Origin of the sequence: Amycolatopsis vastitatis (assembly GCF_002234595.1) — a bacterium.
GTDB lineage: Bacteria > Actinomycetota > Actinomycetes > Mycobacteriales > Pseudonocardiaceae > Amycolatopsis > Amycolatopsis vastitatis.
In genome coordinates, this window is sequence record NZ_NMUL01000033.1 from 1 (window position 1) to 167,025 (window position 167,025).

Consider the following 167,025-nt stretch of genomic DNA (forward strand, 5'->3'; position numbering starts at 1 on the left):
TTCTAACCCTCTGTCGCAGCTCACGACGGCCACGGCAGACTGCTCACCTGCGCCGAGGAACTCCAGCAGCCGCTCGCCCTCCCCGGTGATTTCCGCGCGCTCCCGGGCGGTGAGCCGGTCGTGCGCGGTGACCTCCAGTCGGTCGGCGCGCAGCCGCCAGTCCGCGCGGTAGAACCCGTCCACCAGCACCGTTCCCCGCGAGGCGCCGTTGCCCGGCGGCAGCGGGACGCGCCGCCCGGGCGGGAGCACCCGGGCCCGGTCGGCGTGCGAGAGCAGGACGTTGTCGTACTCCGGGAGGAACCGGGCAGGCGCCGGGGTGTCCGGGTCGGGGAGCAAGCCGTCTTCGACGTCGTAAAGCACTTCGCCGGACTCGGCGCGGAATGTCCGCAGCGCCATCGGCTCCACGACCTCCCGCAGCTTCGTCAGCCCCGACCACGCCTGGACATCGGCGACCGACGCCGGGCCGAACGCGCGCAGGTAGCGGCGCACCACGTCCTCGATCGGCGGCTTTTCGGCCAAGGGACGGCCGAGCCAGCCGTCCAGGGTCGTGAGCACGGCCGGGCCGGTCGAGCCCCAGACGCCGCGGGGCGGGAGCTGGGCCGTCGGGACGAAGTAGCCGAACGCGTACGAGAGCGCTTCGGCATCGTGCTCCGGCCAGCGTTCGGCGAACAGATACCGCAGCTGCCGCCGGGTGCGCGGCCGTTCCTCGAGCCACGCACGCCCGGCGGCGGCCACCGCGTCGAGGTCGGCGTCGCCGATCCGGCTGCCGAAGTGCCCGGTGTAGCCGCTCGCGGCGACGCGCTGGATCAGCGGCCGCAGGATCCGCGCGTCCTCGGCCAGGACGAGGTGGACCGTCCCCCGCATCAGCGACCCGCGCACGGCGTCCCGCCCGGTGATCAGTGCGGCCAGTTCCTCCGGGCGGAACCCCGGGATCCGCGTCCACATCCCGACGTAGGGCGCCAGCGGGGCCTGCGCCTGCATGCCGACGAGGTGCCCCAGCAGCGCGGCGGCCGGCTGCGCTGTCCGCTCGAGGAGGTGCTGGCGCGCGAGCAGCGCCCGGTTGAGCGCGCGGACGTTCACGGCCGCAGCCCGCGGAAGAACGCGCGGATGTCGCCCACCAGCAGCCTGGGCTGCTCCATCGCCGCGAAGTGGCCGCCCTCGGCGAACTCCGACCAGTGCGCGATCTTCTTCCCGGGGTCCATGATCCGCCGGACCACCGGCGAGGTGTTGAACACCGCCCAGCCCGCCGGGACGTCCGAAGGTGCCAGCCAGCCGTGTCCGGAATGGGCGGCCTCGTAAAGGAACCGGGCCGCGGTCGCGCCGCTGCGAGTGAACCAGTAGAGACTGACGTTCGTCAGGAGCCGGTCGCGATCGACGCCGTCCGCGCCGGTCCAGGCCTGGAACTTCTCCGCGATCCAGGCCAGCTGCCCGACCGGGGAGTCGGTGAGCGCGGCCCCGATCGTCTCGGGCTTGTGCGACTGCAGGTCGAGGTAACCGCGGCCCGCCCGCCACGCCTCGCGCGCGGCGTCCAATTCGGACTGTTCGGCGTCGGACAGGTTCTCCGGCACCGGCAGCTGCTCGCCGGCCAGCGCGATCGTGCCGCGGTCGCTGTTGACGTGGGTGCCGATGACGCGGTCCGGGTACAGCGCCGCGAGCCGCCCGGTGACGCCCGCGCCGATGTCGCCGCCTTGGGCGGCGAAGCGGTCGTAGCCGAGCCGGGTCATCAGCTCGGCGAACGCGTCCGTCGTCCGGGCCAGCTCCCAGCCGGGGCCGCTCAGCGGCGTCGAGAACCCGAAGCCCGGCAGCGACGGGACGACGACGTGGAACGCGTCCGGGCCCGGCTCGGTCAGCGGGCCGATGACGTCGAGGAACTCGGCGATCGAGCTGGGATAGCCGTGGGTGAGCAGCAGCGGCATCGCGTCGGCCTGGGGCGAGCGGACGTGCAGGAAGTGGATGGCCTGGCCGTCGATCAGGGTCGTGAACTGCGGGAACGCGTTGAGCGCCGCCTCATGGGCTCGCCAGTCGTAGCCGTCGCGCCAGTATTCGGCCAGCTCCCGGACGACGTCCGTGGGGATGCCGCGGGACCAGTCCGGCTCGTCGCCGGGCACGGGTTCGGCGAACCGGGCGTCGGCGAGACGGCGGTGGAGGCCGTCCAGCTCGGCCTGCGGGATCTCGATGCGGAAGGGGTGGATTTCGTTCGTCATGGGAAGCACGCTAGGAGCCATTGCGGAAGACTTCCTTCCGCGATTCGTGCGATCCTCGGAAGATGTTGCAGACCTCCGCTCGCCTCCTCCGGCTGCTGTCGCTGCTCGAGACGCGGCGCGACTGGACCGGCGCCGACCTGGCCGGCCGGCTCGGCGTCACCGCGCGCACCGTCCGCAGCGACATCGGCAAGCTGCGGGAGCTCGGCTACCCGGTCGAAGCCGCCCCCGGCGTCCAGGGCGGCTACCGGCTCGGCGCGGGCGCGCAGCTGCCGCCGTTGCTGCTGGACGACGACGAAGCGGTGGCCGTCGCGGTCGGGCTCCGGACGGCGACGGGCGTCGCCGGCATCGCCGAGACGTCGGTGCGCGCGCTCGCCAAGCTGGAGCAGGTGCTGCCGTCGCGGCTGCGGCACCGGGTGCGGGCGCTGCAGACCGCGACGGTCGCGGTGCCCGGCGCGGGCCCGGCCGTCGACGCGGACGTGCTGACCGCGATCGCGGCGGCGATCCGCGCGAGCGAACGGCTGCGCTTCGACTACACGAGCCACCAGCGCACGCCGAGCCGCCGCGACGTCGAGCCGCACCGGCTGGTCAGCTGGGGATGGCGCTGGTACCTCGTCGCCTGGGACACCGCCCGCGGCGACTGGCGCACCTTCCGCGTCGACCGGATGACGCCGAAGGTGCCGAACGGCCCGCGGTTCGCCCCGCGCGAACCACCCGAGGGCGACGTCGCGCAGTTCGTGCAGCGCAATGTGGGCGCGGCGACGTGGCGGTTCCACGCGAAGGTGCGGCTGCACGCTTCGGCGGAGCGCGTGCGGGCCCGGCTGCCGATCGCGATCGCAGTGACGCCCGAGGGGCCGGACCGGTGCGTCGCCGAGGTCGGGTCCGACAACGCGCCCATGCTCGGGCTGCACCTCGGGCTGCTCGAAGTCGACTTCGAGGTGCTCGACGCCCCGGAACTCGCCGGGGAACTGGCGAAGACCGGCGAGCGGTTCCTGCGCGCGGCCCGCGCGGGAAGCCCGCCGGCTGCCGGGGCTGTTTCACCGTAGGCGGCCCCTCGCCGCCTGCACAGTCATCAAGACGCTCAGGGGTATTGCCGGTTGTACGGCCGAGCTAACGGTCGAATGACGCGACAGCGAACTAACGCAGGGAGTTCGCCAGCTCCTCGATGATCACCATCTGCCCTTGGGCACCGACCTCCATGCCGGATTCGAGGATCGTGTCCCGCAGTTCCCGGCTGCCCGTTTCGGTCAGCAGCTCCAAGCGCGTGCGGTCGCCGTCGAGGGCGGTGAAGCTGACCGTGTTGAGCGGGCCGTCCACGGTGTCGAGGTCCACCCCCGGCATCTCGAACACCTCGGTGTAGACGATCCGCTCGTCCGGGACGATTTCCCGGTACTCGCCGTGGAAGCCGACCTCCGCACCCTCTGCGGTCTTCAGCACGTACCGCCAGCGCCCGCCGGGCCGCAGGTCCATCGCGACCTCGGTGGTGGTCCCGCGGTGGCCGCTCCACCAGCGCTTCACCAGCTCCGGCGTGGTCCACACGCGGTAGACCAGGTGTTTCGGCGCGTCGAACTCGCGCGTGATGAGGATCCGGTAGTCGCCCGGGGTGGTGATCTCCACGTCACTGCTCCTGTTCCTTCAGTTCCTCGAGGACGTCGTCCATGAGGTCGAACCGCTCCGCCCACGTCCGTTCGTACCGCTTGACCCAGTCGTGGATGGGCTTGAGCGCGGGCCCGTTGAGCCGGTAGAGCCGCTGGCGGCCGTCGCCGCGGACGTCGACCGCGCCGACCTCCCGCAGCACCCGCAGGTGCTTCGACACCTGCGGCTGGGCCAGGCCGAGCAGGTCCACGAGGTCGCCGACCGACCGCTCACCGCCCATGAGGAGGTCGAGGATCTGCCGCCGCCGGGGTTCGGCGACCGCGTTGAACGTGTCCGCCGTCGTCGCTGCTCGTGCCACGGGCTCATCATATTCCCATATGGGTATGCGTCAAGTCCCCACATCGTGGGCACGCTGGGCGCGCGCCGCCGCGTCTGCCACGATCGGGCCATGCCCTCCCCGGTGGACGGTCCACAGAGGACGGACGCGCGCGGCGTCCGGCGCAGTGCGAGCGCGAGCGCGGTCCTGCGGGCGGTCCTCGACGCAGGACCGATCGCGCGCAGCACGATCGCGCGGCGGACGGGGCTGTCCGCGGCCGCGGTCACCGGGCACACCGCCGAGCTGGCCCGGCTCGGGCTCTTGCACGAACTCGTCGAGCCCGAGCCGCGCGGCCGCGTCGGGCGGCCGCACGTGCCGGTCGACCTCGACACCGGGCGGCACGTCGCCGGCGCGCTGCACCTGGCCGTGCACCACGCCACCGTCGCCCTGCTCGACCTGCGCGGGAACGTCCTGGTGCAGCACGAAGAGCCACACGACGGCCTGGCGGCCGAAGACCTGCTCGCCCGCGCCGCCGAGATCCTCGACGACCTCCTGCTCGGGCACGCGCCGGACCGCGAGCCGCTCGGCCTCGGGGTCGCCGCCGGCGGCTGGGTGGACCGCGAGTCCGGCACCGTGGTCGAGCACCCACCACTGGGCTGGCGGAACGTGCCGGTGCGCGACCTGCTGGCGGAAAGCACCGGCCTCCCCGTGGAGGTCGACGGGCACGCGCGGGCGCTGGTCCACGCCGAACGGCTCTTCGGGCACCCGCGGGCGCGCGAGAGCATCGTGCAGCTGTTCACCGGCAACGTCGTCGACGCCGCGTTCGCCACCGGGGCGGGAGTGCACCACGGCCCGCGGTCGGCCGCAGGCGTCGTCGCGCACCTCCCCGTCGACGACAGCACCGAGCCGTGCCGCTGCGGACGGACCGGCTGCCTCGAAGCGACCGTTTCCGAAGCGACCCTCGCGCGGCGGGCCGCGGAAAGCGGGATCGTCGCGCGTCCGGACTTTCCGGAATTGCTCGCGCTCGCCGCGTCGGGCGATTCCGCGGCGGTGCGGTTGTTCCACGAGCGCGCGCGGATCGTCGGCCAGGCGGCCGCTCTGCTGCTCGACGTGCTGAACCCGGCGGTGCTCGTGGTGGTCGACCGGAGTGTAGCCCGGGTGCCCGGGTGCCTTTCCACCATCCGGGACGAGGTCCGGCGGCGATCACGCTGCCCCGACCCGGTGGAAACCGTTGCCGCCACGAGCTTCCCGGGCACCGAGCTGGCGACGGCCGGTGGCGCGGTGCTCCTCGACGTGCTCTACGAAGACCCGCTCGGTCCGCTCCTGACCCGGTGGGCGCGCGCATCGTCGACCGGCAGAGCGTGAACCAACACAGTTATTTCACGAACTCGCAAAATTGACCGTCCGCTCGGCGGCCCCGAAGAATCGGGGCAACCCCGCCGACTCCCGGAACGGACGAAACCACCGTGAAGAAAATCCTGCCCCTGTTCGCCGCCGCCGTGCTGCTGGCCGGCTGCGCTTCGGCGACGGCCACCGGTGCGCCCGGGCAACCGGAGAAGCTGGAACTGCGCTACCAGGGCAGCGCGAACTCCGTGACCCTGCCCGAACTCGCCGAGGACCTGGGCTACTTCGGCCCGGTCAAGCTGAAGTGGGTCGGCAACACGATCAGCGGCCCGCAGGACATCCAGTCCGCGGCCACCGACCAGACCGACTTCGGCGGCGCCTTCACCGGCGCGGTCGTCAAGCTCGTCGAAGCCGGCGCGCCCGTCAAGGCCGTCGTCAACTACTACGGCTCCGACGAGAAGGCCTTCATCGGCTTCTACACCAAACAGGACAGTCCGATCCGGACCGCCCGCGACCTGATCGGCAAGAAGGTCGGCGTCAACACCGCCGGGGCGAACCTCGAGGCCGCGCTCGACACGTGGCTGAAGGGCCAGGGCCTGTCCGGCGACGAGATCAAGCAGGTGCAGCTCGTCGTGATCCCGCCGGTGAACGCGGAGCAGGCCCTGCGCAACGGTCAGCTCGACGTCGCCGCGCTGCAGGGGATCCTGCAGGACCACGCCCTGGCGGCCGGCGGCGTCCGGCCACTGTTCAGCGACGTCGGCGCGTTCGGCCCCTACAACGGCGGCCCGTACGTGCTGCGCACCGACTTCATCAAGAAGTACCCGGAGACGACGAAGATCTTCGTCTCCGGGGTGGCCAGGGCCATCGAGTGGGAGCGCACGACCCCGCGCGACGAGGTGATCGCCCGCTTCACCCAGATCATCCAGGCCCGCGGCCGCAACGAGAGCACGGACACGCTGAAGTACTGGAAGAGCGTCGGCATCACCCGCGGCGGCCTGATCTCGGACAAGGACTACACGCTCTGGGAGCCGTGGCTGAAGGAGCAGGGCTACCTCAAGGGCGACGAGATCGACACCTCGAAGCTCTACACCAACGAGTTCAACCCCTACCGCGACGGTGCCCCGGCGGTGACGAAGTGATCGCCATCCGCTCGGTGACCAAGACCTTCGGCGAGCTCACCGCGCTCGACGACGTCTCCCTCGACATCGCCGACGGCACGTTCCTGTCGCTGGTCGGGCCGAGCGGCTCGGGCAAGTCGACGCTGCTCGACCTGCTCGGCGGGCTCGCCACCCCGACGTCCGGCGAGGTGCTCATCGACGGCGAGCCGGTGCGCGGCCCCGGCCTCGACCGCGGGGTCGTATTCCAGCAGTACGCGCTGTTCCCGTGGCGCACCGCCCGCGCGAACGTCGAGTTCGGCCTCGAGGGCGGCTCGCTCGGCAAGCGGCAGCGGGCGGAGCGGGCGCGCGAATACCTCGCCCTGGTCGGGCTTTCCGGCTTCGAGGACCGCTACCCGCACGAGCTGTCGGGCGGGATGAAGCAGCGCGTAGCGATCGCCCGCAGCCTCGTCTACGACCCGGCGGTGCTGCTGATGGACGAGCCGTTCGCCGCCCTCGACGCCCAGACCCGCGAGCAGCTGCAGGAGGAGCTGCTGCGGATCTGGCGCCGCACCGGCAAGACGATCGTGTTCATCACCCACGGCATCGACGAGGCCGTCTACCTCGGGCAGCGGGTCGCGGTGCTGACGTCGCGGCCCGGGCGGCTCAAGGCCGTCGTCGACGTGGACCTCGGCGACCGCGACGGCGACGTCCGCTCCGGCGCGGCGTTCGGGCGGCAGCGCCACCGGCTCTGGGAACTGCTGCACGACGAGGTCCGCAAGGCGGCCGAACACGAACGGAGTGCGGTCCGATGACCACCACCCTCGAAGCGCCCGCTGTCCACATCGGACCCGCACCCGTGCGGCGGAAGCCGCGGCGCTGGCGCACGAGACTCGCCCGTGCGGTCCACGGGTCGGCCGCCGTCGTGCTGTTCGCAGCGCTGTGGGAGCTGGTCCCCCGGTTCGTCCTCGACGAGAGCACGCGGACGTTCCTGCCACCGCTGTCGGAAGACCTGCGGGCCCTGTGGGGTCTCGTGGCCGACGGCGAGCTCGCCGAGCACCTGCTGGCCAGCATCGGCCGGTCGGCCGCCGGGTTCGCGCTCGCCGTCGCCGCCGGGGTCCCGCTCGGGCTGCTGATCGGCTGGTACCGGCCGGTGGCGCGGTTCCTGCAGCCGCTTCTGGAGCTGGCCCGCAACACCGCCGCGCTGGCCCTGCTGCCGGTGTTCACGCTGCTGCTGGGCATCGGCGAACTGTCGAAGATCAGCCTGGTGGTCTACGCGTGCGTGTGGCCGGTGCTGCTCAACACGATCGCCGGTGTGCACTCGGTCGACCCGCTGCTGGTCAAGGCCGCGCGGTCACTCGCGCTGTCGAGCCCGCGGCTGTTCCGGAAGGTGATCCTGCCGGCGGCCGTGCCGACGGTGTTCACCGGCATCCGGCTGGCGGCGTCGTACTCGATCCTGGTGCTGGTCGCGGCGGAGATGGTCGGCGCGAAGGCCGGGCTCGGCTACCTGATCAACACCACCCAGGTCAACTTCCTCATTCCCCAGATGTACGCCGGGATCATCGCGGTCTCGATCCTCGGCGTGCTCGTCAACCAGGGCTTCGTGGCCCTCGAACGCCGGTTCTCGACCTGGCGCCCCAAGGAGAAAGCATGATGCACCTCAACGCCTTCGTGATGCCGAACGGGCACCACGAGGCCGCCTGGCGGCACCCGTCGACCGACCCGCACCGGGCCCGGACGCTGCAGCACTACGTGGACATCGCGCGGACCGCCGAGCGCGGCAAGCTCGACTCGATCTTCCTCGCCGACGGCGTCGCGCTGTGGAGCAACGTCAAGCACAACTCCCACAGCCACTTCGAACCGCTGACGCTGCTGTCGGCGATCGCCGCGTCCACGGTCCACATCGGACTGATCGCGACCGCGTCGACGACCTACAACGAGCCCTACCACCTGGCGCGGAAGTTCGCGTCGCTCGACCACCTCTCCGGCGGGCGCGCGGGCTGGAACATCGTCACTTCGGCGGGCATCGACGAGGCCCGGAACTTCAACCTGGCCAAGCGCCCCTCCCACGACGCGCGGTACGACCGGGCCGAGGAGTTCGTCGAGGTCGTCAAGAAGCTGTGGGACAGCTGGGACGACGACGCCGCGGTCGTCGACCGGGCGAGCGGCGTCTACGCCGACACCGATCGGATCCGCGCGATCGCCCACGACGGGCCCCACTTCCAGGTCCGCGGGCCGCTGAACGTCGAACGCCCGCCCCAGGGGCACCCGCTGCTCGTCCAGGCCGGCTCGTCGGAGACCGGCAAGGAGTACGCGGCCCGGCACGCCGAAGCCGTGTTCACCGCCCAGCAGACCTTGGCCGAGGGCAAGGCGTTCTACGACGACGTCAAGGGCAGGCTCGCCCGGTACGGCCGGACGCCGGACGAGCTCAAGATCCTGCCCGGGATCTCGCCGATCCTCGGCCGCACCGAAGCGGAGGCGCGCGAGCGCGAGGCCGAGCTGAACGCGCTGATCACCCCGGACTACGGGCTGCGGCAGCTGTCCAAGATGCTCGACCACGACGTCACCGGCTACCCGCTGGACGGCCCGCTGCCCGACGTCGGCAGCTTCACCGAAGGCGGCCAAAGCCGGTTCGAGCTGGTCGTCGGCCTGGCCCGGCGCGAGGACCTGACCATCCGGCAGCTCCTGGAGCGGCTGGCCGGCGGGCGCGGGCACCGCGTCTTCGCCGGCACCCCGGTCCAGGTCGCCGACGAGCTGGAGGCGTGGTTCCGCGGCGGCGCCGCCGACGGCTTCAACGTCATGCCACCCACCCTGCCCGGCGGGCTCGACGACTTCGTCGACCTCGTCGTCCCGGAACTGCGGCGGCGCGGGCTGTTCCGCACCGAGTACTCCGGCACCACCCTGCGCGAGCACTACGGCCTCGCGCGACCCGTCAACCGCAACCGAGTGAAGGAGCCCGCATGACCACCATCGGCACCGACGTCCGCAAGCTGACCGGGGGGATCGGCGCCGAGATCGTCGGCTTCGACCCCGCCGGCGACCTCGACAGCACGCAGGTGGCCTTCCTGGCCGACGCCCTGCACGAGCACAAGGCGCTCGTGTTCCGCAACGTCGACCTCGACGACGAAGGCCAGCAGCGGTTCGCCGCGCGCTTCGGCGAGCTGACCAAGGCCCACCCGACGGTGCCCGCCGTCGACGGCGCTCCGGCGATCCTGCCGGTGGACAGCGAGCGCGGGCGGGCCAACCACTGGCACACCGACGTCACGTTCGTCCTCAACCCGCCGAAGGCCAGCACGCTGCGCAGCCTCGTGGTGCCGCCCTACGGCGGGGAGACGCTGATCGCGAACACCGCGGCGGCCTACCGCGACCTGCCGGCGCCGCTGCGCGCGTTCGCCGACACGCTGCGGGCGGTGCACACCAACGACTACGACTACGTCCAGCCGCCGGAGACGGTGGACGAGCAGGAGCGGGCGCGGCGGGAGCAGTTCGTCTCGCGGAAGTACCGGACCGTGCACCCGGTGGTGCGGGTGCACCCGGTGACCGGCGAGCGCGGCCTGTTCATCGGCGGGTTCGCCCAGCGGATCGAGGGCCTGTCGGTGACGGAGTCGCGCGATCTGCTGCGGCTGCTGCAGTCCTACGTCACACGGCCGGAGAACGTCGTGCGCGTGACATGGGAGCCGAACCAGCTGGTGCTGTTCGACAACCGGATCACCCAGCACTACGCGATCGACAACTACGACGGCCTGCCGCGGCGGCTCAACCGCGTCACGGTCGCCGGGGACGTGCCCGCGGGGATCGACGGGCGGCCCAGCGAGTCGCTCGAGGGTGACGCCTCGCACTACACCTCCGTCGCCTAGCCGCGGTCGGACGACATGAATGACTCATTCCTGTCGCCGGACGACAGGAATGAGTCATTCATGTCGTCCGCGGCCGGTCACCGCCCGTTCCGCGCCAGGTCCCGGAAGCAGTCCCACGCCCGGCTGACCAGCGCCGGGTGCGTCCGCAGGTCGATCGCCGTGCGGGCCAGCGCCGCCGCCGACGCCAGCATCGCCGCCCGTCCCCGCGGGCTCGCCGCCGCGGCCGCGAACTCCGGCGTGTGGTCCGACTTCTCCTCCGCCGTGATCCCGACGAACGGGTGGATGGCCGGCACGCGGACGCTGACGTCGCCGATGTCCGACGACCCCAGGAACACGCCGGGCGCCGGCGGGGTCGCGTGGACGCCCCACGCCGCCAGGTGCTCGGTGAACCGCTCCGACAGCACCGGGTTGTCGCGGAAGTGCGCGTAACCGCGCCCGAGGCGTTCGACGTCCACCTTCGCGCCGGTCGCCAGCGCGGCGCCCTCGGCGCAGGTCGCGACGTCCTCGGCCAGCCGGTCCAGCGCGTCGGTGGTCTGCGCGCGGAGGCCGAACCGGCCTTCGGCGCGGTCGGGCACGATGTTCGTCGCCTCGCCGCCGTGGGTGATGATGCCCTGGACGTGGGAGCCCGCGGGCAGCCGCTGGCGCAGGGCGGAGATCGCGCCGAACGCCTGGATCAGCGCGGCGAGGGCGTCGATGCCGTGCTCGGGGTCGCCGGTCGGGTGGGCGGCGCGGCCGTGGAAGGTCACCTTCAGCTCCACCTGCGCGGTCAGCGGCGCCCACGACCAGGAGTGGACGCCGGGGTGGATCATCAGGGCCGCGTCGACGTCGTCGAAGACGCCGGCCTCGGCCATGGCGACCTTGCCGCCGCCGCGTTCCTCGGCGGGTGTGCCCACCGCGAGCAGCGAACCCGGGGCGTCCCCCAGCACGTCCTTGGCGGCCAGCGCGGCACCGAGCCCGGCCGCGGCGATCAGGTTGTGCCCGCAGGCGTGCCCGAGGCCGGGCAGCGCGTCGTATTCCAGGAGCAGCGCGACGCACGGCCGCCCTTGGCCGGCCCGCGCGACGAACGCGGTCGGCAGTCCCGCGATCCCGGTCTCCACCTCGAACCCGTCCGCGGCCAGCTCGCGCGTGAGCCCGTCGGCGGCAGCGTGCTCCTCATAGGACAGTTCCGGTCGTTCGTGCAGTGCGGTGGCGACGGCCCACAGCCGCTCGTCCAGGTGCTCGATCCGCTCGTCCGCCCGCTCGTGCAGCTCCTCGTGCCACTCCATGCCCTCCGGGATACCCGCACGAGGTACCGTCACACAACCGGGGGCGTTTCGCGCGGCCCGGCTCCGGCTACCCCGGCCGAATGGACCACAGCAAGGCACCAGTGCTGGAGGCGCTGCGCGACTACCACAGCGCCGGCTACGTTCCCTTCAACGCGCCCGGCCACAAACAGGGCCGCGGCATCGATCCGCGAGTGCTGGAGGTCGTGGGCGCCGACGTGTTCCGCTCCGACGTCATCGCGCTCAACGGCCTCGACGACCGGCTGATGCGTCAGGGCGTGCTCGCCGAAGCCCAGGCGCTGATGGCCGACGCGGTCGGCGCCGACCACACCTTCTTCTCGACGTGCGGCAGCTCGCTTTCGGTCAAGAGCGCGATGCTCGCCGTCGCCGGCCCGCACGAAAAGCTGCTGGTGCCGCGGCACGTCCACAAGTCGGTGATCTCGGGGCTGATCGTCAGCGGCGTCCGGCCGGTGTGGGTGCGCCCGCACTGGGACGCCGGACGGCACTTGAGTCACCCGCCGGGCGTGCGGGAGTTCGCGGAGGCCTACGAGCGCGATCCCGACGTCAAGGGTGCCCTCGTGGTGACCCCGACGGACTACGGCACGTGCGGTGACCTGCGCGCGATCGCCGACTGGTGCCACGAACGCGGGCTCCCGCTGATCGTCGACGAGGCGTGGGGCGCGCACCTGCCCTTCCACGACGCCCTGCCGCCGTGGGGCATGGACGCGGGTGCCGACCTGTGCGTCACGAGCGTGCACAAGATGGGTGCCGCGGTCGAGCAGAGTTCGGTCTTCCACCTGCGGGGCGACCGCGTCGACCCGGACGTGCTGAAGGCGCGCGAGGACCTGCTCGGCACGACCAGCCCCAGCTCGCTGGTCTACGCGGCCCTCGACGGCTGGCGCCGTCAGATGGCCGAGCAGGGCAAGGAGTTGCTGGACGGCGCGTTGACGCTGGTGAAGTCGGTCCGCGGCCGGCTGGCCGAGGAGGGCCTGACCGTGCTGCACGACGAGTTCCTCGGCCCGGACCTGGCCGACTCTCTCGACCCGCTGAAGGTCGTGCTCGACCTCGACCCGCTGGGCATCAGCGGCTACCAGGCGGCCGACTGGCTGCGCGAGCACCAGCGCGTCACCGTCGGCCTGTCCGACCACCGCCGGATCGTGGCCCAGTTCAACCATTCGGACGACGACGAAACGTCGGGCACGCTCGTCGACGCGCTCCGCGCGCTGGTCAAGGCCGCGCCTTCGTTCGAGAAGCCGCCGAAGGTGGACCTGCCGTCGCCGCGGGAGATGGAACTGGAGACGGCGATGCTGCCGCGTGACGCCTTCTTCGGCCCGGCCGAGCAGGTGCCCGCCGAGCAGGCCGCGGGCCGGATCGCGGCGGAGATGATCACGCCTTACCCGCCGGGCGCGCCCGGCGTGCTGCCCGGCGAGGTGCTCACCCAGCCGATGCTCGACTACCTGCGCAGCGGGCTGGGCGCGGGCATGCAGCTGCCCGACCCCGCCGACTCGAAGCTCGAGTCGATCCGCGTCGTCGCGAAGCAGTGAGCGTCCGGACGTAATGAATGACTCATTCCTGTCACCGGACGACAGGAATGAGTCATTCACTACACCGTAGGCCCCTGACTCAGGCTTTCGCGCTCTTGAGGTCCAAGGGGTTCTTCGGGGCTTTCGGGCGCGCGTCGATCATCCGCTGCCCCAGCTCCTGCAGCTGCTTGCGGCCCATCGCCGAGCGGACCTGGGGGAACCACTCGTCTTCTTCCTCTTCGACGTGGTGGCGGACGTTCTCGGTGAGCACCGTGACCTTCGCGTCGAAGGTCTCTTCCTTCGCGTCCATGCCGACCAGCTCCGAAAGCATCCACACGACGACGTGGTGCTCCTCGACGCTTTCCAGGATGTGGTCCTTCGTCTCCGGCACAGCTCCCCGCGCGGCCGGGTAGAAAATCTCTTCCTCGATGTAGGCGTGGACGGTCAGCTCTTCGATGATCGAGTCGGCGATCCGGCGCTTCTCGTCGTAGGCGTCCTCCCCCGCCTTTTCGAATTGCTTGAAGAGCTTCTCCACGGTCTTGTGGTCGTTCTTGAGCAGCACGATCGCGTCGGTCGACATCGGTGTCCTCACGGTGTGGCCAGGTCCCGCAGGGCGACCTGGGAGTTCTCCAGTTCCTTCGTCATCAGCAAGGCCACGGTCCCGGCCTGCGCCGGCACCCGGCCGACCTCCCCCACCGAGTCCCCCGTGGCGGCGAGCGCCTCGCCGCCAGCGTCGGGGATGAGGCGGCACTCGGGTTCATGACCGGCCGGATACCCGCTCCTCGCCGGGGAAAACGCGTTTGCCCCAGTCCACTTCCGGGTACCCAGGCGGTCCCCGACGGCGCCATCCGGGGCCGCGCCCCGAACCGGGGCTCCGCCACCCGGACCCCGAAACGACCTCCAGGAGAGCCCACCGGTGAACGAACCAAGCGGCGACGTGCTGACCTTCGGCGTCGAAGAGGAGTTCTTCGTCGTCGACCGCCGCGGTCACCTGTCCCAGACCGGCGACGACGTCGTCGACGCCGCGGAGGCGGCCGGCGACGACCAGGGCGAGCTGCAGCACGAACTGACGCGGTCGCAGGCCGAGGCCGCCACCGACGTCTGCCGGACCCACGCCGAAGCCCTGCGCCAGCTGCGCGGGCTGCGCGGCGACCTGGCCGAGGCGGCGCGGCGGCGCGGGTGCCGCCTGCTGCCCGCCGCGTCCCCCGTGCTGTTCGAAGCGGACCCGCCGAGCATCACGCCGAACCCGCGCTACGAGCGGATGGCCGAGCACTTCGGCGCCACCGCGCGGACTTCGCACACCTGCGGCTGCCACGTCCACGTCGCGATCCCCGACAAGGAGACCGGCATCCGGGTGCTCGGCTGGATCCGGCCGTGGCTGCCCGCCCTCCTGACGGTGACCGCGAACTCGGCGGTCTCCGACGGCTACGACACCGGTTACAGCAGCTGGCGCTACCAGCAGTGGAGCCGCTGGCCGTCGGCCGGCCCGCCGCCGCGCTTCGCGTCGCTGGACGAGTACGAAAGCATCGTCGACGCGTGGCTGCGCGCGGGCTCCATCCTCGATCGCGGGATGATCTACTGGGACGTCCGGCTGTCGGAGAAGCAGCCGACGCTGGAATTCCGCATCGCCGACGTCGCCGCGGAGCCGGAGGAAGCGGTCCTGCTGGCGGTGCTCGCCCGGGGCCTGGTCGCCACCGCGCTCGACGACGACGCCCCGCCGCCGCACCTGTCGAACGAGGTGCTGCGGGCCCAGCTCTGGCGGGCCTCGCGGGAAGGGGTCATGGGCTGCTGCCCGCACCCGAAGAGCGGCGACCTCGAACCGGCGAAGGCGGTGCTCGACGACCTGGTCGCGCTGACGGCACCCGCGCTGGAAGCGGCCGGGGACCTCGACTTCGCGAGAGAGGGAACGGCGCGGCTGGCCGCCGAGGGCGGGGGCGCCGACCGGCAACGACGTCGGTTCGCGGAGCGGCAGCGCGCGGAAGACGTCGTCGACCTCCTCGCCGGCGACAGCTAACGAAGGAACCCGTCGAGGGCGTCGAGCAGTTCGAGCGCGCGCACCGCCGCGCGAGACCGCCCGGGATCGACGACGAGGTGGACACCGGCGGCTTCGGCGTCCTGGCCGGCGCGCACCAGCGCCCGCAGCCCCGCGGCGCCGAGGAACCCGACTTGTCCCAGGTCGACGCGCAGGACGCCGGGGCACGCGCGGACGTGCTCGGCCAGCGCGGCTTCCAGCAGGGGCGCGGTGCACAGGTCGACGTCCCCGCCGACCTCCACGACGATCGCGTCCGCGCTCTTCCACCGGGTCCGGCTCCGCAGGTCACCGTCCGACGGGGCACGGGGCGCGGGCAGACGGTGGGTGGGCGGCGAATCGGCCGCGGCCACGCGCAACCGCTCGTGAGTCGTCATGGCTGCGAGGTACCCGCGGCGCGCTCTCGGCGAAACAAGCCCGGCGTCCAGGTGCATTTTCGCGGCCCGAGCGGGTACCCCCGGCGAACGCGCCTGCACCATCCGGGCTGCGCCCGGGCCGGGGGCTCCGCCACCCGGAACCCCCGAGAAGACGTGCGGAAGGAGCCCGCCCATGTCCGACGGCCCGCCCACGATGGGTGTCGAAGAGGAGTTCCTCCTCGTGAACCCGCGCACGGGACACGCGTCGCCGTGCGCGGAGCCGGTGCTGGCGCGCTACCGCCACCACGGGCCGCTCCCCCACGGCGCCAAGGTCCACCGTGAACTGCGGCTCACCCAGATCGAGGCCGCCAGCGGCGTCTGCACGACCGCCGACGAGCTCCGGCACCAGCTGACGGCGGCCCGCCGCGTGCTGGCCGGGGCCGCCGCGGCCGAGGACTGCGCGCTCCTGGCCACCGGCACGCCGGTCGGGCCAGGACCGGCCGCCACGCCGTCCGAGGGCACGGGCCGCTACGCCGAAATCGACGCGGCCTACGGCGCGATGGTCGCCGACTACGACGCCTGCGGCTGTCACGTCCACGTCGGGGTCGATGATCCCGACACCGCGGTCGCCGTCGTCAACCACCTGGGACGCCGGCTGCCGACGCTGCTCGCGCTGTCGGCCAACGCGCCGTTCGACCACGGGCGCGACACCGGCTACCACAGCTGGCGGATGGTCCTGCAGTCCCGGTTCCCCGGCTCCGGCGTCGCGCCGTACCTGCGGGGGCACGCCGAATACCGCCGGGCGGTCGAGACGCTGGTCGGCTGCGGCGCGCTCGTGGACCCGGACCAGACGTTCTGGCTGGCCCGTCCGTCCGGCCGGTTCCCGACGGTCGAGTTCCGGATCGCCGACACCGCGCTGACCGTCGACCACGCCGTGCTGCAGGCCCTGCTCAGCCGGGCGCTGGTCCGGCGGGCGCTGGCCGACCTCGACCGCGGCCGGGAAGCGGCGCCGCTGTCCCCGCAGGTCGCCGCGGCGGCGGTGTGGACCGCGGCGCGCCACGGACTCACCGGGCAGCTCGTCGACGCCGGCGAGGAGACCCGGCGCCCCGCGTGGTCGCTGGTCGGCGAACTCCTCGCGCACGTGCGGGAACCCCTGGAGGAAAGCGGTGACCTCGAGGAGGTCGAGACCCTGCTGGCGGCGCTGCGCACCGACGGCACCGGGTCCGTGCAGCAGCGTGCGGTAGCCGGGCGCGGGACGGCGGCCGCGGTGCGGTGGCTCACCGCGCGAACCGTGCCGGCGGGGCATGGAACGCTCCTCACGGGGTAGCCAGGCGCCATGACGACCTCCACCACCCCCGGAGCGGCTCCCTTTGCGGCAGTTTTGCCTGCCGCCCGCGGCCCGCTGTCGGTGTCCGTGCTGGGCACGCTCCTGCGCGAGCACTCGCGGGCGGACCTGGGTTTCGACGGCCTGGCGGACGCCGACCCGCTCGGCGACGACCTCCAGCTGGCCCTGCACCTGTGCTACGAACTGCACTACCAGGGCCTCCCCGGCGTGTCCCCCGACTGGGAATGGGACCCGGAGCTGCTGCGCCTGCGCGGCGCGCTGGAGGCGCGGTTCCTCGCCGCGCTCCGCGAAAACGTGGCGGGCGGCGAAGACGTGGCGGGCGAACTCGACGCCCTGCTGGTCGAGCCGATCGACGCCGAAGGCGTTTCGCACTTCCTGCGCGACCACGGCGACTGGAAGCAGGTGCGGGAGTACTTCGCGCACCGCTCGGTCTACCACCACAAGGAAGCCGACCCGCACGCGTGGGTGATCCCCCGGCTGCGCGGCCGCGCCAAGGCCGCGCTGGTCGCGGTGGAGTTCGACGAGTTCGGCGGCGGCCGCGCGGAGTTCGTGCACGCGCGCCTGTACGCCGACCTGCTGCGCGCGGCGGGGCTGCCGGACGGCTACCTGGAGCTGATCGACCACGTCCCCGGCTCGATGCTGGCCGTGGTCAACATGATGTCGCTGTTCGGCCTGCACCGGTCGCTGCGGGGCGCGCTGTGCGGCCACTTCGCGGCGGCGGAGATCACGACCGCGCCGTCCGCGCAGCGGATGGACCAGGCCCTGCGGCGCCTGGGCGCCCCGGAGGCGTGCCGGTTCTTCTACACCGAGCACATCGAGGCCGACGCGGTCCACGAACAGGTGATGCGCCACGACGTGCTCGGCGACCTGCTCGAGCAGGAGCCCGAACTGGCCGCCGACGTCGTCTTCGGCATCCAGGCGACGGAGTTCCTGGAAGGCCGGTTCGGCACGCAGCTGCTGGCCGGCTGGAAGGCCGGACGCTCCTCGCTGCTCCGGCCCCTCGGCTGACCGTCCCGGCTCAGTCGTCCTGGGTGCGCACCCGTTTGCGGTGGCTGGTGTCGCAGAAGGGAAACCGCTTGCTGCGACGGCACGCGCACACCGCGACGAGGAACCGGTCGGACTTCACGACTTCGCCGTCCGGCGTGCACAGCTCGACCGGTCCTTCCACGAGGACCGGCCCGCCAGGCACGACCGTCACGCGGCGGGGACGGCGCTCATCGGTCGGCACGCAGCACCACCAGCTCCTCCATCCGCTGGCCGGGTTCGATCAGCCCACCCGCTTCGAGGAACTCCGTCCGTCCGGACAGGACCGGGCCGAACGGGATCCGGGCCGTACGAGCCACCGACGTCCGGAGCCCTTGCGCGGCCAAGAGCTGCCGCGACTTGTCCACATCGGACATCACCGACTGCACGAGCAGCAACGTCCCGCCCGCCCGCAGGAGCGTGCCGGCGGCCGAGCACAGCGGGTCCAGGACCGCACGACCGTCCGGGCCGGCGTCCCAGCCCCGGGTGGACCGGACCGTCGGCGCCGGAGACGGCACGTACGGCGGGTTGGCGACCACGACGTCGTACGGGCCTTCCCGCAGTGCTCTGGCGAGGCCGCCCCGGCACGGGCGCACCGCGAGCTGGTGGACGAACGCGTTGAGCCGCGCCGAAACCAGCGCCCGGCGCGAAAGGTCCACCGCCAGCACGGTCCGTGCGCCGCGGCGGGCCAGGGTGAGCGCCTGCGCGCCGGTGCCGGTGCACAGGTCCAGGGCCCGCGCGCCGGCCGGGATGGTCAGGTCGTCGATCGCCGAGGCCAGCAGGGCGGTGTCCTCCTGGGGACGGTAGACGCCGGGCAACCGCAGCAGCCGCGGGACGGACGGCACGGGCCGGGCGGCCAAGGGGCCCGGGCGGACGGGTTCCGCCGACGTGGTCATCTCGGTCTCCTCACCTCGCCGCGGTCCCCGGCGCGATCGCCGGTGGGACAACCGCGTCGGTCCCCGGCTACCCGACGGTGATCGCGGCAAACGCCGCGGTTCAACCGGTCGTGGCGGGGTATCCGGTCCGGAAAGGACCGGCGAAGGAGGCCCCGAAGTGACGTCCGAGGACCGCACACAGCACCCGACCGAGCCCGCCGAGGGCGCCCGCGGCGACGACCCGCACGGCGACACGCCGGAGGCCCAGCGGGAGACCCTGCGCGGCGAGCAGGGCACGTCGGGCGGCGACGAGCACGACGACAGCGACCCGCAGTCGGGCTGAGCCCGAGACGAGAACGGGGGTGGCGTTCGGATGTCCGAACGCCACCCCCGTTCTCCTATGCCTCGTCGAACTCGAACGGCAGCGCGTCGACGCACGCCTGGTACTTCCGCACCATTTCGTCTTCCGTGTGCCCCGCGACGAACAGGTGGGCCAGCTCGAAGCTGTAGCTGTCCTGCTCCGGCAGGTCCGAAAGCCGTTGTCCCGCTTCGGGGATGATCTCGATCTGGGTGCCTTCGACGCGCTCCTGGATCGCCGCGATCTCGGCGGCCGTCGGCACCCGCGTCACGACGCCGTCTTCGAAGCGGCGCAGGTACCACTTCCCGGCGATCTGGTACTTCCCCTCGCGGGGACGGCGCCCGGGGTCCTGGCCGAGGCCGAGGCGCACCATGATCTCGTGGTTGGCGACCCCGTCGACGAACTCGAAGAGCTCGGCGTGCGACTGCGAATGCCGCGGGTTGATCTCCAGCAGGCACACCTGGCCGGACTCGGGGTCGCAGAAGAACTCGATGCTGAAGGTGCCGTTGTCGAAGCCGATCTGCTTCATCACCCGCCCGGCGACGTCACGCATCCGCTGCACCACCTCCTCGCCCAGCTGCGACGGGTACTGGTGGCGCAGGAACGACGAGCTGTCCGGGTAGTTGATCGAGTCGAGCGCGCCGTAGACGACGACCTCGCCCCGGTAGACGTACCCCTCCACGGCGGCCTGGACGCCGTGCAGCGCCGCTTCGGCCAGGCACGCGGCGCCGCCGACGCGGGCGATCTCCGGCGGCAGGTCGACCTGTTCGAGCACGGACCCGAACGGCTCCCCCACGCGGCCGACACCGGCCCGGATCTCGGCGACGGCGTCGGCGAACTCACGCTCGTTCCCGGCCTTGAAGGCGAGTTCCGAGGAGAACGACTTGACCGGCTTGAGCCACATCGGGTAGCCGACGCCCTCGGGCGGGGCGGGCCGCTCGGCGTCGAGGTCGACGATGCCGAAGTCCGGGAGCTCGTCGATCACCTTTCTCTGTTCGAGCCTGCTCCAGTACTTGTGCTCGCACTTCAGCACCGCCTCCAGCGACACGCTGGGCAGGCCGTAGCGGGCGCACAGGATGGGGACCAGCGACGCCGCCGGGAAGTCCCAGTAGCTGACGATCGCGCCGACGTCGCCGTCGAACGCGTCGAGCTGGTGCTGAGCGGTCTTCAGGAGGGCTTCGAAGTCGATTTCGCCGTGCTGCAGCTCTTCGGGGGTCAGCAGGCCGTGGAACGAGTAGCTCCCCGACCAGGGCAGGCGATCCAGGACCCGCTGGTTCTCCTCGTCCAGGCCGATCACGAAGATGTTGGTACTCATGCACAAGGGCTACCCGACCCGCCGAACGGCCGAAACGGGCCGGATGGCCCGTTTGATCGGCCCCTCAGCGGGCATCCGCAGGCATGACAGCCCTGCCCGAACCGCTTTCGCTGTGGGTCGACACCGCTCCCGCCCCGGATCGCACCGGCGTGCCGGTGCCCGGGTCCGCCGACGTCGCGGTGCTCGGCGCGGGCATCGCCGGGCTCACCACCGCGCTGTTGCTCGCCCGCGGCGGCCGGTCGGTCGTCGTGCTGGAGGCCGAACGGGTCGCCGCCGGGGTGTCCGGCCACACCAGCGCCAAGGTCAGCGCCCAGCACGGGGTGAAGTACGCGGACCTGACGTCCCGGCACGGCGCTCCAGCCGCGAAGATCTACGCCGGGACCCAGGCCGCGGCGGCCGAGTGGATCGCCGGCACGGCGGCCGAACTGGGGATCGACTGCGGGTTCACCCGCGCCGACAGCTACGTCTACACCACGCGCGAAAAAACCGTGGACTCCCTCAAGCGGGAGGCCGACGCCGCCGCCGCGGCGGGCCTGCCGGCGTCGTTCACCGACGACGTCTCGCTAGACGTGCCCGCGCTCGGGGCGGTGCGGACCACCGGGCAGGCGCACTTCCACCCGCGCCGGTGGCTGCTCGGCCTGGCCGCCGAGATCGAGCGGGCGGGCGGCACCATCGTCGAACACGCCCGCGCGACCGCGGTGAACGGCCGGACCGTCCGCACCTCGCGGGGCGACGTGGTGGCGGGCGACGTCGTCGTCGCGACCCACTACCCGGTGCTCGACCGCGGCCTGTACTTCGCCCGGCTCGACCCGGTGCGCGATCTCGTCGTCGCGGGCCCGGCCGCCGGGAACACCCCACCGGAAGGCATGTTCCTCGACGCCGACACGCACCATTCCGTGCGCGGGTACACCGAGCGGGGCACGCCGATGGTGATCGCCGGCGGCGAGCACTACCGCGTCGGCGCGCACGTCAACGTCGAACGCCGGTACCGGCGGCTCGCGGACTGGGCGGACGAGCACGCGGGCCTGCACCGGGTCACCCACCGGTGGTCGGCGCACGACATGTCCACTGTGGACAAGCTGCCGTACGTCGGCCGGTACCTGCCGGGCACGAAGGACCTGTGGGTGGCCACCGGGTTCGGCCAGTGGGGCATGACCGGCGGCACCGCGGCCGGTCACGTCCTCGCGTCGCGGATCCTCGGCGAGCCGCACCCGGCCGCGGACCTGTTCGACCCCAACCGCTTCGACCCGCGGTCGGTCCTCGAGGTGGCCCACGACAACCTGACCGTCGCGAAGTACCTGGTCGGCGACCACGTCGCGGCGCTGTGGCGGTCGGAGAAGCTCGACGACCTCCAGCCCGGCGAAGCCGAGGTCGTGCGCGTCGGCGGCGAACTCGTCGCCGCCCACCGCGACGACACCGGGCAGCTGCACACCGTCGGCGCGCACTGCACCCACCTCGGCTGCCTGGTTTCCTTCAACGACGCGGAAAAGACGTGGGACTGCCCGTGTCACGGCTCCCGGTTCGGCGTGGACGGCGAAGTGGTGCAAGGGCCCGCGGTCCGGCCGCTGCGCCGTGGCCCGCACTGACGGCAATGACCGGCCGGCCGGCCGGCCGGAGGGGACGTTCCTCCCCTCTGCAGCGAAGAACGTCCCCTCCGGGCCCGGGCGGCTAACCGGACGCGAGCTTCTTGCCCGCGTCGTAGAGCAGGTGCAGGGCGTCCGCCACGCCCACGGCGGTCAGCACGGTGGCCGCCAGGCGGGCCGGCCGCGGCGCGATCACCAGGCCCGCGGCGAGCCCGGTGCCGATCCAGACGTTCAGGCAGAACGGGCACGAGAGAAGCTCGCCCACCGCGTGTTCGACGTGTCCCTTCCCCGGAACGGACTCGTTCAGCTCGTCGTCGCCCGCCGGTTCTTCGTACCGGGTGAACGGCGCGCGCACCGGGCTGGTGACCGCGTCCTTGGCCAGGAGCCGGCTGGCCTTGAACGTCGCCGCGCCGAGCAGCACCGTGTCGCCGACGCCGAACCGGCGAGGCAGCCGGGCCCCGACGGCGCGGCCCAGCACGGTCAGCCCGCCGACGAAGGCGCAGTACACCCCCATCACCCCGACGTAGCCGGCCAGCGGGCGATCGGCCTCGCCGGCGTAGCCGCGCTGAACCTGCTTCGCCTTCTCGGTGATTTCCTTGACCACGCTCATGCGTCCGCCGTTCCGGGCTTCATCATCTTGCCCTGCTGTTTCGCCTTCGCCTCGTCCGGCAGGACGCGGGAGGCGGCCGATTGGAGCTTGTTCTTCGCCGCACCGGGAACGATCTTGTCCTTCCCGGCCATCAAGGCTTCGTAGCCGGCTTCGGCGATCTCGGCCGGGGAGTCCTTGTCGCCGGCGGCGAGCTTGGTGTCCGTCATGTCGGCGCGGTCGAAGAACTCGGTGTCGACCGGGCCGGGCAGCATCGCGGTCACGGTGACGCCCTTGTCCTTCACCTCGGCGCGCAGGCCCTCGGAGAACGACGTCAGGAACGCCTTCGAGGCGGCGTAGACCGCCTGGTACGGCGCGGGCGAAGTGCCCGCGATCGACGAGGTGAACAGCACCCGGCCGTGGCCGCGGCCGACCATGCCCGGCACGACCCGCTTGGTGAGGTGCACGGCCGAGCGCACGTTCAGGTCGACGACCGTCAGCTGGTCCTCCAGCCGCGTGTCGCCGGCGAACTCGCCGTTGATCCCGACGCCGGCGTTGACCGCCAGTGCTTCCACCGGGCGGTCCGCGAGGTGCCGGACCAGCGCTTCGACGCCGTGCGGGGCGGCGAGGTCGGTCCGGACCGCCTCGACCCGCGCCCCCCACGCGCGGACCTCGTCCGCCGCCGCGGTCAGCTCGGCGTCCTCGGCCGCGAGTACGAGGTCGAAGTCGTGCCGGGCGAACTGCTTCGCCAGCTCGAGCCCGATCCCGCTGGACGCGCCGGTGACTACGGCCAGCGGCTTGGTTGCGGTGGTCATGCGTACTCCTTCCGTGCTTTGGTGGCTGGCTACCCGCCGCGGAAGGGGGCAATCATGGTTTCCCGGTACGCCGGGCGGGTATTTCGCGGCGGTGGGACGCACCAGACTCCGGCGCAGTGACCTGCGCGGCCCCGGCATCCGGCGGATCCGCCGCGGCCGCGGGTTCTCCTATGCCATGCCCGACGGGTCGCCGGTGACCGACACCGAGCTGCTCGAGCGGATCAAAGGCCTGGTCATCCCGCCCGCGTGGCGGAACGTGTGGATCTGCCCGTACCCGAACGGGCACGTCCAGGCGGTCGGGACCGACGACGCCGGGCGGCGCCAGTACCTCTACCACGAGCAGTGGCGCCGCGACCGCGACGAGGAGAAGCACGACCGCGTGCTGCAGATGGCCCGCCGGCTGCCGCAGTGGCGGGCCCAGGTGGAGGCCGACCTCGCCGGCAGCGGCCTGACGAGGAAACGGGTGCTCGCGGCGGCACTGCGGATGCTCGACCGGGGCATCTTCCGCACCGGCGGTGAGGAGTACGCGGAGGAGAACGGCACCCACGGCGTCGCCACGCTGCTGCGCACGCACGCCGCCGTCCGCGGCGACGAATGCCGGTTCTGCTACGTCGCCAAGGGCGGCCTCGACCGGGAGGTGGCGATCCGGGACCCCGAGCTGGCGAAGGTCGTGAAGGCCCTGCTGCGCGGCCGGCCCGGCAGCGACCGGCTGCTCGTCTACCGCGAGGGCGGGACCTGGCACGAGGTGCACGCCGCCGACATCAACGAGCGGTTCAAGGAGCTGGCCGGCCAGGACTGCACGGCCAAGGACATGCGGACCTGGAACGCGACGGTGCTGGCCGCGGCCGCGTTCGCCGCGGCGGACCCGCCGACGTCGGAGACCGCCCGCAAGCGCGCGGAGGCGAAGGTGATGAAGGAGGTCTCGAAGGCGCTCGGCAACACCCCGGCCGTCTGCCGGTCGTCCTATGTGGACCCCCGGCTGGTCGAGGCCTACCGCGGAGAGCGCACGATCGCCCCCGCGCTCAAGCGGGCGGGGCGCCTCGACGGCGACGAAGCGCGGGCGGTGCTCGAAAGGGCCTGCGTACGTCTGCTGAAGGCGTCGTGATTGAAGGTCACCCGGACGGGGAACCCGCGCGGCGCGCAGTGTTGTTCCGAGCGGCAGGGGTCTACGAGCAGGGGTCGAAAGCGGCAGGGGGCACGGTGAGTGAGCGCCAATCCATCCGAACGTGTACTGGCCCGCGGACGCGCTCGTCCGGGACCCTGGGGACGATGAATCCCGACTCCTCCCCCGTGCGCTGGCGCGCGTCGATCGGCCTCGCCGTCGGCGGCGGCCCGGTGTCGAGCATCGTGGAGTCCGACCACGGCAGCGAAGGGTCCGCGCGGGAGTGGATCGAGCACAAGCTGCCCCGCACCCGCTTCCCGGCCTGGATCCCGCCCGCCCGCCGTGCGGACGGCGTCGAGCTGTTCGGCCGGGTGGCCCGCGGCCGGGTCGTCACGGGCCGGCTCCTGCCGACGTGGCAGTCCGACACGGACACGGCGGAATGGCACGCCGACCGGGCCGGGGACCACGTGCAGTGGCGCCGCTGCCCGGCCGGCGAGCGCTGAAGCCGGTCTCTCGCGGCTACACGCCGTCGTGGTCGGGATCGGCGTTCAGGACGATGCAGCCGACGTACCCGTCCTGGGCCTTGGTCACCTTCAGCAGCATGCTCGGCCGATAGATCGAATCACCGTCGTTGAAGGTGTCCCGGCCGGTGCGCTGCGCGTACGGCTGCTTCGCCAGCACCTCGGCGTTCAGCGCTTCGTCGAACATGAGCTGCGTGGTCAGCGTCTTCTCGTTGCCGACGTGCACCATCACGTGGACGTGCACCGTGCGGCCGCGGTACCAGCCCGGCCAGATCGTCGTGAACTCGACGATCCCGCGCTGGTTGGTGACCTGCGCGCCGCGTAGGTACCGCTTGTCGTCGGTGGGCACCAGGTCGGCGCCCCCGCCCGCGGGCGGCGTGCCGGTCGGCGGGGTCCCGGTCGGCGGTTCGCCCGTGGGCGGGGTGCCGCCCCCGCCGGCGGATGCCGCTTCCGCGCCGGAGTACAGGCCGCCCGCGTCGCAGTGCCAGATCTCGACCACCGCGTGCGGGATCGGCTCGCACGTCTCGCTGTCCTGCACCTGCAGCGCCAGCCGCAGCTTCACCCCCTGCTTGTCCTCGCGGATGTCGCTGCGGATCTTGTCGGCGTCGAAGTAGTACGGCCCCTGCGTGGTGGCGGCGGTGAGCGTGCACGTCCGCGCGCCGGCGAACAGGGCGGTCAGGTCCGCGTCGGTGACCGCCTGCAGCGCGACCGTCTCCCCGGTGGTCGTCGTGACGGGGCTCTTCCCCGCGCACGCCGTGACGAGCGCGCCGAGGCCGACCGAGCTCACGCCGGCGAGCAGCCGCCGCCTGCTGACCCGTTGTCCCTCGTGGTCGTTTCCCATGCCTGTCCCTTCGTGGTGGTCGGGTAATGACCGGTTGACTTCCGCCTGACCCGGCCTTGGGCCAGCGTGGCGAGCAGAGCTGTGGCAGGGCTGTGGTGGCGCTGTGCGTCGCCGATCGGTCACCGAAGGCGAGCGGGTACGCTGACCTCGGATACTCAATAAATTGACTAGGTGAGGTGCCCTGTGAACAGCTTCCGCAAGGCCGTCGAGGCCCGTGATCCCGACGCCATGGCCGCGACGCTGGCGGAGAACGTGGTGTTCCGCAGCCCGGTGGCGTTCCGGCCGTACCCGGGCAAGGCGATCACCGCCGCGATCCTGCGCGGCGTGCTGCGCGTGTTCGAGGACTTCCGCTACCTGCGGGAGCTGGACGGCAGCGAAGGCCGGGACCACGCCCTCGTCTTCGAGGCCCGGATCGGGGACGTGCGGGTCGAGGGCTGCGACTTCCTGCACCTCGACGAGGACGGCCTGATCGACGAGTTCACGGTGATGGTCCGCCCGCTGTCGGCGGCGCAGGCGCTGGCCGAGGCCATGGCGGCCCAGTTCGACCGGATCCAGCGCGAAGCAGCCAACTAGTTGAGTATGGCATTGCGGCACGCCCTGATGGCGGCACTGCTCGAGGGCGAGGCGTCGGGCTACGACCTGGCGAAGGGGTTCGACGCCTCGGTGGCCAACTTCTGGGCGGCGACGCCGCAGCAGCTGTACCGCGAACTCGACCGCATGGCGGCCGACGGCCTGGTGCGCGCCCGCGTCGTGCACCAGGAGCGGCGGCCGGACAAGCGGCTGTTTTCGCTGACCGGGACCGGGTACCGGGCGCTGCACGAGTTCACGGCCCGCCCGCCGCGCCCGGGGGTGATCCGCGACGAGCTGCTGGTCCAGGTCCAGGCCGTCGACGCGGGTGACGGGACGGCGGTCCGGCGCGCGCTCGAGGAGCGGATGAGCCGGGCGGAGACGAAGATCGCCCGCTACGAACGGCTTCGCGCGCGGCTGCTGGACGGCCGCTTCGAGGACGACTACCTCGCCGAAGCCGAGCGGATCGGGCCGTACCTGACGTTGATGCGCGGCCTGTCGTTCGAGCGCGAGAACCTGCGGTGGTGCGAGCAGTCGCTGAAGATCCTCGCGCGCCGGGCGGAGCAGGCGGACGCGGCCGAAGCCTCGCCGTGAGACCGGGTCCGATGTGGACAGCGGCGGCCGCTTGTACGGCTCTTGTACGGCCCCCGCCGACGATGGGTCCCATGTCATTGCACCGTCTCACCAAGGCCGCACTCGCCGCGGGCGTGCTAGCGGGCCTGTTCGCCGTGCCGGCGGCGGCCGCCGGGGCCGCGCCGTCGACCTTGCCGGCCGACCAGTACACCCTGACCGCCAACTACGACCAGTTCGACGCGGTGAACAACGCTCTGGTGTCGACGCTCGGCACCGCGGCCGTCCACACCGTGATGGAGAACGCGAACCACGACCGCACCGCGCTGCCCTCGTCGTTCTCCGTCGCCGGGCTCTCGACGGGGTTCCGGTTCGACAGCGACGACAACTCCGACTGCACCAACTACCCGCAGGGCATCACCACCAGCCGCGACGCCGTGGGGACGGCGAACGGCGGCAACTACGACGGGCACCAGCTCGTCGCGGTCAGCTGGTACACCAAGGACGGCTGCAGCGGTGACCAGTCGCGCAGCCGGATCACCCTGGTCGACTGGGACTCCACCTACCCCAACAAGTACCGCAAGATCCTGCTCGTCGAGCCGACCGGGACCGCGGCGTCGCCGGACTTCAAGGACATCCCGGTCCACGCCGGCGGCATGTCCTGGTACGGCGACTACCTCTACGTCGCCGACACCGGGAAGGGCATGCGCGTGTTCGACATGCGCAAGATCCTCAAGACGAACAACGGCGGCACGGCCGACCAGATCGGCCACCAGACCGGCAGCACGTACTACGCCCACAACTACGCCTACGTCCTGCCGCAGGTCGGCACGATCGCCGCGAAGACGACGTCGGGCACGAACCTCGCGTGGTCGTCGATCTCCCTCGACCGCGTCAGCAAGTCGATCGTGATGACCGAGTACACCTGCCCGTCCGGCTGCACGGACTACCCGAACCGGGCGCCGCGGGCGATCCGCTACCCGTTCGCCTCCTCCGGCACCTTCGCCGCCACGACCACGGCGAGCCAGGCGTTGCAGCTGCCCTGGTACAAGCTCAACGGCGTGGCCTCGCACAACGGCCGCTGGTGGTTCCAGTCGTCCGGCCAGAAGCAGCTCTACTACTGGAAGCCGTCGGCCGCCGCGCAGACCTTCGCCTGGGTCAGCAGTGGCGAGAGCCTCTCGTACTGGGAGGACGACACCAGCGCCGACCTGCTGTGGTCGCTGCAGGAAGGCGCGGGCAACCGCAACGTCTTCGCGGTCACCCAGGCCACCTACGGCGGTGGCTGAGCCGGCGCGATCGATGGCGGAAGGGCCCGTCCGGGGCAGTGTCCCCGGGCGGGCCCTTCCGCGTGCCGACCCACACCCCGCGAGGGTGTGGTTGCGCCCCGGGCCCGCTGCCCATACTGGGTTCATGGAGGCGAAACGACAGCTCGGCGAGTTCCTCAAGAACCGCCGCGCCCACCTGCGGCCGGAGGACGTCGGCCTGGCCACGTACGGGGACCGCCGCCGCGTGCCGGGTCTGCGCCGCGAGGAGCTCGCCCAGCTGGCCGGGGTGAGCGCGCCCTACTACTCGCGGCTCGAACAGGGCCAGTCCGCCAACGCCTCCCCGGAGGTGCTGGACGCGATCGCCCAGGCCCTCCGGCTCGACGACACCGAACGCCGTCACCTGCACGAACTGGCCACCGGCGCCCGGGGGCAGGCCAGGCGACGGCGTCCGGCGCCCGAACACGTCGCTCCCGCCGTCCGCCAGCTGCTGGCCACCCTCGGCGACGTGCCGGTGGTCGTGCTGGGGCGGCGCAGCGACGTCCTGGCGTGGAACGCCGCCGGGCACGCCCTCTTCGCCGGGCACCTCGATCCGGACGCCCCCGAGCGGCCCGGGCAGCGCCCGAACATGGCGAAGCTGGTGTTCCTCGACCCGCACACCCGCGAGCTGTACGCCGATTGGCCCGCCAAGGCCCGCGCGGTGGTGGCGACGCTGCGGATGGCGTCCGGCCGCCACCAGGACGATCCCCTGCTGGCCGCGCTGGTCGGCGAGTTGTCGTTGCGGAGCAACGAATTCGCGGCGTGGTGGGCCGACCAGCGGGTCAAGTCCGGCGGCGACGCGGTCTACGAGATGCGCCATCCCCTGGTGGGCACGATGACGGTCACGCACCAGGCGCTGCTGACCGAGCAGGACCAGCACGTCGTCGTCGCGACCACCGAACCGGGCTCCTCTTCGCACGCCGCGATGACGCTGCTGACGCACACCGCCGCCACCACACGGCACAGCGTGCCGGCGCGCGACTGAAACTCCTTCCCCCACAAGGCATTCGCGACGAATGCCGGGCCGAACGCGCCCGAAAACCCCTGGAGAAAGAGAAAAATGAACGAAATCAAGCTCGGCGACGTCACCGTGACGCGCGTCGAAGAGCAGCACGGCCCGGTCATGCCGGCGCGGGACTTCTTCCCCGACCTGCCGGAGCGGGCGTGGCAGGAGCACCGCCACGAGCTGGAGCCCGACCACCTCACCGCCGACGACCTGGTCCTTTCGGCGATGCAGACCTGGCTGCTGCGCAGCGAAGGCCGCACGATCCTGATCGACACCGCCGTGGGCAACGACAAGGCCCGCCCGGCCGTCCCGTCGTGGGACCACCTGCGGCTGGACTACCTGGACCGGCTCCGCGAAGCCGGCGTCCGGCCGGAGGACGTCGACCTGGTCGTCAACACCCACCTGCACCTCGACCACATCGGGTGGAACACGCGCCTCGTCGACGGCGCGTGGGTGCCGACCTTCCCGAACGCCACCTACCTCATGCCCCGCGCGGACTTCGAGCACTGGGACCCGGCCCGCAACCCGGCCGTCAGCGGGGGCGTCAACGAAAACGCCTTCGAAGACAGCATCCAGCCGGTGTACGAGGCAGGCCAGGTCCGGCTGTGGGAGGACAGCCACACGATCGACGCCAACCTCCGCCTCGAAGCCGCACCCGGCCACACCCCCGGCTCCAGCGTCGTGAAGCTGGCGTCCGGGAGCGACCGGGCCCTGTTCGCCGGCGATCTGCTGCACACTCCGCTGCAGCTCGCGGAACCCGGGCACAGCAGCTGCTTCTGCGAAGACCCGGCCCAGGCGAACGACACCCGGCGCCGCCTGCTGGGCTGGGCCGCCGACGAAGCCGTCCTGCTCCTGCCCGCCCACTTCGGCGGCCACAGCGCGCTGGAGATCGAACGCCACGGCGGCTCGTTCGCCGTCAAGCGGTGGGGGCCGTTCTCGCACCGGTGACCATCGGGTGAGATCCGGATCACGTCCGCGTGGTTCGACGCGCCACGGAGGCGAGCGCCTGCCATCCTGTGCCGTCAAGAGGACGCGGACGAGAGGACACCCCCGTGGGCATCATCGCTTGGATCGTGCTCGGTCTCATCGCCGGGGTGATCGCGAAGGCTCTCATGCCGGGCAAGGACCCGGGCGGCTGCATCATCACGATCCTGCTGGGCATCGCGGGGGCGTTCGTCGGCGGCTGGGTGGGCAAGACGCTGTTCCACACCCAGCTCGGCACGTTCTTCGACCTGCGCACCTGGGGCCTGGCGATCCTGGGCGCCCTGATCATCCTGGCCGGCTACCGGCTCATCTTCCACCGCCGTGACTGACGCACCGGTGGGGGCACCGCGTGGTGCCCCCACCGGTGCTCTCCCGGTTCAGGGTGACGCCGCAGGCGCTCGGCGCCGCGGCGGCGTTCGCAGCGGAGATGTTGTGTCACAGCGGTTTTCGAACTGAGGTGAACGCGAAAACCCCCTGTTCGCACGAAGGTGCCCGCAGCGTCCGGTGTCTATGCTGGACGTTGAAAGGCCCTCGGCTCCGGGAAGTCACGCGACATGAACGACCAGCGGCAGGTACTCGTCCGGGCGGAATCCCGCCGCGTCACCGTGCCCGACCTCGGCGGCAGTCACGAGACGCTTTCCTACCCCGGTGTCACGCTCACCCGCGTCATCGCCGGCATCCCGGACGACGAGACCTGGCTGCCGATGGGCGACCGGCCCACCGAGGGCGACGACGAAGTCCTCATCGCCGCGTTGCGGGAAGCGTTCCTCTGGCGGATCGGGCTGCACTGACCGGCCGCATGAGTATCGGCCGGATTCCCGGGTAGGCCTCTCCGGAAGGAGGGGCCGCACGGTGCGAGTGAACTGGGGAGCGGCGAACGAGCCGGGTTGGCAGGTGCTGGTCGTCGCCGGAGCCGAGCTTTCGGGGCTGGTGGCCGCGCGCCGGTGGGCCGAGGCCAGGCTGGCGTCGCTTCCCGAACACCACCGGGTCGACGCCTTGATCGTCGTCGGGGAGCTGCTGGAGAACGCGTACGTGCACGCCGGCGGGCCGCACGAGCTGCGGATCCACCACGCGCTCGACCCGTGCGTGGTCACTGTGGCCGTCGCCGACGTCGGAACCGGCGAACCGCGGCCGCGGGTGCCCGGCCGGACCGGCGGCCGCGGCCTGCTCCTGGTCGACCAGCTCGCCTTCGCCTGGGGCGTCAGCCACCACGACGACGGCAAGATCGTGTGGGCCCGCCTCACGTGCGAGTAGCGCCGGGGTTCGGGCAGACTGGCCGCAGTGCCCGGACGTCACGGGTGTCACCGAGGAGTGCCGATGACCGACCCGGAACCGGCGGCGACCCGGCGTTCCCTGCACGGCGTCGCGGAGCTGCTGCTGGCGGGCCCGCAGTACCGGGCGACCCGGCGCATCGACCTGCGCGTGACCACCGGGGGTTTCGCCACGGTCACCGGGCCCGAGCTGCGCGTCGAAGGCGGCCAGCTCGTCGCGGGTGCCACCCGGGCGCCGCTGGCGGGGCGCACCTACGACGAGGTCGCCGCGACGGCGGGCATCGAGGCGGGCGAACCCGCCGGGGTGTACGACGGCGGCCCCGGGGTCTCCCCCGGCGAAACGATCACGTTGGCGGCGGGCCCGCTCGAGACGCTGCTGGCCGCCTTCACCGAAGGTGACCGCGCGCTGCGCGAGTTCGCCCCGGAAGCCACACCGGTGCTGTGGCCGGAGCACTTCGACGTCGCGATCACCCTCGACGAGGTCAACTACGGCGTCTCCCCCGGCGACGGCCACATCGCCGAGCCGTACGCCTACGTCGGCCCGCACCACCCCCGGCAGGGCGGGTTCTGGAACGCCCCGTTCGGCGCCGCCCGCCCGCTGCGCGAGCTGGGTGGCGCGGTGGCCGCGTACTTCCGTACGGGCCGGGGGCTGCTTTAGCGCCCTGGCGGCTTTCCGTTCCAGTGGACGACGTCCGGGAACTCCAGGAAGTTCCGCAGGTGCCGCTGCTCGGCGGGGCCGTGGATGGGGAGCCGGAAGATCGAGCCGTCCGGCCAGGTCAGCGTGCTCTTTCGGAAGCTGAGCTCCGGCGCCTGCGGCTTGCGCGCTTCCCAGACGATCCGCGGCGGCGGCGCGGCGGCCGGGTCGGTGAAGGTCGTCCCGGTGTCCACCACCGCGAGACACGACGGCGAGCACGCCAGCCACGCGCCCTTCACGGGCCCGAGCCGGTCGGCCAGGTCGAGCGCCATCGCGTTCTCCGGGCCCGAAACGGCGATCTTGCGCTGGAACGCCCTTCCCGGTCGTTCGCCGTGTGCCAGGGCGAAGACGGCGAACACCGCCGTGCCGATCCCGCGCAGGATGTTCCAGAAGAACCGCCGGACGAGCCGCTTCCCCACGACGGTGCCGTCCTCGCGACGGCCGGGGACGTCGAAACCCACGTCGGTGTCGCCGAGGTGCAGCACGATGACCGGCTCGCGCCAGCGGTCCCGCATCAGCGCCTCGACCCGCTCCCGGAACCCGGGCCGGACTCGCGTGTCCTCGGCCCAGCGCTCGGCGTTCTCGGCGAACCCGCTCAAATGTCCAGGTCCTTGCGCGTGTCCTCCGGGCTGCGGTCCCCGCCGATCTCGCTCTTGTCGAACCACGGCTCGTCCCCTTCGCCCGTCACGGCTTCCTTGCCTTCGGCGAACGCCCCCTTGCCCGCCCCGGTGCCGGCCTTCACGCCCGCGCCGGCGAGGAACGGCTTGACGCCGGCCGAAGTGCCGAACATCGTCGTGAGCGCCCGGTTGCTGGGCTGCCAGCCCTGGGCGGCCGCGCCGAAGCCGAACTTCGTCTCGCCGGGCATCACGCCGACGCGCAGCTTGCGGGTGAACACCTCGAGCTTCCCGGAGTACTTGACCAGGAACTCCATGAACGTGTCGAGCAGCTTGCCGAACTTGCCGAGGTAGCGCGTCACCTTCTGCAGCACACTGGCCGCCTTGGCGATGGACGCGGTCATGGCGGCCGCGACCGAGCCGCCGAAGCTGATCACCGACGCGGCCAGCGCGGGCAGCCACAGGGTGATCAGCCAGGACACCAGCTCGGTGATGATCCCCTTGATCACCTCTTCGATGACCACCATGACCATCGACCACATCTGCAGCACCTCGGCGACCGAACCCGCCGCCGAGCCGATGCCGCGGATGCCCGAGGAGAAGTCGCCGAGCGCTTCCTTCGCCGCGTTGCCCGCGTCGTCCACCCAATCGGCCAGCGCGGTGTCGCCGGTGCGCTCGAAGTCCTCGGCGAGCGCGACGAACCCCTGCGCGATCGTGACGAAGTTTTCCGACGCGTGCCCGATGGCCGGGCCGTCGCCGGTGACCTGGTGCAGCGCGTCCTGCAGTGGCTGGACCAGTTCGAGCAGCATGTTCAGGCCGTGGCTGACCAGCCAGCCGATCGGGTCCATGGCGAAGGTGACCATGTCGCCGGCCGCGGCCCCGACGAACGCCGCGCCGTCGCCGACCAGCGCGGCCCCCGCGGACGCCAGCTCAGCCGGGCCGTCCGCCTCGGCCGCCTGCCGCGCGTGCTCGCCGATCTTCTTGCCCGCCTTGTAGGCGGTGCCGGCCACGGGCACGTACCCGGCGGCGCGGTCGAGGTTGGCGCCCGTGCTTTCGTCGTAGGCCTCGACGTTCAGCGCGTCGGCGATGCTCTTCTTCGGCTCGGTCATTCGCCCTTCCCCACCGCGTCGATTTCCGCCTCGTACCGGCCGAAGGTGACCTTCCCGGCGTCTTCCACGCCCTGGTACATCTCCGCCGCCTTGGTGAGCTTGGTGGTGAAGCCGTCCACGCCGTCCTTGAGGTCGGTGAGCAGCGAACGCAGCTCGGTGAGGCGCTCGGTGTAGCCCTGCTTGGCGAAGAGGCCGACGAGTCCCCACGCTTCGTCGGTCACGTCCGCGGCGTCGATCTTGGCGCCGAACTTGTCCGCTTCCTGCTCGTAGTAGGGCAGCTGCCGGGCGTAGGCGGAGATCGCGGCGATGTTCGTCTGTATTCCGTCTGGCATGGCGTTCCCTCAGGATCGGCGGAGGATGGGGCCCTGGCCGAAGTCGTCGTCTTCGTCCACGGCGGCGGGCCGTCGGGCGGGCCGCGACGGCGGCCGCGGCTGCTCCTCCGACGCGGGCTCGGGCGTCGTGGTTCCGAACGCCTCGGCCTGGGCTTCGCGAACCTGCGCCGAGACGTCGACGCCGAACGCGTCGCCGAAGGCGTCGTCCACGATGCCGGCCTGCTGCTGCGCGGCCCCGGCCACCGCCCGGCGGATGGTGTCCATGATCGTCGCGGACAACTGCCCGGCTTCGACCCGGGTGGCCCCGGCGGTGAGCCGCAGGCCGGTGATGGTCCCCCCGGCGCCCGCGGTGACCGTCACCGTCCCGTCCGGCGACGTGACGGTGGTCTCCAGCCGGGCGATCCGCTCCTGCATGTCACCCACACCGGCGAAGCGGGCCTCGGCTTGGCGCACCTTGCTGCGGAAGTTCTCGAACTGGGCGATCAGCTCGTCCATCTGGGCGGACATCGTGTCTCCCTTTGCGCGGTTCGGGGCCTGTGTCCGCATCATGGCAGATTCGTTCCACCGCCGATCGCGTTTCGCGCGATCGCGCGATCAGAAGTCGACGAGCTCCACGGTCACGGTGCAGGTGTCCCCCACGTCGAGGCCTTCGGCCACCCGGACGGCCCGCTTGAGGGGCAGCACGTAGGCCTCGCGCGAACCGTCCGGGAAGATCGAGGTCTTCCAGCTCGTGGCCCCGATCGTCACCCGGACGCGCACCGAACCGAAGCCCCGCCGCGGCTCGGCGGCGAGCTCGCGGATGTCTTCCGACGCGTCGGGGGGCAGGCTGACGAAGACCCAGCTGTCGGTGCGCCGGGCATCCCATTCCCACAGTCGCGCCTCGAAGACGATGATCACGCCCGCAGTGTCACACGGGGCACCGACAGGAATGAAGTGAACACCTCGGCCCGGCACCACCTGCCCGGACGGGCCGGCAGGACGCACGGCTAGGCTCTTCGTCGGCGAAAACGACCATCTTCGCCGACGAAAGCGCACCACGACGCGGGGAGAACAACCCATGCTGGACCGAGCGGTCATCGACGCCCTCTTCCCTGCCGACCTGCCCGAGCCCGAGCACTGGGAGCAGCAGTACCCCGCCCGGCAGCTGCCCGAGGGCGCGCTGGTCACGCGCCTCGGCCCGTCGCCGACCGGGTCTCTGCACCTCGGCGGCATCTACGTCGGCCTCATCGACCAGGACGTCGCCCGCCGCACCGGCGGCCGGTACCTCGTCCGCCTCGAGGACACCGACCAGTCCCGCGAGGTCGAGGGCGCGCTGGAGCAGTTCGAGCGCGGCTTCTCCTACTTCCGCCTCGCCGCCGACGAGGACCTCGGCCGCGGCGGCGACTACGGCCCCTACCAGCAGTCCGCCCGCGAGCGGATCTACCTCACCTACGTCCGCGACCTCCTCCGCCGGGGCAAGGCCTACCTCGACTTCGCCACCAAGGAGGAGCTGGCCGCCATCACCCAGCGGCAGCAGGCCACCAAGCTCCCCACCGGCTACTACGGCAGCTGGGCGATCTGGCGCGACGCCGATCCCGCCGACGTCCAGGCCAAGCTCGACGCGGGTGCCCCGTACGTCGTGCGGTTCCGCGCCCCCGGGGACCCCACTGCCACCGGCGCCCGCGCCCGGTTCACCGACGCCATCCGCGGCCCGCTGGAAGCCGAGGCCAACCGCAACGACGTCGTCATCCTCAAGAGCTCCGACCAGAGCCCGCGGCTGCCGACCTACCACTTCGCCCACGCCGTCGACGACCACCTGATGCGGGTCAACCTGGTGATCCGCGGCGACGAGTGGATCTCGTCGGTCCCGGTGCACCAGCAGCTGTTCGACGCCCTCGGCTTCGAGCCGATCACCTACGCGCACATCGCGCCGCTGATGAAGCAGGAGGGCGGCAGCAAGCGCAAGCTGTCCAAGCGCAAGGACCCGGAAGCGTCCGTCGACTTCTTCATCGAGGCCGGCTACCCCGCCGAAGCCGTCGTGTACTACCTGCGCGGCCTCGTCAACGGCCGGCTCGCGGAGATGCCGCTCGAGCAGGCCCTGGCCGAGCCGATCAACCTCGACGAGTGCGGCGTCGCCGGCCCGCTCGTCGACCTGGTCAAGCTCGACGACATCGCCGCGGACCACATCGCCACCCTGTCCGGTGCCGCGATCCTCGAGGCCGTCCGCGCCTGGGCCGGGCGGTTCGACCCCGAGCTGCGCCGGGTCCTCGACGACGAGCCCGGCCTGGCCCTGCGCGCGCTGGCGGTCGAGCGCGACGGCGCCGAGAACCCCCGCAAGGACCTGAAGAAGTGGAGCGACTTCCGCCCCGTCTACGGCTTCTTCTTCCCCCAGCTCCACGCGGCCGTCAGCGGTCAGGACGACGAGCGCATCGCCGCGCTCGGCGTCGACCGGGCGGTCGTCCAGGCCGTGGCCCGCGACTTCGCCGCCGACTACCGCCAGCTCGACGACGGCCAGGAGTGGTTCGAGCAGATCCGCGCCGTCGCGGCCAAGCACGGCTTCGCCCGCAACGCCAAGGAATTCAAGAAGAACCCGGAGGCGTTCCCCGGCTCGATCCGCGAAGCCTCGCAGATCATCCGCATCGCGCTCACCGGGTCGACGCGCAGCCCCGACCTCCACGCGATCACGCAGGCACTCGGCCAGGAAGAGGTCCTGAACCGGATCTCCGCGCTCACCAAGTAGTTCAGGCGTCGTGCGCGTCGTCTTCGAAGGAACGGAAGCCGACGCGCACGGTGCTCGCCGGCCCGGCCGCGGTCTCCGCCCGGAGGAGGATCAGGCCCGCCGCGTCCTCGCCGTCCAGGCGGGCGAGGAGGCGGGCCAGCGCTTCCGGCGCGCCCACCGGCTCGGCCGGTGTCTGGATCAGCGTGCGGTGCAGGATGCCCACGTCCCAGCCGTCCGCGCTGCCGCTGCCCGCCGGAGCCCGGACGGTCGCGTCGAGCAGCCAGCGCGGCGGCTTCCCGGTCAACGCCGGTGTCGCGTGCGCCGTCAGGCCGACGACCTGGTCGGCGCGGAGCAGGCCGTCACTGAGGGTGGCGATCCAGACCTTGGTCAACCCCATGGCTTCCACGGATAGCAGCCCGGCGCGCGGGCCGCAATCCCCCGCTCACCCGGCCGGACGGTCACCGGCGTTGCCGGGCGGCTGGAGCAGAACGGCCCAGACGACCTTCCCGCCGGCCCACGACCGGCTGCAGCCCCACGTGCGGGCGATCTGCGCGACCAGCTTCAGCCCCATGCCGGGCTCGAACGGCGAGAGCCGTTCGAGCAGCATGGCCGGCCGCGTGTCGTGGTCGGCGACGGCCACCGTGCACACGCCGCGGCGGAGGTCGAGCCGCAGCCGCGGCTCCGACGTGGTGTGCCTCAGCACGTTCTCGACCAGTTCGGTGACGATGAAGCGGGCGTCCTCGGCGAGCTCCGGCACCCCCCATTCGGCGAGCTTGGCGGTGACGAACTCACGGGCGCGGGCCGAACTGCCGCCGGCACGGGGGAAGACGTGTTCACACCGCCGTCGCACCGGGTGGTCCAGCGCCACCACCGCCGCGGCCAGGTCGGCGCGGACGGGGACGTAGCGGTCGACGACGTGGCGGTGCAGCAGCACCCGGTGGCCGGGCGTCCCGGCCACGACCGTGAACGGGATGCCGGGCCAGTCACCGATCCGCATGGCGACCAGGGAAAAAACGCTCACCAAGGACGCGTCTTCGATCGTCAGCCCGCTGATGTCGGCCACCAAGCCGTCCGGTACGTCCGTCGCGATCTTGAGCAGGCCGTCGCGCAGCGACGGGTACGACGCGACGTTCAGTTCGCCGGTGACCGTCACGACGGTCGCCTCCTCGCGGCGGCCGATGGCGAGACGGACGGGAGAGGGCACGATGTCCACCTCCTCACCGTCGGCTTCACGGTAGACCACGTCGTCCGTTACGACGAGTAGCCGCCGCCGGCCGGGCTAAACACCAGCCGTCAGGGACACCGGTTTCCGCCGCCCACCAGCCGGGTGTCCGGACCATCCCCGATGCCGGGCCCGGGACGGACGTGAGATGCTGCGACCGCGCAGGCAGGCCGGAGCGGGAGGCGGAACGGGTGACCACCTGGATCGACGTGATCAACTTTGTCCGGACGCGGTACGAGGTCCTCGAAGAGCGGGACGGCTGGCTGCGGTTCCGGCTCGACGGGCCGCACGACCGGACTCAGCAGGTGACGGTGCACCACCTCCCCGAGCTCGACGGCGGCTCGTGGATCGAGATATCCTCGCCGGTCGGCTGGGCCGACCGCGTCGACCTGCGGAAGCTCCTAGAACTCGCCGGTGGCTCGGCCGTCGGCGGCGCGGCGGTGGTGGACGGCGTCGCCCTGCTCAAGCACACCGTGCCCCTGGAAGACCTGAGCATCCAGGAGGAGTTCGAGCGCCCGCTCAAGTCGGTCGTCGCCCGGGCGGACGCCTTCGAGCACGAACTCACCGCGGCCGACGAGTTCTGACCTCAATCCCGGCGACGGCAGGGGTAGCGGTCGCGGATCGACGTCCGGAAGAACCGGCCGTGGCTGTCCGCGGCGAGGAAGGCGCGGTGCACTTCGCGCGGCACGGCGTAGTAGTCGTAGACGCCGCCGTGGGAGAACTCCACTTCCAGCGTCCCCACCGAAGCGTCGTAGCCGATCGAGGCGATGCTCGACGACTCCACCAGCCGCCGCTTCACTCCGAGCGCCGCGCCCGGGCCGTCCGGCGGCGGCTTTCCTTCTCCAGCGCCGTCACCAGTTCTTCCTTGGACATCCGGGACCGGCCGGGGACGCCGAGCTGCTTGGCCCGTTCGTACAGGTGCTGCCGGCTCGCGGTCGCGTTCACCCCGCCGCGGGTCGGCCGCGCCGGCTGTCCCGCACCCCGGGCGGCCTGCTCGTCGGACGGGCCGCGCTCCGGCTTCGGCTCCCAGTGGTCGCCGACCTTCTCGAAAGTGTGCTTCAACGCCGCGTAGGCGGTCTGCTGGGCCCGCCTGCCGGGGCCGTAGGTCTTCAGCGCGGAGTCGTGCGCGGCCACCCACGTGTCCTGGGCCTTGCGCGGCGACCGCAGCAGCGTGCTGGGCAAGTCTTCGCGTCCGGGCATGTCGCCCCGGCTACCCCACCGCAGTGAGCGCGAAACGCGCCGCGTGCCCTCGCGGTCCCATGTGGACCGCCCCCGCTGCGGGGGCGCGCCGGGCTCGGGCATGCTGGTGGCCGGTGTTTTGCGGGGACGAGGGGACGAGAGGGCGAGAATGGGTGCTTCACCCGATTTGACCATACCGGCGAAGGTCGACAGCCCGGTGGCGCCGAAGCCGCCGGCTTCCGGCGTCGCCCGCTGGCTGCTGGAGCACCGGGTCGCTCCGGTCGGCCGCGCGGGCGGCGAGGACCACGGCACGCCGCAGGCCTGGTGGAAGGTCATGTGCCTGACCGGCGTCGACTACTTCTCCACCCTCTCGTACCTGCCCGGGATCGCCGCGCTCGCCGCCGGGGCGCTCTCGCCGCTGGCGACCCTGCTGATCGTGGCGCTGACCCTGCTGGGCATGCTGCCGATGTACCGCAGGGTGGCCGCGGAAAGCCCGCACGGCCAGGGCTCGGTGGCGATGCTGGAGAACCTGCTGCCGTTCTGGCGGGGCAAGCTGTTCGTCCTCACCCTGCTCGGGTTCGTCGCGACCTCGTGGATCATCACGATCACCCTGTCGTCGGCGGACGCCACCGTGCACATGCTGGAGAACCCGTACCTGCCGGGCTTCCTGCACGGCCACGCCGTCCTCATCACCGTCGTGCTGCTGCTGATCCTCGGCGGGGTGTTCCTGCTCGGCTTCAGCGAGGCGGTCGGGGTCGCCATCCCGCTCGTCGCGGTCTTCCTGCTGCTCAACGCCGTGGTCACGGTCGCGGGCGTGATCGACCTGCTCGGCGACTCCGCCGCCCTCTCCCGCTGGTCCGACGCGCTGACCGCCGGTGGCGGCGGGTTCACCGGCGTCATCGGGCCGGCCGTGCTCGCGTTCCCGCTGCTCGTGCTGGGCCTGTCCGGGTTCGAGACCGGGGTCAGCATGATGCCGCTGGTCGCGGCCGACGGGAAGACCGCGGAAGAGAAGCTGGAATCCCGGATCCGCAACACGCGGAAGCTGCTGACCGCGGCCGCGCTCATCATGTCGGTGTTCCTGATCGCGACCAGCTTCGTCACCACCGTGCTCATCCCGGCCGAGGCGTTCAAGGAGGGCGGGGAAGCCAACGGCCGTGCGATGGCCTACCTCGCCCACCACGAACTCGGCGAAATCTTCGGGACGGCCTACGACATCAGCAGCGTCCTGATCCTGTGGTTCGCCGGCGCGTCGGCGATGGCCGGGCTGATCAACATCGTCCCCCGGTACCTGCCGTCCTACGGCATGGCACCCGAGTGGGGCCGCGCCGTCCGGCCGGTCGTCATCGTCTACACCGCGATCAGCGTCCTCATCACCATCGCGTTCGGCGCCGACGTCAACGCCCAGGCCGGTGCGTACGCGACCGGGATCCTGGCGATGATGGTCTCCGGCTCGGTCGCGGTCAGCATCTCGGCGATCCGGCGGCGACGGCACGGCGCCACCGCGGGGTTCGTCGTGCTGACACTCGTGCTGCTGTACGCCCTGGTCGAGAACGTCATCGAAAAGCCCGACGGCATCGCCATCTCGGCGCTGTTCATCCTCGGGATCATCGTCGTCTCGCTGGTCTCCCGGGTTTCGCGGACGACGGAACTGCGTGCCGAACACATCGAATTCGACGAAGAGGCCCGCCGGTTCATCGCCGACTCACTGGCCAACGACGGTGCCCTGAACATCATCGCCAACCGCCGTCAGGGCGGCGACGACGCCGAATACTCGGCCAAGGAAGCCGAACAGCGCGCGATCAACCCGGTGCCCGGCGCCGCCGACATCCTCTTCCTCGAGATCGACGTCGTGGACCCGTCGGAGTTCAGCAACGTGCTCAAGGTCCGCGGGGTCGACGTAGACGGGCACCGGATCCTCCGCACGGACAGCCCCGCCGCGCCCAACGCGATCGCCGCGATCCTGCTGGCGCTGCGCGACGTGACCGGCGTCCGGCCCCAGTGCCACTTCGAATGGGCCGAAGGCAACCCGCTCGGGCACCTGTTCCGCTACCTCCTGCTCGGCCGCGGCGACACCGCGCCCGTCGTCCGCGAAATCATCCGCAGCAGCGAAAAGGACCCCGCCCGCCGTCCGGGCATCCACGTCGGCGGCTGAGGGAACGTTCGTTCGGCACGGTCTGGTGCGGTCCGGGTTCGCGCTGCCCTGAAGCTATCTCGTGGCGGGTGGCGGCCCCGCGCGCCGGATCGGGGCACGGACCGGCGCCCGGGCCCCCGCCGGACGCGGCACGCGAGCGGGCGGACGAGCCGGTGCGCGCGCCGGCGCCGGGCGCCGGACCCGCGGCGGACGGGCGGGTGGCACCGGGCCGGGGCGGTTGGCCCAGGAGTCGAAGAGGAGGATCAAGCCCGCGAGGGCCGCGAAGCCCAGCCCCAGCAGCACGTTGACCAGCGCGCCGAGGATCCCGGCGACGAACAGAACGGGCAGCACGGCCAGCAGGCAGAAGGGGTCGATCCGGCCGAACTTCGGGCGGGACGGCCCTTCGCGCGGGCTCACCGCGCGGGCTCCGGGTTCTTCGGCGGCATACCTGCAGTATGCAACGCCCGGCCGGGCGCGGCCACCGTCTCACCCACCGCGGACCGCGAACACCATCCCGATGTCCGCGGCTTCCTGGACCGGGTCCTGCACCACCTCGACCGTGAAACCCCGGGCGGCGAAGACGTCACGGACCGTGTCGCGGTGCCGCCGCCACCCTTCGACTTCGACGACGGCCTGCCGGACCAGCGGCCAGTGCCGGTCCTCGATCCCCCGCAGCACGTCGAGCTCGGCCCCTTCGACGTCGACCTTGAGCAGGTCGACGCGCTCGATGCCCTGCTCGTCGAGCACCGCCGACAGCGGCCGGACGCGGACGCGGTGGGTTTCGAGCTGCCGCATCACCCGCAGCTTGCGCCCGACGAGCCCGCGCAGGACGGGCGCCGGCACGCGGCGCAACGCCGTGCCCAGGCCGCCCCGGCGGATCATCTCGACGACGCTGGCGGTGACCCGCCGCCGCTCGGCCTCGACGTTCCCCTCGTCCCGCAACGACGACGAGAAGATCGTCGCGGCCGGGAAGTAGCTGAAGTCGAGCTCGTCCTCACCGGCCGCCAGGCCGTAAGGCAACGCGGTCAGCCGGCCGGAGAAGAAGTCGCGGCCGTTGCGCGCCAGGGTTTCGTGGAGCGGCGGCATCGGCTCGAAGGCGTAGATCCGCACGTCGCCGTGCAACCGCTCGTACACGGCCGCGGAGAACACCCCGATGTTGGCGCCGACGTCGAGGACGGTCGCGCCGGGGGCGAGCTCGACGCCGTGGGCGAAGTAGGCACCCACCTCCTCGCGCAGGAACGACACCTCCCACGGGTTGATGCTGTGGAGGTCGATCACGTCCTTGGTCACGCACAGAGGCTTACCAGCATCGGACCTCGTGAGCCAGGCCCGTTCGGCGGCTACTCCCCCGGTGCCGCCGCCCGGCGGCGAACCCGCGCTGCGGCCCGGCCCCGCGCGGCGTACCACTGCACCGCGAGGATCACCGCGATCGCCAGCTCGACGACGTCACCGCCGTAGTACATGAGTTCGGCCCCGGCCTGCCGGTCCGCGGCAGCGAGCACCACACCCGGCGGCGCGGCGACGTACAGCGTCTTGGCCAGCACGGCGTGCGCGGCGGCGGCGCCGATCAGCGCGCCCGCGCGGACGCCGAGTCCCCAGGAGTGCCGCAGCGGGTCGAGCCGACACACCGATGCCGTGAACAGCGCGCCGGTCGCGAGGACGTGGACGTGCACGAAGACGTGCAGCACAGGCTCGCGACCGCTCGCGGCGAACAGGCCGGTCCGGTAGAGCAGCCAAAGGCTGCTCGCCTCCAGAAGAGCCGCGAAAGGCGGGAACACCAGCACCGCGGCGGCCCGCGAACCGAGCACCGGCTTGAGGCCGCGGCGGGCCGCGGGCGGCACCGCGCGCAGCAGCAGCGTGACTGGGCGGGCGAGCACCAGCAGGACCGGGGCCAGCATGCCGAGCAGGACGTGCTGCAGCATGTGCCCGGTGAACGTGTCCGGCGGCAGCACCGCCCCGGCGGCCGTGGCGGCGCCGGCGCCGAAGGCGACGTCCCGCGCCGGCGGCCACCGGTCTCCGCGCCGGCGCAGCCGCCACGCCCCCAGCTCGTACCCCGCGAACACCACGATGGCCAGGACGCTCACGCCGTCGCTCGTGCGCCACGCAGGAGGACCACACCGACCACCAGCAGAACCACCGCGACGACGTTCCAGGTCCAGTCGTACGGCGTGAGGTCCACGGCGTAGCGGATCTGGTGCAGGCCCAGCAGCTTGTGCTGGATCGTGCCGTCGTACAGCTGGAAGGCACCCGCCCCGGTCAGGACGCCGCCCGCGAGGGCGCGGCCGGAGAGCCGGTCACCCCGCCGCAGGTCGGCGACGAGCACCAAGCCGAACACGACGGCGAACCAGCCGAACGCGTGGAACAGCCCGTCGGACACCAGCCCGGCGCCGGTCGTCGACCGGTCGTAGAAGTGGTGCCAGTGCAGCAGCTGGTGGAACACCACCTCGTCGACGAACGCGGCGACGCCGATGCCGGCGAGGACGCCGGCCCACGCCGACCGCGCCCGCCGCACCGGCTTGTCACCGATTTCGTTCCGGGCGTCACCCCCACCACCTGCTGCGCTCACCGGTCGCTCGCGTCATCCTCGACGTGCAGGGCGGCCTGTTCCGGGCCGGCGGCGGAGGCCGAACCGGCGTCCACGCCGACCTGGTCGGGCTCGGTGTCCGCCGGCGGGCCGTCCCCCTCGACCGGTTCCAGCTGGATCGGCCGCCGCGAAGCCGGGACAGCGTCCGGGTCCTCGCGTTCCCACGCGCGGGGGTCGAGACCGCCGGGGTCGTCGTCGAGTTCCAGCCGCTGGTGCTGTTCGGAACCGAAAGCGTCGGACATTCGCGGTATCTCCGTTCTTCGCGGGTCAGGCCGTACCGGGTGGCTCGCGGAACTCGGCCGCCATGGATCCGCCGGCGACGTCGGCGGAAGTCCCGGTGTCCTCGGCGTACTCCTGGGCGGCCGCGTCTTCTTCGGACAGCACCGGTGCTTCGGCGGCGGGGTCCGGGCGTTCCTCGGCGAGCCGCTCGCCGAGTGGCCGCGGGTGGGCCTGCTCCCACGGGGTCATCCCGTACTTCGTCACCCCCGACCAGTGTTCGGGAGGATCCATGCCCTCTTCGAGGGGGTCGACGCGCAGCCGGTCCTCGTCGAGGTCCTCGGCGCTGTTCAGCGCCACCGGGTCGGTCTCGGCGGCATCGGGCCCGCCGGTGTCCTGGGGCGGGTCGGAGGGCTGGTTCGGCTCGGTCATCGGGCTCCTTCGTCCGGTCTCCCCGGGACTTCCCGGTGAGGCGACGGCGAAACACGTTGCCGCCGACGCCGGCGCAACGGCCGCCGGCAGCCTTCGCCGGTCCGGGCCAGCAGGACCACACCGACGACGGCCACCGCCGCGGCCGGGACCCACACGAACGCGTGGCCCGGTTCGAGGCGTTCCCCGGTGAGGAGCCGGGCGGCCGGGACGGCCGCGAGCGGGTCGAGCAGCACCAGCGCGGGCATCGACCAGGACAGCGCGCCGCGGGCGTAGGCCTGCTGGCTGCCGAGCTGGGCGATCACCGCGGCGGCGAGGGCGGCCCACAGCGCGCTGCCGGCCAAGGTGTGCACCGGCCCGCGTTCGCCGAACGTCTTCACCGCCGCGGAGATCAGCACCGCCGCGACGCCCGCCGCGATCCCGGCCGACGCACCGCACGCCAGCGCGCCCCGCGGCCCGCGGCCGATCCGGCTGCTCACCGCGGCCAGTCCCGCGGCGACCAGCACCGCGACGACGACGGCGTACCAGGGCGGCAGGTCTTCGCCGGTGCCGGCGGCGGGCCGGGCCGCGACCAGGAAGACGGCCAGCCCGCCACAGGTGCAGGCCGCCCCGATCCCGTCGAGCCGGGACGGCAGGCAGCGGTCCCGCACCGAACGGATCGCCAGCGCGACGACCAGGCCGCCGGCGAGCACGGGCTGCACGATGGCGACCGGCGCCAGGGCCAGCGCCACGACCTGCAGCAGGGTCCCCAGCACGGTGGCGCCCTGCCCGACCATCCACTTCGGACGCGTCACCAGCAGGCGCAGTTCGAGGCCGTTCGCGTGCGCGCTGCTCGACGCGGCCTCGTGCTGCAGCACCGACCCGACGGCGAACAGGACGGCGGCGCCCGCGGCGACCGCCGTGCCCGGGAGGAAGGCTGAAACACCGGCTGGGAGGGGCATCGCGTACTGGTACCCCGCGGCCCTGGCGTTTATCCCGCGCCGCGGGGGCAAGCCGGTGCCGGTGCGCTCGCGACGGGTCCCGGGCCGCACGCCGTCCGAGCCGTTCCGCCGCGGACCGGGTCCGCGAACAGAGGAGGTTCCCATGCCCCGACCGGTGTCCGGCCAGGTGGTCGTCCTGATGGGCGCGTCGAGCGGGATCGGGCGGGCCACCGCGCTCGCCTTCGCCGCGCGGGGAGCGCGGGTGGTGGCCGCCGGACGCACCGAGCGGGCGCTCGACACGCTGGTCGGGGAGATCACGACCGCGGGCGGGACGGCCGTGGCCGCGCCCACCGACATCACCGACCCCGCGGCGGTCCGCGCGCTGGTCAGCGCGGCGGAAGAGCGGTTCGGGCGGATCGACACCTGGGTCAACCTCGCCGGTGTGTCGGTGTTCGGGCGCGTCGAGGACATCACCGACGAAGAGTTCGACCGGGTGCTGCGGGTCAACTTCCTGGGGCACGTCCACGGCGTCCGCGCGGTGCTGCCCGCCCTGCGGCGCGCGGGCGGGGGCTCGGTGATCGGCGTGGCGTCCGTCGAGGGGGTCCGGGCGGTGCCGTTGCACGCGCCCTACACCGCCAGCAAGTTCGCGCTGCGCGGCTTCTACGACTGCCTCCGCATCGAGCTCGCGCAGGAGGGCGCCCCGATCGCGGTGACGACGATCCTGCCCGGCGCGATCGACACGCCGTTCTTCGAACACGCGCGCAGCAAGATCGGCGCGTTGCCGAAGCCCCCGCCGCCGGTGTACGCGCCCGAGACAGTCGCCGACACGATCGTGTTCGCCGCGACGCACCCCCGGCGCGAAATCCCGGTCGGCGGGGCCGCGATCGGGTTCTTCCTCGGCCAGCGGCTCTCACCTGCGCTGACCGACGCGTTGTTGTCCTTGCGCCGGATCGGCGTCCGTGGCTTCCGGAACACCTTGCCGGACAACGGCACCGACAACGTCGATTCCACTGTGGACGAACCGGGCCAGGTCCACGGCAGCCACCCCGGCAAGGTCGTGAAGCGCAGCGCGTTCACCAGGCTGGCGGGCACCCTGCCCCGGCCGGGCGACCTGCTCACCGCGGCGGTGTCCCGACGGCACGCCAAGACGGGCTGAAGGTTGACCGGCGCGCGGCGGGGTAGCCGGGGCGGTATGGATCCGACACGCGACGGTCATGCCCGGCAGAAGCTTCCGTGGGCACACCGGGCCCTGCAAGCGGTCGAACACGCCGGAGCCCTCGACGGGCCGGCCACCGGCCTCGGACGGCTCCTGCGGGGCCCGGCCGGGAGCGCGGCCGGGCAGCAGCTGCGCGGCCGCGGGCTGGGCCACCCGCTGCACCCCCTGGCCGTGACGGTCCCGGTCGGCGCCTGGCTGTGCTCGGCGGTGTTCGACCTGCTCCCGGACGGCAAGGAGACGGCGCGGAGGCTGGTCGCGGCCGGGCTGCTGGCGGCGCCGGCGGCCATCCTGCTGGCCTGGCCGACTACGCCGGCCTCGACGAGCGGCAACGCCGCGTCGGCCTGGTCCACGCGGCGGGCAACGCGGTCGCGACCGCGCTGTTCGGCGCCTCCTACGCCGCCCGCCGCCGGGGCGACACCGGCCGGGGACGCCTGTTCGGCGCACTGGGTCTCACGGCGACGAGCGTGGCCGGCGCGCTGGGCGGGCACCTGGCCTACGCGCAGGGCGCGGGGGTCTTCCGCTGGCAGCCGCTCGACGACGTCGCGCCGGGCGAGGTGGCGGGAGAGGACCCCGCGGCCCCGCGCAACCCCGCCTGACCGGCAGAGTCAAGTCGGCTGCTTCGATCATGGCCGAGCGGGTAACCGGCGGACATGACCGAATCCGAACACGGGCCGCTGAGCCCCGACGCACCCCGCCCGCCCGGGACCCCGGAGATCGACCTCGACGTCGACGTTCCCGAGGTCGAGCGCGAGAACCCCGGCACCCAGGACGTCGAGGAGGACGCCGGCGAGGTGGAACCGCCCAGCTGAGGCGGCTATCCGGCCGGCCAGGGGCGTGCCGCGCCCATCAGGCCGATCATGCCGGCGACCAGGCGCATCTGGTCCACCGTCCGGATGTCGGCCTCGACGAGCCGGGGCGAGCACACCAGGACGGCGAGCGCCTGTGCCCGCGAGAGGGCGACGTTGAGCCGGTTGCGGGACAGCAGGAAGTCGAGGCCGCGGGGCAGGTCGACCGCCGACGACGACGTCATCGTCGTGATCACCACCGGCGCCTCCTGGCCCTGGAACCGGTCGACCGTGCCCACCCGGACGCCGGGGAAGCCCGCGTCCGCCAGTGCCCGGGTCACCGTCCGCGCCTGCAGGTTGTACGGCGCGACGACGAGGATGTCGGCGTCGCCGAGCGGCCGCGCCGGCCCGTGGTCCGTCCACAGGCGACCGTGCACTTCGGACACGATCCGGACGACCTCGGCGGCTTCCTCCACGGATCGGGTCGTGTTGCCCTGGTGGTCGACCTCGGCCAGGTACAGGCCCGCGGCGACGCCGTCCAAGGCACGCTCCGCGGCCGAAGGGTGGGCGTGCAGCCGTCCGGCGTAGGACAGGTCCGACACCGGTTCGCACACGGCCGGGTGCAGGCGCCGGGTCTCGTCGAGGAAGTAGCCGAGGTCCCCGGGCATGATGGCGGCCTCGCCGATCAGGTGCCCCAGCGCCGAAGCCTCCGCGCCCGCCGGGTGCGTGCCCTGCACCACCTGGGGCAGCTGCTGCGGATCACCCAGCAGCAGGACGTTGCGGGCGCACACGGACACGGCGAGCGCGTCCGCGAGGGCGAACTGGCCGGCCTCGTCGATGATCATGAGGTCGAAGGGTTCCTCGCGGACCGCGGCGTTGGCGAACGTCCACGCGGTTCCGCCGACCAGGTGCCCGGTGTCGTGCTCTTCGCGCCACTTGACCAGCGCCGGGTTGCTCTTCGGCTGGTCCCACGGCGCGGCCGGATCCGGCGTCTTCTTCGCGCGCTTGGCGCACGGCAGCTCCGGCGCGCTCTTCTTGGCCGCGCTCAGCACGTTTTCCACGGCCTTGTGGCTCGTGGAGGTGACCGCGACGGTCCGCCCGGCGCGCACGAGGTGGGCGATCAGCTTCCCGGCGAGGTAGGTCTTGCCCGCGCCCGGCGGACCCTGCACGGCGAGCGCCGAGCCGTCGAGCGCGTCGACGGCCTCGATCACCGTGGCGACCAGGGCCTCCCCGGGCTCCGGCAGCGCCGCACCGCCTCGCAACCGCGGCGGCGTCCGGCGGAGCAGGTCGACGCCGGGGTGCCGCGGGAGCGCCGGAAGGGTGTCGACGACCAGGCGGGCCAGCTCGGCGACCGCCTCGTCCTTGGGCGACGGCCGCACCGGGCTGCCGGGCAGCACCGCCGTCGGCCGGTCGTTCGTCGTCGCGTCCGGCGGACAGCTCTCCTCGAGCGTCAGCTCCACGGCCGAAGCGGCGACGACCTTCGCGTCGCGGGCGGTGTCTCCGTAGCGCAGCCGCACGTCGTCGCCCGGCGCGAAGGGATGCGGCCGGTCGGGGTCGCACGCCAGCATCAGCGTCCGCTTCGCGGTGCGCGCCCGCCCGGCCGGCGGCACCCACTCCCCGGCTTCCAGGGAGACCGGCACGGCGCAGGCGGTGTCCACCTCGAGGTCGCCGAGCGGGGCGGCCAGCCGGCGGAAGTACTCCCACCACGCGGGGTTCGTCTCGCGGCGGTGGTACCCGACGGAGGCCGCCAGCAGCGCACGGGCCCGCTCGTCGGCGGTGAAGTCGCCCGGGTCGTCCGGCAGCCCGTCGAGCAGGGGGTCGACCAGTGCGGCCAGCTGCGCCGCCCGTTCGGCGCGGCGCTCGGCGGCGACGTCCTCCTCGGCCGCGCGCAGCAGCGCGTCCTCGGCGGATTCGACGGCCGGCTCCGGGACGGCGATGCCCGCGTCGTCCCGGACCCGGTGCAGGAACTCGAACAGCCGCTGGGCGGACAGGCAGTCGTCCTCGGTGTTCTCGCCGATGCGGCGCAGGGCCTCGTCGGCGCGTTCCGGCTCCCCGGACTGCGCGAGCGCCAGGTACTCCTCGTACGCCTCGACGTCCGAAACCGCGGTCTTGGCGCGGGCGCCGGGCTGGTAGAGCGGCTCGAGGTGCCGGATCGAGTACGACCGCTGCGACACCCGCAGCGCCTTGCGCACGACGGTGTGCAGGTCCACCACCGCGCCGCTGCGCAGCAGGTGGTCGACGGTCTCCTCGCGGGTGCCGTGCACCGCCGCGAGCCGCTTGATCGCGGTGACTTCGTACGGCGCGTAGTGGTAGACGTGCGAGCCGGGGTGCTCGGCGACCCGTGCCGCGGCGAAGTCGACGAAGTCCTCGAACGCGCGCCGCTCCTGGGCGCGGCTGTGCGCCCAGAACGACGTGAACTCCCCGTCGCCGACCGCGCCGAACAGGTACTCCAGCCCCTCACCGGACAGGGCGTGCGGGTCACCCGCCACCTCGGCGAACACGTCACCCGGCGCGGGGGACGGCAGGGCGGCCAGCTCGTCCGGGTCGACGATCTCGTAGGCGATCTCACCCGTGGTGTCCTGCCGGACCTGCAGCGCGGCCTGGGCGCGCAGGGCCGCGAACGCCGTCACGGACAGGTCCCGCGGCCGGTCGCCGGGGCCCGCCGCGGCCAGGGCGTCGATCGAGCCCAGCCCGGCGGCGACGAGCTTGCGGCGCTGGTCGCCGCGCATCCCGGCCACGAGCGAGAGGTCACGGTCGGCTTCCCGGGCCGACGCGCAGTGCCGGTCGAACCCGCAGCCGGAGCACGCCGGGCGTTCGTCGGCCCACAGCGGCACCGGCAGCCGCAGTGGCCGCCCGCGCAGCCGGGCCCGCAGGCGGGCCACGAGCGGCCGGAAGTCCTCGACCCGCAGCGTCCGGATGCCGCCGTCGCTCAGCCCCAGGTGCAGGTGCGGCCCGGCGGGCCAGCCGGCCCGGCGCACCACGTCGGCGCACGCGGTCAGCTGCACGACCGCCGCGGGCGTCGCGTGCCGGACCGGCTTCGCGTCGTACACCTCGTAGCGGCCTTCGTCGTCTCGGACCAGGAAGTCCACCTGACCCGAGAACTCCTCGTCACGCAGGACGGCGCGATGGATCACCGGGGCTCCGGACCGCACCGCCTCCTCCGTCGCCTTCGCGGCGAGGACGGGGTCCCGGACGTCGATCTCGGCCACTTCGCGGCCTTCGGCGCGGAACCGGGCGAGGACCGCCTCGGCCGCGGCCCGGCCGCTCGGGGCGTCCGGTTCGCCGGGCCGGGGCGCACCGGGCAGGTCCGCGGCCAGTGCCTGGACGAGGATGCTGCGGTGCTCGCATTCGAGCAGGTCGGCGAGATCGGCTGGGGTGACCATCGCCGCGCAGTCTGACACGGCCGGTCACCCGGGCCGGAGCACGCCGTCCCCGACACGCCGAAACTTTCGGAATTCCACGGTATATCGCCAATTCTTGACAGTCGCGGACCCTGCCCGCAATAGTGCGGGAAACGAACTCAATACTCGTGAACACGATGGGGGCACGGTGTCTCTCAGCGACGAGAACGAGCGGAACGGGCTGCGCCGGCGGTCCTTCCTGATCGGCGGCGGAGCCGCACTGGCCACCTCGATGTTCGGTGCCGTTCCGGCGCAAGCGAATCCTCCGCACTCCTTCCCAGGTGATTACGACGGCTCGGACCTGTGGCTGCGCTACGAGCCGGTCGGCGATCCCGGCCTCCTCGCCCGGTACCGGGCCGCGCTCGGCGCGATCGTCGTGGAGAACGCCGGCCGGACCGAGGTCCACCGCCACACCGCGAACCTGGCCATGGCGCCCGGATCCACCGAGCACCTGGTGCGAAGCACCCTGGAGGCGGCGCGGGACGAACTCGTCCGCGGCCTCGGCGGGCTGCTGGGGCGGCCCGTGCCGGTGCGGGGCGGGTTTCCCGGCCGCGCGGTGGTCGTGGGCACCCCGGACAGCTCGCCCCTGGTGCGCCGGTACGTCCCCGCGCGCGACCTGAGCTCACTCGGCGACGACGGCTACCTCATCCGCTCGGTGTCCCGGGGCGGGCACAGTTCGGTCTTCATCGCCGCCAACACCGATCTCGCCGCCCTGTACGGGACTTTCGCCTTCCTCCGGCGGCTGCAAGCCCAGCAACCCGTCACGGGCCTCGACATCCGGTCGGTCCCCCGGATCCACCACCGCCACCTGAACTACTGGGAGACCGAGCGCCTCTACGCCGGGAACAACACGGCCGGAACCGGCGGGCTGAACGGCGAAAACGGGGCGATCTTCGACTTCGCCGCCACCGGCGCGTCGGCCGCTCTGAACCTGCCGGTGATCCTCGACCGGTACCTCGTGGCGGCACGGGCGATGGCCTCCGTGGGGATCAACGGCATCACGATCAACAACGTCAACGCCAACAGCTTCTACCTCACCCCGGCCGCCATCGAGCAGGAAGCCGCGCTGGCGGACGCGCTGCGCCCGTACGGGATCAAGCTGGCCGTGTCCATCAACTACGCGGCGCCGACGGATGCCCGGTTCGCGCCCGACACGCTCACCCGGGAAGAGCTGGATCCCTACAGCGCCAAGTTCCGGGACTGGTGGACCCGCCGGGCCCGGCAGTTGCAGGCCGCGATCCCCGACTTCATGGGCTTCACCGTCAAAGCGAACTCCGAGGGCCAGCCGGGTCCCCAGGATCTGGGCTACGACCACGGCGACGGCGCGAACGGCATGGCGGCGGCGGTGGCACCGCTCGGGATGCGGATCTTCTGGCGGACGTTCGTCTACAACGCCGACGTCGACGCGGACCGGCTGAAGCGGGCCTACCTCGAGTTCGGTCCCATCGACGAGGAGCCCCAGCCCGACGGGACGAAGGGCCGGTTCGCCCGGAACGTGTTCCTGCAGACCAAGAACGGCCCGCTCGACTACCAGGCCCGTGAACCCGCCAATCCGCTCTTCGGCCGGATGGAACACACGAACCAGGCCCTGGAGCTGCAGATCACCCAGGAGTACACCGGGCAGAACACGATGCTGTGCTACCTCGGCCCGCTGTGGGAAGAGGTCCTGAAATCCGACACGTACGCCACCGACGAGCACGGCCGGCTGCTGGAGAAGCGCTTGGTGGGCAACGTCGTGGACGGCACGGCCCAGGGCCACCCGGACAGCGCGATCGTCGGCGTGGCGAACTTCGGCAACGCCGGCAACCTGACCGGCCACCACTTCGCGCAGGCGAACCTGTACGCCTTCGGCAGGCTGGCGTGGGACTGGACCCTGGACGCGCGCGGCATCGCCGAAGACTGGGTCCGGCTGACGTGGAGCAACCGCGACCCCGTCGTCCGGACCATCGTGGCGATGATGATGGGCTCCCGGGAGGCGCTGGTGAGCTACCAGACCCCGCTCGGCGTCGCGCACCAGTTCCGGTCCAGCGACCACTACGGCCCCAACCCGGCCGAACGGCTGGCGCGGGACGACTGGAGCCCGGTGTACTACAACCGGGCCGACCGCGCCGGGCTCGGCTACGACCGCTCCCCCACCGGCAGCGGCTTCACCGCCCAGTACTTCCCGGTGCTCGCGGCCCGGTACGGCGACATCGAAACCGTCCCCGAGAACCTGCTGATGTGGTTCCATCACGTGCCGTGGGACCGGCGGCTGCGCAGCGGCCGGATCTTCTGGGACGAGCTCGTGTACCGCTACCAGACGGGCGTCCACTACGTGTCGTGGATGCGCCGGGCGTGGGACTCGCTCGAACCCTGCCTCGACGCGCGGCGCTTCGCCGAAGTCAAGGCCAAGCTCGCCGCCCACGAGGCCGACGCGGGGACGTGGCGCGACACCTGCGTGCACTATTGGCAGGAGTTCAACGGCCTGCCCGTCCCGACGGATGGTCCCCTCGCGATCGAGATCGTGGTCGGCGGCCGGAGGATCGGGGGCTTCGACGCCGGCGCGCCGTCGTACACCATCCCGGTGGCGGCCGGCACCTCACCGAGAATCACGAAGGTCGTGCCCGCCGATCCCGCCGCGAAGTGCGAGATCCTCGGCCAGGCGCACGGCGTCCCCGGGCGCGCTGTGGTGCGAATCACCGCGAACAGTTTCTTCGGGCCCCTCCTCAAGGACTACGTCTTCGACCTCGTATCCCCCGCGGGCTGAGCCAGGGGAACTACCCGGCACCCGTGTCCGTTGTCGTATCCTACGGAACCGTAAGTTACGGTCGCGTAGGTACGGAAGGACGTTGCCCCATGCCGGTTCCCGAAACCACCCGTCTCCTGCACGAGCTGGAAGGCACGGTCGAAGAGAACCTCAACCGGCACCTCGCCGCCGCCCAGGAGTGGATGCCGCACGAATACGTCCCCTGGAGCCAGGGACGCGACTTCGCCGAGCTGGGCGGAGAGGCGTGGGACCCGGAGCAGTCCCGCGTGACCCCGATCGCGCGGACGGCCCTGGAAGTCAACCTGCTCACCGAGGACAACCTGCCCAGCTACCACCGCGAGATCGAGCGCGCCTTCGGCCGCGACGGGGCGTGGGGCACCTGGGTGCACCGGTGGACGGCCGAAGAGGGCCGCCACGGCATCTGCATCCGCGACTACCTGCTGGTCACCCGCGCCGTCGACCCCGTCGAGCTGGAGCGGATGCGGATGGAGACCATGCAGGCGGGTTACGACACCGGCGACAAGCCGCTGCTCAACGTCTGCGCGTACGTCTCGTTCCAGGAGCTGGCGACCCGGCTTTCGCATCGCAACACCGGCCGCTACACCCAGGACCCCCTGGCCGAGCGGCTGCTGGCCCGTGTGTCCACGGACGAGAACCTCCACATGGTCTTCTACCGCAACCTCGTCAAGGCGGCGCTGGAGATCTCGCCGGACGCCATGATGCGCGCGATCACCGACGAGGTCCTCAACTTCGCGATGCCGGGCGCGGTGATCCCGAGCTTCCAGCGCAAGGCGGCGCTGATGGCCAAGGCCGGCATCTACGACCTGCGCATCCACCACGACGACGTCGTCCAGCCGCTGCTGCGGTACTGGAAGGTCTTCGACCTCACCGGCCTCGGCGCGACCGGGGAAGCCGCGCGGGAGGAGCTGGCCACGTTCATCAAGGGCCTCGACACCCAGGCGTCCCGGTTCGAGGAACGCCGCGACGCCACCGCCGCGCGCCGGGCGGCGCGGGGCATAGTGGACCTCTGAGCCGCTCCCGCCGGAGGTCGCCGTGCCGCACCGAGGTCGCGTGCCCGGCGCCACCGGGCCCGTGCTGGGACGCGCGCTGCGGGTGCTCGAAGCGTTCTCGCCGGACCGGCCGGCGCTGCGGCTGAGCGAGGTCGCGCGCCGGGCCGGGATCCCGGCCGCGACGGCGCACCGGCTGCTGCGGGAGTTCTGCGAGTGGGGCGCGCTGGAACGCGACGATGCGGGCGTCTACCGCGTCGGGCTGCGGCTGTGGGAACTCGGGTCGCTGGCGCCGCGGGGGCTGGGCCTGCGGGAGCTCGCCCTGCCGTTCCTGGAGGACCTCTCGCAGATCACCCGGGAGAACGTCCAGCTCGCCGTCCGCGAGGGCACCGAAGTGGTGTACATCGAGCGGATCGCCGGCACCGGGGCCGTGCCCGTGCTGACCAGGGTCGGCGGCCGGTTCGCGCTGACCGCGACGGGTGTCGGGCTCGTCCTGCTCGCCCACGCCCCCGCCGAAGTGCAGGAGGACGTCCTCGGCCGCCCGATCGAGCGGTACACCCCCGAAACCGTCACCGACCCGGACCGCCTGCGGCACATGCTGGCCGACGTGCGCACCCACGGGTTCTCCATCAGCGAGCGCCAGGTGACCCTCGACGCGCTGTCGGTCGGCGCGCCGGTCCACGACTCACGCGGCCAGGTGGTCGCGGCCGTGTCGCTCGTCGTGCGCTACGGCAGCGCGTCGCCGCACGCGCTCGCGCCGCTGGTCATGACCAGCGCCCGCGCGATCTCCCGCGCGCTTTCCATCTTATGAAATAGCCCTTCGTGGCACCCGGCCCGGTCCCGCACCCTGTGACCCGGCCCACCACGAAAGGACGACCCCGATGAGCGCCTTCCCCCGCGACCAGTGGTACGTCGCCGCCTACGGCTCCGAGATCGGCCGGGAACTGTTCAGCCGCACCATCTGCGGGGAACCGATCCTGTTCTGGCGGACCCGCGACGGGAGCGTCACCGCGATGGCCGACCGGTGCGTCCACCGGCGGTTCCCGCTGTCGCAGGCGCCGTCCCGGCTGGTCGACGACCAGGTCATTTGCGGCTACCACGGCTTCACCTACGGCGTGGACGGCAAGTGCGTCGCCGTGCCCGGGCAGACGCGGGTGCCGCGGACCGCGCGGCTGACGCACTACCCGCTGGTGGAGCAGGACTCCTTCGTCTGGGTGTTCATCGGCGACCCCGCGAAGGCCGACGCGGCGGCGATTCCCCGTGCGCCCTGGCTCGCCTCGCCGGACTACACCACGGTCTGCGGGATGGAACCGCTCAAGGCGCGGTACTCGCTGCTGGTGGACAACCTGCTGGACCTGTCCCACGAGACCTACCTGCACGGCGGTTACATCGGCACCCCGGAGGTCGCCGAGACGCCGATCACGACCGAAGTCGACGACGAAGCCGGCGTCGTCTACGTCTCGCGGCACATGGCCGACGCGGCGTGCCCGCCCTTCTACGCCAAGTCGACCGGCCTCGAAGGCCGCATCACGCGCTGGCAGGACATCGAGTACACGCCGCCGTGCCTGTACAAGCTGCACAGCCGCATCGCCCCGGTCGGGTCCGTGCCGAACCCGGACGGCAGCGACCCGGACGCCTTCCACGTCGAGGTCGTCTACGCGATCACGCCCGAAACCGAAAACTCGACCCACGACTTCTGGGCGGTGGCCCGGGACTTCGCGCTCGACGACGAGGGCGTGTCGGCCTTCCTCGCGGAGAACAACCGCACGGTGGTGCTGCAGGACGTCGAAGCACTCGACATCCTCGAGCAGGTCGTCGCCACCGAACCGGACGGCTACCAGGAACTGTCGATCAACATCGACACCGGCGGCCTCGCAGCCCGCCGGATGCTGCAGCGGATGACGGGGCCGATCACGTCATGACGCGCCCGATGCTCACCGGAGACCGCGTCTACCGGATCCACTGGGTGCTCGGCACCGACCGCCTGCGCGCGGTCTGCCACTGCGGTGCCGAGCGCGAGTTCGAAGACCCCGTCGAGCTGTGGGAATGGCTCCTCGCTCATCCCGAAGGACACGACTCATGACCCTCGAGCTTGTGCTGACGCAGAAGGAAAAGCTCGCCGACGGCGTCGTCCGGCTCACCCTCCGCGCGCCTGACGGCGAGCCGTTGCCGTCGTGGGAGCCGGGGGCGCACATCGATCTCCGGCTGCCCGGCGACGTCGTGCGCCAGTACTCGCTCTGTGGCGATCCCGGGGACAGGTCGGCGTACGTCGTGGCGGTGCTGCGGGAGACCGACGGCCGCGGCGGCTCGGCGTACGTCCACGATTCGCTGTCCCCCGGAGATCGGCTCGAGGTGGACGGCCCCCGGAACCACTTCGCCCTGGTGGACGCCGAGCGGTACCTGTTCATCGCGGGCGGCATCGGCATCACCCCGATCCTGCCGATGCTCGACCGGGTCGCCGCGACGGGCCGCGAGTGGCAGCTGGTGTACGGCGGCCGGACGCGTTCGTCGATGGCCTTCACAGCCGAGCTGGCCGAGCACGGCGACCGCGTGACGTTCCGGCCGCAGGACGAGCACGGGCTGCTCGACCTCCCGGCACTGCTGGCCGGCGCGGGGCCGAGCACGGCGGTGTACTGCTGCGGCCCGGAACCGCTGCTGGCCGCGTTGGAGGCGCTCGGCCCGGAAGACCTGCACGTCGAGCGCTTCACCGCTCGGCCGGAGGAAGGGCCGCGCACGGCTTTCGAGGTCGAGCTGGCCGGGTCCGGCCGGGTGCTGCCGGTGCCGGCGGACCGGTCGATCCTGGACGTGCTCGAGGAAGCGGGGATGACGGTGCTGTCGTCGTGCCGGGAAGGCACGTGCGGCACCTGTGAGACCGGCGTGCTCGGCGGGACTCCCGACCACCGCGACTCGGTGCTGACCGAGGCCGAACGGCTGGAGAGCGAGGTGATGATGCTCTGCGTGTCGCGCGCCTGCTCCCCGCGGCTGGTGCTCGACCTCTGACGGAGCGTCACTGTGCGGCGGGCCGGGCCGATCTGTAGTGGTATGGGACGGGTGACGACGTTCCTGGACAAGGCGGACGAACGGCTGGGCGACGGCCTGGAGCGGATCCTGTGCGCCCACCACCGGCGGCGGCTGCGCGGGCTCGGCTGGGGCGACGTGCTCGCACCGGGCGGCGCGCAGGACCCGCTCGGCGGGCGGGCGCCGGTTCGCGACGGCAACCGCATCGAGGTGCTGATCGACGGCGAGGAGTCGCTGCCCGCCGTCGCGGCGGCCATCCGGCGGGCGAAGTCGCACGTGCACATCGCCAACTGGCACGCCAGCGCGGACTTCCGGCTGACGCGCGAGCCCGGCTCGCCCACCCTGCGTGAGCTGCTGGCCGAAGCCGCCGGGCGCGGTGTCGAGGTCCGGGTCCTGCTGTGGGCGGGGCCGCCCTTCCCGGCGTTCCAGCCGTCGCGGCGCCTGGCCCGGTCCGAACGGCGGAAGTTCACCGAGGGCACGGACGTGCGTTGCGTGCTGGACGCCCGCGAACGGACCCTGCACTGCCACCACGAGAAGCTGGTGGTCGTCGACGACGCGGTCGCGTTCGTCGGCGGCGTGGACTTCACGGCACTGGAGGGCGACCGGCACGACAGCCCGGACCACCCGCCGCGCCCGATCGGCTGGCACGACCTGATGGCGCGGGTCGAAGGCCCGGCGGTCGCGGACGTCGCCGTCCACTTCTGCCGCCGGTGGACCGAGGTGGCGGGTGAGGAGCTGCCCGCGCCCGCGGTCCCGGAACCGGCGGGCAGCAGCCGGGCCCAGCTGCTGAAGACGGTCCCGAACAACACCTACGACTTCCTGCCTCGTGGGGAGTTCACGGTCCTGGACGGCTACCTGCGGGCGCTGCGCTCGGCGCGGCGGCTGGTGTACCTGGAGAACCAGTTCCTGTGGTCGCCCGAGATCGCCGAGGTCCTGCTCGACAAGCTCCGCAACCCCCCGGACGACCGCTTCCGCGTGGTCCTGCTGCTGCCCCGCAAGCCGAGCAACGGCTCGGACACGACGCGCGGCCAGCTGGGCAGGCTCCTGGACGCCGACGACGGCAACCACCGCCTGCTCGCCACGACGATCAGCGCCCACGGCGGCGGCTCGGCGGCCCCGGTGTACGTCCACGCGAAACTCGGCATCGTGGACGATTCGTGGCTGACGGTGGGGTCGGCGAACCTGAACGAGCATTCGTTGTTCAACGACACGGAAGTGAACCTCGCGACGGACGATCCGGCGGTGACCCGGGCGACGCGGCTGCGGTTGTGGGCCGAGCACCTGGGGCGGCCGGTCTCGGAACTGGAGGACCGGGACCCGGCGGACATCGTGGACAACCTGTGGCGCCCGTTGGCGGAGGAGCAGGCCGAGCGGGAACGGCGCGGTGAGCAGCGGACGCACCGGCTGGTGTTGCTGCCGGGGGTTTCCCGGCGGGCGGGCCGGTTGCAGGGGCCGTTGCGGGGACTGCTGGTGGACGGCTGACCGTTACCGGATCCGGAACCTCCGCAGCATCTTCAGCCCGGACAGCATGCTTTCGACGTACTTCTCGTACCCCTGCCCCGGCCGGGGGCCCATGACCTGCTTCTTCAGCACAGCCAGGTTCTTCACGTCGGTGTACTTGAGCAGCCCCTGGTCTCCGTGCCGGGCGCCGACGCCGGAGTTCTTCACGCCTCCCGACGGCGTTCCCTTCGCCGCATACGCCGTCGCGAGAATGTCGTTGACATTCACATTCCCTGACTCGATGCGCGACGCCAGTGCGCAGCCCGCCACGACGTCGCCGCTCCAGACCGAGGCGTTCAAGCCGTAGTCCGTGTCGTTCGCCAGCGCCACCGCTTCGTCGACCGTGCGGTACTTGTGCAGCGCCACCACCGGGCCGAACGTCTCCGTGACGCCGCAGAGCATCTCCGCGGTGACGCCTTCGAGGATCGTCGGCTCGAAGAACGCCGGGCCGAGGTCGGGGCGGGGCTTGCCGCCGCAGAGGACCGTTGCGCCCTTCGCGACCGCATCGTCCACATGGGACTTCACGCGGCGCATGTGGTCCACCGACACGAGTGAGCCCATGTCGGGGCCGAAGTCGTACGCCGCCCGGACGTCGAGGGCCGAGGCCGCCGCCACGAACGCCTTCTTGAACTCCTCGTAGCGGGACTCCGGCAGGTAGATCCGCTCGATGTGCATGCAGATCTGGCCCGTGTTGCCGAACGCACCGAAGATCGCGCCCCGGACGGCCTCGGAAAAATCGGCGTCCTCCAGCACGATCATCGGGTTCTTGCCGCCGAGCTCGAGGCAGCAGCCGATCAGGTTGCGGCCCGCCCGTTCGCCGATCACCCGGCCGGTGGCCGTGGAGCCGGTGAACATCACGTAGTCCGCGTGGTCGATGAGTGTCGGGCCGACGTCCGGGCCCTCGCCGCACACCACCTGGAACAGCCCCTCCGGCAGGCCGGCCTCCTCCAGCAGCCGGATGCCGTAGAGCGGTGAGAGCGCCGTCTTGTTGTCCGGCTTGAGCACGACCGCGTTGCCGGCCATCAGCGCCGGCACCGCGTCGGAAATGCCCGTGGCGAACGGGAAGTTCCACGGCGCGATGATGCCGACGACGCCCTTGGGCTGCCGGACCTCGGTCGACGTCGTCACCAGCGGCACCGGGCCGCCGCGCTTGACCGGCGCCAGCAGCCGGGCCGCCCGCTTCAGGTAGTGGCTCATCACCATCGGCGGGTCGCAGGTCTCCTCGATCGCCATCCGCCGGTTCTTGCCGCTCTCGACCTGGATCAGGTCGGCAACCGCCCGCGCGTGGTCGACGAACAGCGTGTGCGCCCGCTTGAACACCGCCAGCCGCTCCTTCACCGGCGTGGCCGCCCACTTCCGCTGGGCCTCCCGCGCGACGGCGAACGCCCGCTCGATGTCCTCCGGGGCCGACTGCGGCAGCTCGACGAGCACGTCTCCGGTGTAGACCTCGGTCAGTTTCCAGGTCGTGCCGGACGAGCCGGGAACCCGCGCCACCAGCTGTTGCAGGAACGCGTCGGTCACCGACGCCGGACGGGTGAGTTCGAGCGGGGTGAGGGTCACGGCCGGCTCCCGAGGACGAGCTGGGCGCCCATTTCGCCGATCATGATGCAGGGCGCGTTGGTGTTGCCGCCGGTGATGGACGGCATGATCGAGGCGTCGCAGACCCGCAGGCCGTCGACGCCGCGCACGCGCAGGTCGGGGCCGACGACCGCGAGCTCGTCGACGCCCATCCGGCACGTGCCGACGCCGTGGTAGACCGACGTCGCGCGGTTCAGGATCGCGTCACGCAGGGCCTGGCCCTTGAGGTCCTTGCCCGGGTGGATCTCCTCCTTGACCGCGCCCTTGAACGCCTTCGACGCGAAGATCTCGCGCACCATCTCCGAGCCCTCGCCGAGCAGCTCGAGGTCGGCCGGGTCGGACAGGTACTGGAAGTCGATGAGCGGGGCCGCCGCCGGGTCGGAGGAGGCGAGCCGCAGTGTGCCGCGGCTCTTCGGGTAGATCAGGGTCGTCAGCACGGTGAGCGCGGGGCGCTTGTCGACGTCGTGCCGGATCGGCGCGTCCTGGTTGGGCGCGACGTAGGCCCACGGCAGCAGGTGCAGCTGCAGGTCGGGGATCGCCCCGGCCTGCGAGGTCCGCAGGAACGCGACCGCTTCGAAGACCGAGTTCGCCAGGAACGTGGTGCCGGGCCGGAGCAGCTCCCGGGCGAGCCCGCGGGCGAAGTACGGCGCCGTGCCCTTGTTCTTGCTGGTCGACACGTGGAACGTCAGGGCGTGGAACATGTGGTCGTGCATGTTGTCGCCGACGGGCAGGTCGGCGACGACGTCGATGCCGTGTTCCTTGAGGTGCTCGGCGTGGCCGATGCCGGACAGCATGAGCAGCTGGGCGGAGCCGATGACGCCGGCCGAGAGGATGACTTCCTTGCCGGCGCGGATGGTGCGACGGCGACCGCGGTCGAGGACCTCGACACCGGCGGCGCGGCCGTTCTCGATCAGCACCTTCTCGACCAGCACCCGGTCCTGCAGCTCCAGCGTCGAGGGCGCGAGGTTGTGGAGGTAGCCGCGCGAGGCGCTGTAGCGCAGGCCGTCGGCGGCGTTCTGCTGCATCCGGCTGACGCCTTCTTGGGACTCGGCGTTGTAGTCGTCGAGGATCTTGCAGCCGAGCGCGTCGGCGGTGGCGTCGACGAACTGCACCGAGCCTTCCTGCGGGTTCTTCGCGCGGGTGACCCGGATCGGCCCGCCCGCGCCGCGGAAGGCGTTCTCGCCGTCTTCGAAGTCCTCCATCCGCTTGTAGGCGGCGTTGACACTGTCGGCGTCCCAGCCGGTGTTGCCCTCGGCGGCCCAGGAGTCGAAGTTGGCGCGGTTGCCGCGGACGTAGACCATGCCGTTGATGGAGCTGGAGCCGCCGACGACCCGGCCGCGCGGCACCGGCATCCGCCGATCGAGAACGTGTTTCTGCGGCACGCCGTAGAAGCCCCAGTCGAGCGGCTTCTTGAGCTGCGGCACCGCGTGCATCGGCCCGACGAGCCCGGGTTTCTTGACGAGCAGCTGCTCGTCGCTCTTGCCGGCTTCGAGCACGATCACACTGGCCCCGGACTGGGCCAGCCGTCCCGCGATCGCCGCGCCCGAGCTGCCCGACCCGACGACGACGTAGTCGGCCTCGTCGCCGCGCGCCGCCCTTTTCGCCATGTCCGCTCCTCGCTACGACCGGCCACTAGAACTGTAACGTGTTCTAGTTCGAGCCAACCGTATAGCGTCGCCACCCGCTTCCGCAACGGTCCCGGCGGACACGGGGCGTCCCCCGGTATCAGGTCATCGAGCGGTGAGGACCCGCGCCCACGGCTCGTCGACGTCGGCCAGGCCCAGCACGGCGACCACGTTGTCGAGCATTCCGGCACCGAACCAGTGCCGCACGGCGTCGTCGTCGCCCAGCAACTGCCGGACGGTGTCGACCTGCTTGGCGTAGCACCGTCGCACGGCCCGCCCCACCTGCGGCTCGCCGGCGGCACAGTTCGCGTGCATGAGGAAACGCAGGATGGTCCGGTCCGCGACGAGCGCGGCGTAGGCGCCCCGCGCCGCCTCCAGCGCCGTCCCGGTCCCACCTGACGCCGGCGAGTGCGCGGCCAGGGTTTCGGCCATCAGGACGGACACGTGGTCGACCGCCGCCGCGAACAGTGCTTCCTTGTTCGGGTACAGGCGGTACAGATACGGCTGGGAGATGCCGACCCGGTCGGCGATCTCGTGCGTCGTCGTACCGTAGAAACCCTTCTGCGCGAAGCAGTCGATCGCGGCGGCCACGACGGCCCGGCGTCGTTCGTCGCTCTTGGTGCTGGTGCCGGCGGCAGGCATGGGCGTCAGTCAACCACGGCTCTTCTCAGCCCCCGAAAGCCACACTGAGCCCGGAGCCGGACGGCACTTCGGGGGGCGTGAGGGCCTCGATCGCCACCAGCGGGTTCCAGTAGTCCAGGTAGTGGGTGATGAGCGCGTCGTCATCGGTCCGGACGACGGAGATGCACGTCTGCTCGTACGGCTTGCCGGTCGTCAGCGCAGTGCCCTTCGAGCGGAACTCGGCGATCACGAGACCCGGATCCACCGTCTCGTGGAAGACCAGGTCGACGAACTCGACATCGAAGGTCTCGGGAAAGCCGCTCATGTGCGCGACCAGTGCGTCCCGCCCCGTCACCCGCCGAGGCACGCCGGCCGGCGCGAACGGGAACTCGAGCACCGCGTCCGGGGCGAACAGGTTCACCCATTCGTCCGTGCGTCCCGCGGCAGTGAGGCGCAGGTGCTCGGCCACGGCGTGCTGGGCGGCGGCGCGACGGCGGGCGTCTTCCTCGGTTGTCATATCCACTCCAGGTTAGTGATAGACCGATAACCTACCATGAACCGGCGAAATACGGTCGTCAGCGCGACCGACACCACGTCTGCTTGGCGGAGCGGGCCTCAGCCCCAGTTCAGGAAGCGGTAGTGCAGGCCCGTCGAGGACTCCAGCCACTCCCCCACGGAGTCCGCCGGACGCCCCACCTCCGGCGCGAACGTGTTCCCTTCGAAGGGCTCCCGGATCTCCGTCACCACGATCCGGTCCGCGAACGGCAGCGCCGCCCGGTACACCGCCGCGCCGCCGATCACCCACAGGTCCCCGGGCACGGCCGCGAAAGCGGACGGCAGGTCCGCGAACGTCTCGACCCCGTCCTGCGGCGTGCGCGAAAGCACCACGTTGCGCCGCCCCGGCAACGGCCGGAACCGCGGCGGCAGCGACTCCCACGTCCGGCGGCCCATCAGCACCGCCGTCCCCGCCGTCACCGCGCGAAAGTGCCGCAGATCCTCCGGCAGGTGCCACGGCAGCTCGCCGTCGCGGCCGATGACGCCGTTCGCCGCCTGGGCCCAGACGAGCCCGATCACACCGCCACCGGGGCTTTGATGCCCGGGTGCGGGTCGTACCCGTCGAGCGCGAAGTGCTCGTAGGTGTAGTCGAACAGGCTGTCCGCCGGCTTCATGCTCAGCGCGGGGAACGGCCGCGCCTCGCGGGCAAGCTGCGTCCGGACCTGGTCGACGTGGTTGTCGTAGACGTGGCAGTCGCCGCCCGTCCAGACGAAGTCACCGACGCCGAGGCCCACCTGGGCGGCGATCATGTGCGTCAGCAGCGCGTAGCTCGCGATGTTGAACGGCACGCCGAGGAACAGGTCCGCGCTGCGCTGGTACAGCTGGCAGGACAGCTCGCCGTCGGCGACGTAGAACTGGAAGAACGCGTGGCACGGCGGCAGCGCCATCCGCGGGATGTCGGCGACGTTCCACGCGGACACGATGATCCGCCGCGAGTCGGGGTCCTCACGCAGCGTGCGCAGCACCTCGGCGATCTGGTCGACGTGCCCGCCGCCCGGGGTCGGCCACGAGCGCCACTGCACGCCGTAGACAGGGCCCAGATCACCGTCGCCGGCCGCCCACTCGTCCCAGATCGTGACGCCGTGCTCCTGAAGCCACTTCACGTTCGCCTCGCCGCGCAGGAACCACAGCAGCTCGTAGGCGATGGACCGGAAGTGGACCTTCTTCGTGGTGATCAGCGGGAAGCCCTCGGACAGGCGGTACCGCAGCTGGTGCCCGAAGATCGACCGCGTGCCCGTGCCGGTACGGTCGCCCTTGCGGGCGCCCGTGTCGAGGACGTGGCGGAGGAGGTCTTCGTACTGCGTGTCCGGCATGCCCGGGAGCCTAGCCAGACCGCTGACTCAGCGTGAACCCCGGATGGCCGACACGCCTCTCCCGATAACTTGACCCATTCCAGAAAACGTCCTAGGGTCACCGGTGATGTCAGACTTCGAAGCGCAGTTGCGGGCGGTCTCGCTGCGGGTCACGCGGCCCCGGCTGGCCGTGCTGTCCGCACTGCGCGACCATCCCCACGTCGACACCGAAACGGTGATCGACCTGGTACGGGCCGAGCACCCGACGGTGTCGCACCAGACGATCTACGACGTGTTGCGGGCCCTCACCGACACCGGGCTGGTGCGCCGCATCCAGCCGGCAGGCGCGAACGCCCGCTACGAGTCACGGGTGGGTGACAACCACCACCACGTCGTGTGCCGCTCGTGCGGGGCGATAGCCGATGTCGACTGCGCCGTCGGCCACACCCCCTGTCTCACCGCCGCGGACGACCACGGTTTCGTGATCGACCAGGCGGAGGTCGTCTACTGGGGCACCTGCCCCGACTGCGCGGCCGAACGCCCCCGAAATGATTCGCCGCTCCCGGAAGGAAGTAAATGAGCTCCACCCAGGACAACCCCTCCAGCGCGCAGGGCGTGGACAAGAAGGCGGCGGCCGGCTGCCCGGTCGCACACGACTCGGTGACCTCGCACGGCAGCGAGAGCGAAAACCCGGCGATCGACTCCCCGACGCCGAAGACGGGGGGCCGTCCGCGCACGAACAAGGACTGGTGGCCCAACCAGCTCGACCTGTCCGTGCTGCACGCCCACTCGTCCAAGGGCAACCCGCTCGGCGAGAACTTCAGCTACGCCAAGGAGTTCGCGAAGCTCGACGTCGAGGCCCTCAAGCGGGACATCACCGAGGTGCTCACCACCTCGCAGGACTGGTGGCCCGCCGACTTCGGGCACTACGGCGGCCTGATGATCCGCCTGAGCTGGCACGCGGCGGGCACCTACCGCATCCACGACGGCCGCGGTGGCGCCGGTGACGGCAACCAGCGCTTCGCGCCGCTCAACAGCTGGCCGGACAACGCCAACCTGGACAAGGCGCGGCGTCTGCTGTGGCCGGTCAAGCAGAAGTACGGCCAGAAGGTCTCGTGGGCCGACCTGCTCGTGCTCGCCGGCAACGTCGCCCTGGAGTCGATGGGCTTCAAGACCTTCGGCTTCGGCTTCGGCCGCGAAGACGTCTGGGAGCCCGAGGAGGTCATCTGGGGCCCGGAGGACGACTGGCTGGGCGACGAGCGCTACGTCAGCGAGTCCGAGATGGCACCCGAGGTCGGCGCGACCGAGATGGGCCTCATCTACGTCAACCCCGAGGGTCCCCGCGGCAGCGCGGACTTCGAGGCGGCGGCCCACTTCATCCGCGAGACCTTCGCCCGGATGGCGATGAACGACGAGGAGACCGTCGCCCTCATCGCCGGCGGCCACACCTTCGGCAAGACCCACGGCGCCGCCGTCGCCGACGACCACGTCGGCCCGGAGCCCGAGGGCGCCCCGCTGGAGTCGCAGGGCCTCGGCTGGCTGAGCACCCACGGCACCGGCAAGGGCGCGGACGCGATCACCAGCGGTCTCGAGGTCACCTGGACCGACAAGCCGACCCAGTGGAGCAACCGCTTCTTCGAGATCCTCTTCGGCTTCGAGTGGGAGCTCACCACGAGCCCCGGCGGCGGCAAGCAGTACGTCGCCAAGGACGCCCCGGAGATCATCCCGGACCCGTACGACCCGAACAAGAAGCACAAGCCGACGATGCTCACGACGGACCTGTCGCTGCGCTTCGACCCGGTCTACGGCCCGATCTCGCGCCGGTTCCTGGAGAACCCGGACGAGTTCGCACTGGCCTTCGCCAAGGCCTGGTACAAGCTGCTGCACCGTGACATGGGCCCGGTCAGCCGCTTCCTCGGCCCGTGGGTCGCCGAGCCGCAGCTGTGGCAGGACCCGGTGCCCGCCGCCGAGGGCGACCTCGTGGGCGACGCCGACATCACGGCCCTCAAGGCGAAGGTGCTCGACTCGGGGCTCAGCACCGCGGAACTGGTTTCCACGGCGTGGGCGTCGGCCGCGAGCTTCCGCTCCACCGACAAGCGCGGTGGCGCGAACGGCGCCCGGATCCGGCTGGAGCCGCAGCGCAGCTGGGAGGTCAACCAGCCCGAGCAGCTCGGCAAGGTCCTGGAGGTCCTCGAGGGCATCCAGCGGGAGTTCAACGAGGCGGGCGGCGCGCAGATCTCGCTGGCCGACCTCATCGTGCTCGCCGGCTCGGCCGCCGTCGAGAAGGCGGCGCGCGACGCCGGCGTCGAGACGACCGTGCCGTTCCACCCGGGCCGCACCGACGCCTCGCAGGAGCAGACCGACACCGACTCGTTCAAGGTCCTCGAGCCGCGCGCGGACGGCTTCCGCAACTACCTGCGCTCCGGTGAGAAGCTGCAGCCGGAGACGCTGCTCGTCGAGCGCGCCTACATGCTCGACCTGACCGCGCCGGAGATGACCGTCCTGGTCGGCGGCCTGCGCTCCCTCGGGGCCAACGCCGGCGGCGCCCGGCACGGCGTCCTCACGGACCGCCCGGGCTTGCTCACCAACGACTTCTTCGCCAACCTGCTCGCGCCGGGCACCCGGTGGAAGATGTCGGAGTCCGAGGAGAACGTCTACGAGATCCGCGACGTCTCGACCGACGAGCTGAAGTGGACCGCCACCGCGGTCGACCTCGTCTTCGGCTCGAACTCGCAGCTGCGCGCCCTCTCGGAGGTCTACGCCGCCGAAGACGCCCGCGAGAAGTTCGTCGGCGACTTCGTCGCGGCCTGGACGAAGGTCATGGAGCTGGACCGCTTCGACCTCGCCTGATCCACCGCGGACGGGCCCGGCCGATCTTCGCGATCGGCCGGGCCCGTTCGTGGCGCCGGGCGGCAACTTCGACCTCTCGATCTGGCAGCTGCAGGAGCCGGTCGGCTCGCCGGGCAGTCCGACGACCATCTCGTCGTCCCGGCTGCAGGGCCCGAACGGCTTCCAGGACAGCTACTTCTACACCGACACCCGTGACGGCGCGATGACCTTCTGGGCGCCGGAGAAGGGCGTCACGACGCCGAATTCGAACTACGCGCGGTCGGAGCTGCGCGAGATGAACCGCGACGGCTCGGCCGCGAACTGGTCGCTGAGCGGGTCGCACAAGCTGAGCGCGACCCTGCGCGTGGTCTCGGTGACGTCGAACGTGTGCGTCGGCCAGGTGCACCTCGGCACCGGCGGCTCGTCGACGAAACCGCTGCTGGAGCTGTACTACCGGGCGAGCGGCGACATCGTGCTGGGCACCGAGAACTCCCCCGGCGGCGGCCAGACGTCACACACCGTCGGCCACGTCTCGGTCGGCAAGACGTGGACCTACACGATCGGCATCTCCGGTGGCAACACCATCGACCTCACGGTCAACGGCAGCACCACGCACTACGCCATCCCGTCGTCGTTCAAGGCGTACAAGCAGTACTTCAAGGCCGGCTCGTACAACCAGTCCTCTTCGAGCAGCACGACGAAGGGCGCGCGGGTCGCGTTCTACGGCCTGAACGTTTCCCACGGCTGACCTCGGAGCGGCCCGGCCGCCACCGGGCCGCCGTCCCTCAGCGCCAGCCCAGCTCCGGTGCCACGTGGGTGAGGATGCTCTCCAGCACGTGGACGTTGTAGTCGACGCCGAGCTGGTTCGGGATGGTCAGCAGCAGGGTGTCCGCGGCCTGGACGGCTTCGTCCTCCTTGAGCTCCCGCACCAGCTCGTCGGGCTCCGCGGCGTACGAGCGACCGAAGATCGCCCGGGTGTTCTCGTCGATCATGCCGACCTGGTCGCGCGAGTTGCGGTCCCGGCCGAAGTACGCGCGGTCCAGGTCGTTGGTCAGCGCGAAGATGCTGCGGCTGACCGAAACCCGCGGCTCCCGCTCGTGGCCGGCTTCCGTCCAGGCCTCGCGGTAGGCCTCGATCTGCTTGCGCTGCTGGACGTGCAGCGGCTCGCCCGTCTCGTCGTCCTTGAGCGTCGAGCTCTGCAGGTTCATGCCCAGCTTCGCGGCCCAGACGCTGGTCGCGTTCGAGCCGGAACCCCACCAGATGCGGTCGCGCAGGCCCTCGGAGTGCGGCTCGAGCCGCAGCAGCCCCGGCGGGTTGGCGAACATCGGCCGCGGGTTCGGCTGCGCGAAGCCCTCGCCTTCGAGCAGCTTGAGGAACACCTCGGTGTGCTGCCGGGCCATGTCGGCGTCCGTCTCGCCGTCGCCGGGGGCGTACCCGAAGTAGCGCCAGCCGTCGATCACCTGCTCGGGGGATCCCCGGCTGATGCCGAGCTGGAGCCTGCCGCCCGAGATGAGGTCGGCGGCGCCCGCGTTTTCGACCATGTACAGCGGGTTCTCGTAGCGCATGTCGATCACGCCGGTGCCGATCTCGATCTTCGAGGTCCTCGCGCCGATCGCCGAGAGCAGCGGGAACGGGCTGCCTGCCTGCCGCGCGAAGTGGTGCACGCGGAAGTACGCGCCGTCCACGCCGAGCTCCTCGGCGGCGACGGCCAGGTCGATCGACTGGTGCAGGAAGTCCGCGGCCGACCGGGTCTCGGAGTGCGCGCTCGCCGACCAGTGGCCGAACGAGAGGAAGCCAATCTTCTTCACGCCACCTCAAGCGTCCGGCGGCCGGGTTTGATTCCCCGGTGTGAGCGGGCCGACCGGTCGCTCGTTCCGGTGAACCGGCGCCCGCGGCCGTCCGGACCGGGTACTCCGCCCGAAACGAGGAGGAGACGATGCCCGACAACGACCTCACCGGGTTCCTGATCATCGGACTGGTCTTCGTGGTGGCCGACGGCCAGGTCCTCTACCGGGGCGGCCGCCGCTACCTGAGCGGGCCCGACGGCGGCGAGGGGTCCGGGTCGATGGCGTGGATGGTGGTGACCGTCTTCCACCTCGTCTCGTTCGGCGTCCTGGCCCTGCTCTCGGTGGTCGGCCCCGGGTGGTCGGGCTCGACGGCCGCCCTGGTGGGCAGGCTCGGCGTCTTCCTCCTGCTGATGGCCGTGGCGCACGTGCTCACGCTGGCCGTGCTCGCCCGCCGCCGTCAGGACGAGATCGTCGAAACGCGCTTCCAGGAGCGCGAAAGCGAGCGGTCCGCCGCCGAGGTCGTCGTCGAGCCGGTGCCGGGACAGCCCGGCCCGCACCCGCAGGTGAGCCCCGATCTGGGGAACCACGGCCCGTACCGCACCTGAGCGGCGCCGACTGATTCACCGGATCGAAGGAACACCCCGGCGAGCCGCGGTTTCGCGCTGCCCCTCGCCCACCGGCCGTGATTTGATCTTCCCGGCCGGTGCGCGAGGAAGGAAAACTGCGGTGCGAACGTCCCGAACTGGGCTGGCGGTGGCCGTGTCGGTCCTGGTGGCGGCCACGGCGCCCGCCGCCGCGACCACGCCCGATCCGCTCGCGCCGTACCTGGCGCAGAAGGTCTCCTGGGGCGCGTGTCCGTTCAAGCAGCGGGACTCCTCGCCGTCCGCGGAGTGCGCGCGGATCACCGTCCCGCGGGACTGGGCGGCCCCGGCCGCCGGCCCCGAGCTGCAGGTGGCGATCAGCCGCGTCGCGGCCACCGGGGACCGGCGGGGCGCGATCCTGGTCAACCCCGGCGGCCCGGGCGGCCAGGGCACCTCGCTCGCCGGCGCGCTGGCCGGGCTGGAGCCGCCGGTGCGCGAGCACTACGACTTCGTCGGCATGGACCCCCGTGGCACCGGCCAGGACGGCGGCACGGACGCGGGGTTCGTCTGCCGGGTGCCGGTCGGGCGGCTGCCCGACGACGACGGCCTCGACGCCCGCGACCGCTCGGCCCGCAGCATCGCGCTGCACCAGCGCACGCCGCAGGTCCTGGCCGAGGCGTGCCAGAGCGACGCGCTCGCGCCCTACATCACCACCTGGCAGACCACGCACGACATGGACCTGATCCGCGCGCTGCTGGGTGACGAGAAGCTGAACTACCTCGGGTACTCCTACGGCACCTGGCTCGGCGCGAAGTACGCGTCGCTGTTCCCCGAGCACGCCGGCAAGATGGTGCTCGACTCCAGCGTCAACTTCGAAGGTCGCCTGCAAGCCGCGTTCGAAGCGTTCCCGAAGATCGACCAGCGCCAGTTCGACCGCGTCTACGCGCCGTGGCTGGCCCGCCGCTTCCCGGACCAGCTGGGCCGGACCGCCGCGGAGGTCCGGGTCAAGTGGGAGCGGCTGCGCACCTTCTTCAAGGGCAAGGGCGTGCCGCCCGACGTCTTCGACCACCTCTTCGTCGGCAACGGCAGCAGCAGGCAGTGGCTGGCCGGCGCGCTGGTCCTCACCAAGGGCGCGGCCGCGCTCGACGGCACCGCCAAGCCGCCACCGGCCGCCCTGAAGGACGACCTCGACCGCGTCTCGCGCGCGGTCTTCGGCCGCCCCGCGGAGAAGCTGACCGCCGCCGACGTGGCGGCGGCGGCGGAACTGGAGCCCGACTACGCCGACGTGCCCGGCACCCGGTTCGCGGTGGCGTGCGGCGACCAGCCTGCCCGGGCGTCGACCTGGTACAAGCTGCTCAGCGACCTGCAGGGACCGGCCTACCCGCTGTTCGGCTGGGCGTACGGCCTCAGCGAGCCGTGCGGCTTCTGGTCCGACCTCCCCCGCCACGAGCTGCCGGCCCTGCCGCCGCGCGCCGCGAAGAACGTCCTCGTCGTCCAGGGCGAGTTCGATCCGCAGACCGGCTACGAACAGGCCGAGACGGCGGCGAGGGCGGCCGGGGTCCCGATGATCTCGGTGGCGGATTCGCCGTTCCACGGCCAGTACGCCGTCAGCGGCAATTCCTGTGTGGACGATCTGGTGAACACGTTCTTCCTCGGGGCCACGCGCCCCGCGGCCACCATCTGCCCCGGCGTCCCGCTGCCCGGGGAGAACAAGGTCTTCCCGGTGGAGGGCCCGGCCGGCGAACCGGCCGCGCCCTCCGAGCCGGCACCGCGTGACGCGCTTTCGCCCACGCGGCAACGGCTTCAGGACACCATCAGCTCGGTCAACCGCGGGAACTGAGCCGGGCGCTCACGCCTGTTCGGCGAAGGCGGCGAACATCCCGGGTTCGTAGGACCCGCCCTTCTGGTGCATGATCACCGCGAGCCGGTTGGCCGCGTTGATCAGCGCGACCAGCGCCACCAGCGCGGCGACCTGTTCGTCGTCGTAGTGCTCGCGCACCCGGGCCCAGGTCGCGTCCGAAACGCCCTCGTGGGCGTCCGCGAGGCGCGTGCCCTCCTCGGCCAGCGCGAGCGCGGCCTGCTCGGCGGCGGTGAACACGGTCGACTCGCGCCACGCGGCGACCAGGGCGAGCCGGACGGCCGTCTCCCCGGCCGCCGCCGCGTCCTTGGTGTGCATGTCGATGCACCAGCCGCACCCGTTGATCTGGCTGGCCCGCAGGCTGACCAGTTCCTGCGTGGACTTCGGCAGCGGCGACCGCGTGATCACCTGCCCGAGGTTCGCGAACCGCTTGCCGAGCCGGGCGCCGGTCTCGGTGGTGAACAGGTCCATTCGGGGTTCCATGGCTTCGTCCTCACTCTGTCATCGGGTTCGACGCCCCCAAGACACCGGCTCCGCGAACCCTGTGACAGCCCGCGTGTGTGATGGGGACCACGCGACTCGTTGGTGATTGACAACCGCCGCGGCGGGGAGGAATCTGGGAGCGCTTCCAGACGACGGCGTCCGCCGGGGTGCGCCCGTCGAAAGCGGAAGGAGAGTCCATGGGATCCGCCTCCCGCCGGATCGCCGGGCGACCGGCCGTCCTCGCCGCGGTCGCCGCGCTCGTGCTCGGTGTTTCCCTTTTGTGGCCATGGAGTTCGGGCGCCGCGCCGTCGAGCCCGGTGACCGGCAACGCCACCCACTTCGACGCCCTCGGTGCCCCCTACGGCGGCTGCGGGCTGCCGCAGGAAGTGCTCGACGCCCCGGATTTCGTGGCCCTCAACGTCTACAACACCCCCGGCGACTACTCCTTCTACCCGCGGCCCCTGCCGCCGTCCCAGGCCGCCAAGATCGGCCTGTGGGACAACGGCCGCAACTGCGGGCGGTTCGTGCAGGTCACGATCGGCGACTACTGCACCGGCGTCAACGACGGCGCGCCGGGACAACCGTTCTGCCGCAACGGTTCCTGGGTGTCCGACAGCTACGCCGGCGCCCAGCTGACCATGGTCGTCGCCGACAGCTGCGGTGACGCGAACGCCTGGTGCCGCGACGATCCCGGCCACCTCGACCTCTCCACGGCGTCGCTCAACCGGTTCGTGAAGAACGGCGTCCCCGTCGGCGACATGAACCCCGCGCACTGGAACAACCGGCGGATCTCGTGGTCGTACGTGGCGCCCCCGAACTACACCGGCGACCTCAAGCTGGGCTTCCTCCAGGGCTCGCAGCGGTACTGGACCGCCGTCGCCGTGTCGCACCTGCCCAACGGCGTCCACGGCGTGGAGTACCTCGGCGCGGACGGCACCTGGCAGCAGGCGCAGCCGGACAGCGACATGGGGCAGGCTTTCCTGATCGGCCCGACCGCCACGGCGGGCACGGCGTACGCGATCCGGGTCCGGGACGCGAGCGATGCGCTCGTAAACGGCGGCCGCGTCTACCGCTTCTCCCTGCCGGACCAGTGCCTGTCGGGGTGCGCGGCCGCCTACACCGGCACCGCCTACACGACCGAACCCGGCACCCCCACGCCGACCTCGACCCCCACCACCACACCGACGACACCCACCACGACCACGTCACCCACCACGCCGACCACCACCACGAGCACGCCGGCCGGCGTGTCGTGCACGGTGACCGCCGCGGTCACCACCACCTGGAGCGGGGGCCACCAGCTGGAGTTCACCGTGCGGAACACCGGTTCGGCCGCGCTGACCGGCTGGACGACCACGTTCACGTTCGCGGGCAGCCAGCAGCTGATCAACACCTGGAACGCGGTGCCGGCCCAGACGGGCCACCAGGTGCGGGCGGCCAACCAGACGTACAACGGGACACTGGCCGCCGGCGCGACGACGACCTGGGGTGCCACGGTGAGCGGCGACCCCCATCCGCTGGAAGGGCTGGCCTGCACCGCCCGGTGACCCGCTCAGGGCAGCGTCGCCCAGAAGGACGCCAGCGCCGCCGCGCCGCGGGCCGGGTCGTCGGTCATCCACCAGTGACCGAGCCCGTCGAGGACGGCGACCCGGGCGCCCGCGCGGGCAGCGGCGCGGCGGCGTTGCTCTTCGGTGCCGGTGACGTGGTCCGCCGTGGCGAGGACGGCCAGTCCCGGGCGGGCCGCCGCACGCTCCAGTGCGAAGCCCAGGCCGGGGGTGCCCGCTTCGGCCGCCGATCGGTACAGGGCGAGGACCGCCCGGCCCATCGCCTCGTCCTGGCCCGCCGCGACGCGCGCCGCGACCTGGCGGCCCATCCCCCGCTCCACGAGGACCGCCGCGCGCTCCTCGGCCGTCCCGCCGAACCGGGCCGCGAGATCGGCTTCGCCGGCGCCCGGGGTCTGCCAGCGGCGGGCCAGCTCGTGCCACTCGTACTCCGGGTCGTAGATCCCGAGCACGTCGCTGACCCAGCTGCGGACCAGCTCCGGGCGGCTCAGCACCACGTTCAGCACGTGCCCGCCCCCGACGTCGTGGCCCACCAGGTCCACCGGCTCGCCGAACGCGGTCAGCTCCGCCACGAGCCAGTCCCGGTAGTCCGCGTGGGTCGCGCCGAACCCGGCGGGCAAGGGCGCGCCGAAACCCGGCGGGGACAGGCAGACCACGTCGGACCGGACGGCGGCCAGCTCGGCTAGCAGCGGCTCCCAGACCGCCGCCGTCTCGGGGTTGCCGTGGACGAAGACCGCGGGCATCAGAGCCCGCCGGGTGTGGTCGGCTGCAGGACCGACTCCACCAGCGCTTCGGTGCGCAGGTGCGTGACGGCCTGGTAGTCCGGGTCGCGGATCATGTCCGCGAACGCCCGCCGGTCCGGATAGCGGACCAGCACCACCATGTCCCAGGCCTGGCCCTCCTCGGCGACCAGCGCCGCACCGCCCTCGCCCAGGTACTCCACCTGCAGGCCGTACCGGGCGTTGAGCGGCGCGAGGGCTTCGGCGTACCGCCGGTAGCTCTCGCGGCCGTCGGGCCGGAACCGCAGCAGGTTGAGCATCACCACCGGGCCACCCGGGTCGCCGTCGAGCAGGGTGTCGAGGGCGCGGTCGTCGATTTCGATCATCGGTACCTCCATGGATCGTCGCTGTCTTCACCACCTTACACATACTTGTTGGACGACACGCAAGTTACTTTTGCTAGGCTCGGCTCATGACCACCGCACGACGCACCCAGCAGGAACGCCGTGACCAGGCCGAGTCCGCGTTGCTGACCGCCGCCGCCGAACTGGTCGTCGAACAGGGCGTGCGCGCGCTGACGCTCGCCAACGTCGGGGAACGCGCCGGCTACAGCCGGGGCATCGTCACCCACCACTTCGGCGCCAAGCAGGCGCTGGTCGAACGGCTCGCCCGCGCCACGCAGGCGGGGTTCGTCCCCGGCCTCGAAGATCTGCCACCCGGCCTCGACCGCCTGCTGCGGCTGATCGACGGCTACCTCGGCGAACTCGCCCGGATCGGCGTGTTCAACCAGGCTTTCCTGCTGCTGTGGGCGGAGGCCGCCACCCAGCCGGAGCTGGCCGCGATCTTCCGCGAGCGGGACGCCGCCTTCCGCGCCGACCTCAGTGACGACGTCGAAGCCGGGATCGCGGACGGTATCGTCGACCCCGCCGTCAGCCCCGCCCAGACGGCAGTCGCCGTTGTCGGGCAGCTCCGCGGCATCGCCCTGCAGCGGCTGCTCGACCCGCAGAGCGTCGACACCGGGCAGCTGCGCCACACCGTGACCGGCTACTGGGACCGGGCCCTGCGCCGATGACGGACGGAGAACACGTGCTGGACCAGGATATCGCCGACTCGGACGCGACCGGGCTGGCGGAGCTGATCCGCGGCCGTCACGTGTCCGCGGCCGAGGTGGTGCAAGCGCACCTGAAGCGCATCGAGGCGGTGAACCCGGACGTCAACGCCATGGTGACGGTGGCGGCCGAGCAGTCGCTGGAAGCCGCGCGCGCCGCCGACGAAGCGGTCGCGGACGGCCGGGCGGCGGGCGCGTTCCACGGGGTTCCGTTCACCGTCAAGGATTCCCTCGACGTGGCCGGGGTGGTGACCACCCGCGGCTCGGCGCTGTTCCGGGACCGCGTCGCCACGGCCGACGCGACCGCGGTGGCCCGGTTGCGGGCGGCCGGCGCGATCCCGCTGGCCAAGACGAACCTGCCGGAGTTCTCCTACTGGACCGAGACGGCCAACCTGCTCGTGGGCACGACCCGCAACCCCTGGGACGCCGAGCGGACGCCCGGCGGCTCCAGCGGCGGCGAGTCGGCCGCGATCGCCACCGGGATGTCCCCGCTCGGGCTGGGCAGTGACGTGGCCATCTCCGTGCGCGGACCGGCTCACGACACCGGCATCGTCGCGTTGAAGGCGACCCGCGGCCGGATCCCGGTCACCGGCCACTGGCCCGAGGTCCCGCGTCGCTACTGGCACGTCGGGCCGATGGCCCGCAGTGTCCGGGACATCGCGACGGCGTTCCGGATCCTCGCCGGCCCCGACGGCGCCGACGGGTACGTCCGGCACTCGCCACCGCACGATGTCCCGCGGGGCGGGCCGGGCGGGCTGCGGATCGGCTGGGCGGCCGAGCCCGCGTTCGGCCCGGTCGACCCCGAGGTGACGGCCACCGTGGCCGCGGCCGCCGAGGCGTTGCGCGAGCTGGGCTGCGTGGTCGAGCCCGCGCCGCTGGACGAACTGGCCGCGGTCGACGCGACCCTGCTGAGCGCGGTGCTGTTCACCGCCGAGGTCGTCCCGTTCTTCCGCGAGGTCGCCGACGGCCGCGAAGCGGAGCTGCACCCGGTCATCCAGCGGACGCTGGCCGCCGCGGACGTCACCCTGGCCGACTACCTCGCCGCGCAGCGGCAGGTCGAGGCCCTGAGTTCGCTCTTCGCCGGGTACTTCGAGCGTTTCGACGCCCTGCTGTGCCCGGTCTGCCCGATCCCCGCACCGCCGCACGCCCGCTCGAAGTTCCCGGTCGACGGCGTGACCGTGCCGGCGCGCGGGATCATGCGCGCCACCGTCCCGTTCAACCTGACCGGGCTGCCGGCCCTGTCGTTGCCGTTCGGTGCCGACGGCGGCGGCCTGCCGATCGGTGTCCAGCTCGTTTCCCGCTGGTACGACGAGGCGACCGTGCTGCGGCTGGGTGCCGCGCTGGAATCGGTGAGCCCGGTGCGCGGCCGCCGTCCCGGGCCACCTGAGCCGGCTCGCCGGGCGCGGGCGTAATAAACCTGTTGGCCCGCGCGGGGAATTCCGGTTAGGTACCGCCCATGGCCCAGACCCGGGGTACCTGTGACGAACGGTTCGAAGCGGTGCGCACGGCACTGGAGGCGTCCCTGGACGGCCAGGACGTCGGAGCGTCGGTCGCCGTCCACCTCGACGGCGAGCCGGTGGTCGACCTCTGGGGCGGGTACGCCGACACCGACCGCACCCGGCCGTGGGAGCGGGACACGATCACCTGTGTCTTCTCGACCACGAAGACGATGACCGCGCTGTGCGCGCTGATCCTCGCCGACCGCGGCGAGCTCGACCTGGACGCGCCGGTGGCGCGGTACTGGCCGGAGTTCGCGGCCGCGGGCAAGGAAAAGGTGCTGGTGAGGCACGTGCTCGGCCATACGTCGGGTCTGGCGACGTGGCAGGAGCCGCTGCGGCCGGAGCAGCTTTACGACTGGCCGGCCGTGACGAGGCTGCTGGCCGAACAGGCGCCGAGCTCGGAGCCGGGCGTGGTGGGCGGCTACCACGCGGTCACCCAGGGGTACCTGATCGGCGAGGTCGTCCACCGGATCACCGGCCGCGGTCTGGCCGCCTTCTTCGCCGAAGAAGTCGCCGGGCCGCTGGGCGCGGACTTCCACATCGGGCTGCCCGCCGAGCACGACCACCGGGTCGCCCCGGTCGTCCCGTCCGCGACCCGCGCGCCGGAGATCGTGGCGCGGGGCCCGGGAAACCCGCCGCTCTCCCCCGAAATCGCGAACACCGAGGGCTGGCGGCGGGCGGAAGTCCCGTCGGCGAACGGATTCGGCAACGCGCGGTCGGTCGCGGCGGTGCAGTCGGTCCTCGCCGGTAGCGGGCAGGCGGGAGGAGTGCGGCTGCTCTCCCAGGCCGGCTGCGAGCGGGCGCTGGAAGAGCAGTTCCGCGGCGAGGACGAGGTCCTGGGCGCGCGGATCCGGTACGGCATGGGCTACGCCGTGCAGGGCCGGACCTGTTCGTGGGGTGGCTGGGGCGGTTCGATCGTCACGGCCGACCTCGACGAGCGCCTGACGGTGGCCTACGTGATGAACCAGATGGTCGAGCAAGGGCCGCTGGGCGACGACCGTGGCCTCGGCATCGTGATGGCCGCCTACGAAGGGCTGGAAGCCACGCGCTGAGCGGATCGCACCCGCGGGGCCGAGCTGTCAGGGGTGGCCCGTGCGCAGCGCATAGCGGCGCTCGGCGTACGCGAGGTCGTCCCGCCAGAGGCGGGCCGCGGCGCGGCGCATCAGCGGGCGCAGGACCGGCGCGAGCCGGGCGGCCGTGGCGAACCCCGGCCGCCCGGACGCGGCGATCGTCGCCTCGATCACCGCCGTGCGCGGGCGGCCGTCGACGCCCGGGCCGAGCGGGGTCGCGTGGGTCTCCACCACGCTGCCGGTGCCTTCACCGTCCACAATGGTCATCAGCACCGTGCGCGGCCCGGGACAGCCGAACTCGGCGACCACCGGCACGCCGAGCTTTCCCGCGAGCCGGAACGTCACCTCGACGACGAACCGGTCGTCGGCTTCCGCGACGTCGATGCCCCGCGGCGCGGAGAGCACCCGCAGGCGGGCGAACGAGTACGGGTGGAACCAGGCGCCGTGCCACGGGTCGAGCCGGTTGGCGACGACGTCTTCGGGCTCGCAGACACCGGCGAGCGTCGCGACCGCGTCGACGGTGGTGCCGCCCGGGCGGGCCGGCACCGCCGGGCGTTCGGCCGGCGGTTCGCCGCCGGGCCCGTCGAGGCGGACCCACGCCAGCACCCCGTCGTCGTACGACGGCAGCGCCGTCCACCCGGGACGGTCGCCGCCGACGCGCAGGCCGTGCCACCGGCAGACCAGCTCGCCGCAGTGCACGCGTGCCTGGTCCAGCGGCGCGCCGAGGTGCGGGCAGGCGCCCGGGCCGACCAGCAGCTCACCGCCGGGTCCGCGCCAGGCGACCAGTTCGCGGCCGGCCACCCGCACGCCGGTCGGCCGATCGGCGCGGATCTCCCGGGCGGCCGCGAAGACGAACCAGTTGCCCGAGGGGCGTGAGCCTGCCCGTTTGACCGCCGCTTCGATCAGGGTGGGGCTGCACTCGGCGTAGGTGGGTTCCTGCCGGGCCCAGGCCGGCTCGCGGAACGGCCGCACCGGCCACCGCGCCGGCCAACGCTCGATCAGCTGCCGCTTGAGGTCCACCGCCCCATCTTCAGGCATGTGGAGCGGTTCCGCAACGCTTCCCCGGGCATTGAGCGCCGGTTCACGCCTTCAGGCGTCCGGCGGCCAGTTCGAGCGCCGCGGGCAGGTCGTCGACCCAGGGGACGCCGTCCCCTCCGGCGAGGCTTTCCCAGCCCGGCCCCGCCATGACGACGTCGAACCCGCGGCGCCGCAGCCGGCGGCCGAGCACGTCGTCGGCGGTGGCGGCGGACATCGACCACAGGAACACCACCGCCGGGCCGAGCTGGGCCGCGCCGGCGATCGTCGTCTCGGCGGGCACCATCTGTCCCAGGTGGACGGCCGGGATCCCGGCCTCCGCCAGCGCGGCGCACAGCACCTCCATCGGCAGGCTGTGGCGTTCGCCGGGGCAGCACGCCAGCAGCACCCCGCGGCCGGGCGGGGCGGTCGCGAACCGGGCGCCGCACCGCCGCAGGGCGAGCGAGATCTCGCCGGCCAACGCCCACTCGGACGCGAAGCAGACATCGCCGCGCAACCAGCGGTCGCCGAAGTGACGCAGGACAGGAACGAGCACCTCGGTCCACGCTCCGGCGGGCCCGAGCACGGCGAGCGTTTCGTCCAGCAGGGCAGCCAGCGATCCGTAGTCCAGCTCCTCCGCCGCCCGCTCGAGCTCCTCGGCGCGCCGCGCGGAAGACACTTCGGGGACGTCGTCGCCGGTGCCCGAGAACGCGGCCGCGGCGGCCTCGCGGGCGCGCACGCCCCGGTCGATGAGCCGCTGCATGTGCCGCAGGCGGCGGACATCCGCGTCGGAGTAGCGCCGGTGCCTGCCGTCGTCCCGCAGCGACGGGCCGACGCGGTAGCGCGCGGCCCAGGTGCGCAGCGTCACCGGGGAGACGCCCAGCAGCTCGGCGACCTTGCCGGGCGTCCACGAGCCTTCCGCCCGGGGACGCTCCCGGCCCTGCACCTCGTCGACGTCCATCGGCACCACGTTTCCACACGAGCGGCGTGTCCGCTTCTACGGATACGGCATCCGACGGCGCCCGGATACTCCCGGCGCCCATGGTGGCCGAATTGAAACGCTTGTGCAACGATCGTCGGGCGGAGCGCAGCCGAGCCGCGTGCGCTCGGCGCTGAGCGTCACCCGGTAGCCGAGCAGGAGCAGCACGTGGAGCAGGTAGAGCCACAGCAGCAACGCCGACACGGCGCCGACCACCGCGAGGCCACCGAACGGCGCGCTCCAGTCCAGCGGGATGGCCAGGAACAGGAGAAACCCGTGGAAGAACCCCGCGAGCACCGCGGCCACGGCCGGCGCGCCGGCCACCAGTGGCCCGCGGCGCACGCCGGGCGGAGCGCTGCCGGCGAACACGATCGCGGTCACCACCGTGATGAGCAGCCAGTCGACGTGGAACGACAGCGCGATGCCCCAAAACGCCGGCCAGCCGCCGCGCGCGTACAGGCCCGCCACGGTGTCGGCGGTGACGAGGGGAACGATCGCCAGGGTCGGGCTGAGGACGAGGACGGGCACGAACATCAGGCGCCCTCGCCAGCCGACGAGGGCGCCTGCCGGCCGCCCGGCGACCTGGACCAGGCCGCGCAGCAGGCCTTCCCCGTAGAAGGTGGCGGGCAGCAGGGTGACCGCCAGCGCCGTCCACGGGGAGCCGAGCGCGGCCCGGGTCAGCGCCTCGAGCGCCGGGCCCGGCCCGTGGTCGCCGGGGAGCGCGTCCGCCCAGCGCGCGACGCCGTGGCCGACGAACCCGGGCGATCCCAGGACCGCCGCGCCCCGCAAGGCGACCAGCGCCAGCGGGACGACGGCGAGCACGGCGAAGAACGTGACCCCGGCGGCCCACAGCGACAGGTCCCGGCCGCGCAGCTCCCGGCCGGCGTCCCGCAGGACCACACCTGCCCGGCGGGCCACCTGCCGGGCGTTCACGTCGCCACGCCCGCGCAAGAGGACGACGGCGTCGCCGGGTGGTCACGCGTGCACGAGCACGACGTGTCCGGCAGCGCGCTCGCCGTCGGCTGGCTGCGGGCGATCCACCTGCTGGCCCGTCCAGTGCTCGGCGTGCCCCCCGACGTGCTCACCGGGTGCGGGGTGCTGAGCGCGGTGGCCGCGGTCTGGCTGACCGCACTGGGCGGCCCGGCGCGCTGGCTCGCGCTCGCGGCGATCGTGGCGACCGGGGTCTTCGACGGCCTGGACGGCGCGGTCGCGTTGCGCACCGGGCGCGCCCGGCCGCTGGGGGCGGTCCTCGACGCGGCCGCCGACCGGCTCACCGAACTCTGCTTCGTGGCCGTGCTCCTGGTCCTCGGGGCGCCCCTCGGGTGGTGCGCGGCCCTCGCCGTCCTGCTCCTGCTGCACGAGTACGTCCGGGCCCGTGCCCAGGCCGCGGGGATGCGGGGCGCCGGGGCGATCACCGTCGCCGAACGGCCGACGCGGCTGGTCGTCGCCGCGGTCGCCGTCACCGGGTCCGCGCTGGCGCCGGGCGGCACGCCGGGGACGGGCTGGCCGTGGGGCACGACCTGCGCGGTGCTCGGGACCGGGCTGTCACTCATCGGGCTGGCCCATCTCTCGGTGGCCGTCGCGCGGGCGGCGGGCCGGTCCGACCAGCCCCGCCACGATCTCGGCTGACATGGCCACCAGCGGCAGGCCGCCGCCGGGGTGGGCCGAGCCCCCGGCGAGGTACAGGCCGGGCACCGGGCCGGCGTTCGCCGGGCGCAGCAGCGCCGCGCGGGGCCCGTTCGACGACGAGCCGTAGATCGCGCCGCCCGGCGCGCCGGTGTCGCGCTCGAGATCGGCCGGAGTCCGGATCTCCCGCCACAGCAAGCGATCCCGGACGTCCAGGCCGCGGGCGGCCAGCACGTCGAGCACCCGGTCGGCGTACCGCGTGGCGAGCCCGGGCGTGGTCCAGTCGACGCCGGAGGCCGGGTCGTGCCGCGGCGCGTTCACGAGGACGAACCAGGATTCGCAGCCCGGCGGGTGCAGCTGCGGGTCGTCGGGCGCGCAGACGTAGACGGCAGGATCGGCGACGGGACGCCGGACCCGGCCGAAGATCGCGTCGAACTCCGCGTCGTAGTCCGCCGGGAAGAGCACGCGGTGGTGGGCTCGGTCCGGTGTCGTGCCGCGCAGGGCGAGCAGCAGCACGAACCCGGCCGAGGACGGCTGGGTTCGCCGCGGCCGGCGGACCCGGGCGTCGTCGAGCAGGTCGCCGTGGACGTGCGCGGCATCCGCGTTGGCCACGACGACCGAGGCGGCGAGCCGTTCCCCGTCCGCGAGCCGCACCCCGCGGACGCCGTCGGCGGCGGTTTCGATCGCGACGACCTCCGCGCCCGTCCGGACGTCGGCGCCCAGCGCGGCGAGCCGGCCCACCAGGGCGTCCGCGAGCCGGCGCAGCCCGCCGCGGACGTGCCAGGCGCCGAACTCCTGCTCCACGAACGGGACGACGCTGAGCACCGCGGGCAGCCGTCGCGGGTCGGACCCGGTGTAGGTGGCGTAGCGGTCCAGCAGCATCCGGGCCCGCGGGTCGGTGAGCCGGCGGCGCCCGAGGCCGCGCAGTGTGCGCCACGGCGCGATGGCGACCAGGTCCCGGACGCCCCTGGCGTGCCGGAGCAGGTCGCGGGTGCCGTTCAGCGGGCGCCGCAGCACCGGCTCGCCGACGAGTCCCCAGAGCTGCTCCGCTTGGCGCATCAGCCCGCGCCATTCTTCGCCCGCGCCGCCGCCGAAAGCCGCTTCGAGCGCGCCGGGCACAGCCGCGCGCTCGCGCGGGACGGCCAGTTCGGTGCCGTCGGCGAACCGGTACCGGCAGGCCGGGTCGACCGGGACGATGTCGACCAGCTGGTCCAGATCGGCCCCGGTAGCCGCGAAGAGCTCGCGGTAGACCGAAGGCAGGGTGAGCAGCGAAGGACCGGTGTCGAAGGTGAAGCCGTCGCGGCGGTACGAGCCGAGCTTGCCCCCGCACTCCGGCGCTCGTTCCAGCACGGTCACCCGGTGCCCGGCCGCGGCGAGCCGGGCCGCGGCGGCGAGCCCGCCCATGCCGCCGCCGACCACCACGACGTCGCTCATGCTGTCCCCGGGCGCGGCAGCGGGCGGCCCTTCCAGGCCAGCCTGCCCGCGTACCGGGCCCGCCACGACCGGCCGATGAGCCCGGCCAGCGCCAGGACCGAGACGGGGTGGGCGAGGCTGTCCGGCCACACCCGGCTCCCGGTGCGGCGGGCCGCCACGACGCGCCCGGCGACGCCGGCCGCGTACCCGAGCAGACCGGCCCGCGAGCCGCCCAGCGCCGCCACCGCGGGGAGCACCCACACGACGAGGAGCAGCGACGCGATCGCCGACGCGCCGAGCGGCGACCCGGTGGCCGACCAGAGCGACTTCGTGTAGCCGTCCCGCAGCTGCGCCCAGGTGGCGTACATGTGGCACTCCGCGATCCGGCTGCCGTCCGCGACGACCCCGCGGCCGCCGGCCCGCTTCACCGCGCGCATCAGGGCGATGTCGTCGAGCACCTCGCCGGCGACCGCGGCGAACCCGCCGCACGCGCGCAGCATCGCGGCGTCGATGACGAAGAACTGTCCGTTGGCGGCGGCGAGCGACGGCCGCGGTGAGGTCTCGGCGAGCCGCAGCGGCAGGAGCACGAGCCACGACCACTGCAGCAGCGGCTGCACCAACCGGGCGCCCAGGCCGTCCGCGCGCTGGCGCGGGAACGGCGAAACCGCGTCGAGCCCGGCGGTGCGCAGCAGCGAAACCGCGGCCGCGACGGCGTCCGGGGCGAGCACGACGTCCGCGTCGACGCAGACCAGGACGCTCCCCCGCGCCCGCCGGGCCAGCTGGTGACACGCGTGGGGCTTGCCGAGCAGCCCCGGTGGCGGCTCGGCGCCGGTCAGCAGCGTGACGCGCGGATCGGGGCCGGCGACCTGGCGGACGACGTCCGCCGTGTGATCGGCGGAACAGTCGTCCAGCACCAGGATCTCGGCGTCGTCGAGGCCGCGCTGGGCCAGCAGGGCACGCAGGGCCGGGGCGACCCGGGCGGCCTCGTCGCGCAGGGGCAGCAGGATCGACACCGGTTCCCGGCACCGGGCCGGCCCCTCGCGCGGCGCGCGGACGACTCGCGCGTTGTACGCCGCGTGCGCGGCTCCGAGGACCGCGGCCAGTGCGCCGGCGCGCACGATCACGCGGAAACGCGAGCCCATCGCAAGCTCCTTCCCAGCCGGATCGCGAACGGCAGCGCCACCGCGCCCATGAGCACCCCGCCGGCGAGGGCCACCCACGGTCTGCCGAAGAACGCGAAATGCGCCCACACCGACGAAAACCACGTCCAGACGTACAACGCGGGTGCCGGGCCGCCCGCCGGGCCCGGGATCGGGTCGGCCGGCCGGGGCACCAGCCGGTGCAACCCGGCCTGGATCAGGACGGCGACCAGGAGCCAGCCCGCGAAGTTCGTGGCCGGGATCCCGGCCACCAGCGGCACGGACGGCTCGGGCGAAGACCAGGTCCAGTACCCCGCGTCCACCATCTGGGGATCGAGGAACACGTCCCACGCCGCCAATGCGCACGCCGCCACCGCGACCACTCCGGCCGGCTTGACGGCCAGCGCGCGCCCGGCGAGCAATGCGGGCCACGCCATCATCAGCCAGGCAAGCGGGACGACTCCCGGAACGCCCGCGACCGGCCAGCCGAGATCGTCCGTGTATTCGTACTTCCCGAAGGGAAACCCGGTGTGCAGGCCCGTCACCTCGGCCAGCAGCCCGCCACCACCGGCCACGACGACCAGCGTGACCGCCGCGCGGGCGCCGGACCGGGACCACGCGTCGGCGAGCGACGCGGCGGCGAAGCTGAGCACGGTGAGGACGGTCAGCGGCGTGCGGCCACCGGGGTCGGTGACCGAGTAGCGGATCTGGCAGAACACGGTGGCCGCGGCGCAGAGCCAGGCGAGGAGGGCGGGAGGACGGGCGAATGCAGCGGGTCCACTCCGATTCACTTTCGCTCCATCTTGCTCGCAGGACACACTTCGTCCATCGAAATATCGGGGCTATGTCCCATACTCACCCATTCAAGTGGACAAGCTACACCACATGTGAAACGGTTGCGCATCGAAGAGCCGAAGACCTGGAGGGCGACGGATGACAGCGATCATGACGGCGGGGTCCGCCGCCGTGGACGAGGCGGCCGCCGGGTGGCTGGACACCACGGGCCGCCGCTGCCTGGCCGAGGCGCACGAGTTCGTGAGCGCGCGGGCGGCCGAGCACTTTTCCGGGCGCAGCGAAGGCGCGCTCGCGGAAACCGCGCTCCCCGAGTTCGTCGCGGGCGGAAAGTGTCTCCGCCCCCTTTTCGCGTACGTCGGGTGGCGGTGCGGGCAGCCGGAGTCCCCGGCGGCGGTCCGCGCGGCGGCCGCACTGGAACTGCTGCACTGCTTCGCCCTGGTCCAGGACGACGTCATGGACGGCTCGCCGCTGCGGCGGGGCCGCCCGGCCCTGCACGTCCGGTTCGCCCGGTGGCACGAGGAGCAGGGCTGGGCCGGGCCGGCGTCCCGGTTCGGCGAGTCGGCGGCGATCCTGTTCGGGGATCTGTTCCTGGTGTGGTCGGAGCAGATGCTGCGCGAAAGCGGGCTGGCCGCTGCGCAGCTGGCGCGGGGCTGGCGGCACTACGACCTGATGCGGGCGGAGCTGGCCGCCGGCCAGCTCGCCGACCTGGTCAACGACGCGCGCGCCCTGCCCAGCTGGGACACCCTGCTGGACGTCCTGCGCCGCAAGTCCGGCAACTACACGGTCCGGCGGCCGCTGGAGTTCGGGGCGGCGCTGGCCGGCTGTGGCCCGGAGCTGCTGGCCGGGCTGGCCGAGTTCGGCGGCCTGCTGGGCGAAGCGTTCCAGTTCCGCGACGACCTGCTGGGCGCGTTCGGCGATCCGGCCGTCACGGGCAAGCCCGCCGGACAGGACCTGCGTGACCGCAAGGCGTCCAGCGTGGTCGTGCTCGCCGCCGCGATGGCCGGCCGCCGTCAGCAGGCCGAGCTGGCCGAGCTGCTCGAACTCGCCACCGTCGACGACGAAGCCGTCGCGCGGTGGCAGGACCTGATCGTGGCGACCGGCGCGCGGGACCGCATGGGCGAGCTGATCGCCGAGCGGGCGGGCAAGGCCCTCGCCGCGATCGACCCGGCGGTGGTCCCCCGGCACGCCGCCGACCTGCTCGCCGCACTCGCGGCCCGGTGCACCGAGCGCGACCGATGAAGACCGTGCCCGGGCCGTCGGACCGCGTCGTCGTCGTGGGTGCGGGCCTCGCCGGCCTCGCCGCGGCAGTGCACCTCGCCGGGCGCGGCCGGGAGGTCACCGTCCTCGAACGCGACCCGGGCCCGGGTGGCCGCGCGGGGCGCGTCGAGCGCGACGGCTACCTGCTCGACACCGGCCCGACCGTGCTGACCATGCCGTCGATCCTGCGCGACACCTTCGCCGCGGTGGGCGCCGAACTCACCGCGGAACTACCACTGACACGGCTCGATCCGGCGTACGTCGCGCAGTTCGCCGATGGCAGCACGCTGCCCGTGCACACCGACGCGGACGCGATGACCGACGCGGTCCGCGAATTCGCCGGCCCGGCCGAGGCCGCGGGCTACACGCGGCTGCGCGACTGGCTCACGAAGCTCTACCACGCCGAGTTCGGCCGGTTCGTCGACGCGAACATCGACTCCCCGCTCGGCATGCTCCGGCCGGAGCTGGCCCGGCTGGTGGCCCTGGGCGGGTTCCGGCGGCTGGACGGCAAGGTCGGGCGGTTCCTGGCCGACGAGCGGCTGAAACGGGTGTTCACGTTCCAGGCGCTCTACGCGGGCGAGTCCCCGATGCGGGCGCTGGCCCTGTACGCGGTCATCTCGTACATGGACACCGTCGGCGGCGTGTACTTCCCGGCCGGTGGCATCGCGGCCCTGCCGCGCGCGCTGGAACGCGTCGCGGCCGGAGCGGGCGTGAAGTTCGGCTACGGCGACGCCGTGCACGCCCTGGAACGCCGCGGCGCCCGCGTCACCGCCGTCCGGACCGCCTCCGGGGCGCGCTACCCGTGCGACGCCGTCGTCCTCACCACCGAACTTCCGGAGAGCTACCGGCTGCTCAGGCGGCGCCCGCGTCGCCCAGTGCCGCTCCGGGCCGCGCCGTCGGCGCTCGTCGTGCACGCCGGTGGCCGCGGCGGGCCCGCGGCGGTCGCGCACCACACGATCTCCTTCGGGCACGGCTGGCGGTCCACGTTCGACGAGCTGATCACTCAGGGGCGGCGGATGAGCGATCCGTCGCTGCTCGTCACGCGGCCGACCGCGACCGATCCCGGGCTCGCGCCGCCGGGGCGTCAGCTCTACTCCGTGCTCGCTCCCGTGCCCAACCTCGACCGCGGCCCGGCGGACCGGTCCGCCGGCCCGTACGCCGAGGAGGTGCTCGCCGTGGCCCGTGACCGGCTCCTGCCCGGCTTCGAGCCGGAGTTCACGCACGTGATCGGCCCGGCCGAATGGGCGGCCCGCGGCCTGGTCGCCGGGACGCCGTTCAGCTACGCGCACTCGTTCGTCCAAACCGGACCGTTCCGCCCGCGGAACCTCCCGCGCGGCACGGACAACGTCGTCCTGGCCGGCGGTGCGACGGTGCCGGGCGTCGGCGTGCCGACCGTGCTGATTTCCGGCAGGCTCGCCGCCGACCGCATCACCGGAGTGTCCCGATGACCCGCCGCGAACTCGACGCCGCCGGCATCCGCGAACCGGGCCTGCGCTCGGCGTACACGTGGTGCCGCGAGCTCAACGCGCGGCACGGCCGGACGTACTTCCTGGCGACGCGGATGCTGACCCCGGCGCAGCGGCCGGCGATCCACGCGCTCTACGGTTTCGCCCGGTGGCTCGACGACATCGTCGACGAGCCGGACGCCGACGCCACACCCGAATCGCTCGCCCAGCGCCTCCACGACGTCGAGACACGTTTCCTCACCGACCTCGACGCGCGCGCGAGCGACGACCCGCTGCTGACCGCCGTGATCGACACGGCGGCCCGGTACGCGTTGCCGGAGGCGTACTTCCGGGCCTTCTTCACGTCGATGCGGATGGACCTCACCGTCACCGGCTACGCCACCCGCGCCGACCTCGACACCTACGTGCACGGCTCGGCCGAGGTGATCGGGCTGCAGGTGCTGCCGGTGCTCGGCACCGTCGCGCCCCGCGACGAGGCCGAACCGAGGGCCGCCGCGCTCGGCAAAGCGTTCCAGCTGACCAACTTCCTGCGTGACGTCGCCGAGGACCTCGTCCGCGGGCGCGTCTACCTGCCTGCCGACGAGCTGGCCGCGCACGGCGTCGACCGCGACCGGCTGGCGTGGTGTGCCCGGCACGGGCGGGCCGACCAGCCGGTCCGGGCCGCGATCCGGCACCAGGTCGCCGTGACCCGGGAGGTGTACGCCGAGGCCCGGCCCGGGATCGCGATGCTGCACCCGGTTTCCCGCCCGTGCGTGGCCACGGCGGCGGTCTTGTACGGGCAGATCCTCGACCGCATCGAAGACGCCGGTCACGACGTCTTCGCCGGGCGCGCCACGGTGTCCCGAGGGCGGCGGCTGGCGGTTGCGTGCGGGGCGCTCGCCCGGACCCAGTGGGCCCGGCGGCGGCACCCGGCTCCCGCGCTTCCGGTGGCGGTGGGCTGACGTGGGCAAGGCGGAATACCTCGTCGTGCTGGCCGCTTGCGTCCTCGTCACGCTGCCGCTGGAGTTCGCCGGTGCGCGGGTCTACCGGCAGCCGCGGCGGCTGGCCCGCGCGGTGCTGCCGGTCGCGCTGGTGTTCCTCGGCTGGGACGCGCTGGCGATCGCCGGCGGGGTCTGGGACTACGCGCCCGGCCGCGTCACCGGGATCCGCGCCCCCTTCGCCGTGCCGCTCGAGGAGGTCCTGTTCTTCGTGGTGATCCCGATCTGCGGCGTGCTGACCTTCGAGATCGTCGAGCTGACCCTCGCGGTGCTCCGGCGGCGCGTCCGGCAGGAGGCCCGCCGGTGATCCCGTGGGGTTACACCGTGCCCGCGGCCGCCGCGGTGGCCGCGGTCGTCCTCGCCGAGGTCTGCCTGCTGCGCACGGGTTTGTTCCGCCGTCCCGGCTACTGGGTCACGATCGTCATCGTGACCGCCTTCCAGATCCCGGTCGACGGCCGGCTGACCAAGCTTTCCGACCCGGTCGTCCGCTACTCCCCGGCGCACATCACGAACTGGCGCTTCCCGTGGGACATCCCGGTCGAGGACTTCCTCTTCGGCTTCGCCCTGGTGACGGCCGTGCTGCTGGGATGGCAACGGGTCTCGCCCCGTGAGGAGCGATCATGAGCGCGATGGGGAAGGACGGCCTGCCCCGCGGCAGCGTCCCGTCGGCCTTCGACGCCGAAGCGCGGTGGTACGACCGGTTGGTCGGCGCGAACCCCGGCTACCACGAGCACCTCCGCCTTTCGGCGCGCCGGCTGCGACTGCCCGCGGGCGTGCCGGGCCTGCGGCTGCTCGACGCCGGCTGCGGCACCGGCGCGTCGACGGCCGCGTTGCTGTCCGTCGCCCCCGGGGCGCGGATCATCGCCTTCGACGCCTCGGCGGAGATGCTCGCGCGGGCCCGCGCGAAAGACTGGCCGGACGGCGTCGAATTCGTGCACACGCCCGTCGAAGAACTGAGCGGCATCCACGGGCCCTTCGACGCGATCCTCGCGGCGTACCTGCTGCGCAACCTGACCGAGCCGACCCGGCAGCTGCGGCGGCTGCGCGGGTTGCTGCGCCCCGGCGGGCGCATCGCGGTCCACGAATACTCCGTGCGCGACTCGCGGCGCGCCCGGTGGGTGTGGAACGCCGTGTGCGCGGGCGTGATCATTCCGCTCGGCAAGGCCACCACCGGCGACGCGACGCTGTACCGCCACCTGCGCCGCAGCGTGCTGGAGTTCGACGGGCTCGGCGCACTGTGCCGCCGGCTCTCCGACGCCGGGTTCACCGACGTCCGGACCGCCTCGATGCCCGGCTGGCAGCAGGGCATCGTCCACACTGTCGTCGGCACGAACCCGCAGGAGGAACCGTGACCCTCCCTCTCGGCACCGACCCCCGGATGGTGACGCGGCCGGCCCCCGCGGGCCTGGCCGACGCCGGGCTGCTCGGCAGGCGCCCGGCCGTGGCGGTCGTCGGCGGGGGCATCGCGGGCCTGACCGCGGCGACCGGGCTGGCCGAGCGCGGGGTCACCGTGACGCTGTTCGAGCGGGAGGACCACCTCGGCGGACGGGTCGGCGGCTGGGCCGACCGGCTGCCGGACGGCACCGCGGTCACGATGAGCCGGGGCTTCCACGCCTTCTTCCGCCAGTACTACAACTTGCGGTCGCTGCTCACGCGCACCGATCCCCGGCTGGACCGGCTGACGCCGCTGGCCGACTACCCGCTGCTGGACGCCCAGGGGCGCACGGACACCTTCGCCGGTCTCCCCCGGACCCCGCCGTGGAACGCGCTCGCGTTCGCCTGGCGCAGCCCGACCTTCACCCCGCGGGACCTGGTGCGCATCAACGGCCGGGGCGCGCTGCCGCTGGCGACGGTGAGCGTCCCGGAGACCTACCACCGGCTCGACGCCATCGACGCGGCGAGCTTCCTCGAAGCGATCAACTTCCCGGAAGCCGCGAAGCACCTGGCGTTCGAGGTCTTCTCCCGGAGCTTCTTCGCCGATCCCCGCGAGCTGTCCGCGGCGGAGCTGGCGACCATGTTCCACCTGTACTTCCTGGGCTCCAGCGAAGGTCTCGTGTTCGACGTGCCCACCGAGCCGTTCCCCCAGGCGCTGTGGGACCCGCTGGCCGGCTACCTCGGCGATCGCCGGGTGAGCATCCGGACCGGCACCGCGGTGGCGTCGCTCGAACGCACTCCCGACGGCTTCGCGGTCACGACCGCGGACGGGACCGCGCAGTTCGACGCCGTCGTGCTCGCCTGCGACGTGCCCGGGCTGCGCGAGATCGTCGCCGCGTCTCCCACGGTCGGCACTTCGTCGTGGCGAGCTGCCGTCACGGGATTGCGCACGGCACCGCCGTTCCTCGTCCGCCGGCTCTGGCTCGACCGGCCCGTCGCCGCCGCCCGGCCGCCGTTCCTGGGCACCGGGAGCGTGCCGCCGCTGGACAACATCAGCGTGCTCGACCGCTACGAGGGCGAGGCACGGCGGTGGGCCGCCCGCACCGGCGGGTCGGTGGTAGAGTTGCACGCCTATGCGGCCACGACCGGAGAGCACCTCGGGAAGGCCCTGGACGAACGGCTCCACGAGATCTACCCCGAGACCCTCGACGCGCGCGTCATCGGCTCGATTTCGCTGTGGCGCGAGGACTGCCCGCTCTTCGGGTTGGGCGACTTCGCGCGCCGCCCGACGGTCGAAACGCCGGACCCGGCGCTGGCGCTGGCCGGCGACGGCGTGCGGATCGACCTTCCGGTCGCGCTGATGGAACGCGCGGCCACCACCGGCTGGGCCGCCGCGAACAGGCTCCTCGCGGGCTGGGGACTCGCCGGGCACCCGGTGCGCTCGGTGCCCAACCGGGGCCGGATCGGCCTGCTGAACCGCCTGGCCGCGGGCCGCCGCTGATGGGGCACCACGAAACGGACGTCGTCATCGCCGGCGCGGGCCTCGCCGGCCTCGCCGCCGCGGTGACGCTGCACCGGGCCGGCGTGCCGTGCGCGGTGCTGGAAGCGTCCGACGACGTCGGCGGCCGCGTGCGCACCGACGTCGTCGACGGCTTCCGCCTCGACCGCGGGTTCCAGGTCCTCAACCCGGCCTACCCGGCGATCCGGCGCCGGCTCCTGACCCGGGATCACAGTTCGCGGGCCGAGTCCGTGCCGCCACCGGTGGTCACCAGCAGCGCGCTCCAGGCCGCGGCCGGGCTGATGTTGAGCAGGACCGCGCGGTCGCCGTCGGTGAACTGGCCCTTCTCACACACACTCGACAGGTTGAAGAACACGTCGTTCGGGCCGAGGTGGCCATAGCGCGCCAGATTCTCCGGGCACACCGGGGAAATCGGGGCGCCGATCGCTTCCGACCAGTTTCGGAACGCGGCCGTCGACAGGTTCTGCGTGAGGTAGCACGTGATGTCGGCCGGGGCGAGGCCGTTGCGGTCCAGGAGGCGGGTCACCAGGGACCGCAGCCGGTTGCGCGTCTCCACCGCCAGCCGGAACGAGTACGCCGCCTGGTCGGTGCATTCCTCCCGCCAGCGCGGGAACGGCTCGTCGCGGTACTCGACGTGGAACAGGTCCGCGTACGCGCCGTTCGTCTCCAACAGGATGTCCCGGATCCGGACCGGGCCGCTGCGGCCCAGCAGCAGCGCGCCTCCGCTGTCGCCGTTGACCGTGACGGGATGGCGGTAGCGGCCCGGGGTCGCCGGCTTGCTTCCGTGCAGTACCAGCACGTTCGCCAGGTCCGGGTCGGCGCGCAGCAGCCCGCTCGCGGCGAGCAGGGCCGGGGTGAGCGACGCGCAGCCGAGGCCGCCGACCGAAAACGCCATCGCCCGCCCGGCGCCCAGCATCTCCTGCAGCCGGGTCGCTTCCGAGCTGACCAGCGTCTGCGGCGCCCGGGGCTCCACCGTCAGGACGACGTCGACGTCGCGGGCGTCGAGGCCGGCGGTGGCGAGCGCGCGCCGGCCCGCCCTTGCGGCCAGGTCGGCCGCGGTGAGCGTGTCGTCGGCGGGCACGCGGTCGATGCCCAGCGCGTCGCAAGTGGCGCGTTCGGCATCGGACAGCGAGGGCAGCTCCGAGACGGCCAGGGACGTTTCCGGCAGGTACCACGCCGACGCGGCGAGGGCGATCACGTGATCGCCGCAGGGGAAAGCTCCTCGAAGGCGCCCATGATCTCGTCGGCGAGGGCGTCCATCCGGTCCTGGCCGACGCCACCGGCCACCGCCAGCCGCAGCGCGCCTTCGCGCACCGCGGTTGTCACGACCAGCGGGAACCACGACGCGACCGCGCGTTTGAGGCTCAGCGACAGGTCCCAGCGGGTCCGCAGCAGGCGGACGCCGGAGTCGAACGCGCGGGCGTCGCTCGGCCCGTGGAGCACGAGGACCTCCGGTTCACCCAGTGCGCGCAGCCGGGCGGTTCCGGGCGAGTCCGGCGAGAGGTGACGCAGCATCCCGTAGCCGACGCCGTCGTTCGGCACGGACCGGATGCGGTCGGCGATCTCCGGCAGGCAGTCCCGGGCCGTGGTCCCCCGTTCGACCGGCAGGACCAGCGGGTGCAGGGTGGTGAACCAGCCCACCGACGGGCCGCGGCCGGCCAGCCGGAACGGGTTGGGGGTCGACTCCCCCTCCGTCATCATGAACGCGCTCGGCGTGTCCTGCCAGCGGGCGAGGCCGCACGCCACCGCGCACAGCGCCGCCTCGCGGCCGTGCGCGGCCCCGGCGGACAGCACCCGCGCGAGCTCCGGGTGCTCCAGTGTCCGGCTGGTGATGTCGTCGCCGGGCGGGCTGCCGATCGTCCCGGCGTCCGCGCCGGCCCGCAGGGTCGCCGTCCAGTAGGTCAGCTCCGCCGCGAGCTCGTCGGAGGTCGCCATGGCCCGCAGGTGCTCGGCCCACTCGCGCCACCGCGGTGGCCGGGGCGCCGGGTCCGGGGTCCGGCCCGCCGTGAGGTCGCCGAGCAGCACGTCGAGGTCGTCCAGGACGACCACAGTGGACATGTTGTCGAAGACGAAGTGGTTGACCAGCAACACGAGCAGGCCGCCGCGGGCGCGGCCGCGGTCGTAGTGGCGGACGCGGAACAGCGGCCCGCGCGCGGGGTCCATCTCCGCCTTCATCGCCTGGCAGTCGTCCAAGACGATGGCGAGCTCCTCGTCGTCGCTCAGCGGCGGGAGGACCACGGCGTCGAACACGTCCGCCACGGTCATGGTCCCGACCTCGAGCCGGGTGCCCAGTGCGTTGCGCCGCAACCGGTAGCGCAGGGGTTCGTGCATCGCCAGGAGGTGCCCGACCGCCGTCCGGATCGCGGCCGCGCCGACCTCGGGCGTGGTTTCCACCGTGTGCACGTCGACGAAGTCCCCGGCCTCGTCCGGCAGCCGGTGCAGGAAGCTGTGCATGATCGGGGTCGGCGGGATCGCCCGGGCCGGCTCCGGCACCGCCGGCACCGCCGAGACCGCCGTCGGCACCGGCACCGCGGCCGGGCCGTCGACGACCGCCGCCCGCGCCAGTTCGCCGAGGGTGCGGCACTGCAGCAGCTGCTGCGGGGTGAAGTGGACGCCTTCCTTCGCCGCCCGCGCGGCGACCCGGACGCCGAGGACCGAATCGCCCCCGAGGTCGAAGAAGTTGTCCTTCGGCGACACCGGGTGGTCGGTCAGCAGGTCCGCGCAGAGCGTGGTGAGGACCCGTTCGGCGTGGCCGAGCGTCTCACTGTCCACAAAGGAATGTTCGGTCATGGTGGGCTCACTGCTCCGATGGGTGGTGGCGGGGCGCGGCTCGCCGTCGAGGGCCGCGACGGCGCTGAGCGGGACGTCCGGTTCGCGCAGCAGGACGTCGAGCAGGCCCGGCAGCAGGCGGGCGAGCGCCTCCGCCGTCTCCCGGTCGAAGAGCGCCGTCGCGTATTCGAAGTACCCGTCCATCGGCCCGTCCTGCTGGTCGACCACGCCGACGGTCAGGTCGAACTTCGCGGTGCCCGGTGCGATCCCGGCGATCCGGCCGCTGCCGGAGTACTGCGAGCAGCCGAGGCCGCCGAGCTCCGCGGTGTCCTGCAGGACGTTCTGGTAGGTGTAGGCCACGTCGAACAGCGGCTGGCGGCCGGGCTCGCGCGGCCCGCACACCGCCGAGACGATCTTTTCCAGCGGGATCTCCTCGTGGTCGAGCACCTTCGCGACGGTGTCCGCGCAGCGCCGGACCAGGTCGGTGAACGACAGAGACCCGTCGACGCGCGTGCGGAACGGCGGCAGGTTGTTGAAGTACCCGATGAGGTCGTGCGTCGCCGGGTGCGTCCGGCCCGAGGTGCCCACCCCGACGACGACGTCGGTGAGCCCGGCCCAGCGGTGCAGGAGGGCGTCGACCAGCGCGAGCATCGTGACGAACGTCGTCACGCCGTGCTCGCGGCTGAACCGGCGGGCGGCCTCGGCGGCCGCCGCGTCCACGGTGAACTCCACCAGGTCGCCCTCGAAGGTCTGGACCGCCGGGCGGGGCCGGTCCAGCGGCAGTTCCGCGACCGGCGGGCCGGCCAGCTCGGCGCGCCAGAACTCCAGGCCGCGCTCCAGCGTCTCGCCGGTCAGCCGCTCCCGTTGCCAGGCCGCGAAGTCGGCGTACTGGAACGGCAGCTCGGGCAGCTCCGGCTCGCGGGCGGCCAACCGCGCCCGGTACAGCTCGGAGAAGTCGCGGAAGAACACCGTCGGCGACCAGCCGTCGAAGACGATGTGGTGGTAGGTCCACACCAGGACGTGGTCGTCCTCGGCCAGGCGCAGCAGGGTGACGCGCATCAGCGGCCCGGCGGCCAGGTCGAACGGTCGGACGGCCTCCAGCTCGATCAGCTCGTGCGCCGCCTCGTGCCGGGCGGGTTCGGGCAGCGTGCTCAGGTCGCGCACGACGAGCCGGGGCGGGGTCTCGACGAGCCGGACGAACGGCACGCCGTCGTCGCTGGGGATGCAGGTGCGCAGAATCTCGTGCCGGGCGACCAGGTCGTCCACCGCGCCCGCCAGCGCGGCCTCGTCGAGCGGGCCGGACAACCGCAGGTCGTGGGGGATGTTGTAGAGCGCGGTGCCGGGGTTCAGCCGGTCCAGGTACCACAGCTGTTCCTGGCCGAACGACAGCGGCAGCGGGCCCCCGCGCGGCAGCACCGCCACGGCCGGGACCTCGGCGGACGGGCCGCGCTCGGCGCGCGCTGCCTCGATGCGGGCGGCGAAGTCCCGCACGCTCGGGTGGGCGTAGAGGTCGGCGAACGTCAGCCCGACGCCGAAGTCGCGTTCCATGGTGCGCAGCGCGGTGATCGCGGCGATGGACGTCCCACCGAGGGAGAAGTAGTCCGACTCCGGACCGAGCCCGTCTTCGCCCAGCGCGCGCGCCCAGATCTCCGCGACCCGGCGCTCGGTGTCCCCCTGCGGCACGGCCACCGGTTCGGGGACCCGGGCCCGGCGGGAGACGGACGGGGCGCCCGGCGGGCGGCACCAGCAGCGGACGCCCTCGAACGGGTACGTCGGCGCCTCGATCCTCGGCACGGCCACGCCGTCGTAGTGGCGGTCCCAGTCGAGCCGGACGCCGAGCCGGTAGAGCGACGCGAGCTGCCGCAGCACCGCCCGCCGTCCGCCACCGGCGATCAGCTCGACGCAGCCGAGCTCGGGCGCCAGGCGGCGCATGCTCCGCGACAGCACGCCGCCGGTACCCAGCTCGACCAGCACCGCGCCGTCGCGGACGAACCCGCGCACCGCCTCGGCCAGCCGTCCGGAGTCGAGCTCCGGACCGACGGGCCGGTCCGCCGCGGCCGCCAACCCGTCCACAAGGGACAGTTCGCCGCGCGCGATCCGCACCGACAGGTTGCCCGCGCCCGAACCGACGAGGTGGGTGCCGGGAATGCCCAGCGACCGGGCCAGCCGGTACAGGGCGTGGTGGACGGCGACCAGCCGTGGCCCCGGCTCTTCGGGCAGCGGATCGTCGCCGAGGACCGGCCACCGGTCGCACAGCTCGCGCCAGACCTCGGGCTCGACGCCGCCGTCGCCGGAGAAGAGCAGCACCACCGGCGGGTCGTCCGCGGCGGGCGCGTCCGGGACGGCGGCCGACCGCAGCGCCGCGGCGAGGGTGCCGGGTTCGTCGGCGACCACGGCGATGCGGAACGGGTGGTCGTCGCGGCCCCGGTTCATCGCGTGGCCGATGGCGAGCACCCCGTGCCCGCTCTCTTCGGCGAACTCGGCGAGCCGGTCGCGGTAGCGGGCGAGCGCGGACGCCGACTTCGCCGAAACCGTCACCAGCCGGTCGCTCCCCGGCGGTTCGACGGGCGCCGGAGCCGGCGGGGGCTCCTCCACGACGGCGTGCGCGTTGGTCCCGGTCAGCCCGAACGAGCTCAGGCCCGCGCGCCGCGGCCCTTCGCCGTCCCACGGGCCGAACGCGGGGTTGACCCGCACCGGGCCGCTGAAGTCGATCAGCGGGTTGGGGGTTTCGAAGTGCGCGGTCGGGTACCGGACGCCGCGCCGCACGCTGAGCAGCACCTTGACCAGCCCGGCCAGCCCGGCGGCGTTGTCGAGGTGCCCGACGTTGCCCTTGATCGAGCCGATCACGCAGCCCGGGCCGGTGACACCGGCATCGAGGAACGCCTGGCGCAGGGCCTCGACCTCGACGACGTCGCCGAGCGGCGTGGCCGAGCCGTGGCACTCGACGTACCCGAGCGTGGCCGGGTCGATGCCGGCGTCGCGCCAGGCCGCGGTGATCACCTCGGTCTGGCCCTCCCGGCTCGGCGCGCTCATGCTGGCCATCCGGTAGCCGTTGTGGTTGACGGCGACGCCCTTCAGCACCGCGTGCACGTGGTCGCCGTCGGCGAGCGCGGCGGGCAGGGGCTTGAGCACGACGATCCCGCCGCCTTCGCCGCCGACCGCGCCGGTGGCCTTCTCGTCGAACGGGCGGCACCGGCCCTCGGGCGACTCGACGCCCCGGACCGGGATGTGCCCGGCCTCCCGGATCGGCAGCGGCCGGACGCTGATGCCGCCCGCCAGTGCCAGTTCCGCGGCCCCGCCGCGCAGCAAGGAGACGGCGTGGGCGACGGCGACCAGGCTGCCGCTGCACGCGGTGTCGAGGACGAGCGCGGGCGCGGTGAAGTCGTAGCGGTAGCTGATCCGGGCCGCCAGCGATGCCCCCAGGATGCCCAGGATCTGCTGCGGGTCTTCCTCTTCGAAGAGCTCTTCGTAGTCCGACCGGGCGTCCCCGAGGACGACCGCGGTGCGCGATCCCCGCAAGGCCTGGGGGGCGTAGCACGCGTTCTCGAGGGCCTCGTGGGCCAGCTGCAGGATCAGCCGCTGGTGCGGGTCCATCCATGCCGCTTCGGCCGGCGGCACCCCGAAGAACCGGTGGTCGAACCGGTCGATCCGGTCGAGGTAGCCCATCGGCAGGTAGTCGGCGTCCGGCGGGAAGCCGTTGTCCCGCAACCGTTCCGGATCCGGCTGCCGGACGGTGTCACGGCCCTCGGCGAGCAGCTCGTGCACGCCGTCCAGCCCGTCGGCGCCCGGGAGCAGCGCGGACACCCCGATGATCGCCACGTCGTCGTTGCGCACCGGCTCCGACCTCCTACAGCTCGTAGTCCTTCGGTTCGGGCGTGGGGGGCTCCAGCAGCAGGGCCAGCGCCCCGACCGTGGGGTTGTCGAACAGCGCCCGCGGCGGCAGCGCGGCGCCGAAGTCCGCGCGCAGGCGGGCGGTGACCCGCAGGCAGAGCAGCGAATCGCCGCCGAGCGCGAAGAAGTCGTCGTCGACGCCGACCCGCTCCACCGCGAGCACCTCGGCCCAGATGCGGCTCAGCGCCCGTTCGGTCGGGGTGCGGGGCGCGAGGTAGGCCCGGTCTCCCGGACCGCGCACCGGAACGGGCCGCGCGGGCGGCAGGTCACGCGGGGGTGCGGCCGCCCGCGCCGGTTCCCGCAGCAGGTCCGCCAGTTCACCGGCCAGCGCCTCGACCGTGCCGGTGTCGAACAACGCGGGGTCGTAGCCGAGCCGCAGCGTCAGCGGTTCGTCTTCGCGCGCGCCGCCGTGGGCGACGAGGGTCAGCGGGTAGTTGGTGACCTCGACCGCGGACAGCTCCGCCACGTGCAGCCCGCGCGCGGCCAGGCTGTCCCGGTCGAACGGGTAGTTCTCGAACACGACGATGCTGTCGAAGAGGGCCACCTGGGCGGGCAGCCCGCTCCAGCGGCGCAGGGCGGCGAGCGAGACGTGCCCGAACCGGCGGGCCTCGGCTTGGCCGGCCTGCAGCCGCCGGAACCAGCCCGGCCGGTCTTCGGTCTCCGTGACCGTGACGCGGACCGGCACGGTGTTGACGAACATGCCGACGATCGAGTCCGCGTCGGGCAGTTCGGGCGGGCGGCCGGACACCACCGCTCCGAAACAGACGTCCGGGTCGCCGCCGTGGCGGGCGAGCAGCCGCGCCCACGAGCCCTGCACGACGGCGTTGACGGTCAGCCGGTGCCGCCGGGCGAAGGCGGCCAGCCGTCCGGAGTCCATTGCGGACAGCTCGCGGTCCACAGTGGACGTGGATTGCGTCCGGTGGGCCCGGCCCGGCGGCCGGTCGAACGGCAGCCGGGTGGGCGTGAGGCCGGAAAGAACCTTCCGCCAGTGGGCCTCGGCCGCCACCGCGTCCTGCCGGGCCAGCCACGCCAGGTGGTCGGCGAACGGACGGCGCCGCCGGGCCGGCACCCCGGTCACGTGCGCCAGGACGTCGGTGAGCACCTCGAACACGCTCCAGCCGTCCAGGATCACGTGGTGGAACGTCCAGACCGTCCGGATCCGGGCGTCGCCCAGCCGGATCAGCGTCACCCGCATCAGCGGCGGCACCGCGGGGTCCAGCCCCGCCGCGCGGTCGGCGGCCAGCACCCGGCGCAGCGCGGCGTCCTGGCCGGCTTCGGGCAGCGAGCGCCAGTCGTGCACGGTCACCGGCAGCGTCACGGCGCGGTGCACCACCTGCACCGGCTCGCGCACGCCGGTCCAGCGCACGGCGGTGCGCAGCGCCGGGATCTCCGCGACCGCCCGGCGCCAGGCGCGCTCCAGCGCCGCCGGGTCACCGGAACCGCTCAGCGTGAAGGAGAGCTGTTCGAGGTAGGTGCCCGGTTCCGACAGGCTGTGGAACAGCATGCCCGCCTGCATCGGGGTCAGCGGGTAGACGTCCTCGACGTGCCTGCCGTCGCCGATGACCCGGTCGAGCTCGGCCTGGTCCGCCGCGGCGAGCGGGAAGTCCGACGGGGTGGCGCCGCCCGCCGCCGGGTCCGCGCAGTGGGCGACGATCTCCTCGAGCGCCGCGAGCACCTCACCGGCCAGCCCGGCGACGGTCCGCTCCTCGTGCGCGCCCGGGGAGTACGTCCATTCGAACTCCAGTTCGCCGTCGCCGGTGACGGCCGCGGTGACGTCCAGCCGGGCGGCGCCGGTCGGGTGGGCGGCGCGGTCCAGGCCGACCACGGACGGCGCCGCGCGGTACGGCTCGCCGTCGGCGAGATCGAACCGGCCCAGGTAGTTGAACGCCGCCACCGGCCGGGGCTCGGGCAGGGCCGCGTCCCCGAGGTGGCGCAGGGCGCCGTAGCCCAGCCCGCGGTCCGGCACCGCGCGCAGGTTCTCCTTCACCGACTTGAGCACCGCGCCCCAGCCGCCGTCGGCTGGGATGTCGAGCGCGCACGGGTAGAGCGTGGTGAACCAGCCGACCGTCCGGGACAGGTCCAGGTCACCGAAGACGTCCTCGCGGCCGTGGCCTTCCAGCTCGAGGACGACGCGGTCGTGCCCCCTCCACCGGGCGAGCACCCGTCCGAGCGCGCTCACCAGCAGGTCGTCGATCCGGGTGCGGTAGGCGGCCGGGGCGTCCCGCAGCAACGCCGTGGTCGGCCCGGCGTCGAGCCGGACGGTCACCTCGCGAGGGGGCAGCGGACGGCCGTCGGGTGCCGCTTCGGCGCCGTCGGCGGCCCGCCGCCAGTGGGCGAGCTGCTCGCCGAACCCGCCCGAGGCGACGTGCTCGGCCAGCCGGCGCGACCAGTCCCCGAACGAGGTGGTCCGGGGCGGCAGCTCCACCGGCCGGCCGGCGCGGGCGGCCTCGTAGGCGGTCCGCAGGTCCGCCAGGAGGATCCGCCACGAGACGCCGTCCACGACCAGGTGGTGGGCGGCCAGGAGCAGGCGGGAACCGTCCAGCACCGCCGTGAACAGGCCACCGCCGTCCAGCTCGAAGAAGTCCATTGTGGACACCCTGCCGGTGCGGAACACCTCCTCCGGCACGGTTTCCGTGTACTCCTGCCGCCACTGGCCGTCGACGCACCGGAAGCGCAGCCGGAGGGCGTCGTGGTGGCGGACCAGCGCCTCGACCGCGGTGCGCAGCGCCACCGGGTCGGTGTCCGGGACGAGGTCGGCCGACACCCACTGCGTGAAGTGCGCCGGGTGCTCGGTGATCGTCGCGAAGAACCAGTGCTGGATCGGCGACAGCGGAACCGGGCCGGACGGCCGGGGTGCCTCCTGCGCCGCCGGTGCCTCCCACACGGCGGCCGCGGCCAGCGCGGCCGGGGTCTGCCGGAGGAAGATGTCCTTGACGCTCAGGCGCAGCCCGAGCTGCCGAGCGCGCGCCACGACCTCGATGCCGAGGATCGAGTCCCCGCCGAGCTCGAAGAAGTTGTCCTCACCCCCGACGCGCTCGACGCCGAGCACCTCGGCCCACACCCGGGTCAGCAGCTCTTCGGCCGCTCCGCGCGGCGCGGTGTGGGCCCGGCCGGCCCCGGGCCGCGGCGCCGGCAGCGCCCGGCGGTCGATCTTGCCCTGCGGTGTCAGCGGGAACCGGTCGAGCAGCACGAGAGCGCCGGGGACGAGGTGGCCCGGCAGGCTCTTCCCGAGGAACTCCCGCAGCGCGCTCGCCTCGGTCGGGCGGCGTGGCACGACGTAGCCGGCCAGCCGCTTGCGGCCGGGGGTGTCCTCCCGCACCACCACGACGGCCTCGCCGACGTCCGGGTGCCGCCGCAGCGCCGCCTCGACCTCGCCCACCTCGATCCGGAAGCCGCGGATCTTGACCTGGTCGTCGGACCGGCCGAGGAAGTCCAGCACCCACTCGTCTGCGCGCCAGCGCACAGTGTCATCAGCGCGCCAGCGCACGACGTCGCCGGTGCGGTAGAGCCGGGTGCCGTGGCCGAACGGGTCGGCCACGAACCGGTCGGCCGTCAGCCCGGGCCGGTCGAGGTAGCCGCGCGCCACGCCGCCGCCGATGTACAGCTCGCCGGGGACCCCGGCCGGCACCGGCGCGAGGTCGCGGTCGAGGACCAGGCAGTGGATTCCGGGGACCGGCCGCCCGATCGGGACCGGCCGCCCGTCGTCGTCGGCGGCGCGGACGCGATGACACGAGGTGAACGTGGTGCTTTCGGTGGGTCCGTAGCCGTTGACCAGCTCCAGGTCCGGCCACCGGCGCAGGACCGTGGCGCACTGCTGCGGCGACAGGACGTCCCCGCCGGAAACCAGCCGCCGCAGACCTTTGAAGACGCCGGGGTCGGCCGCCGCCACCTCGTGGAACATCCCCGCGGTCAGCCAGAGCGAGGTGACACCCTCGGCGCGGATGAACGTCCCGAGGGCCTCGACCGACGGCACGTCTTCGGTGTCGATCGCCAGCCGGGCGCCGGACAGCAGCGCGCCCCAGATCTCCAGCGTCGAGGCGTCGAACGACAACGGCGCGTACTGCGACGCGACGTCGTCCGGGCGCAGCCGGGCGAACGGGCCGGCGCACAGCCGGGCCACCGAGCGGTGCTCGATCAGCACGCCCTTCGGCCGGCCCGACGAACCGGAGGTGTAGAGCACACAAGCCAGGTTCGCCGGCCGGACCCGCGGTGCCGGGGCCTCGGCGGGCCGGCCGCGCTCCGAGCCGTCGTCGAGAACCAGCACGCGGGCCCCGCGGGGCACCCGGTCGCGCACCGCCCGCGTCGCGAGCACCGTCGAGACCCCGGAATCCGCCAGCAGCAGCGCCAGCCGCTCGTCCGGGTAGCGGGGGTCGAGCGGGACGTAGGCGGCGCCGGCCTTGAGGACGGCCAGCATCCCGGCGATCGCGTCGACGCCCCGCGGCACGCACAGGCCGATCCGGACGTCCGGTCCGGCGCCGTGGCCGATCAGGCCGTGCGCGAGCCGGTTCGCCCGCGTGTCCAGCTCCCGGTAGGTCAGAGCCGTGCCGGCGCAGGTCACCGCGATCGCGTCCGGGCGCTCGCGGACGCGCTCGGCGAAGACGTCGAGCATGGTCCGGTGTGGTCCCTCGGGCGTCCCGCGTCCCACTTCCAGGAGCGCGCGCCGTTGTGCCGGCGCGGGCCACGGCAGCCGGGACAGCCGCCGCCCGGGATCTTCGGCGATGCCCGTGAGCAGGGCGAGCAGGTTCTCGGCCAGCCGCCGGATCGTGCCGGCGTCGAACAGCTCGGTGCTGTATTCGAGGGTGGTGCGCAGGCCGCCGTCCCGCGGTTCGAACTCGCACGTGAGGTCGAACTGCGCCGCCTGCCGGGGCAGGTCGACCTCCTCGACGGCCAGGCCGCTCATCGCGGGTGCCGGCGACGGCGCGTTCTGCAGCGCCACCATCGTGTTCACCAGCGGCGACCGGCTCGCGTCGCGGTCCGGCGCGAGCAGCTCCACCAGGCGGCCGAACGGCACTTCGTCGTGGGCCATCGCGTCGAGCACCGTCGAGCGGACACCGGCCAGGAAGTCCGTGAAGGACGGCTCGCCGTCGAGGCGGGACCGGATCACGATGGTGTTGACGAAGAACCCGACGAGGTCCGCCAGCTCGTCCCAGGACCGGCCGGCCGTGACCGTGCCGAGCGCGATGTCCCGCTGGCCGGTGTAGCGCGCGAAGAGCACCTGCGTCGCCGCGACCAGGGTCATGAACAGCGTGGCGCCGCGCTCCCGGCCGAGTTCGGCCAGCCGGGCGGTCACGGCCGCGGGCACGGTGAAGCGGTGGGCGGCACCCGCCGTCCCGCGCACCGCCGGCCGCGGGCGGTCGGTGGGCAGCTCCAGCGCCGGGACGCCGGACAGCTGCCGTTCCCAGTAGGCGATCCGGTCGTCCAGCTCCGGACCGGCGAGCCGGTCGCGCTGCCAGGCGGCGAAGTCGGCGTAGCGCAGCGGCAGCGGCGGCAGCTCGGCCTCCCTGCCGGAGTACAGCAGCCCGAGCTCGCCGGCGAGCACGCCCATCGACCAGCCGTCGGTGACGATGTGGTGCAGCACGAGCACCAGCAGGTGGTCGTCCTCCCCCAGCCGGAGCACGGTCGCCCGGAACAGGGGGCCACGGGCCAGGTCGAAGGGCCGCTGGACCTCGGCGAGCAGTTCGCGGTCGACGTCGGACGCGGCCACCGCGCGGACGTCCGGCCGGACCGCGACCGGTGGCCCGACGACCTGCACGCCCCGCCCTTCCACCGTGGGGAACGTCGTGCGCAGGGACTCGTGACGCTCGGCCAGCGCGGTCAGCGCCGCTCCGAGCTTGTCCAGGGACAGCGGCCCGCGCAGCCGGAAACCCGCGCTGGTGTTGTACTCGGCGCCGCCCGGGGTGAGCTGGTCGAGGAACCAGAGCCGCTGCTGCCCGGACGAAAGCGGCAGCGCGGTCCCCGGCGCCGTCCGCGCCGGGGCGCGCCCGGCGTGGGCGGCGGGGATCGCCGCCGCGAGCCCGGCGACCGTCCGGTGCTCGAACACGGCCTGGGCGGGCAGCGCCGTGCCCAGCCGCCGGTTGAGCGTCCCGGCCACCCGCATCGCGAGGATCGAGTCCCCGCCCAGCTCCACGAAGTCGTCCGAGACGCCGATCCGCGGCACCCCGAGCACCTCGCGCCAGATCCCGGCGACCAGTTCTTCCGCCGGGTCGCGGGGAGCGACGTCCTCTCCGGGGTGGCTTCCGGGGGCGGGCAGCGCGCGCCGGTCGACCTTCCCGCCGATCGTCAGCGGCAGTTCGGCCAGCTCGACGAACCGGGCGGGCACCAGGTGTTCCGGCACGCGGCCGCGCAGGAACGCCCGCAACCGGGCAGCCGGCGGGGCTGGCAGAGTCACCGGCACGACGTAGGCGACCAGGTGGTCGGCGTCCCGGCCGTCCCGCCGCGCCACCACCGCCGCGGCGGCCAGTTCGGGGTGGCCCAGCAGGGCCGCCTCGGCTTCGGCGGGGTCGACGCGGATCCCGCGGATCTTGACCTGCCCGTCGGCGCGGCCCAGGAAGTCCAGCAGCCCGTCGTCCCGGCCGCGCACCCGGTCGCCGGTGCGGTACATCCGCGAGCCCGGCGGCCCGGCCGGGTCGGCGACGAACGCGGCCGCGGTCGCCCCCGGCCGGCCGAGGTAGCCGCGGGCGAGCCCGTCCCCCGCCAGGCAGAGCTCCCCCGCCTCACCGGGTGGCACCGGCCGCAGACCGGGGTCCAGGACCCGGGCGCGCGTCCCGTCGACGGGCCTGCCGAGCAGCGCACCCCCGGCCGGCTCCGCCCGGCACACCAGACTGTCCACTGTGGTCTCGGTGGTGCCGTACGCGTTGTGGACGCGCACCCCGGCCGCCGTCAGCGCGGCGACCAGATCCGCGTCGACCGGCTCGCCACCGGTGACGACCACCCGTGGCCGCGCGGGGCCGTCCAGCAACCCGGCCAGGAGCAGCATGCGGAGGTACGACGGGGTTTCGTCGAGGACGTCGACGCGCGCGGCCGCCAGCGCGGCCACCGTCGCCCGCGGGTCGAGCCGGGTGGGCCGGTCCACCACGTGCAGCTCGTGGCCGGCCAGCATCCACAGCAACGGCACCCAGGACGCGTCGAAGGACAGCGCCGCGGTGTGCGCCACGCGCAGCCGCCGCCCGCCCGCGGCCGGCTCGAAGAGGCCCGTGCGGTGGGCGGCGAACAGGCGGCTCAGGCCACGGTGGGTGCCCAGCACGCCCCGGGGCCGCCCGGTCGAGCCGGACGTGTAGAGCACGTAGGCGAGGTTGTCCGGCCGGATCCGCGGCCGCGGGGGGACCGCGGTTCCGGTTTCACCGCCCGCGACGAGCACCGGCTCGCAGTGGGACGGGATCCGGTCCGCCAGGTCCGGCTGGGTCAGCACGAGGGTGGCCCCGGCGTCGGCCAGGAGTGCCTCCCGGTAGTCCGGCGGGTGGTCCGGATCGAGCGGGACGTAGGCGGCCCCGGCCTTGAGGACGGCGAACACCGCGACGACCATGTCCACGCCGCGCCCGACGAGGAGCCCGACCCGGGTCTCGAGCCCGGCACCCCGGGCGGCCAGCCGGGCGGCGGCTTCGTCGCTGCGCGCGTCCAGCTCCGCGTAGCTCAGCCGGGTCCGGCCGTCGGCCACGGCGATCGCCGTGGGGTCACCGGCCGCCCGGTCGCCGAGCAGGCCGCCCACGCCGCTCCACGTTGCCGTCGTGACCGTCATCCCCCGAGTCATCCCCCGAATGTTTCCGTTCCCGGTGCCGGAAGCCGCAATGGGTTCCGCCGTTTTCCGGTGGCGTACTCCGGATACTCCCAGCGGCCGGCCGCCGTCGGCAAGCCGCCGAACGAGGGATCACCATGACTTAGCTTCCACCACAATGGAAATTGATCGTCCACAATAGACGTTCCGGAGTGCGAGCAAGCGATTACGCCATTCGGAGCCGTCGACCGCGCCGCACGCCGTGTTAGCTTCGGATGGGGAAGTTCGTCGAGGGAGGGGGTGCGGTGACCGGCGACGAGATCACCGCCGAGGAGATTTTGGCGGAACTGAAGGGGTTCTTCGCCACCGCGACCGCCGGGAACACGCCCGGCCCCGACGAGGACTACTTCGCGCTGGGGCTGGTGAACTCGCTGCTGGCCCTCGAACTGGTCGCGCACGTCGAGCGCCGGTTCGGCATCGAGGTGGGGGTGGAAGACCTCGACCTCGACAACTTCCGGACGATGAACCGGGTCGCCGGTTTCGTGCGCCGAAAGCGATCGGCTGGGATTCCGTGACCACAATGGACTCCGCCGCGTTCGCGGCGTCGGTGCGGCCGGACGCGGCGGGCTGGGACGCCTACGGCGCCGTGCCGGCCGAAGTGGTCAAGACCATGGCGCAGGCGGGTTTCCTGGCCGCCGACCTGCCCGTGTCCGCCGGGGGGACCGGCCGCACGCAGGCCGGGCTCGGCGAGCTGTGCGCCGACCTCGGCGGCGTCTGCAGCGCATTGCGGGCCCTGGTCACGGTGCAGGGCATGGTCGCCGCGGCCGTCCTCCGCTGGGGCACCGCCGGGCAACGGGCCCGCTGGCTGCCGGAGCTGGCCCACGGCGAGGTGCTGGCCGGTTTCGCGGCCACCGAAGCCGGCGCCGGCAGCGACCTGTCGGCCGTGACGACGTCCGCCACGCGCGAGGGCGGCCAGGTGCGCGTGCGGGGCCGCAAGCTGTGGGTCACCTTCGGGCAGCTCGCCGGCGTCTTCCTGGTGCTCGCCGAATGCGCGGGCCGTCCCCTCGCCGTGCTGGTCGAAGCCGGCCGGCCGGGCACCGTCGTCGAGCCGGTGCGCGGTCAGCTGGGGATGCGGGCGGCCCAGCTCGCCCACGTCGGGTTCGACGGCGTGCTCGTGCCCGAAGAGAACCTGCTCGCCCCGCCGGGGTTCGGCCTTTCCCACGTCACGGCGACGGCGCTGGACCACGGGCGGTTCACCGTCGCCTGGGGCTGCGTCGGCATGGCCGAGGCGTGCCTGCGTACCGCCGCGGAGCACGCCGGGAACCGCGTGCAGGGCGGCGTGCGGCTGGCCGGGCACCAGGCGGTCCGGGCCCTGCTCGGCCGGTGCCTCGCCGACGTCCACGCGGCGCGGCAGCTGTGCGCCCGCGCGGCGGACCTGCGGGAGCGCGGGGACCCCGAAGCCGTGGCCGGGACCGTGCTGGCCAAGTACGTGGCCGCCCGCGCGGCCGCCGCGGTCGCCGACCGGGCCGGGCAGGTCCTCGGCGCGGCGGGCTGCGCGGAGGACAGCCCGGTGGGCCGGTTCTTCCGCGACGCCAAGGTCATGCGGATCATCGAAGGCGCCGACGAGGTCGCCGAGCAGCAGCTCGGCGAGTACGCGTTGCGGTGGCGGCCGTGAAGCGGAGGACAACCGAGGCTTCGCCTCGGGCCGGGGGCTCCGCCACCCGGCCCCCCGAAAAGACGGTCAAGTGCCTGGTCTGGGACCTGGACGACACGCTGTGGGACGGTGTCGTGCTCGAAGGCGACCGGCCGCGCCCGTTCCCCGCCGCGGTCGAGGTCCTGCACGCGCTGGACCGGCGGGGCATCCTGCACGCCGTGGCGGGCCGGGGCGAACTGGCCCGCGCCACCGGGCATCTCGCCGAGCACGGCCTGGAAGACCTGTTCTGCGCGGTCGAAGTCGGCTGGGGCGAGAAGTCGGCGTCGATCCGCCGCATCGCCGCGGAGCTGAACATCGGCCTGGACACCATCGCCTTCGCCGACAACGACCCCGCCGAGCGTGCCGAGGTCGCGGCCGCGCTGCCGATGGTGCGCTGCTACCCCGCCGAGCGGGTCGGCGAGCTCCCTGGCCTGGCCGAGTTCCAGCCCGAGCTGGTGACCGGCGAGTCGCGCCGCCGCCGTCACCGCTACCTCGCCGAACGGGACCGGGCCGCCGCGGAACGCGCTTTCCCCGGTCCGCCGGCGGAGTTCCTCGCCTCGCTCGGGCTCACGATGACCGTCCGGGCCGCCACGGAGGACGACTTCGCCCGCGCGCACGAACTGACGCTGCGGACCCACCAGCTCAACACCACCGGCCGCACCCTCGACGCCGCCCGGCTGCGCGAACTGTGCGCGTCCCGCGAGCACGAGGTCCTCGTCGCGGACGTGACCGACCGGTTCGGCGCGCACGGCACGGTCGGGCTCGCCGTGCTGCGCCTCGCCGGCCAGGACGTCGTGCTGGAACTGCTCCTGACGTCGTGCCGGGTGCTGAACCGCGGCATCGGCACGGTCCTGCTCGGCCACCTCGTGCGTGACGTCCTCGAGCGGGGACGGCGGCCGGTCGCCCTCTTCGTCCCCACTGCGGCCAACCGGATCATGCTGGTGACGCTCCGATTCGCCGGTTTCGAACCAGCCGGCCCGGCCGGCGCGGAACTGACGCTGGTCTTCGACCCGCGGCGGCCGCCACCGCCCCGGCCGGAGCACGTCCGGATCGTCGACGGGAGGAACCGGTGAAGATCGGTGTGGTGGGCGCGGGCGTGATGGGCACCGGCGTCGCCCAGTGCTTCGCGGCGGCCGGGCACGACGTCGTCGTCGCCGACCCCGACCCGCGGGCGCTGGCCCGGGGCCCGGAGCGCGTCCGGGACGGGATGAGGCTGACGGCCCTGCTCGGCCGCCGCCCGCCGCCGGCGGTCCCGGACCGGATCCGCTGGAGCGACCGGCTCGAAGAGCTCGGCGGCAGCGGGTTCGTCGTGGAGTGCGCCGCGGAACGGCTGCCGCTGAAGGAATCGCTGTTCGGGGAGCTGGACCGGCTCTGCCCCGCCGCGACGGTCTTCGCGTCGTGCACGTCCGCCGTCCCGATCGGCCGGCTCGCCGCCGCGACCGCCCGCGCGGACCGCGTCATCGGCACGCACTTCATGAACCCGGCCCCGGTCAAGGACGCGGTCGAGGTGGTCCGCGCGGCGGCGACCAGCGCCGAGACGCTCCACGCGACCACGGAGCTCCTGACCGGCATCGGCAAGCGGCCGATCGTGGTCGGCGACGGCCCCGGCTTCGTCGCGAACCGCGTGCTGATGGCGACGATCAACGAGGCGATCGCGACGGTCGGCGACGGCATCGCCGACGCGGTCACCGTCGACCAGGTCTTCGAAGGCTGTTTCGGGCACGCGATGGGCCCGCTCCGCACGGCCGACCTCATCGGCCTCGACGTCATCCGGGACACCTTGGTGGTGCTGCGGGAGTGCACGGGGAACCCGATGTACACGCCGTGCCCGCTGCTGACGGAGCTGGTCGAAGGCGGCAGGCTGGGCCGCAAGACCGGCGAGGGCTTCCACACCTACCCCGCCGGGTAGCCGCTCACCGCTGAGGCACCGGTCGCGCGGCCCCGCGTTCCCGCCTCCGTCCAGCCTCCTCCGGCGCCCACGGTTCCCGCCCAGGCTAGGTCGCCCGCAGGACCGCCGCGCCGTTCACCCGGTCTCCGGCCAGGTCCGTCAGCGCCCGGTCCGCTTCGGCCAGTGCGTAGGGCACTGTGCTGACTCGCAAGTGATGGTCCCCGGCGAAGTCGAGGAACTCCCGTGCGTCGGCCCGGGTGTTCGCCGTGACGCTGCGGACCTGGCGCTCCTGGAACAGGTGCCGCTGGTAGTTCAGCGGCGGCACGTCGGACAGGTGGATGCCCGCGATGGCCAGCGTCCCGCCGCGGTCGAGTGCCGCCAGCGCCGGGAGCACCAGCTCGCCGGCCGGTGCGAACAGGATCGCCGAGTCGAGGGGTTCGGGCGGCGGATCCGCGGCGTCGCCGGCTGACACCGCACCCAGCTCGAGCGCGAGACGGCGGGCCTCGGCACTGCGGGTCATGACGTGCACCGTGGCACCCCGGGCGATCGCCACCTGGGCCGTCAGGTGCGCGCTGCCGCCGAACCCGTAGATGCCCAGCCGGCCGCCTTCGGGCAGCTCCGCCCGCGCGAGCGCGTGGTACCCGATCAGCCCCGCGCACAGCAGCGGCGCCAGCTCGTCGTCGGAATAGCCACTCGGCAACGCCAGCGCGTAGGCCGCCGGGACGACCGCGAACTCCGCGTACCCGCCATCGGCGTCCCAACCGGTGTAGCGCGACTCCGGGCACAGGTTTTCGCGCCCCCGCAAGCAGTACCGGCAGCGCCCGCAGGTCTGCCGCAACCACGCGATCCCGACGCGGTCGCCGGGCGCGAACCCGGTGACGCCGTCTCCGAGCGCGACGACCTCGCCGACCACCTCGTGCCCCGGCGTCACGCCCGGCCGGTGGACCGGCAGATCACCCTCCGAGACGTGCAGGTCCGTCCGGCAGACCCCGCACACCAGCACCCGCACCAGCAGCTCCCCCGCTGCCGCCCGCGGCACCGGTACCCGCGACCGTTCCAGTGGCTTCGCGGCCATCGGCCCGGGCCGGACGACGCGCCAGGCGGTCATGGTCGCCGGCAGGTTCATGGGTCGGCCTCCTCACTCGCGGCGCACCCAGGATGCCGCCTACCGCGGCCGCGGCGCGACGTTCTTCGAGACCGTTGACTCACAGTGGCGGGACATGACACCATGCCTTCTATGAGACAGTTGTCTCATAGACTACTCCATTGCCGTACTCCCGAGGGGATCTTCGTTGTCCACCGATACGTGGTTGCTGGTTTACGGAATGCTTTCCGCCTATTGCCTGGCGGGCTGCCTGATGGAGCACTTCGCCGTCTTCTCGGGGTGGACAGCCGTCGGCACCGCGGAGTTCCGCACCGTCCAGACGTCGCAAGGTCACGGCAGTGGTTTGGTCTACGTGGTCCCGAAAATCGCCTTGACCGCGTTCGTGATCGTCCTGCTCGCCGGGGCGCCGGACGCCATTCCGTCGTGGCCGCTGTGGGCCGGTTTGGCGGCACTGACCGCGTCGTGGCTTTCGTTCGCCGTGATCCAGCTGCCGATCCAGCTGGCCATCCGGCAAACCGCCGACCGGGCCGCCATCGCCCGGCTGCTGCGCACCGACTGGATCCGGGTCGCCGCGATGGCAGCCCATTTCGCCTTCGCCGTCATCGCCATCGCCCGGACGGCGAGCTAGCGCCAGGTCCCGACGCTGTCCACCAGCCGGCCGACGAAGCCGTCGGAGGCTGGGCCCCGCTGCATGGCCGCGCGGTAGACGATCGGCCCGACCAGCATCGCCGCCAGGTCGGACGGCTCGACGTCCGCCTCCAGTTCGCCGGCGGCCACGGCCATCCGGACGGCGGCGTGGATCCGCTCGGTGATCGTCCTGACGGACTCGTCCTGGCGGTGCGCGAACTCCGCGTCCGACAACGCCGACTGCGCCAAGGTGAGCGAGACGGCGGCGACGGCCGGGATGGCGAGCTCGTCGGCCATCCGCCGGAGCTGCCGGCACAGCCACGGCCGGACCGGCAGCTCCGGATCGCGGAACAGCGGCAGTTCGGCGCCGCCCATGGCCTCGAGGAGCAGCTGGTCGGCCCGCGGCCAGTGCCGGTACACGGTGGCCCGGCCCACGCCGGCCTCCTGGGCGACCCGCCGGTGGGTCACCGCGTCGAGGCCCTCGCCCGCCAGCAGCTGCCGGGCGGCGGCGACCATCGCCTCCCGGCTGCGCGCCGCCCGCGGATCCGTCGAATGACTCACCGTCACATCCTACGAGGCACTCCGCCCGGCGGCGCCCCAGCTCAGCCGCACGCCCTCCCGTTCACCGTGAAGGCCGTCGGATTCTGGTTGCTCCCGGTGTAGCTGCCGTTGAAGCCGATCGGCACCGACTTCCCCGGCGCCACCGAGCCGTTCCAGGGCATCGCCGTGGCGGTCACGTCCGGGCCGGACTGCGACCACGTCGCCGACCAGCCCTGCGTCACCTTCTGACTGCCCGGGAAGGAGAACTTCAGCGCCCAGGTCGTCCAGGCCGTGGTGCCGGTGTTGGTCAGCGTGAGGGCGGCGGTGAACCCGCCGTTCCACGTGTTGGCCGCGTACGTCACCGCGCACCCGCCGGCCGGCTTGTCCGGCAGCGTCGTGAACTGCGCGGACGGCGAGTCGGGACCGGTGAGGCCCGCGCCGTTGCGGGCCACCACGACCAGGGAGTAGGCGGTCGACGGCGTCAGGCCCGTCAAGGTCGCGGTCGTCCCGGTGACGGTGGCGAGGACCTTGCGAGCCGAGCCGGTCACGCTGACCACGTCGTAGCCCTTGATCCCGCTTTCCGGATCCGAGGACGCCGTCCAGGTCACCGTCGCGCCGGTGCCGGACACCGCGGACACGACGGGCTTGCCCGCGGCGGCAGGCGGCGAGGTGTCCACAGTGGACGGCGACTTCTCCGCGGTCCAGTTCGCCAGCCAGGCCAGCGCCGAGTTCCAGTTGATGGCGACCTCGTTCACCGAGTACGCCTGGATGTCGTCGACGAAGCAGCGCTGGGGCGCGCAGCCGGTGAGCAGCCGCGCCGCGGTCGGGTCCTGCAGCCCGCTGTTGGGCCCGCCGGACAGCGCGCCGGGCGGGGCGGTCGGCAGCGACGGGTCGAGTTCGTGCGCCCAGAACCGGTGGTGCACGTTCTGCACGGCCTGGTCGCCGTGGCCGGAGACGTAGGAGTAGTTCGCCGGGTTGCGGCCCAGGAGGTAGTCCATCGCGGCGAAGGCGCCGTCGCGGTACTTGTCCTGCTTGGTGAAGTCGTACGCCAGGCCGAGCACCACGCCGTTGTTGGCGACCAGTCCGTTGGAGCCCCACTCGTAGGTGCCGTCGGCCGTGCGGTAGGGCGCGGGGTAGCCCATGGCCGCCATCTGCGCCAGGTGGCTGTCGGCGGTCGTGGTGATCGCCGTCCTGATCGCCGCGACGTCGGCCGCGGGCAGGCCGTTGGGCACCAGGGCGAGCGTGATGTCGCCGAGCGCGCCGGTCGAGCCCCAGTCGAAGCCGTGGGTGTTGAAGCTGACGCCGCGGTAGAGCGACGAGCCGGTGACGTCACCGCGGTAGGCGCTCTTGCCCGTCGTCGTGTACAGCTCCGCGGCGGCCCAGTAGAACTCGTCGGTCACGGTGTTGTCGCTGTAGGTGCCGCCACCGGTGCCGTCATTGGGGTCCGCGAGCACGTTCGGGTTGGCCTTCGCCGCGGCGTAGGCCTTCTCGGCCGCGGCGAGCAGTTTCGCCGAGTAGGCCGGGTCGATGGTCCGCCACAACCGCGACGCCTGCGCGGCGACGGCGGCCATGTTCAGCGTGGCGGCCGTGCTCGGCGGGGAAAGCCGGCGCGGCTGGCTGTCCTGGTCGGGCCGGGTGGGCAGGCTCGTCCACTGCGCGTCGTGGATCTTGTGGTGCACCATGCCCGCGTTCGGCTTGCCGTCGGGGACCTGCATTTCCAGCAGGAAGTCGACCTCCCAGCGAGCCTCGTCGAGGATGTCGGGAACGCCGTTGCCCTGTTCCGGGATCGCCAGCTTCCCGTCGCCCAGCGCGCTCGCGTCCCCCATCCGCAGCGCCCGCTCGTACTCGTCGAGCAGTTCCCACGTCGCGATGCCGCCGTTGACGACGTATTTCCCCTGGTCGCCGGCGTCGTACCAGCCACCGCGCACGTCGAGGGTGTAGCCGCAGTTCAGGTCCGACCGGCAGGGAACGTTGTTGTCACCCTGGTTCGGCGCGACGTTGACGTGCCCCGCAGGCCGCGCGTAGGCCGCGCCGGCGTACCGGGCGTCGATCGCGATGCCGCTGCGCTGGTGGTAGAAGAACGCGAGCGAGTCGTAGCGCAGTTTCTTCAGCCCGTCGGCGGCGATGTCGAACGGGAAGCTGGTCTCGGAGCCGACGGTCAGCGTGTAGCCGGTCCCCGGGGTGTCATAGGCGGAGAAGTCGATCTCGTGCACCTTCTCGCCGGAAGCGGCGTCCGCACCGCGGGGCCGGGTCTGGCCGGTGGCCACGGCGGCGCCGGCGGAGGTCTTCAGCGTCCAGGTGAGGGAGGTGGCCGAGTCGCTGATGACGGTGGCCTTCTTGGGCAGGCCGGGCGTGTAACTTTCCTGGTTCACCCGGATGCCGCTGGTCGGCGGCAGGCCACCGGGCGGGACGACACCGCCGATCAGGGAGATGTTGTCCAGGCAGACGGTGTTGTTGGCGGCCTGCCCGCCGAACCAGAACGCCAGCTGCCCGTTGCCGGCGTTCGGGAAGTCCAAAGTGGACGTGAAGGTGACGGTGAAGTGCTGGGTCGACGGCGTGACCGTCAGGTCGGTGCGCGAGATCTGCCGGTAGGGTGACACGGCCTCCCCGGCGACGGCGGAGATCTGCTGGGTGGTCGTGGCGTGCGCGTCGAAGGTCAGCGTGTACGGCTGTCCGGCCTCGAACGGAACCCCGTTTTGCCCGGCAAGCGCGTCGTAGCCGTTGGCGGTGCCACCGGTGACGTCGGTGCAGAACTCCCCGGCGGTGACGCGGCTGGTAGTACCGGCCCCGGCCCACCAGGGGTCGATGGTGCCGCTGGAGAAGGTGCCGTTGAGCAGCCGTTCGTAGTCCGCGGCCGACGCGGGTACGGAACCGGCCGTCAGCCCGAGCGCCGCCGCGGCCAGCAAGGCCAGACCGGTCCGCAACTTCCTTGCCCGCATTCGCCATCTCCTCATCGTCGAGCCGGCCGCAGGTTGGGAGCGCTCCCAGGAAGGAGACTGTAAACGGCCCGGCACACGTTGGCAACAATCCGCACTGGACGAGCGATCCTGCACCGGCAGGGCCGCGAAACTTTCGAGGATTGTTTCCTGGGCACGATCATCCAAACCAGAGGGTGACGTGGGTGTGGGCCCGTAGCCGTGTGGCTGCGGGCCTGTCCCATGCTGTGGTTATGCCGCGAACGGCAGTGGTTGGTGCAGGTTGTTGCGCCTCGGTTTTCGCCGCTTGTCCAAGAACACCGGCGGTAAGAATTCCGGGAGGCCGTCGGCGGCGATCCGGACCTCCCACCCCGAGCGGTGCAGCAGCCGGTGGTGGTGGGCGCACATCAGCACCAGATTGCCCAGCTCGGTCGGGCCACCGTCGGCCCAGTGACGGATGTGGTGACCCTGACAGTGCCGAGGTGGGCGGTGGCAGCCGGGGAAGGCACAGCCCCGGTCCCGCAGGTAGAGGGCGTGGCGGATGGCTCGGGGAACCAGGCGGCGCAGGCGCCCCACATCGAGGGGTTCGCTGTGGGTGCCGAGGACGGCGGGGATGATCATGCAGTCGCAGGCGTGCAACCGGGCTTCGGCGGCGGAGATCGTTCCGGTGTCGCCGAGGAGGGCGGTGCCGATACCGGTCTTCAGGTCTTCCAGGGAGACCGCGACCATCACGTGGGTTCGGTCCCCGGCCTGCATCGGCAGGTCCGGGGTGTTCAACGCCAGGTCGAGGGCGTCGGAGAAGGCGTCGCCGTAGCGTTCCTGCGGCGACCGCAAATCCGGGCCCTCGCCGGCGGGGCGACGCTGGGCCAGCGAATCCAGCAGGACGCTGGCCCGGGCACCGGTCTCGTCATCCAGCCGGCCGCTGATCTCCCAGATCCCGGTCCGCTTCCGCCGCAGGGAGAGTTCCCGGGTGGGGGTGGCCGGTTCGGTGTCATCAGGTTCCGCCCCGTCGGGGTCGAGGTGGGCCAGGATGCGGGCGCCGAGGGCGGCGACCTGCCGATGCCCCGCGTCGGCGGCGAAGGTCAGCAGATGCTGCTCGGCGCCCTCGCGGTGTTCGAGTGGGATGTCCTGCAGGACCCCGGCAATCACGTCGATCATCGGGTTGCTCAGCTGTCCCGACCGGGCCACCACCCCCGTGGCGGCCGCCAGGGCCGGAATCGGAGTGCCATCCAGGCTCAGGCCGGGGTTGACCGCCCGAGCCCGCTTCACCATCCGCTCGGCGGAGGATTTCGGGACATCCGCGAGGTGTTCCAGCAATCGGGGAACGGATCGGTAGCCGAACAGCTCCAGCACCCCTCGCTGCTCGATCTCCACCAGCAGCGCACCCAGTTCGGCTTCGGCAGACCGGATGCACGCGAACAGCGCACCGATGCGGTCGGCGATGGCCACCGCATCAGACTGCCAGAGCGCGTGTTCGGTCATAACTCAATGATTACCGGCAATCGAACACCTGTCATCACACGAACAGGTACCACCAAAGCAGAACTGTCACAGCGGCGGAACACCCCACGAGAAAGGCGGCAGAGGGACTCGATGCGTGGGGAATCGGCGCTGGCGACCACAAGGACAAGCAACCACGGCAAGCGCCGATTTCCCACGCCACGGCGAAGCCGCGCTTGAAACTCAACCAGAGGAAGCACGAAGCGAAGCATCACCAGCAAGAAGAAGGTAAGCACTGGCGGTCCACGTGTAAGCACGATCACGCAAACCTTCACCACTCAAGGCGTCAAAGTTCTCGGCAAACCCGGACTTCTCACAAACAGCCCGAAACCGAGCACTGACAAGGTCGGCAAGCTCAACAGCACCAGCCCGCCGAAGACCGTCTTCGATGAGCACGGTCGCAGGAGCCCAAACCGGACCACGCCAATAGCCGTCCGCCTCATAGAACGAGGACGAGGGTTGTTCGGTAGCAAGCCCAATGTCGGTCAGATGCGAATCAAGTCCAGCCACAACCTTGTCCCGAACATCGGAAGGCAGATACTCCCCCAGCACAATCGGCATGAGATCGAGCAGGCTCGAGCCGGGCGAGGCAGGCTGGCTGACGAATCGAGTGCCGTCCCACAACCGGTCCAGCAGCGCCGTGAGAAGGTCGCCGGCAAGAGCACGCCACCGAGCAGCAGCACCGGAGTCTCCCAGCGAGCCAGCCAGCACAGCGAGTTCGTTCAGCTGCAGCACAAGGAAAGCGGCGAGGTCGGGCGTCCGCACGAGCCGCCGGTCGGCGAACGGGGTCGCGTTGTCCCAGCCGCTGTCGTTGCCGTGCTCGTAGTGGGCGAACGGCTGGCCGGGCACGCGGCGGTGGTCCAGCCAGAACGTCGTCCACGCCGCCAGCTGCCGGTAGACCCGCTCGGTTTCCGGCAGGCCACCGGGAAGACGGCCGCGCAGGCGGCTCAGCGTCCAGCCGTGAATGGGCGGCTTGACGAAGTTGCGCAGCACCTCGGCGTGGGTGATCGAGTCCGGCAGGGCACCCTGGTCGTCCTGGTGGTCGAAGACGACCTGGAACTGGTCCCACGCCAGCCCGGGACGGCCGCCGGCGAGGGCGAGCGCGTTGAAGCAGTGGTCCCAGCTCCACACCTTGTCCATCCAGTGCTTCGACATCAGCACGGCCGGACGGCCGACGAACCCGGACGGTCCCACGATGGCCGACCACAGCACGTAACAGGCGAGTTCGGCCGCCGGGGTGCGGTCGCTGCGCCAGGGCGCCACGTCGTCGGCGAAGGCGGTGAAGGCCGTCCGTGCCGCGGTGACCACCTCGTCGAACGCCTGCTCCGGCACGTACGGCGCGCGGGTTCCCGGCAGTTCCTCGATCGCCACCTCCCAGGCGTCACCGCTGACGACGACGGCCCGCTCGGCCGTGCCGAGTGCTTCGGCTCCGATGTGCCGCACCTGTCCGGAAAGGACGGTGACCCGGTAGCGGTAACCCGTCTCGTAGGAGGTGAAGACGCCGGAGCCGTCGCCCGGATCGGTGAAGAAGTACGTGCCGGTGAACGGGGTCAGCGTGGGCTCCGCGGCCCGGATCCGCAGCTCCAGGCCGCGCCCGGCGATCCGGAGTGCTTCCGGGGACGCGAACGCCGCCCTGATCCGCCCGTGGCCCCAGGCGAGTTCGGACGGCGTGGCCGTCACCGGTTCGTCGGCGACCAGGGCCAGGACGGCGTGCATGCCGTGGCGGTGGGACACCAGGTGCGGGTCGTCGGCGCAGGTGGCCTGGGCCACCACCGGGGAGACGTCGAGCCACGATCCCGGGTAGCTGAACGGGATCTCCCGCAGCGAGAATTCGCCCGTGGGCACAGAGGTTGTCCTTTCCGGAAGGGGGCCTAGTCCTTGACGGCGCCCGCGGTGACGCCGGCGGCGACGAAGCGCTGCGCCAGCACGAGGAGCACGGCGGCCGGCACCGATGCGACCACCGCCGTCGCCATGATGGAGTTCCACTCCTGGTTGTTGTTGCCGATGTAGCGGTAGATGCCCAGGGTCAGCGGCCGCATCGAGCCACCGCCGTCGAGCGTCGCCGCGAAGACGAAGTCCGACCAGGCCCACAGGAACGAGAAGAGCCCGGCGGTCACGACCCCGTTGCGGCTCGCGGGCAGCACCACCGACCAGAACGCGCGCACCGCGCCCGCTCCGTCGATCGTGGCCGCCTGAACGAGCTCGTCCGGCACCGAGGCCATGAAGGAGGTGAGGATGAGCACGGCGAACGGCACCGCGATCGTCGAGTCGGCGAGGACCAGCCCCCAGGCCGTGTTCGTGATGCCGAGCTTGACGTAGATGCCGTAGAACCCCAGCGCCATGATGATGCCGGGGACCATCTGGGCGACGAGCAGCACGAACCCCAGCGACCGGTGGCCGCGCGGGCGGAGCTTCGCCAGCGCGTACGCCGAAGGCGCGGCCAGCACCAGGGTCAGCGCGACCGTGCCCAGCGCGACCAACAGGCTGGTCGCGAAGTACGGCAGCTGCTCGCGCAGGACCCGTTGGTAGCCCTCGAACGTCGGATCGGCGGGGAACCAGTCGGGTGGGGACTTGCGCATCCGCCCGGCCGGGGTCAGCGACACGTTGACCATCCAGTAGACGGGGAACAACATCACGGCGGTGAGGACGAGCCCGACCGCCGTGCGCCAGTGCCGGGTCACGCTTCCTCCTGCCTGCGCTGCGTCCGGATGTAGAGCAGCCCCGCCACCAGGGCCAGCAGGATGAGCACGTTGCCCACGGCGGCGCTGGGCCCGAACCGCGGGAGCATGCTGCCGAACCCGAGCTGGTAGGACCACGTCGCCAGGGTGGTCGACGACCCGCCGGGGCCGCCCTTGGTCATGATCCAGATGACGTCGAAGACCTTAAGCGTGTAGACGAGTCCCAGCAGCAGGGTGATCGCCGAAACCGGGCGCAGGAGCGGGAACGTGATGTGCCGGAACCGCTGCCAGGCCCCGGCGCCGTCGAGGGACGCCGCTTCGTAGACCTCGGCCGGGATGTTCTGCAGGCCGCTGTGCAGCACGACGAGGTTGAACGGCACGCCGATCCAGATGTTGGCGATGATCACCGAGACCAGCGACCAGGACGGCGACGTCAGCCAGTCGATCCGGCCGGCGCCGAACCAGCCAAGCACGGAGTTGACGACACCGGACTCGCTGTTGAGCAGCCACGCCCACGTCGACCCCGAAACGATCAGGGGCAGCAGCCATGGCACGAGGAACAGTGCCCGCAGGGTCGGGCCGAGGCGGAAGTTCCGGGCGAAGAACACCGCCATCGCCAGGCCGATGCCGTACTGGAACAGCAGCGACGCGGCGGTGAAGACGAACGTGTCGAGCAGCGCCGTGCGGAACGTCGGATCGCCGAACACCGTGACGTAGTTGTCGAACCACACCAGCGGCGCCCCGCCGTGGACGAAGGTGCGGACCGTGTAGCCGCGGAGGCTGAGGTCGATGTTCGTCGCCAGCGGGTAGCCGTAGCACAGCACGAGGTAGGCGACGAGCGGCAGGAGGAACGCCCACGCGAGGAGCTGCTGCCGTCGGCGCCGCGCGCGCCCGGCCCGTCCGGGCGCCGGAGCGTCCGGACGGGTGGTGAGCACGACCGGCTCACGGATGTCCTGCATGAGCCGGCCTACTTCGCCGCGGCGGCGGTCGCCTGCGCGGCCGAAAGCGCGGCGCCGGGGGCTTTCGACCCGGTCAGCGCGGCCTGCACGGCACCCCAGAGAGGCTCCGAGATCCGCGGGTAGCGGGTGCCGAGGTTGTCGCCGGTGCGGCCCTTCGCGACCTTGACCGCGTCGACCCACACCTTCAGCTCCGGCTGGGCGGCGACCTGCTTCTCCTGCACGGACGGCACGGCGGAGACGTAGGTCAGCGCCGAGTCGGAGTCGAGGACGTTGGCGGGGCTGGTCAGGCAGGACGCGATCTTGCCCGCGGTCTTCTCGGCGTCCGGGCTGCTCTGGGCCGGCACGGTGACGAACTCGCCGCCGGTCGGTGCCGGGGCCGCTCCCCCGGCGCGTCCCGGGATCGGGAGGACGCCGTACTCGAAGCCTGCTTTCTTCGCGTTCTGCAGCTGCCAGGTCCCGTTCTCGGCGAAGGCGTAGTCGCCGGTCGCGAACTCCTGCCAGCTGGTGGTCTGCGTGTTGCCGACGACGGAGTTCGGGGCGTACCCCTGGTCCAGCCAGGACTTCCACTGCGTGAGCGCCGAGACGGCGTCGGCCGAAGAAACGTCGGTCAGGTTCGCTCCCGCGCCCCAGAACCACGGGAGGAACTGGAAGGTGCCTTCCTCGGTGCCGATGGCGGAGAACGTGATGCCCTTCTTGCCGGCGGTCTTCACCTTCGCCAGCGCCGCGTCGAGCGAGGCCCAGTCCCGGACCGACGCCGGGTCGACGCCGGCCGCGGTCAGCACCTTCTTGTTGTAGTACAGCGCGAGCGTGTTCGCGCCGATCGGCACGCCGTACACCTGGCCCTTGACGTCGGCGGCGGCGAGCAGGTTCGGGGCCACCTGCGCCGCGTCGAGGCCGGTGTCCTGGTTGGACTTCAGCACCCCGGCCTCGGCCAGCGTGGAGACCACGGGGTTGTCCACCACCAGCACGTTCGGTGCCGTGTTCTGCTGGGCGGCGAGCAGCACCTTGTTGGTGAGGTCGGTCGTGTCGAACGCCTGACGCGAGATTTTCACGCCGGCCTCGGCGCCGCACTTGTCGATGACCTTCGCCCACGCGGAGCTCGCGTCGAACTGCGGGTAGGGGTCCCAGACCGCGAAGGCGCCGTTCGCGCCCGTCCCGCCGGAACCCGCGGCGGGGGTTGTCCCCGAGGAGCACGCGGCCACGGTCGTGACGGCGACGGCCGCCGACAACAGCCGGATGAGGGGGAGACGCTTCATGAGGAGGTCCTTCCTGTCGGCACCTGCGACGACCTGGAGGCGGTCGACCCGTCATCGAACCGGTTCGACGCTGGATAGCGGCGTCACCGTAAACCGCGAGCCGGGTCCGACGCAATACTCACTTCCTCAGGAGGTCAGGCCCATGCATTACCATCGACGCGACGTCGAACCGGTTCTGGCGACCGGGGTCAGGAGCGGCATGAACATCGGGGAGATCGCCCGGCGCGCGGGAGTTTCGCGCAGCACCGTGTCCTACGCCCTCAGCGGCAAGCGACCGGTTTCGGCGGCCACCGTGCAGCGCATCAACGACGTCATCGCCGAACTCGGCTACCGGCCCAACGCCAGCGCCCGCGCGCTGGCCGAAGGCCGCACGCGCACCCTCGGCCTGGTCGTGCCCCCGGCCAGCCGCCGGCTGACCGACGTCCAGCTGGGGTTCGTCGGCAGCGTCGTCGACGCGGCCGCCGCCCACGACCTCGACGTCCTGCTCTCCCCCAGCGGCGGCGACCACGACCGCTCGTTCGAGCGCATCGTCACCGGGCGGCGGGTCGACGGCGTGATCCTGATGGAGATCCTCCTCGAAGACCCGCGGGTGGAGCGGCTGAGCCAGGCGAGCCTGCCGTTCGTCACCATCGGCCACGTCGAGCACCCCGGCGCGTCCTGGTGGGTCGACGTCGACTACGGCGCCCTGATCACGCGCTGCGTGCACCACCTCGCCGACCTCGGCCACGAGGAGGTCGTGCTCATCAACCGGTCGGCCGAACTCGTCGCCGCGGGCTACGGCCCCGCCCTGCGTTCGGCGACCGGCTTCCTGGAGGCCACGGCCGCGCGCGGTCTCACCGCGCGCACCGTGTGCTGCGCGGACGACGCGGCCGCCGGCCTGGCCTGCTTCGAAGAGATCCGCACGCAATGGCCGTCGGTGACCGCGGCGGTCACGATCAACGAAGCCGCACTGCCCGGCGTCCAGCGTGCCCTGCACCGGGCCGGGCTCGAAGTGCCGCGTGACTTCTCGCTCACCGGCGTCATCGCCGAGCGGCTGGCCGAGGACTTCCACCCGCCGCTCACCGCGGCCGACGTGCCGGCCGTGGAGCTGGGCCGGCTGGCCGTCGACCTGCTTCTGGCACAGATCGCCGATCCTGCCGCAAGGGACGCCGCGCCGCGGCACGCCCTGCTCGAGCCGCCGATCTCACTGCGGTCCAGCACCGGCGCCCGCCCGCGCCACGCCTGACCGGTCCTGGTTTTACCGCGGGTCGAACCGGTTCGATGCCTTGTCCTTCCCGCTCTGTCCGCAGCACCGCGGTTTCGGACCGCGGCACCGGGATAATCACAGCCCGAGGGGGCTGCCGACCGTGCTGAGAGGCTTCGATGTCTTCCCTCGACCACTTGATCATCACCGTCGTCGGCGCCCGCCGGGCGGAAGCCCGTGAGCTTGCGCCCGCACCGGGACGCGACACGCGCCGCCGTTCAGGCGCCCGGAAACAGCGCTGGGGCTCACCGAACCCGGAGCCCGGACGCGGTGAGGCGAAACCGGAGTAGCCGGGCTTGTGGTCCGGACCGCGGGCCCCCTACGGTGGGGCCGGGTCGACGCGGGGAGGGCACTGTGCGGGTTTTCGGGGCGGTCCTGGTGAGCGCTTTCCTCCTGGCCGGCGGCACACCCGCCCTGGCGGCCACCGATTGGTCGCCGTCACCGATCGCCTGGACGGCCTGCCCCGACGACCCGGACAGTCCCCAGCCGCCGGACGGCGAGTGCGGCACACTGCGGGTGCCCCTGGACTGGGACCGCCCGTGGGGACCCACCATCGACCTCGCGGTCGCCCGGCACCGGGCCACCGATCCCGCGCACCGGCTCGGCGTGCTCGTGGCCGACGCCGGCGGCCCCGGCAGTTCGGGCGCGGAGTTCGCGCTGGCCTCGGGCTACTTCAGCCCGGAGGTCCGCGCCCGGTTCGACGTCGTGGGCTTCGACCTGCGCGGGACCGGCCGCAGCTCGTTCATCCGGTGCGAGGACGGCGCCGCCCCGCCGAACGACGAACCCGCCGACCGTGCGGAGTTCGAGACCCTGCGCCGGTACAGCCGGCAGGCGATCGCCGACTGCCGCGCCCGCAACCTGCCGGTCTTCGACCACGCCGACACCGCCGTCAACGCCCAGGACCTGGACGCCGTCCGCCGTGCCCTCGGCGAAGACAAGATCAGCTTCCATGGCATCTCCTACGGCACGCTGCTCGGCCAGCAGTACGCCGAAAAGCACGGTGACCGGGTCCGGGCGATGGTGCTGGACAGCAGCATCGACCACAGCGCGGACGTCCGGCGCTTCATGGGCGACCGGGCCACCGCCGCGGACCAGCTGTTCCGGCAGTTCGCCGCGTGGTGCGACCGGACCACGACCTGCGCGCTGCACGGCCGGGACGTCGTGGCCACCTGGGAGCAGGCGCTCGCCGTCGCCGACGGGATGCCGATGCCGCGCAACTGGTTGCCGGACCGGGTGTTCTCGGACATGTACGGCCCGAACTGGGACGACGTGGCCCAGGTGATCGCCGAAACCGTGGCCGGCCGGGCGCCGGTGACGGCCCAGTTCGAGTACAACTACCGGTCGATCCGGCTGGCCGTCGTCTGCCAGGACTTCGACCTCCGGATCGGGACCTTCGCCCAGTACTCCGCGTTGCACGCCGAAGAGCTGCGCCGGGCCCCGCTCATGCGAGGCCGCACGATCGGCCACGAGGAAGCCACCACGTGCCTCGGACTCCCCGGGCCGCCCGCGAACCCGCCGCACCGGCTGAACATCCCGCGCGCGCCGCGAATCCTGCTGTTGAACGCCCGGTACGACCCGGCGACCCCGCATCCCTGGGCGGAGAACATCCACCGCCAGGCACCGGCGAACACCACCCTGGTGACCTACGAAGGCTCCGGGCACAGCATCTACCCGCGGACCACCTGCACCAGGGCGGCCGTGGACCGCTACCTGCTGACGCTGGAGGCGCCCCGCCGCGACGTCAGCTGCCCGGAGGCCTGATCCCCGGCGCCGGGCCGGTCTCCTCGACCTTCCCCTGCCGCTGCCCGTCGACCGCCAGCTCGTCGCCGACTTCCGCGGCGACGACGAAGGTCCCGTCCTCGCCCACCGTGGTGGCGCCACGCGGGGTCGAGACGACGGTGCCGGGTGCGGCGGCGCTGTGGCCGCCGACGAACAGGCGGTTCTCGGGTGCCGAGCCGGTCGGTGTCACGGCGACCTGGTACCGCTCCACCGGCTCGCCAACCGGGACGAGCAGCGCACTGTCCACAGTGGCCGTCACGGTGATGTCGAGTCCCGGCTTGAGCTGGCCACCCAGTGCCGACCAGAAGTCCGAGTTGTCCCGGCCGTCGCCCGCGCCGACCTCGATCGACGGCAGCGGCCGCACGGCCTGGTAGGCCCCGCGCAGGTAGCGGCTCTCCAGCTCCGGGTGCCGCAGGAACACCGCGAGGGCGTCGCCCAGCAGCGAGTGCTCGTCCCGGATGTCGGAGGTCCACGCGGTGACCAGGTACCGGCAGTCCACCCGCGGCAGCCTCACCCGCCGGTACCGCGCCCCGTCGGCGCCGGCGACCGTCTCCACGCCGAACTCACGGTCGCCGAGGTTGCGCCGCACGTCCCACAGGTAGAGGTTCAGCGTCGGCCGGGACACCTTGGCGGCCCAGTCCTTGTCCGGCGCGGCGAAGGCGACGTCGACCTCCCGCTTGGCCACCGGGACGACGGTGGCGCGCAGGAACTCCTCCAGCGACTCGTCAAGCAGGTGCAGCATCGTCGTCCCCGTTCACCAGTGGGAAGTACGGGCCGAACTCGGCCTCCGTCCGCAGCCGGCCCAGTTTCTGGAACTCGCGCTTGAGGGCCAGCGCCACACGGTCCATCGTCACGGCCGCGCCGTCCTCGGCGGCGAGGAACGCCGCGCCGAGCGCCGCGTTGCGGATCACCCCGCCGGTGACGCGGAACTGCCGGGCGAGGAAGTCGAAGTCGAGCCGCTCGCCCAGCGGCGCGCCGGCCGGGAAGGCGCGCTCCCAGATCAGCCGTCGCCGCCGCTCGTCCGGGGGTTCGAAGTCCACCGCCACCGAGATCCGCCGCAGGAACGCGTCGTCGATGTTGCGCTGCAGGTTGGTGGCGAGGACGACCAGCCCTTGGTAGGCCTCCAGGCGTTGCAGCAGGTAGGCGACCTCGATGTTGGCGTACCGGTCGTGCGCGTCGGAGACCTCCGAGCGCTTGCCGAACAGCGCGTCGGCCTCGTCGAAGAACAGCACGAGGTCCCCGGCGGACGCGGCACCGAAGATCCGCTCGAGGTTCTTCTCCGTCTCGCCGATGTACTTGCTCACCACCGACGACAAGTCGACTTTGTACAGGTCGAGCCCGAGCCGTCCGGCCACGATCTCCGCGGCGAGCGTCTTGCCGGTGCCGGACGGGCCGGCGAACAGCGCGACCACCCCCGCCGCGGCCACCGGCGCGAAACCCCATTCGTCGTAGACGATCCGCCGCAGCCGGAACCGCGCGACGAGTTCGTCCAGCTGCGCCGTCCGGTCGTCGGGGAGCACGAGGTCCTCGGGCCGCCGCCGCGGGCGGATGCGGACCGCGAGGCCGTCGAGGTGCCCGCCGGCCAACCGCCGCACGCCCGCCTCGAGCCGCGCGGGATCGCCGCCCGCGGCCGCGCCGACCAGCCGGATCTGGTCGCGGCTCAGCAGGTACGCGGGTTCGGGTGGGGTACCGAAAGCCGTTTGCCAGTCGGCCTCGTCCGCCGCGGCCGACTCGAGCCGCAGTTCGGTCCATGACCGGTCCGGCAGCGTGTCCAGGGCCAGTTCGCCCGCCGAGCCGAGCACCCAGTCCAGGTGCGCGGCGCGGTCGATCCGGTCGGCGGCGGCGGGGGTGAGCGGGGCGGTCAGCTCCAGGAAGACGGCACGGCCACCCAGCCCGGCTTCGCGCACCACGGCGGCCCACTCCGCGTCGTTCGCGGGCAGGGGCGACACGAGGAAGGGCTTGTGCGGCAAGGCTTTCCTGGCCGCCGCCAGCCGGCTGGCGGCGTCCGCGCCGGCGACCAGGAGCAGGTGCGGCCGCGCCGGAACGCCGTCGTCGCCCGACGCGGCCAGGCGCCGGACGCCCGGCGGCAGCGCGGGGTCGGCGGAGTCGTCGCCGGTCAGGGCCCACAGGACCCGGGCGGCGGGCCAGCACATCCGCGTCGCCCACGGTCCTTCGGCGCCGGACTCGGCGAGTTCGGCCCGGCGCAGCGGGGCGTCCGGGGCCAGCGCCCGGGCGCCGCCGCCGAGCAGCCGGCCCAGGCTCGCCAGGGTGAGCCGCGGCAGCTGGACATTGTCCTGAAAATAGGCCACCAACCGCATCCGGTGCGGTGAACATTCCACCGCGGCGAGCAGGGCGAGGGTTTGCGCCGACAATTCGCCGAGTTGCGCGTGCCGCACGATTCCGGCGAAGACGGACGTGCCGGTCAGGTATTCGGAGAATTGCTGACGGGCTGCGGTCAGTCCCGGTTCGAGCTGCCGGTCCAGGGCCTCGGCCCGTTCCGCGGGCGGCCCCGAAATCCCCGGCAGAGCACGCAGAATACGGTCGACTTCTTCGGAAACCACGTAGAGACCGGCGAAATCGTGCGGCAGCAGCCCTTCCCCGAGCCGGCACAGGAGCGCTTCGCGTTGCAGCAGGACGTCGGCCATGAGCTGCCACGGCGGGGCTTCCTCTGCCACGTCACCCCCTGTCGGTCCGCCTCGAACCTAGCACCGGCCCCGCCCGCCGTCCGCGATTCCCGCCCCTTCGGGCGCGCGAAACGCCACCACGACGCGATCGGCCACCCTAGTATGGGGTCGTGGCGCGATTTACGGCCGAGCAGATTTACGCGTTCGCCCGCGAAGCCGGTTTTTCCCCGGATCGCGCCGCGACGATGACCGCGGTCGCCCTCGCGGAGTCCGGGGGCAACAGCGGGGCGCACAACCCCCACGGCGAGGACAGCCGTGGCCTGTGGCAGATCAACGTGCGCTCCCACGCCGCGCTCGGCCAAGGCGACCTCTACGACCCGCTCACGAACGCGAAGGCGGCGTTCGCGGTGTCTCACGGCGGCGCGGACATCTCGCCGTGGACCACCACGCACGGCGGGCTTTCCGCCCGGTACCTGCGGTATCGCGCGCAGGCCGAGGCGGCCGCGGTGGCGTACGGCGACGGCGATGGCCACGGCATGTGGACCGGCACGGCGGGCTACGGCGACCACGTCGGCGCCGGGTCGGCCGCGGGCGGCGGGAAACCGGCGGGCCCCGCGACCGGCGACGGCAGCGACGCCGTCGTCGTCTCGCACCCGGCCGCCGGCACCGGTCCGGCACCCGGTGCCCGCGCGGGCGAGGAGTACGGGATCCCGCTCGACGACCCCGATCCCGGCGACGGCGTGCACACCGCCGCCGCGACGAACGGGACGGGCGGGCGGGCCGGGCAGGAGTACGGCATCCCGCTCGGCGACGAGCCGCCGGCGTCCGGCTCGGCGTCCGGCGACCATACGGCGTCCGACCACCCGGCGTCCGACCACCCGGTGAGCGGCGGGGATCCGGCGAAGCTGCAGCGGTTCCTCGACGTCGCCGTGGCCCAGACCGGCGACCACTACGTCTGGGGCGCCCACGCCGGCATGAACGACCCCGACCCGACCGCGTTCGACTGCTCGGACCTGGTGCAGTGGGCGACCCACCAGGTCGGCGTCGACCTGCCCCGCACCGCGTGGGAGCAGTACGAGTTCCTGCACAAGCGGGGTTTCACGATCCCGATCGAGCAGGCGATCCACACGCCGGGCGCGCTGCTGTTCAGCTTCTCGTCCGATCCCGACAAGGGCCTCCCGGCGCACAACCACGTCGCGATCAGCCTCGGCAACGGCCGGACCATGGAGGCGAAGGGCACCCAGTACGGCGTCGGTTCCTGGGAGGCGAACACCCGGCGGTTCCAGTACGCCGTCGTGATTCCCGGCGTCTCGGACGGCCAGTCCGGCGGCCACCCGGCGCCCGCGCCCGCCGCGCACGCCGGGGACGACTTCCAGCACCACCTCGACACCGATCCCGCCGTGCTGGACGCCGACCCCGCGGTCGTGGCCGCCAGTCAGCAGCTCACCGCCGCCGAGCCGGCGCCACACGTTCCCGAAGAGCACTTCGAACCGGCCCCGGAACCCGAGCCGGACCACCTCAGCGGCACCCTCGACGACATCGACCACGACGGCGTCGACGATGCCCTGCACCACGCGGAACAGTGGTCCGCCCACTTCGACGACCACCACACCGACCCGGCGGACCACCACGACGTCTCCGGGGCGCACTGACCATGACCACCGCCGCGGACACCGCCGACCTGCTCACCCTGCTGGACGCCGCCGTCGGCGAAACCCGTTCGGCCGGGCGGGAAGACCTCGCCGGGAAGCTGGTCGCGTGCAAGCAGCGGCTGACCTCCGGCGCCTGGCACGTGCTCGTCGCGGGCGAGTTCAAGAAGGGCAAGAGCACACTGGTCAACGCGTTGCTCGGGGTCGAGGTGTGCGGGACCGACCCGGTGGTGTTCAGCGCGGTGCCCACGCTGGTGCGCCACGGCGAGCGGGCCGGCGCCACGCTGGTGCCCGACGCCGAGTCCGCCACCCCGAGGCCGGTGGACGTCCGGACGGCCGCCGAACACGGGCGCACCGGGCTCGCCGCGGACGGTACCCGGTTGCGCGCGGTCGAAGTCGCTCTCCCCCGGCAGGTTCTCGCCGACGGGCTGGTGCTGGCCGACACCCCGGGCCTCGGCGGCGGGTTCGCGGCGGCCGCCGCGGCCGCCACCATGCGGGCCCTCGCCCTGGCCGACGGGGTGATCATGGTGACCGACGCGTCGCAGGAGCTCACCGCCACCGAGGTCGAGTTCCTCCGGCACGCCGTCGAGGCGTGTCCCACGCTGCTCGTCGCGCTGACCAAGATCGACTTCTACCCGCACTGGCGGCGCATCCTCGACCTCGACCGCGAACACCTGCGCGCCGCGGGGATCGACGCGGAGATCGTCGCGGTGTCGGCACCGCTGCGCGAGCTGGCCGTCGCGACCGGGGATCCCGCGCTCAACGCGGAATCCGGGTACCCGGTCCTGGCCGACCGGCTGCGCGCCTGGCGTGCCGCGGAACGGTCGGCCAAGTCCGCACCGGCCGCCGCGGCCCTGGTCCGCACGGCGCTGCGGCAGGTCGCCGGTTCTCTCAGCGCCGAGCACAGCACGCTGACGCAGCCGGAACAGCGGCCGGAGACCGAACGCCGGGCCGAGCACGCGCAGCGGCGCGCGCAGGGGCTGGCGAGCCCGTCGTCGCGCTGGCTCAACACGATCACCGACCGGTTCGCCGACATCCAGGTGCGGATGGAAAGCGAGCTGGCCACCCGGACCCGGCAGCTGGAGGCCGAGCTGACCAAGGGCATCCGCGAAAGCGATCCCACCCGCGAGTGGGCCGGGATCGTGCCCCGGATCTACCGCCGCACCAACGAGGAGCTGACCGACGCACACGCGTCGCTGCTCCGCTCGATCGACGAGCTGGCCGAGGAGATCGGTGCCCTGTTCGACGCTTCGGCCGACGAGGTGGGCGCCCTCGGCGACCGCGCGGTGGCGCCGTCACGCGACCTCGAAATCGGCAGGCTCGGCGCGCGGGCGGGCAGCAAGCTGGAGGTCGGCATGCACGCCGCGCGCGGCTGGTCGCTGTCCAGCTCGGTGGTCACCACGCTGCTCGTCACGACGCTGCACCCCGGCCTGCTGATCGCGCTGCCGGTGACCGCGGTGCTGGGCAGCATCTTCGCCGTGAAAGCGGTGCGCAGCTACCGGAACACCCGGCTGGACGCGGCCCGCAACGAAGCCGTGCGGACCGTGGCGAACTACCTGAACCAGGCCCGCGCCGACGCCCACCGCGCGTCGCTGGATCTGATCCGGCACAGCCGCAGCCGCATCCGCGACTACTACCTCGACCAGGCCGCCGAGCTCGTGTCGGCGGTCAAGCACGAGCAGGCGGCGGTGTCCAGAGCAGCCCGCACGGCCGACAGCGAGGCGGCGACCCGCAGCGCGGCGGCGAAAGCCGAGTTGGACCGCGTCAACGCGCTCCTGGCCACCGCCGACCGGTTCGCCGGCGGTGCACGATGACACCGGGGCTGCCCGCGCAGGCGCGGTCGCTGCTCACCGAAGCCGCCCACGCCTACCGGGGGCGTCCGGCCGAAGCCCGGCTCGGGCAGGCCGTCCGGCAGCTGGCCGGGCCGCTGCGCGTGGCGCTGGCCGGGCGGGTGAAGGCCGGCAAGTCGACGCTGCTCAACGCGCTCGTCGGGGCGCGGGTGGCGGCCACCGACGCGGGCGAGTGCACGAAGATCGTCACCTGGTACCGGCACGGTCCGCAGCCGGCCGCGACCGCGTTCGGCCGGTCCGGGCCGCCGATCCCGCTGAAGGTCACCGACGACGGCGGGCACTGGCTCCTGGAGCTCGGCGGCCTGCGCGCCGAGGACCTCGACCGGGTGGAGGTCGTGCTGCCCTCGGCGTGGCTGAGCCGGATGATCCTGGTCGACACCCCCGGGATGGGTTCGCTGACCGAGTCGGCGGGCCGGCGCACCCAGGACCTGCTCGGCGAGACCGGCTCGGTGGACGCCGTGCTGTATCTGCTGCGGCACCTGCATTCGTCCGATGTGGACTTCCTGGACACGTTCCACGAGGCGGCGTCCGGCGGCGGCACCCCGGTCAACGCGGTGGGCGTGCTGTCCCGCGCCGACGAGCTCGGCGGCGGCGAACCCGGTGCGCTCGGCCACGCAGCGCGGGTCGCCGCCGGCTACCGCGCCGACCCCCGGATCCACAGCCTGGTGCACACGGTGCTGCCGGTCGCCGGGCTGCTCGCCGAGACGGCATCGACATTGTCCACTGAGGACTTCACCGCGCTGGCGGCGCTCGCCGCCGCCGGCGAGCCCACGACCCGGCCGCTCCTGCTCTCGACGCGGCGGTTCACTTCGCCGGTGCGCGGCCTCGACGTCACCCCGGAGGCCCGGGAACGGCTGCTGGACCTGCTCGGGGTGTACGGTGTCCGGCTCAGCCTCGATCTCGTCCGCACCGAAGCGTCCACTGTGGAGGCATTGCGGACGGCGCTCGCGGAGCACAGCGGGCTCGGCGAGCTGCGCCGCCTCCTGCTCACCCAGTTCGCCGAGCGGCGTGACGTGCTCAAGGCCGACGGCGCGCTGAGGCTCGTCGAGGCGGTCTGCCGCGAGGACCCGATCCCGGCGGCGCCGCGGCTGCGCCAGGCCGTCGAACGGCTGCGCGCCAACGCTCACGAGCTCACCGAGCTGAGACTGCTCACCGACCTCCGCCTGGGCGCGGTCCCCGGCCCGCCGCCGGTGCTGGCGAAGATGGAACGCCTCCTGGGCGGCGAAGGCGCGGCACTCACCACGAGGCTGGGCCTGGCCCCGGACGCCCCGCCGTCGGCGGCCCGCGCGGCCCTGACGGAGCTGCACACGCACTGGCGGCGCATCGCCCAGAACCCGCTCACCGACCCGGCGCTGGCCCGGGCCGCCCAGGTGCTGCAGCGCACCTGCGAAGGTCTCGACGTCGGTGGTCCGCCGCCGCAGCCCTCGCGTCCGGAGCCGGTGGACGTCGAACGGACCGTGTCGCTGCGGGTGCCCCCGCGGCCGGGAGGGCCGCGCCCATGACCGAGCTGACCCGGCAGCTCGGGCCCGCGCGCCAGGCCGAGCCCGAGCAGGTACCCCACGTGCGCGGACCGCGGCAGGCGGCAGTGGGGAACGCGGCGCTCGGCCGTCTCTTCGGCGGTCCGGTCCCGGGCGGAGCCGAATTCACGGCCGGGGGCAACGCCGCGGCTTCCCGGCTGCTCGGTGCGCAGGTGCGGCGATGCGGTCCCGACCCGTGCTCCTGCACCGAAGACGAAGAACCGGAACTCCGGGTCCACCGCTCGGCCGTCGACGGGACCCAGGTCCGGCGATGCGGAGCAGGTCCGTGTTCCTGCGCCGACGAACCGGAGTACCCGGTCCGCCGGTCGGGCACCGGGCCGGCCGGGCCGTCGCCCGCGTTCCTCGGTGCTCTCGACCGCAGCGGGCCGGGTACCGCCCTGCCGGACGGGTTCCGCTCGGTCGCCGAGGACCGCTTCGGCGCGGACTTCGGCGCCGTGCGGCTGCACACCGACAGCGCCGCGGGAACAGCCTCCGAAGTCATCAGCGCCCGGGCGTTCACCGTCGGCGACGACGTCTACTTCGCCCGCGGCGAGTACCGGCCGGAGACCGTGCGCGGGCAGCGGCTGCTGGCGCACGAACTCACCCACGTCGTCCAGGGTGGCGGCCCGCGGGCGGCCGGGTCGTGGCTGAGCCACCCGGCCGACCCGGCCGAACGGGCCGCCGAAGCCGCCGCCGACGCCTTCCTGGCCGGCGGCACCGTGTCCACAGTGGACTCGTCACCCGCGCGAGTGCACCGCGACGGGCCGCCCGCACCGGACACCGCCGCGGCGCCCGCGATCATCACCGCCGTCCGCGGCGACGACGTCCCCGGGGTGGTCCGGCTGCTCGACGGGCACACCCGGCCCGAGCTGGCCGCCCTGCGCGGCACGGTCAACGCCGCGATCGGCACCCGGCTGGAGAGCTGGCTGTTCACCGGTGGCCCCGCGGCGATCCCGGACCTCGAAGGCTTCGGCGCGGTCCCGCAGGGCCCCGCACCCGAGGCCGAACACGGGATCCGGCTGCTGTGGCCCGCTCTTACGCTGGTCGAGCGGCTCCGGTTCTACGACGAAGGCTGGCGCGAGCTCGAACAGGCCCAGCTGGACGTGATCAGGGCGGCGAGCGCCGACGAACGGGCCGTGGCCCGCACCGACACCGCCGCGCTCGCGCCGGTCTACGCCGCCATGGAGCCGAAGGAGGAGTTCCAGGCGCGGTCGCTGATCGACCCGACGCCGGACGGCCGGTACGCCGCGGCGGAACAGCTGCTGCGCCGCGCCCCGGGCGTGTTCCACGACGAAGAGGACGCGGTCTTCGACTCGCTGATGGACCTCTCCCCCGCCCAGCGCCGTCAGTTCTACACCGCCCACGAACCGGCGATCTCCAGCCTGATGAGCGACTCCCGGCGCGACCTGCTGCGCAACCTTGCCTACGGCAGCGAGGCCGACGCGCTCATCGCCCGGTTGCGCGAAGCCACCGAAGGCCGCAGCGATGACATGGCGGCCGTTCAGGACGTCGTCGACCGCGCCGTCCGGCTCTTCCAGGAACGCGGCACGCTGCGCGCGTCACTGCAGGCAGGAGCCCTGCCCCCGGCCGACCGGGCCACGGTCGAGACCCGGCTGCGCGAACTCGACGACCTCGACAAGCTGCTGCGGTTCGACCGCGGCAGCGACGGCACGCTGGACGCCACGGGCTTCCTCGGCCGGCTGGCCGATGCCCGGGGCGACGCGGGCGCGTTCGCCGCCGACGCGCAGCGGCTCGGCCAGTTCGCCAGCCCCGCGGAGGCGCGACGGCAGGCGTTCGAGACCGCCAAGCAGCGCGTCCTCTTGGCCGACGGCGACGTCGACACCCTCCGCGCCGCGCTGATCGGCTTGCACGCGCCGCGCACCACCGCGCCCGGGCCCGGCGGGCCGTCGGCCGCCGACCAAGCCGAGGACGAGCGGCTCCGCCGTGAACTGCTGGCCGATCCGGCGGTGGCCGCGGTCATCGACGGACTGACTCCGTACCAGCGGATGCGGGTGACCGACGCCGTCACCGCCGACGCGTTCGTCGAGACGCTGGGCCACCTCAACGACGCGTTGCAGGGCGGGCAGTGGGGTCCGTTCTTCGTGGAGCTGGTGCGCATCGCGCGCAACCCCGCCTGGCGGGCCCGGTACCAGGCCACCGCGCCCGACCCTTTCGGCGTCTACGCGCAGGTCCACGGCGACCAGCGCGCGATCATGGAGACGATCCTCGCCGATCCCGCGCACATCCCGCTGCGCGCGCTGCTGGCGTTCACCGGCGACGCCGACGTCCTGGCCGCGGCCGCGTCCGAGCTCACCGACGACCAACGCGGGCAGCTGCGCACGGGGTACCTGCTGGTCACCGAGCCGCCGATCGGGCCGCCGACGGAGGCCGAAGCCGCCGCGGTCACCGCGTACCACGAGTTCGAAGCTCAGCTGCGCTCGTCCCAGACGACCCTGCGGGTCTTCTTCGACGACGCCGGTTACCAGCGTGTCCTGTGGGCGGTGCTCGGCAGCGACCCGACCCGCGACGAAATGGCCACCGGCGGAGGCCGGTTCCGCGCCGCCGAGCTGATGTACCGGCAGCAGCAGGCCACGCTGGGCCTGGACCGCGGCGCGGCCGCCGGGTTCACGGAGGCCGACGAGACGATGGTGGCCGCCGGACGCGAGTTCGCCGCCCGGTTCGAGCCGCTCCGGGCCGCCCGTACACTGTCCACTGTGGACTTCGCGGCGCTGGCCGCCCTGCACGACCGGTTCACCGGCCGGGCGGGCGAGTTCGAGCAGGCGAGCAACACCGTGGGCGAGCTGGCGGGCATGATCGCGGCGACGGTCGCGGGGGTCGTCGTGATCGCCGCGACCGGCGGCGCCGCGACACCGGGCGTGGTCGCGCTCGCCGCGGCTGCGGGCGCCGGCTCCCGCGTGATCACCCGGGAGATGATCGGCGGCGACTTCTACACCGCCGCGTCCGCCACCGGCGCCCGGGACGCGCTGCTCGGCGCGGTCGACGCGGCGCTGGCGGTGGTCGGCGCCTCCCTGGCCGCCCGCGGCGCGCAGCTGCTGGGCGTCGGCGGGCACGCGCTGACCAGCGGCGCCGCCCGCGTCGCCGGAGCCGTCGCGGAGGAGGCCAGCGGTGCCGCGGTCGAAGCCGGCTCGTCGCTGGCCAGGCGGGTCGCGGCCGGCGCCGTCGAGTCTGCTTTGGACGGTGCGTTCTCCGGCGCGGTGAGCGAAGCGTTCGGCACGATGACCGACGAGGCCACCTGGCGCCGCGGCGTCTGGTCCGGCCTGGTCCGGGTCGGCGAAGCGGCCTTGGTGGCCGGGTTGACGGGCCTGGCGACCGGCGGCCTCCTGGGCGCCGCGATGCCGCTGGCGGGCGCGGGCGCGGGCCGGCTGTGGAACGCCGTGGTCGGCCAGGGCATCGAGCGGAAGCTGGCCGACGCGGGCGCGTCGGCGCTGCTGGCGGACGCGCGCCGCGCGGCGCAGGCGGGGCAGACCGCGGAGGTCGACCGGCTGGTGGGGCAGCTGGAAAGCCACCTCACCGCCGACGAGGCCGGGGCACTGCGGCGGCAGCTCAACGCCGAACTGGGCGAGGCGCTGGGCCCGTCGGAGGCACGGCTGCTGGCCGAGAGCGCACGAGTCGAAGACGGTATCGCCCTGCTGCCGGAGCAGCTGGAAGCGGAGTTCGACGTGGTGCGGCGGAGTGAACCGCGGCCGAGCACCACGGCGGGGTACGTGGACGAGGTCGAGCTCGGCAACGGTCACACCTGGCGACGGCGGGAGGACGGCACCTGGTGCCGGTTCAGCACGCGAAGCCTGTGCGGCACCACGATCAACGGCGCTCCCGCGATGTCCGCGACCGCACTCGGGAACGTCACCGACCCCGCCCAGCTCCGGCGGATGCTCGACCGGCTGGACGACGAGCTCGACATCATCGCGAGCCACCCGGACGCCCCGGCCATGGCCGACGAGGCGACCGCCGTCCGGCGGCTGCTGGACGCGGGCGATCTCCCAGGGGCGGCGGACCGGTTCTCGCGGCTGCGCCGCCGCGTGGACATTTCCCTCAGCTCGGTGCACGAAGGCGCCCTGGAACGTCCCTTCGGCGGAGCCGAAGAGGGCCGGATGGGCACCCGGACGCCGGCCGGGCCGAGCGGCGGCGGGCACGCCGTGCACCTCGACGTCAACGCCCCGCCGGCCGGCGATCCGACGGGCAGCCGGCTGCTCGCGCACGTCCGGGACGCCTTGGAACGCTTCGAGCACGAGGGCTTCACGGACGCGCAACGGGCGGCCTTGCGCGACAACCCCCAGCTCGAAGCGGCGTATCGCGGCGCGCGGATCGACGAGTTCGCGAAGGCGGCCGTCGAACAGGATCCCGAGCTGCAGCACGTGATCGTCACGGGACTCTACGAGCCGGGGGCCGACTTCTACGACTCGCTCTCCAACCGGTGGTACGACATCACGACCGTCGCCGCTTGGAAGGACCACGTCACCAAGTACGGGGCGCACGGCAGCCGGCTCCCCACCGAGCGCCTGTGACACGGCCGGAAGGGACCGAATCATGAGCCGACAGCAACCGCGTGAGCGGGCTCGGACCGGCGCCGTCCCGGTACCGGCCGTGGAACCACGGCCGGTCCGGGTGGCTGCCGGGCCGGGGAACGGCGCGCTCGGCCGGCTGTACCGGTCCGCCGCCGGGGAAGCTCCGGCCGGGTTCGCCGAACGCCTTCCCACCGGCGGGCAGCCGCTCCCGGCCGGACAGCGGGACACCCTCGAAGCCGGGCTCGGGGCGTCGCTGGCCGACGTCCGGGTGCACACCGGGCCGGCCGCCGCGGGGTTGGCCCGGCAGGTCAATGCCCACGCCTTCACCGTCGGGACCGACATCTTCTTCGGGCGCGGGCACTACGATCCCGGCTCCGCCGCCGGGTACCGGCTGCTGGCCCACGAGGTCACACACACCCTGCAGCCGGCGGCTCCGACGTCCGGGACGCTGTCGGTCAGCTCTCCGGACCACCCCGCCGAACACGAGGCCGAACGCGTCGCCGGTCAGCTGGCCGCCGGACGGGACACCAGCGTCCACAGTGGACAACAAGCGGAGGTGCACCGCTTCTCCGGCTTCGAACACGAACAGCTCGGCGACGCGACGTATGCCGACATCGATCTCGGCGGCGGGGTGACCCTGACGTGGGGTGAGGTCGTCGCGCTGGCCGGGGACGAGTACGGCTCCGTCGGGGAACTGCAGGCCGCCGTCGCCACGCCCGACGGCAAAGCCCGGCTGCGGCACCGGCTCGAGCACGACGGCGTGCGCGGGCCCATCCCGGCCGGGCTGCCGGCACCGGCCGGCGACCAGGCGGGCAACAGCCGGTACATCGACCTCGCCATGCACAACATCGCGCACTTCGCCGGCGGCGGGACCGCGATCGACACCTGGCGCGGGCACCACGAAGCCGCGCTGGCGGCGGCGATGCAAGCCGGGATCGGCGGCAGCGAGCCGGGCTGGCAGACCGCCCAGCTGACCGAGGCGTTCGGCCAGCACTTCCTCACCGACTCCTTCTCCGCCGGGCACGTCCGCACGCCTCGCGCCGAGATCGTCGCCTGGTACCAGGACGACTTCACGCCGCGGGTGCTCCCGGCGTTCGTCGCCCACGTCCGCGAGCGGGTCACCCAGGCCCTCACCGACGACCTCGCGCGGCAGATGAACGCGCCGGCGTTCCTCGCGCGCGGCGAGTTCGACCTCATCCTGCGTGCCGTGCTGGCCTACCTCGACGACCGGATCCACGCACAGTTCGAGCCGCTGTTCGGGCTCGGCATCTCCGGCGCGATCAGCGGCACCCTGCACGACCACGACAACGAACGCGGGCTGTGGGTCGCCAGCGACGCGCACCCGGCGCCGTGGCAGGCGTTCGGCGACAGCAGGCTGGCCTGCAGCCCGACCAGCCGTGACCAGGCCGAACTCGCCGTGATCACCGCGCGGGAACAGCTGGTGCGGGCCCGCGCGCTCGGCGAACTCCGCGCGCGGGACCACGTGCGGCCCGCGGGCGACCCGCCCGGCGTCGTGCACTTCGCGTTCGACTCGGCCACGGTCGACGCGGGCGCGGCCACCGCCCTCGACCGCGCGGCGGACCACCTGACCGCGCACCCGGAAATCGTGCTCCGGATCGTCGGCCACACCTGCCCGCTGGGCACCGACCAGTACAACGACGCCCTGGGCGCGCGGCGGGCCGAGGCCGTGGCGACGTACCTGATGAACTGCGGTGTCGCGCCGCACCAGCTCGTCTCGGTGACGGCCGGGGAACACCAGCTCGTCTCCGCCGAGCAGGCCCAGTACCCGGCCGACCGGCGGGCGGAGCTGCAGTACGTGGCCACCGGCGAAGAACCACCCGACCTCGTCTGGGCCCAGCAGAAGCTCGTGGAGGAGTTCGGCACCCCGCCCTACGCGGCGATCGAGCGGTACGTGCCGCGGGAGGTGCCCGGCATGAACGATCCGCAGGAGGACTGGCACTGGGGCACGCTCACCGACGTCATGGCGTCCGAAGTGGACGCCTGGATCGCGCACTACGTCGCCGACGCCCGCACGCAGGCCGCCACCGCGCCCGAGCTCGCGGACCGGACCATCCCGGTGCCGGACCTGGGCCTGCCGCTCATCCCGGGTGCGCCGCCGATCACCGTGACTCCGGTTGTCGTCCACCCCCGCCCCGCGGTGCTCGCCCTGCTCGACGAGCTGATCGCGCACCCCACCGACTTCGTCGGCAAGCTGGTCGGCGTCCCGGCCGCGAACCGTTCGGCCCCGCCACCCGAGCCGCTGGTGCCGTGCGTCCCGCCCGGTCCGTGAACGGCCTCAGCCGGGGTGCGCCGTCCACAGTCCGGCGTCCACAGTGGAACCGGCACGGCCCGCGCCGGCGAGCAGCACACCGTCCTGAGTGGACAGCAGGCCGTAGACGTACAGCGGCGACGGCGTGCCCGTGACCGTCCAGGTGCGCCAGCCAGCACCGTCACGGCGGGTCCAGCACCCGGCCGCCGGCTGGTCCGCCGCCCCGACCGAGCCGCACGCGAGCACCGTGCCGTCGGCCTGCTGGGTGAGGCCGAGCAACGACGGCGAGCCGGGCGGGACCGACGCGTCGGATGTCCACGCGACACCGTCGGGGGACGTCCAGAGCGCCGGGCCGCGGCGCGCGCCGGTCAGGGCCGACCCGGCCGCGAGGAACCGGCCGTCCGCCGTCCGGATCAGCCGGGTGATCGTCTGCGGGCCCGGGCCGCCGAGCCCGGTGGCCGGCAGCCGGTCCCACGTTTTCCCGTCCGCGGAAGCGAAGATCGCGACGTCGCCGTCGACCGGGTCGCCGCCGCGGTCGACGGCGGCCGCGTACAGCTTCCCGTCGCCGCCCGCCGTGATCGCGGTCAGCTCGGTGACCCCGCCGCCGGGGACGAACGATCCGCCCGCGGGCTGCAGCTGCCACTGCTCGCCGGTCGCCGAGAGCCACACCGCCGGACGCCGGTCGCGGCCGCTGCCCGTCCAGCCCACCGCGACCACGCCCGGACCGGAAGCCACGACGTCGGCCAGCGCCGCCTGCCCGTCTCCCGGCGGCGTCACCGCGGCCACCGCGGCTCCGGGACGGCGCAGCCACGCCCGCGGCTTCTGGTCGGCGGACAATCCCACCGCCACCAGCGTCCCGGACGGCAGCCGCGTCACCGCGCGCATGACGTCCGCACCGTCCGGCGGGACGACCAGTTCTCCGGACAGCTCCAGGGTGCTCGCCGCCGTGGCACTCGGCCCGCCCGGTGCCGGACGGACCGCCTTCGGCGCGGCGTCGCCCGCCGGGCGCGTGACGAAGAACGCCACGGCCGCGACGACCCCCAGCACCAGGACGGTCACCAGGACGGCGACCAGCCTGCCGTGCCCCTTCGCCGGAACACCGGTGCTCCCCCGGGTACGCAGCACCTCCCGCGGGGCGGCGGTGCCCGGGGGGACCAGCACCACCGGCACCGGCACGTCGGGAGCGCCGGTCAGCCCGGTGCGGACCAGGTCGACCGGCGCGCTCACTTCCGCACGGCCCGGCACCGGCTGTCGAAGCCGCGGAGGCGGCCCGGGGATCGCCACGGGCGGGCCGGCGACCCGGGGCGCCGCGGCGATCGCGGCACCGAGGCTGACGGTGTACTTCGGGTGCGCGTCCACCGCCACGCGGATGCCCAGCTCGGCCGACAACAACTTGCGCACCAACGGGATCCGGCTCGAGCCGCCGACCAGCAGCACCGCGTGCAGGTCGGACGGCGCGACGCCGGCGCGGCGCACCACCTGGCCGAACACCCCGACCGTGCCCTCCAGCCGGGTCCGGATCAGGTCCTCGAACTCGGCCCGCGTGATCAGCACCTGGCGGGTGATTCCCGGCAGCACCACCGGAACCCGCACCTCGATGTCCGCGGACAGGGCCTCCTTGGCCTCCACCACCGACGCGAACAGCTGCGCCAGCGCCGAGGCGGCCGCGCCGTCGCCCGGGTCGAACCGCGCCGGGTCCACGCCAGCGTTCGCGCAGACCCGCCGGAACAGCGCGTGGTCGAAGTCGATCCCGCCGATCCGGTCGTCGCCACCCGGCTCGCCGTGGATCTGCACGCTGTCGGCGGTCTTGCGGACCACGCTCGCGTCGAACGTGCCGCCGCCGAAGTCGTAGATGGCGATCAGGGCACCGGGTTCGACGCGTTCCTGCGCCGCGTACCAGGTCGCCGCGGCCACCGGTTCCGGCAGCAGCCCGACGTCGGTCAGCCCGGCGGCCCGCGACGCCTCCGCTAGCCGCCGCTTCCGGTAGTCGCCCCATTCCGCCGGATGGGTCAGCACCACGTGTCCCGGTGGTCCGCCGCGCTGCTCGGAAACGCGTTCGACGACCGTCCGCAGCACGCGCCCGGTCAGTTCGTGCACCGGGAACCGGCGGCCGCCGACCAGCACCGGGACGTCGTCGCCCATGCGGCGCTTGAACTCCCGCGCCATCCGGTCCGGTTCGAGCACGCCCCGGCGGGCCGCCGCCTCGCCCACCAGCACCGCGCCGTCCTCGCGGAGGAAGAGCACCGACGGCACCGCGTTCGCCCGGTCGCCGAGCGGCACGGTCTGCGCCCGCCCGTCGTGCCACAGCGCGGCTGCCGTATACGTGGTCCCGACGTCGATACCGAGGGGATAGCTCACCGGCCAACCGTACTGGGGAGGCCCCGCGGTCCCCCGGCCGACGTCAAATTGATATTCGGCGGAACGAACCTTAGCCCGAACGGGCATGGACGGCCGCCGGAAAACGAGTAACCTTCTGCTCCGGTACACCCGCAACCTGGGGGAGCGAATGACCTACAGCACTGACCTCGGGGAACGGGTCGGCTGGGTTCAGCGGCGCTGCAACGATCTTGTCCGCAACATCGAGCATTTCATCCACGGAAAGACGAACGTGGTGTGGAACGTCGTGGTCGGGCTGCTCGCCGAGGGGCATATTCTTGTCGAAGACGTTCCGGGTGTCGCCAAAACTTCACTGGCGAAGGCCGTGGCCCATTCCATCAGCGGGACGATGCACCGTATTCAGTTCACTCCGGACCTGCTGCCCTCGGACGTCACCGGGGTGCAGATCTACGACTCGGAAAAGCGGGAATTCCAGTTCCGCGAGGGGCCGGTGTTCGCCAACATCGTGCTGGGCGACGAGATCAACCGCGCCTCCCCCAAGACCCAGTCCGCGCTGCTGGAGGCGATGGCCGAGCGCCAGGTGACCGTCGACCGCGTCGCCTACGCCCTGCCCCGCCCCAACTTCGTGATCGCCACCCAGAACCCGGTCGACCAGCAGGGCACCTACTCACTGCCGGAAGCGCAGCTCGACCGGTTCATGATGCTGCTGCGGATCGGCTACCCCAGCCCGGAGCACGAGGTGCGGATCGTCGCCGACGCCGTCGCCCGCCGGCTGCCCGAACAGCTGCGGCCGGTCACGACCGTCGAAGAGATGCAGCAGATGATCGACGTCGTGCGCGGGGTGTACGTGGCGCCGGCGTTGCAGGCCTTCATCGTCACGATCACCAACGCCACCCGCACCATCCCGCAGCTCAAGCTCGGCGCGAGCCCGCGCGCGAGCAACGCGCTCGCGGCCGCCTCGCAGGCGCGTGCCGCCGTCGACGGCCGCCCGTTCGTCACCGCCGACGACGTCAAGCAGATGGCGAAGGCGGTGCTGTGCCACCGGTTGATGCTGACGCCGGAGGCGGCGGTGCAGGAGTTCACCGCCGACGGCATCGTGGACCGCATCCTGGCGGCCGTGCCGGTGCCGCAGTCCCCGGCCGGTGTGTGACGCGCGATGCCCACCGGATCGGGACTCCTGCTCGCCGCCACCGCGGTCGTGCTGCTCGGGCTCGGCTGGCTCGCCGACTACCCGGAACTGGTCGCCGTCGGGTTCGCCTGCCTGGCCGCGCTGCTGCTCGCGGCCGCGTGGATGCTGCTGCGCCCGGACCTGGCCGCGGTCCGCGACGTCCGCCCGCAGCGGGTGTCGCCGGGCGAAGAGGCGTTCGGCGTCCTCACGCTGACCAACGAGGCGCGGCGGCGCAGCCCGCCGATCCTCGCCGGCGAGACCGTCGCGGGACGGCGGCTGCAGGTGCCGGTGCCGAGCCTGCGGCCGGGGCAGGAGCACACCGCGAACTACCCGCTGCCGACCGGGAAACGCGGCATCTACCAGGTCGGCCCGCTGACCATCGGGCACACCGACCCGCTGCGGCTGATGCAGGTCGGCAAGACCTACTCGACTTATTCCACCTTGTACGTCCACCCGAAACTGCACCGGGTGGAACCGGTGCCCACCGGGCAGACGCGCGACATGGACGGCCCGACGTCGAGCTACGCGCCGCAGGGCGGGGTGGCGTTCCACAGCCTGCGCGAGTACGTGCCGGGCGACGACTACCGGCTGATCCACTGGAAGTCGACCGCGCGGACCGGCGCGCTCATGGTGCGGCACAACGTCGTGCCGAACCAGCCGCGGCTGCTGGTGGTGCTCGACACCAGCCCGGCGGGCTACACGGACAACACCTTCGAATACGCCGTCAGCGCCGCCGCGTCGCTGGCCGTGGCGGCGATGCGCGGCGGGTTCCCCCTGGAACTGCGCACCACGGCGGGCGGCGCGGTCGCCAGCGACGCGCGGGGCGACGGCGTGCTCGCGGCGATGGACCTGCTTTCCGCCGCCGAACGCTCGCCCGATGATCCCGGCCTGGCCGCACTCCCGGCCATGGTGACCCTCGACGACAGCGTCTCGCTCGGCGTGGTGACCGGCGAGCCCGACCCGCGCACGCTCAGCGTGCTGCCCGTCGTCCGGCGGCACTTCCTGATGGCCAGCCTGATCCAGTTCTCCGAACGGCCCGAGGCCTGGTCCACCGGGCTGCCGGGGATCGTGACGCTGATGGCGCACAGCGTCGAGGAGTTCGTGCAGGCCTGGAACAAGCTGACGCGGACGTCATGACGACCGGCCGGACCACGCCCGTCCACATCCGCGAGGAGACCGTCCCGCGGGGCGAGACCTCCGACGGCGGCCGGATCACCCAGACCGTGGAAGCCGCCAAGACCGCGCTCGCCGACGACGGCCGGCGTCCGGCCCGGCCCCGGTCGTCCGCCGTGGAACGCGTGTTGCGCGCGGCGGCCTACCCGCAGCTGGTCCTCGCCGCCGTCGCCGTGGCCACCACCTGCCTGCCCTACCTGTCCTTCTTCGGCGGCCTGGACTTCCTGATCGCCCTGCTCGTCGCGGCGGGCGGCGGGGTGCTGACCGCCGGGATCGCCGGGGCCCGGCGGCTGCGGACGCTGCCGACACTGTCGGCCTGCCTGCTGGCTTTCCTGCCGGTCGCGGTGTTCGCGGTCGGGCACACCACCCTGCGGCACGGCGTGCCCACGGGGGAAACGCTGCGCGGCCTCGGCACCGGGCTGACGTCGGGCTGGGCGCGGATGCTGAGCGTCACGCTGCCCGCCGACGCCACGCCCGAGCTGGTGTTCACCCCGGCGCTGCTGACCTGGATCGCCGCCACCGTCTCGGCGACGCTCGTGGTGCGCACGCGGTCCCTGCTGGCCCCGGCCGTCCCGCCGCTGCTGACCTTCGCCGCCGCGCTGCTGTTCACCGCCGGCCACCCGCTCGGCGGTTTCCTACCGGTGGGCGCGTTCCTGGTCTCGGTGCTCACCCTCGTCCTGGCCCGCGCCGGCGCGGCCGATCCGGCCGCGCGCATCGCCGACACCCGGGCCGCGTGGGGCCGCTTCGCCTTCGGTGTGCCGGTCGTGCTCGTCGCGGTCGCCGCCGGGCTCGCCGGGATGCACTACCTCCCGCTCGCCACCGGGCAGCACCGGTTCGACCCGCGGACGGTGCTGCCGGTGCGGCTCGACATCGGGGACACGATCTCGCCGCTGGCCACGCTCAAGAGCCAGCTGCGCGCCCCCGCCCACGACCTGTTCACGGTGCGCTTCACCGGCGACCCGGCCGGCGTGGACCGCGTCCGCACCGCCGCGCTGGACGACTACGACGGCGCGCTCTGGGCGGCGCACGACCGGTTCCTCCTGGCCGGGAAGAGCCTGCCGGCGAGCGACACCCTGACCGCGCCGCGCCAGGTGTCGCTCAGCGTGCGGATCAGCGGGCTGACCGGGCCCTACCTGCCGGAAGCCGGCGAACCGGTCCGCACCACCGCGCCGCGCGTGGGCTACAGCGCCGAGTCCGGGGTGCTGGCCACGGACGCGCCGACGTTGTCCGGCCTCGCCTACGACCTCGTCGCCCAGGTCGGCCGCAAGGACGGGCTGGAGCACGCGGTGCCCGCCGCCGACGACGGCCACGACTCGGCGCTGCCGCCCGGGCTCCCGCCGGAACTGCAGGAGCAGGCCGCGGCACTGGCCGGCGCCGTCGACGAACCGTGGGCCAAGCTCATGGCCATGCAGGAGCGCCTGCGCCGGCTGCCCTACAGCCTCGACGCACGGCCCGGCCACTCCTACGACGCGCTGCGGCGGCTCTTCGGCGCCAACCCCGCCGACCAGGTCGGCTACGCCGAGCAGTTCGCCGCCGCGTTCGCCGTGCTGGCCCGCTCGCAGGGGTTCCCGACCCGGGTGGCGGTCGGCTACCTGCTGAACCCCGCGCGGCTCAAGGACGGCACCTACACGGTCACCTCGGCCGACGCGCACGCCTGGCCGGAGGTGCACCTGGCCGGCTACGGCTGGGTGGCGTTCGACCCCACGGACCCGCTGCGGCACGGCGGGGTCGCGCCGAAGCAGCCGGACACGCCGCCGGCCGGGAACACCGCGAACGACCGGCCCGACGACCACGGCAAGGCGTCGCAGGTCGGCGTCGACCCCGGCCTGCCGAAGCTCGCCGGCGAGCGGCTGAGCGTGCTCGACTGGGCGTTGATCGTCCTCATCGGACTCGGCGCGCTGGTGCTGCTCACGCCGGTCGCGGTGGCCGTCGAGAAGGTCCGGCGGCGCCGGGCACGCCGGACCGGCAGCCGCGCCGCGCGGATCACCGGCGCGTGGCAGGAAACCACCGACCGGCTGACCGAGAACGGCGTGCGCGTCTCGGCGTCGTCGACCGCCGTCGAGGTCGCGCACCAGGCGGGCGAAGTGCTCGGCGAACGCGCCGGTGCCGTCGCGCTCCTGGCGCCGCTGGTCACCGCCGCGGTGTACAGCCCGGCGGAACCGGACGACACGGCGGTCGCCGAGGCCTGGGGCCTGGACGCCCGGCTGCGCCGCGAGCTGCGGGGCACGCGCGGGCCGTTCGTGGCGCTGCGGGCCTGGTTCGACCCGCGCCCGCTGTTCGACCGGCGGCGCGACGCCCGCCGCCGGCGGCGGGCGCTGGAAAAGCTGACGAGGGGATGACTTGGTGATGGCTGGTCTCGGCTTCCTGCGACGGCGCTGGGCGAGGGCCGGGCTGCTCGGTCTCGCCGCGGCGGTGGCGGTGGGCGGGATCGCCGTCGCCGGGGCCGGCTACCCGGAGCAGGACGTGCGGCTGCTGTCCGGCTCGGCCTGGCTGGCGTCGTCGAACGTCGGCCAGCTGACCCTGCTCGACGGCCCGTCGGCCGAGGTCGCCGCCCAGGTCCAGGTCGCGACGCCCGGCCACGCCGTGGACGTCGTCCAGCAGGGTTCCACCGCCTACGCGGTCGACCGCACCGCGGGCACCCTGCGCCGCGTCGACGGCGCCACCTACGACGCCACCCCGCCGGTCGCCCCGATCGACGCGGCCCGCGGCGGGCTGACCGCGTTCGCCGGCCGCACCACGCTGTACACATTGGACAGTCAACGCGGGCTGCTCGCCAGCAGCGACCCGCGCACGCTCCTGCCGCGTGGCGAGCCGCTCCCGCTGGCCGCCAAGCTCGGCGCGGGCACGGCGGCACTCGACGACGCCGACCGGCTCTGGACGCTCGACGACGCCACCGGCGACCTCACCCGGATCGCCGACGGCAAGCGCGTCACCCACCGGCAGTTCACCCGGCCGGGCCACAACCTGCTCACCGTCGCGAACGGCAACCCCGTCGTGGTCAACCCGGCCGAGCGCACCGCGACCACGGTCGACGCCCTCAGTGGGGAAACCACCGGCTCGATCCCGCTCGACCTGCGTCCCGACGACGCCCTGCAGATCAGCGGCTCCCCGCACGGCGACCGCCTCTACGTCGTCGCCTCCCGCGGCATCCTCGACATCTGCGACCTCGGCGCGGCCACGTGCGACACGACGGTCCCGCTCGACGCCGCCACCCGGCGGCTCGGTGCCGCGGTCGAGGCGGGCAACCGGCTGTTCGTCCCGGACTACACCACCGGGCAGGTCTACATCGTCGACCTCACCCGGCCCGCGGTGATCGCGAAGACCCAGGTGCTGACCCCGCCGACGACGTTCCAGCTGCTCACCCGCGACGGCATCGTCTTCTTCAACGACCCCGCGACCGAACGCGCCGGCGTCATCCACCTGGACGGCACCGTGCGCGACATCGCGAAGTACGACCCGAAGAACCCCGCGAAGGGCGTGCACTCCGACAGCGGCCAGGTACCCGCACCGCAGCAGCCGACCGGTCAACAGCCGCCGCCCCCTTCGCCCGGCAGCACCGACAACCCGCCGAGCGGCACGCAGGTCCCGCCGGGCGGCCAGGTCACCCCCACCGACGGCCGGGTGCCGCCGCCGGACGGGATCCCGCCCACCGACGGCCCCTTCCCGCCCGGCACCGACGTCCCGGGACCGCCGACCGACCCCGGTGTCCCGCCGAGCAGCACTCCCCCGGAGACACCGGTGCTGCAGATCACGCTGAGCAAGAGCAGCCCGATGGCCGGCGAGGACGTCACGGCCAAGGTCGCCGACCAGCACGGCACCGCGCCGGTCACCGCGCACTGGGACTTCGGGGACAGCACGCAGGGGGACGGCGCGCTCGTCGTGCACCACTGGGCGACCGCCCGGACGTTCCAGGTCAGCGTGCAGGCCACCATGCCCGACGGGCAGCAGGCCACCACGTCGGTGAGCCTGACGGTGAGCGAGATCCCGAAGGCCCGGCTGACGGTGAACGTCACCGGTACCGGGAGCGTCACGGGCGGCGGCATCAGCTGTCCCTCGACCTGCACCGTGACCGTCGACAAAGGACAGTCGATCACCCTGGCCGCGCGGCCGGGCCAGGACTTCGCCTTCTCCGGCTGGGGCGGTGCCTGCTCGGGTGCCGGAGCGTGCACGGTGGCCATGGACGCCGACAAGGCGGTGAGCGCCACCTTCACCAGCACGCTGCCGCCGCCGTCCCCGGAGGACTGCGTGAGCCACGACCCGAACCAGCTGAGCATCACGGGGAATGACAAAGACGGCTACACCCTGGTCGACAGCGGCAGCCACGACATGGCCCTGTTGTCCACCCGGCAGGACGCCCAGAACGCGCTGTCGGTCGCGCGGGGGTACACCCAGCACTGCTTCGACAGCCGGAACAGCCCGCGGAAGTCGGAATTCCTCATGGAGTACTGGAAGGGCGGCCGGGGCGTCGCCGGGCCGGTGTCGAACGAGGACTGCATCTCCTTCAACCGCTCGAACCTGACGATCGCCGAGGTCAACGACGCGAGCGGGCGGTGGTGGCGGCTTCAGGACGGCGGGACGTCGTTGGAAGGGTTCACCTCGCAGGCCGACGCCGTCCGCGGGCTGATGGTCGCCCGGCAGTACAGCAGGCAGTGCTTCATCGGCCGCGACAACAAGCGGCCGGATCGAAAACGCTTCATCTTCGAGTACTGGCGCTGACCATGGCCGGAGCGCTGAAGGTCACGTTCACGCCGGACCGGCTCACGCTGGGGCCCGGCGAATCAGCCGATCTCGAAGTGACCATCCAGAACGCGAGCCGCGTCGTGGAGCACTTCGGCACGAGCGTCGTGGGGCTGCCGCGGGACGACCTGTTCTCGGCCGAACCGGCCGTGATGAAGCTGCGGCCGATGGAGACGGGCGTGGTCCGGCTCCGGGTGAGCGTGCCGGACCACGGCGGGATGGTGGCCGGGGCGTACGCGCTCGGTGTCCTGGTGAGGTCGCCGTACCAGCGGGAGGTCTCGCGGTGCGAAGAGCTGCCACTGGACGTGCGCCCGGCGCCGGGGCTGGCGCTGGGCGTGCAGCCGGAGATCGTCACCGGCGGCAAGAACGGGCTCTACGTGCTGAACCTGGCCAACGAGGGCAACACTCCCCTGGCCGTGGCCCTGGCCGGGCGGGACCAGGAGAACCGGGTCGGCTTCGAGTTCCGGCCCCGCGAGGTCTACCTCGAACCGGGCACGTCCACCGGCGCCGAAGTCGTCGTGCGGGCCGATCCGCCGCTGACCGGCCAGGAGGCGCGGCGCGCGCTGACCCTGCGCGCGCACGCCGGCGACGTCGAGGCGGAGCGGCCGGTGACCTTCCTGCAGCGGCCGCGGATCGCGGGCGGCCTGCTGCGGGTCGCCACCGTCGCGGCCGGTGTCGCCGTCCTGGCGGGAGCCGCACTCGGCGGGGCGCTGCTCATCCGCAGCGGCAAGGAGACACCCGCGGCGCAGGTCGCGCCGCTGAGCCAGCCGGCGGCCCCCGGCGGAGCCCCGTCGGCACCGGGTGGCAGCCCACCGCCGTCGCCGTCGGCGCCGTCGAGCTCTTCGGCCGCGCAGCCGTCGTCTTCGCCGCCACCTTCGCAGTCGTCCCCGCCGCAGTCGTCGGCCGCGAGCACGGCGACCCCGAGCGGCGCGCGGCTGGTGGACTTCAGCCGTCTCCCGGACGGCTCGCCCCCGGGCAACCGGATCATCTCCGGCGACCTGTACGCGGCCAAGGGCGTCAAGCTGTCGGCCGACACGCAGAACGCGCCCACCGGCTGCAAGGACGCGACGGCGGTGGCGTTGCGCACCGCGGGCAGTTTCGGCAGTTTCCTGACCAGCTCGGGGCAGGCGGGCGCGGACGTGTGCAACACCGACCCGGTCCGCGTCGACTTCACCGCGCCGGCGCACTGGGTCCGGGTGAGCTTCACCGGCTCCCCCGCGACGACGAGCTACACGCTGACGGCCCAGCTCGACGACGGCTCGACCCAGCAGGTCGCGGCCACCGTGCAGGCGGGCAACGTCGTGTTCGAAGCCCCCGCGGGCACGTCGGTCGCGTCGGTGACCTTCGGCCACACGAACCCGGACCCGACGGCGAAGGAGTTCACCGCGATCAAGTCGCTTTCGTACACCGCGGCCCAGTGACGTCCCCAAGCGCCCCAATGTGGCGTTCGGTGCGTCCAACGCACCGAACGCCACATTGGGTGCGTCCAACGCAACCAACGCCACATTGGGGCGCTTTGTTACAGCAGCAGTGCCAGCAGCCAGACCGCGCCGACCGCCAGCAGCGGGACGGCGATCAGCAGCACCAGCTTCCACCACGTGCGGCGCCGGGGCGGGGCGGCCGCCACCTCCGGTGGCCTCGGCATCCAGCGGGCCGGGGACGCCGCGCCGGGCCACAGTTCCTCACCGCACGTCTCGCATCGCTTGCGGTGCGGCGGGTTGATCGTTCCGCAGCGGCCGCAGTGCGGTCCCGGCACCTCCACCCGGCGCGGGGCCGGGTGGCCGTACGACGCCGGACCCGGCGGCAACGGCAGGCGGCCGGACGGGAGCGGTGGCGCGCCGGACCCCTGGTCGGTCGGCTTGTACACGGCCTTGCGCGGCTCGTGCTCCGCGACCGCCGGGCGCTCCAGCAGCAGCGGGTAGCCGCAGTTCGGGCACAGCTTGGCGCCCTGCGGCGGCAGCGGGCGCCCGCACTCCGGGCACCCCGGTGGGGGCCCGGGTCTCATCCGGCACCTCCCGCCGACCGGACGCGCAGGTCCACGCGCACGCCGATGGGCAGCTCCTCCGCCAGGAACGCCCGCAGCTGCCGTTCGCTCAGCCCGCCGGTGTGGTCGAGCCGGACCACCACGACGTCGGTGGCCGCGGGCACCGTGTCGCCGGGGGCGAAGATGCCACCCGGGTCGATCACCTCGACGCGGCTGCCGGTGAGCGCCTCCAGCAGCGTCTCCACGCCGTGGCGGGTCCCGCGCCACACCAGCGCCTGCCCCACCGCGCGGATCAGCCGCCGCTGCGCCTCCCGGACTTCGGCGTCGCCCACGCGGGTCGCGTCCAGCTCGACACCGAGCCAGGAAGCCAGGTACACCAGCATTTCCGGCGAAGCGAGCCCGACGTCGAGCTCGTGCTCGAGGTCGGCGATCTGGCCACGGACGGAGTCCGCGATCTCCTCGAAGCCCCGGACGAAGCCGGAGATCACCGGGTCCCGCCCCATCACGGCGGGCAGCTGCGCGAGCAGCCAGCCGCCGCTCATTGCCGCACCACCACCCGGTGGGCCACCGAGAGGAACAGCTCGTCCGGGCCGAGGCGGACGCGCTGGCCCGCTTCCTCGGGCTGCCGCTTGCCGCGCAGGTCGGCCAGGAACAGGTGCACGGTCTCGGCCCGCGCCACGCCCGCGACGCCCTGCAGCACCGAGAAGACGTCCCCGATGGACAGGTCGGTGTCGAACGGCCACCCGCGGCCGGCCGGGCCGCCGCGCACCGGGTTGACGTAGGCGTAGAGCGCCGATTCCGCGTCGGCTCGAACCTTTTCCGGCTGCACCGTCGGGGCGGCGTGCACCTCGGCGACCACGGTGATGCCCTGGTACGACGGCTCGTCGATGCGGGCCTGCGTCGTCAGCAGGCGCCGGGCGTCGAGGTAGACCTTGATCCGGTCGGACAGCTCACGAGGCAACGCGAGGTCGGCCAGCCGCAACGCTTCGGGGGCCACGTCCACCCGCGGCACCACCAGCAGCCGCGCGGGCTCACCCGACTTCGCCGGCGGCAGGCACCGCGCGCGCGCGACGCCGGGCGCGGCTTCGAGCGTCAGCCGTTCGAAGTCCTTCGCCGTCACCGCCCGGTGACCGCCCCGCAGGTACAGCGGGCCGCGGATCTTCGCGTTGTCGACGGTCTCGGCGTCGACGCCACCGGTGGCGGGCTCGAGGTTGCGGACCGAGTCGACCGACGGGATGGCGCTGAGCGGGATGATCAGCTTGGCCGCCCCGACGTTGCCCCGCCGTCCGCCGCCGTAGCGGTAGCCGGTGACCCACAGCTGGGCCCCCTCCTCCGGGACCGCGCCGTAGTGGCGGACCCGCCCGTCGCGGCCGGTCACGCTCGGCCCGAAGCGGATTTCCCCGGTGGCCCCCGCCCAGGTGAACACCCGGTCGTGCGGGCTCGCGTCGGTGAAGTCGGCCACCTCGGTCCAGGTGCGCACCTCCGGCTCGGTGCCGTTGTCGCGGCGGACGAGGACCTCCTGCACGGTCTCGCCGCCGCGGCGGGGCAGGACCGGGGCCCGCCGGACGACGAACGTCTGGCCCGGCTCCCCGGTGCTGGTGCCGATCAGCTCGCGCGGGGCCGGCTCGGCGTGGTGGGCCGCCACCTCGCCGCCCAGCCCGGTGGCGTCGATCCCGTGCAGCATCGGAGACGTGTCGTACGTCCGCCCGTCTTCCAGCGGCTCGACGAGCGTGCAGCGGAGCCAGTGCGCGCGGACCGGGCCGATCGCGAGCTGCTCGTGGTCCCCCGCCAGCAGCAACGTGACCGCGCCCGAGGTGTTGAAGCCGTCGCTGGTGTCGGACAGGATCCGCGCGTCACGCCACTCGCGGCCGTCCCAGCTCTGCCACCGCCGCGGCGGGTTGCGCGGGTCGATGCCCCGGCCCGCCGCGCCGCTGACCTCCACGTCCAGCTCGATCAGGTTCCGGGCCAGGGAACTCTCGAAGCCGAGGTACAGCGCGTCCGCCACGGTCAGCGAGCCGAACACCGCGATCGGCTCCACGCCGAGCTCCTCGGTGTGGTCGGTGAACCGGCCGCCGGTACGGGTGAGGCAGGCCTGCAGCGCCGGCGCGACCAGCTGCAGGTCGCGGTCGGTCATGAAGACGATCTGGTCGGCGTCCGGGCCGGTCTCGGTGCCGACCTGGGTGCCGGCCGGGACGCGGATCGCCTGCTCCGGCGGCGCGGCCAGGGTGAACAGCAGGTCGGCCCGCGCGGGCGAGGCCGAGGCGAGCTCGATCCCGACCAGCTCCAGGAACTTGACGTAGAGCCGGTCGGGCACCTGGTTGAGCCGGTAGAGGATCATCTCGGTCATCCAGGCGAACAGCTCGATCAGCGCGACACCGGGGTCGGAGACGTTGTGGTCCGTCCATTCCGGACAGTGCCGGGCGATGCGCCGCTTGGCTTCGTCCACGATGTCCTGGAAGCGGCGGTCGTCGAGGTGGGGCGCGGGCAGGTTCATGGCGCCGCTTCCTCCTGCGGGATCACGTAGAACGGGAACACCAGGTTGCGGTGGTCGTTCGTCGCCCGGATCCGGTAGGCGATGTCGATCGACACGCACGCGCCGTCCCCTTCGGCGGTGGCGGTCACGGTGAGCGGCTCGATCCGGGGTTCCCAGCGGGCGACGGCCTCCCGCACGCTCTGCTCGATCCGGCCGAGGGTGTCGAAGTTCACCGGCGCGAACAGGTTCTCCCACATCGCGCAGCCGAAATCCGGCCGCATCACCCGCTCCCCCGGCGCGGTGGACAGGATCAGCCGCAACGCCGCGTCGATCTCCTCGCCTCCGCCGACCAGCCGCACGCCGCCGCCGGGGGTGAGCTGCCCGGGAAACGCCCAGCCGCGGCCGATCAGGTCCGCCCGTTCCGCCATCCCTCACCCCACCAGCACGTTCGCCGAGCCGGGCCCGATGGCCGACGTCGGCGCGTCCACGGGGTCGTTGCACGTGCGCACCGGGTCGCCGGTGCGGGCCATGCCCTTGCCGTTGCACAGCACGGTGACCGAGCCGCTCAGCACCGTGCCGGTGTTGGCGGGCGGACGGGAGAACGACGCGCCGGGCGGCGGCAGGTGCGGCGGCAGGTTCTGGGCGCCGCTGTTCACCGTCGCGGCCGGGAGGCCGTTGACGAGCACGTCGGTGGACAGCCCGGTCACCAGCTTCCCGGAGAACGGCATCGGTGTCGGGGTGGGCACCGGGCCGCCCGGCGACGGCACGAGCACGACGTGCGTGTCCATGCCGGTCACCGGATCCCCCTGCCGCGCTGCGGGTTGTGGCATCGTCGCCTTCCTAGTTGAGCTTGATCGGCTTGCCCGAGACGGTCACCGCGCCGGTGGCCGTGATCTCCACCTGCGGTCCTTCCAGCACGAGCTTCTGGCCCGCCTTGACCTCGATCCGGTCGGCGGTGACGACGAGCTTGCGTTCGCCGGTCAGCTTCGACTCGGTCTGTTCCAGGTGCAGCAGGCACCCGGAGTCGCCCAGCTTCAGCTCGATCGAGCTGGTGGGGTCGTCGGTCAGCACCAGCCGGTGGTCCTTGCGGCTGGCGAGGATCCGCCGGTCGGCCTTCCCGCCGCGGGACACAGTGGCCTCCGGCGGCGCGTCCTTGCGGCTCCACAGGCCACCGAGCACCAGCGGCCGGGCCTTGTCGTCGTTCTCGAAACCGACCAGGACCTCGTCGCCGACCTCGGGGAGCCACTGCACGCCCCGCTTCGCCCCGGCCCCGGGCGCGACCACGCGGGCCCAGGTGCTTTCGTCGTCGGTCAGGGTCGGGAACCGCACCTTCACGCGGGCCTGGCCCGCCTTGTCGTCGTTGTTGGTCACCACGGCGACCACCAGGCTGCCCCAGCCGCGGTGCTCGGTCCCGCCACGCAGCAGGTCGGCGAGCCCTTCGGACTCCTGGCCGCCGCAGACGAACCGCGTCACGTACGGGCGGCCGGTGCCGTAGATGTGCTCGACGCTGGTGACGCGGTACTTCCCGGCGAGGCGGCGGCCCACCCGGTCGAGCTGGACGTCGGTGCCCGCGCCCAGCCACGGGTTGCCCGCCGCCTCGCCGCGCAGCACGACCTGACCACCGGATGCCTTGCGCAGCAACGCTTCCGCGCGCGCGTCCGCTTCCGGCTTGCTCGCCGCCGGGAACTGGCCGGCCCGCCGGGTCACCGCGCCGAAGCCGCGGCGCGCGGCGGCGGCCATCTCCGCGACCGCCGGCGCGTCCGACCCCGGGTCCGGGGTGCTCGCCCGGCCGGTGACGGCCCGCTTGTCCACCGGGTCCCACGCGGTGACGACGACCTCGTCGCAGGCGTCCGCGGAAGCGAACCGCACCCGGAAGTCGTGCAGGTTGCCGCCCCACACCAGCACCGGCGGCCGGTGCCGCTCGGCCGGCTTGCGCTTGAAGCAGAACTTCCGTTCGGTGATCCAGAAGTCGTAGCCGATCCGGCCGGCGATCCGGCGCAGGAACGCGTAGTCGGTTTCGCCGTGCTGCAGCGTGTGCTCGCGGATCTCGCCGGTGCCGTCGATGTCGGTGTCGAGGCCGTACTCCCCGGCGATGCGGCGGGCGATGTCGGCGTCGGTCATGTTGGTGAACGCCCGCGACTTGCCGCCGCGCGCCAGGCGGTGGGTCAGGTCGAGCCCGGTGACGACGAGCTCGTGCCGTCCGCTCGCCCCGGCTTCGACGGCGATGGCGGTCACCTCGCCGGAGGTGACCACGACCGGTTCCCCCTCGGCGCGGAAGGCGATGCCGACCGCCGTGCCGAGCCGGAACCGGTCCTCGTCGAACAGCTCGAAGTGCTGGTCGTCGAAGCGCAGCAGGAACGTGTCGGGCAGCTGCACGGACTCTTCGACGTGCACCAGCGTGAGCCGTCCGTACAGCTCGGTGCGCAGCGGCGAGCCGTCGACGGTGACGAGCACGCCGTCGAGGCGGCGTTCCTCAGTCACGGTGGCGCACCTCGAGCTCCGGCACGGCCAGCGAGACGCCTTCGGGCAGCCGCAGCGGGTCGAGGATGCCGTTGGCCTCGGCGATGACCCGCCACCGGGTCGGGTCGCCGTAGTGGGCGGCGGCGACCCGGTCCAGCGTCTCCCCGGGCAGCAGCTGGTGGACGGTGTGCAGTGACGGCGTCGACGACGTCGGGTTCTGCAGCGGCAGCTCGGCCTCGTCCTTCCACTGCTTCAGGGACACGTCGGCCTTGGCGCGCAACGGCGTCCCGCTGCCGGCGAAGTAGGTGAACCGCATCTGGAGGCGTTCGACGACGGCCTTGAAGGAGTAGGTGGCGCCCCAGTGGAACTCGACCCACGGCGGCCGGGCGGAGTTGCGCCCGCGGTCGGAGCCGGACAGCTTCGGGTCGACCTTCATCAGGCCCAGCAGCTGGTCGGTGTGCTGGGTGACCGGGTCCCCGGTGCGGGTCGTGTCGAAGGTCAGGCTCATCGTCAGCGTCGCCGGCTGGCCGGCCTGGAACCGCAGCTCGGGCGAGTTCTTGCCCTTGGCCTCCTTCGCGCTCCAGGTGTTGGACTTCGCGATGGTCAGCTCGGCGGGGTTGAACATGCATTCGATCCGCCCGCCGCCCTCGATCTGCAGGTAGGCCTTCACCGGAGCGGACATCAGAACACCCCCGAGTACCGGCCGCCGCGGCGTTCGAGCTGCCGCAGCACGCGCTCTTCGAGGGCCTCGGCGATCCGGTCGAGATCCACAGTGGACGGTCCTTTCGCGACGGTCGCGGCCGCGTCGGTCACTGCGTGCGCGGCCGTGTCCCGGGCTTCTCCGGCCGTCTCGCTGACGGTGTTCACCGCCTGGCGGGCTTCGGTCGCCTGTTCGGCGACGTGTTCGGCCACCGCGTTTCGTGCGGCCTGCGTCGCGACGTCCACGACCCCGGCCGTGCCCGCCCCGCCGACCGGCAGGCCGTCGACGACGCCGGCGGAGACCGTCCTGGCCGCGCGGTCCCCGACGGCCTGGGCGGCGCGTTCTTCCTCGTCGGCCGCGCCACTGGGCAGCCCCAGCAGGAACCGCGGCCTGCCGACCGGCCGCCGGGCGTGCGCGAGTTCGTGCGCCAGCACACCGATCGAGGACGGCCGGGTATCGGGCGGCGCGCTCAGGTGCACGGTGCTGCCGGTGGTGGCGCCCAGCGCCCCGGCGGCGGCGAGCGCGGCCCGGGTACGCGGCCCGGTGGTGTACCGCACGCGGGAGCCGCTCCCGGTCAGCCCAGCGACCATCGGCCGGAAGACGGCGGGAAACGCCCGCGGCGTTTCCAGCGGCTGCCGCGCGACCGCCGCGCGCCAGCGCTGTTCGGCGGTCCGCGGTTCCCGCCCGGGCTCGTCGGCGGCCCGGCGAACCGCCCGCATCCCGATGCTTGCCGACGGGCCGGGCACGATCCCTCTGGCGGACGCCGCGCCAGATGAAGTGGCCACCCGGACCCGCGAAGGCGAGGCCATTCCGGCCGGGACCATTCCTCTCGCCGGACCGGCGAAGACAGCCGAGCCCACGCTCGCCGAAGCGGGCACGATCCCTCTCGCAGACACTGCGCCGCGCGAAGCGGCTGCCCGGACCCGGGCAGCCGAGATCATTCCGGCGGGGACCGGACCAGCGAGAACAGCCGGTTCCCGCGCCGAACCCACGCCTGCCGAAGCACGACCAGCGCCGGGCGAAGTGGCCGCCCGGACCCGGGCAGCGAAGGCCATTCCGGCCGGGGTCGCGATTCCTCTTGCCGCGGCCGTTCTTGCTCCGGTCGGATCAACGCCGGGCAAGTCCGCGCCGGCCGGACTCCTTCGGACCGGTACGGTTCCGGACAAAGTCGCCCGCGTTCGGCCTCCGGCCGAACGCCTCGCGACCAGACCGGCCGAGATTCCCGTTGCCGAGGCGATATTCGCCGAAGCCACTCCACCCGGCCGTGGCGCAACCGCCCTCGCCGAAACCGTTTCGGCCCGATCTGCACCGGCGGAGGCTGCTCTCATGCGGACCGCGCCGACAAGGCCCACACCCGGCAGAACCGGACCGGGCAAACTCGAGCCCGTCGCGGCCGCACCGGACCGACCTACGCCCCCCGAAGCCGCTCCCGACCCCACCGCGCCGACACCCGGCAAAACCGGGCCGGGCGAGGCCGCCCGTCCCGTCCCCAAGCGCGGTACCGGACTTCCGACCCCCATACCGGCTTTCTCGCCGCGACGGGTGGTGAGGTCGATCGTCCGGGGCAGCAACGGTTTCCGTTCCGGTCGCCCGGAAGCCGTCGCGCCAGTCGCGTCACCCGGGTTCAGCCGGGCTGCCACCCACCGGGCGACCACACGCCACCAGGGCGGCCGCACCGGCAACGCGGCGACCCCGGCACCCGGCCGGTGCGGGGTCCGCGCGCGGCGCGGGAGCAGCCGGCGGGTCACGCGGGAAAGCCGTCCACGCGCCGTGCCACCAGGGCTACTTCTCCGGTTTGAAACCACAGTGGCACACCTCCAGCTCCTCGACGGCGAGATCACGGGAGGACGCCGCCAGCCGCGGTCCGGTCCACTTCACCGGGTACGCCTCGACGAAGCTCCACCGGCGGACCGTCTTGCCCTTGGTGTCCAGCAGCTTCACCGAGCCGCCGAGCCGTTCGAGCCGGTTGTCCGCCTTCGCGAACCCGTCACCGGAGCACTTGGCGAACCACTCGAACAGGTTGTCCGAATCCGTGATGCCGCGCTTGAGCACGAGGTTCGGCCATTTCATCCGGCCGGGCAGCTTGTGCGTGTAGTGGTTCTGGCCGCCCTCGGCCAGCTCTTCGGTGTCGATCTGCACCGACAGCCCCGACACCTCGGTGAACGCGCCGATCGTCAGGCCGTCGACGAGGAACACGAACCGGCCGGTGAACGGCGGGTCAGGCGTACGTGCCGTCCCGGTCACCTTCCACCCCCTGCCAGAACCGTTCGTTCAATCCGCCGACCTCGGTGAGCAGCCTGATCCGGTCGCCGTGTTCGAGGTCCAGCAGCTGGTCCAGGCCCCAGTGCAGGTGGTAGGCCAGGTACGCGACCTCCCGCCAGAGCTCGTCGACGGCGTAGCGTGCTAGTCCACCGCCAGCACCTCCTGCGGGAAAGGGGTGCCCGGCTCCAGCGTCTCCAGGATGCTCGCGTCGCCGAAGTTGACGATCCGGTAGAAGTCCTGCAGGTACTGGTAGTCGCCGACGAACAGCTTCTCGACCACCTTCGGCGTCACCTGGGCGATGTCGCCGAGCTCGGTGATCACCTTCGCCAGGACGATCACCGTCGCGTAGGCCTCGTTCTCCTTGACCCGCGGGTCGCGCAGCGGCTCGATCTCGTCGCGGGCGCAGGCCAGCCGCATGATCCCGGTGCGGTGCAGCGAGCCCTCGTCGTCCACATAGCCCTTCGGCAGGGTGAAGGGGTATTCGGTGTGCAGGCTCACGCGCGGACCAGGCCTTCGTGGGTGATGACGACCTTCTCGGTCGCGACGTCGTTGGCGCCGGCGTCGAAGTCCGCGCCGGTCCACTTGGACGGCCACCCGTCGGTGAAGTTCCACCGGGCGACCTCCTCCATCTTGGAGTTCTTCGCGACGATCGACCCGTGCCGGCGGGCCTTGTCGATGTCGCCGTCGATCACTTCCTTGCGCCACTCCCACAGCGAGTGCGAGCTGTCGATCCGGCGCTCCAGGGTGATGTCGGACCACTTCATCGCGCCCGGCTGCTTGCGGATGATCATCCGGCCGTCCTTGGTCACCTCCTTGTACTCGATCGTCTCGGTCTCCGACTCGATCCCGGAGACCTTGCGGAAACTCCCCATCTCGACACTGTCGATCTCCAGTATGAAGACCGACGTCGTCGCCAGATCCGGCACTTGCTACTCCTTCCGGGAGCTATTCGGACGTCGTCGCCCCGCCTTGCCACTGGCTGATCCGGAACACGACGAACTCGGCCGGTTTCACCGGGGCGAGCCCGACGTCGACGACCAGCTTTCCTTCGCTCACCGACGACTCCGGGTTGTTGGACTCGTCGCACAGGATGTAGAAGGCCTGTTCCGGGGTGGCTCCGACCAGGGCGCCCTGCATCCACAGGCCGTGCAGGAACGCCGCGACGGTGCGCCGCACCCGCGCCCACAGGTCGCTGTCGTTCGGCTCGAACACCACCCACTGCGTCCCGCGCCGGATGGTCTCTTCGATGTAGATGAACAGCCGCCGCACGTTGATGTAGCGCCAGCTCTGGTCGGTCGCCGCCAAGGTGCGCGCGCCCCAGACCCGGATCCCGTTGGCGCCGAAGGACCGGATGCAGTTGACCTGCGCGGGGTTGAGCAGGTCCTGCTCGCCGTCGGTCACGTCGTTCTCGAGCCGCGCGACACCGCGGCAGACTTCGTTGGCCGGCGCCTTCCACACGCCGCGGCTGCCGTCGGTGCGGGCCCAGACCCCGGCGACGTGCCCGCTCGGCGGCACCGTCAGAAAACGGTCCCCGTTCGTGGAACCCGGCCGGGTGAGCGGGTTCGGCACCACCAGGTGCGGGTAGTACGCGGCACCGAACGCGCTGTCCTTGCCCAGCGCGGTGCGCCATTCCAGGGCGCGTTGCGCGTCGAGGCCGGGCGGTGCGTCGAGGATCGCCATCTTCGTCCGGCTGCGCTCGCACCAGTCCACCAGCCGTCCCTGCGCGGCCAGGTAGACCTCGTCGTCGAACGAACCGTCGTCGCGGGTGGCGAGGGTGATCAGGTCGGGGATGGCGACCATGCTGACGGTGTCGGCGACCGCGAGTCCCGAGTAGCCGGTGCGCGCCGCCTCGGACCCCTCGAACTCCTGCGGCGAAACGCTCGCCGCCGCCGGGGCCGCGGGCTCGATCGGGTACCGGCCGGGGGCCGGCAGCCGGTCCGCCAGCGCCGTGCCGGTGACGTTGTGCACCTCGACCCGGATGAGCTTGGAGTGCCCGTTGACCAGTTTCTCGACACCGCGCTGGCCGCGGCCGAGGCCGACCGCCGGGTAGTCCTCCCGGACCTGGCCGTCTTCCACGACCTTCAGCGTGAACTCGCCCGCGGCGGGTTCCTCGCCCTCCGACGGCGGTGCGGGCGGTTCGATGACGACCTCGCAGTTCACCGCCGGGTCGAGCGCCTCCACCGTCAGCGTTTCGATTTCCTGCTTGCCGCCGGACACCAGCACCCGCCGGGGCTTCTCCGCCCCGTCCGGTGCCGGGATTCGCACGATGTAGCAGGTGCTCCCGCCGTTCTCGAAGAAGCCCTTCACCGCGTGCGGCAACAGGATGCCGGGCGCGAACCCGCCGTAGATCCGTTCGTACTGCGGCCAGCTCGTCACCAGCTGGGGTTTCACCCCGTCCGGGTCAGCCGGGTCACCGGACTCGGCGTGGTAGGCCGCGGTGAAGCCGACGAAGGCCGCGACCGCGGTGCCGACTCCCTGCAGCGGCATCGACCCACTCGGGCGTTCCTCGATGTAGACCCCTGGGGCGCCGTAGGTCGCCGCCATGTTCGACTCCTCGGTTCGAACGTGCATTTCTCGCCGAATGTTTCGGCGCTCCGTCAGATATTCGCGCGAAGGTGCCCGATGCCGTGCCTTCCTCCCCTGTTCGTCCGTCCCAGGCGGTAAACATTGCCCACGCCGCAATTCGCCGTCAAGTCCCCGCCGGGGTTCGTCGCCGGACGGCAACCGGCTGGCCAGGAGAAGGAATTCCCCTTTGCCTGCCCCAAGGTGCAGCGAAGATCAATTACGCCGGCGTTCGGCCGACTGCCGCAGCGCGGCATGACCCGATCGACGCAACCCGGTCGTGCCACGGCAGCCACTCCACCCACCGAACCGCACTGCCGAAGCGAATTCAAGATCATCTTCCGGCGCCGGCCGAAAGGCTGCGCGGAAAATCTCGGGGCGACCCTTTCCCTATTGTTCGCCACCCGGCTCCGACCGCTCGCCCACCGGCTGCCCACCACTCCCGGGCATCGTGACTGCGGCAGGCGTGGACGGCCAATCCCGGCCGTCCCATCGGCACCCGAGGAGAAACGCATGTCCGATCACGAAATCATCCGGTCCTGGAAGGACGAAGAGTTCCGCAACAGCCTCGGCCCGGCCCAGCGGGCCGTGCTGCCGGGCAACCCGGCCGGCCTGATCGAGCTCACCGACGAGGCGCTCGACGACCTGATCGCCGGCGCCGCCGCGCTGGACTCCTGCTGCTGGAGCAGCTGCACCTCCACGCAGTAGGCGGCTGCGGCCCCGGCGGCGCGCACGCCGGCGGGGCCGCGTGGACTCGAGGGAGAGCAGATGGCCGAGGAAGCCGGGGCATCCCGGTCGATCTTCCGGGCGCAGGCGCTGGAGTACCACCGCACCGGCCGCTGGGCGGCGGTCCTGCCACCGTCGGCGCGGCCGCGGGTCTTCCGGCGGCTGTGGCTCGTGCTGGCGGTGCTCGGGCTGCTGATGGCCGCCCTCGCCGCGCTGCCCGTGCCGGTCTACGGCACGGGCAGCGCCTTCGCCGTCCCGGGCCGGGACGTGGGCAGGCCCGCGGAGCCGGTGGTGCTCGTGGTCGCGTTGCCGGCGGCGGATCTGCCCGGCCTGGCCGACGGCGCGCCCGCGGTGCTCCAGCAGGGCAACGTCCGCGGCACGGTCCAGCAGCACGAGCGTGTTCCAGTGGCGGCGGCCGAGCTGTCGGCCCGGTACGGGGTCACCGGGACCGGCCTGCCGGATCCCGCGGCGGTCGCCGTGGTGCGGCTGGACGCCGGCTCGGTGCGGGCCGGCGACCGTCTCCCGGCCAGGGTGCGGGTCGGGTCCCGCAGCGTGCTGGCCGGATTACCATTGCTCGGCAAGGTTTTCCGATGACCGCCCGGTGGTGGCGCGCGCTCGCCCGATGGCTGTCCCCTCGCCGCCGGGTGCCGGTGCTGCTGCAGCTCAGCGCCACCGAATGCGGCGCCGCGTGCCTCGCGATGCTGCTCGGCTACCACGGCCGTGTCACCCAGGTCTCGGAGTGCCGGGAGTTCTTCGGCGCCGCGCGCGACGGCATCACCGCGCGGGCGCTCGTCCAGGCCGCCCGGTCGTTCGGGTTGCGCACCAAGGTCTTTTCGCTCGACCTGCCCGCGCTCGGCCGGCTCGAGCTCCCGGTCATCGCGCACTGGTCGTTCAACCACTTCGTGATCATCGAGCGACGGCTGAGACGCGGTTACCGGATCGTCGACCCGGCGGTCGGCCGCCGGATCGTGGACGACGAGGAGTTCGCGCGCGAGTTCACCGGCGTCGCCATCACGGTGGCCCCGGGGCCCGGACTCGCCGCGCGCCGGCCGGGGCAGTCGGCGTGGTCGGTGTACCTGCGGCAGGTGCTGCGGATGCGGGGCTGGCGGCGGATGCTCGTCCAGGTGGTCGCCGCTTCCCTGATCCTGCAGGCGATGGCGCTCGCGGTCCCGGTGCTCACCAAGCTGCTCGTCGACTACGTCATCCCGCTGCACCTGACCGACCTGCTGGGCGTCATCGCCGTCGGCGTGGCGCTCATCGTCATCACTGACCTGGTGGCCGGGTACCTCCGCTCGGCGATCCTCATCCACCTGCAGGGCCGCTTCGACACGCAGATCATGCTCGGCCTGTTCGGCCACCTGCTGAGCCTGCCCTACACGTTCTTCACGCAGCGCACCAGCGGCGACCTCCTGCTGCGGCTGGGCAGTTCCGCGGTGATCCGGGAGATGCTCACCGGCCAGGCGCTGTCCGCGGTGCTCGACGGCGGGTTCGTGCTGGTGTTCCTCGTGGTGCTGTTCACGCAGAGCTGGGTGTTCGGGCTGCTCGCGTTCGGGATCGGCGCCGTCCAGGTGGTGGTGCTGCTGGTCACGGCGCGCCCGCTGCGCGACCTGACCCAGCGCTACCTCGTGGCCCAGGCCGAGTCGCAGGGCTTCGGGGTGCAGCTGCTCAAGGGCATCGGCACGCTGAAGGCCAGCGGCGTCGAGGACCGGGTGCTGGACTTCTGGTCCGACCTGTTCCACCGCGAGCTGGGCTTTTCCTTGCGCCGCAACCAGTTCGCGGCGGTGGTGGACACCGTCCTGAACGCGCTGCGGACGTTCGCGCCGCTGGTGCTGCTCACCGTCGGCATGGTGAGCGTGACCGAGGGGTCGATGCCACTCGGCACGATGCTGGCGCTCATCGCCGTCGCCACGGCGTTCCTGACCCCGCTCGCCTCCTTGGTCACCACTGGACAGCAGTTGCAGCTGGCGGGCGCGCACCTGCGCCGGATCATCGACGTCGTCGAGGCCGAACCCGAACCGGCCACCCCGGCGGGCGAACCGCGGCTCACCGGCCGGCTCGAGCTGTCCGGGGTCTCGTTCTCCTACGACCCGCACGGGCCGCGGGTGCTCGAAGACGTGTCGTTCACCGCCGAACCCGGGCAGAAGATCGCGCTCGTCGGCCGCACCGGGGCCAGCAAGAGCACGCTGGCGTTGCTGCTGCTCGGGTTGTACCAGCCGACGGGCGGGACCATCCGCTACGACGGGACACCGCTGGCCGAGCTCGGGGTCCACGGGGTGCGCCGCCAGTTCGGTGTCGTGCTCCAGGAACCGTTCCTGTTCAACGGGTCCATCCGGGCGAACATCTCGATCGGCGACCCCGCCATGCCGCTGGACCGGGTGGTCGAAGCGGCGCGGCTGGCGGGCATCCACGACGAGATCGAGCGGATGCCGATGCAGTACGAGACGTTGCTCGGCGAAGGCGGCAGCGGCCTGTCCGGCGGCCAGCGCCAGCGGCTGGCCCTGGCCAGGGCGCTGGCCACGAACCCGACGTTCCTGCTCCTCGACGAGGCGACCAGCCACCTGGACATGGCGACGGAAGCGGTGGTGGACACCAATCTCAGCGGGCTGGCGTGCACCCGGATCGTCATCGCCCACCGGCTGTCCACCATCCAGAACGCCGACCGGATCCTGGTGCTCGACCGGGGACGCGTCGTCGAGTCCGGCCGGCACGAAGAACTCCTCGAGCTCGGCGGCCACTACGCCGACCTGCTGCGCACCCAACTGGAGCGGACCCCATGAACGATCGGGCATTGACGGCGGACCTGCGCGGACTGCTCGCGGGCCGGGTCTCGGACGCCCCGGCGGCGCTGGCCGCGCACGAGACCGACTACGGCCAGGTCGTGTACCGCCGCCCTGCCGTGGTGGTCCGGCCGGACGGTCCCGCGGACGTCGCGGCCACCCTGCGCTACGCCACGAAGCACGGCATTCCCGTGTCACCCCGGGGCACCGGGCACTCCCTGCGCGGACAGTCCACCAACGACGGTGGCGTCGTGCTGGACCTGACCGGCCTGGATCACCTCTCGGTGGACGCCGAGGCGTGGCGGTTCCGCTGCGGTCCGGGTGCCCGGTGGCGCGCGGTGGTCGCCGCCGCGGCCCGGCACGGGCTGGTGCCGCCGGTGCTCACGAGCTACCCGCACGTCACGGTCGGCGGCACCCACTCGGCGGGCAGCTGGGGCGAGTCGTCGTTCCGCCACGGCGCCCAGGCCGACAACTGCACGGGCCTCGAAGTGGTGACCGGGGCCGGCGAACGGCTGCGGTGCGGCCCGGAGACCGAACCCGAGCTGTTCGGGCACGTCCTCGGCGGAATGGGCCAGTTCGCGGTGATCACCGAGGTGGAGCACCGGCTGCGGGCGTACCGCCCGATCGCCCGGACCTACCCGCTGCACTACCGGACGGTCGAGGAGATGCTCGCCGACCTGCGGCGCCTGGTGGCTCCCGGCACCCCGCTGAACAGCCTGGAGTCCACCATCGAAGCCGCTCCCGACGGCACCTGGCGCCACCGGGTCCTGGCCACGCTGGAGGTCGACGACGCCGAGAGTGCTCCGCCGCGCTGCCCGGTGGCCGGCCTGGTGGCTCGCCAAGGACCGCCGTCCGACCAGCCCACGGCGACGTTCCTGGCTCGCCCGCGGGCCGGCGAGGTCCCGCCCGTGCCGGGCGTCGCCCAGCCCTGGGTGGTGACGTACCTGCCGTGGTCGCGCGCGCGGGTGTTCCTGTCCGTGTGCCGGCGCCGGCTGCACGGCTTGCTCGCCGGCGCCGACGCGATGGTGCTGTGGCCCGCCAGGCGTGCCGTGACGGCCACGCCCATGCTCCGGGTTCCGGACAGCGAAGCGGGAATGGTCATGGTCGCGCTCTTCCCGCGGGTGGCCACCGCGAAGCTGCCCGGCGCGCTGGCGCTGCTCGGCAAGGTCAGCGACCTGGCGCTGGAGCTGGGCGGCACCCGTCACCTGGCCACCTGGGTGCACTTCGACCTGCCGCGCTGGCGGCTGCACTTCGGCAGCGAGTGGCCGAAGGTGAACGAGCTGAAGCACCGCTACGACCCCGCCGGGATCCTGAACCCGGGCTTCATCGAGTACGAGCCCTCGCCGGTGGTCTCGATGTTGTGAATGACTCATTCCTGTCCCCAGACGACAGGAATGAGTCATTCACTACACGCGGGCCGGCCCCCTCACCGCAACACCGGCAACCCCGCCCGCGACCACGCCCCCGCCAGCAGCTCGAAACTCCGCAACCGGGTGGCGACCTCCGCCGACTCGGTGATCACCATCAGCTCGTCGGCCGCGGTTTCGGCGGCGAGCGCGGCCAGCCCGGCGGCGACCGTGTCCGGCGCGCCGGTGATCAGGTTGATCGGCAGCCGCCGGGCCTTGTCCACGTGCGGGTGCGCCGCGGCCGCCGCCGGGCCGAGCAGCAGCTGTTCCGACCGGCCGATCAGCATTTCCAGCACGCGCACGCGGTGCGGGTCCGCCAGCCGGTCCGCCTCATCGTCGGTGTCCGCGGCGAGGACGTTGATCGTGACGATCACGTACGGCCGGGCGAGGACCCCCGACGGGACGAACGTTTCGCGGTAGAGCTGTATCGCGGGCAACGTGGCGCCGGTGCCGAAATGGTGGGCGTAGGCGTAGGGCAGGCCGAGCCGGGCCGCGAGCCGGGCGCTGAAGTCGCTCGACCCGAGCAACAGGACGCTCGGCGCGGTGCGGGCCACGGGAGTGGCGGCGAACCGGTCCCAGACGCCGTCGCTCGTCCGCGGGTCACCGAGCAGTCCCAGCAGGTCCTGCAGGTACCGCGGGAACTCGGCGTCGGTCAGCGCGGCCGGCGCCCGGCGCAGCATCGACGCGGTGACCGGGTCGGTGCCGGGCGCCCGGCCGATCCCCAGGTCGATCCGCCCGGGATGCAGGGCCTCCAGCATGGCGAACTGCTCGGCGACGACGAGCGCGGGATGGTTGGGCAGCATCACGCCGCCGGACCCGACCCGGATCCGCGACGTCACGGCGGCCAGGTGGGCGGCGAGCACCGCGGGCGAGGTGCTCGCCACGCTGCGCGCGTTGTGGTGCTCGGCGACCCAGAACCGGTGGTAGCCCAGCTCGTCGGCGCGGCGGGCGACCTCGGTCGTGTCCCGCAGCGCGTCGGCACTGGCCGACTCGGTGCCGAGCAGGGCGAGGTCGAGCACGGACAGCGGAACGGTCATCGGAGGCTCCTCTTTCGGTGGGGCAGGTCGCGCCGCGGCCCTCGCCGAGCGCCCCAATGTGGCGTT

148 protein-coding genes and 2 pseudogenes are annotated in these 167,025 nt (G+C 72.9%); 76 read left to right on the plus strand and 74 right to left on the minus strand.

What is annotated here, in order from left to right; all coding sequences use genetic code 11:
• Nucleotides 1–1,080 (minus strand): winged helix DNA-binding domain-containing protein (locus CF165_RS29905; RefSeq protein ID WP_143268696.1); only part of this gene is annotated, 1,080 nt, incomplete at its 3' end.
• Nucleotides 1,077–2,204, minus strand: a complete 1,128-nt coding sequence (locus CF165_RS29910) for an epoxide hydrolase family protein (protein ID WP_439098525.1) — start codon at nucleotides 2,202–2,204, stop codon at nucleotides 1,077–1,079. The genes CF165_RS29905 and CF165_RS29910, both read right to left, overlap by 4 nt.
• A 62-nt stretch (nucleotides 2,205–2,266) precedes the next feature.
• Between CF165_RS29910 and CF165_RS29915 the strand changes: the two genes are divergently transcribed.
• The gene (locus CF165_RS29915) at nucleotides 2,267–3,247 is read left to right on the plus strand and encodes a helix-turn-helix transcriptional regulator (protein WP_093950940.1); all 981 of its coding nucleotides are present in this window, start codon (nucleotides 2,267–2,269) and stop codon (nucleotides 3,245–3,247) included.
• 91 nt (nucleotides 3,248–3,338) lie between these two features.
• Here CF165_RS29915 and CF165_RS29920 read toward each other — a convergent pair whose 3' ends face one another.
• Both CF165_RS29920 and CF165_RS29925 read right to left on the minus strand, forming a co-directional pair.
• On the minus strand, nucleotides 3,339–3,818 hold the full coding sequence (locus CF165_RS29920; RefSeq protein ID WP_093950941.1) for an SRPBCC family protein: 480 nt from the start codon (nucleotides 3,816–3,818) through the stop codon (nucleotides 3,339–3,341).
• A 1-nt stretch (nucleotide 3,819) separates the two neighbouring features.
• Nucleotides 3,820–4,155: an ArsR/SmtB family transcription factor gene (locus CF165_RS29925; RefSeq protein WP_093950942.1), complete on the minus strand. Its 336-nt coding sequence runs from the start codon at nucleotides 4,153–4,155 to the stop codon at nucleotides 3,820–3,822.
• A 90-nt stretch (nucleotides 4,156–4,245) separates the two neighbouring features.
• Between CF165_RS29925 and CF165_RS29930 the strand changes: the two genes are divergently transcribed.
• The 6 genes from CF165_RS29930 to CF165_RS29955 all read left to right on the plus strand — a co-directional run bounded on the left by CF165_RS29930 (nucleotide 4,246) and on the right by CF165_RS29955 (nucleotide 10,408).
• On the plus strand, nucleotides 4,246–5,478 hold the full coding sequence (locus tag CF165_RS29930) for an ROK family protein (protein ID WP_093950943.1): 1,233 nt from the start codon (nucleotides 4,246–4,248) through the stop codon (nucleotides 5,476–5,478).
• A 101-nt stretch (nucleotides 5,479–5,579) separates the two neighbouring features.
• A complete protein-coding gene (locus tag CF165_RS29935; RefSeq protein ID WP_093950944.1) occupies nucleotides 5,580–6,596 on the plus strand; it encodes an ABC transporter substrate-binding protein in 1,017 nt (338 codons plus the stop codon).
• The gene (locus tag CF165_RS29940; protein ID WP_093950945.1) at nucleotides 6,593–7,366 is read left to right on the plus strand and encodes an ABC transporter ATP-binding protein; all 774 of its coding nucleotides are present in this window, start codon (nucleotides 6,593–6,595) and stop codon (nucleotides 7,364–7,366) included. The genes CF165_RS29935 and CF165_RS29940 overlap by 4 nt, the downstream gene beginning before the upstream one ends.
• Nucleotides 7,363–8,205 (plus strand): ABC transporter permease, encoded by an 843-nt coding sequence (locus CF165_RS29945; RefSeq protein ID WP_093950946.1) that lies wholly within the window; start codon nucleotides 7,363–7,365, stop codon nucleotides 8,203–8,205. The genes CF165_RS29940 and CF165_RS29945 overlap by 4 nt, the downstream gene beginning before the upstream one ends.
• On the plus strand, nucleotides 8,202–9,515 hold the full coding sequence (locus CF165_RS29950) for an LLM class flavin-dependent oxidoreductase (protein ID WP_093950947.1): 1,314 nt from the start codon (nucleotides 8,202–8,204) through the stop codon (nucleotides 9,513–9,515). The genes CF165_RS29945 and CF165_RS29950 overlap by 4 nt, the downstream gene beginning before the upstream one ends.
• The gene (locus tag CF165_RS29955; protein WP_093950948.1) at nucleotides 9,512–10,408 is read left to right on the plus strand and encodes a TauD/TfdA dioxygenase family protein; all 897 of its coding nucleotides are present in this window, start codon (nucleotides 9,512–9,514) and stop codon (nucleotides 10,406–10,408) included. The genes CF165_RS29950 and CF165_RS29955 overlap by 4 nt, the downstream gene beginning before the upstream one ends.
• A gap of 77 nt (nucleotides 10,409–10,485) precedes the next feature.
• Here CF165_RS29955 and CF165_RS29960 read toward each other — a convergent pair whose 3' ends face one another.
• Nucleotides 10,486–11,673: an amidohydrolase gene (locus CF165_RS29960; RefSeq protein WP_093950949.1), complete on the minus strand. Its 1,188-nt coding sequence runs from the start codon at nucleotides 11,671–11,673 to the stop codon at nucleotides 10,486–10,488.
• 80 nt (nucleotides 11,674–11,753) lie between these two features.
• On the opposite strand from CF165_RS29960, the gene CF165_RS29965 reads away from it, so the two are divergent.
• Nucleotides 11,754–13,214, plus strand: a complete 1,461-nt coding sequence (locus CF165_RS29965; RefSeq protein ID WP_093950950.1) for an aminotransferase class I/II-fold pyridoxal phosphate-dependent enzyme — start codon at nucleotides 11,754–11,756, stop codon at nucleotides 13,212–13,214.
• 79 nt (nucleotides 13,215–13,293) lie between these two features.
• On the opposite strand, the gene CF165_RS29970 is transcribed toward CF165_RS29965, so the two are convergent.
• Complete coding sequence (locus CF165_RS29970; protein WP_093950951.1) at nucleotides 13,294–13,773, minus strand: hemerythrin domain-containing protein; 480 nt, start codon at nucleotides 13,771–13,773, stop codon at nucleotides 13,294–13,296.
• Nucleotides 13,774–14,109: 336 nt separating this feature from the next.
• Here CF165_RS29970 and CF165_RS29975 point away from each other — a divergent pair, with 336 nt between their 5' ends.
• Nucleotides 14,110–15,207, plus strand: coding sequence for a carboxylate-amine ligase (locus CF165_RS29975; RefSeq protein ID WP_093950952.1), 1,098 nt, complete (start codon nucleotides 14,110–14,112; stop codon nucleotides 15,205–15,207).
• On the opposite strand, the gene CF165_RS29980 is transcribed toward CF165_RS29975, so the two are convergent.
• Nucleotides 15,204–15,599, minus strand: a complete 396-nt coding sequence (locus CF165_RS29980) for an STAS domain-containing protein (protein WP_093950953.1) — start codon at nucleotides 15,597–15,599, stop codon at nucleotides 15,204–15,206. The two genes, CF165_RS29975 and CF165_RS29980, sit on opposite strands and share 4 nt — an antisense overlap.
• A gap of 172 nt (nucleotides 15,600–15,771) precedes the next feature.
• Here CF165_RS29980 and CF165_RS29985 point away from each other — a divergent pair, with 172 nt between their 5' ends.
• Nucleotides 15,772–16,905 (plus strand): carboxylate-amine ligase, encoded by a 1,134-nt coding sequence (locus tag CF165_RS29985; protein WP_093950954.1) that lies wholly within the window; start codon nucleotides 15,772–15,774, stop codon nucleotides 16,903–16,905.
• Between the two features lie 9 nt (nucleotides 16,906–16,914).
• Entirely contained in the window at nucleotides 16,915–17,931 is a 1,017-nt protein-coding gene (locus CF165_RS29990; RefSeq protein ID WP_093950955.1) for an iron-containing redox enzyme family protein, read from the plus strand.
• A gap of 10 nt (nucleotides 17,932–17,941) precedes the next feature.
• Here the strand turns inward: CF165_RS29990 and CF165_RS29995 are convergent, their stop codons facing one another.
• Nucleotides 17,942–18,151 carry a CDGSH iron-sulfur domain-containing protein gene (locus tag CF165_RS29995; protein WP_093950956.1) on the minus strand — a complete coding sequence of 70 codons (210 nt, stop codon included), beginning with the start codon at nucleotides 18,149–18,151 and terminating at the stop codon, nucleotides 17,942–17,944.
• A complete protein-coding gene (locus tag CF165_RS30000) occupies nucleotides 18,138–18,842 on the minus strand; it encodes a methyltransferase (protein WP_093950957.1) in 705 nt (234 codons plus the stop codon). The genes CF165_RS29995 and CF165_RS30000 overlap by 14 nt, the downstream gene beginning before the upstream one ends.
• Before the next feature lie 157 nt (nucleotides 18,843–18,999).
• Here CF165_RS30000 and CF165_RS51800 point away from each other — a divergent pair, with 157 nt between their 5' ends.
• Nucleotides 19,000–19,164, plus strand: a complete 165-nt coding sequence (locus tag CF165_RS51800) for a hypothetical protein (RefSeq protein WP_167441605.1) — start codon at nucleotides 19,000–19,002, stop codon at nucleotides 19,162–19,164.
• A gap of 55 nt (nucleotides 19,165–19,219) precedes the next feature.
• Here the strand turns inward: CF165_RS51800 and CF165_RS30005 are convergent, their stop codons facing one another.
• Complete coding sequence (locus CF165_RS30005) at nucleotides 19,220–20,494, minus strand: ATP-grasp domain-containing protein (protein ID WP_093950958.1); 1,275 nt, start codon at nucleotides 20,492–20,494, stop codon at nucleotides 19,220–19,222.
• 83 nt (nucleotides 20,495–20,577) lie between these two features.
• Between CF165_RS30005 and CF165_RS30010 the strand changes: the two genes are divergently transcribed.
• Nucleotides 20,578–22,080: an FAD-dependent oxidoreductase gene (locus CF165_RS30010; RefSeq protein WP_093950959.1), complete on the plus strand. Its 1,503-nt coding sequence runs from the start codon at nucleotides 20,578–20,580 to the stop codon at nucleotides 22,078–22,080.
• 82 nt (nucleotides 22,081–22,162) lie between these two features.
• Here CF165_RS30010 and CF165_RS30015 read toward each other — a convergent pair whose 3' ends face one another.
• Nucleotides 22,163–22,687, minus strand: coding sequence for a DUF1360 domain-containing protein (locus tag CF165_RS30015; protein ID WP_093950960.1), 525 nt, complete (start codon nucleotides 22,685–22,687; stop codon nucleotides 22,163–22,165).
• Complete coding sequence (locus tag CF165_RS30020; protein ID WP_093950961.1) at nucleotides 22,684–23,478, minus strand: SDR family NAD(P)-dependent oxidoreductase; 795 nt, start codon at nucleotides 23,476–23,478, stop codon at nucleotides 22,684–22,686. Before CF165_RS30020 ends, CF165_RS30015 begins: the two co-directional genes overlap by 4 nt.
• A gap of 91 nt (nucleotides 23,479–23,569) precedes the next feature.
• Between CF165_RS30020 and CF165_RS30025 the strand changes: the two genes are divergently transcribed.
• Nucleotides 23,570–24,583: a DNA topoisomerase IB gene (locus CF165_RS30025; RefSeq protein WP_093950962.1), complete on the plus strand. Its 1,014-nt coding sequence runs from the start codon at nucleotides 23,570–23,572 to the stop codon at nucleotides 24,581–24,583.
• 164 nt (nucleotides 24,584–24,747) lie between these two features.
• Nucleotides 24,748–25,083: a hypothetical protein gene (locus CF165_RS30030; protein ID WP_240521856.1), complete on the plus strand. Its 336-nt coding sequence runs from the start codon at nucleotides 24,748–24,750 to the stop codon at nucleotides 25,081–25,083.
• A 16-nt stretch (nucleotides 25,084–25,099) separates the two neighbouring features.
• Here CF165_RS30030 and CF165_RS30035 read toward each other — a convergent pair whose 3' ends face one another.
• Entirely contained in the window at nucleotides 25,100–25,942 is an 843-nt protein-coding gene (locus CF165_RS30035) for a peptidase associated/transthyretin-like domain-containing protein (RefSeq protein WP_093950964.1), read from the minus strand.
• Between the two features lie 183 nt (nucleotides 25,943–26,125).
• Here CF165_RS30035 and CF165_RS30040 point away from each other — a divergent pair, with 183 nt between their 5' ends.
• From CF165_RS30040 to CF165_RS30080, 9 genes are all read left to right on the plus strand, one after another.
• The gene (locus CF165_RS30040) at nucleotides 26,126–26,515 is read left to right on the plus strand and encodes a nuclear transport factor 2 family protein (RefSeq protein ID WP_093950965.1); all 390 of its coding nucleotides are present in this window, start codon (nucleotides 26,126–26,128) and stop codon (nucleotides 26,513–26,515) included.
• A 6-nt stretch (nucleotides 26,516–26,521) separates the two neighbouring features.
• The gene (locus CF165_RS30045) at nucleotides 26,522–27,103 is read left to right on the plus strand and encodes a PadR family transcriptional regulator (protein ID WP_167441606.1); all 582 of its coding nucleotides are present in this window, start codon (nucleotides 26,522–26,524) and stop codon (nucleotides 27,101–27,103) included.
• A gap of 71 nt (nucleotides 27,104–27,174) precedes the next feature.
• The gene (locus tag CF165_RS30050; RefSeq protein ID WP_093950966.1) at nucleotides 27,175–28,365 is read left to right on the plus strand and encodes a hypothetical protein; all 1,191 of its coding nucleotides are present in this window, start codon (nucleotides 27,175–27,177) and stop codon (nucleotides 28,363–28,365) included.
• Nucleotides 28,366–28,489: 124 nt separating this feature from the next.
• On the plus strand, nucleotides 28,490–29,365 hold the full coding sequence (locus tag CF165_RS30055) for a helix-turn-helix domain-containing protein (protein ID WP_093950967.1): 876 nt from the start codon (nucleotides 28,490–28,492) through the stop codon (nucleotides 29,363–29,365).
• 75 nt (nucleotides 29,366–29,440) lie between these two features.
• On the plus strand, nucleotides 29,441–30,334 hold the full coding sequence (locus CF165_RS30060; protein WP_093950968.1) for an MBL fold metallo-hydrolase: 894 nt from the start codon (nucleotides 29,441–29,443) through the stop codon (nucleotides 30,332–30,334).
• A 104-nt stretch (nucleotides 30,335–30,438) separates the two neighbouring features.
• Nucleotides 30,439–30,699: a GlsB/YeaQ/YmgE family stress response membrane protein gene (locus tag CF165_RS30065; protein WP_013225295.1), complete on the plus strand. Its 261-nt coding sequence runs from the start codon at nucleotides 30,439–30,441 to the stop codon at nucleotides 30,697–30,699.
• A 225-nt stretch (nucleotides 30,700–30,924) separates the two neighbouring features.
• Nucleotides 30,925–31,161, plus strand: a complete 237-nt coding sequence (locus CF165_RS30070) for a hypothetical protein (RefSeq protein ID WP_093950969.1) — start codon at nucleotides 30,925–30,927, stop codon at nucleotides 31,159–31,161.
• A gap of 61 nt (nucleotides 31,162–31,222) precedes the next feature.
• Nucleotides 31,223–31,624 carry an ATP-binding protein gene (locus CF165_RS30075; protein ID WP_093950970.1) on the plus strand — a complete coding sequence of 134 codons (402 nt, stop codon included), beginning with the start codon at nucleotides 31,223–31,225 and terminating at the stop codon, nucleotides 31,622–31,624.
• A 63-nt stretch (nucleotides 31,625–31,687) separates the two neighbouring features.
• Complete coding sequence (locus tag CF165_RS30080) at nucleotides 31,688–32,299, plus strand: hypothetical protein (RefSeq protein WP_093950971.1); 612 nt, start codon at nucleotides 31,688–31,690, stop codon at nucleotides 32,297–32,299.
• Here CF165_RS30080 and CF165_RS30085 read toward each other — a convergent pair.
• The 5 genes from CF165_RS30085 to CF165_RS30105 all read right to left on the minus strand — a co-directional run bounded on the left by CF165_RS30085 (nucleotide 32,296) and on the right by CF165_RS30105 (nucleotide 35,287).
• The gene (locus tag CF165_RS30085; protein WP_093950972.1) at nucleotides 32,296–32,934 is read right to left on the minus strand and encodes a hypothetical protein; all 639 of its coding nucleotides are present in this window, start codon (nucleotides 32,932–32,934) and stop codon (nucleotides 32,296–32,298) included. The genes CF165_RS30080 and CF165_RS30085 overlap by 4 nt on opposite strands.
• A complete protein-coding gene (locus CF165_RS30090; protein WP_093950973.1) occupies nucleotides 32,931–34,058 on the minus strand; it encodes a hypothetical protein in 1,128 nt (375 codons plus the stop codon). Before CF165_RS30090 ends, CF165_RS30085 begins: the two co-directional genes overlap by 4 nt.
• Complete coding sequence (locus CF165_RS30095) at nucleotides 34,055–34,390, minus strand: hypothetical protein (protein WP_093950974.1); 336 nt, start codon at nucleotides 34,388–34,390, stop codon at nucleotides 34,055–34,057. The genes CF165_RS30090 and CF165_RS30095 overlap by 4 nt, the downstream gene beginning before the upstream one ends.
• A 9-nt stretch (nucleotides 34,391–34,399) precedes the next feature.
• Nucleotides 34,400–34,897, minus strand: coding sequence for a YbaB/EbfC family nucleoid-associated protein (locus CF165_RS30100; RefSeq protein ID WP_093950975.1), 498 nt, complete (start codon nucleotides 34,895–34,897; stop codon nucleotides 34,400–34,402).
• An 87-nt stretch (nucleotides 34,898–34,984) separates the two neighbouring features.
• On the minus strand, nucleotides 34,985–35,287 hold the full coding sequence (locus tag CF165_RS30105; protein WP_093950976.1) for a DUF1905 domain-containing protein: 303 nt from the start codon (nucleotides 35,285–35,287) through the stop codon (nucleotides 34,985–34,987).
• A gap of 160 nt (nucleotides 35,288–35,447) precedes the next feature.
• On the opposite strand from CF165_RS30105, the gene CF165_RS30110 reads away from it, so the two are divergent.
• Nucleotides 35,448–37,109 (plus strand): glutamate--tRNA ligase, encoded by a 1,662-nt coding sequence (locus tag CF165_RS30110; protein ID WP_093950977.1) that lies wholly within the window; start codon nucleotides 35,448–35,450, stop codon nucleotides 37,107–37,109.
• 1 nt (nucleotide 37,110) lies between these two features.
• On the opposite strand, the gene CF165_RS30115 is transcribed toward CF165_RS30110, so the two are convergent.
• Both CF165_RS30115 and CF165_RS30120 read right to left on the minus strand, forming a co-directional pair.
• Nucleotides 37,111–37,485, minus strand: coding sequence for a hypothetical protein (locus CF165_RS30115; RefSeq protein ID WP_205661010.1), 375 nt, complete (start codon nucleotides 37,483–37,485; stop codon nucleotides 37,111–37,113).
• A gap of 45 nt (nucleotides 37,486–37,530) precedes the next feature.
• Nucleotides 37,531–38,292, minus strand: a complete 762-nt coding sequence (locus CF165_RS30120) for an ATP-binding protein (protein ID WP_439098526.1) — start codon at nucleotides 38,290–38,292, stop codon at nucleotides 37,531–37,533.
• Nucleotides 38,293–38,501: 209 nt separating this feature from the next.
• Here CF165_RS30120 and CF165_RS30125 point away from each other — a divergent pair, with 209 nt between their 5' ends.
• Nucleotides 38,502–38,894: a hypothetical protein gene (locus tag CF165_RS30125; RefSeq protein ID WP_093950978.1), complete on the plus strand. Its 393-nt coding sequence runs from the start codon at nucleotides 38,502–38,504 to the stop codon at nucleotides 38,892–38,894.
• Nucleotides 38,895–38,896: 2 nt separating this feature from the next.
• On the opposite strand, the gene CF165_RS30130 is transcribed toward CF165_RS30125, so the two are convergent.
• Complete coding sequence (locus tag CF165_RS30130) at nucleotides 38,897–39,109, minus strand: KTSC domain-containing protein (protein ID WP_093950979.1); 213 nt, start codon at nucleotides 39,107–39,109, stop codon at nucleotides 38,897–38,899.
• Nucleotides 39,106–39,510 carry a ChaB family protein gene (locus CF165_RS30135; RefSeq protein ID WP_093950980.1) on the minus strand — a complete coding sequence of 135 codons (405 nt, stop codon included), beginning with the start codon at nucleotides 39,508–39,510 and terminating at the stop codon, nucleotides 39,106–39,108. Before CF165_RS30135 ends, CF165_RS30130 begins: the two co-directional genes overlap by 4 nt.
• A gap of 148 nt (nucleotides 39,511–39,658) precedes the next feature.
• On the opposite strand from CF165_RS30135, the gene CF165_RS30140 reads away from it, so the two are divergent.
• A complete protein-coding gene (locus CF165_RS30140; RefSeq protein WP_093950981.1) occupies nucleotides 39,659–41,641 on the plus strand; it encodes an APC family permease in 1,983 nt (660 codons plus the stop codon).
• Between the two features lie 54 nt (nucleotides 41,642–41,695).
• On the opposite strand, the gene CF165_RS30145 is transcribed toward CF165_RS30140, so the two are convergent.
• From CF165_RS30145 to CF165_RS30175, 7 genes are all read right to left on the minus strand, one after another.
• Nucleotides 41,696–42,037: a hypothetical protein gene (locus CF165_RS30145; RefSeq protein WP_093950982.1), complete on the minus strand. Its 342-nt coding sequence runs from the start codon at nucleotides 42,035–42,037 to the stop codon at nucleotides 41,696–41,698.
• Between the two features lie 69 nt (nucleotides 42,038–42,106).
• Entirely contained in the window at nucleotides 42,107–42,910 is an 804-nt protein-coding gene (locus CF165_RS30150; RefSeq protein WP_093950983.1) for an FkbM family methyltransferase, read from the minus strand.
• Nucleotides 42,911–42,960: 50 nt separating this feature from the next.
• The gene (locus CF165_RS30155) at nucleotides 42,961–43,704 is read right to left on the minus strand and encodes a cytochrome c oxidase assembly protein (RefSeq protein ID WP_093950984.1); all 744 of its coding nucleotides are present in this window, start codon (nucleotides 43,702–43,704) and stop codon (nucleotides 42,961–42,963) included.
• On the minus strand, nucleotides 43,701–44,186 hold the full coding sequence (locus CF165_RS30160; RefSeq protein WP_240521857.1) for a DUF2243 domain-containing protein: 486 nt from the start codon (nucleotides 44,184–44,186) through the stop codon (nucleotides 43,701–43,703). The genes CF165_RS30155 and CF165_RS30160 overlap by 4 nt, the downstream gene beginning before the upstream one ends.
• Nucleotides 44,183–44,446, minus strand: coding sequence for a hypothetical protein (locus CF165_RS30165; RefSeq protein WP_093950985.1), 264 nt, complete (start codon nucleotides 44,444–44,446; stop codon nucleotides 44,183–44,185). Before CF165_RS30165 ends, CF165_RS30160 begins: the two co-directional genes overlap by 4 nt.
• Before the next feature lie 25 nt (nucleotides 44,447–44,471).
• On the minus strand, nucleotides 44,472–44,852 hold the full coding sequence (locus CF165_RS30170) for a hypothetical protein (RefSeq protein ID WP_093950986.1): 381 nt from the start codon (nucleotides 44,850–44,852) through the stop codon (nucleotides 44,472–44,474).
• Nucleotides 44,849–45,790 (minus strand): DMT family transporter, encoded by a 942-nt coding sequence (locus CF165_RS30175; RefSeq protein ID WP_167441607.1) that lies wholly within the window; start codon nucleotides 45,788–45,790, stop codon nucleotides 44,849–44,851. The genes CF165_RS30170 and CF165_RS30175 overlap by 4 nt, the downstream gene beginning before the upstream one ends.
• 142 nt (nucleotides 45,791–45,932) lie before the next feature.
• Between CF165_RS30175 and CF165_RS30180 the strand changes: the two genes are divergently transcribed.
• The 3 genes from CF165_RS30180 (at nucleotide 45,933) to CF165_RS51305 (ending at nucleotide 47,794) form a co-directional block, all read left to right on the plus strand.
• Nucleotides 45,933–46,925 (plus strand): SDR family oxidoreductase, encoded by a 993-nt coding sequence (locus CF165_RS30180; protein WP_093950987.1) that lies wholly within the window; start codon nucleotides 45,933–45,935, stop codon nucleotides 46,923–46,925.
• Nucleotides 46,926–47,182: 257 nt separating this feature from the next.
• Nucleotides 47,183–47,581, plus strand: a complete 399-nt coding sequence (locus CF165_RS52825) for a hypothetical protein (protein ID WP_240521858.1) — start codon at nucleotides 47,183–47,185, stop codon at nucleotides 47,579–47,581.
• A gap of 54 nt (nucleotides 47,582–47,635) precedes the next feature.
• Nucleotides 47,636–47,794 (plus strand): hypothetical protein, encoded by a 159-nt coding sequence (locus tag CF165_RS51305; protein ID WP_158226847.1) that lies wholly within the window; start codon nucleotides 47,636–47,638, stop codon nucleotides 47,792–47,794.
• Nucleotides 47,795–47,799: 5 nt separating this feature from the next.
• Here the strand turns inward: CF165_RS51305 and CF165_RS30190 are convergent, their stop codons facing one another.
• On the minus strand, nucleotides 47,800–51,153 hold the full coding sequence (locus CF165_RS30190; protein WP_093950988.1) for a TM0106 family RecB-like putative nuclease: 3,354 nt from the start codon (nucleotides 51,151–51,153) through the stop codon (nucleotides 47,800–47,802).
• Nucleotides 51,154–51,319: 166 nt separating this feature from the next.
• Here CF165_RS30190 and CF165_RS30195 point away from each other — a divergent pair, with 166 nt between their 5' ends.
• The 7 genes from CF165_RS30195 to CF165_RS30225 all read left to right on the plus strand — a co-directional run bounded on the left by CF165_RS30195 (nucleotide 51,320) and on the right by CF165_RS30225 (nucleotide 59,424).
• Complete coding sequence (locus CF165_RS30195) at nucleotides 51,320–53,917, plus strand: alpha-glucuronidase family glycosyl hydrolase (protein ID WP_093950989.1); 2,598 nt, start codon at nucleotides 51,320–51,322, stop codon at nucleotides 53,915–53,917.
• A gap of 89 nt (nucleotides 53,918–54,006) precedes the next feature.
• Nucleotides 54,007–54,948 (plus strand): acyl-ACP desaturase, encoded by a 942-nt coding sequence (locus CF165_RS30200; RefSeq protein ID WP_093950990.1) that lies wholly within the window; start codon nucleotides 54,007–54,009, stop codon nucleotides 54,946–54,948.
• Between the two features lie 22 nt (nucleotides 54,949–54,970).
• On the plus strand, nucleotides 54,971–55,735 hold the full coding sequence (locus CF165_RS30205; RefSeq protein WP_093950991.1) for an IclR family transcriptional regulator: 765 nt from the start codon (nucleotides 54,971–54,973) through the stop codon (nucleotides 55,733–55,735).
• A 70-nt stretch (nucleotides 55,736–55,805) separates the two neighbouring features.
• Nucleotides 55,806–56,846, plus strand: coding sequence for a Rieske 2Fe-2S domain-containing protein (locus tag CF165_RS30210; protein ID WP_093950992.1), 1,041 nt, complete (start codon nucleotides 55,806–55,808; stop codon nucleotides 56,844–56,846).
• Entirely contained in the window at nucleotides 56,843–57,007 is a 165-nt protein-coding gene (locus CF165_RS30215) for a hypothetical protein (protein ID WP_093950993.1), read from the plus strand. The genes CF165_RS30210 and CF165_RS30215 overlap by 4 nt, the downstream gene beginning before the upstream one ends.
• A complete protein-coding gene (locus CF165_RS30220) occupies nucleotides 57,004–57,924 on the plus strand; it encodes a PDR/VanB family oxidoreductase (protein WP_093950994.1) in 921 nt (306 codons plus the stop codon). The genes CF165_RS30215 and CF165_RS30220 overlap by 4 nt, the downstream gene beginning before the upstream one ends.
• A gap of 42 nt (nucleotides 57,925–57,966) precedes the next feature.
• Nucleotides 57,967–59,424, plus strand: a complete 1,458-nt coding sequence (locus tag CF165_RS30225) for a phospholipase D-like domain-containing protein (protein ID WP_093950995.1) — start codon at nucleotides 57,967–57,969, stop codon at nucleotides 59,422–59,424.
• Between the two features lie 3 nt (nucleotides 59,425–59,427).
• Here CF165_RS30225 and CF165_RS30230 read toward each other — a convergent pair whose 3' ends face one another.
• The 6 genes from CF165_RS30230 to CF165_RS30255 all read right to left on the minus strand — a co-directional run bounded on the left by CF165_RS30230 (nucleotide 59,428) and on the right by CF165_RS30255 (nucleotide 65,134).
• Nucleotides 59,428–61,002 (minus strand): succinic semialdehyde dehydrogenase, encoded by a 1,575-nt coding sequence (locus CF165_RS30230; protein ID WP_093950996.1) that lies wholly within the window; start codon nucleotides 61,000–61,002, stop codon nucleotides 59,428–59,430.
• On the minus strand, nucleotides 60,999–62,627 hold the full coding sequence (locus CF165_RS30235; RefSeq protein WP_093950997.1) for a GMC family oxidoreductase: 1,629 nt from the start codon (nucleotides 62,625–62,627) through the stop codon (nucleotides 60,999–61,001). The genes CF165_RS30230 and CF165_RS30235 overlap by 4 nt, the downstream gene beginning before the upstream one ends.
• Nucleotides 62,628–62,750: 123 nt before the next feature.
• Nucleotides 62,751–63,287, minus strand: coding sequence for a TetR/AcrR family transcriptional regulator (locus CF165_RS30240; RefSeq protein WP_093950998.1), 537 nt, complete (start codon nucleotides 63,285–63,287; stop codon nucleotides 62,751–62,753).
• A 25-nt stretch (nucleotides 63,288–63,312) separates the two neighbouring features.
• Nucleotides 63,313–63,783 (minus strand): nuclear transport factor 2 family protein, encoded by a 471-nt coding sequence (locus CF165_RS30245; RefSeq protein ID WP_093950999.1) that lies wholly within the window; start codon nucleotides 63,781–63,783, stop codon nucleotides 63,313–63,315.
• A 98-nt stretch (nucleotides 63,784–63,881) separates the two neighbouring features.
• The gene (locus tag CF165_RS30250; protein ID WP_093951000.1) at nucleotides 63,882–64,340 is read right to left on the minus strand and encodes a dihydrofolate reductase; all 459 of its coding nucleotides are present in this window, start codon (nucleotides 64,338–64,340) and stop codon (nucleotides 63,882–63,884) included.
• A complete protein-coding gene (locus CF165_RS30255) occupies nucleotides 64,337–65,134 on the minus strand; it encodes a thymidylate synthase (RefSeq protein ID WP_093951001.1) in 798 nt (265 codons plus the stop codon). The genes CF165_RS30250 and CF165_RS30255 overlap by 4 nt, the downstream gene beginning before the upstream one ends.
• 106 nt (nucleotides 65,135–65,240) lie before the next feature.
• Between CF165_RS30255 and CF165_RS30260 the strand changes: the two genes are divergently transcribed.
• From CF165_RS30260 to CF165_RS30270, 3 genes are read left to right on the plus strand one after another with little or no spacing between them, the layout of a single operon-like run.
• On the plus strand, nucleotides 65,241–65,693 hold the full coding sequence (locus CF165_RS30260; protein WP_093951002.1) for a Fur family transcriptional regulator: 453 nt from the start codon (nucleotides 65,241–65,243) through the stop codon (nucleotides 65,691–65,693).
• Complete coding sequence (katG, locus tag CF165_RS30265; RefSeq protein ID WP_093951003.1) at nucleotides 65,690–67,963, plus strand: catalase/peroxidase HPI; 2,274 nt, start codon at nucleotides 65,690–65,692, stop codon at nucleotides 67,961–67,963. The genes CF165_RS30260 and katG overlap by 4 nt, the downstream gene beginning before the upstream one ends.
• A gap of 49 nt (nucleotides 67,964–68,012) precedes the next feature.
• Nucleotides 68,013–68,690, plus strand: coding sequence for a polysaccharide lyase family 7 protein (locus tag CF165_RS30270; protein WP_240521859.1), 678 nt, complete (start codon nucleotides 68,013–68,015; stop codon nucleotides 68,688–68,690).
• 37 nt (nucleotides 68,691–68,727) lie between these two features.
• On the opposite strand, the gene CF165_RS30275 is transcribed toward CF165_RS30270, so the two are convergent.
• Nucleotides 68,728–69,750 (minus strand): LLM class flavin-dependent oxidoreductase, encoded by a 1,023-nt coding sequence (locus CF165_RS30275; protein ID WP_093951004.1) that lies wholly within the window; start codon nucleotides 69,748–69,750, stop codon nucleotides 68,728–68,730.
• Nucleotides 69,751–69,878: 128 nt separating this feature from the next.
• Here CF165_RS30275 and CF165_RS30280 point away from each other — a divergent pair, with 128 nt between their 5' ends.
• Nucleotides 69,879–70,334, plus strand: coding sequence for a hypothetical protein (locus CF165_RS30280; protein WP_093951005.1), 456 nt, complete (start codon nucleotides 69,879–69,881; stop codon nucleotides 70,332–70,334).
• Nucleotides 70,335–70,482: 148 nt separating this feature from the next.
• On the plus strand, nucleotides 70,483–72,150 hold the full coding sequence (locus CF165_RS30285; protein ID WP_093951006.1) for an alpha/beta hydrolase: 1,668 nt from the start codon (nucleotides 70,483–70,485) through the stop codon (nucleotides 72,148–72,150).
• 9 nt (nucleotides 72,151–72,159) lie between these two features.
• Here CF165_RS30285 and CF165_RS30290 read toward each other — a convergent pair whose 3' ends face one another.
• The gene (locus tag CF165_RS30290; RefSeq protein WP_093951007.1) at nucleotides 72,160–72,651 is read right to left on the minus strand and encodes a carboxymuconolactone decarboxylase family protein; all 492 of its coding nucleotides are present in this window, start codon (nucleotides 72,649–72,651) and stop codon (nucleotides 72,160–72,162) included.
• 197 nt (nucleotides 72,652–72,848) lie between these two features.
• Here CF165_RS30290 and CF165_RS30295 point away from each other — a divergent pair, with 197 nt between their 5' ends.
• Nucleotides 72,849–74,198 (plus strand): cellulose binding domain-containing protein, encoded by a 1,350-nt coding sequence (locus CF165_RS30295; protein WP_093951008.1) that lies wholly within the window; start codon nucleotides 72,849–72,851, stop codon nucleotides 74,196–74,198.
• Between the two features lie 5 nt (nucleotides 74,199–74,203).
• On the opposite strand, the gene CF165_RS30300 is transcribed toward CF165_RS30295, so the two are convergent.
• Both CF165_RS30300 and CF165_RS30305 read right to left on the minus strand, forming a co-directional pair.
• Complete coding sequence (locus CF165_RS30300; RefSeq protein WP_093951009.1) at nucleotides 74,204–74,956, minus strand: alpha/beta fold hydrolase; 753 nt, start codon at nucleotides 74,954–74,956, stop codon at nucleotides 74,204–74,206.
• On the minus strand, nucleotides 74,956–75,318 hold the full coding sequence (locus CF165_RS30305; RefSeq protein ID WP_093951010.1) for a DUF1330 domain-containing protein: 363 nt from the start codon (nucleotides 75,316–75,318) through the stop codon (nucleotides 74,956–74,958). Before CF165_RS30305 ends, CF165_RS30300 begins: the two co-directional genes overlap by 1 nt.
• 86 nt (nucleotides 75,319–75,404) lie before the next feature.
• Here CF165_RS30305 and CF165_RS30310 point away from each other — a divergent pair, with 86 nt between their 5' ends.
• Genes CF165_RS30310 through CF165_RS30320 form a run of 3 tightly spaced genes read left to right on the plus strand, consistent with a single transcriptional unit; the run spans nucleotide 75,405 to nucleotide 78,591 of the window.
• The gene (locus tag CF165_RS30310) at nucleotides 75,405–76,004 is read left to right on the plus strand and encodes a TetR/AcrR family transcriptional regulator (RefSeq protein WP_093951011.1); all 600 of its coding nucleotides are present in this window, start codon (nucleotides 75,405–75,407) and stop codon (nucleotides 76,002–76,004) included.
• A 14-nt stretch (nucleotides 76,005–76,018) separates the two neighbouring features.
• On the plus strand, nucleotides 76,019–77,452 hold the full coding sequence (locus tag CF165_RS30315) for an amidase (RefSeq protein ID WP_240521861.1): 1,434 nt from the start codon (nucleotides 76,019–76,021) through the stop codon (nucleotides 77,450–77,452).
• Between the two features lie 44 nt (nucleotides 77,453–77,496).
• Nucleotides 77,497–78,591 carry a serine hydrolase domain-containing protein gene (locus tag CF165_RS30320; protein ID WP_093951013.1) on the plus strand — a complete coding sequence of 365 codons (1,095 nt, stop codon included), beginning with the start codon at nucleotides 77,497–77,499 and terminating at the stop codon, nucleotides 78,589–78,591.
• 27 nt (nucleotides 78,592–78,618) lie between these two features.
• Here CF165_RS30320 and CF165_RS30325 read toward each other — a convergent pair whose 3' ends face one another.
• Genes CF165_RS30325 through CF165_RS30335 form a run of 3 tightly spaced genes read right to left on the minus strand, consistent with a single transcriptional unit; the run spans nucleotide 78,619 to nucleotide 81,535 of the window.
• The gene (locus tag CF165_RS30325) at nucleotides 78,619–79,647 is read right to left on the minus strand and encodes a Rieske (2Fe-2S) protein (protein WP_093951014.1); all 1,029 of its coding nucleotides are present in this window, start codon (nucleotides 79,645–79,647) and stop codon (nucleotides 78,619–78,621) included.
• 43 nt (nucleotides 79,648–79,690) lie between these two features.
• Nucleotides 79,691–80,584 (minus strand): MerR family transcriptional regulator, encoded by an 894-nt coding sequence (locus tag CF165_RS30330; RefSeq protein ID WP_093951015.1) that lies wholly within the window; start codon nucleotides 80,582–80,584, stop codon nucleotides 79,691–79,693.
• A gap of 36 nt (nucleotides 80,585–80,620) precedes the next feature.
• Nucleotides 80,621–81,535, minus strand: coding sequence for a YhjD/YihY/BrkB family envelope integrity protein (locus tag CF165_RS30335; RefSeq protein ID WP_240521862.1), 915 nt, complete (start codon nucleotides 81,533–81,535; stop codon nucleotides 80,621–80,623).
• A gap of 48 nt (nucleotides 81,536–81,583) precedes the next feature.
• Here CF165_RS30335 and CF165_RS30340 point away from each other — a divergent pair, with 48 nt between their 5' ends.
• On the plus strand, nucleotides 81,584–82,231 hold the full coding sequence (locus CF165_RS30340; RefSeq protein ID WP_240521863.1) for a CDP-alcohol phosphatidyltransferase family protein: 648 nt from the start codon (nucleotides 81,584–81,586) through the stop codon (nucleotides 82,229–82,231).
• Here CF165_RS30340 and CF165_RS30345 read toward each other — a convergent pair.
• From CF165_RS30345 to CF165_RS30355, 3 genes are read right to left on the minus strand one after another with little or no spacing between them, the layout of a single operon-like run.
• Nucleotides 82,148–83,662 (minus strand): phytoene desaturase family protein, encoded by a 1,515-nt coding sequence (locus CF165_RS30345; protein ID WP_093951017.1) that lies wholly within the window; start codon nucleotides 83,660–83,662, stop codon nucleotides 82,148–82,150. The genes CF165_RS30340 and CF165_RS30345 overlap by 84 nt on opposite strands.
• Nucleotides 83,659–84,783: a glycosyltransferase family 2 protein gene (locus CF165_RS30350; protein WP_093951018.1), complete on the minus strand. Its 1,125-nt coding sequence runs from the start codon at nucleotides 84,781–84,783 to the stop codon at nucleotides 83,659–83,661. Before CF165_RS30350 ends, CF165_RS30345 begins: the two co-directional genes overlap by 4 nt.
• Nucleotides 84,762–85,571 carry a carotenoid biosynthesis protein gene (locus CF165_RS30355; RefSeq protein ID WP_093951019.1) on the minus strand — a complete coding sequence of 270 codons (810 nt, stop codon included), beginning with the start codon at nucleotides 85,569–85,571 and terminating at the stop codon, nucleotides 84,762–84,764. The genes CF165_RS30350 and CF165_RS30355 overlap by 22 nt, the downstream gene beginning before the upstream one ends.
• Before the next feature lie 142 nt (nucleotides 85,572–85,713).
• On the opposite strand from CF165_RS30355, the gene CF165_RS30360 reads away from it, so the two are divergent.
• From CF165_RS30360 to CF165_RS30395, 8 genes and pseudogenes are all read left to right on the plus strand, one after another.
• A complete protein-coding gene (locus CF165_RS30360; RefSeq protein WP_093951020.1) occupies nucleotides 85,714–86,814 on the plus strand; it encodes a polyprenyl synthetase family protein in 1,101 nt (366 codons plus the stop codon).
• A complete protein-coding gene (gene crtI, locus CF165_RS30365) occupies nucleotides 86,811–88,280 on the plus strand; it encodes a phytoene desaturase family protein (RefSeq protein ID WP_093951021.1) in 1,470 nt (489 codons plus the stop codon). Before CF165_RS30360 ends, crtI begins: the two co-directional genes overlap by 4 nt.
• Nucleotides 88,277–89,239, plus strand: coding sequence for a phytoene/squalene synthase family protein (locus CF165_RS30370; RefSeq protein WP_093951022.1), 963 nt, complete (start codon nucleotides 88,277–88,279; stop codon nucleotides 89,237–89,239). The genes crtI and CF165_RS30370 overlap by 4 nt, the downstream gene beginning before the upstream one ends.
• A 1-nt stretch (nucleotide 89,240) precedes the next feature.
• On the plus strand, nucleotides 89,241–89,582 hold the full coding sequence (locus tag CF165_RS30375; protein ID WP_093951023.1) for a lycopene cyclase domain-containing protein: 342 nt from the start codon (nucleotides 89,241–89,243) through the stop codon (nucleotides 89,580–89,582).
• Entirely contained in the window at nucleotides 89,579–89,899 is a 321-nt protein-coding gene (locus CF165_RS30380; RefSeq protein ID WP_093951024.1) for a lycopene cyclase domain-containing protein, read from the plus strand. Before CF165_RS30375 ends, CF165_RS30380 begins: the two co-directional genes overlap by 4 nt.
• A complete protein-coding gene (locus tag CF165_RS30385) occupies nucleotides 89,896–90,627 on the plus strand; it encodes a class I SAM-dependent methyltransferase (RefSeq protein ID WP_093951025.1) in 732 nt (243 codons plus the stop codon). The genes CF165_RS30380 and CF165_RS30385 overlap by 4 nt, the downstream gene beginning before the upstream one ends.
• A 26-nt stretch (nucleotides 90,628–90,653) precedes the next feature.
• Nucleotides 90,654–92,150, plus strand: a complete 1,497-nt coding sequence (locus CF165_RS30390; RefSeq protein ID WP_439098527.1) for an FAD-dependent oxidoreductase — start codon at nucleotides 90,654–90,656, stop codon at nucleotides 92,148–92,150.
• Nucleotides 92,150–92,359, plus strand: a pseudogene (locus tag CF165_RS30395) (FAD-dependent oxidoreductase); the annotation flags it as partial. The gene CF165_RS30390 and the pseudogene CF165_RS30395, both read left to right, overlap by 1 nt.
• 17 nt (nucleotides 92,360–92,376) lie before the next feature.
• On the opposite strand, the gene CF165_RS30400 reads toward CF165_RS30395, so the two are convergent.
• From CF165_RS30400 to CF165_RS30410, 3 genes are read right to left on the minus strand one after another with little or no spacing between them, the layout of a single operon-like run.
• On the minus strand, nucleotides 92,377–93,366 hold the full coding sequence (locus CF165_RS30400) for a 3-oxoacyl-[acyl-carrier-protein] synthase III C-terminal domain-containing protein (RefSeq protein WP_093951027.1): 990 nt from the start codon (nucleotides 93,364–93,366) through the stop codon (nucleotides 92,377–92,379).
• Complete coding sequence (locus CF165_RS30405) at nucleotides 93,363–98,771, minus strand: condensation domain-containing protein (RefSeq protein ID WP_093951028.1); 5,409 nt, start codon at nucleotides 98,769–98,771, stop codon at nucleotides 93,363–93,365. The genes CF165_RS30400 and CF165_RS30405 overlap by 4 nt, the downstream gene beginning before the upstream one ends.
• A 13-nt stretch (nucleotides 98,772–98,784) precedes the next feature.
• Nucleotides 98,785–106,575: a non-ribosomal peptide synthetase gene (locus tag CF165_RS30410; protein ID WP_240521864.1), complete on the minus strand. Its 7,791-nt coding sequence runs from the start codon at nucleotides 106,573–106,575 to the stop codon at nucleotides 98,785–98,787.
• Between the two features lie 269 nt (nucleotides 106,576–106,844).
• Here CF165_RS30410 and CF165_RS30415 point away from each other — a divergent pair, with 269 nt between their 5' ends.
• Genes CF165_RS30415 through CF165_RS30430 form a run of 4 tightly spaced genes read left to right on the plus strand, consistent with a single transcriptional unit; the run spans nucleotide 106,845 to nucleotide 110,141 of the window.
• Nucleotides 106,845–107,114, plus strand: a complete 270-nt coding sequence (locus tag CF165_RS30415) for an acyl carrier protein (protein WP_240521865.1) — start codon at nucleotides 106,845–106,847, stop codon at nucleotides 107,112–107,114.
• Nucleotides 107,115–107,119: 5 nt separating this feature from the next.
• The gene (locus tag CF165_RS30420; protein WP_093951030.1) at nucleotides 107,120–108,214 is read left to right on the plus strand and encodes an acyl-CoA dehydrogenase family protein; all 1,095 of its coding nucleotides are present in this window, start codon (nucleotides 107,120–107,122) and stop codon (nucleotides 108,212–108,214) included.
• The gene (locus tag CF165_RS30425) at nucleotides 108,211–109,305 is read left to right on the plus strand and encodes an HAD-IIIC family phosphatase (RefSeq protein ID WP_240521866.1); all 1,095 of its coding nucleotides are present in this window, start codon (nucleotides 108,211–108,213) and stop codon (nucleotides 109,303–109,305) included. Before CF165_RS30420 ends, CF165_RS30425 begins: the two co-directional genes overlap by 4 nt.
• Nucleotides 109,302–110,141 carry a 3-hydroxyacyl-CoA dehydrogenase family protein gene (locus tag CF165_RS30430; protein WP_093951031.1) on the plus strand — a complete coding sequence of 280 codons (840 nt, stop codon included), beginning with the start codon at nucleotides 109,302–109,304 and terminating at the stop codon, nucleotides 110,139–110,141. Before CF165_RS30425 ends, CF165_RS30430 begins: the two co-directional genes overlap by 4 nt.
• Before the next feature lie 85 nt (nucleotides 110,142–110,226).
• Here the strand turns inward: CF165_RS30430 and CF165_RS30435 are convergent, their stop codons facing one another.
• Complete coding sequence (locus tag CF165_RS30435; protein ID WP_093951075.1) at nucleotides 110,227–111,228, minus strand: zinc-binding alcohol dehydrogenase family protein; 1,002 nt, start codon at nucleotides 111,226–111,228, stop codon at nucleotides 110,227–110,229.
• A gap of 217 nt (nucleotides 111,229–111,445) precedes the next feature.
• On the opposite strand from CF165_RS30435, the gene CF165_RS30440 reads away from it, so the two are divergent.
• Entirely contained in the window at nucleotides 111,446–111,853 is a 408-nt protein-coding gene (locus CF165_RS30440) for a hypothetical protein (protein ID WP_093951032.1), read from the plus strand.
• Here CF165_RS30440 and CF165_RS30445 read toward each other — a convergent pair.
• From CF165_RS30445 to CF165_RS30475, 7 genes are all read right to left on the minus strand, one after another.
• A complete protein-coding gene (locus tag CF165_RS30445; RefSeq protein WP_240521867.1) occupies nucleotides 111,850–112,413 on the minus strand; it encodes a TetR/AcrR family transcriptional regulator in 564 nt (187 codons plus the stop codon). The two genes, CF165_RS30440 and CF165_RS30445, sit on opposite strands and share 4 nt — an antisense overlap.
• Before the next feature lie 41 nt (nucleotides 112,414–112,454).
• Nucleotides 112,455–115,331: a glycoside hydrolase family 9 protein gene (locus CF165_RS30450; protein WP_093951034.1), complete on the minus strand. Its 2,877-nt coding sequence runs from the start codon at nucleotides 115,329–115,331 to the stop codon at nucleotides 112,455–112,457.
• Nucleotides 115,332–115,559: 228 nt separating this feature from the next.
• Nucleotides 115,560–116,789 carry an HNH endonuclease signature motif containing protein gene (locus CF165_RS30455; protein ID WP_093951035.1) on the minus strand — a complete coding sequence of 410 codons (1,230 nt, stop codon included), beginning with the start codon at nucleotides 116,787–116,789 and terminating at the stop codon, nucleotides 115,560–115,562.
• Between the two features lie 201 nt (nucleotides 116,790–116,990).
• Nucleotides 116,991–118,487 (minus strand): amylo-alpha-1,6-glucosidase, encoded by a 1,497-nt coding sequence (locus CF165_RS30460; protein ID WP_240521868.1) that lies wholly within the window; start codon nucleotides 118,485–118,487, stop codon nucleotides 116,991–116,993.
• Between the two features lie 191 nt (nucleotides 118,488–118,678).
• A complete protein-coding gene (locus tag CF165_RS30465; protein ID WP_093951037.1) occupies nucleotides 118,679–119,488 on the minus strand; it encodes a carbohydrate ABC transporter permease in 810 nt (269 codons plus the stop codon).
• Nucleotides 119,485–120,444, minus strand: a complete 960-nt coding sequence (locus tag CF165_RS30470) for a carbohydrate ABC transporter permease (RefSeq protein ID WP_093951038.1) — start codon at nucleotides 120,442–120,444, stop codon at nucleotides 119,485–119,487. The genes CF165_RS30465 and CF165_RS30470 overlap by 4 nt, the downstream gene beginning before the upstream one ends.
• 8 nt (nucleotides 120,445–120,452) lie before the next feature.
• Nucleotides 120,453–121,700, minus strand: a complete 1,248-nt coding sequence (locus CF165_RS30475) for a sugar ABC transporter substrate-binding protein (RefSeq protein WP_093951039.1) — start codon at nucleotides 121,698–121,700, stop codon at nucleotides 120,453–120,455.
• Between the two features lie 199 nt (nucleotides 121,701–121,899).
• On the opposite strand from CF165_RS30475, the gene CF165_RS30480 reads away from it, so the two are divergent.
• Together CF165_RS30480 and CF165_RS30485 are read left to right on the plus strand one after the other, a co-directional pair.
• Nucleotides 121,900–122,925: a LacI family DNA-binding transcriptional regulator gene (locus CF165_RS30480; protein ID WP_093951040.1), complete on the plus strand. Its 1,026-nt coding sequence runs from the start codon at nucleotides 121,900–121,902 to the stop codon at nucleotides 122,923–122,925.
• 372 nt (nucleotides 122,926–123,297) lie between these two features.
• Entirely contained in the window at nucleotides 123,298–124,704 is a 1,407-nt protein-coding gene (locus CF165_RS30485; RefSeq protein ID WP_093951041.1) for an alpha/beta hydrolase, read from the plus strand.
• Here CF165_RS30485 and CF165_RS30490 read toward each other — a convergent pair.
• Complete coding sequence (locus CF165_RS30490; protein ID WP_093951042.1) at nucleotides 124,685–125,464, minus strand: Pvc16 family protein; 780 nt, start codon at nucleotides 125,462–125,464, stop codon at nucleotides 124,685–124,687. The two genes, CF165_RS30485 and CF165_RS30490, sit on opposite strands and share 20 nt — an antisense overlap.
• Nucleotides 125,448–127,397 carry an ATP-binding protein gene (locus CF165_RS30495; RefSeq protein ID WP_240521869.1) on the minus strand — a complete coding sequence of 650 codons (1,950 nt, stop codon included), beginning with the start codon at nucleotides 127,395–127,397 and terminating at the stop codon, nucleotides 125,448–125,450. The genes CF165_RS30490 and CF165_RS30495 overlap by 17 nt, the downstream gene beginning before the upstream one ends.
• A gap of 119 nt (nucleotides 127,398–127,516) precedes the next feature.
• On the opposite strand from CF165_RS30495, the gene CF165_RS51310 reads away from it, so the two are divergent.
• From CF165_RS51310 to CF165_RS30520, 5 genes are read left to right on the plus strand one after another with little or no spacing between them, the layout of a single operon-like run.
• On the plus strand, nucleotides 127,517–128,998 hold the full coding sequence (locus tag CF165_RS51310) for an NlpC/P60 family protein (protein ID WP_158226848.1): 1,482 nt from the start codon (nucleotides 127,517–127,519) through the stop codon (nucleotides 128,996–128,998).
• 2 nt (nucleotides 128,999–129,000) lie between these two features.
• Nucleotides 129,001–130,809, plus strand: a complete 1,809-nt coding sequence (locus CF165_RS30505) for a dynamin family protein (RefSeq protein WP_093951044.1) — start codon at nucleotides 129,001–129,003, stop codon at nucleotides 130,807–130,809.
• The gene (locus tag CF165_RS30510; protein ID WP_093951045.1) at nucleotides 130,806–132,347 is read left to right on the plus strand and encodes a GTPase; all 1,542 of its coding nucleotides are present in this window, start codon (nucleotides 130,806–130,808) and stop codon (nucleotides 132,345–132,347) included. The genes CF165_RS30505 and CF165_RS30510 overlap by 4 nt, the downstream gene beginning before the upstream one ends.
• Nucleotides 132,344–136,888: an eCIS core domain-containing protein gene (locus CF165_RS52130; RefSeq protein WP_205661011.1), complete on the plus strand. Its 4,545-nt coding sequence runs from the start codon at nucleotides 132,344–132,346 to the stop codon at nucleotides 136,886–136,888. The genes CF165_RS30510 and CF165_RS52130 overlap by 4 nt, the downstream gene beginning before the upstream one ends.
• Nucleotides 136,889–136,910: 22 nt before the next feature.
• Nucleotides 136,911–139,178, plus strand: a complete 2,268-nt coding sequence (locus CF165_RS30520; RefSeq protein WP_093951046.1) for an eCIS core domain-containing protein — start codon at nucleotides 136,911–136,913, stop codon at nucleotides 139,176–139,178.
• A gap of 6 nt (nucleotides 139,179–139,184) precedes the next feature.
• On the opposite strand, the gene CF165_RS30525 is transcribed toward CF165_RS30520, so the two are convergent.
• Nucleotides 139,185–141,515 (minus strand): Hsp70 family protein, encoded by a 2,331-nt coding sequence (locus CF165_RS30525; protein WP_158226849.1) that lies wholly within the window; start codon nucleotides 141,513–141,515, stop codon nucleotides 139,185–139,187.
• Between the two features lie 148 nt (nucleotides 141,516–141,663).
• On the opposite strand from CF165_RS30525, the gene CF165_RS30530 reads away from it, so the two are divergent.
• From CF165_RS30530 to CF165_RS30550, 5 genes are read left to right on the plus strand one after another with little or no spacing between them, the layout of a single operon-like run.
• Nucleotides 141,664–142,644: an AAA family ATPase gene (locus tag CF165_RS30530; protein WP_020647192.1), complete on the plus strand. Its 981-nt coding sequence runs from the start codon at nucleotides 141,664–141,666 to the stop codon at nucleotides 142,642–142,644.
• Nucleotides 142,645–142,650: 6 nt separating this feature from the next.
• Nucleotides 142,651–143,799, plus strand: a complete 1,149-nt coding sequence (locus CF165_RS30535; protein WP_093951048.1) for a DUF58 domain-containing protein — start codon at nucleotides 142,651–142,653, stop codon at nucleotides 143,797–143,799.
• A complete protein-coding gene (locus CF165_RS30540) occupies nucleotides 143,796–146,174 on the plus strand; it encodes a transglutaminase TgpA family protein (RefSeq protein WP_093951049.1) in 2,379 nt (792 codons plus the stop codon). Before CF165_RS30535 ends, CF165_RS30540 begins: the two co-directional genes overlap by 4 nt.
• Nucleotides 146,175–146,181: 7 nt before the next feature.
• Entirely contained in the window at nucleotides 146,182–148,551 is a 2,370-nt protein-coding gene (locus tag CF165_RS30545) for an InlB B-repeat-containing protein (RefSeq protein WP_143268697.1), read from the plus strand.
• A gap of 2 nt (nucleotides 148,552–148,553) precedes the next feature.
• Complete coding sequence (locus CF165_RS30550) at nucleotides 148,554–149,993, plus strand: COG1470 family protein (protein WP_093951051.1); 1,440 nt, start codon at nucleotides 148,554–148,556, stop codon at nucleotides 149,991–149,993.
• Between the two features lie 98 nt (nucleotides 149,994–150,091).
• Here the strand turns inward: CF165_RS30550 and CF165_RS30555 are convergent, their stop codons facing one another.
• The 13 genes and pseudogenes from CF165_RS30555 to CF165_RS30610 form a co-directional block, all read right to left on the minus strand.
• Nucleotides 150,092–150,577, minus strand: coding sequence for a zinc-ribbon domain-containing protein (locus CF165_RS30555; RefSeq protein WP_093951052.1), 486 nt, complete (start codon nucleotides 150,575–150,577; stop codon nucleotides 150,092–150,094).
• Entirely contained in the window at nucleotides 150,574–151,098 is a 525-nt protein-coding gene (locus CF165_RS30560) for a phage tail protein (protein WP_093951053.1), read from the minus strand. The genes CF165_RS30555 and CF165_RS30560 overlap by 4 nt, the downstream gene beginning before the upstream one ends.
• The gene (locus CF165_RS30565) at nucleotides 151,095–153,050 is read right to left on the minus strand and encodes a putative baseplate assembly protein (protein ID WP_093951054.1); all 1,956 of its coding nucleotides are present in this window, start codon (nucleotides 153,048–153,050) and stop codon (nucleotides 151,095–151,097) included. Before CF165_RS30565 ends, CF165_RS30560 begins: the two co-directional genes overlap by 4 nt.
• Nucleotides 153,047–153,457, minus strand: coding sequence for a GPW/gp25 family protein (locus CF165_RS30570; RefSeq protein WP_093951055.1), 411 nt, complete (start codon nucleotides 153,455–153,457; stop codon nucleotides 153,047–153,049). Before CF165_RS30570 ends, CF165_RS30565 begins: the two co-directional genes overlap by 4 nt.
• A gap of 3 nt (nucleotides 153,458–153,460) precedes the next feature.
• The gene (locus CF165_RS30575) at nucleotides 153,461–153,859 is read right to left on the minus strand and encodes a PAAR domain-containing protein (RefSeq protein WP_167441608.1); all 399 of its coding nucleotides are present in this window, start codon (nucleotides 153,857–153,859) and stop codon (nucleotides 153,461–153,463) included.
• Nucleotides 153,860–153,869: 10 nt separating this feature from the next.
• Entirely contained in the window at nucleotides 153,870–155,510 is a 1,641-nt protein-coding gene (locus CF165_RS30580; RefSeq protein WP_093951057.1) for a VgrG-related protein, read from the minus strand.
• Nucleotides 155,503–156,171 carry a LysM peptidoglycan-binding domain-containing protein gene (locus CF165_RS30585; RefSeq protein ID WP_093951058.1) on the minus strand — a complete coding sequence of 223 codons (669 nt, stop codon included), beginning with the start codon at nucleotides 156,169–156,171 and terminating at the stop codon, nucleotides 155,503–155,505. The genes CF165_RS30580 and CF165_RS30585 overlap by 8 nt, the downstream gene beginning before the upstream one ends.
• On the minus strand, nucleotides 156,171–156,908 hold the full coding sequence (locus CF165_RS51315; RefSeq protein WP_158226850.1) for an eCIS core domain-containing protein: 738 nt from the start codon (nucleotides 156,906–156,908) through the stop codon (nucleotides 156,171–156,173). The genes CF165_RS30585 and CF165_RS51315 overlap by 1 nt, the downstream gene beginning before the upstream one ends.
• A 1,063-nt stretch (nucleotides 156,909–157,971) precedes the next feature.
• Entirely contained in the window at nucleotides 157,972–158,433 is a 462-nt protein-coding gene (locus tag CF165_RS30595) for a phage tail protein (RefSeq protein ID WP_093951060.1), read from the minus strand.
• Nucleotides 158,408–158,572: pseudogene (locus CF165_RS53675) on the minus strand (DUF6760 family protein); the annotation flags it as partial. The gene CF165_RS30595 and the pseudogene CF165_RS53675, both read right to left, overlap by 26 nt.
• Nucleotides 158,573–158,592: 20 nt before the next feature.
• Nucleotides 158,593–158,949 (minus strand): hypothetical protein, encoded by a 357-nt coding sequence (locus CF165_RS30600; protein WP_093951061.1) that lies wholly within the window; start codon nucleotides 158,947–158,949, stop codon nucleotides 158,593–158,595.
• Nucleotides 158,946–159,377: a phage tail protein gene (locus tag CF165_RS30605; protein ID WP_093951062.1), complete on the minus strand. Its 432-nt coding sequence runs from the start codon at nucleotides 159,375–159,377 to the stop codon at nucleotides 158,946–158,948. Before CF165_RS30605 ends, CF165_RS30600 begins: the two co-directional genes overlap by 4 nt.
• A 19-nt stretch (nucleotides 159,378–159,396) precedes the next feature.
• A complete protein-coding gene (locus tag CF165_RS30610) occupies nucleotides 159,397–160,995 on the minus strand; it encodes a phage tail sheath family protein (protein WP_240521870.1) in 1,599 nt (532 codons plus the stop codon).
• Between the two features lie 531 nt (nucleotides 160,996–161,526).
• Here CF165_RS30610 and CF165_RS30615 point away from each other — a divergent pair.
• The 4 genes from CF165_RS30615 to CF165_RS30630 are packed head-to-tail and all read left to right on the plus strand — an operon-like array spanning nucleotide 161,527 to nucleotide 165,880.
• Nucleotides 161,527–161,721 carry a mersacidin/lichenicidin family type 2 lantibiotic gene (locus CF165_RS30615; protein WP_093951064.1) on the plus strand — a complete coding sequence of 65 codons (195 nt, stop codon included), beginning with the start codon at nucleotides 161,527–161,529 and terminating at the stop codon, nucleotides 161,719–161,721.
• A gap of 60 nt (nucleotides 161,722–161,781) precedes the next feature.
• A complete protein-coding gene (locus CF165_RS30620; protein ID WP_093951065.1) occupies nucleotides 161,782–162,333 on the plus strand; it encodes a hypothetical protein in 552 nt (183 codons plus the stop codon).
• Nucleotides 162,330–164,516, plus strand: coding sequence for a peptidase domain-containing ABC transporter (locus CF165_RS30625; RefSeq protein WP_093951066.1), 2,187 nt, complete (start codon nucleotides 162,330–162,332; stop codon nucleotides 164,514–164,516). Before CF165_RS30620 ends, CF165_RS30625 begins: the two co-directional genes overlap by 4 nt.
• Nucleotides 164,513–165,880 carry an FAD-binding oxidoreductase gene (locus CF165_RS30630; protein ID WP_093951067.1) on the plus strand — a complete coding sequence of 456 codons (1,368 nt, stop codon included), beginning with the start codon at nucleotides 164,513–164,515 and terminating at the stop codon, nucleotides 165,878–165,880. The genes CF165_RS30625 and CF165_RS30630 overlap by 4 nt, the downstream gene beginning before the upstream one ends.
• A gap of 62 nt (nucleotides 165,881–165,942) precedes the next feature.
• Here the strand turns inward: CF165_RS30630 and CF165_RS30635 are convergent, their stop codons facing one another.
• Nucleotides 165,943–166,959, minus strand: a complete 1,017-nt coding sequence (locus CF165_RS30635; RefSeq protein WP_093951068.1) for an MsnO8 family LLM class oxidoreductase — start codon at nucleotides 166,957–166,959, stop codon at nucleotides 165,943–165,945.
• Nucleotides 166,960–167,025: the final 66 nt, after the last annotated feature.

Bases quoted from the DNA above. Each gene is read 5' to 3' on its own strand.
- CF165_RS29910 (WP_439098525.1), bottom strand. From the start codon at position 2,204: ATGACGAACGAAATCCACCCCTTCCGCATCGAGATCCCGCAGGCCGAG.
- CF165_RS29915 (WP_093950940.1), top strand. From the start codon at position 2,267: ATGTTGCAGACCTCCGCTCGCCTCCTCCGGCTGCTGTCGCTGCTCGAG.
- CF165_RS29930 (WP_093950943.1), top strand. From the start codon at position 4,246: ATGCCCTCCCCGGTGGACGGTCCACAGAGGACGGACGCGCGCGGCGTC.
- CF165_RS29945 (WP_093950946.1), top strand. From the start codon at position 7,363: ATGACCACCACCCTCGAAGCGCCCGCTGTCCACATCGGACCCGCACCC.
- CF165_RS29950 (WP_093950947.1), top strand. From the start codon at position 8,202: ATGATGCACCTCAACGCCTTCGTGATGCCGAACGGGCACCACGAGGCC.
- CF165_RS29955 (WP_093950948.1), top strand. From the start codon at position 9,512: ATGACCACCATCGGCACCGACGTCCGCAAGCTGACCGGGGGGATCGGC.
- CF165_RS29960 (WP_093950949.1), bottom strand. From the start codon at position 11,673: ATGGAGTGGCACGAGGAGCTGCACGAGCGGGCGGACGAGCGGATCGAG.
- CF165_RS29965 (WP_093950950.1), top strand. From the start codon at position 11,754: ATGGACCACAGCAAGGCACCAGTGCTGGAGGCGCTGCGCGACTACCAC.
- CF165_RS29970 (WP_093950951.1), bottom strand. From the start codon at position 13,773: ATGTCGACCGACGCGATCGTGCTGCTCAAGAACGACCACAAGACCGTG.
- CF165_RS29980 (WP_093950953.1), bottom strand. From the start codon at position 15,599: ATGACGACTCACGAGCGGTTGCGCGTGGCCGCGGCCGATTCGCCGCCC.
- CF165_RS29985 (WP_093950954.1), top strand. From the start codon at position 15,772: ATGTCCGACGGCCCGCCCACGATGGGTGTCGAAGAGGAGTTCCTCCTC.
- CF165_RS29990 (WP_093950955.1), top strand. From the start codon at position 16,915: ATGACGACCTCCACCACCCCCGGAGCGGCTCCCTTTGCGGCAGTTTTG.
- CF165_RS30000 (WP_093950957.1), bottom strand. From the start codon at position 18,842: ATGACCACGTCGGCGGAACCCGTCCGCCCGGGCCCCTTGGCCGCCCGG.
- CF165_RS30005 (WP_093950958.1), bottom strand. From the start codon at position 20,494: ATGAGTACCAACATCTTCGTGATCGGCCTGGACGAGGAGAACCAGCGG.
- CF165_RS30010 (WP_093950959.1), top strand. From the start codon at position 20,578: ATGACAGCCCTGCCCGAACCGCTTTCGCTGTGGGTCGACACCGCTCCC.
- CF165_RS30015 (WP_093950960.1), bottom strand. From the start codon at position 22,687: ATGAGCGTGGTCAAGGAAATCACCGAGAAGGCGAAGCAGGTTCAGCGC.
- CF165_RS30020 (WP_093950961.1), bottom strand. From the start codon at position 23,478: ATGACCACCGCAACCAAGCCGCTGGCCGTAGTCACCGGCGCGTCCAGC.
- CF165_RS30030 (WP_240521856.1), top strand. From the start codon at position 24,748: ATGAATCCCGACTCCTCCCCCGTGCGCTGGCGCGCGTCGATCGGCCTC.
- CF165_RS30035 (WP_093950964.1), bottom strand. From the start codon at position 25,942: ATGGGAAACGACCACGAGGGACAACGGGTCAGCAGGCGGCGGCTGCTC.
- CF165_RS30045 (WP_167441606.1), top strand. From the start codon at position 26,522: ATGGCATTGCGGCACGCCCTGATGGCGGCACTGCTCGAGGGCGAGGCG.
- CF165_RS30050 (WP_093950966.1), top strand. From the start codon at position 27,175: ATGTCATTGCACCGTCTCACCAAGGCCGCACTCGCCGCGGGCGTGCTA.
- CF165_RS30055 (WP_093950967.1), top strand. From the start codon at position 28,490: ATGGAGGCGAAACGACAGCTCGGCGAGTTCCTCAAGAACCGCCGCGCC.
- CF165_RS30060 (WP_093950968.1), top strand. From the start codon at position 29,441: ATGAACGAAATCAAGCTCGGCGACGTCACCGTGACGCGCGTCGAAGAG.
- CF165_RS30070 (WP_093950969.1), top strand. From the start codon at position 30,925: ATGAACGACCAGCGGCAGGTACTCGTCCGGGCGGAATCCCGCCGCGTC.
- CF165_RS30080 (WP_093950971.1), top strand. From the start codon at position 31,688: ATGACCGACCCGGAACCGGCGGCGACCCGGCGTTCCCTGCACGGCGTC.
- CF165_RS30090 (WP_093950973.1), bottom strand. From the start codon at position 34,058: ATGACCGAGCCGAAGAAGAGCATCGCCGACGCGCTGAACGTCGAGGCC.
- CF165_RS30095 (WP_093950974.1), bottom strand. From the start codon at position 34,390: ATGCCAGACGGAATACAGACGAACATCGCCGCGATCTCCGCCTACGCC.
- CF165_RS30100 (WP_093950975.1), bottom strand. From the start codon at position 34,897: ATGTCCGCCCAGATGGACGAGCTGATCGCCCAGTTCGAGAACTTCCGC.
- CF165_RS30110 (WP_093950977.1), top strand. From the start codon at position 35,448: ATGCTGGACCGAGCGGTCATCGACGCCCTCTTCCCTGCCGACCTGCCC.
- CF165_RS30115 (WP_205661010.1), bottom strand. From the start codon at position 37,485: ATGGGGTTGACCAAGGTCTGGATCGCCACCCTCAGTGACGGCCTGCTC.
- CF165_RS30135 (WP_093950980.1), bottom strand. From the start codon at position 39,510: ATGCCCGGACGCGAAGACTTGCCCAGCACGCTGCTGCGGTCGCCGCGC.
- CF165_RS30140 (WP_093950981.1), top strand. From the start codon at position 39,659: ATGGGTGCTTCACCCGATTTGACCATACCGGCGAAGGTCGACAGCCCG.
- CF165_RS30165 (WP_093950985.1), bottom strand. From the start codon at position 44,446: ATGTCCGACGCTTTCGGTTCCGAACAGCACCAGCGGCTGGAACTCGAC.
- CF165_RS30170 (WP_093950986.1), bottom strand. From the start codon at position 44,852: ATGACCGAGCCGAACCAGCCCTCCGACCCGCCCCAGGACACCGGCGGG.
- CF165_RS30175 (WP_167441607.1), bottom strand. From the start codon at position 45,790: ATGCCCCTCCCAGCCGGTGTTTCAGCCTTCCTCCCGGGCACGGCGGTC.
- CF165_RS30180 (WP_093950987.1), top strand. From the start codon at position 45,933: ATGCCCCGACCGGTGTCCGGCCAGGTGGTCGTCCTGATGGGCGCGTCG.
- CF165_RS51305 (WP_158226847.1), top strand. From the start codon at position 47,636: ATGACCGAATCCGAACACGGGCCGCTGAGCCCCGACGCACCCCGCCCG.
- CF165_RS30190 (WP_093950988.1), bottom strand. From the start codon at position 51,153: ATGGTCACCCCAGCCGATCTCGCCGACCTGCTCGAATGCGAGCACCGC.
- CF165_RS30200 (WP_093950990.1), top strand. From the start codon at position 54,007: ATGCCGGTTCCCGAAACCACCCGTCTCCTGCACGAGCTGGAAGGCACG.
- CF165_RS30210 (WP_093950992.1), top strand. From the start codon at position 55,806: ATGAGCGCCTTCCCCCGCGACCAGTGGTACGTCGCCGCCTACGGCTCC.
- CF165_RS30215 (WP_093950993.1), top strand. From the start codon at position 56,843: ATGACGCGCCCGATGCTCACCGGAGACCGCGTCTACCGGATCCACTGG.
- CF165_RS30220 (WP_093950994.1), top strand. From the start codon at position 57,004: ATGACCCTCGAGCTTGTGCTGACGCAGAAGGAAAAGCTCGCCGACGGC.
- CF165_RS30225 (WP_093950995.1), top strand. From the start codon at position 57,967: ATGGGACGGGTGACGACGTTCCTGGACAAGGCGGACGAACGGCTGGGC.
- CF165_RS30235 (WP_093950997.1), bottom strand. From the start codon at position 62,627: ATGGCGAAAAGGGCGGCGCGCGGCGACGAGGCCGACTACGTCGTCGTC.
- CF165_RS30240 (WP_093950998.1), bottom strand. From the start codon at position 63,287: ATGCCTGCCGCCGGCACCAGCACCAAGAGCGACGAACGACGCCGGGCC.
- CF165_RS30245 (WP_093950999.1), bottom strand. From the start codon at position 63,783: ATGACAACCGAGGAAGACGCCCGCCGTCGCGCCGCCGCCCAGCACGCC.
- CF165_RS30255 (WP_093951001.1), bottom strand. From the start codon at position 65,134: ATGCCGGACACGCAGTACGAAGACCTCCTCCGCCACGTCCTCGACACG.
- CF165_RS30260 (WP_093951002.1), top strand. From the start codon at position 65,241: ATGTCAGACTTCGAAGCGCAGTTGCGGGCGGTCTCGCTGCGGGTCACG.
- katG (WP_093951003.1), top strand. From the start codon at position 65,690: ATGAGCTCCACCCAGGACAACCCCTCCAGCGCGCAGGGCGTGGACAAG.
- CF165_RS30280 (WP_093951005.1), top strand. From the start codon at position 69,879: ATGCCCGACAACGACCTCACCGGGTTCCTGATCATCGGACTGGTCTTC.
- CF165_RS30290 (WP_093951007.1), bottom strand. From the start codon at position 72,651: ATGGAACCCCGAATGGACCTGTTCACCACCGAGACCGGCGCCCGGCTC.
- CF165_RS30295 (WP_093951008.1), top strand. From the start codon at position 72,849: ATGGGATCCGCCTCCCGCCGGATCGCCGGGCGACCGGCCGTCCTCGCC.
- CF165_RS30300 (WP_093951009.1), bottom strand. From the start codon at position 74,956: ATGCCCGCGGTCTTCGTCCACGGCAACCCCGAGACGGCGGCGGTCTGG.
- CF165_RS30305 (WP_093951010.1), bottom strand. From the start codon at position 75,318: ATGATCGAAATCGACGACCGCGCCCTCGACACCCTGCTCGACGGCGAC.
- CF165_RS30310 (WP_093951011.1), top strand. From the start codon at position 75,405: ATGACCACCGCACGACGCACCCAGCAGGAACGCCGTGACCAGGCCGAG.
- CF165_RS30320 (WP_093951013.1), top strand. From the start codon at position 77,497: ATGGCCCAGACCCGGGGTACCTGTGACGAACGGTTCGAAGCGGTGCGC.
- CF165_RS30325 (WP_093951014.1), bottom strand. From the start codon at position 79,647: ATGCCTGAAGATGGGGCGGTGGACCTCAAGCGGCAGCTGATCGAGCGT.
- CF165_RS30330 (WP_093951015.1), bottom strand. From the start codon at position 80,584: ATGGACGTCGACGAGGTGCAGGGCCGGGAGCGTCCCCGGGCGGAAGGC.
- CF165_RS30345 (WP_093951017.1), bottom strand. From the start codon at position 83,662: ATGAGCGACGTCGTGGTGGTCGGCGGCGGCATGGGCGGGCTCGCCGCC.
- CF165_RS30350 (WP_093951018.1), bottom strand. From the start codon at position 84,783: ATGGGCTCGCGTTTCCGCGTGATCGTGCGCGCCGGCGCACTGGCCGCG.
- CF165_RS30360 (WP_093951020.1), top strand. From the start codon at position 85,714: ATGACAGCGATCATGACGGCGGGGTCCGCCGCCGTGGACGAGGCGGCC.
- crtI (WP_093951021.1), top strand. From the start codon at position 86,811: ATGAAGACCGTGCCCGGGCCGTCGGACCGCGTCGTCGTCGTGGGTGCG.
- CF165_RS30370 (WP_093951022.1), top strand. From the start codon at position 88,277: ATGACCCGCCGCGAACTCGACGCCGCCGGCATCCGCGAACCGGGCCTG.
- CF165_RS30385 (WP_093951025.1), top strand. From the start codon at position 89,896: ATGAGCGCGATGGGGAAGGACGGCCTGCCCCGCGGCAGCGTCCCGTCG.
- CF165_RS30390 (WP_439098527.1), top strand. From the start codon at position 90,654: ATGGTGACGCGGCCGGCCCCCGCGGGCCTGGCCGACGCCGGGCTGCTC.
- CF165_RS30410 (WP_240521864.1), bottom strand. From the start codon at position 106,575: ATGACTCGGGGGATGACGGTCACGACGGCAACGTGGAGCGGCGTGGGC.
- CF165_RS30420 (WP_093951030.1), top strand. From the start codon at position 107,120: ATGGACTCCGCCGCGTTCGCGGCGTCGGTGCGGCCGGACGCGGCGGGC.
- CF165_RS30435 (WP_093951075.1), bottom strand. From the start codon at position 111,228: ATGACCGCCTGGCGCGTCGTCCGGCCCGGGCCGATGGCCGCGAAGCCA.
- CF165_RS30440 (WP_093951032.1), top strand. From the start codon at position 111,446: ATGCTTTCCGCCTATTGCCTGGCGGGCTGCCTGATGGAGCACTTCGCC.
- CF165_RS30450 (WP_093951034.1), bottom strand. From the start codon at position 115,331: ATGCGGGCAAGGAAGTTGCGGACCGGTCTGGCCTTGCTGGCCGCGGCG.
- CF165_RS30455 (WP_093951035.1), bottom strand. From the start codon at position 116,789: ATGACCGAACACGCGCTCTGGCAGTCTGATGCGGTGGCCATCGCCGAC.
- CF165_RS30470 (WP_093951038.1), bottom strand. From the start codon at position 120,444: ATGCAGGACATCCGTGAGCCGGTCGTGCTCACCACCCGTCCGGACGCT.
- CF165_RS30475 (WP_093951039.1), bottom strand. From the start codon at position 121,700: ATGAAGCGTCTCCCCCTCATCCGGCTGTTGTCGGCGGCCGTCGCCGTC.
- CF165_RS30480 (WP_093951040.1), top strand. From the start codon at position 121,900: ATGAACATCGGGGAGATCGCCCGGCGCGCGGGAGTTTCGCGCAGCACC.
- CF165_RS30490 (WP_093951042.1), bottom strand. From the start codon at position 125,464: ATGCTGCACCTGCTTGACGAGTCGCTGGAGGAGTTCCTGCGCGCCACC.
- CF165_RS30505 (WP_093951044.1), top strand. From the start codon at position 129,001: ATGACCACCGCCGCGGACACCGCCGACCTGCTCACCCTGCTGGACGCC.
- CF165_RS30510 (WP_093951045.1), top strand. From the start codon at position 130,806: ATGACACCGGGGCTGCCCGCGCAGGCGCGGTCGCTGCTCACCGAAGCC.
- CF165_RS52130 (WP_205661011.1), top strand. From the start codon at position 132,344: ATGACCGAGCTGACCCGGCAGCTCGGGCCCGCGCGCCAGGCCGAGCCC.
- CF165_RS30520 (WP_093951046.1), top strand. From the start codon at position 136,911: ATGAGCCGACAGCAACCGCGTGAGCGGGCTCGGACCGGCGCCGTCCCG.
- CF165_RS30530 (WP_020647192.1), top strand. From the start codon at position 141,664: ATGACCTACAGCACTGACCTCGGGGAACGGGTCGGCTGGGTTCAGCGG.
- CF165_RS30535 (WP_093951048.1), top strand. From the start codon at position 142,651: ATGCCCACCGGATCGGGACTCCTGCTCGCCGCCACCGCGGTCGTGCTG.
- CF165_RS30540 (WP_093951049.1), top strand. From the start codon at position 143,796: ATGACGACCGGCCGGACCACGCCCGTCCACATCCGCGAGGAGACCGTC.
- CF165_RS30545 (WP_143268697.1), top strand. From the start codon at position 146,182: ATGGCTGGTCTCGGCTTCCTGCGACGGCGCTGGGCGAGGGCCGGGCTG.
- CF165_RS30550 (WP_093951051.1), top strand. From the start codon at position 148,554: ATGGCCGGAGCGCTGAAGGTCACGTTCACGCCGGACCGGCTCACGCTG.
- CF165_RS30555 (WP_093951052.1), bottom strand. From the start codon at position 150,577: ATGAGACCCGGGCCCCCACCGGGGTGCCCGGAGTGCGGGCGCCCGCTG.
- CF165_RS30560 (WP_093951053.1), bottom strand. From the start codon at position 151,098: ATGAGCGGCGGCTGGCTGCTCGCGCAGCTGCCCGCCGTGATGGGGCGG.
- CF165_RS30565 (WP_093951054.1), bottom strand. From the start codon at position 153,050: ATGAACCTGCCCGCGCCCCACCTCGACGACCGCCGCTTCCAGGACATC.
- CF165_RS30570 (WP_093951055.1), bottom strand. From the start codon at position 153,457: ATGGCGGAACGGGCGGACCTGATCGGCCGCGGCTGGGCGTTTCCCGGG.
- CF165_RS30575 (WP_167441608.1), bottom strand. From the start codon at position 153,859: ATGCCACAACCCGCAGCGCGGCAGGGGGATCCGGTGACCGGCATGGAC.
- CF165_RS30585 (WP_093951058.1), bottom strand. From the start codon at position 156,171: ATGTCCGCTCCGGTGAAGGCCTACCTGCAGATCGAGGGCGGCGGGCGG.
- CF165_RS51315 (WP_158226850.1), bottom strand. From the start codon at position 156,908: ATGCGGGCGGTTCGCCGGGCCGCCGACGAGCCCGGGCGGGAACCGCGG.
- CF165_RS30610 (WP_240521870.1), bottom strand. From the start codon at position 160,995: ATGGCGGCGACCTACGGCGCCCCAGGGGTCTACATCGAGGAACGCCCG.
- CF165_RS30615 (WP_093951064.1), top strand. From the start codon at position 161,527: ATGTCCGATCACGAAATCATCCGGTCCTGGAAGGACGAAGAGTTCCGC.
- CF165_RS30620 (WP_093951065.1), top strand. From the start codon at position 161,782: ATGGCCGAGGAAGCCGGGGCATCCCGGTCGATCTTCCGGGCGCAGGCG.
- CF165_RS30625 (WP_093951066.1), top strand. From the start codon at position 162,330: ATGACCGCCCGGTGGTGGCGCGCGCTCGCCCGATGGCTGTCCCCTCGC.
- CF165_RS30630 (WP_093951067.1), top strand. From the start codon at position 164,513: ATGAACGATCGGGCATTGACGGCGGACCTGCGCGGACTGCTCGCGGGC.
- CF165_RS30635 (WP_093951068.1), bottom strand. From the start codon at position 166,959: ATGACCGTTCCGCTGTCCGTGCTCGACCTCGCCCTGCTCGGCACCGAG.